Below are 230,686 nucleotides of genomic sequence, written 5' to 3'. Positions count from 1 at the left end.
ACTATTATTGCCATTGGCACGAGCTTACCGGAGCTTGCAGCTTCAATTGCCGGTGTATTAAAAAATGAAGATGATTTAGCTCTAGGCAATATTGTTGGTTCAAACATTTTTAATATATTGGCTGTGTTACCGCTCGCAGGTATTATTAATCCATCCATTATCGATCCGTCAGTAGCGAGTCGAGATATACTCATTATGATTGGTGCAACATTTGCTCTTATCATCATGTCATTGAACTTTAGAGGCACCCAACGCATCAATAGAGTGGAAGGTGGCTTATTGCTTATCGCATTTTTGGGCTACCAAGGGTATATTTTTAGTCAAGTAGGGTAAATAATGACGACGCTGAACTTTATCGAACAGGGTCTTCGTGTTCTCAATATTGAACGCCAAGCACTTAATGACATAGCGCAATATGTAGATGAAAATTTTCATCAAGCATGCCAATTAATGTTTGACTGCGAAGGTCGAATTATTGTTATTGGCATGGGTAAATCAGGCCATATAGGTAATAAAATTGCAGCAACACTTGCAAGTACAGGAAGCCCTGCCTTTTTTGTACACCCAGGCGAAGCTAGCCATGGCGATTTAGGAATGATCACCAAAAACGATGTTGTCATGCTTATTTCAAACTCAGGTGAGACGAGTGAAGTTTTAAATATTATCCCTGTTTTAAAACGCCTTGGCGCAAAAATAATCGCCATGACAGGCAATACTAAATCGACCATGGCAACACATGCAAATGTACATGTATGCATTAAAGTAGAAAAAGAAGCATGCTCTTTAGGGTTAGCACCAACGGCGAGCACTACAGCGACTCTTGCTATGGGCGATGCGATGGCAGTGGCTCTGTTAGAAGCTCGTGGTTTTACCGCCGATGATTTTGCGCTTTCTCACCCTGGGGGCAGTTTAGGCAAACGATTATTACTAACCTTAAAAGATGTTATGCACAGCGGCGCAAATACACCTATTATTAGCGTTTCACAAACCGTAAAAGATGCACTTATTGAAATGTCAGCCAAAGGCCTTGGTATGACAGCCATTGTTGATAAAAGTAATCAGCTCGTGGGATTATTTACCGACGGTGATTTACGCCGTATTTTAGAGCAAAGACTAGATATTCATACAACACAAATAGACCTTGTTATGACTAGGTCATGCACAACAGCGACACAAGATATTTTAGCTGCTGAAGCGCTTAATATAATGGAACACAAACGTATAAATGGCTTGATTGTTGTTAATGAGCAAAACCAGCCTATTGGCGCACTAAATATGCAAGACTTATTAAAAGCAGGAGTATTATAAATGCAATTTGAAGAACTCTATCAACCGCTGAGTGCTGATGCAAAAGCACGTGCTAAAAAAGTAAAACTACTTATATGCGATATTGATGGTGTATTTTCTGATGGCCGAATTTATCTTGGCAATCAAGGTGAAGAGCTCAAAGCATTTAATACAAAAGATGGTTTTGGCATTAAAGCGCTTATAAACAGTGGCTTTGAAGTGGCTGTTATTACTGGTCGCCATTCGCAGATAGTGCAACAACGTATGACCAGTTTAACAGTACAACATATTTATCAAGGTCAAGAAAACAAGCTTATTGCTTACGAAGAGCTAAAAAACAAGCTTCACCTAAGTGATGATCAAATTGCCTACATTGGTGATGATGGCCCCGATATGCCAGTAATGGAATTAGTCGGGTTTGCCGTTGCAGTTAACGATGCTCACCCACTAATCAAGCGTTTATCACATTACACGACACAGATGCTGGGTGGTTTTGGCGCAGTGAGAGAACTAACCGACTTACTTATGCTAGAGAACGACAAACCACTTACTAGCAAAGGTACTAGTTCATGAATACAGCGCGCATAATTTTAAGCGTTTTATTCATCAGCTGTATGGTTTGGCTTTGGTACCCTTATTTTGCACAAACAAATATGACAGCTCAGGTTGAAGCTGAAGTTATCGCTAAGCCTGATTATATTGCTATTGAGCTAAAACAAACGGCCTATGATGAAAATGGTAAAATTAATCATAAAGTTACAGCTGCTAAAATGGAATTATATCAACAGTTAGGCTTTACCTTTTTTGAAAAGCCCATTTTCACCTTATATAACGAAAAACAAACATGGCGAATAAATGCAGACGAAGCAACGTTATATGAAGGAAAACAATTAATTTTAGAAGGTAACGTGGTTGCCAAGAATCTTACTGATAATGCAATGATAGACAAGATTAATGCGGATAATATTCAAGTAGATATAAAACTACTCACGATGCGTTCAGAGCAACCCGTTATTGTTACGGGACCCAATTTAAAGATCACCGGTAAAGGCCTTGAAGCCGATTTAAAAACTGAAGTGATAAAACTTATTAACCATACGCGAACTATATATTATGACCAATAAAATTTCAAAAATACTTATTATTCCGACACTTATACTAGCTTTCAACCTTAGCGCTGCTGAACAAGCGATTCAACCTGCAGCGAATCAAATATCAATAAGTGCCGACAAACAAGAAGGCCAATTAAAAGAAAACGTCGGAATTTTTGAAAAAAATGTTGAGATTATTCACGGCAACCGCCGTATTACAGCCGACCGTTTAGAAGTACATAAACGTGATGAATTAGGCGATAATAAACAGCTACTAATTGCAACTGGTAGCCCTGCATATTTCGAAGAAAAACAAACTGATGGCACTATAATGAGCGCCAGCGCAAACGAAGTTCGTTATGATGTAGCTAAACGATTTTTAACCCTTATTGGCGATGCACAAGTATCGCAAGCGGGTCAAAAAATAAATGCCAAGAGTATTACTTACGATATGCAACAGCAATTAATTAGCGCTGAAAAAGACGAAAACTCAACCGATCGTGTGCATACTATTTTAGTACCTATTGAGACTAAAAAAGAAAAAAACGATAAAGGTCAGCCATGAGTACATTAAAAGCAGAACTATTAGCTAAAAGTTATAAAGGCCGTGAAGTTGTAAAAAATGTAGGTCTGGAAGTAAAGGCTGGCAGCATAGTCGGGTTACTTGGCCCTAATGGTGCAGGTAAAACCACAACGTTTTATATGATTGTAGGCCTTGTACCTAGTGATAAAGGCAAGATTTCTATCGACGATAACGATATTACTCTTTTACCTATGCATAGTCGTGCTAGATTAGGCATTGGTTACTTACCCCAAGAATCATCAATTTTTAGAAAGCTTACTGTTTATCAAAATTTAATGGCTATTTTAGAAACACGTAAAGAGCTAAATAAGCAAGCAAGAGAAGACACACTTAACAATTTATTAGATGAATTTAGTATTCAGCACATTCGTGATAGCCAAGGTATGGCATTATCAGGAGGCGAGCGTCGCCGAGTTGAAATAGCGCGAGCACTAGCCGCTGATCCTAAATTTATATTGCTTGATGAGCCTTTTGCTGGTGTTGACCCTATTTCAGTGTTAGATATAAAGAAAATAATAGAACATCTTAAAAATCGTGGTATTGGTGTGTTAATTACCGACCATAATGTAAGAGAAACTCTTGATGTTTGCGAAAAAGCCTACATAGTTTCTCATGGTGAGTTAATTGCTTCTGGTACACCAGAGCACGTATTAAACGATAAAACAGTACGTGATGTTTATTTAGGCGAACAATTTAGGCTGTAACATTTACGCCATGTCTTTAAGCATCTGCTAGTATTAATTATAACAACATAAAAGGATTGTTAGAGATACATGAGGCAATCATTACAGCTGCGCATGGGCCAGCAACTTACAATGACTCCACAGCTGCAACAAGCAATTCGCCTGCTGCAACTCAGTACATTGGATCTCCAGCAAGAAATACAAGAAGCACTCGACAGCAACCCCCTATTAGAGGTTGAAGAGCAAGATTACGCCGAAGATTCTGCTGGTAAAAACGAGCAAAAAGCAGATAACGACGATGTAACTGTTAGCGCAAATGCTGATGATGTTCCGAGCGAATATGAGCAAGACAGTGGTGAAGCACTTGCTAAAGATACGCTAAGTGATGAAATGGCTATGGATGTTAGTTGGGATGAATATATGAGCGCAGCCCCAGCGTCATCATCAGGACCAATGCCTGAAGATGAATCTATATACCAAGGCTCCTCAACTGAAACGCTCCATGAATACCTAATGTGGCAACTACAACTGACTCCCTTTAGTCCTACCGATGAAGCGATTGCGATTGCGATTGTTGAAGCCGTAGATGATTCGGGTATTTTAACGCTGAGCTGCGAAGAAATTTTAGAAAGTTTTAATCAAGAGAACGAAGAAGACAACGAAGTTGAACTTGACGAAATAGAAGCTGTTTTAAAACGAATTCAATTGTTTGACCCTGTTGGTATTGCAGCACGTAGTTTACAAGAATGCTTATGTATTCAGCTGAACCAATACGATAAAGAAACACCCTATATTAATGAAACAAAAATGATTTTAACCGAGCACATTGATCTATTAGCTGCTCGCGACTATCGTACATTAATGAAAAAAACAAAGCTCAAAGAAGAAGAGCTTAAAGAAATAATGACTTTAATACATACTCTTAGCCCAAAACCGGCGGATACTATAGTTAGAGAAGAATCTGAGTATGTAATTCCTGATGTATCGGTGAAAAAAATAAAAGGTCGCTGGGTTGTTGAACTAAACCCAGATAGCATGCCTAAAATCAGAGTCAACAGCCAATATGCAGCAATGTCACGCACCGTTAAATCAAGTGGTGATAGCCAGTTTATTCGCTCGCATCTACAAGAAGCTAAATGGTTTATTAAAAGTTTAGAAAGTAGAAACGATACACTATTAAAAGTAACTAATTGTATTGTTAAGCAACAACAAGGTTTTTTTGAGCATGGCCCCGAAGCCATGAAACCAATGGTTTTAAATGATGTAGCAGAAATGGTAGAAATGCACGAATCAACTATTTCACGCGTAACAACTCAAAAATATATGCATACACCTCGCGGTATTTTTGAGCTTAAATATTTTTTCTCAAGCCATGTAAGTACTGAAAATGGAGGCGAATGCTCATCAACAGCAATACGCGCTCTCATTAAAAAATTAATCGCAGCAGAAAACTCAGCAAAACCATTGAGTGATAGTAAAATTGCAGATATATTAGCTGAGCAAGGAATAAAAGTAGCGAGACGTACAATCGCAAAATATCGCGAATCTCTAGCTATTCCACCGTCAAATCAGCGAAAAAGTTTGATTTAAGACGCTAAACAAAGAGGGTAATGCTTATGCAACTAAACTTAACTGGTCGTCACGTAGAAGTAACTGATTCATTAAGAGATTATGTAAATACCAAATTTGCGAAGCTAGAAAGACACTCAGATCATATTAATAATGTTCATGTCATTCTTGATATAGAAAAATTAAACCAAAAAGCTGAGGCAACGATTCATGTAAGTGGAGCTGAGTTATTTGCCTCTACTGAACATCAAGATATGTACGCCGCCATTGACTCGCTGATTGACAAGCTCGATCGCCAAGTTATTAAACACAAAGAGAAGCTTGCTCGACACTAATATTATGAAATTAAGTTCACTTATATGCCAGGACTGCAGCAGAGCTGCGGTCCTTTTTAATAGTAAAAAAAGAATTTTAGAGTTCATCAGTCAACTTGCTCATGACAAGCTCCCATATCTTTCTCAACAAGATATTCTCAGCGCCTTAATGAATAGAGAAAAACTGGGAAGCACTGGTATAGGAAGAGGTATTGCAATCCCTCATGGGCGAATGAGCGGTGCAGAAGAGCCTTTAGCACTCGTATTAGTAAGCGAAACACCTATTAATTTTGATGCAATAGATAATCGCCCTGTTGATATATTTGTTGCTCTCATCGTACCTGATGGCGATAACCAGCAGCACTTAAAGACGCTCGCAACGATAGCTGATAAACTAAATAATAAAGATTTTTGTAAACAGTTACGCAGCGCAAAATCAGATACTGAACTGTATCAAGTTATTGTAGAACAATCGTAATTAACATAATGGGTGATAAATGGAATTAATTATCATAAGTGGCCGTTCCGGTTCTGGAAAATCGGTTGCTTTACGCGTAGTTGAAGATTTAGGTTATTATTGCGTAGATAATATTCCAATTAATCTGCTACCTTCTTTAGTGAGAAGTGTATCTGATAACTACGACAAAATTGCAGTTAGTATTGATGTCCGTAATTTACCAAAAGAGCAAGATGAATTTAACGATATCCTTGAATACTTACCTGGCTTTGCTAAACCGACTCTGTTTTATCTAGACAGTGAGGATCAAACATTAATTAAACGTTTTTCTGAGACTCGCCGTCTACACCCGTTATCAGTTGACTCATTACCTCTTGATTTAGCTATAAAAAAAGAAAAAGAACTACTCGATGTTCTCACGACTCGCGCTGACTATATGATCGACACGAGTGATTTAAGTGTTCATCAACTTGCTGAATCAATTCGTGAAAAAATTCTGGGTAAAAAAGATAAACAACTCATTGTTACTTTTGAGTCGTTTGGCTTTAAACACGGCATTCCTAAGGAAGCTGATTATGTCTTTGATGCACGCTTTTTACCGAACCCACATTGGGAGCCAGAATTAAAACCTTTAAATGGCTTAGACCAACCCGTAAAGGATTACTTAGCCAGCCACAGCATTGTCCAAAAGTTCACTTGGCAAATTCAAACTTTTGTACAAACATGGTTGCCACATTTAGAGCGAAATAACCGTAGCTACTTAACTATTGCTATAGGTTGTACTGGTGGGCAACATCGCTCAGTATATTTAGCACAAACGATTGGTGAAAGTTTTTCGATGACACATCCAAATGTAAAAATCCGCCATAGAGAACAAGAAAAATAACTCATTCAAAATAATCATCTGTTCAGCTTAGGTAGAGTAACTTATGCGTTTAGAAGACACTTTTTTAATAAAAAATAAATTAGGACTTCATGCAAGAGCCGCTACAGTATTAGCGCAACTTGCTATTAAATTTGATGCCTCAATCATGATATATCAAGATGATAAAGAAGCGCCTGGGGACAGTGTATTGGCTTTAATGCTACTGGAAAGCAGTCAAGGAAAAGAGGTAAAAGTAGTGTGTGAGGGCCCTGATGCCGAACAAGCTTTAAATGCCGTTGGTCAATTGATAGCACAACGCTTTAATGAAGAAGAATAGCACTTAGCTAAAAACCGAAACTAAGATAAACTAAATGTGGTTAATTACCCCATTAATAAACCTCCCTATCCATAGTTATATAGAAATCAATAAGGACGCCAATGCCTGAAGCTTTTGAACAAGACTATCCACTACAACAATTAAAACAAGTGACAAAGTCGCTTAACAGTGGTCAATTTGTTCAAGTTAGGCGGATGTTAGCAAAAACAGCTCCTTGTGATACCGCATTATTATTAGAGTCATCGCCGCATAAAATTCGCCGACTACTTTGGCAGTTGGTTGACCCTGATGTACAAGGTGATGTTCTTGAAGAGCTTTCCGAAGATGTTCGTTTAGGCATTATTGCCCAAATGGAACCTGAGCACATTGCAGCCGCAACTGAAGACATGGGCCACGATGACTTAGGTGAAGTACTCCGTAGTTTACCAGACACCGTTTATAAAGACGTTGTCAGCGCGATGGATATTCAAGACCGTGAACGTGCAACACAAGCACTTTCATATCAAGAGCGTTCAGCTGGCGCGCTAATGAACACCGATACGGTAACCATTCGTCCTGATGTAACGCTCGATGTTGTACTTAGATATATTAGGCTACGTGGGGAGCTACCAGAAGGTACAGATGACCTATATGTTGTTGATAAACACAACTGTTTTATAGGCGCTCTATCACTGAGTACGTTATTAACGAACCCACCTGAAAAAATTGTTCGCGATTTAATGGATGAAGATTGTGAATCAATCCCAATTTCAATGGATGAAAGTGAAGTCGCGCAACTATTTGAGCGCCATAATTGGATATCAGCACCTGTTGTGGATGATAACGATCAATTACTTGGTCGTGTCACTATCGATGATATTGTTGACGTAATTCGAGAAGATGCAGAGCATAGTTTACTAGGCTTAGCCGGTCTAGATGATGAAGAAGATACCTTTGCGCCAGTACTCAAAAGCTCTAAAAAGCGCTCAGTTTGGTTAGGTGTCAATTTACTAACCGCACTTGCAGCGGCCTTTGTTGCTAGCTTTTTTGAAGGAACACTAGATGTTTTACCTATTTTGGCGGTACTAAACGGTATTGTCCCTTCTATGGGTGGCGTTGCAGGAAGTCAATCGTTAACGCTTGTTATACGCGGTATTGCGGTAGGCCATATAAACCAAACAAACCAACGCTTTTTAATGATGAAAGAACTTGCCATTGGTGCATTAAACGGTATTTTGTGGTCATTATTAATTGCAGGTGTTATTGCCCTATGGCAATGGGACTTTATGCTTGGTGGTGTACTTGCCTTCGCTATGTTTATGAACTTAGTCGTGGCTGGTGTGGCTGGCGCAAGTATTCCAATAATACTTAAAAGAATGAATATAGACCCCGCACTTGCAGGGAGTGTGGTGCTAACCACTGTGACAGATATTGTTGGTATATTCGCCTTTTTAGGAACTGCTACCTGGTTGCTGGTATAAATTAGAATTTTTTGCAAATAACTAAAGTAAAAAATACTTAGGGTAAAGCAGCAATTATGACAACGAATATCAAGAATAAAAAAGTGACACCCAAAAAAACGCTAAAACAAAAAAGCGTATCCATATTAAAAAGTGTATTGGTATATGGCTCTATATTTTTCGTCATTTATACCGCCGTCAATTGGTGGCGGCAACCTGTCATGCCAGCAAATCCTCAATTACAATTAACAGATTATAAAGGGCAAAACATTGATCTAGCAGCAATGAGCCAAGATAAACCAACCCTTGTGTATTTTTGGGGAACTTGGTGCTCTATTTGTAGTATTACCTCCCCTGCCATAAACGAACTCGCAAACGAGAATAATTATCCTGTCGTGAGCATCGCAATAAAATCAGGTTCTGATCAAGAACTACATAACTATCTAAATGATCATGGCTACAGTTTTACGACCGTCAACGATCAACACAGTGAAATATTTACCGATTGGCAAGGGCAAGTCACGCCATCTTATATAATCTTAAAAGATAATAAAATGACGCAAGGGCTAACAGGTATTCAGCCGTTATGGTCACTTAAATTACGTTTGTGGTTATCATCAACGTTATAAGGAAGAACTGACTGCAAATATATAGGCACTAAATACGCGCAGCTCAAAGAGGGGGCTCTAAAAGCTCACTCTTTATCATCTACAATAATATTGATAATAAAGAGCAAGGTTAACTCAACTTACGTATTACGAAGGCTGAAAAGCGCGTATCGCAATTAAACTAATAACTGGCAGATTGAATTACTAACGTGTACTTTGACGATTACCACCTACTTTTGGTTTAGTGTTTGCCTTTTTAAATTGGCTAAAACCGGTATGTCGCGTTAATGCTGGTCGCCCGCCTTTTTTACCGCCTTTACCTATTTTTTCATCACGCCCTTCTTCTGGCACTAAACAGTTAGGCCCTTTACCAATTAAATTAGCTTTACCCATTTTACGTAGTGCTTCACGTATCATCGGCCAACCTGCTGCATCATGGTAGCGTAAAATAGCTTTATGCAATCTACGTTGGCGAGCGCCTTTAGGTACTGGAACAACTTCTGAGTTGTTTTTTATATTACGTAAAGAGTTCATCTCTGTATGGTAAATAGTCGTCGCATTAGCCATAGGTGATGGGTAAAAATTTTGTACCTGATCAAGCTTAAAGTCGTTTGATTTAAGCCATAAAGCCATATTTACCATGTCTTCATCTTTTGTACCTGGGTGAGCAGATATAAAGTAAGGAATTAAATACTGCTTTTTACCGGCTTCTTTAGAGTACTTATCAAATAGTTCTTTAAATTGATCGTACGCTCCCATACCTGGTTTCATCATTTTTGATAATGGACCATCCTCTGTATGCTCTGGCGCTATTTTTAAGTAGCCACCCACATGATGAGTTACTAACTCTTTAACGTAACGAGGGTCGCGTACAGCTAGGTCATAACGAACACCTGAAGCAATCAATACCTTTTTAATACCCTTAACTTCACGTGCTTTTTTATACAAATCTATTGTTGGCGTATGATCTGTATCCATGTGTTTACAAATATCAGGATATACACATGATAAGCGTCTACAGGTACTCTCTGCCTTTTTGCTCGTACAGCGCAGCTTATACATATTCGCCGTTGGACCACCTAAATCAGAAATAACACCAGTAAAGCCGGGAACTTTATCTCTAATTTGTTCAATTTCTTCAATAATAGATTCTTGCGAACGACTTTGAATAATGCGCCCTTCATGCTCTGTAATTGAGCAAAACGAACAACCACCAAAACAGCCACGCATAATATTAACTGATGTTTTAATCATATCGTAAGCAGGTATTTTAGCATCACCATAACTTGGGTGAGGAATACGCTGATACGGCAAACCAAATACAGCATCCATTTCATGTGTTTCTAACGGGTATGCTGGCGGGTTTACCCAAATAGAACGATCGCCGTGTCGCTGAAACAGCGCTCTTGCACAACCAGGATTTGTTTCTTGATGCAAAATGCGCGAGGCGTGGGCGTACAAAGGTTTGTTAACACTTACTTGCTCATAAGCAGGTAACTTAACGTAGGTTTTTTCCCACGGTTTAGGTCGCGCAGGCTGAACCATAATTGGTTTTGCAGCTTCAGCTTTTAAATCAATACCGGCTTGTTTAAATTCAGATTTACTACAGCCAACATCATCCGCGCCATATGGGTTTGGAATAGGGTCGATTTTACCAATTTTATCAATAGCGGTAGAATCACTGCCACGCCAACCAGGTAGGGGCTCTTTTCGAATAACAGCCGTGCCGCGAATATCCTGAATCGTATCCATCGTTTCGCCCGCCGCAATACGGTGTGCAACTTCAACTAACGGGCGCTCTGCGTTGCCATAAATTAAAATATCCGCTTTTGCATCAAACAAAATACTACGACGTACTTTTTCTTGCCAATAATCATAATGAGCAATACGACGAAGGCTAGCTTCAATACCACCAATAACAATTGGGATACCTTTGTATGCTTCACGGCATTTTTGCGAGTAAATCATTACGGCACGATCGGGGCGTTTACCGCCGACGTTATCAGGTGTGTAAGCATCATCATGACGCATACGCTTTTCGGCAGTATAGCGGTTGATCATTGAATCCATGTTCCCAGCTGTTACACCAAAAAATAAATTCGGTCTGCCTAGCTCCATAAATGCATCTTTAGAGTCCCATGCTGGCTGGGCAATAATGCCCACTCTAAAGCCTTGCGCTTCAAGTACACGGCCAATTACCGCCATACCAAAACTAGGATGATCAACGTACGCGTCGCCACTGATAATAATTATGTCGCAGCTATCCCAGCCAAGTGCATCCATTTCTTCACGTGTAGTAGGTAAAAATGGCGCGGTGCCATAACATTCAGCCCAATATTTAGGGTATGAAAATAAGGCGCGCTTAGCTTTGAGTGTGCTCATAAATTTAGCCGTAGAATAACAAAAGGCGCGAATTATACCTTATAGCATTGTTTATATATACAACATTACAATGTGTGATGTGGCTTTAGCTGTAAAATCATAATTTAACTTTAATTATTTTGCTTATTAATAAACTCAATTAATTCGTGCTCAGGCATCGGCTTGGCATACATAAACCCTTGCACCTCATCGCACCCTAAATCTTTCAAAAATTTAGCTTGTTCCTGCGTTTCAACTCCTTCTGCAATCGTTTTTAAACCCAACTTAGCACCAAGTGATATAACCAAAGCAGCTATTGCACCTGTGTCATCATTTGGTAAACCTTTAATAAACGCCCTATCTATTTTTAATCTATCAATTGGTAAACTCTGGATATAACTTAAAGATGAAAAGCCTGTACCAAAATCATCAATAGCCACCTCAACACCTAATTTTTTGAGTTCTTGGAGTGTATTAATGACAGTTTCTAACTCATCCATAACCACACTTTCAGTTACTTCCAACTCTATATTTTTTGGCTGCACACCATATTTTAATAATGTATTTTTAACGGTTTGTGCATACCCTTTTACTTTAAATTGTGGAACAGATACATTTACTGCAATGCAAATATCTGCGCCGGCACTTTCCAATCGTTTTTGTTGCTGGCATGCTTGCTCTAATACCCATTGTCCTATATCAACTATTAGCCCTGCATCTTCAGCTAAGGGAATAAATACAGCAGGTGAAATATAAGTGCCATTTTCTAAAGGCCAGCGCAAAAGCGCCTCACAGCCAATTAATGATAGATCATTAAACGCCAATTGAGGCTGATACCACACCTCTAGTTTATTTCTAGCAAAATCATGCCTTAGTTGCCTAATAATACCGAGTCGCCATGCAATGGCGTCCTCCATATCAACGCAGTAATAAACACCTTCTTTATGTTTATTCTTTTTAGCTTGATTAAGCGCAATATAAGCTACTTTGAGGGTTTCAATACCTGTACTTTGAAAATCTTGCTGTTGACATAAACCAATTTTAAACCCCACCGGTAATATATGCTCTGCAGCACAAAATGAAATACTAAGTTTTTCGTTAAAGTCTGTAATATTAAATTCATTTTTAAGGATAACAAAACCAAATACATCAGCCCCAATACGTGATAGTAATTTAGCTGTTGGGTAAATTTCCTTTAAACGCTCAACAATAGCAATTAATAACTTATTACCAACCTCTTGCCCTAAACCATTATTAACATCCGAAAAATTCATTACATCAAGTAAAACAAGAAGGTAGTCATTTTTTTGTGGTTTTTGATAGCGCTCTATTCGCTCAATAAAATTAGTTCGATTGGAAATACCTGTCAGTACGTCTCTGTAAGCCGCATCTCTCAACTTAACAAATAGCCTAACGTTATCTAAAGCAATGCTTACATTTGCAAAAAATATTTCTGCAAATTGCAATTGAGTACGCGTTATCACTTCGTCGCATTCAATATAAATGGCTGCTTTTCTGTGCTTACTTCTTAAAACAAATGTAGCGCTAGTATCTGTATATTGATGTTTTTTTTGACTAAAAGACGCTTCTACTTCATTGTATATCCGACTATCAACCTCAGCTAAATTTTCTCCAAAGTATGTTTCATAGCGCGTGCAACCACCCAAGACTTGAATGTAATTATTACCATCTAGTTTGCTGCAAATTAAGCCTTTATCCGGGCACTGTAAAATAACACTTAAGTGCTTTATAATTCTTCTGCACAGTACTTTTATGTCGGTCTGTCCTAAAATAGACTTCGAAGCCGATAAAATAGAGTCCATTGCTTTATGCTGGTACTCTAATTGGCCAATTTGTTCATATGAGCGAATTGCGGTAATTAAAGAGGTGACGAGCTTAGAACGTGTTAATTCCGTTTTTGTTTTATAATCATTGATGTCATATTCACGAGTTACTTTTTCTTCAGGTATACTACCGGCTTGCCCCGTACGTAAAATAATCCTAACATGTTGGTTATTAAGCTCCTCACGGACCCGCCTTACAACCTGTAAACCTGCATCATCAGTTTCCATTATCACATCTAAAAAAATGACTGAGATTGAGTTTTTTCGAGATAATATAGCAATAGCTTCAGCACCAGAATAAGCATCATGAAATCGAAATCCAGCTCCTTTGTATTCCAACCCAGAGAGAGCTAATTTAGTTACAGAATGAATAGCAGGATCGTCATCGACGATTAAAATATCCCAACAATCAGAAGGCTCTGAGATGACTTCATCATGGTCTTCTTTTAAAAATAAAAAACCGCTCGATTCTGATGACATTCATGCTCCTATTAATAACAAGCAAAAAAACAACCAACTTAAAAACAATAACTTAGTAAAAACAACAGCTCAACATTCTCGTTAACACCTTAGTTAGGATTAGATTGTTTGAACTTCTAAGTTTACAGCTTTAGATTTAGATTTTGGTTTACAACTCTACTCATACTATAGTCTACTAATGGAAAGTTGTTATATTTTAAGTAAATAATTCAGTTAAGGCCTAATTATTAAATTATTAAAAACACTGTTAAAATGTCTCTTAATTTTGTTACTCACTATTATTATTATTGGCTTAATGCTTCCTCAAAACTATAGCGTCAATAAGACTATCGAAGTGAATGCAAGTATTCGTACTATCAAATCATTAACAACCGATTTTGATGAATGGCATAAATGGTCTCCTTGGCAACAAGTCGATCCATCCATTAAATTTGCAGTTAGTGAACCAAGTGCTGGTATTGGAGCTCATCAATCATGGATCAGTAAATGGGGGCATGGTGAGATGACAATTACTGCATTAAATGATCGTAAGATGGTATTTAATACCTTATTAAATAATGAACATATCGTACAAGGCACATTGACGTTTACAACTAATAGTAACAACAGTGTAAATGTAGAGTGCCATATTGAAGGGCAAGCAACGACAATACTTGTTTCTGGTTACATGGCTATATTTAGCGAATATGTGCTCAATAATACAATTGCATTAGGGCTAAATAATTTAAAAACAGTTGCTCAACTAAGTGATATACAAAATGTAATGGAAAGTCATGACAGTCAAAACAGCACAAGCAAGAATTAATCTCGCAAACATCATAGAATCATTACTTGGTTACTCTATAACCAAGGTAGGAAGTAATGGTGCACTCTCAAACGATGAAAAAAACTATAACCCACAGGGGAAAATAAAACCGCTGTACCATATTAGTAGCGATAATTCAGTTTTAGCTCGCGCTCAAAAGCGACAAGATTTACTACTTATTAAGCAACAGCAAAATATTGAAACAATCTTAGCGATGGCAATGGCGTTTTGTCCCGATGTAGCAAGTAGCAAACAACCTGATGCGGATTGGGTAGAGCACTTTATTGGGCTCTGTGAAGACACCTCAAACGAATCAATGCAAACATTATGGGCAAAAATACTTACAGGCGAAACTCTCAATCCTGGAACATTTTCAATTAAGAGCCTGCAAACACTTAAGCACATGACTCAGCGCGAAGCCGATGCATTACAAAAATGTGTATCACTAAGTAGCTATAACGAAAAAGACGACAGTCACTTTATTTTACTCGGATTTTATAAAAAACCATCGATTTTTGATTTACTACGCAAAGGCAATAAAGTATCTCTAAATTTAGGAAAAACAGGTATCAGCTTTCCTGACATTTTAACTTTAATGGATCTTAACTTATTGTATCGAAAAGAAATTGAATCAGCCGTGTTAAAATCAGGGCAAGAACTTACGCTTTCATTTTTTTCTCAAAAAGTAACGTTAAAAGCAAAAAGCAATGATTTAGTACTGAGTTATTACAAATTCACTCAAACGGGTGATGAGCTATCTAAACTAATAAACGTTCCAGTAAATAAAGTGTATAAACAATTAATAAATAGTGCATTAGAAGTAGAATTTGATTTAGCGTGGCATGCTACTAAGTAGTAAACCACGCTATAAAATCACTCAACTAGTTATCAAGTGAGTAATTAAAAGTGAATCTGAATACCTGCAAATGGGCCAGATGCATCGATATCTGTAGTAATATTATCTACATCATCAAGTTCTAATACCATGGAGCGATATCCAGCTTTAACTGCAACATCAATCGCTAGGTTATCAATAAATTCCCACGCAATACCCACTTGGTAATCTTGTACTTTACTATCGTCTATAGCCAAAAAGCTACCTTCAAAAAACACACTTAAACCAGTAAATGGCAGGCCGGCTTCTGCACGACCATAAGCAAGTGGTACAAAACCTGAAAAATCAACGGTTTCAGTAAAGTTAGTGTTGCCACTTTGAGTAGTACCCGTTACAGCAACCTCACCATCAAACTGTTTCGCATTCAAACCTAAATCAATAGAGATTAAATCGTTATCAAAAATTTCGTAATACAGAATATAATCAATGTGTGTTAGATCGCTAATTGAATTAACTGTCGTACCAACCACATAGTCTGAACCATTAAAGCTAAATGTATCAGTTAAAACTGCAGAACCGTTTAGTTCAAGTTCGGTATACTTTAATTTAATATTAGGTACTAACGGTACTGGGTGCTCAAGGGCTGCGTAATAACTTATAAATGTTTCATCTTCAAAATTGAAATCTTGAGATGCATTATTTTTATAAGAAAACTGACCATCATTATCTGATTTCCAGCCATCAACCCCTACATATAAACCTAATAAAGTGTCAGCGTGTGCTGCAGGTGCTAAACATGCCATTGAAAGGGCTGCTGCTAAACAATACTTTTTCATTTTTTATCCTTGAGCTAGTAGTTCGCTAAGTTCGATTAAAGCCGCATTGGCTCTAGAAATATAATTTGCCATAACTAAGGAATGATTAGCCACATAGCCAAAACCATTCCCATTTAAAATTATTGGGCTCCACACCGTTTCTTGGGTTGCCTCAAGTTCACGTATTATTTGTTGCACACTAACACGGGCATTTTTCTTCTCAAGTACATCTGCAAAGTCATACTCTACCGCTTGTAAAAAGTGTAACAACGCCCAAGTTGCGCCACGAGATTCATAAAAAACATCATCAATTTTTAGCCAAGGTGTTCTGACTTGCTGTTGTAATGGTGCAAGAGTCGCTTGTTTATTTGACGAATTTCCAGCTAAATCAGTATTCACTTTTTCTTGGCCGACACTGGCACTTAAACGTTGGCTTAAGCTACCTAAGCGCTTTTCCGCTTCTTTTAACCAACTACGTAGATTATCAGCTCGCGCATAAAATTGGCTATCACGTTCGTGCTGATTCGCTATTTGTGTACGATAAACGACTAGATAATCAATTCCTTTTTGATACTCTCCCTCCGCGCTTGGCCATGCCCACGCTTCAGAGCTTATATTAAACTGTGGCTGTGCTTTTTTAAGTGCTTCATGCTCTGTTGATTGCGATTGCGAACGGCTAAAATCTTTTCGCATAGAAAGCGCTAAATCACGCGTCATTTCTAACGCACCATATTCCCACGCAGGCATGTCATCCATAATAATACTTGGCGGTATAACATCATTCGATAAATAACCACCCGGTTTATTTAGTATCGTACTCGCTACCTCAATAAGCGTTGCCGTTGTTGTATAACCTGTAACTATTTTTTCATTACGTAACTGCGCTTGCTCTTTTGCATTAGCGACAACATCAAAACGTGCCGGTTCAGTACTCCAATAAACAGCAATTGCGTAAAATATGATAAGCAGTAAAACAATTGTTCCTGCTATTTTTCCTTTATGTTGCGACATGTGTACTCCTAATGATGAGCGTGTTGAGTAGATGGTTTTGACTGCTTAGCTTGCGTTTCAAGCGACACCACTTGAGCATTAGTAAACAAGCGGTTACCGTCACTAAAATATAGCGTGAGTTTACGTTCTTGCCCTACTTTTAATGGCTCTAATGGTTCAAATGCCATTAAATGATAACCGCCTGGTTGGAAGCTAACACTTTCATGCGCTTTAATTACAACCGATTCAACTTGTTGCATTTTCATCATGCCGTCTACATGTGAATGCTCGTGTATTTCCACACGCCCTAAGCCATCAATTGTTGCCTTAGTTAAAGTGGCGTTTGTTCCACTGTGATTAATAAGCGTTAAATAGCCTACAGTTGCAGTACTGGCAGGTAAAAACTCCCTCACTTGCGCGTTAGTTACTTCGAGTACAGCCACATCAGAACCATGCTCGTGCCCTGAATGCGCCGCCAATGATGACGTAAATAAACCTAACATTAACGCTGAAGCCATCGAAAAAAACTGCTTTGTCATCATTTCATCCCTAGTGAAAACATTAAATTACAGGCTAAATTTAACATAGTTAACCCATAATAGTCAGTCAAATTAAGGATTAAGAGGCTACTTTTTTGTTATCAGCAACAAGCCAACACAACACTGCAACAAATAGTAACGGCCATGCAATCATTATTGATCCGAATAAAAACGCTAAAACAGTCCCAGCTAATGCCACAACACCCGCTCCAACTAATCCCATAGTAATTAAAGCCACTACCGCAACCACAGCAACAATTGCGGCCAAAGCACCTACAAGCTCAAGCCCTGCCCAGCTAATATCAGCAATCCATAATGGTAACTGCCAAGAATCAACATGCACAAACGCTATTAAATCAGTAAACAGTAATAAATAGATAAATACACATACTGCCAAAGCTTTCATAGTAATTCTCCTTATACCAACCGGCTTATATATGGGTCTATTTAACGATAAGAAAATTGCGCTATAACTAGGCAAAAGTTTTTATATCTAGTTGTTCTAAATAAAAAACCCAACAACGCTATAGAGTGATTTAATTCGTTAAATTGTTCAAATATTTATGCCTCTTAGTATTAATACTCTTTATTTTCAAGGCAGCAATGCGCTATAAAATAACCAAGTGCAATTGCAAACGGAAAACTCAAAAATAATAAAATAGTAACTAGGCGGGTTGCCCATACTGGAAAGTCCAATCTATATGCTAAACCACTACACACACCCGATATTTTTTTATTCAAAGTATCTTTATACCAACCTCGTTGACGATTAAAGCTGTTCATAGCAATCTCCTAAGCAGTGTGTTTTAAATTAGTATTTAAGTTCGCTTTTAAGCGAGCCAGTTCAACATCAATTTTTTCATTTTTAACTAACGACTCAATTTGGGCACTGGTAGAGCTTGCTGTATCAGTCAGCTCATAAGCCTCTACTTGAGCTTCAATGCCTTCAACACGCTGCTCTATTTGTTCAAAACGAGACAACGCATGAGCTACTTTATCGCTTTGTAGTTGCGTACTGATCCGCCCTCTAGCAATAGCAACATTATGGCGTTGCATTAACTGAGCTTGCTTTGTTTTAGCCAGTGCCATTTTTTGCTGCAAGCGCTCACAATCAGACTTAATTTTTGCAATAGACTCTTGCAATGTTTCTAGTTGAGTTTGCTTATTCTCAATGCTTTCGTTAACGCGTTGCTTCTCAAGTAAGGCTGATTTAGCAAGGTCATCACTGCCTTTCTCAACCGCACGTTCAGCTTTAATTTGCCAAGCTGCTAATTCTGTTTTTTTAGTATCAATTTGGCGATTAATTACTTTCTCTTCACACAATAAAGCGGCTGCTGTACTACGACACTCATTCAATGCATCTTGCATCTCGGTAAGCATTAGGTTTAAAAGTTTTTCAGGGTCTTCAGCTTTATCAAGCATGGCGACAATATTTGATTGAATTACATCATTTACGCGGTTAAATATTCCCATGGTATTCTCCTGTTGATTTTTAATTAATTTCAACAAGAAGATTCCAAGAGTTGTGCCAAGTTCATAAAAACAATGAAAAAAAGCCTAATATCAACAACATAATTAATAAACAATTAAATTTTTAGTGACTTTAAGCTGAATAGCATAGAGTGTAATTAGCCAATAAATTATGCTTTTGACTAATTTTTAGGATCAAAAAAGCCACTTGAAAGTGGCTTAAATTTAGAATTTTTAAAGCTTAGTTTTATTCGGGTACAAAGCTTAATGCTTTATCCATTACCGATAAATCAGCTTGCTTACCGTGACCACTTTCAGAGAGGTGGCGTCTAAAACCTCGCGCACCAGGCTGCCCCTGAAAAATACCGAGCATGTGACGTGCAATATGCCAAAAATTAGCACCCAAACGCATTTCTTCTTCAATATAGCTGTACATTGAGCGTACTACATCGTGGCGTGATTGCGTGTTTGCAGTATCACCATAAATTTTCTCATCAACGTCATTGAGCATAAATGGGTTACTGTAAGCTTCACGCCCAATCATTACACCATCAATATGTTGTAAATGTTCTAGGCTCTGCTCAATTGTTTTAACACCGCCATTTAGGCTTAAGTCTAGTTGCGGATAATCTTTTTTAAGTTGGTAAACACGTGGGTAATCAAGCGGTGGAACTTCACGATTTTCTTTTGGACTTAAACCATTGAGCCATGCTTTACGAGCATGAATAATAAAATCATCACACCCTACTTTATGCGACGCCTCAATAAGCGCACACAAAAACTCATAAGAGTCTTGCTCATCAATACCAATACGTGTTTTAACGGTAACAGGAATAGTAACTTCACTTTTCATAGCTGCAACACACTCAGCAACTAATTGAGGTTCAGCCATTAAACATGCGCCAAATCGGCCATTTTGAACTCTGTCTGACGGGCACCCTACATTTAAATTTATTTCGTCATAGCCACGCTCACCTGCTAGCTTTGCACATCGCGCAAGCGCTTTAGGATCAGAGCCACCAAGTTGCAGCGCAACTGGGCCTTCGTGTTTATTAAAATGTAAGTAATCGCCTCGACCAAATAAGATAGCCCCTGTGGTTATCATTTCGGTATAAAGCACAGTGTGTTTAGTCATTTTGCGATGAAAAGTACGACAATGACGATCAGTCCAATCAAGCATGGGGGCAACGGAAAATTTTCTATCTAACGTATTCGACTGCGGCGCAGGGTTTTTCATTAATTTACCTTATACATCAATAATTTATAGCTTGATAACAGGTTGGTTATCTTTCATTATTCTTCACGTTATTTAGATATTTTAACAAGTTCGGTCTCCCTATAGTCTCCCAAGGAACCGAGCAAAGAATGAATAAAGGCACCTGCACAATGAACGTTTATTATATAAAAAACCAACCAATTGATCATGAACAATCGGCTTGTCAGGCGAAGATAATTTTATAGGTAGTATTATGTCATCATACTGTATTGAAAACCGCAGACGGGCCGATGGAACGATAAAGTACCGTTGCAAGGTTGTATTAAAAGAAAAAGGCAAGGTTATACATCAAGAAAGTAAAACTTTTGATAAAAAAGCCAGTGCTAATGCATGGGGGAAGCGTCGCTCTAATGAAATAGATTTAAATGGCCTTTCCAGACCCATAGAGTACGTAAAAATTAACGACCTTATCGATCGTTATCTAACAGATCCTAAAATAGCCCCTAACGTAAAACGGACGAAGGGGGCTTGCCTAACCATGCTTAAAAGTTATGGCATTGCTAAGCTATATGCTCATGATCTTAAATCATCAGATATTATTGAGCATTGTCATCAGCGAATAAGTTCTGGTGCTAAGCCTGCAACAGTTGCCCATGACTACTTTTATTTAAAGTCAGTCTTTAAAGCTGCAAAGCCTTTCTGGGGTATGGAAATCACTGAACAGCCTTATGTTGATGCGAAACCCATGTTAGAGCAGATGAACTTAATTGGAAAAAGCCAAAGAAGGACACGTCGTTTAAAAAAAGGCGAATATGAAGCACTTGAACAAGGCTTAAAGATCAGAGAAGAGCACCGCTCTGCACATATTCCTTTTGTCGATATATTTCAATTCAGTATTTTAACTTGCATGCGTTTAGGCGAAGTAACCAACCTCAAATGGGACGATTTAGATAACGATACAAGGACTATTTTGTGTAGAGATAGAAAAGATCCTCGCAAAAAAGAAGGTAACCATATGCGAGTCCCCCTTTTAGGTGAAGCCTATAGCATAGCAATTAGACAACCCAAAAAAGGAGAATTAATTTTCCCTTACAACCCTAAATCTATTGGTTCAGGCTTTCGCAGCGTTCGAAAGAAGCTAGGCATCAAAGAGTTAACTTATCATGATTTAAGGCGAGAGGGTGCAAGCCGTCTATTTGAGAGAGACTACCGTATCGAAGAGGTAGCTCAAGTGACAGGGCACAAAGACTTAAAAGTATTATGGAATGTGTACACAGCATTAAATCCTGAAAATTTACACAGGGACATGTAGCATGTTCAACTTAATAGAATAATTTGAATTAGTGTGATCACCAAGGCACTATGTCGGTATAGTTACCGAGCGACTTTGTCGTAAATAGCATATCAGCTGTGTGATTCATAGAGATCGTTTCAATTTAGCGATCTCCAAATCACGTTTGTAATTAGAGAGCTGAATCCGCTCATTGTGAGCTAGATAGAACTTCTCTACCTCATCTGTAAACGGGGTTTGCTCACTTAATTCAAAATACCTTTCCATAGGAGTTTTCCCGTTGTGGGCACTATGTGGCCGCTCCCAATTGTAATAATGCTGCCACTCAGCAAGTAGCTCATTAATATCAGCACTCTGGACTTCCCAGCTTTCACTAGACAGTTTTTAACTCAGAATAATACGCTTCTTCAAACTTAGCAGGTGAAACACCGCCTGTATGTGAGTTGTACTTTTTTGGATTGTAAAACATTTCTATAAAATTGAATATCTCAGCTTTCGCATCTTCGCGTGTCGAGTATATCTTACGCTTAACTATTCGCTTTTTAATTGTCGCAAAAAAGCTTTCAGCAACCGCATTATCATGACAGTTCCCAGCGCGGCTCATCGAAGGCACAAGTTGATGTTCTTTCATAAATGCGAGATAATCTGCGCTACCGTATTGACTACCTTGATCACTATGCACCATTACTTCAGCCTTCGGTTGACGTTGATATACAGCCATCAACAATGCGTTTATAACAAGGTGCTTATCCATATTTTTATCCATTGACCAACCCACAATACGCCTAAAGAATAAATCCATTACTGTTGCCACATATAAAAAACCTTCATAAGTTCTTATGTAAGTTATGTCGCTCACCCATGATTGATTCGGCGCAGGTGGGTTAAATTGACGTGCTAATAAGTTATCTGCAATCCGCGATGTCCTACCGCCTTTAATATGGCGACGCTTATACCCAATTTGCGCTTTAAGCTTATGTTGTCGCATGATCTTAGCGACGCGATTTACGCTGCATTGCTCACCGGCTTCACGCAAGTCTGCATGTATCCAAGGGCTACCATACGTGCCGCCACTGGCTACATAAAATTCTTTAATGAGTTTCAACAAGCGATTATCTTCAAGCGCTCTATCGCTTAAAGGTTTTTTTAACCACGCATAAAAACCACTACGATGCAGTTTAAAAAGGCGGCACATCGTTGTGATAGAAAATTCATCTTGGTGATCACGAATGAAGCCGTACTTTACTCAGGGTTGCTGGCAAAGTACCTTGCGGCCTTTTTTAAAATGTCCCGTTCCTCCGTGACACGCTTTAACTCAGCCTCTAATTTAGCGATCTTCAATTTTTCATCGGATGATTGAGCGGATTTAGGTTTATCTGATAACTGGCTCCGCCAGTGATATAACGTTTTGGTACAAATAGCTAATCGCTCAGCGACTTCTGCAACTGAATATCCGCGCTCAGTAATTTGTTTAACAGCCGCTTCTTTAAACTCTTGGGTATACCGTTTACCTTTGCTCATAAAACACCTCTTATTAGAAGTTACAATGTAACTTATTGGGTGTCTAGCAAACTATGGGAAGTCCGCTTTTTTAGGAATGACAGAAATTCGTGGGAAAAGCCACTTCTATTACTCATATCGCAGTGCTTCAACTGGAACTAGTTTCGACGCTTTTATTGCAGGAGCTAAGCCAAATACCACACCTATAAATGTTGTAAAACCAAATGAAAGAAATAAAGCCCAGCTAGGTACAAATAAACTTGGATCCCCCGGTAGAAATAAAATTATTAATCCGGCTACCCCATACCCAAGAGCGATACCTATTATTCCCCCGATTAAAGATAATACTAATGCCTCTACTAAAAATTGGTATAGTATAATTTTTGACGAGGCACCTAAAGCTTTAGCAATGCCTATTTCTTTGGTTCTCTCAGTTACAGATACAAGCATAATATTCATTATACCAATACCACCCACAAGCAAACTAATAGCGACTACGCCCGATGCAACTAATGTGACAGATCTAAGAATACTATCAAATTGCTCTTTTGTTTTTTCTGCAGTGACAAATTCAAAGTAATCTTCCTCTCCCTCTTCAATTTTATAACGGCTACGTAATATTTGTCGCATTTGAGATTTGATTGTTTCTAGATCAACATCATTTTTAGGACGAAACATGATTTCGATATTCTCTGTAACCTGATTACCATTTAAAGACTTTATGGTGCTAAAAGGAGCAATAATGTAATTGTCTTGATCATAACCAAAAATGCTTCCTAAAGTTTCTGCTACACCAATAACCCTAAAAAAATCTCCACTAAGTTTAATAAACTCGCCCGTTGGGTTCTCGGGCATATTTAACTTCTTAATAACTGAACTACCTACAAATGCGACTCTGCGTCTCCTCAGGTCATCGCTCTCTGACAAAAAACGACCTTCGACAGGATATACATTAACTACATTTTGATAGCTACTATCAGTACCTAAGATATGAGTTTGAATTGACTCTCTACCATATTGAATACTAGCCCCCAAACTATATGCCCTCATTGTGACGGTCATATCTTGCACACCTTTTACTTTTCCTTTTAGCACTAGAAAGTCGTCATAAGTTAACTTATTTATAAATCCCAACATCTCTTGGTTAGCATTAGTAAATGCTTTAAGTGTGACCATATCGCTACCGAGGTCATTAAACTGCTTGCTAATATTAGAACTTAGAGCATTCATCACAGCTACAACTGAAATAACCGCAGTTACACCTATGATGATCCCAAGCGTTGTTAAAATACTGCGCATAGCATTTGAATAGATAGCCTGAAGAGCAGCGCGTAAGCCTTGATATGCTATATTGATAAAATCAGCCACAATGAGCCTCCTCGACACCATCAACCACACTAATCCGTTTTTGATTGTGTTTATCGAACTCAATCTGACCATCTACGAGACGGATCACGCGCTTACAATGATTGGCTATTTCATTCTCATGAGTCACGATCACAATAGTATGCCCTTTCTCATATAGCCTATCGAACAACGACATAATGTCCGCTGTAGTTTTACTATCTAAGTTTCCTGTCGGCTCATCCCCTAGTAATATCGCAGGTTCGGTTACCAAAGCTCTAGCTATTGCCACGCGTTGACGTTGGCCCCCAGAGAGTTGATTTGGCAAACTATTGATTTTATCAACCAAACCTACTTCTTTTAGTGCTTTAAGTGCTCTGCTAGTTCTTTCTGCACTACTCATCGTTCTGTAAACTAGAGGCTGAATAACATTATTTACTACAGAAGACTTTGGTAACAAGTTAAAGCTTTGAAAAATAAACCCAATCGAATGATTTCTCACTTTAGCTAACACATCCTCTTTTTGATTAGCAGTATTCTGATTATCTAAAATGTATTCCCCAGCACTGAGCGTATCCAAGCAGCCAAGTATATTCATCAATGTGGATTTCCCCGAGCCTGAGGGGCCAGTAATGGCTACATATTCATTCTTTTCTATAGATAAGTTCACATTATTCAAAGCACAAAACTCTTCTTCAGCCATCATGTATCGCTTGTATGCTTTGTTTAGCTGAATTATCGGCGAACTCATGACTTGCTCTCTTTAAGTAAAACTCGGGTTCCATCTGTAAACTTATCAAACAAACGACTAGGCCCTGTTACAACTTCATCTTCTAAGCTCAGCCCAGAAAGAATCGACTGATGAATATCTGTAGCCATGCCCACTTCGACTGTCCGCATTTCAACTTTTCCATTGTTTAATACCCATACATAATATTGATCTTTATCCTTGCGTACGGCTGAAATGGGCACACTAAGAGAAGGGTTCGACTCTTGTATAATAATTTCTGCCCGACAACTCATGCCAGGGTGTAACCCTGTTGGATCATCAAGAGCTATCTTTATCGCGTAATATAGTCCATTACCTACCTTCGAACTTCTTGCCGACGTTCCAATACTACTCACTTTCCCGAGAATAAACTTTTTAGGATTCGCAGCTGTGAAAATATGTGCAGCCTGACCAATATGTACATTATCAATATCTGCCTCATCGACCCTAAGCTCTGCTATCAGAGTATGCGGGTCTGCTAGAGTAAGTAAGGATGTTCCGGCAAAGTTCATGGCACTTGCTATTACAGTCTCACCTATCTTTACATCAACCGAGGAGAGCAACCCTGACATGCTAGCCTTGAAGGTCGTTTTACTTAACTTATCTTGAGCATACAACAACAATGCTTGTTTTTGGTTAAGACTTTCTACAGCAGCTTGTTCCTTGATTTTGGCGACCTTATATTCACTTTTAAGGCTTTCTACGCTCTCTAATCCAACACTATTTTGCGAGTAAAGTTTACGCTTTAATTCCAATCGCCTTCTTATGTCTTTAGTAACTTCTTTGGTATATTCAATCTCAATTGATTGAGCATTTACGGCAGACTGATAATTAGATACATCTGCCGCGTACGCTGTTTTATCTAGCTGTAAAAGTACATCACCTTTCCCAACAAAGTCCCCTTCATTGACAAATATTTCAGTCACTAAGCCAGTAACTTCTGAACTCACTTTTACCTTTGAATCAAAAATTAAATTACCGGAAGCTAACACTGTATCTGCAAGCACCTGACGTTTAACTTTTTCGCTGCTAACAGTGAATTTAGAATTACTTCCTGCTCCAGCGGTAAAGTTAATTAGAATAAAAAATCCTGCTAATATAACTAAGAAAACAATTATTTTTTTCATATTTTAACACACCAACTACATTACAACGAGAAACCAAGCCCCAAACACAAGAGCATAAGGTAAAGCAGAAATCAGCAACGCTTTCAATACTGACATGCTAAAGCAAACCTTTAAACCTAAAGTCATCAAAACAACAGACCATAAATAAAACAGATTAAAATTATCTGTAATAGCATAAAATTGCTCACCGGGTGAGTAATTTAAAAACAGCTGATTCAGAGAAGAATAGTTTTGAAGTACGATTGGTAAATCAACGTCATGTGACGAAGAATAAAGGTAAACAAACCCTATAGCATGAATTACCAGCGGCATATATGTCCAAATGGAAAAACTAAAACTATCTCCAAAAGTAAAATCCTTTTCGCTACTTGAAAGGCTTGCAACGAGCTTTATGTAGCTTGCCATAATAAAGCAAAGAAATATGATAAATATAGCCGAAGTTACACTACTAATAAGGCCAATGTGCTTTGCCGTTTGTCTTATTAAATCAATAACAGCATCTAATTCAGACGGCGCAATTTCTCCGGCGTGCAACAACTGTTGCTCCACTAACCAAGCATGCGACATACCAGAATAGAAAGAAACAACACTAAAAATTGTTATTATAATCAGTGTTAAAAAACCTAAAAAACTCCATTTCTTTATTTTATTAAGATGCTCAAAAACATTTCTTGGAGCAAGAAATACATCTAAAAGAGCAACTGGACTACTTGTATAACTCATAAAAATCTCTTAAATAAACCCATAAACGACATAAGTACTAAAATAACATAAAATTTAAATGGCTATTTTGTGAATACTTGGTGTTACTGTTTTCTCTTTTTCGACAAGATCACCGTTTTTGTCAACACAAACTACACTGATCGGTTTAAAACCATTAAAGTTCTGAGTTGCATAGCTATTCGAATATGCACCTGTAGAACCAAATAATAAATGATCACCCTCTTTGAGTGAGGATGGAAGTACTATCGTAGTATTTGGTGGTAGTAGCATATCATCACTATCACAACTTGGACCCGATAACACCGTTGAAACAATATCCTGCATAGTATGCAAATTAACATCATCTAACAAATGAATTGGTAACTGAATATCACTAGCTTCATACAATCCATTAAACTTCCCAACATCCATATACACCCAATTTTCGATTCCATTATCAAATTCCCTTTTTGCAGTTAATAATACTTTGCTCACCACAACACCTGTATTTGCAACGATAAATCGACCAGGTTCGATCATAAACTTAAATTGGCTTCCACAATTTTCTTCAAATTGGTCAATATGCTTTTTTATTGTTTTCAAATAGCTAACTAGGTCGAAGTCCACAACTTCATCATGATCCATATAACCATTTGCAGGAAGACCGCCTCCCAGGTTAATTGCGTTCAACTTAATACCATCTTTTTTAAGTTCCGAAATAACCACTTCGCAATTTTTAAGAGCAGCAGCCCATGCATCAGCATTCTGCTGCTGTGAACCTACGTGGAATGATAATCCGTAGGGAACAAGATCACAGCTACGCGCCAATTTCAACAATTGTGTGGCGCGTGCCACTGAAGTGCCAAACTTTTTAGAAAGCCCCCAAACAGCTCCGTTTCCATCGGTTGACAAACGCACCATAATTAGAGAACCAGGAGCCATTTCTGCGACTTTTAATACTTCTTGTTCAGAATCTACACTGAACGAACGTATACCTAACTCATAAGCCTGTGCTATCTCTTCTCGCTTTTTAATAGAGTTACCGAAATGTAATTGTGTAGATAACCCCCCGATTTCCATGCATTGTTGTATTTCACCTAAGCTTGCAGCTTCAAAACTAGAGCCTAAATACCTCAAATGTGAAAGCACTATCGAATCTGGGTTAGATTTTACTGAAAAATATATTTCAACATTGGATAAAATTTCCTTCAATAAAGAAAATTTTTTATCGATTAAGTCCAGCCCCATAACAAGACATGGAGTTGATATTTCATTGCTGTTAATCAGCTGATTAACTTTCATCTTTAACTGTGTAACATTATCCATTCGGCCACCAAGTAATTTTCCGTTTTATTTTTATAAATTAGGCTTTACAAATTGAATATTTATGAAATCAAGATGTAAAACCAAATGAGCATGTAATCTTTATCCTGCTTGCTGATTAACGGGCTCTTTGCTACTTAGCACTTCCTGTTCCTCTAATTGCTTCTTAGCATACTGTTTTGTAAATCTCATTACAGAAGGAGCAAAATATAAGGAAGTTGAAGCTATAACGATCGCACCAGCTATTAACCACGCGGTAGGCATACCAAACTTATCAGCAATAAAACCGGCTATGAGTGCCCCAAATAATGCCCCACCTTGAGCAACCAGAGACTTTACAGATAACATAGTTGAGCGACTTTCTTCTTCTATATTTTCATGGAACATTGCTAATACAGGAGCTATCGTGATCCCAGAAAACATAAATAGCAGAAAATATACACACACAAATCCAGTTAAGCTTCCTTGAATAGAAAACAGAACAAATAAGCCACCTATAATAAAGCTGCAGGCAACCAGCAACGGCATGTAGTTATGTTTGAACAACCTAGATAGTGGAATAGAAAGAACTTGACCTACTGCTAAACATATAAAGTTCGCGGCGAAAATTAAGCCAAAGATCCATGACGACCCCTTATCATTAACAATTTCATTTAGCATAGGCTGCCATAGTTGTTCCAAAGAAATAAATGCAGCACCACCCATAAAATCAAGTATAAAGAGAATCATCAATATAGGAGTTGAAGAAATTTGCTTTGCCGCTTGACCAAGAACATCACTTACACCTTCAAGAATAGATTTATCACTTTTTTTTACATTTGGTTCTTCAATAAACTTAATTGTCATAAAGATATGGAAAATAACAACTGGAATTAACAAAACAAAATTTACTTCGTAAAAATCAATCAAATTGCTTCCCTCACTCATAAATTTAAACCAAATAGGTAAGAAACCTGCTATTACCGCTCCAAAAGCAAGACCTAACATTTGATATGATGTTATATAAGCTTGGGCTTCTAATAGGTTTGGCGAGTCTGATACTTTTTCTGAGTTATAATTTTCAACAAATAGAGCGTCTAAGGTTCCAGAGAATAACGCAGATGATATTCCATTTATTGCCATGACTAATAAAAGACCCTCAAAACTATCTACGACAGTAAACCCAATAATAACGAGCAACAAAATAAGCTCACCCATTAAAAATGTCTTCTTCCTTCCATAAGTATCAGCTAGAGAACCAAATGGAATTTCGAATATAACAACAAAGAGTGTACTTGCTGCCAATAACAACCCCATTTCAAGCAAGCCTAGGCCTTTATCCATGAACATTAAGTACATAATAGGTGCAATAACCCCACCTATTGCTGCAACCCCAGCTTGTATCAAACCAAACTTCATTATTAAATTTTTCATAATTATTCCTTATTTATTCACTTCTGATAAGCGTTCAGCTAATTGTTTTAATTCATTTTGAAATGTTGTTTTTATTTTATAGAAATCTTCTTCCTTAATATCTGTATTAAAGTACTCGAAAAAGCCTGATAAATTCTCATTTGGATTAATAACCAAACTAATTTTGTACGGACATGGGTCATATTTATCTATACACTCAATTAGAGATTCTTGCTCAGAACTTTCACCCTGATTAGCTGCAGTTAAAAGTTCATTATTTTGATAAATAATCAGTGAACTAAACCCAGACTTTCTGTAGTCTTTGTGTACTTTTGAAATATCGATGTAGCTATGTTCTTGTCGCTTTAACATGTTTTTATGAAGTCTGCGAACAAAACCTTCAGTTACACCGTCTTCGATTAAGTCTACTTTTACTGGTAAAACAGCAATGGTATTGAAAACTAATGTATCCAAATTGCTGAGGTTGATACTCCGTCCCGAATCAATTATTGAAAAATACACTGTATTCCGATTAAGTAGCTGCGATAATGTTCTTGCCCATGCAGCCTCAATCAAAATATATGGTGTAATTGACAAGTTTCTTGCTGATTTATAAATCATTTGAGAGTGTTTAACCCCCAGTGAAAAAGCGGGCTGGCACACGCTGTTCCTATCTCTTTTTATATAGCCTTGGCCACTATAAAAAGGTGTAGAGTCCTCTAGTGATCTTAATTCATTAGACCAAAAGTCATGCGCTACCTCTTGGTCCAAGCTCAATTGCCATCTTACGTAATCTATACCAGAGTTCCCTTCTTTCTCATTCGGCTGTGGGAAGCCTAGTAACGTATTGTATGCATTGATAATAATATTGGAAAGATTCCAGCCATCTACAATTGCATGGTGGATAATGAAAGCGTGGTACTGTTCTCCGTTTGATGTACTAAAAACAAATATACGAAGAAGAGAAGATCTTGAAATATCTATTGAATCCGACATTCTTTTCTTAATTATCTCATTAACTTCATCAAGGTCATGTACATCTATCTCATGATATTCAAGGTTAGCTTCATTATTAACTAATTGATATACCCGATCATTTTCAATATGGAACTTGGAACGTAATGCAGGTATTGACTTCACTATATGTATCCACGCATCTAATAGTCCATTATTACTAGACTTTTCTGCTATTGCAGGCTGAACCTTGAACAATGTATTTACCCACCATGCCTCATCACCAGAATGGGTATAAGTGTGCAATAACCAATCTCTTTGCGTAGGTGTTACTGGAAATATTTGTTCACTATCTTTAATGTCTAAAGCTTCTATTAAATAACGATCCCTTAGGTCTAGTAAACCGTGTTTTGTTGACAAAAATTGCTTGCTGAGTTTGTTTGGTTTTACTTCAAATCCATTTTGCTCATTCAAATAGCGGTATAACTGCTCAATTGTCTTGTGCTCAAAAAGTATGCCTACAGAAAGTTCTACTCCTAGCATTTTCTTGCAAGCACTAACAATACGTATAGCTGTGATAGAATTGCCACCAATTTGGAAAAAGTTGTCGTATATCCCCACCTGCTCTAACTCTAAGACGGTTTGCCATACTTCACACAACCCTGCCTCGAGTTCGTTCCTTGGGCCAACGTACTGAGACTTGTCTACTAAAATCGGTTCGGGTAACGCCGCCTTATCCAATTTGCCATTTACTGTTAGCGGGATCCCTGCGATTTCCATAACACTGCTTGGCAACATGTAATCCGGTAATTGCTGACGTAATTGTGCTTGTAGCTGCGTTATCGACAAACTCTCGCCCGCCTGTGCAACTACATATGCAGCTAAATACTGGCTTTGCGCTTGGCTTTGTACAATAACTGCCGCTTGTTGAACCCCTGGTAACGCACTCACCACACTTTCAACTTCACCCAGCTCGATACGATGACCTCGTATCTTCACTTGATTGTCGTTACGGCTGATATAAACCAATTCTCCACTGGGAAGCCAGCGCACAATATCCCCCGTCTTATACAAACGGGTATACCCTTTCGCTTTATCCGCTTCACTGGCAAATGGGTTCGCTATAAAACACTGTGCTGTCAACTCTGGACGATTTAAGTACCCCCTCGCCAGACCTGCACCGCCGATATATAACTCCCCAGGACTGCCCATGGGAGCCAAAGCCCCTTGCTCATCCAATACATAGAATCGCTTGTTATCTAACGGGTGCCCTATCGGCGCATCGCCCGCTTGACCATCAAAGTGATAAGCACTGGCAAACACCACCGTCTCCGTCGGCCCGTAAACATGAATAAATTGGGTATCTTTATGCTCTTCTATCGCTTGTTGCACCACATTAATATCGGCCGACTCACCACCAAAGAGGACATTTCTGACCCTTGTATTTTCTAACGCACCTGATTTAATCATTTGATTAAACAACGCCGTTGTCGTGAAGAATGTATCGATATCATGATGACGCAATGCTTTATTAAAGCGTGTCATATCCAATAACGTCTCTTTACTCAACAAATAACAGCTCGCGCCTTGTAATAAGCTATAAAACGCGTCAAACACAAAACCATCAAATGAGTAAGGCGCTAAACTCGCAACGCGCCCGACGCGCCCATTCTCTACATAGGCATCGTTAAACACAAAAGCTGCGGCGGCTTCATGCTCGACCATCACCCCTTTTGGCTGCCCTGTCGTGCCCGAGGTGTAAATTACATACGCTAAATCATCTGCATCACTATGGGAGTCTAACGCTTCACTTGTATGCGTTGCTGACCAAGCGCTCGTTGCTGAGATTAATGTCACCGCTTCGCCATCTACCCACTGTGCTAACTGCGTTTCATACATTGACTCTGTGACAATTAACCCCATCTGCGTGTCTTCTAGAATGTATTCAATGCGCGACTGTGGGTATTCCGGTGACAACGGAACATACGCTCCGCCCGCCTTGAGTATCGCTAAAATACTCACCACCATATTCACGCCGCGCTCTAAGTACACCCCTATCAAAGTACCCGCGCTCAATGCTTGACCATGACAGGCTAAGTGGTCGGCTCTTATCTCTCTTGCTAAGCGATTAGACGCTTCCTCCAACGTCTGGTAACTGAGTTCCTCATCCTCACACACCAAAGCGATACTCGCTGGCGTTTTATGCGCCTGAGCACTGAATAACTCCGCCAGTGTCTGCCCCTGTGGATACGCTTTATCTGTGTCATTCAATGTGCACAATAAGGTGTCACGCTCTGCGTCACTTAACAGTGGCAGCTCGCCAACACACGTATACTTGCCACTTACCAAGCCGGTTAGGACGCGTGTATACAAGCCCAATAACCGCTCTATACTGTGCACCTCGAACAAGCTCAATGCATAATTCAACTGACCCGATATGCTCGCTTGCCCATCTGTCATTACAAGGTTCAAATCAAATTTAGCGGGGCTATATAATGTATCCTCTCCTAAATCATCGACCACCTCAAAGGGTAAAGAGCTCTCCGTTCCTAACGCATTACCAAACCCTTGTACACTGAACATGACCTGATAAATAGGGTGCCTTGCGCGGTCTCGCTCTACCTCCAACAGCTCCACCACATTCTCAAATGGCAACTCTTGATGCACCTTCGCACCACTAACCACACTATGAACCTCTGTTATGAAGTCTGTGATCGCTTGCTCATGCTTGATCTCTGCACGCAGGGCCAACGAGTTAACAAAAAAGCCCACCAAAGACTGTGTCTGTGCGTGATGCCTATTTTCTGAAGGCGTTCCCACAACAATATCCTGTTGGCCAGACAGCGCTGATAATGTTAAATAAAAGCCGCTTAATAACACGGTGTACAAGGTCGTTTCTTGTGTTTTGGCAAGCGCTCTGAGCTGCATTGACAACTCAGGATCTAAACTAAAGCTATGGTCTTGGCCTCTAAAGTCTTGTACCGCCGGCCTAGCTTTATCCGTATATAAATGTAACGGCTCCACTCCCGCTAGCTGCTGTTGCCAGTAGGATTGCAGTTGTGTCAGCACTTCACCTTGTAAGTGATCACGCTGCCATGCCGCATAGTCTGCGTACACAATGTCTTGCTCTGGCAATGCAACCACATCACCCTGACACAATGCTTGATAGCACTGTGCTAGCTCTTGTATGAAAATATCCAAAGACCAACCATCAAATGCAATGTGATGCCACATGATGAGTAAATATCGCTGCCCTGATACCTCATACCCGTGTAACTGCAAACTTAACTGCGACGTTAAATCAAAGGGCGTCGACATCTGTGTTTTTAATGTCGCGTGTAATACTTCATCGCTGGCTAATTGCTGCCATGTCAGTAGTAGCGACTCTGTTATCGGTGTTTGATAGGCGTTATCTTGCTCATCATGTCGATACACCGTTTTGAGTATCGGGTGCCTATCTAATAAAAGATTGAACGCCGTTTCTAAATTCTCTAGTTGCACCTCTGGTGCCAGCTTCACCACCATCGGAATATGGTATGCATCTGAGCCCGCTGAATATTGCTCAATGAACAGTAAACGCTCTTGTGCAAAAGATAATGGCACTTGCGTCAAGGTTGTTTTAGGAATGACGATTAACGGTTCATCACTGAGGTTCTGCGCCAATCCCGCGACAGTTTTATGTTCAAACAACTGGGTTAATGAGATATCGATCCCCAAGGTGCGACGACTGACCTGAGTCAACTTGATCGCCATGATGGAATTACCACCAATTTGGAAAAAGTTGTCGTATATCCCCACCTGCTCTAACTCTAAGACGGTTTGCCATACTTCACACAACCCTGCCTCGAGTTCGTTCCTTGGGCCAACGTACTGAGACTTGTCTACTAAAATCGGTTCGGGTAACGCCGCCTTATCCAATTTGCCATTTACTGTTAGCGGGATCCCTGCGATTTCCATAACACTGCTTGGCAACATGTAATCCGGTAATTGCTGACGTAATTGTGCTTGTAGCTGCGTTATCGACAAACTCTCGCCCGCCTGTGCAACTACATATGCAGCTAAATACTGGCTTTGCGCTTGGCTTTGTACAATAACTGCCGCTTGTTGAACCCCTGGTAACGCACTCACCACACTTTCAACTTCACCCAGCTCGATACGATGACCTCGTATCTTCACTTGATTGTCGTTACGGCTGATATAAACCAATTCTCCACTGGGAAGCCAGCGCACAATATCCCCCGTCTTATACAAACGGGTATACCCTTTCGCTTTATCCGCTTCACTGGCAAATGGGTTCGCTATAAAACACTGTGCTGTCAACTCTGGACGATTTAAGTACCCCCTCGCCAGACCTGCACCGCCGATATATAACTCCCCAGGACTGCCCATGGGAGCCAAAGCCCCTTGCTCATCCAATACATAGAATCGCTTGTTATCTAACGGGTGCCCTATCGGCGCATCGCCCGCTTGACCATCAAAGTGATAAGCACTGGCAAACACCACCGTCTCCGTCGGCCCGTAAACATGAATAAATTGGGTATCTTTATGCTCTTCTATCGCTTGTTGCACCACATTAATATCGGCCGACTCACCACCAAAGAGGACATTTCTGACCCTTGTATCTTCTAACGCACCTGATTTAATCATTTGATTAAACAACGCCGTTGTCGTGAAGAATGTATCGATATCATGATGACGCAATGCTTTATTAAAGCGTGTCATATCCAATAACGTCTCTTTACTCAACAAATAACAGCTCGCGCCTTGTAATAAGCTATAAAACGCGTCAAACACAAAACCATCAAATGAGTAAGGCGCTAAACTCGCAACGCGCCCGACGCGCCCATTCTCTACATAGGCATCGTTAAACACAAAAGCTGCGGCGGCTTCATGCTCGACCATCACCCCTTTTGGCTGCCCTGTCGTGCCCGAGGTGTAAATTACATACGCTAAATCATCTGCATCACTATGGGAGTCTAACGCTTCACTTGTATGCGTTGCTGACCAAGCGCTCGTTGCTGAGATTAATGTCACCGCTTCGCCATCTACCCACTGTGCTAACTGCGTTTCATACATTGACTCTGTGACAATTAACCCCATCTGCGTGTCTTCTAGAATGTATTCAATGCGCGACTGTGGGTATTCCGGTGACAACGGAACATACGCTCCGCCCGCCTTGAGTATCGCTAAAATACTCACCACCATATTCACGCCGCGCTCTAAGTACACCCCTATCAAAGTACCCGCGCTCAATGCTTGACCATGACAGGCTAAGTGGTCGGCTCTTATCTCTCTTGCTAAGCGATTAGACGCTTCCTCCAACGTCTGGTAACTGAGTTCCTCATCCTCACACACCAAAGCGATACTCGCTGGCGTTTTATGCGCCTGAGCACTGAATAACTCCGCCAGTGTCTGCCCCTGTGGATACGCTTTATCTGTGTCATTCAATGTGCACAATAAGGTGTCACGCTCTGCGTCACTTAACAGTGGCAGCTCGCCAACACACGTATACTTGCCACTTACCAAGCCGGTTAGGACGCGTGTATACAAGCCCAATAACCGCTCTATACTGTGCACCTCGAACAAGCTCAATGCATAATTCAACTGACCCGATATGCTCGCTTGCCCATCTGTCATTACAAGGTTCAAATCAAATTTAGCGGGGCTATATAATGTACCCTCTCCTAAATCATCGACCACCTCAAAGGGTAAAGAGCTCTCCGTTCCTAACGCATTACCAAACCCTTGTACACTGAACATGACCTGATAAATAGGGTGCCTTGCGCGGTCTCGCTCTACCTCCAACAGCTCCACCACATTCTCAAATGGCAACTCTTGATGCACCTTCGCACCACTAACCACACTATGAACCTCTGTTATGAAGTCTGTGATCGCTTGCTCATGCTTGATCTCTGCACGCAGGGCCAACGAGTTAACAAAAAAGCCCACCAAAGACTGTGTCTGTGCGTGATGCCTATTTTCTGAAGGCGTTCCCACAACAATATCCTGTTGGCCAGACAGCGCTGATAATGTTAAATAAAAGCCGCTTAATAACACGGTGTACAAGGTCGTTTCTTGTGTTTTGGCAAGCGCTCTGAGCTGCATTGACAACTCAGGATCTAAACTAAAGCTATGGTCTTGGCCTCTAAAGTCTTGTACCGCCGGCCTAGCTTTATCCGTATATAAATGTAACGGCTCCACTCCCGCTAGCTGCTGTTGCCAGTAGGATTGCAGTTGTGTCAGCACTTCACCTTGTAAGTGATCACGCTGCCATGCCGCATAGTCTCTATAATCGATATGTAATATCGGTAATTCGACCATTTCACCATTAATCAAAGCGTTATAAGCTTTTGATAATTCCTTAAAGAATACACTTACAGACCAACCATCAAATGCTATATGATGCCAAAGTAATAATAAGTATTGCCCTGCTTCAGATTGGTAGTGCTTAACTCGGAAACTAGGTTCCCTCTCCAAATCAAATGGCTGTTCCAAATCTTTAATAAGCTGTGGTTTCAGTACACTTTCACTAAGCGTTATTGAATCTATAATAATTTCTTGATCTAGAACATTCTGCTGTATGTTGTAATTCTTATCGTACTGGTAAACAACTTTGAGTACAGGATGGCGTTCAACAACTATGTTAATTGCCGTCATCAGATGAGTAAAATCTATTTCTGGTGAAAGTTTAAATAAGCTAGGTATATGATAAACACTTGATGCTTCATCATATTGACTTATGATCAACAAGCTTTGTTGCGAAAACGATACCGGATAGTTTTCACCTCCTTTCTCCTTTAGAATCCGATTTTCTCTAAAATCTTGCTTGCTATGAATACCATTTAACTCTAATAGATCTAACAGTCGCTCTTTGTTTTCTTTAATTTCAGGTAACAGACCATTTAAATCGCTACTTTCCTTTGTTCCAGATAATTTTAAGGCGCTAGATTCAACCCAGATGGAAGCATGTGCATTTCTTATTTTTTTTATTAAACATAACATGGATAATTCACTATATTTCAAAAACAATTTCATCGTCATCACAACTTATTTTCTGCTCCATAAGAGCTGCTAATTCTTTAATTATTGGTGTGCTATACAAATCGCTAATATTAAAATCAACATCTAGATCACGCTTTATTTTAGAAACTAAACGTGTCGCTTGAATTGAATTACCACCAATTTGGAAAAAGTTGTCGTATATCCCCACCTGCTCTAACTCTAAGACGGTTTGCCATACTTCACACAACCCTGCCTCGAGTTCGTTCCTTGGGCCAACGTACTGAGACTTGTCTACTAAAATCGGTTCGGGTAACGCCGCCTTATCCAATTTGCCATTTACTGTTAGCGGGATCCCTGCGATTTCCATAACACTGCTTGGCAACATGTAATCCGGTAATTGCTGACGTAATTGTGCTTGTAGCTGCGTTATCGACAAACTCTCGCCCGCCTGTGCAACTACATATGCAGCTAAATACTGGCTTTGCGCTTGGCTTTGTACAATAACTGCCGCTTGTTGAACCCCTGGTAACGCACTCACCACACTTTCAACTTCACCCAGCTCGATACGATGACCTCGTATCTTCACTTGATTGTCGTTACGGCTGATATAAACCAATTCTCCACTGGGAAGCCAGCGCACAATATCCCCCGTCTTATACAAACGGGTATACCCTTTCGCTTTATCCGCTTCACTGGCAAATGGGTTCGCTATAAAACACTGTGCTGTCAACTCTGGACGATTTAAGTACCCCCTCGCCAGACCTGCACCGCCGATATATAACTCCCCAGGACTGCCCATGGGAGCCAAAGCCCCTTGCTCATCCAATACATAGAATCGCTTGTTATCTAACGGGTGCCCTATCGGCGCATCGCCCGCTTGACCATCAAAGTGATAAGCACTGGCAAACACCACCGTCTCCGTCGGCCCGTAAACATGAATAAATTGGGTATCTTTATGCTCTTCTATCGCTTGTTGCACCACATTAATATCGGCCGACTCACCACCAAAGAGGACATTTCTGACCCTTGTATCTTCTAACGCACCTGATTTAATCATTTGATTAAACAACGCCGTTGTCGTGAAGAATGTATCGATATCATGATGACGCAATGCTTTATTAAAGCGTGTCATATCCAATAACGTCTCTTTACTCAACAAATAACAGCTCGCGCCTTGTAATAAGCTATAAAACGCGTCAAACACAAAACCATCAAATGAGTAAGGCGCTAAACTCGCAACGCGCCCGACGCGCCCATTCTCTACATAGGCATCGTTAAACACAAAAGCTGCGGCGGCTTCATGCTCGACCATCACCCCTTTTGGCTGCCCTGTCGTGCCCGAGGTGTAAATTACATACGCTAAATCATCTGCATCACTATGGGAGTCTAACGCTTCACTTGTATGCGTTGCTGACCAAGCGCTCGTTGCTGAGATTAATGTCACCGCTTCGCCATCTACCCACTGTGCTAACTGCGTTTCATACATTGACTCTGTGACAATTAACCCCATCTGCGTGTCTTCTAGAATGTATTCAATGCGCGACTGTGGGTATTCCGGTGACAACGGAACATACGCTCCGCCCGCCTTGAGTATCGCTAAAATACTCACCACCATATTCACGCCGCGCTCTAAGTACACCCCTATCAAAGTACCCGCGCTCAATGCTTGACCATGACAGGCTAAGTGGTCGGCTCTTATCTCTCTTGCTAAGCGATTAGACGCTTCCTCCAACGTCTGGTAACTGAGTTCCTCATCCTCACACACCAAAGCGATACTCGCTGGCGTTTTATGCGCCTGAGCACTGAATAACTCCGCCAGTGTCTGCCCCTGTGGATACGCTTTATCTGTGTCATTCAATGTGCACAATAAGGTGTCACGCTCTGCGTCACTTAACAGTGGCAGCTCGCCAACACACGTATACTTGCCACTTACCAAGCCGGTTAGGACGCGTGTATACAAGCCCAATAACCGCTCTATACTGTGCACCTCGAACAAGCTCAATGCATAATTCAACTGACCCGATATGCTCGCTTGCCCATCTGTCATTACAAGGTTCAAATCAAATTTAGCGGGGCTATATAATGTATCCTCTCCTAAATCATCGACCACCTCAAAGGGTAAAGAGCTCTCCGTTCCTAACGTATTACCAAACCCTTGTACACTGAACATGACCTGATAAATAGGGTGCCTTGCGCGGTCTCGCTCTACCTCCAACAGCTCCACCACATTCTCAAATGGCAACTCTTGATGCACCTTCGCACCACTAACCACACTATGAACCTCTGTTATGAAGTCTGTGATCGCTTGCTCATGCTTGATCTCTGCACGCAGGGCCAACGAGTTAACAAAAAAGCCCACCAAAGACTGTGTCTGTGCGTGATGCCTATTTTCTGAAGGCGTTCCCACAACAATATCCTGTTGGCCAGACAGCGCTGATAATGTTAAATAAAAGCCGCTTAATAACACGGTGTACAAGGTCGTTTCTTGTGTTTTGGCAAGCGCTCTGAGCTGCATTGACAACTCAGGATCTAAACTAAAGCTATGGTCTTGGCCTCTAAAGTCTTGTACCGCCGGCCTAGCTTTATCCGTATATAAATGTAACGGCTCCACTCCCGCTAGCTGCTGTTGCCAGTAGGATTGCAGTTGTGTCAGCACTTCACCTTGTAAGTGTTCACGCTGCCATGCCGCATAGTCTGCGTACACAATGTCTTGCTCTGGCAATGCAACCACATCACCCTGACACAATGCTTGATAGCACTGTGCTAGCTCTTGTATGAAAATATCCAAAGACCAACCATCAAATGCAATGTGATGCCACATGATGAGTAAATATCGCTGCCCTGATACCTCATACCCGTGTAACTGCAAACTTAACTGCGACGTTAAATCAAAGGGCGTCGACATCTGTGTTTTTAATGTCGCGTGTAATACTTCATCGCTGGCTAATTGCTGCCATGTCAGTAGTAGCGACTCTGTTATCGGTGTTTGATAGGCGTTATCTTGCTCATCATGTCGATACACCGTTTTGAGTATCGGGTGCCTATCTAATAAAAGATTGAACGCCGTTTCTAAATTCTCTAGTTGCACCTCTGGTGCCAGCTTCACCACCATCGGAATATGGTATGCATCTGAGCCCGCTGAATATTGCTCAATGAACAGTAAACGCTCTTGTGCAAAAGATAATGGCACTTGCGTCAAGGTTGTTTTAGGAATGACGATTAACGGTTCATCACTGAGGTTCTGCGCCAATCCCGCGACGGTTTTATGTTCAAACAACTGGGTTAATGAGATATCGATCCCCAAGGTGCGACGACTGACCTGAGTCAACTTGATCGCCATGATGGAATTACCACCAATTTGGAAAAAGTTGTCGTATATCCCCACCTGCTCTAACTCTAAGACGGTTTGCCATACTTCACACAACCCTGCCTCGAGTTCGTTCCTTGGGCCAACGTACTGAGACTTGTCTACTAAAATCGGTTCGGGTAACGCCGCCTTATCCAATTTGCCATTTACTGTTAGCGGGATCCCTGCGATTTCCATAACACTGCTTGGCAACATGTAATCCGGTAATTGCTGACGTAATTGTGCTTGTAGCTGCGTTATCGACAAACTCTCGCCCGCCTGTGCAACTACATATGCAGCTAAATACTGGCTTTGCGCTTGGCTTTGTACAATAACTGCCGCTTGTTGAACCCCTGGTAACGCACTCACCACACTTTCAACTTCACCCAGCTCGATACGATGACCTCGTATCTTCACTTGATTGTCGTTACGGCTGATATAAACCAATTCTCCACTGGGAAGCCAGCGCACAATATCCCCCGTCTTATACAAACGGGTATACCCTTTCGCTTTATCCGCTTCACTGGCAAACGGGTTCGCTATAAAACACTGTGCTGTCAACTCTGGACGATTTAAGTACCCCCTCGCCAGACCTGCACCGCCGATATATAACTCCCCAGGACTGCCCATGGGAGCCAAAGCCCCTTGCTCATCTAGCACATACACTTTACGTGTATTAATTGGCTTCCCTATTGGTACTGAGCTACCTTGCTTCCCCTCACACCGATGAATTGTTGTAAAAGTCGTACCCTCTGTAGGTCCATACCCATTGAGAATAAATTCAGGCCTATATTTTTGTAATGCCAAGCGCTCTATTAAGTGCGGTGTCAAGACCTCTCCGCCTATTAATAAGTAACGCAAACTGCCAAATAAATTGGGGGATTCAATGTATAACGTGTCAAACAAGGTCCGTGTTAACCAAAGCACTGTTATCGACTTGTCTCGTAGCAGTCGTTGAATACTATTCACCATTAACGAGGTTTTTGAAGGAACTATGACTAGCCTCGCACCATGCAGCAGTGCTCCCCATATTTCGAAGGTAGCCGCATCAAAATTAGGCGATGAAAAGTGAACCAAAACATCTTTATTTGATAAATCAACATAGTCAGTATCTTTGAGCAAAGATACCACTCCACGTTGAGGAGTCATCACCCCTTTTGGCTGCCCTGTCGTGCCCGAGGTGTAAATTACATACGCTAAATCATCTGCATCACTATGGGAGTCTAACGCTTCACTTGTATGCGTTGCTGACCAAGCGCTCGTTGCTGAGATTAATGTCACCGCTTCGCCATCTACCCACTGTGCTAACTGCGTTTCATACATTGACTCTGTGACAATTAACCCCATCTGCGTGTCTTCTAGAATGTATTCAATGCGCGACTGTGGGTATTCCGGTGACAACGGAACATACGCTCCGCCCGCCTTGAGTATCGCTAAAATACTCACCACCATATTCACGCCGCGCTCTAAGTACACCCCTATCAAAGTACCCGCGCTCAATGCTTGACCATGACAGGCTAAGTGGTCGGCTCTTATCTCTCTTGCTAAGCGATTAGACGCTTCCTCCAACGTCTGGTAACTGAGTTCCTCATCCTCACACACCAAAGCGATACTCGCTGGCGTTTTATGCGCCTGAGCACTGAATAACTCCGCCAGTGTCTGCCCCTGTGGATACGCTTTATCTGTGTCATTCAATGTGCACAATAAGGTGTCACGCTCTGCGTCACTTAACAGTGGCAGCTCGCCAACACACGTATACTTGCCACTTACCAAGCCGGTTAGGACGCGTGTATACAAGCCCAATAACCGCTCTATACTGTGCACCTCGAACAAGCTCAATGCATAATTCAACTGACCCGATATGCTCGCTTGCCCATCTGTCATTACAAGGTTCAAATCAAATTTAGCGGGGCTATATAATGTATCCTCTCCTAAATCATCGACCACCTCAAAGGGTAAAGAGCTCTCCGTTCCTAACGTATTACCAAACCCTTGTACACTGAACATGACCTGATAAATAGGGTGCCTTGCGCGGTCTCGCTCTACCTCCAACAGCTCCACCACATTCTCAAATGGCAACTCTTGATGCACCTTCGCACCACTAACCACACTATGAACCTCTGTTATGAAGTCTGTGATCGCTTGCTCATGCTTGATCTCTGCACGCAGGGCCAACGAGTTAACAAAAAAGCCCACCAAAGACTGTGTCTGTGCGTGATGCCTATTTTCTGAAGGCGTTCCCACAACAATATCCTGTTGGCCAGACAGCGCTGATAATGTTAAATAAAAGCCGCTTAATAACACGGTGTACAAGGTCGTTTCTTGTGTTTTGGCAAGCGCTCTGAGCTGCATTGACAACTCAGGATCTAAACTAAAGCTATGGTCTTGGCCTCTAAAGTCTTGTACCGCCGGCCTAGCTTTATCCGTATATAAATGTAACGGCTCCACTCCCGCTAGCTGCTGTTGCCAGTAGGATTGCAGTTGTGTCAGCACTTCACCTTGTAAGTGATCACGCTGCCATGCCGCATAGTCTGCGTACACAATGTCTTGCTCTGGCAATGCAACCACATCACCCTGACACAATGCTTGATAGCACTGTGCTAGCTCTTGTATGAAAATATCCAAAGACCAACCATCAAATGCAATGTGATGCCACATGATGAGTAAATATCGCTGCCCTGATACCTCATACCCGTGTAACTGCAAACTTAACTGCGACGTTAAATCAAAGGGCGTCGACATCTGTGTTTTTAATGTCGCGTGTAATACTTCATCGCTGGCTAATTGCTGCCATGTCAGTAGTAGCGACTCTGTTATCGGTGTTTGATAGGCGTTATCTTGCTCATCATGTCGATACACCGTTTTGAGTATCGGGTGCCTATCTAATAAAAGATTGAACGCCGTTTCTAAATTCTCTAGTTGCACCTCTGGTGCCAGCTTCACCACCATCGGAATATGGTATGCATCTGAGCCCGCTGAATATTGCTCAATGAACAGTAAACGCTCTTGTGCAAAAGATAATGGCACTTGCGTCAAGGTTGTTTTAGGAATGACGATTAACGGTTCATCACTGAGGTTCTGCGCCAATCCCGCGACAGTTTTATGTTCAAACAACTGGGTTAATGAGATATCGATCCCCAAGGTGCGACGACTGACCTGAGTCAACTTGATCGCCATGATGGAATTACCACCAATTTGGAAAAAGTTGTCGTATATCCCCACCTGCTCTAACTCTAAGACGGTTTGCCATACTTCACACAACCCTGCCTCGAGTTCGTTCCTTGGGCCAACGTACTGAGACTTGTCTACTAAAATCGGTTCGGGTAACGCCGCCTTATCCAATTTGCCATTTACTGTTAGCGGGATCCCTGCGATTTCCATAACACTGCTTGGCAACATGTAATCCGGTAATTGCTGACGTAATTGTGCTTGTAGCTGCGTTATCGACAAACTCTCGCCCGCCTGTGCAACTACATATGCAGCTAAATACTGGCTTTGCGCTTGGCTTTGTACAATAACTGCCGCTTGTTGAACCCCTGGTAACGCACTCACCACACTTTCAACTTCACCCAGCTCGATACGATGACCTCGTATCTTCACTTGATTGTCGTTACGGCTGATATAAACCAATTCTCCACTGGGAAGCCAGCGCACAATATCCCCCGTCTTATACAAACGGGTATACCCTTTCGCTTTATCCGCTTCACTGGCAAATGGGTTCGCTATAAAACACTGTGCTGTCAACTCTGGACGATTTAAGTACCCCCTCGCCAGACCTGCACCGCCGATATATAACTCCCCAGGACTGCCCATGGGAGCCAAAGCCCCTTGCTCATCCAATACATAGAATCGCTTGTTATCTAACGGGTGCCCTATCGGCGCATCGCCCGCTTGACCATCAAAGTGATAAGCACTGGCAAACACCACCGTCTCCGTCGGCCCGTAAACATGAATAAATTGGGTATCTTTATGCTCTTCTATCGCTTGTTGCACCACATTAATATCGGCCGACTCACCACCAAAGAGGACATTTCTGACCCTTGTATCTTCTAACGCACCTGATTTAATCATTTGATTAAACAACGCCGTTGTCGTGAAGAATGTATCGATATCATGATGACGCAATGCTTTATTAAAGCGTGTCATATCCAATAACGTCTCTTTACTCAACAAATAACAGCTCGCGCCTTGTAATAAGCTATAAAACGCGTCAAACACAAAACCATCAAATGAGTAAGGCGCTAAACTCGCAACGCGCCCGACGCGCCCATTCTCTACATAGGCATCGTTAAACACAAAAGCTGCGGCGGCTTCATGCTCGACCATCACCCCTTTTGGCTGCCCTGTCGTGCCCGAGGTGTAAATTACATACGCTAAATCATCTGCATCACTATGGGAGTCTAACGCTTCACTTGTATGCGTTGCTGACCAAGCGCTCGTTGCTGAGATTAATGTCACCGCTTCGCCATCTACCCACTGTGCTAACTGCGTTTCATACATTGACTCTGTGACAATTAACCCCATCTGCGTGTCTTCTAGAATGTATTCAATGCGCGACTGTGGGTATTCCGGTGACAACGGAACATACGCTCCGCCCGCCTTGAGTATCGCTAAAATACTCACCACCATATTCACGCCGCGCTCTAAGTACACCCCTATCAAAGTACCCGCGCTCAATGCTTGACCATGACAGGCTAAGTGGTCGGCTCTTATCTCTCTTGCTAAGCGATTAGACGCTTCCTCCAACGTCTGGTAACTGAGTTCCTCATCCTCACACACCAAAGCGATACTCGCTGGCGTTTTATGCGCCTGAGCACTGAATAACTCCGCCAGTGTCTGCCCCTGTGGATACGCTTTATCTGTGTCATTCAATGTGCACAATAAGGTGTCACGCTCTGCGTCACTTAACAGTGGCAGCTCGCCAACACGCGTATACTTGCCACTTACCAAGCCGGTTAGGACGCGTGTATACAAGCCCAATAACCGCTCTATACTGTGCACCTCGAACAAGCTCAATGCATAATTCAACTGACCCGATATGCTCGCTTGCCCATCTGTCATTACAAGGTTCAAATCAAATTTAGCGGGGCTATTAACTGTGTTAGGTAACGGTACTTTTGACCAAGGTAGAACCGTGTTATTTTCAGCACTATCGTTAGAGTTATCTAACGCAAACATGATTTGAAATATAGGGTGACACGAGGTGTCTCTCTCGACTTCCAATACATCCACTATTTTTTCAAATGGCAAATCTTGATTTGCTTTGCCTTGAGTTACTAAATTGTGGACTTGAGCAACTAATGCCTCAATCAGATCGTTTTGCTGTATACAAACTCTAAGTGGCAGAGTGTTTACAAAAAAGCCGATTAAAGGTTGAACTTGACTATGGTGACGATTATCAGACGGCGTACCAATAACAATATCTTTTTGCCCTGAGAGCGCTGAAATAGTTAAGTAAAATCCACTCAGTAGCACTGAGTAAAGCGTTGTTTCATTAGCTTTAGCGAACTCTCTAAGTAAACTCGATACCTTATCATCTAATGTGAACTTAAGATCACCGCCGCGGTAGTCAAAATGGCTAGGTCTGATATGATCAGTAATTAAGTTGAGTTGCTCATAACCAACTAATTGCTCTTTCCAATAGTTCAGCAATCGATTTAATGTATCGCCACTTACATTGTCCCTTTGCCAAATAGCATAATCGCTGTAGCTGATTGATAGATCTGGCAGTTGAACTGGGTTGCCTTTATATAAGGCTGAATATGCAAGAGCAACTTCATTGTTAAACAATCCAATTGACCAACCATCAAATGCAATATGGTGCCAAACAATCAAAATATACTGCTGTTCTTCTAACAAGAAGTGATGAACTCTGATAGCTAAATCATTTTTCAGGTCAAAAGGTTGTGCTGTTAGACGAGTTACAGAATGCTCTAATTCTTTTATATTACTTGACTGCTCTTTGTGGATAGTTACGCGTTGATCTAATTTGTATTGATACCCTTGGCCACTTTCGTCTTCACGATAAGTTGTTTTAAGTACATCGTGTCGCGATACGACCATATTGATTGCTTCTTCCAAAAGCACCATATCAATCGCGCAGTTTAATTTTGCCAAATGCGGAATATGATACGTATCTACGCCTTCGTTAAAGCGTTCAATAAACCACAACCTTTCCTGAGCGAAAGACAGTGGGGGAGATTGCAAGTTTGAACGCAGGATCACATTAGTAGAGGTCTCATCTAAAAAAGGTACGATCTTGGCAATCGTTTTCTTTTCAAAAAGCAAAGGTAATGGCATATCAATATTTAGTTGTCGCCTACATTCAAGCCCCAATTTAAGGGCTTTTATTGAGTTGCCACCTATTTGAAAGTAGTTGTCATGAATACCTACCTTCATTACTTCTAACGCCTTTTGCCAAACTAAGCACAGCTGCCTTTCAAGCTCACTTCTTGGGGCTACATCGATTTCGTCTGTATTAAAAGTTAGCCTTGGAAGCGCCTCTTTATCCAGTTTTCCATTAATCGTTAACGGAATTTCGGGGAGTTGCATTATGCCATTGGGTAACATGTGTTCAGGAAGAGTACTAGATAACTCAGCTTGAACAGCGTCAATATCTAATTGACTCTTTGCAACAACATACGCGCATAAGTAGTCACTCTCGTGCAGTACAACTACTGCTTGTTCGATACTAGAAATGAATACTAATGCTGACTCTATCTCACCGAGTTCGATTCGATACCCTCTTACTTTAACTTGGTCATCATTCCGGCCTAGGTATTGCAACTTTCCATCTGCTGACCAGCGTACAATATCCCCAGTTTTATATAACAGACTTTTCTTATGATTTGATGAGCCTGGTATTTTAAAAGGGTTATCAATGAATCGTTCAGCAGTAAGCTCTGGTAAATTCAAATACCCCTGTGCCAAACCAATACCACCAATAAACAACTCCCCAGGAACATTCACTGGTGACAAACCTAGATCTGGCTGAAGTACATATACTTCGACCCCTGCGAGTGGACGACCAATTATTCCTTGTTCTTGCTCATTAGTTACTTCATGGAAGGTTGCTTCGCCAGTTTCAGTTGGACCATAATAGTTAATTACATCGGTACGATCGAAGTCGATTAGTAATAGTTGTTCTTTAGTAAGATTTTCGCCACTAAAATAAATCCGTTCGAATGGCTTATCGTTATTACATAAAGACAAGTATGCATTAAATTGCGAAGGCACAAAGTGCGCTGCATTAACAGGCTCTGAGCTACATAAATAGTCAATTTCCTGAGGATCAAAACTAGATTTAGTAATGTGAATAGTTGCACCGACCATCAAATGACTAAATAGATCAGATACAGATACATCGAAAATGTAGTTAGTTTTAAATAAGTAACTATTACGCTTCGATTTACTCAAGCCTGCAATACAATAGTTTCTCTGCGTGCTTGCGCCGTGAGTAATCTTTACCCCTTTAGGTGTACCAGTAGTTCCTGACGTGTATATAATATAAGCTAAGTCGTCAACATCGCAGGGCTCATCAAAGTTATGATTTACACTTTTGTCTAAATAATCAATTTGATCAACTTCTAAAATATTGCAACATAAATCGCTATCAGCTAGGTTTTCCCTTAACTTTGATCCATACCAACTTTGGCTCAGCAATAGAGGAGCCTGTGTATCATGCAATATAAATTGCATTCGACTCACTCCATGCTCTGGAGCAATTGGTACGTATGCGGCACCAGCCTTTAACACAGCAAGTATACTTATGACCATTTCTAAACTACGATCTAGATACAAAGCCACAAATTGATTAGACTCTATCGGCGTTTCTTTAATTGCGTAGAACTCTGTTCTAATCCTATTGGCTAGCACATTTGCTTTACAATTCAGTTCTTCATAATTTAAAGTCTCACCATTGAAAACTAACGCTGTATCTTTTGGCGTTTTATCAACTTGCTCCTCAAACGCTTTGTGAAGCGTTCCTGCCATGAAAACAGGTTCAGCAGATTGATTCCAAACGTTTAAAAACTTATCTATATCTACCCTTGATAAATACCTCAGCTCACTAACACGCGTTTTTGCATTATGGACAAATCCTTGTAGGATACGCCGATACATTTGCACGATACATTCGATGCTTTGAACCTTAAAAAGAGTGACCGCATAATTTAAACCACCAAAGATAGTGCTGCCGTCATCATTTAAGAATAAATCAAGATCAAACTTCGCCGGGCTGTAGCTATGCAGCAGCTGATGTGTTTCAAATGCGACTGGGAATACTTCATTATTATTTTGAGTAAATTGTTGAAGTCGGAAGAATGCCTGAAATATTGGGTGTTTAGCTGGATCTCGCTTGACATCAAGTGTATCAACTATCTTTTCAAACGGCATTTTTTGATATATTTTGCCTTGGGTCACAATGTGATGAACTTTGCCAACAAACTTTTCTACACTATCATTGAAGTCAACGTGCGCCCGTAAGGGTAGTGAGTTCACGAAAAAACCAATCAGAGACTGAACTTGAGCTTGCTCTCTGTTTTCTGAGGGAGTACCAAGGATAATATCTTGTTGTCCACTATATCGAGCAAGCGTAATGTAAAAAGCACTGAGTAAAACGGTATATAACGTCGTCGATTGCTCTTTCGCCATTATCCTTAATTTACTAGACAATTCAGCGTCTAAAGTAAAGAAGTGGTCTTTTCCTTCATAGTTAAATTGTTTAGGTCTTGGATAATCTAATGGGAGTTCAAGTTCCTCAAAATCACTTAGCTGAGCTTGCCAATATGCTTGTGCTTTTTCTAGAAAATTGCCTTTGAGCTTTTCTTTTTGCCATACTGCATAATCTAGATAGCGTAGCTCTGGCTCACTCTGCTCTACAGGTAATGATTGCTGAACTGAAGAATAAGCCTTTGCCAAGGCCTCCATAAAGATATTTACCGACCAACCATCGAACGCAATATGATGCCAAACAAACAGTATGTAACGTTGCGTTTTAAGTAGGTAGTAATGTACCCGTATACTTAATTCTTTAGATAAATCAAATGGAGTTCTGTTAACCTCAGCAATCGCTTGATGCAACTGTTCTTCACTCGCCAGTTCATGAGTATTAATATTTACGCCAACATCTAGAATTTCTTGGTATGCCTCCCCAAATTCGTCCTCTAAATACACTGTTGTTAAGATAGGATGTTGCTTAACAACCACATCAAGTGCTTGCTGCAAATTCGACACATTAAAGGTATCATTTAACTCAATTAAGTGAGGAACATGGTATGCGTGACTACCGCTCTCAAACTTTTCTATAAATAACAAACTTTCTTGTGCAAAAGATAAAGGTGCTCTAGTGAGATTAGTTTTTGGAATGACGACCAGCGGCTCAGTACTTAAGTTCGCTGTTAGCCCAGCGATTGTTTTATGCTCAAATAACTTTGTTAGTGGGATATCCATATCTAATTCACGACGGCTTACCTGGGTAAGCTTTATAGCCATGATCGAGTTACCACCGATATGGAAGAAATTATCATATATCCCAACCAGCTCTAACCCTAAAACCGTTTGCCAGACTTCACATAAACTCTTCTCAAAATCGTTCCTAGGTGCAACATACTGAGATTTATCTATCAACTCTGGTTCAGGTAACGCAGCTTTATCTAATTTACCGTTCACTGTTAATGGAATTAAATCCACTTCCACCAAACTACCCGGCAGCATATAATCAGGCAGACATTGACGTAACCTTTCCTCCACATTTGCCAAAGTCACTGAGTAACTTTGTTCAGTAACAAAATACGCAACTAAAAATTGAGTGCCATGTTTCTGCACATCAAATACAACCGCTTGCTGTATTCCCTCTAGAGACATCAAAACACTGGCAATTTCATCTAACTCTATTCTCACGCCTCTAATTTTTACTTGGCTATCAATACGTCCAATATACTCAAGTTCTCCTGTTGACAACCAACGCACTAAATCCCCCGTTCTATATATTCGCTGACTGCTGCCTTCAACTTTTCCATCGTAATATGGGTTTTCTATAAACTTTGATGCCGTTAATGCCTCAAGATTTAAATACCCTCTCGCGACACCCATACCGCCAATATATAGTTCACCCACAACGCCACTTGGAACTAAAGCTTGCTGTTCATCTAATACATATAAGCTCGCATTACGAATTGGGCCACCGATACTGACTTTTTCTGTCACCATCAATTGCTTTATCGTTGCGCATATAGAAGATTCAGTCGGTCCGTAAGCATTATAAAAACAAACTTTATCTACCCACTTCTCTTTTAGAGCCTCATCACATGCTTCACCCGCCACAGTGACATGAGATACACACGGAACGTCATATGGCTCAAGTAACTTTAACATAGAAGGCGTCATCATTAAGTGACTCACTTTATGTGCATTTATTTGAGCGCAAAGGTCACTGGAATTATCTGATAAACATATACTCGCACCTCTACTGAGAGTCACAAATATCACCCAAGTGGCTGCATCAAAGTTCAATGATGTATTTTGGAAAAAAACACTGTTACTTTGAACGTCAATCGCCTTAGCATTATCAGTAATGGTATTGACAATACCTCGGTGCTCAATCAAAACCCCCTTAGGTTTACCTGTAGTACCTGAGGTGTATATAACATAAGCCAAGTGCTCACTGTTTACAGACAGAGCTAAATCCGATTTCGAGTATTCAACCCCACATTGTTCAATGAGCAGAACCTGCGGTTGAATCGCTAAGTTTTGTACCAACTTTTTAAGCTTTGTCTCATAAGGTGCTTGGGTTAATACCATTGGCGCTTTTGTATCTGAAAGCATAAATGATACCCGCTGTTCAGGTAGCTCTGAGGAGATTGGGACATAAGCACCTCCGGCTTTTAGAATTGCCAATAGCCCAACAACCATGTCGATACTTCGCTCTAAATATATCCCTATGATTGTTTCTGCTGGCATTGGCTGACCATACAGACTTTTGTAATTATCGCGCAGCCTATGCGCTAAAAAATTTGCCCTTTGGTTTAATTCAACATAGGTAATGGACTCTGAACCAAAAGAAACTGCAACATGTTTAGGCACCGCTGCGACTTGGGTTTCAAATAAAGAGTGAAGGCTAGTGTTAGCTGGGTTGGGACTATAAGTATTGTTATAATCAATCAACTGTTGCTGTCGCTCTTGATCAGATAACATTGGAATATCAGCTATTCGGTTATATTTTTCACTAACTATAGCCGTGAGTACTCGCTCATACAAGCCCAATAACCGCTCTATACTGCGCACCTCGAACAAGCTCAATGCATAATTCAACCGACCCGATATGCTCGCTTGCCCATCCGCTATTAAAAGGCTTAGGTCGAACTTGGCTGGACTGAATAACCCTTCAGATTCAAGCAGGTTCATCTTCTCAAATAGTAGAGACGCATCGCCTGTTATTGAGTCACCAAAACGTTGTACACTGAACATGACCTGATAAATAGGGTGCCTTGCGCGGTCTCGCTCTACCTCCAACAGCTCCACCACATTCTCAAATGGCAGCTCTTGATGCACCTTCGCACCACTAACCACACTATGAACCTCTGTTATGAAGTCTGTGATCGCTTGCTCATGCTTGATCTCTGCACGCAGGGCCAACGAGTTAACAAAAAAGCCCACCAAAGACTGTGTCTGTGCGTGATGCCTATTTTCTGAAGGCGTTCCCACAACAATATCCTGTTGGCCAGACAGCGCTGATAATGTTAAATAAAAGCCGCTTAATAACACGGTGTACAAGGTCGTTTCTTGTGTTTTGGCAAGCGCTCTGAGCTGCATTGACAACTCAGGATCTAAACTAAAGCTATGGTCTTGGCCTCTAAAGTCTTGTACCGCCGGCCTAGCTTTATCCGTATATAAATGTAACGGCTCCACTCCCGCTAGCTGCTGTTGCCAGTAGGATTGCAGTTGTGTCAGCACTTCACCTTGTAAGTGATCACGCTGCCATGCCGCATAGTCTGCGTACACAATGTCTTGCTCTGGCAATGCAACCACATCACCCTGACACAATGCTTGATAGCACTGTGCTAACTCTTGTATGAAAATATCCAAAGACCAACCATCAAATGCAATGTGATGCCACATGATGAGTAAATATCGCTGCCCTGATACCTCATACCCGTGTAACTGCAAACTTAACTGCGACGTTAAATCAAAGGGCGTCGACATCTGTGTTTTTAATGTCGCGTGTAATACTTCATCGCTGGCTAATTGCTGCCATGTCAGTAATAGCGACTCTGTTATCGGTGTTTGATAGGCGTTATCTTGCTCATCATGTCGATACACCGTTTTGAGTATCGGGTGCCTATCTAATAAAAGATTGAACGCCGTTTCTAAATTCTCTAGTTGCACCTCTGGTGCCAGCTTCACCACCATCGGAATATGGTATGCATCTGAGCCCGCTGAATATTGCTCAATGAACAGTAAACTTTCTTGTGCAAAAGATAATGGCACTTGCGTCAAGGTTGTTTTAGGAATGACGATTAACGGTTCATCACTGAGGTTCTGCGCCAATCCCGCGACGGTTTTATGTTCAAACAACTGGGTTAATGAGATATCGATCCCCAAGGTGCGACGACTGACCTGAGTCAACTTGATCGCCATGATGGAATTACCACCAATTTGGAAAAAGTTGTCGTATATCCCCACCTGCTCTAACTCTAAGACGGTTTGCCATACTTCACACAACCCTGCCTCGAGTTCGTTCCTTGGGCCAACGTACTGAGACTTGTCTACTAAAATCGGTTCGGGTAACGCCGCCTTATCCAATTTGCCATTTACTGTTAGCGGGATCCCTGCGATTTCCATAACACTGCTTGGCAACATGTAATCCGGTAATTGCTGACGTAATTGTGCTTGTAGCTGCGTTATCGACAAACTCTCGCCCGCCTGTGCAACTACATATGCAGCTAAATACTGGCTTTGCGCTTGGCTTTGTACAATAACTGCCGCTTGTTGAACCCCTGGTAACGCACTCACCACACTTTCAACTTCACCCAGCTCGATACGATGACCTCGTATCTTCACTTGATTGTCGTTACGGCTGATATAAACCAATTCTCCACTGGGAAGCCAGCGCACAATATCCCCCGTCTTATACAAACGGGTATACCCTTTCGCTTTATCCGCTTCACTGGCAAATGGGTTCGCTATAAAACACTGTGCTGTCAACTCTGGACGATTTAAGTACCCCCTCGCCAGACCTGCACCGCCGATATATAACTCCCCAGGACTGCCCATGGGAGCCAAAGCCCCTTGCTCATCCAATACATAGAATCGCTTGTTATCTAACGGGTGCCCTATCGGCGCATCGCCCGCTTGACCATCAAAGTGATAAGCACTGGCAAACACCACCGTCTCCGTCGGCCCGTAAACATGAATAAATTGGGTATCTTTATGCTCTTCTATCGCTTGTTGCACCACATTAATATCGGCCGACTCACCACCAAAGAGGACATTTCTGACCCTTGTATTTTCTAACGCACCTGATTTAATCATTTGATTAAACAACGCCGTTGTCGTGAAGAATGTATCGATATCATGATGACGCAATGCTTTATTAAAGCGTGTCATATCCAATAACGTCTCTTTACTCAACAAATAACAGCTCGCGCCTTGTAATAAGCTATAAAACGCGTCAAACACAAAACCATCAAATGAGTAAGGCGCTAAACTCGCAACGCGCCCGACGCGCCCATTCTCTACATAGGCATCGTTAAACACAAAAGCTGCGGCGGCTTCATGCTCGACCATCACCCCTTTTGGCTGCCCTGTCGTGCCCGAGGTGTAAATTACATACGCTAAATCATCTGCATCACTATGGGAGTCTAACGCTTCACTTGTATGCGTTGCTGACCAAGCGCTCGTTGCTGAGATTAATGTCACCGCTTCGCCATCTACCCACTGTGCTAACTGCGTTTCATACATTGACTCTGTGACAATTAACCCCATCTGCGTGTCTTCTAGAATGTATTCAATGCGCGACTGTGGGTATTCCGGTGACAACGGAACATACGCTCCGCCCGCCTTGAGTATCGCTAAAATACTCACCACCATATTCACGCCGCGCTCTAAGTACACCCCTATCAAAGTACCCGCGCTCAATGCTTGACCATGACAGGCTAAGTGGTCGGCTCTTATCTCTCTTGCTAAGCGATTAGACGCTTCCTCCAACGTCTGGTAACTGAGTTCCTCATCCTCACACACCAAAGCGATACTCGCTGGCGTTTTATGCGCCTGAGCACTGAATAACTCCGCCAGTGTCTGCCCCTGTGGATACGCTTTATCTGTGTCATTCCATTCACATAAAAGCTTTGTATGATGCTCAAAAAAAGAAGGGGGGGTTATTTTTTTATTATTATTTTTGCAACGCATAAAACGAAAGCCTCTTACTCTTGTATCAATATTTATCTTATTTATTTGAAGAAATAAAATTAACTAAGAAGTACTAATTTAAACAGTTTAATAATAGATATAGTGTCAAATTTTTATCATGTATTTCTTATTGCTTTGACAAAAATATAGCCGCCAGTTCTACTATCCTCTTTCAACGAAATCGATGCCATTTTTAATACTTTTAAACCTATGTTGGAAAAGTAGAGTTCTAGTTCATCTTCTGTTAGAGGAACGCTATCATGAGAATGATTACCTGAAAGCCAACCATTAGTTCTATTTAAAAAAGCAGCTTGGAAGATTCCATTTTTATTTAATAAGCTACATGAATTCTGAAGGGATTGAAGGAATATATCTTTCGAGCAACTAATACAATCTAATACAAAATGTGCATCAACAACCTCATAAGTTTTTTTAGTATTAGGCTGCAATATATTTAAATGACTAATATCTCTTATTTTATCTCTAATTAATTTAGTTCTAGCTTCAATATTACTTAAATCATTTGGGAGGGCTTCGCACTCTAAAGCTTTTTTTATGTAGGAGTTCCAGTTATGCCCTTTGCCTTTCATCCATAACTTTATTTCAGAAAGGCACGATTCATTAAAGTCTGTAAAGTCAATTGAATCAACATATTTAGACGCTGTAATAATAGAACTAATTACAGGTCCACCACCGATAACTAACATAGAGCCTTTTGGTTTTGAAGTGTCGTAGCAGTGTTGCCACCAATTTAAGTGAAACGCTTCCTCATAATCAAATGAAGGGTCTTGTGAATAGTAGGTTCTTAAATATTCCTCAGGGCTCATTGCGTAAGTTCCTTTTATGCAGAGTAAATTTAACTTTATATGTATCAATTTTAGGAAATTACACCAGAAACAAAAAAAAAACAATATTTACTTTTTTGAAGCATGAAGTTAAAAAAATTAACAGCCGGACTTCCCATAGTTTGCTAGACACCCAATAAGTTACATTGTAACTTCTAATAAGAGGTGTTTTATGAGCAAAGGTAAACGGTATACCCAAGAGTTTAAAGAAGCGGCTGTTAAACAAATTACTGAGCGCGGATATTCAGTTGCAGAAGTCGCCGAGCGATTAGCTATTTGTACCAAAACGTTATATCACTGGCGGAGCCAGTTATCAGATAAACCTAAATCCGCTCAATCATCCGATGAAAAAATTGAAGATCGCTAAATTAGAGGCTGAGTTAAAGCGTGTCACGGAGGAACGGGACATTTTAAAAAAGGCCGCAAGGTACTTTGCCAGCAACCCTGAGTAAAGTACGGCTTCATTCGTGATCACCAAGATGAATTTTCTATCACAACGATGTGCCGCCTTTTTAAACTGCATCGTAGTGGTTTTTATGCGTGGTTAAAAAAACCTTTAAGCGATAGAGCGCTTGAAGATAATCGCTTGTTGAAACTCATTAAAGAATTTTATGTAGCCAGTGGCGGCACGTATGGTAGCCCTTGGATACATGCAGACTTGCGTGAAGCCGGTGAGCAATGCAGCGTAAATCGCGTCGCTAAGATCATGCGACAACATAAGCTTAAAGCGCAAATTGGGTATAAGCGTCGCCATATTAAAGGCGGTAGGACATCGCGGATTGCAGATAACTTATTAGCACGTCAATTTAACCCACCTGCGCCGAATCAATCATGGGTGAGCGACATAACTTACATAAGAACTTATGAAGGTTTTTTATATGTGGCAACAGTAATGGATTTATTCTTTAGGCGTATTGTGGGTTGGTCAATGGATAAAAATATGGATAAGCACCTTGTTATAAACGCATTGTTGATGGCTGTATATCAACGTCAACCGAAGGCTGAAGTAATGGTGCATAGTGATCAAGGTAGTCAATACGGTAGCGCAGATTATCTCGCATTTATGAAAGAACATCAACTTGTGCCTTCGATGAGCCGCGCTGGGAACTGTCATGATAATGCGGTTGCTGAAAGCTTTTTTGCGACAATTAAAAAGCGAATAGTTAAGCGTAAGATATACTCGACACGCGAAGATGCGAAAGCTGAGATATTCAATTTTATAGAAATGTTTTACAATCCAAAAAAGTACAACTCACATACAGGCGGTGTTTCACCTGCTAAGTTTGAAGAAGCGTATTATTCTGAGTTAAAAACTGTCTAGTGAAGGCTGGGAAGTCCAATGCTAGAGGTCCTTTCCTATGCGTATTTTGTTATCACATACTACTAGAGTTTTTACAATCTGTTTATCGTAATAAAATAATATATTATAGTTTTTTTTAATGTTGTGCTTTTCTGCAAATTTTTCATTTAACGTCAAAATCAATTGATTTTTTAAAATATTCAATACCTTTATTTTTGCAATATCAAAGCCAAAAAATTCGTTTACAGAGCTATATACAGCTTTAAATAAGCTCTCCTTAGCTGAAAATGCGATAGCTAGGGCTATATTTACAGGTGTTTCTAGAGCTAATAGTAAATTAAATTCAGACTCATCTACAACTTGGTCTTTAACTATATCCAACATGTCATTAGGAATGTGGTCCTCAACATCCAGCCCAACACCAAAAATATTTTCAGTTTTTCCAACTATACAAAAAACTCGCTCGTTGGTATGTGAAATTGAACCTATAGTACCCATAGGCCATATCGGAGCCCTACTTTCCCCTATATTCACTTGGTTATTACCAATATACTTTAATTTTAATAGAGCATGTTGAGCTGCGATACGTCCGGCCAAAAATTCCGCTTGGCGCTTATATACTGACTTCTTGATTGTTACTGGTAAATTTACACCGTAATAATCAAATAGAGCTGGCGAATAAAAATTAGAATCAAACTCACCTTCGATTAGGAAGATATTGCTCCGCATGGAATAAATAGATTTAATTTTGAAAAATTCGTAACTTTCTTCGGAAGAAGATTCAAAGGTTGAAGTGGACAGTAAATAGTTCATCAGCAATAAACTTAATACTTTAAGATATACTCGAGTTATTAGAAAGTAGAAGCTTATTATCCGAAAAATCTATAATTGCACTATATTGTACAAAAAATGGGGAGCCTAGTAGTCCGTGAATACCTTTTTCATCACCTGCGATTTGAACATGAGCCAAATCAAGTGAAATAAAGTCAGGATTGGCAAAGAATACACCTTCTATCTCGATTTTTGAAATGTTAATACTTCCAACTGTGTGTTCCGAAGTACCAAGCCCAGCAGCACTTTCCTGACTCAAAGCTTCTTGAATTTCCAACTGAGTAAGATATGCTCTATCTAGAACAGATGAGCCTGCACCTGTATCCAATATTAAGCGTAAGTTATGGCCATTTATTTTACACTCAATAATCTGATGCCCAGTATTAGATATCTCAAATTCTATGATAACCTTTTCTCCGCTCCCGCGCATATGAATGCATTCCTTAATTCAATATAAATAATTATCCAAAAGATGATATAATATTTTTGTAGAGCTGTCATTGAGTATCGATAATCCTTCCATTTTAAATGGGGTGAGCTGTAAAACTTCCGTTGTTTAACTGATCTGAACCAATAGTATTGGATACCTCTTTAAGTGAGTAAATTTACTCATAGAGGTAAATCATGACAACAATGACCAAATGTAAATTTTATTCAGAAGGATTCAAAGAAGAAACGCTAAAGCTGGTAAGTAAAATTGTGTAGTGGTCAACTAATTTTGGCCACAGTTTTAGAACCTTGATATCTAACCTCAGATTCATTTGGTGCTAAACCGGCATTATAATGATGCGGCCTAACATTGTTGTAATATCCATTTATGTAATCACTTACGCTATATTTAGCGTCTATAAAGTTTCCATATCCAATCTTTGGCATCCATTCCGTCTTAAAGCTTCTAAAAAATCGCTCCATTGGCGCATTATCCCAACAATTTCCACGTCTACTCATACTTTGTGTGATTTTATAGCGCCATAAACGTTGGCGATATTTTAAACTTGTATAATGGCTACCTTGGTCTGAATGGAACATGAGTCCTGTCGGTTTCCCTCTGCTTTCATATGCGAGTTCAAGCGCTTTTAGCGTTAAATTAGTATCTGGTGACAACGACATTGCCCAGCCAACCACTTTGCGTGCAAATAAATCAATAACCACGGCTAAATAAGCCCAGCGATTGCCTGTCCAAATATACGTCACATCACCGCACCACACGGTATCCGGCTCAACAACATCAAACTGTCTATCAAGCAGGTTTGGGATTTCAAGGTGTTCATTACCACCACGTTTATATGAATGTTGAGGTACTTGGCAGCTTTCGAGCTTTAATTTAACCATTAGCTTAGCTGCACGATAACGGCTCAATTCAAAATCATTGTTCGTTGCTATCGCTGCGATTGTCCGTGCCCCTGCTGAACCACCACTCATCGCATGTATTGCTTTTACTTCAGCCTCTAACCTTACTTGCTCAGGTGTCGGCGTTGTATCCCGTATGGCCCAGTACTTATAGCTGCTGCGATGCACATTGAATACGCGACATAGCACATTAATTGGATAACGCTCTCGTTGATTTAACTTCTCGATTAACGAGAATTGTTCAGGGAGTCGGACATCAAGAGAGCGGTAGCCTTTTTTAATATATCCTTTTCTAATTCAATGCGTTGGATTTGCTTTTTAAGTTCGCGGATTTCAATTTGTTCGGGCGTCATTGGTGACGCTGATGGTGACTGACCATTGCGTTCTAGCTTTAATTGAGTAACCCATTTACTTACGGTTGATTTACCCACCCCCATCGCTTTTGCTGCGTCTTCTTGCGTATAACCTTGGTCTACTACAAGCTGAGCCGTTTCTAATTTAATTGCCGCTGAATATGTTGCGCGTTTTAATTTCGTCATTTTTTCACCCAAATTTGTATGCTTATTAGCATAACATTTCTTTCTTAATGGGTGGCCAAAATCACTGTACCACTACACTTTCGCTTTTGCTGCGCATGATTTTTTGAAGCCAGCTCTAGTGATTTAATTAAAAGCTTATGAGCGCTCATCTTAGTACCCTTTTAAAATTTAGTCGCACTGCTGTTGAGGCTATAAAAGTAGGCCTCAAAGTTGGAATGCAGTGACCCGTTTATAGCCATCTATATCAGCAGTGCTTTTTGTACTCATCATATTGACGCTGTAGTTCCAACCAAGTAGCAGTACTAACTTTAGTCGATTTGCTTAGCTGCTCAGCAAACACTGGGTCAACGGTCAAATTAGCTTCCATAAATAGTTCTAATACCTCAACCTCGATATATAATTGAGCGGCTAAGTCTTGCATACTCTTGTAGGTAAACTTACTAAGGCAGCGTCGCTTAAAAAACATGGAAGGATGCTCTCTAAAGCCTCCATCTTTTCGTTTTATCAGCTTTAATTCACTAATGGGAACTCTAGCCGATTTTTTGATAAAACTAAGTTTACTTATGTCGCTCATACAACCTCCATGGGGGAGCTATCTTACTCCCACAGTAAATTGGAAAACCTATTTTTATGCTCGATTGGGAGCTCATTGATGCTCATATACACTCTGAACCTTCCTTTAGTGGTTGATGATGCGTAAATAACTTCCTGTACAAATAACCATTTGGATTCAGTATCAAACGCTGCACTAGACCAACCTAAATGCACATCATATCGATTAGCGAGCCGATTCCACGCCTTTGTTTGAGAGCGAGCTTTCATTAAACCAATCCATGCCTCTACACGCTCGCCATTAGCATGAGCCTTTTTTAATAGTTGGGACAATCGGCGTTTATTCCTACGGCATTGTTTTCGCATTTTATTTACATCCTCTCAGCAGCTCATTTTAGCTCAGGAGCTGTTAGATCCAGTTTAAACCTACAACGCTCATAAGAGATTTAAGACTAATTCGCCCTTTACTGAAAAAGCCAGAACCTTGAGTCAATTCATATACAAACTTGTATTGATCATCTACACATTTACAGTGCATATATCCCCAATGTAGAGTCCTTAACCTCACCCCTTCATGATGATAGTTTACTCCTCTACTATTCATTAACCTTTTGAAATAATTTAACTTTAGCCTTAGATGATTAACGGCGTCCAATTCAATATCAGCAATAAATTTAGGTATTTACTCTTCTTCAAAAGTAGAAGGTCCATCTTCAAAATTATAAGTGTAGTAATCAGTGAGAGTTTGATAAAGATGATTGAACTCGTCTGGCTTTAACTCTGCACTTCCCCCTTTCAAAAGCTTATAAACCATATGGCTGTGAGGTTCTTGTGCATTGCCGAGGATATCCTTGGCATTAGACTCGAGCTGAGGGTAGAACTGACTTCTAAATTTATCTATGACTTTTGATTGGTACTGTGGTGAGAAAGTGTTGTACAACGTTTTACTAGTCATGCTTGCTCCTAGAGGTGGAGCGGCACGAACTTAGACGCTCCACCCAATGTTAATTGAGTGAAATCTTTATCTAAGTATCGATTTCGAATTGTGAGAGTTTAAATTACTACAGTAAAAACGATGAAGCAAGACACACGAAAAAAACTAATGGAAAAAACTACAGGTCTGCTTTTGTATTTAGGTCTCCCTATAGTACCCCAAGAACAACTTAACCTATTGATTATTAATGACAACACATCCAATCAAGCATCGGGGCTACAGAAAAGCGTCTATCCAAAGTACATTTATTCAAAGCAAACCTCAGGGTATTAAGTTATTAAGCACAGCTTAAAAGGCGCTGTATTTTACACAAAAGCCTAGCGGGCATCAATGCAAAGCAAACACCTAAAAACTAAAATAATGAGCTACACCATTTAAAAGACAATCGGTGTAGCCGAGCTTAAAATAAACCATATGGCTCTACTAATAAATTTACGCAAATATCATTAATTTGTGTACACGACAGTCATTAAACTAATACCACTGCCCCAAGACAATTACATAACCCATAAAATCATTAATTATCAAAGAAATATACATCTTTAAATTAGTAATGATGTTACCGAATTGCCACACTTCCATTGCTTCTATATAAAAACATAATTTAAACTTTAAATTTATTCAAATTAACTCTTAAATTAGCAATATATCGGGCGATACTTTCATTTGCTTCTGACGTATTTTTTGCTCCTGTAGATGTTTCTATTGCAATATCAGTAATATTAATTAAATTTTGATTTATTTCGCTTACAACAGCAGACTGCTCTTCCGCTGCGGTAGCAATCTGTAAGTTTAGGTCCGTAATCTCATTAACAGCAATGGCTGAGTTGGCAAATATTTCTGACGTTTCAGTACTTTTTTTTAAGGCATTCGTCAGCACTACTAATCCCTTTATTCATACTAACAACCGCATTTTTCGCCTCACTTTGTAAGCGAGTAACCAGCCCTTGTATATCAACAGTTGAGACCTGTGTTCGTTGAGCAAGCGCCCTGACTTCGTCCGCTACGACAGCAAAGCCTCTACCAGTATCACCAGCACGAGCGGCTTCTATTGCAGCATTTAAAGCAAGTAAGTTGGTTTGTTCGGCAATACTCTGTATTGTATCTAAAACACTACCGATATTATTTGTTTCAGTAACAAGGCACTCAATTACGGTACTTGCTTCATCTATTTCTTTAGCTAAACGCTGAATAACAACTTTTGCCTCAGAAGCTTCTGCCTTGCCCTTTAATACACGCTCTTTGACTGCTTCTGTTACATCTGAAGCATTCTGGGTATTACTCGCAACTTCTAAAGTTGTACAGTTCATTTCTTCTACTGCTGTTGAAACCATTTCGGTTTCAGCTCTTTGCTTTTCAACATTAACTACCGTTTCCTGCATAACAGTTACAGCAAACTTTGATGAGTCGTCTAATTGCGATAAATGTATATTAGCTTCATTTATTGTTTCTCTTAGCATTGATAAAAATTTGTTGAACGCTCTTGCTGTATCGCCAGTTTCATCGCCGGCGCTTTCATCAAGCTTTAACGTTAAATCGCCATCGCCATCAGCTATTTCAACTAATCTATTTTTTAGCATATTCACAGGCAAAGCGATTGCTCTGCTAATCATATATGACAAAACAACACCCACAATAACGGAGAAGATAAATATATAAAGAATAAGGTTAATACCTTGCTTTTCATCATTTTCAGCTTGCAAAGCTGAGTTTAAAGTAAACTGCTGGATTTGAGAGAGTAAAGCTATAAGTTTTTCCTCAAATTTATCTTCTGCGACTTCTATTAACTTTATTTTATCGTCCAAGCTGCCAACGGATTGCGTTTTAGTGGCCTCAATAATGTCATTAATATTCAGAGAAATACTTTGGTATTCTTTATTTAAAAGCTTCAGGTCACTCGCTAGCGAAGTAAAACTCGCTTTTGCCTCTTCACTGTGCAAATAATCAATAGAATCGGTGACAAATTTTTCTGACTTATTAAATTCACTTTGAATTTTTTGCGTTAATGACGTGAGTTTATTCTCGATTTCTTCATTGGCTTTACCTGGTTCTAAACTTGCGTGTAATAAAGCTCGCTGAAAAAATATCGTTTGTTCTAATTTGTGCTCAGACATTGCAGTAAGCATGTTGCTGAGCGGAATATCTCGCTCAGCTATATCAACCAGCTCTATACCAATTTTGTTCATTTGTGTTAAAGATATAATCCCAATTACCACCATTAATAATATTTGTGATATTCCTAGGCAGTATATTTTACTTGTAATAGATAACTTATTTAACATTTTAGACCCCTTCATATTTTAGGCTTAAACCTAACTTTACTGTTACAAAGTAAAAACTTAAAAAGGTCGAGTAATAGCTAAACCGACAACTACTGCTTCTTCATCATCAATAAAATCGACAGCTATCGTTGGTGCTATACCAAAATCACCGACATGAAAATCATAAGCAGAGCTAATGCGGTATAAATCTTCATTATGGGGGTGAGCTCCGCCTATACGCTCTTCACCATAACCAACACCTAAACGAACATTTTTAGTCGGGTGATAATAGAGCGAAGCCAAAGCAACCGCCGTTCCATCTCCATGATGTGCATCATTTGTACGCTCAAATACCACTCCAGCTCCCCATTTTTGAGTGATTTTATATTCATACTCAACACCAAACGTAAACTCACTTTCACTGTCAAAATGTGTAGTGCCAATAAAAACGCCTGGTATATGTTTCACCTCGTCACCCGCTTGAACAGCAGGAGTCAAAAATATAAAAAAACACGCTGTAAATTTTAGAACTTTATTTTTCATAATCTTCTCTTGTAAATAAGGAAACAAACAAACCCTCCAGCATCACATCAACGTTAGTATTCCTTACAACAAAGCCAAAAATGTAATAACTAATAAACAATTAAGAAAAACATTTATTCTACATGGAGGGTGGTATTGTTAATAAATATAGGCAGGATTATTTACTTAGTAAAATTTTTTATAAAATCAGTTAAAAAATAAAAACAATACTATTTTACTTACACCAATCGGCTTAGATTTGAGGTCTATTAACAATAATTAAATTGCACTGTAGCTAGGCCGTGTTGATCTTTGTGAATAGAAATTTGTTCAATCTAGGGGCGATTAAATCGCGGCGCGAGGTTTGTAATCAAGTGGTTTCGGTAACTGCTCCTGCGTAACTCTAATGGCTTGCATCCCTGTAAGAGTAAGTAAAAACCGAGTAAAGCTTCTATGCCTAGCTCGCGCCTACTTAACTTCATCAATGTAAGTAACATGAAGGTTAATCATCCCTAAAAAGCCCCATTAGGGCGGCGCATATTTGTACTGCATTATCGCCTATTTATGGGAAATAATCACACGACATAGGCTCTGTTTTGCCTGAAAAACAAACACACAGCTAAAATTAAATCTCAAAAGATAAACTGCTCCTAGGCTAAAACTTTTATGAGGATTGGTACTATAAAAAATACCTATTTTAATTTACACAACGCTACGAGTGAGCAATTTAAGACTGTAACGATATAGTAAGGGGTTGCGTTTAGTATTATATCGCTCTAAAAACACAGCCATACAGCATTAAAAAACAACAATACAATTTAAAATCAGAGACTTACACTTAAAACTCATATAATAGCAGCAAGAGTAATTTGCATATAAGCAGCAGGCCGATTACCCGCAAACCCAATATTTTCCAGTCATAAATATCATTACGTGTGATTAATTATTCCAAATTCAAGTTAGTAAATATAATGTTATGGTCTCCTAAAATCGCAACGATTTTAAGTAAATACTTGCAAACCAAAGTAATGAGCAATACCGCTTAAAATATTTGTTACCGCAACTGAACTCAAAATAAGCCCCATTATTCTACTTATTATACTTGCACCACTGTCACCAATTAATTTATGCACATGCGTAGCTAAGAGCAATAAAATTAGGACAATAGCCAACACCGCTAACATCGTTGATGATGTTATTAGCTGCTCAACCCATGTATGCTCTTCGTTACGAGTCATCAACACGGCCCCCAACATAGCACCAGGGCTTGCTATAGAAGGAATAGCCAGTGGGAAAATGGCGGTCTCAGTGCTATCTCGAACACTTTTTATTTCTGTTTCTGGTTTGCTTTCACCAAATATCATTGAAAGTGCAAAAATAAGTAATACTATGCCGCCAGCAATTTGAAATGCTGAAAGCGGAATTTCTATGGCATTAAGTAGTTGCTCACCCGCTACAACAAAAAATAAAAGCACGATGGCAGATACACCTACGGCTTTAAATATTACTTTGCGCTTAAATTTTTCATCTTCACCGCGAGTAACTGCAATAAATACAGGCACAGTGCCAATGGGGTCTATCACCGCAAAAAAGAAGATAAATATAGCTAATAATTCATGCATTACTGGGTTTCCTAGATAAAAAGCGTCTAATAAAAACGCTGCAACTACAACACAGTATGTTAGTATATCACGGTAGCGTAAGGATAAGAGAATGATGAATATAGAATCACTCGTAGGTAAAGCAAAACAAGTATGTGATAACCGTGGCGCACGTTTCACACCCATTCGTGAGAAAGTATTTCGCTTACTCGCTAGTGCCCAAGGTGGCGTGGGGGCCTATGACTTACTTGAACAATTAAAAGTAACTGAGTCAGGTGCTAAACCCGCCACTATATATCGCGCCTTAGATTTTTTGGCCGAACTAGGCTTTATTCATAAAATTGAAAGCACAAATGCATTTATGCTGTGTCATCATTTTGATCATATTCATCCCGTACAGTTATTAATTTGCGATACTTGTGGTTTTGTAAAAGAGTTACACTCTACCGTTATTTCGCATGAGCTTAATAACTTAGCGGCTGAGGGTGGATTTGTTGTTTCAGGACAAACTATCGAAGCACATGGAAAATGTGATTCTTGTAGGACATCCTAGCCCTCAAAGTTACCCATATTGGCTATACTTAATATAATTATAGTCATTTTCATAGTATCAATTTAAGAGTAAGCAATATGAATGTAGAGTTCATCAATCCTTTTTTATCTTCTTTGATAAATGTATTAAGTACCATGGCTCAAACTCAATTAAAGCCAGGTAAGCCACGTATCAAAACAGATGAAATAGCCTGTGGTGATGTGTCTGGCCTTATTGGCATGGTAGGCCCACAAACTAAAGGTTCATTTTCAATTACCTTTGATGAAGAGCTTGCATTAACTATTATGGAACGCATGCTAGGCGAGCGACCAGATTCAATTGATGAAGAAGTAACCGATATGGTTGGCGAAATTACTAATATGGTTACCGGTGGCGCTAAAAATTTATTAGGTGAAAAAGGCTTTGATTTTGATATGGCAACACCTATTGTCGTATCAGGGAAAGGGCATACAATTACCCATAAAAGCCAAGGTAAAAAAATCATCATGCCATTCACTAGCGATGCTGGTAATGCAAATATTGAAGTTAGTTTCGATAAGCTATGAGTTGGCAACAAAAGGTCATAGTATTAAAACCTCGCTCGCGGGGTTTTCATTTAATTGACGACGAAATATTGTCTCAACTCCCTGAACTTACTACTTACACAGTAGGCTTGTTACACCTATTCATCCAACATACCTCCGCTAGCCTTACTATAAACGAAAATGCCGATCCTACGGTACGTATGGATATGGAAAGCCATTTCAATAAATTCGTTCCTGAATGCCAGCCTTATTACCGCCATGATTATGAAGGCGATGACGACATGCCCGCACATATTAAAACCAGCACATTGGGCTGTGAGTTAACTATTCCTATTTCTAATGGGTATTTAGCACTAGGTACATGGCAAGGTATTTACTTAGGTGAACATCGCAACTCTGGTGGCGCTAGGCGTATTATAGCAACGATTCAGGGGGAGCGGCTTTAATAAAAGCTCTCGGTTTCAAATTATTGACTCCTCCTACCTCACTCATACCTCATAACTTCAAAGTACAATACCTTTATTGTAGGCGCAGAGCTCGCGCGAGAAGCGATAGCTTCTAACAACCAAAACTTCAATGCTGAGTATTACATATGCAATAAAATAAATAAGAGAGATTTTAAATTATAATTTTATTTGTGATTTTTAATACAGAAAATTTTGAGGATATAAAAAGATTGGAGCGGTACACGAGGCTCGAACTCGTGACCTCGACCTTGGCAAGGTCGCGCTCTACCAACTGAGCTAGTACCGCATTACATTTTCATTCAACACTACAATTTCTTTTGGTTAGAAATTGGAGCGGTACACGAGGCTCGAACTCGTGACCTCGACCTTGGCAAGGTCGCGCTCTACCAACTGAGCTAGTACCGCATTTTTCAGTTATTTTATTGGTGCGCAATAAATTGCGTTCCACATCCTAGCAACTGAGCTAGCTTTTATTTACTACAATTTCTTTTGGTTAGAAATTGGAGCGGTACACGAGGCTCGAACTCGTGACCTCGACCTTGGCAAGGTCGCGCTCTACCAACTGAGCTAGTACCGCATTTATTGATGGTAATTCAATCACTCAAACACACTAACCCCGCGTGGGTTATCGTCTTGAGCGGGGCAGGATTCTACAATAATACGGAGTGTTTGCAAGTGTTTTTTACAAATTAAAGAAATTTTCTCTATAGATTTTTAATTCCATAATCGAATCTTTAATATCGTCCAAAGCAAGGTGTGAGCCTTTTTTGTTCACTTTAGCAAGCACTTCAGGTTTCCAGCGACGTGCTAATTCTTTAATAGTACTTACGTCGAGATTTCGGTAATGGAAAAAGTCTTCAAGCTCACGCATGTATTTATTCATAAAGCGACGATCTTGCCCAATTGAATTACCACACATTGGTGATACACCCGCAGGCACCCACTGTTTTAAAAAATCTAACGTTTGCGCTACAGCATGCTCTTCATCGAAGGTACTTGCTTTGCAGCGCGCTGTTAACCCCGATTTACCATGCTGAGTCGTACACCACTCGTCCATACCATTTAGTAATTCATCATTTTGATGAATAGCTATAGTTGGCCCTTCGGCTAATATATTCAGGTCTGCGTCAGTGACAACCGTCGCAATTTCGAGTATTTTATCGGTCTCTGGTTCGAGTCCGGTCATTTCAAGATCGAGCCAAATTAAATTTGATTTATTAATAGTCATAATACCTAAGCGGTGCTTTCCTTTAGATCCAACGCATTTCGATATATCATATTAGCATCAACCGTCGAGCTAAAGCTTTTTTTAGGAAAAGCGACATTTAACTAAGGTTATAGGCCTCCAGTGGCAAAACAGAAAAAATTAAGTAAAGGCCAATCGCGTCAGATCAAGGCCAATCACCAAAAGCGCATTAATAGCGCAGACTCAAAACCAGCTAAAAAAGGCGCGCAAGAATGGCAAACCGATAATTTAGGTCAGGTCGAGAGCGCAATTGTGATCAGTCGTTTTGGCCAACACGCCGATGTCGAAACACAGAACGGCGATGTACTGCGTTGTAATATACGCCGTACCGTGTCAAATTTAGTGTGTGGTGATGAGGTATTGTTTCGCCGTGCCAAAGTAAGTGAAGGTGATTTAGCCGGAGTAATTGAAGCCACGCAAGAGCGTCGCTCACAACTTACCCGCCCTGACTTTTACGATGGTGTAAAAGTTATTGCAGCTAACATTGATCAAATACTCATGGTATCGGCGGTACTACCTGAGTTTACCCCAAGTATTATCGACCGCTATTTAATAGCCTGTGAAGATATGGGTATTGAGCCAATTTTAGTACTCAATAAAATAGATTTAATTGATGATGCTGGTCTTAGTGAAATACAAAAAGTTCTCGATATCTACCGTAAACTTGATTACCAAGTACTCCTTGTTAGTAATATATCGGGCAATGGTATTGATGAATTAAAAGAAGTACTTGTTGGTAAAAATAACATTTTTGTTGGTCAAAGTGGTGTGGGTAAATCAACCCTCGTTAACACTGTATTACCTAACGCTGAAATATTAACTAAAGAAGTATCTGAAAACAGCGGCCTAGGCCAGCATACAACAACTGTTTCACGCCTTCACCATTTACCAAGTGGCGGTAACCTAATCGATTCACCAGGAATTCGTGAATTTGGTTTATGGCATTTAGATGTTGAGCGTGTAACGTGGTGTTTTAAAGAGTTTAGAGAATTTATAGGCGGGTGCCGCTTTAGAGACTGTAAACATTTAAACGATCCTGGCTGTATAGTTAAAGAAGCTGTAGCCGATGGAAGAATTTCTCAATTGCGCTTTGACAGCTACCACCGAATTTTAGAAACAATGGCCGATGGCCGTGCAGGCGCCCGTGCGCCTCGCGTATAATTTAGGATAAATACTGTGAGTTTAGACAAATTTAAAATCGCAATGCAGTACGCAATGCCAAAACATTTTATTTCACGCGTAGTGGGAAAATTAGCCGCAGCTAAAGCAGGTGCTTTAACAACGACTTTAATTAAACTATTTATTAAGCAATATAAAGTAGATATGAGCGAAGCCCAATACCCAGATCCTGCTCATTATAAAAGCTTTAATGAATTTTTTACTCGCCCTCTAAAAGACGGCATGCGCCCAATGGTAGAAGATAGCAATATCATCACTCATCCAGTGGATGGCGCAATCAGCCAGCTAGGCGATATTGTTGACGGACAGCTAATACAAGCTAAAGGTCACGATTACAGCTTACAAGCGCTACTAGGCGGCTCACAAGATGATACAACACCATTTTTAGGCGGTAAGTTTGCCACTATTTATTTAGCACCTAAAGATTACCACCGTATTCATATGCCAATTGATGGCACACTAAGCAAAATGATTTACGTGCCAGGTGATTTATTTTCAGTAAACCCACTTACAGCGCAAAACGTGCCTAACTTGTTTGCACGTAATGAACGAGTAGTCGCAATTTTTGAAACTGAGATTGGTCCGCTTGCTATGGTACTTGTTGGCGCAACAATTGTAGCCAGCATAGAAACTATTTGGGCAGGTACTGTCACGCCACCAGCTGGTAGCGATGTATTTAGTTGGAAATACCCAACCACTGGCGATAACGCTATCACGCTTAAAAAGGGTGAAGAAATGGGTCGCTTTAAATTAGGCTCTACTGTGGTACTTGCATGGGGTGCTGATAAGGCTGAAATACTGGACGATCAACTACCAGAAGTGGTTACTCGCTTAGGTACTGCGTTTGCAAAAATTAACGACTAAAATCAATCGTTAATTCGGAATCAAAAAAACCGAGTTTAATTAACGCGGTTTTTTATTTCTGTAGACGTAGAGCTTGCTCACGTTAAAAGCGTCAGCTTTTGGTTTATATGTAATTGCAGGCTTATAGCGTTTATATTTTTATGGACTTCGCCCATCACGCCAGCAAGCCGTGCGTCTACAAGTCGTTTGATATGTTGTAGACGTAAAGCTTGCTCACGTTAAAAGCGTCAGCTTTTGGTTTATATGTAATTGCAGGCTTGTAGCGTTTATATTTTTATGGACTTCGCCCATCACGCCAGCAAGCTGTGCGTCTATAAGTTTGGTGCAGAAGTTTGATATGTTGTAGACGTAGAGCTTGCTCACGTGAAAAGCGCAGCTTTTGGTTTATATGTAATTGTAGGCTGCACCGTTTATATTTTTATGGACTTCGCCCATCACGCCAGCAAGCTGTGCGTCTACAGTTTGGTGAAGAAGTTTTGATGTGTTGTAGACGTAGAGCTTGCTCACGTGAAAAGCGCAGCTTTTGGTTTATATGTAATTGTAGGCTGTAGCGTTTATATTTTTATGGACTTCGCCCATCACGCCAGCAAGCTGTGAGTCTACAGTTTGGTGCAAAAATTTTGATGTGTTGTAGACGTAGAGCTTGCTCACGTGAAAAGCGCAGCTTTTAGTTTCTTAAAGCCACATGTAGTAACAGGCACAAGCCCCTTCAAAACCTATTTTCCACACTCTTTACACTCTGAATCTTTAATCACTTTAAAATGCTGTTGCTTTAAAGTAAGCGCATCGAAGGTTATAAACATACATCCCTCTGCATGCCCCAGCAATAAATTGAGCGTAAGTTGCGCCTGCATAGAGCCTATTACACCAAGTAGCGGGCTAATTACTCCTGCGTTACTGCAATTTATAACCGGTGTAGCTTCGCTTTGTGGAAAAACACAGCCATAACATGGGCTATCACTTTGCCTAAAATCAAAGCCCATTAACTGCCCTTTGGTTGCGAGTGCAGCACCAGAAATTAACGGTGTTTTATTAGCAATACAATAACGATTAACACTATAGCGAGTACTAAAGTTATCAGAGCAATCAAGTACTATGTCAGCACCTTTTAGCATGTTAGCTGCATTACTCTCATCTAGCTTTTGACAATGCGTTACTATGTTTATTTGATTATTAAGACTCGCTAATACTTTACCCGCTGCAGCGACCTTGCTTTGTCCTAAGTGATTTATTTTATAAAGCACTTGGCGCTGTAAGTTTGAAAGCTCAACCTCATCATCGTCAATTAAAATAAGCGTTCCAATACCTGCAGCGGCTAAGTATAAAAGTGCTGGGCTACCTAAACCACCAGCCCCAACGACTGCAACCGTTGAGGATTTAAGTGCTAATTGCCCTTCAAGCCCAACTTCTTCAAGCAATAAATGGCGGCTGTAACGCAGGGTTTCTTTATCGCTTAGCTCACTCACGTTTATTAGCCTTATTAGTATTACCCTTGTTAGTTTTAATTGGCACTGCTTATGGCTACTTGCAGAGCACTTATAGCCTCTACGTAATTATCAGCCTCGGTAATCGCACGCACTACGGCAACACTGCCTACGCCGGTTTTCGCTACCTGCTCAGCACGGCTTAAATCAATCCCACCTATTGCTACTGTTGGGTAACTTTGCATAAGTGGTACAAATTTAATCAGCTTTTCAAGGCCTTGTATTTGCCCTGTCATGTCTTTTGTTGTTGTTGGGTAAATAGCACCAAATGCCATGTAACTAGGGCGATAATTATGTGCACGCAGCATTTCATAAAAACCATGAGTAGAAAGCCCAAGCCTTAACCCAGCCTCTTTAATTGCCGTTAAATTAGCAATGTCTAAATCCTCTTGCCCTAAATGCACACCATACGCACCATGCTTAATAGCTAACTGCCAGTAGTCGTTTATAAATACCTGTGCGTTGTATTGCTTGCCCAGCTCAACAGCTTGCTTAATGAGCTCATCCAGCTCATCTTGCGTTTTATTTTTAACGCGTAACTGCGCTGTTTTAATGCCTTGTTGTAAACACTTTTCTAACCAATCGGTGCTATCAACAACCGCATATAAGCCCAGCGATTTACTTTCACAAGGTGCAAAATCAGCAGCCATATTAAAATCAAGCGGCACATCGAAATCTAATTCATCACCCAGCCAGCTACCTGGCTCAATTACTTGTGGGTAGTCAGCTAAATTAGTGGGGAACGATGTATGAGCAACCGGTCCAATCCCTTCGCCGTAACGTACCGACTGTTTTAGCCCTTGGTTTATATATGCCTTAGCTAAAATAAAGGCATCTTTTAATGGATAGTCTTTAGCTAAACATGCAGCAATTACCGAAGCCATGCTACATCCGGTGCCGTGGTTATGCGGGGTTTGTATTTTTTGATTGCCTAACCAGTATTCTTTACCATTTTGCGTATTACTATCAATACAATAATCAATGCAGTAGCCACTTGGGTAATCCCAATGTCCGCCTTTAATAACAACGGCTTTTGCACCCCAGCTTAATAGCTTATTAGCCGCTTCTTTTATTGCAGCCGGGCCAATTAAATACACACCGGTTAATAACTGTGTTTCGTGGGTGTTTGGGGTTATTAAATCCACCAGCGGCAGTAGGCATTCTTTTATTGCACTGACGGTGTCTTCTTCTGTTAGTAAGTCACCGCTTGAGGCAATCGCAACAGGGTCATATACAATAACGGGAGGCACAGGCCACTTAGCTTTATAGTGGCTTATATGTTCGCTGATCAGCTGAATTTGCTGCACATTGGCAAGCATGCCAATTTTTATCACTTTGGCTTTCATGTCTTTTTCAAGCGCTAGTAACTGCGATTCAATAATATCGGTAGATACTGCATTAATAGCTTCTACACCTAAACTATTTTGCGCAGTAAGCGCCGTAATTGCCGTGCAACCATGTACACCAAAACTTTGCATTGCTTTTATATCAGCTTGAATACCGGCACCGCCGCCCGAATCAGAACCGGCAATTGTCCATACTACGTTATTCATATTCTTTCCTTCACTGCTGATGCCAAAATGGCATACCCATTGTTGGGGTTGATGGGGCTGCAACGTCTTTTTCAGGCATTGCTTTTGCTTGATATGCAAAGCGCCCTGCTTCAACTGCGACTTTAAATGCGCGGCTCATAGTAATTGGGCAGCCCGCCCCTGCAATGGCTGAATTTAATAATACCGCATCATACCCCATTTCGAGTGCTTGGCAGGCATGCGATGGCAAACCTAAACCTGCATCTACTATTAATGTGGTATCGGGTAAACGCTCTCGGATAGTTTTTAAATTATAACTATTTAACAAGCCTTTACCGGTGCCTATTGGCGCACCCCACGGCATAAGCACCTCACACCCTAGCTCATTTAAGCGCTGACAAAGTACTAAGTCGTCGGTGCAATAAGGCAATACTTTAAAGCCATCATTAATTAATATTTTTGTGGCTTCAAGTAGCGCAAAAGGGTCAGGCTGTAAATTGTAATCATCGCCAATCAGCTCTAGCTTAATCCAGTCGGTGGCAAATACCTCTCGGCACATTTTTGCAAGTGTAATCGCCTCTTTTACACTGTGGCACCCTGCAGTATTAGGGAGTATTTTTAAGCCTGTATTTTTTATTAACTGCCAAAAGTCATCACCGGCTGCTGCACTTTGTTGGCGCCTAAGCGACACGGTTACAATTTCAGCGCCAGAGGCGACTATCGATTGGGTCATAATGTCGGGTGACGGATAAAGCGCAGAGCCTATCAATAAACGACTCTTTATTTGCTCTCCATAAATAGTTAAACAGTCTTTAGTTTGCATGAGCTTTATCCGCCTTGAATGGGTGACAGTAACTCAACACTGTCGCCTTCATTAAGTACATAGTTACTGTGCCGACTTTGTGGAATAAATTCGCCATTAACAGCCACAGCAAAAGGCGCAACTGCACCAAAACTTTGAAGTACCTCAACGAGCGCTTTGCTATTAACATTAAGTAGCTCGCCATTAATTGTAATGTTCATTTTATTCTCACTCTATTCGTGAAACTACTTGCGCCACTAATGCCGGAGCCAGCATATAACCATGACGATATAAGCCGTTAATGCTAATTACATTGCCAACTTGTGATACTTCTGGGCGGTTATCGCTAAATGCAGGGCGTAATCCGGCTTGAATATTAAGTAGTCGTGCTTCGGCAAATCCGCTGTGTACGGTATAAGCCGCTGAAAGTAACTCAAGAGTTGATCGCACTGTTGCGGCGCCGCTATCTTGCGATTCTATTTCGGTCGCACCAATTACATATTCATGATTAGGTTTAGGCGCTATATAAATTGGGTAACGCGGATGCATTAAACGCACAGGTCGCGTTAAATTTACTTCAGGTGCATATAGCCTTGCGACTTCACCGCGCACACCTCTAAGCGGTTTATCGCTTTTAGCACCAAGCCCACGACAATCTATAATATAGTCAAATGGTCGATTATTTATTTCACCGTTTTTAATGGTTACGCGCTGGTTAAACACACACTTAACTTTGCGCTTGTTGAGCATGGTAAAACTTGCTTTATAAAAGGCTTGGTTATCTATTTGCCCCTCGCAGGGTAAAAATAGACCTTGGTTAAACCGATTAGCAAGCTCTGGCTCTAACCGCGTTATTTGCTGAGCATTCAATGCCTGAGCGCTGTGCCCTGCTACAGGCTTTATTCTCTGGGTAAAGCTTTGTAAATCGCCTTTATCTTGCTGATGCGCAACGACCAATGTGCCTTGCTGCTGAAAAAAAACGTCACTTTCAAGTTCTGCAATAATGCCCGGCCAGCGTTTCATTGAATCAAGCCCCATTAAAGCTAAATCAGCCTCACACAATACCGACTCAGCAAGCGGGGCAAGCATTGCTGCTGCCACTTTACCGGCGCTATTTGGGGTTTGCTCGTCGTCTGCTTCAAACACCGTTACATGATGCAACTTACTTAGCTCAAGGGCAGCTAAGCGCCCTGCTAAACCAAAACCCACCACTGCAATGTTATAAAACATAAAACCTCCAAAAGCAGTTATTAGTAGGTGCGAACTCAATCGCACTTCTTCAATGTTTAAAGAAGCGAGGTATAAAACCTCACCTACATCTGTATCTAACTTCTTGCTATACCGCTTTGTGGTAAATTTCTGAGCCTGTTTGCTTAAACTGGGCAGATTTAGCTTTCATTTCGGCTTCTACATCAATCATTTTTATTTCAATAGCGTCGCCAGCGTCATTTGGATCAATACCGCGTGTTTCTAAATCTTTAGCGTAATCACGTACTTCTTGGCTAATTTTCATAGAGCAAAATTTAGGGCCACACATAGAGCAAAAGTGAGCCACTTTGCCTGACTCTTGCGGAAGGGTTTCGTCGTGATACTCGCGAGCACGGTCTGGATCTAAACCTATATTAAATTGGTCATGCCATCTAAACTCAAAACGCGCTTTTGATAAGGCGTTATCACGCTCTTGCGCGCCAGGGTGCCCTTTTGCTAAATCGGCGGCATGCGCTGCAATTTTGTAGGTAATTAAGCCTTCTTTAACATCTTCTTTATTTGGCAGACCTAAATGCTCTTTAGGTGTTACATAGCAAAGCATTGCACAGCCGTACCATGCTATTTGAGCAGCACCAATACCAGAAGTAATATGGTCATACCCTGGTGCAATATCGGTCGTTAGCGGGCCTAATGTATAAAATGGCGCTTCGTCACAATGTTTTAATTGCTCGTCCATATTGGCTTTGATCATGTGCATTGGCACATGTCCCGGACCTTCAATAAATACTTGTACGTCGTGCTTCCACGAAATTTTAGTCAGTTCACCTAATGTGCGTAGCTCACTAAACTGCGCTTCATCGTTGGCATCAGCAATAGAGCCTGGACGAAGGCCATCACCGAGTGAAAAACACACATCGTATTGTTTTAAAATTTCACAAATGTCTTCAAAGTGCGTGTATAAAAAGTTTTCTTTGTGATGCGCTAAACACCACTTAGCCATAATTGAGCCACCGCGTGACACAATACCGGTTACACGTTTAGCGGTCATTGGTACATAACGCAGTAATACACCCGCATGAATAGTAAAGTAATCAACACCCTGCTCGGCTTGCTCAATTAGCGTATCGCGAAAAATTTCCCACGTTAAATCCTCAGCCACACCGTTTACTTTTTCAAGCGCTTGATAAATCGGTACTGTGCCAATAGGTACAGGCGAATTACGCACAACCCATTCGCGGGTTTCGTGAATGTAACGACCCGTTGATAAGTCCATCACAGTGTCTGCCCCCCAGCGGGTAGACCACACCATTTTTTCTACTTCTTCTTCAATAGATGAGCTGACCGACGAGTTACCAATGTTGGCGTTAACTTTAACTAAAAAGTTACGACCGACAATCATAGGCTCTGTTTCTGGATGGTTTATATTATTTGGTAAAATAGCGCGACCACGGGCTATTTCGTCGCGTACAAACTCTGGGGTAATAAATTCAGGAATACTCGCACCAAACGACTCGCCTTTATGCTGGGCGGCTAGTAATTCTTTACGAATTTCTGCACGTCCCATATTTTCGCGAACGGCTACGTATTCCATTTCAGGAGTAATAATCCCTTGGCGTGCGTAGTGCATTTGCGTTACGTTTTTACCAGCGACACCACGGCGAATTTTTGGCAAGTGATCAAAGCGAATATGATCCAGCCCTTCATCTGCCATGCGCTGCTGCGAAAACTGCGACGTTACTGATTCTAAAATTTCAGTGTCACCACGGTTTTCAATCCATTGTTCACGAAATTTTGGTAAGCCTTTACGCACGTCTAGTTCAAAATTAGGATCGGTATACGGGCCCGACGTATCGTAAACGCGAAGCGGATCGTTTGACTCATAAACAGGGTTTTCATCTGTACCGCCAATAAACGTATCACTTAACGTAATTTCACGCATACCAACGCGCACGCCTGGCTGAGTACCTTCAACGTATACTTTATGAGAATTTGGGAAAGGTTGACCCGTTAAGTTATAAATATATTCAGACGCGGCAGCACGAGTTTCTCGGCGTGACGCTTTATTTGTAGTGTTTGACATGACTTGCCTCATTGCTTAAGGGTTGTCTTGTCAGATATTCCGAGGAATAGAGAAAGATCGTAAAGTAGCGTACATGCTACTTTGCAGCCTAAAATAATTAAAATCGCTTTATTGTGCGCATAAAAAAAGACGCACAAGCGTCCTATTTTAGGCAGCTTGTTCCCTACGCAGGTATTAGCCTGATCAGGTTCACGGATCCCGCTTTCGCGATCTCAGCCACAAACTAATTACTTAGCTTTGGCACTCCGACAAGTATTGATATATAAATTTTGTTCGTTGATTTGATATATTATTCATCAAATCTGCGCTGAGTGTACGTCAGTTAAAAACTGCCCGCAAGGGGCTGTTTTTCAAAAACTTAAAATTATTTAGGGATAAACACAAATGTTTGCTCGCCTTGCATGACTAATTGCTGGTCTTGCATTTTAAGCTCTGCGCCTTGATTTAAGGCTTGTAATAACTGCTGCTCAAACTCATCAAGTTCTTTTCCGCACGACTTGCGCGTCATACCTAATTTACTTACGGTAAGATTACTTTCTTCAAGCGAGCCCTCACCAAAAAATTTGTTACAGCCAGCAAAACCATTTACTTGCAGCGCTTCAATAAAGCTCATTGATGCGTTAAAAGAAGGTGGAATTGCTAAACCATCAACATGTGATAATTGCCATTGGGTGTATTTTAGCTGCTCACTGGTAACCGTCCCTGTCGATGCGCAACCAACACATAAACCGATTATAAGCATCGGTATTGCTGCTAATTTCATGCTACTACTAACTAATTGTCTAATTACTGTAATAATAACAATATTTATGCGATTTATCCGTTAAAAATGCATGTTTAAAATGTAAATTTTTGTTCTATGATAGTTCAAAAGTTACGCTACTACGCACTAAGTTGTAGTTTTGAATACATTATCTATTTGATCAGGCAAAAATGGGCGGCCTTTTTCATTAACCGACGTTCCTATTATTAGTGCATTGAGCATTACTTTTTCATCGTATTTACGAACAACCGTTTGCTTAAAAGCAAATTTAAGGCGACTTATGCGCTGCGGCTCTACAGCCACATAAAACTCATCACCCGGTAAGAGCGAATGCTTATAATCCATTTCGCTGCGCATCACGACTAGATTAATTTTATCTTTTGCTAACTGAGCAAAATCAATACCATTTGCGTATAAAAATTCGTGGCGAGCGTGCTCCAAATAATTAAAATACACACTGTTATTTACAATGCCTTGTAAGTCACATTCGTAATCACGCACTTTAAAGTCAACTTTAAAGGTCATATTAATAATCCTAATTATTTAACGTATAATTGCCGAGTTTATAGCACATGTGCTCAAATAATTGCTACCATACGAGTCCCTAAAATGGAGTTAAGTAACCTAATGAACTTACGTTTGTCTTTAATTACCGCAGCACTTTTACCGCTGCTTGGTGCACCACTTGCAGCTAACGCTGACGATAGCAACCTAGAAAGAATTGTTGTAACTGGCGATTTTCAACGCGAAAGCATTCAAACCTTAAGCGCAAGCGCAAGCTTATTCAGCGAAGAAGAAATTAATCTACGTGGTGCAAGTTACTTAGACGAAATATTAGGCAGTACCGCCAATGTAAACTTTACTTCTGGCGCGTCGCGCGGACGCTATATCCAAATCCGTGGCGTGGGGCTTCGCTCACAATTTGTAGACCCGATTAATCCATCAGTTGGTTTAGTTATTGATGGTATTAACTATTCTGGCCTTGGTGGCAGCTCATTATTATTTGATATAGACCAAGTAGAAATTTATCGCGGCCCACAAGGCACTCGCTTTGGCGCAGACGGTATGGCCGGCATGATCCAAATGGGTTCAGCTAAAGCCACAAGCGATCCAAGTTTAAAATTACAAGTAGGTGCTGGCACATACAACACACGCGAAGCAGGCATTGCAGCAAGCACAGGCTTAACAGATGACACTAGCGCACGCGTTAGCTACTTTCGCAGAAAGTCAGACGGTTACGTAGATAACCTGTACTTAAATGACGAAACACAAAATCAAGACGAGCAAGTAGCGCGTTTTAAATTAAACAGCCAGCTTACAAAGCATTTAAATACTGAGCTAAACCTTCACTATATTGATATAAACAACGGCTACGATGCGTTTACGCTTGATAACAGCCGCAATAGTGTTGCCGATGAACCAGGCCAAGATAATCAACAAAGCTACGCAATAGGTGTTAAGAATACTTATACGGGTTTTGACGCTTTTGATGTAAATCTAAACCTATCGGCTATTGATACCGAATTACTTTACAGCTTTGACGAAGACTGGGTATGTAACGATACAAGTGAGCCAAAGTTATGTGCTGCTGGCTTACATCCTGATGGATACAGCTCAACCGATCTTTACAGCCGCGATCGCGACGATCAGTCTGTAGATTTACAGTTTAATTCTAAAACAGGTAACTGGGTTGCGGGTATTTATTACCAAAACCGTGACGTTGATTTAGAGCGCCAATACACATGGTTAGCAAGCCCATTTTCTTCAACTTACGAAACGAGTAACGTTGCAGTATATGGTCAAGTAGCGACTCCAATTGGCCCTAAAACAACACTCATTACAGGTTTACGTGTAGAGCAATACCAAGGCGACTACACCGATAGCAATGGCTTTATAGAAGATACTGACGATGTGATGGTTGGCGGTAAAATTGCGCTAGAGTATCAAGTAATTGACCGCACTATGATCTACGCAAGCATTACGCGTGGCTACAAAGCCGGTGGTATTAACTCAGAAGCACTGGCTAAAGCAAAAGATGAAGGCTTAAACCTAAGCGCTGATTTTTTCCAGCAACACACCAGTTTCGACCCTGAATATTTATGGAGCGGCGAATTTGGTGTTAAAGGTTCATCACTTGATGACAAATTTACACTTCGCTTAGCAGCATTTTACATGCACCGCGACGATATTCAGTTAAAAGCATGGCAAGTAGAAGGTCAGCAATTTACCGGTTATGTTGATAACGCAAGTTCTGGTAGCAACTACGGACTTGAAGTTGAAGGTAGTTACCAACTAACTGATAATCTGTTTTTAACAGGTAGCGCTGGTTACTTAAACACTGAAATAGACGACTTTGTAACACAATCAGGCTTAAATCAAGACGGTCGTGAACAGGCACAGTCACCTAAATACCAATATGCGTTTACTGCTCGTTATAACTTTACTAATGAGCTTTACGGTATGGTTGGTATTGAAGGTAAGGACGATTATTACTTCTCAGATAGTCATAATTCACAGGCACCTAGCAGCAACTTAGTTAACTTAAGCTTTGGCTACGAAGCAGACATGTGGGCAGTTCGCGCATGGGCTCGTAACGTGTTTGACGAGACAGTCCCTACACGTGGTTTTGAGTTTGGTAACGATCCACAAGATGGTTACGCAACGCATACCTATACACAATTAGGTGAGCCTCGTGTAGCAGGTGTTACGTTTACGCTTAATCTGTAAAGCATAGCCGTTGGCTTTCAAATGAAAGCTTTCTGCAAGCAAATAAAAACACCGCGTTTAAATTAAACGCGGTGTTTTTATTTGTAGGTGAGGTTTTATACCTCGCTTTTTTATAAAGTTAAATTACATGAGCGCGAAATAAATTCGCACCTACAGGTTGGGCGTAGGTTGTTGGATTTGATGTTTATTGTAGGTGAGGTTTTATACCTCGCTTATTTATAAAGTTAAATTACATGAGCGCGAAATAAATTCGCACCTACAGGTTTGGCGTAAGTTTTGGGTTTGATGTTTATTGTAGGTGAGGTTTTATACCTCGCTTATTTATAAAGTTAAGTTGCACGTGCGCGAAATAAATTCGCACCTACAGGCTTGATGTTTATTGTAGGTGAGGTTTTACGCCTCGCTTTTTTATAAAGTTAAATTACATGAGCGCGAAATAAATTCGCACCTACAGGCTTGATGTTTATTTGTAGGTGAGGTTTTATACCTCGCTTTTTTATAAAGTTAAATTACATGAGCGCGAAATAAATTCGCACCTACAGGTTTGGTGTATGGGGTTGATGTTTATTGTAGGTGAGGTTTTATACCTCGCTTTTTATAAAGTTAAATTACATGAGCGCGAAATAAATTCGCACCTACAGGTCAAGCATCACACTCTTTGCATATCAAACATAAATAATAATAAAATGTGTTGTAGACGTAGAGCTTGCTCACGTGAGAAGCGAAGCTTCTTATTACTTTAAACTAACCAAATAAAAAGACCTTAAAGCTTCGCTTTAACGCGCCAGCAAGCTGTGCGCCTACAAGTCCAGCATTACGCTCTTTGCACATCAAACGCTATTACGTCTTTAATTTTTTCTTTATTTGTTGCGAGCATTACAAGCCTATCAATCCCCAAAGCCACCCCTGCGCACTGTGGTAATCCATGCTCCAGCGCTTTAATTAAACGCGTATCCATTGGTACTTGTTTTAAACCGTTTACAGCGCGGTATGCGTTATCTTCATTAAAACGTTTAGCTTGCTCACTAGCATTTGTGAGTTCGTTAAAGCCGTTAGCCAATTCCATATTTTTATAATAAAGCTCAAAGCGCCCTGCTACACGTGTATCGTGTTCACAAATTTGTGCCAGTGCCGCTTGAGAAGCTGGAAAGTGATAAACAAAACACGGTTTTTCTTGCCCTATCCTTGGCTCTACCTTCATACAAAATAATAATTGCAGTAAGGTATCTTTATGCGTTTCATTTTGGGCTATATCAGCAAACCCCTGCTCACACGCTAGTTGCTTTAATTGCTCTATGCTTGCTGTTAACGGATCGAGCCCAAGTGCTTGTTCAAACGCTTGCTGATAGGTAAGCCTTGTTGCAGGCTCGACATCTAAAACAAGCCGCATTAGCTCATCCATTTCATCCATAAGTGCAAATTCATCAAAGCCTGGGCGATACCATTCCAGCATTGTAAATTCAGGATTGTGATGACTACCGGCTTCTTCATTTCTAAATGCTTTACAAAGCTGAAAAATAGCGCCTGAGCCTGCCGCTAACAAGCGTTTCATAGCAAACTCTGGAGATGTTTGTAAAAATAGAGGAAGCCCACCTGCGTGCCCTGGACCTACAAATTTGGTATTAAAACTAGCTAAGTGCACATCAGTTACACTGGCAGCACTTAAGCTCGGCGTTTCTACTTCTAAAACATCACGCGCATAAAAAAACTCACGAATGCTACGTAATATCGCTGCACGTTGTTTTAGTGTTTCAATGCTTGCGCTTGGGGCCCAAAGATCTGCTGACATATTTTCTCCAAAAAAAATCCCAGCTTAAGCTGGGATTTATTAAGCTGAGTTAAGTGTTACTTAACACGGCTTACGTATTCACCGTTACGAGTGTCTACTTTAATTACTTCGCCAATTTGTACGAATAATGGAACTCGTACTACAGCGCCTGTGCTAAGCGTTGCTGGTTTACCACCAGTACCCGCTGTATCACCCTTAAGGCCAGGATCTGTTTCAGTGATCTCAAGCTCAACAAAGTTAGGTGGTGTAACAGCAATAGGGCTGCCGTTCCATAATGTAATTGTACATAAATCATTTTCAACTAACCATTTAACTGCATCGCCTAGTGCTTTTTCGTCAGCGGCAATTTGCTCAAATGTTTCGTTGTTCATGAAATGCCAAAATTCACCGTCTGTGTATAGATACGCTAAATCTGTATCCATTACATCAGCACCTTCAACTGATTCACCCGATTTAAAGGTTTTTTCAAGCACCTTACCAGAGATAAGTTTACGGATACGAACACGGTTGAACGCCTGGCCTTTACCAGGTTTTACCATTTCATTTTCTAAGATACTGCAAGGCTCGCCGTCCATCATAATTTTTAGGCCGCCCTTGAACTCGTTGGTGCTATAATTCGCCATCGTTTCCTCTATTTATATTTTTTCGAGTAATCTACATGCCAATGATACAAAGAAATGAAGCAAATTTGCATAAAAACTGGCAAAAAGAATTAGCAAATGTAGTTACCTGCCCAAAGAGCTTGCTTGAAATGGTCGGTTTATCGAGCCAAGTCCATGAAAACGACCTAAAAGCCCGTAGTTTATTTCCGGTACGCGTGCCTATCCCTTTTATAAAAAAAATACGCAAAGGCGATCCAAACGATCCTCTTTTGCTACAAGTAATGCCACGCCATCAAGAATTTTTGACTAAATCGGGTTTTAATAAAGATCCCCTACTTGAGCAAGACAACGACCAACCAGGCCTTTTACATAAGTATAAATCACGTGTCTTGGTGATGTTTAAAACCGGCTGTGCAGTAAATTGTCGTTACTGCTTTAGAAGGCATTTTCCATATCAAGAAAACCAACTTAATAAAAAAAGTCTGCTTGAAACACTAAGCTACATAAAATCCGATGCCAATATAAACGAAGTGATTTTAAGTGGTGGCGATCCGCTCATGGCCAAAGACGATGCAATAAGTTGGTTTTTAGATGAGCTTGAGCAATTACCTCAAATTAAACGAATGCGAATTCATAGCCGTTTACCTGTTGTTATTCCTGCACGTATTACCAATGAGTTATGTGAGCGATTAGCAAAATCGCCATTAAAAATCATTTTTATTAATCACATAAACCACGCCAACGAAATAGACGCTGATTTTAAAGCAGCTATGCAAAAGCTTAAACAAGCAAACGTAACGCTTTTAAACCAAGCTGTAATTTTAAAAGATGTGAACGATACGCTCGATGCGCAAATAAATTTAAGCGAAGCGTTATTTGACGCAGACGTATTACCGTATTATTTGTATTTGCTAGATAAAGTTGAAGGGGCCAGCCACTTTGATATTAACGAAGAAGACGCAATAAAAATAATGGCAGAGCTATTAAAAGCTCTGCCTGGATTTTTAGTGCCTAAGTTAGTTAGAGAAATAGGTGGTCAAAAAAGCAAAACACCTATCGATCTTAAGCTAATTTAAACGTATATATTTACGTTGTTACCCAATGATGCCGTTACCGACTTAGCCGGTGTTTGTGCACTTGACGATTGTGCAGCACCTTCAATAAGTGCAAGTGCTGCGGCACCATCTGCTAGTTGCTGCTTTTTAGATAAAGCAGCGCTATAAAGCTCACTGCCTTGGCCTGAGCCGGAAACAGCGGGTAAACTTGTGCCTGATATATTCATATAACAAACCTGACTTTTAAATGTAATCCAAGTATTATGTCGGCCATGCAGTACAAAGCTTTAGGAAAACCATGGATTCAATTATTGAACAACTCAATACTAATTTAAAAATTGTTTATCGTCAGGCGCTTGATGCCGACAAAAAACTCGATGAATTACAGCAGCAAGGCCATGGCAAATTTAAAGCCTTATTTGCACAAGATGCTGGATTTAGCTTTGAAGCTAAACGTTTTAAGCCTTATGTTCTTGACGTAGCCGCTGACGTTGAAAGCTTATCTAACGATGGTTTTGACGAAGAAAAACTTAAAACTACCGTTATTAAGTTACAGCAAATACTCACGCTGTTAGCTACTTTTAAGTAAAACTTAAAAATAGAAATGCCGCTATTTAGCGGCATTTTTATTTTAAGTTAATCTAAACTTGGTAATATTTGTTCACCAAACCACTGCGTTAATAAGCGTTTTTCGTAATAAAATGATTCTTCGCGGCCCATTTTAATTTTATCCATAAAGCCCATATCTTTAAGCTCTACATCACTGCCTTTATTAAGTACGCTACCATCTTTATCTGTTAACGAATAATTGAGCTTAATGCGCGGAAAATAGATTGGTTTTACTACACGTATTTCATCCATACCGCCGTATCGCACATCACCGGCTAAATCTAAATCAGTGAACTCTACGTTTAATTTATAACCTTTTGGTAGCTGCTCAGCAAGCTTAGCCATATGTTTTTCAAAGCTACTTGCAATGTGTTTATGATACGACCCTCTGGCTTGATTCGACGCTCGTACATCACGATAATCGTTAAAGTCATGCCATTTAACAATAGACTCCCCAGCATGAGCAAATACAGGGAGTGCTATACACATTGTCATTGCTATTTTCTTAACTGAATTCATATCGTTCTCCAAAAAGGTGTACCAATTACAATAGAGTGAATTGCAATAAGCCCAGTATTCTTACCTAAATTACCAACGGCATATTAACAGTCATTCATTAACTATAACTTAACCATACCTTTTAAATTTTTGACAGTATTTTGTCGCTTGCGGCTTCAATTAAATCAAGCACATTTTCAAAGCCATCATCACCGCCGTAATAAGGATCGGGAATCGCACTAACGCTCTGTTCACCAAACTCTAAAAACAACGCTAATTTGTACTGTAAATGCGCAGGGCACTGGGCTTTTAAATCAGCTAAATTTTGTGTATCGGCCGCTAAAATTAAATCAAATTCAGTAAAGTCACTTGTGCGTACTTTACGCGAATAAATACCTTTAAAACTATAACCGCGCTTCTCCCCTGCTGCCATTGAACGACTATCAGGCGTTTTACCTTCGTGGTAACCAATAGTCCCTGCCGAATCGACTTTAACGTTAACGCCAAGCTTTTTAGCGCTGTCTTTTAATACCGCCTCTGCGGTTGGCGAGCGGCAAATATTACCTAAACAAACAACTAATATTTTTTTCATTAGACACTCCTTTAAACATTAAAAACTAAAACTGTTTTAAAATGCTCGCATCATACTCATCAGCATTTAGCGTTACGTTATGTTGCGCTGCAACAGATTCAAGCTCAGCTTGTTTAATGGCTAAATCGTCCATGGTGATTAGATTATCGTCTAGCTGCCACAATAACCGAGAGCCCGCGTAGCTATAATGAATCGCTAATAACGCATCGGCATTGCCTTCACGGCCAGCGGCTTTTAACTTAGCCATTTTACGGGTTATTTTATTAAGTGCTTTTTTAAGTTCCCACACATAAACAACTTCAGTCATAAAGCTATGTGTACGGTATTTATGAAGTAACCACGCAAGCCCAACGCTTGTAATAGCAACACCTATTAAGTTCCAATGAAAGTGGCTACCACTTTCATCAGGAAATAAAGCAATCAGCGTTTGCGATATAGCCAAGCTGCCTACAGCCAAACCAATACCACATCCTGCAATAACACGGTTTAAATGTTTACGATAACGCGCTTTATTTATTTCAATGAGTTGCATAACAGCCTAAAAAGTTAATAAGTAAAAGAATGCGAATGGCTATTGTAACTAAACCCCAGATTTTTTATAAAATTATTTCACCCCTTTTTGATTTGCCACCCGTTATAGCTTTGAAAACACCCTAATGCATTAATTTGGAGCGGCTTATGCACACACTTGAAGTACCTAACAACTCAGTATTTATTAAAACATCGACCGCCGTTATTGGCGGCGCCGCAATGACCTTTGCAGCTTTTGCGTTTATGCAATATTTAATAAGTGGCGAGCAACGCGCACCGGTTAAACCAGGGGGCGATATTATAGTAGAGATTTTTCACCTCCCTGAGGATTCAAAAGTCAGGCATATACAAAAAATACAGCCGCCACCGCCAATGCCTAAAGTGCCGCCAAAAGCACCACCGCTTGATACATCAGCCGATCCTGTGTTGGCAATTAGCGACTTTACGCCAGTTACAATTGATGATTTTGGTGACGACATTAACAACACCATTAATCGCCCAACAGGGGATGCAACACCCATAGTGCGCATAAACCCTAAATACCCAACCACAGCCGCGCGCGATGGTATTGAAGGTTGGGTGCAACTAAGCTTTAGTATTTCGCCAACGGGGGAAGTAATCGACCCAGTAGTTATTAACGCCGAGCCAAAACGTACCTTTGACCGCGAAGCAATAAGAGCCATTAAACGCTGGAAATATCGCCCCAAAGTAATTGAAGGTGTGGCACAATTACAAACAGGTCAAACCGTACAACTCGATTTTAAATTACAACAATAAAAGCGATGAGCCTATGCTACTAAGTATTAAGTCATGGTTATTTGAAACGCCAAGCAAGGACTGCATGGCAAGTTACGCAAAAAGTGGCGACAATCGTTACTTAGAGCAGCTTATTGCCCTCTACAGTAACGACTTATACCACTACCTTGTTACGCAATCTAATACGCATTTAGCATACGACGTAAGCCAACAAACATGGCTAAAAGTAATCGAAAAACGCCACCTTTACCAAGCGCAAACCACACCTAAAGCGTGGTTGTTTAAACTTGCCCGCAACACACTCATTGACGAATACCGCAGGCAACAGCACTTTGTAGAGCTTGACGAAAATACGTATTTAGCAGCACAAAATGATAAAAGCGAAAACGACTTAACTAGTCGAGACTCGCATATAGGCAGCTCAAACATAAGTTACGAAGCGTTCGACGCCGCGCTAAAACAACTTAGCTTTGTACAGCGCGAAGCCATAACCTTGCAACAAGAAAGCTTTTCGCTCACCGACATAGAGCTTATAACGCAAAGCAACCTTGAGACCATTAAAACAAGGCTGCGCTATGCTAAGCAAAATCTTAAACGTTTATTAGGAGCAAACAATGAACAAGCCTGATGAGCCGTTCGATCAAAAGCTCACACAACACTACAAAGAGCGAAAAGCGCGCACTACACTTACAAGCACTCAGCAAAAAGCGCTACTTAAAAAGGCCACGCACACAAAGCCTAAAAAGTTCGGCTTTACGCTGCAGCTAACCAGCCTTGCCTGCGCACTGGGTGTATTTGCTTTTATTGTGTTTGATAATAAAGATGGCATTAACCACGCGCCTAAAACCGTGCTTAACACCATAGACATTCACGACTATTCATTTATAAAAACCCACGAAATAAATCAAGCAGGTAGCTACGCAAGCTCCATAAACGAGCAAAAACACGCGCTTGATAGTCAATTAGCTAACGATTTACGCCGCCACCAACAACGCCACATAGAATACGGCACTCTAGTGAAGGTAGATAACGACTGGTACATAGCCAGCTGTAATGATGAAGTACTCGTGCAAATTAAGCATTCACTGTTAAGTGATTTAAAGGGTAAACACGCGGTTGAAAGTAATATAAATACCGGTGATATGCTCGCTATGGCACATAACGGTAAAGGGCAGATTATAGCGCTTAAACATGCGGGTGCTGGAGTTAGGCAGTGTGGGGCTTAGGTGATAATTTAATTTTACGACCTAATAGAATTAGGTCGTAACTGTTTATTAGAAACTAAAAAGCAGGTGAGTCCCCATTAGGTTTTTCATTAACCGGTATCCCCTTAATTTCTGAAAATACTTTTTTAAATGCGTTAGTTCCCATTTCACTATGAATTTCATCACATTTTTTTTCAGCTTCAGTAAGCGTATTTTTAGGTATAAAATTAACCTTGTGTTTTTTCAAACACTCAAATACTTTGTCATCATACGGATTATCAATTAAGCCCTTTAGGTATAGTTGGTAAAGTAATAACCAATAGTTATCTTTTTCGTAGTTATCACCATCATCAATTATAGTTTGTGCGAACTCAACGATCATTTCATTGAAGTCATGCATTTCTAATAACAAAGTAATTGCAACACAATCACCACTCGCAATGACCTTTTCAGCCGTTTCTGTTTTTGGGATGACGTTATTAATTAACATCGTGTGAAGCGGCCAAGACATACCATCAGATCGGAACTTATCAGCATTTTCTCTTATTATTACATTTAATTGTTGCTCGAAAACCCCTGCACTTATCTCTGCTTTGCCTAATAATTTGTCAAATAACGGGAGTAAAACTGGGTAGTGCCACGATAGGTTCAGAAGAGCTTCCAATAAACTTACATTAGCACCTTCATCTAAGTAATTAATGATTAATGATATTGCATACTTTAATACACTTCCATCAGGCGTACTTTTATTTATCCCAATAGCTTTATTTAAAAACGTAAGCGCTTCATCAGCAGATAGCTGGGGCTCGCTTTCGCCTGCATTACCCAAGCGACTTGGTAGTGCACCTCTCAAATCTAACACCCATTCATCTTCAAAAGCCGCTGGTAACTCTATTATCGATGTTTTCTTTAAGTTCAGTGTCAGCTTATATAGAGCAAGAGAGTTAGATAAATCTTGGATGAAGTTTTGAGCGTCTTCGCTAGTCAAGCAGTAGCAAGTATAATCATCTATATATCGATGAAACTCATAATTTTTACTTATTAAGGCTTCGTCAATTTTACCTAAGATTAACTCGCTCACAATACTAGAGGCTGCAGAACCTATTGGTATTCCCTGAGTTTCATTACGCTTAGTTTTTCGTTGGTAGGTATCTAAACGGTTAAACCATTCTTTGCTTTTTTGTTGTGCTTTAGCCTCTTTAACTCCAACAGCAGCCCATGCAATCGCATGAGAATAAATACTATTAAAACAGTTAGCTATATCAGTGTGAACTCTAAATCGTTTTGCAAAAGAAGAAGTATGCGAGCGACTAATTTTTACGAATGGAGCTTCATAATTCATTACAACCAATCGCTTTTCACTGTGATGAAACTCAGGCTTAATTATACTATTTGCGTTCTCAGTAACGCATTTCAGCTCTCCCCAATTCTCATGTATACACTTGGCTAGTGATGAGTAAGCTCTGGGATGAACAAGTCCCAATACTCTAGGCACGTTATTATATCTTGTAGCCTTATATTCAACTAAGTCATAACCAGATCTGCCTTTAGTCTCTTCAAGCTTAGAAATAGCCTCTGCCACCTCTGGTGTAAATTGCCTTGTATCTAGACTCGGTGGTAACTCACCTATATTTGCTCGTTGATTTGGAAAATAGTTGTATCTAGTTAGAGCTTCATATAAAGCCCTTTTATCATCTGTATCACCAAAAATCTGGCTCATAAACATTCCTTTGCGTATTTTTTGTATAAGTATCTTATCTGAATTCACTGTTTATTAAAGTGAAAAAACATAAAGCCGTATCTTGTTTCTTGTAAAACTAAAATACAAATATCGCGCTTAATAGCACGACTCTAAAATCAGTAGTAGACGAGTACTCTAGTGCGTAAATACTGCATTTTACTTTTCTAGCTAACGCTCGACGCGCTAGCAAGCTATGCGCCTACAAAAAATATACATATACTCGGCTTTATAGGTGCAAACTACATTGGAGATTCGTTGGGTTTTGTACTGCTCAATCTACGTATGCTACAAGTATCAGGCCATCATCAAATAAGCTCGCGATAGCCGTGTTTTAACACCGGTAAGTAAGTCCTCCCGATGCAATAGAAAATACGTCGCCGCCCATAGATAAAATTACAAAAAGGGATCCATGGCAATACCTCTTGGCTGAAGCTTTATGCGTCACAAAATCTAAAATAAAGTTTTTAAATACTCAAAGTAAAAAACTAAACCTTAGAGCAGTGATTTGAATTGAAACTCAATACTTCTCAATTCAATACTCACTAATAATCTCGTATATAACGATAATCAAATTCAGTACTATCTAATACTGTACAATGATCATTAAAGTCGTCGCTGTTCATACTCTGTATGTCAATAATAACCGATTGCTCTTCTATATTTTTAGCAAAGCTCATTAGAAGCTGTTTGCCTCTCTTCGCATCAATTAGACAGCCAAATTCATAAATACTATAAAGCATAGCAAATTCATCACCTGCTTTTTCGGCTTGTAATAATAAAGCCTGGCCTTTTTCGTTATTAAGTATTTTTCCTAAAATAAATTGTGCGCGCGGGTTTTTCTTTTCATTAGCTAGGTAACGTAATATTACTAAAGCTTGGAAGCTATCTTGCGGGTAGGCTCCTTTATAATATCCTCGCTCATCGAAGTGTCTTCCTGACTGATACGCATAAGCATATGTTAATGCTTTTTTGGTGCTCATAGAGGCGAGGTTTTCATTATTTGTTTCAATATGCTTACCACGAAATTCAGCGGCACGCTGCTGATGTTGTTGTACCTCAATATCAATATGCTGCTGTTGCTGAAAAATAACGATACCTATTGCCGTGATAAAACCTGCAACAAGCGTTAAAACACTAACGACAGGAAGTACAATGAACCATCTATTTTTTAGCTTTTTTTGTTTTTGATAATCGGCAGATTCAAATAATTTATCAAATTCTTTATGGTCGTGCATTGATACATTAATGCGTGATATGTAGGCAGCTCCCCATGCGCCAAAAATATAAACCCCAACTAAAATAACCGCTAAAACGCCACCAACAAGAATAATCTGCAAATCCCACGCTACAAATACAATACAAGCATGAGCAATTAAACCTATTAGCGAAAATAAACGCTCGTATCCTCGACCATGAAACCGTACAGCTGCACCAACTAATGCACCACTAATGAGTAACATCACAGGACCTGCAGCTGGTTTTAACTCAAACAGAAATGCCCATAGAACTAAAATAGGAACACTCCAGAATGCAGCACCTAAAGCAGCTGAAAGTGCATTTTGTTTTGATATTTTTTGAAGTGCACTCTGTTTAGAATCTAGATCCATTTTCATTATTAGCCTTATTACTTTTTAAATTAATCATAATACAACTCGATATCAGTTTCAGCATTACTTGCTTACTGCATGAATTAAAAGAGTAAAGAATTGTTAAAAATAATTTTTAAGCTCACAATAACAAAAATACACTTTTTATTAGTTTGCTTGTGACTTAAAGTCCCTCAAATCAAAATGAATAGTCCTTTTTAAGAAGGCATAGGGCGGATTTTGTTTTATGCAAAACTAAAACACAGATGTCATGCTTAATACTATGACTCTGGAATCAGTAGTCGATGAGTAACCTAGTGCGCAAATACTAAATCTAACTTTTCAGGCTAACGCCCGACGCGCTAGCAAGCTATGCGCCTACAAAAGATATACATATACTTAGCTTTATAGGTGCAAACTGCATTGTAGAACAGTTGGGTTTCTTGTCACTCAACCCAACCTATGTAAGCTTTTTTTAAACAAAAAAACCTGCGGTTAATCAGGCTTTTAACTATGTAAAAATCGTATTTTTTAATACAAACATACTTGTTACTAAGTACGCTAAAAACGTAAGATCGTAATCAAATAGCGTTATCTGATAATTTTCGGCTTAATGTTACTCAAGTCTAAATGAATCGTCATTTCTACATTTTCAGGTTCTACCGCAACATCACTTAAACCCGTTCGAGTAAAATATTCTTCAAAGTTTTGCTGATATTTAGCCGAAAACTGCGTATACGCAGTAATAAACAAACTCAGCTTTTTAGCTATTATTGGGTAGGTTGCGGCAAGTTCCCGCAATTTTTCAGGTTCAGCAAAGGCAAATTCGGCGTAAGTATTAAAATCATTACCCATAGATGTTTTACCATAATCAGACAAAAAGCCTGCGCTATAATCTGGCGCTAACTCACCTTTTGTAAGTGCCTCAAAATTTGATACTGCAGCCTTCCAATCTCTATTTAATAAACTTTGCCATGTCATTACGCTAAATGGTGAGTTATTAAATATGAGTGAACTAAGTTCATGATGTACTCCACGATACGCATTTTCATAGTTAGCTTTTGTTTCATTCCATTGTGCAACATTAGATAAAGCTATCCATCTAGAACCATAAGTTCCGCCAGCCGCAGCTCCTTCAATAGTTATAGCGCCTACAATATAAATAGTATCAATTACTTCAGAAATAAATCCTTCTGGGTAAACTCCCAAGGCAGACTCAATCCCATCAAGAGTTTCAGCAACACTATCTAAAGAGGTTATAGTCACTTCAACATTCGCTAAAGTCCCCTCTTCTTCGGTAAAATCTTTCGGATAAGATTGCTTTGGATTATCTGTTTTTATATCGAGCTGGTATGTTTTTGCTAACCTATTAGCTTGTTCTGTTTCGCTTTCTTGGTAAGAGCATGCGTTCAAAAACAATAAAAAACTAAAAAGGACAAAGCTTTATTTTTCATTTAAATAATCCTTGTTTTGTGCTCTAAAAAAGCCTGCATATTTGCAGGCTTTCAAGGCATTTTATAAATAATTAAAACTCAGTATTTACAGCACACTTTTATAAGACGTTTTTATAACACAAGTATGCTTGTTACTAAGTACGCTATAAACGTCAATGCACCGCCAAATAAGGCGTACGGTAGCTGCGTTTTAACGTGGGTGAGTAAGTCACACCCTGATGCAATAGCTGATACAGCGCTGGTGTCGGATATAGGCGAGCAGTGATCGCCAAATATACCACCACCCAAAATAGCACCAACAACAAGCGACGGTGGTAAACCTAGCGCTTGAATAAGTGGCACACCAATTGGGATTAATATAGCAAACGTGCCCCACGATGTACCCGTAGTAAACGACATAACCGCGCCGGTTAAAAACAGCACCGGTACTATTAAGTAAATAGGTAGGTAGTCGCCAACAAGCGATGCTACAAATACGCCAGTACCCAATTCTTTTAAGCTTGCGCCAAGTGTAAGCGAAAGCAGTACAATGGCGACCAGTGGCATTAATTCGCCCATACCTTTAAAACCGGTATCAACTAATTGATGATGCGTAAATTTACGTGAGCCAATCATTAAAAAGTAAGCGACAACAATGGCTAAAACCGTTGCATATAATACTGATTTAGAACCGCTGCCCTCGGCTAGTACACCATTACCGGTGTAATACATAAAGCCAACCATGCTGGTAATAAGCGTAATAAGCGGGATTAACATGTAACGCGCTTTAGAGCCTTTTACTTCTTCTTTTAAGTCAGTTGTTTGAAGCTCTAGTTTTTGTTCGGCTTCTTTCATTGGGCCATGCACTTTATCAAACGCGATGGTGTAAAAAACAATGACAAGGGTAATTATGGCGTAAAAGTTATACCCTACGCTGCCCCATAACACTGATACAGCCGACTCACCTAGCTCATAGTTACCTAACAAACCAAGTACAAATGCGCCCCAGCCGTTAAGTAGTATTAAAATACACACTGGCGCACTGGTGCTGTCAATAATGTACGCTAGACGCGCTCGGCTCATTTTAAATTTGTCGAATAAGCCACGCGATAAAATACCCGAGGTAAGTACGCTCAGGTTAGATTCTATAAACACCGCAATGCCGGTAAACATGGTTAAAAATCCCACTTGGCGCTTACTTTTTGCAATACCTTTGTTCATTAGCATATTAACGGTTGCTGCAACGCCGCCAGATTCGCGAATGTAGGCAAGCAGTGCACCAATTAAAATACTAAATATTAATATGCGTGTATTACCTGGCGAGCTGGCAACCGAAATAATACGTTCAATGGTATTTAAAAAAGTGTCAAACAAGCTATTACCTTCACCCTGAAAGGCGAGTAAAAACTCAGAAGAAGCAACAGCAACAAGTAGCGCCATAATCACTTCTTTTCGCCAAAACACGATAGCAATCGCAATTAGCGGCGGTAAAATAGAATACCAATGCATAAAAAGTTAACCTTAATTATTAGCGAGTAAACCTCGCTTTGTACGCGTTTTAACGCTTATTTGTTAAGCCTAACAACATAAACCGGCTTAGTTTTATAGACCGCTTAGCTTAATGGATTGGCTTACTCAAGTCACCTGTAAATAAATCACTTAAGGTGGCACAGTTAGTACGTTTTAACCTATACGATAGCTTATTGATTTAGTAGCGCTTCATAAATAAGCGACACTACCGATCCGTACTGTGCGGTTTCAAATTGTTTGCCTGTAAATTCGTAACGTTTTTGCGAGCCTTTAATGGCACTATGGCGAGCATTGGTAAGTAAAACAATAGCTAAGTCGTAAGCGGGGTCAATTACGGTCACTGTCCCCGTCCAACCTGTGTGACCATAAGCTTGTGCGCTTGCATAAGGGCCAAAGTGCCAGCGCCTTGCTTGGTTGTTACCAGCTAGCCTAAAGCCAAGCCCGTAGGTTTCATCGCTTGATTGCGGCGTTAAAAATTGCGCTAAGGCGCTTGCACTAAATAATTGTTGGTCGCCGTAGCCACCATTATTTAGTAATAGCTGGCAAAGCACCGCTAAGTCGTGAACGTTACTAAATAATCCTGCATGCCCTGCTACGCCATCAAGTGAATAGTAAGCGCGCTCGTCGTGCACTTGGCCTTGTAAAACACTGGTGCGAATATTATCAAACTTAATGCGCCCGTCTCGCGTGTTACCGCTAAGCTCAGTGGCTGCAAATTGCTGCGGCTTAAAGCCTTTTTTAAGTGGATTAAATAACGTGTTAGTTAATTTTAGTGGCGCGTACACTTGCTGCTCTAGATATTCGTCAAGGGGCTGCCCTGTAATACGCTCAATGAGCACACCTAAAATCATGTAATCAATATCTGAATAAATAGGCTGCCCAGATGATTCACTACTAAAAGGGACGCTGGTAAGTAATAGCTGTTTGGTGGTTTTACTGTTTTGCGAATAAAACGCGTCGCCATTGCTGCCATCTTTACGATGAAAGTCAAATACTGGCGGGTATCCGGCGCTGTGTGTGAGTAAATCTTTTACTGTACGTTGTACTCGCCCTTCGCCTTTATATTCGCTTAGGTAGCTTTGCACGGGTTTATTAATATTCAACAACCCTTCGCTTACTAATTTCATAAGCGCAAAATTTGTGGCGAATATTTTGGTGTTTGAGGCAAGATCAAACAAGGTATTAGTCTGCATTGGCTCTGGGCGTAGTAACATTAAATCACTTTGCTGGTATTGCTTTGCATCGCCATAGGCGGTTAATTTTATTAGCTCACCATTTTTAACAACGGCCAACACAGCCCCAGGAAAACCTGCTTTAACATCGCGTTCAATTAATGTGTCTACTTCAGTAAAATCTATATGCTTTTTTGGTTCATCGCTTAAAGTAGGAAATGCAAAACGCAGTGTTAAGCTTGCGCCAGCAGGGAGAATATTTTCAACTTTAAAGGTATTAACACCGTTGTGAGTATTTTTTGCCAAACTGTAATTGTATAAGGTGTTGGCGCTTAGTTGGTTAACGTCGAGCTTTTTATTATTAATGTAAATATCGGCGCTTTGTGCGTTATGGTTTTGTATTAATAATTGCCCGCGTCCTTTGTAAGCTTTAAACGTTCCTCGGTTATTTACATAAAACCGGCTACTTGGATTTACCTCAGGAAACGTTACAACCACTTGTGCATTAGGCAGCTCTACAAGTTGGCTCTTTGTAAATGGTAGCACCGAGCTAATAGGCTCAGGTGGTGTACTACAACCCACAATAATAAAGCTCAATGCCGCTATAAAAGCTTGTTTGATATAACCATACCTTTGATTTTTTAAAGCGATAAACATGCTTAGCCCTTATTTATATAGCAAGTAAGGCGCTCTTTGCGCTTTAAATTGCGCAAGCCCCGCCTGCCAGCTTTGCTTTATTTGCGCTGCAGATTGCCCTGTTTCAATAGCTAAGCGCAATTTATTAGTACCCGCTAGCTTATCCATAAAGTCAGCGCGCTCAAAAAACGAGATGTTATTTTTACTAAGCTCCGTGTACGCATTTATTAAGTAAGTTAAATTTAGACCTGAAATATTTGCTTGTCTTAAATCGAGCCCCTGCACGGTTTGGTTTTTAAATTTAGGGTTTAAAGCAGCGCCTTTAATTGCGCGCGGTGTAAAATTAAAATCACCTAATGCAACTGGCGAATAGCCAATTACTTGAAATGCAAAGTCGGTACCTCTACCAATGCTGATAGGCGTTGCTTCAAAAAAGCAAAGCGACGGATAAAGCGCAATGGCTTGATCGTTAGGTAAATTAGGGCTGGGTTTTATAGGCAAGCTGTAAGTACTTTTGCGAGTGTAATGATCAACAGGGATCACGGTTAGTTTTAAAGCGGGCGCTTTATTGATCCAGCCCTCACCCTTGATCATTTTGGCAAGTTCGCCAACGGTCATGCCGTGTAAAACAGGAATTGGGTGCATGCCTACAAACGATTTAAATTCTGGCTCTAATATTGGCCCATCAACGTAGGCGATATTTGGATTGGGTCTGTCGAGTACTAGAAATTCTATCCCCTGCTCTGCAGCGGCTTCCATCATGTAGTGCATAGAGCTTATGTAGGTATAAAAACGCACTCCCACATCTTGAATATCAAAAATAATCACATCAACATCGACTAAAGCAGCTTGGCTTGGTTTTTTATTTTTACCATAAATAGAAATAAGCGGAATCCCAGTTTTGCTATCAACGGCATTTTTTACATGTGCGCCCGCATCGTGATCGCCGCGAAAGCCATGCTCAGGTGCAAAAATTTTAGTTATATTAATATTTTTAGTCAGCAGCGCATCTACCAAGTGAGTTTGCCCTACCATTGATGTTTGATTAACTACTAGCCCTACACGTTTATTTTTTAACTGCGGTAAATATTTAGCATATTGCTGCGCACCTACTACAAGTGAGTTGTTAACTTCGTTGGCTTGCACGCTTGCAATAAAAATGGCGCTAAAAATAAAAAATAACGTAATAAATAGGGTTTTAAACATACTGCAATATCCTTTTAAACAAGGTGTTTAAAATAACATAGGTAATATTAAAGAGCAGCTTTAGAAAGGGGGTAAGTGGACTTAGATATAGTGATTAGAAGCTGGCGCTTCTCACGCGAGCAAGCTCAGCGTCTACAACGGATAAATAAACTTGGAGTTTAGATTTAAAGATTAGAGTTGGTTTTGCTTGTAGGCGTGCAGCTTGCTGACGCGACGAGCGAAGCTCGTAAATGTATTGTGCTGTGAGTTTATTCAATTAGAAGCTGGCGCTTCTCACGCGAGCAAGCTCAGCGTCTACAACGGATGAATAAGCTCGGAGTTTAGATTTAAAGATTGGGTTGGTTTTACTTGTAGGCGTGCAGCTTGCTGACGCGACGAGCGAAGCTCGTAAATAAAGTCTCAGTTAAATCGGTAGTAAATGATTAGAAGCTGGCGCTTCTCACGCGAGCAAGCCCAGCGTCTACAACGGATAAATAAACTCGGAGTTTAGATTTAAAGATTGGGTTGGTTTTGCTTGTAGGCGTGCAGCTTGCTGACGCGACGAGCGAAGCTCGTAAATGTGCTGTGAATTTTATAGATTAGAAGCTGGCGCTTCTCACGCGAGCAAGCTCAGCGTCTACAACGAATGAATAAGCTTGGAGTTTAGATTTAAAGATTAGGGATGGTTTTGCTTGTAGGCGTGCAGCTTGCTGACGCGACGAGCGAAGCTCGTAAATAAAGTATCAGTTATATCGGTGGTAAGTAATTAGAAGCTGGCGCTTCTCACGCGAGCAAGCTCTGCGTCTACAACGAATGAATAAGCTCGGAGTTTAGATTTAAAGATTGGGTTGGTTTTACTTGTAGGCGTGCAGCTTGCTGACGCGACGAGCGAAGCTCGTAAATAAAGTATCAGTTATATCGGTGGTAAGTGATTAGAAGCTGTCGCTTCTCACGCGAGCAAGCTCTGCGTCTACAACGAATGAATAAGCTCGGAGTTTAGATTTAAAGATTAGGGATGGTTTTGCTTGTAGGCGTGCAGCTTGCTGACGCGACGAGCGAAGCTCGTAAATAAAGCATCAGTTATATCGGTGGTAAGTAATTAGAAGCTGGCGCTTCTCACGCGAGCAAGCTCTGCGTCTACAACGGATGAATAAGCTCGGAGTTTAGATTTAAAGATTGGGTTGGTTTTACTTGTAGGCGTGCAGCTTGCTGACGCGACGAGCAAAGCTCGTAAATAAAGCATCAGTTATATCGGTGGTAAGTAATTAGAAGCTGGCGCTTCTCACGCGAGCAAGCTCTGCGGCTACAGGAGTGGTAGCTTACACTTCACTTTATTTTAGGCACAAAAAAACCGACTTAATGTCGGCTTGTTATGAAAGTGGTGGGCGCAGGAGGATTCGAACCTCCGACCGCTCGGTTCGTAGCCGAGTACTCTATCCAGCTGAGCTATGCACCCACTTTCATAGATTGCTTATTTAAACTCTAAGCAGAGCGTATAAATTCAGGCATAAAAAAACCGATTTCCATCGGTTTATTTTTCTTACACTTAAAAGCGTATGAAAACATGAAAGTGGTGGGCGCAGGAGGATTCGAACCTCCGACCGCTCGGTTCGTAGCCGAGTACTCTATCCAGCTGAGCTATGCACCCACTTTCATTTTTACTATTACTTATTTTGACTCTAAGTGAGAGTTTAGCTTATTAATACTCTAAGCAGAGTCTATAAAGTGGTGGGCGCAGGAGGATTCGAACCTCCGACCGCTCGGTTCGTAGCCGAGTACTCTATCCAGCTGAGCTATGCACCCACTTTATAGTTTACTTATTTTAACTCTAAGTAGAGCTTTCGCTTATTTAGACTCTAAGCAGAGTTATTAAAGTATGGTGGGCGCAGGACGTATCTTCTAAGAATGAACCTCCGACCGCTTGGTTATAAAGCCAAACACTTTAATTGCTTATTTAGACTCTAAGCAGAGTTATTAAAGTATGGTGGGCGCAGGAGGATTCGAACCTCCGACCGCTCGGTTCGTAGCCGAGTACTCTATCCAGCTGAGCTATGCACCCATACTTTAAAACTTTACAAAACACACCATTAAAAGAAATGGTGGAGAGGGAGGGATTCGAACCCTCGATAGAGCTACAAACTCTATACTCCCTTAGCAGGGGAGCTCCTTCGGCCACTCGGACACCTCTCCGTCTTGTGGGGCGTATAATAAAGATTTCAGAAAATATGTCAAACACTTTTCTACCAAAAACGACTATATGGTTATAGATTGCACATATGCTTGGTTTTAAAGTGTAATTAGTTTGAAAATTAAGCGGCTTATGAGTCTTCAGAGTGAGGATTAATACCTTCAACTGGTACTAACTCATCTGTTAGGTTTGCAAGGTACTGCTCTTGATACCCCAATTGCTGAAACTCAGCAATACAGGCTCTATAGTAAGCTTGTCGTTCTTGCTCTGTCGTACAGAGTTCTGACGACTCTTCAACGCGTTTATTTTTCATTTTATTATTCTATAAGTCCGTTTGATTATTCTTAGTTAAAGCGTACAACCTAGGCCGCTTAAATTTTCGCCATAGTGTAGCTAAAAAAGTTACATAAATACAACGAAATGTTTAAAAAACAGTCATAATAAAAAGTTATAATACGAACCAAATTTGTTTAAAAGAATCAAAATAAACAATATCAAATACTTAAGTTTATAAAAACAGCGCCACCCTAATCAAAAACAATTAACAAATTACATCTTTTTATTTACGAAGTACCTTGTTAAAGGTATACCTTTATTGTCTAGGCTTTAAACACAAAAACGCCGCGATTAGGCGGCGTTTATTAACTTACTTTGTTTTACTCAAAGCTTAGTCAGCTTGTGGACGCATATGCGGGAACAAAATAACGTCTTTAATTGTAGATGAGTCAGTAAACAACATTACTAAACGGTCAATACCAATACCTTCACCAGCCGTTGGCGGTAAGCCGTACTCTAGTGCGCGTATGTAGTCTTCATCGTAATGCATTGCTTCATCATCGCCTGCGTCTTTCTCTTCAACTTGACGAGTAAAGCGCTCAGCTTGGTCTTGTGCATCATTAAGCTCAGAGAAACCATTTGCAAGTTCACGACCGCCAACAAAAAACTCAAAACGGTCTGTAACAAATGAGTTTTCGTCGTTACGACGTGCAAGTGGTGATACTTCCCACGGGTAGCCAGTAATAAACGTAGGTTGAATAAGCATGTGCTCTGCTGTTTCTTCAAATATTTCACATAAAAACTTACCTGGGCCCCAAACACAGTTTTCAGGAATTTTAACGTGCACTTGTTTAGCGTACGCTTTTAATTCGTCAAAGTGGTTTTCTGGGTCATTAAATACCGCAGCATCAAACTCAGGGTTATATTTTAAGATAGCGTCTGCCATGCTTAAACGTGTAAACGGTTGGCCAAAGTCATACTCAACTGAGTCAGTTACTTCGCCGTTTTCGTCTTTCGTTGTATTTATAACAATTGGGCTACCCAATACGTTAGTTGCAACTGTACGTAGCATGTCCTCGGTGATGTTCATCAGGTCGATGTAATCAGCGTATGCTTGGTAAAATTCAATCATTGTGAATTCTGGATTGTGACGTGTAGATAACCCTTCGTTACGGAAGTTGCGGTTAATTTCAAACACACGGTCAAAACCACCTACCACTAAGCGCTTTAAGTAAAGCTCTGGCGCTATACGTAAGTACATGTCGATATCAAGCGCGTTATGGTGAGTTACAAACGGACGCGCAGATGCACCACCAGGTATAACCTGTAGCATTGGTGTTTCTACTTCCATAAAGTCACGCTCTGCTAAAAAGCGACGAATGCCTTCAACTACTTGTGAACGAATGCGGAATGTTTCGCGCGTTGCTTCGTTAGTAATTAAATCAACGTAACGTTGGCGGTACTTTGTTTCTTGATCTGATAAGCCATGGAATTTTTCAGGTAACGGACGAAGTGACTTAGTTAGTAATTGATACTCAGTCATTTCTACGTATAAATCGCCTTTACCCGATTTATTTAACGCGCCTTTAACACCTATAATATCGCCAGTGTCTAGCTGACCATATTTTTCTTTAAGATCTTTTTGAACATCTTTAGATGCATACGCTTGTACGCGACCTTTCATGTCTTGAATTACAAAAAACGGTCCACGCTTTGCTAAAATACGTCCAGCAATAGACACAACTTCTTGTAGTTCAACTAATTCTTCTTTGCTCTTATCACCAAACTGGGCTTGCAAATCAGCCGTGTAATGCTCACGACGGAATTGGTTTGGATGACCGTTGGCTGGGCAATTTTCGCGTATCGCGTCTAACTTGCCGCGACGCTCAGCGATTAACTTGTTTTCGTCTTGGATTTTATCAGTCATTTTTTAGCTCTTTATTAGCTTGGTGGTTATAGGCCAGATTTAAGGCTGGCTTCAATAAATTTATCTAAGTTACCGTCAAGTACCGATTGGGTATTGCGGTTTTCAACGCCTGTACGTAAATCTTTAATGCGTGCGTCATCAAGTACGTATGAACGTATTTGGCTACCCCAACCTATATCAGATTTAGCATCTTCTTGCGTTTGTTTTTCAGCATTTTGCTGCTGTAGCTCAAGCTCAAATAATTTAGCTTTTAACTGCTTCATCGCTTGGGCTTTATTTTTATGCTGTGAACGCTCGTTTTGACACTGCACTACGGTGTTTGTTGGTACGTGAGTAATACGAACTGCCGATTCGGTGGTGTTAACATGCTGACCACCCGCGCCCGATGCACGGTAAACGTCTATACGTAGATCTGACGGATTAATATCAATTTCAATATTATCGTCAATCTCTGGGTATACAAACGCAGAAGCAAACGAAGTATGACGACGACCACTTGAGTCAAACGGGCTTTTACGCACTAAACGGTGAACGCCTGTTTCTGTACGTAACCAACCGTAAGCGTATTCGCCAACAAAGCGAACTGTTGCACCTTTAATACCAGCAACATCACCGTCGGTTGCTTCAACTAGCTCAACTTTAAAGCCTTTAGCCTCGCCCCAACGTAAGTACATACGAAGTAGAATGTTACACCAGTCTTGTGCTTCAGTGCCGCCAGAACCCGATTGTAAATCAAGGTACGCATCGTTTGAGTCATGAGGACCTGAAAACATACGACGAAACTCTAAACCTTCTAACTGCTCGTTTAGATCGGCAAGTTCGCTTTGTGCTTCATCAAAGGTATCTTGATCTTCAGCTTCTACTGCAAGTTCAAGTAAACCTTCAACGTCATCAGTACCGGCTACAAGGTTGTCGATTGTTTCAACAACGGCTTCTAATGCTGATTTTTCACGGCCAAGCGCTTGTGCGCGTTCAGGCTCATTCCATACGGCTGAATCTTCAAGTTCGGCGTTAACTTCTTCTAAGCGTTCTTGTTTAAGAGCGTAGTCAAAGGTACCCCCGAAGCAATTCAGTACGTTCGCGAATTTCCTTGATTTGGTTAATCACAGGATTCACTTCAAACATGGTCATTACTCCAAAATGGCTAGGTAATTGCGCCCCTTTACATGGGATTTTCGCAATAAATTATCGTCAAATGATAAAAACGCCCGATTTTAACAAAAAACCGCGCGCTTTATTAGCCTTTTATGCATGCTTTGTGCATATTTTTTAGTACACTTTTTCAAGTTCTCTGGCTATTAATTGCAGTGTAAATTTACCTCTAAACTCATTTATATCGAGTTGGTACGCTACTTTTACAAACTTCGCTTCTGTGTCTGGCCATTCTTTTACATCAATACCAAAGGCAATGGCGTCTACTAATCGCCCTGATTGATGCTTTAAAACGAGCTTTAAATGCTTTTCGCCGACTATGCGCTGCTGTATTACTTCAAAGGTGTGCTCAAACACTGGCTCAGGAAATTGCTGCCCCCACGGGCCCGATTGCTTTAATAGTTGAGCAAACTCCATAGTAAAGCAGTCGTTTGGCAGCTCACCGTCAGTAAATACAATGCAGCGCTTACTTTCTTCACTCAGTTGCGCGCTAACTGCGGCATCAAACGCTTTTTTAAAGTCGTTAAAGTGCTGCTCGTTAATACTTAAACCAGCGGCCATTGCGTGGCCACCAAATTTATTAATTAAGTGTGGGTCGGCTGTATTGAGTCCTTCGAGTAAATCGCGCATGTGTAGCCCTTCAATAGAGCGGCACGAGCCTTTAATTTCACCGTTTTCGCCACCAGCAAATATAACGGTTGGACGGTGGTATTTTTCTTTCAAGCGACCAGCCAAAATACCAATAACACCTTGATGCCAATCATCTTGAAACAAACAAATAGCATCAGGGATGCTATCGTCGCTAAATGCGAGCCTATCAAGCACAGCTTGTGCCTCCACTTGCATGCCTTGTTCTATTTCGCGCCTTGCAAAGTTTAAGCTATCGAGCTCGCTCGCTATACTGCGCGCTTGGTTTATGTCGGTGCTGAGCAAGCACGCTATACCCAAACTCATGTCGTCTAATCGCCCTGCTGCATTTAAACGCGGCGCAAGTGAAAAGCCAAAGTCGCTTGCGCTTAAGCGCGCTGCATTGCGGTTAGCCACTTCAATAAGCGCGGTGATGCCTGGGCGTGTTTTACCACTGCGAATACGTGCTAAACCTTGATGTACTAAGGTGCGGTTATTTGCATCAAGTGCGACCACGTCAGCAACCGTACCAAGCGCTACAATATCGAGCAAGTTAGCTAAATTAGGCGGCGGTTGCTGCTCAAAATAACCAAGGTCTCGCATTACGCTTCTCAGTGCTATCAGTAAGTAAAAAGCAACGCCAACGCCTGCTATAGATTTAGACGGGAAGTTACATTCGTGCCTATTTGGATTTACTATTGCATCGGCATTTGGCAGCTGCTCACCTTGTAAATGGTGATCTGTTACCAGCACTTTTATGCCAACCGCTTTTAAAATATCAATACCGGCAATACACGATATACCGTTATCTACGGTGATCACTAAATCAGGCTTAATTTGTACTATTTGCTCTGCAAGTGCGGGGCTCAAGCCATAACCTAAGCTAAACCGGTCCGGAATTAAGTAATCTAAATGCTTAAAACCAAACATCTCAAGGCCTTGCATTAAAGTGGCCGTACTCGTTGCGCCATCAGCATCAAAATCGCCGACTATTAATATTTGGCTTTGCGCTTTTAATGCTTCAATTAATAAATCGCTGGCTTTGTCGATGTCTTTGAACAATTTAAAGTCGTGAAGCGTAGCTACGCTGTTATTTAGCTCTTCGGCATTGAATACATTGCGGTTAGCATAAATTTGTTTAATTACAGGGTGTAAATTACTCGGTAAATGCGAGTCGTCAACGTTTTCACGCGCAATGATTAGTTTTTTCATGCAGAGTTTTAACTTATTGAGTCGTACTAAAAAGACAAAAAAAGGCCATTAAGGCCTTTTTATTAACTATAAAACGTATTACGACGCTTTGTTAGCATCTAATGCTGCTTTTAATGCTGCTGCAGGCTGGTAACCTGGGATCATCGTACCATCTTCTAAAACAATAGCCGGCGTGCCGCTAATACCAAAGCTTTGACCTAGCTGGTAATGCTCAGCAACGGGTGCATTACACCCTGCAATTACTTTAGTGTCTGCGCCCGATTTAGCCTCAGTCAGTGCTTCTTGCTGATCTTTAGCACACCACACATTCATTAAATCAGCATAACCAGAACCTTGTAGCCCACCACGTGGAAATGCAAGATACTTAACGGTAATACCTTCATCGAGTAAATCATCTAGCTCACGGTGCAACTTACGACAGTAGCCACAGCTAATATCAGTAAATACGGTAATGCTGTGCTTTTCGTTTGGTGCTTTATACACAATCATCGAATCTTCGTATTCTTTAATGCCTTCAACGCGCACGCCGTTTAATGCTTGCTCAGTTAGGTTATTACGATTATTCAAATCGATTAACGTACCTTGCATTAAAAATTGACCATCTGGACTTGCGTAAAGCACGCCTTTGTTGGTAATAAGCTCTTTTAACCCTGCAACTGGACTTGGGTTAATTTGCTTAACCGTTACGCCTAAAGTCGCAAATTTAGTCACTATAGGATCATTAGCATCAGGAGCTACAGCAACGCCATTTGCAAATGCACTAATACTTTTGCACAACATGGCACCTGCTAACATTAATTTTTTCATAATTTTCTCTATTCCAAAAGTACTTATAAATTGACCGGCTTAGTGCTATTTAATTTCAAATTAAGCACGCGGGTGATGCTGCGCATGCACCGATTTTAAACGTTCATTAGCAACATGGGTATAAATTTGTGTGGTTGATAAATCACTGTGGCCCAACATCATTTGTACCACACGTAAATCTGCCCCATGGTTTAATAAATGCGTAGCAAAAGCATGGCGCATTGTATGGGGCGATATTGGAGACTCAACTGCTGCCAAAATAGCATAGTGTTTAATTCTATGCCAAAAGGTTTGTCTCGTCATGCCAACACCGCGCTTAGACGGAAACACAAAATCGGTGGCGTGTTTTATCATTTGCGCACGCCCGACCTTTAAAAATTGCTCAAGCCAGTACATGGCTTCCTCGCCAAGTGGCACTAAGCGCTCTTTATTACCTTTACCTTTTACAAACACCACAGCTTGGCGCAAATTAATTTGCTCCATACGCAACCCAACAAGCTCACTTACACGCAAACCCGTTGCATAAAGTAGTTCAAGCATCGCCTTATCGCGCAGTCCCATCGCTTCTTCTGTATTGGGCGCATTTAACAATGCCTCAACTTCAGCTTCTGAGAGTGTTTTAGGTAACGACTGCCCTGCTTTTGGTTGAGCAATATTTAGCATGGGCGAATCACTAATTATTTTTTCGCGCACAAAGTACTGATAAAAACGCTTTAGCGCACTAATACTACGTGCCGTACTACGTGGTTTTAATCCTAAATCAACTCTGTGAGCTAAGTAACCCTCTATATCAAGCCCGGTTACCGTCATTAAGTTTTCGCCCTTTAAAAATAGGCAAAACTTATCTAAATCGCTGCGATAAGCACTTAATGTGTTTTCGCTTACGCCTTGCTCTAAGTACAGGCTATCTAAAAAGGTTTCTAGGTAGTCGCTATTACTGCTCATACTGCTGTCATTTTCAAAAGAATCGTCAGTTAGCGTTGTCACATTATGCTCTCATGCTTTGCTAAGGTATCAATTAAAAATACCTTACGGTAAACTTGAGCCTATCATATCAGGCAATTACACAGTGATAAATACGATGCAAATTGGTTTATTTTTTGGTTCTACTACGTGCTACACCGAAATGGCAGCAGAAAAGATTCGCGACATTATTGGTGCCGATATAGTTACCCTGCACAATATTAAAGACGAGCCACTAAAAAATGCGCAGCAGTACGACTTTATCATCTTTGGTATTTCAACATGGGATTTTGGTGAAATACAAGAAGACTGGGAGTCAAAATGGGACGACATAGCCGACGTAAACCTAACCGGTAAAACCATTGCTTTATTTGGCATGGGCGATCAGCAAGGTTACGGGCAGTGGTTTCAAGATGCGCTAGGGATGCTGCACGACGAAATAAATACGCAAACATTTACCCAACTTGGTTTTTGGTCCAACGACAGTAGTTACGAGTTTGAAGCTTCAAAAGCGCTAACTCCCGATGGTAAACAATTTGTAGGGCTCGCACTGGACGAAGACAGCCAATACGAGCTAAGTGATGAGCGTATTGCGACTTGGGTTGAACAAGTAATGACTGAATACGGCGAAACGCTTTAATTAAAATTGCGTAGCCATTATTGCTACGCTACAAAGTAATTACTCAACCCTTAGCCAATATTGGTTACGGAAAAAAAAGCCAATGTAACCACGTACTTCAAGTTTTTGACCTTCATCTTGCACTGTGAGCTGTAAGGTGTAGGTTTTACCATTTGTTGGGTCAAGTATTTCGCCATCTCCCCAAACGTCATCATCCTCAGCTTTTACATCAGTAATAATAGTCATTCCTAAAATAGGCTGATCTTTTAGCTCATCATCACATTTATTGCATATATCATTTTGTTTTGTAGGGTCTAGAATAGTTTCAACTTTACCGCTTAAAGTACCGTTGGTTTGGGTAATACGTACATACGACTTAGCTTGGTTTGTATCCTCGTCAATCGTTTTCCAAAGCCCAACTGGGGTCATGGCTGCCAGTGCACTTTGGCTTGCCAAAACAACCGCAGAGAATGTACTTAGTAGTATTATTTTATTTAATTTTTTCATTGTGTTGTCTTAATTCAATGTAACTAATGAGTGAATCATAACAGGTGATTTATAAACACACTATGAAAGAACAGTACCTAAAAAACCTAAACTAATAATCATTAGCTTAGGCTTAGGTTCAAATATAGGCTTTTTATTTATTTTTTAAAAACTACGAATGGCTACACTTGAGTTATTAAACTCAAATTTATTAATTTTTCCGCATTGCGCCATATGATTAGTGCTTGTATAAGGTGTATTGTTTTGAGCAATAGCAGTCTCCCATCCTTGGCCGTTTTTAATGAATGCTTTTAGTTCAAACCATCCATTAACCGCTTTACTGCAATCCATATCTACATCAAGCATCCAATAGTGTTCGCCCCATATATTTAAAGATGTCACACCAAAACCATCTGTGTTTACCGTTTTTTCAGCGCCCCAACCTGCTGGCCAAACATTCGCTGTCCAGTCGGTCGCAGAACCTTCTGCTTCGCTACTTTGCCCATTTTCTATGCCATACCAATCAAGGTAGTTATCATTTGCTTTCCAAGGGCTTGTTGTCACGTTTTTTAAATTATTATGACGAATAGGCATTGCACACTCAAAATTACTTGTTTGGCAATTTCGACCCAGATTTGCGTTTGCATAAGCGTGATCTACACCACCGCGCAAAAACATATCTTGTCCACTTTGCGTTTGTGCATTAATAAAAATAACCGTGCGTTGCCAGTCACTCCCTGTATTTGGCACAGAGCTTGTATTTAACTTGGCATTTTTATGAATTGCCATTGCATCCCAAGCACCAATATTGAGATTAATAGTACCGTCGGAATTAACCGTTATAACCTCGCCACTACAACTTTTAGCATCAGCCGACAACTCGCCTTTTAGCACATTACAGTATTGCCCAGGCGCCATGTCTGTTTGCACCGTTGCAATGAGTGTTGAGTCTTCTTTGTTAATAGCCATATGACCCGAGCTACCTCGACCAAATGATATTTGATTATTCGTGTTATCCCACCAATTTGTTACTGCCCAATTGTCGGCGGTGTTATTTCTAAAATCGACCCCGCCTGCAATATATGACCAGCGATGCTCACACTTCCAATTACTAGCAAAACACTCTAAGTTACCATTATTATGTACAGGTACGTTTGGCCCACCAGCATCTGTATCACCATGAAAATCATAACTCGACATTACTTTTGGATAACCGTACGGATAAGCCAACATAAATACATTGGCTAAGTCATATAAGCGGCCATCCTCAAAGGTAATTACATTACCAGCGCCGCCATGACCACGTTGATTATCGTGATTATCTACAAAAACCACCGCAGAAGAGCTAGGCATAAAGCCCCACCCTTCGCCAAAATTACTCAGCCATGCAAGCGAGCCGTTTCTAAAAGTATTACCAAGCTCAGTGCTATATTTAAATTCAGTTACTAAACCAGTGCTTAAATATTCAGAGGCGCCAACAGCCTCTCCACCTTGATCAATCACTTCTTGAAAAACCACTGGCGAGCCATTTACTTTGGCCATTAAACTTTGGATATCGCTTGCGGCAACATGTTTAGAAGCATCAAACCGAAAGCCTTTTACGCCAATAGCTTGTAAGTCGTTAATATATGCTGCAATGGTATTTTGCACATAGTTTGAAGCGGTATCTAAATCGGCAAGTCCAACGAGTTCACAATTTTGTACTCGGTAGCGATCGTTGCCATAATCAGAGCTATTAATGGTACAACTTTCATGAAAATCTTGTGGGCTATAAATAGGAAAGCTTTTATTACCAAAACTATTACCCGCTGTGCCTGTGCCACTTCCTGCTGCCATATGGTTAATAAGCGTATCGACGTAAATATCAACCCCAGCTGCACTACAGCGATTTACCATATCAATAAACTGTGCACGGTTACCGCCACGACTTTGCAGTTCATAACTTACAGGCTGATAGCGTGTCCACCATTGGCCTCCTGTAATGTGTTCATTAGGTGGCGATACCTGCACTGCAGCATAGCCTTTTGGTCCTAAATACTGTTCACATTCTTGCGCTACATCTTGCCAATTCCATTCAAACAAATGCACAAATGTGGTGGGCGTAGCTGTGGCAATACTCGGTAAGAGCAACCCTAGACTTAAACCTGCGGTGGTGATTATTTTATTGAGTTTCATAGTGTGTGGTCCAATTGTTGAGCGAGCAAAACAACTACTCGATGTTATTTACAAGTGGTTAACACTAGGCTTATAGTTGATAAAATAAAAACTGAATACGTATGCATAACGGGTAAACTATCCTTTATTACTAAATAACCTTCATTACAAAGTAACTTACATTTTTAAATAAAATGTTTTGCACAGAGCTATATAATCAGCAGTGTAGGTATTATCTAAGTTTCTAATACACAGGGTTGATGATTCTATATCGCTTTTTACGTAGCTAAATGCCATTAAACTGCGGCTAATATCTTTATTGGGCGTGGCTTTTACTTGGCAATGAGTATTTAAATAAAGCCCATTTTGAGTAGCAAGCTCAATAAATAATGCGCCTTCAACGCTTGGGAGTATTAAGTTAAAGCGAGAGCGACTATGGCTTAGACGTTTAAACGCATTTATTAACTCTTCAAAACTTAAGCCGTCGGTATGGCGCGCGGTATTACGCGCAGTATTCTCGCCTTTTAAACTGTGATTAAAATACGGCGGATTAGAAATAACCACGTCAAATTTAACTTCACTACTAAAGCTTTGAATAGTTTGGTGCTTAATACTTATTGTTGGCCACGGGCTATTAGCTATATTTTGTAATGCTTGGGTATGGGCGCTTTCGTCAATTTCTACCGCAGTTATATCAAGCTCATTACTGCGCTGCTTACACATTAATGCTAGTAAGCCGGTGCCTGTGCCTATATCAAGTAATGACTTTGCACCACTTAAATTAGCCCATGCGCCAAGCAAAATGCCATCGGTAGAAACTTTCATTGCACAGTGGTCGTGTTCAACTTTAAATTGTTTAAATACAAAACCAGACATTTTTTCACCTTTTCATTCACCAAGCGCAGCATAGCGCGTATAATCAGGGTAATTGTCCCTTATTTTAGACACTCTATGCAATTTTCTGAATTTGATCTTGATAACAAGCTACTCGATGCCATTAATAAAATGGGCTACGAGACGCCAACCAGCATTCAACAACAAGCTATTCCTGAAGCACTACAGGGGCGCGATATTTTAGCATCTGCGCCTACTGGTACAGGTAAAACAGCGGCATTTTTAATTCCGGCTATTCAGTACTTACTGGATTTCCCACGTCGTGACCCTGGTTTTGCGCGCGTCCTCGTTATGACCCCGACTCGTGAGTTGGCTTATCAAATTCATGAACAATGTGAACTGCTAGCTAAACGCACACACCTAAAAATTGGTGTAGTAACAGGCGGTATTAACTACGGCACGCATAAAGAAATTTTCGAAAAAAATAACGATATTTTAATCGCCACACCAGGTCGATTAATGGAATACCTAGAAACCGAAAACTTTCATGCTGAACATGTAGAAATGCTTATTATTGATGAAGCAGATCGCATGTTAGATATGGGTTTCAAAAAAGAAATGAGCCGTATTTGTGACGAAGCTAAAAATCGTCGCCAATGTTTTTTATTCTCAGCAACACTTGAAGGTGACAGCGTAGAAAGGTTTGCTGAAAAAACATTAAACGACCCAGCTCTATTAGAAGCCGAATCGTCACGTAAAGAAAAAGCAAAAATTCATCAGTGGGTACATTTAGCCGACGATTACCATCATAAGCTTGAATTGTTAGTTAACACGCTAAAAAATCCTGACGTGACTAAAGCAATTGTGTTTGTTAAAACTCGCGAACGCTTAGAAACATTGATTGGTGAACTTACAACTAATGATGTAAAAGCAGCGTGGTTACGCGGCGAAATGCCACAAGACAAACGTATGAAAGCCATGGAAAACTTCCACAGTGGTAAAACAAGCATATTAGTTGCTACCGACGTAGCTGCACGTGGTATTGACGTATCTGACATTAGTCACGTTATTAACTTTGATATGCCGCGCACTGCCGACGTATATGTACACCGTATTGGTCGTACTGGCCGTGCTGGTAAAAAAGGCATAGCAATATCACTAGTTGAAGCACACGATATTGGTATTTTATATAAAGTAGAGCGCTACGTTGAGCAAAAGTTAAAACGCCGTGTAATTAGAGGTGTTGAGCCACAGCATAAAGAAGCTAAGCCACCGGCTAAAAAGCGTAAAGATCCAGTAAAAATGAAAGCCAAGAAAAAGGCCAAGGTTAAAAAGAAGAAGTAACCTAAAACATTTTTATACTAAGCCGGCTTTTGCCGGCTTTTTAATGCAAGCCTTACAGGCTCTGGTGTTTGTACCATTATACCAATCCGCAATAATACTTAATCAATTTTAAGGATTAAATCTGACGCTAACTGCGTTAAAAAATTCTAATATAGAACAACTAAATAACGAAATTTTTGCCTTGTTATCGACACGATTTTCTTACCTCAAAATAAATCACTTAATTAAGCGAATTGGTATTACATATGTAACCCAAGCATGTAACTCATACCCATTTAAATGTAATTTTTGCCCACCTTAATTCCCACTTAATAAAATTACCTTATATTTCATAGTGTTAATATTGGCACCGAAATTGTAACTACAAAGATAACCTAGCCGATGGAATTTCCATTTTGTGGCTGCACTACTCACCGTAATGTAAGGATTAAGTTATGAACCGCTTCAAGTTAACTATCGCTTTAGTATCATTTTGTTGTTTATTTTTATTAGCTTGCGCTACAAAGGTAAGTGCAGCAACCAACATGGCAGTAGTAAGCAGTGTAGCCACTCAACCTAACCTACAACAAACTATCACCAACACCCTACGAACTAATCCTAACTTAGCGTTAAGTGATATTCGTGTGCAGGTAAAAAATGGTGAAGTAGATTTATACGGTGAAGCACAAACTGGTTTTCAGCGCGCATTAGCTCAAAAGTTTTTAGAAAATATGGATGGGGTTAAAATCATTCGTAATAAAATTAGCGTTATTTAATACGTACCACATAAACCTATTTATATAACTAATTCGTAAGCGCGGCTTGTTACTCCAACACAAGCTGCGCTTTTTTATTTTAATATTTTTAATTGTTTAGTCACATCACTTATTTTAAAACTACTTTTTTGCGAAGAATAACTATCAACAAATACTTCTTCGAAATTGCTCACTGTAGAATCTTCATTTAGCTCAAAAGGAAAACCCTTAAGCTCCTTTGTTTTTGTGTTGAACTTATAAATAAAATTATTGCCACTCAAACCAGCTGAAAAAATATATTGTTCGTTATTCAACCATCCACCGGTTTGATGAAACAAACCGATATTAAACTGGTTAGTTGTTTGATGAAGTCCAACCTTGAGTATATGACTTTCATTAAATGCAGACTTGGTTATTTCAATTGTTGGTAAAAACCAAAAACCTTGGGTGTCACCTGCAAAAACGGCTAAAAACTCACCATCGGGAGACCAACTAACAAAGTTACTTTCAGACTTTTCCCTAGCGCATAAAATACCATCCGATCTGCAAAATTCTCGTAACTGCTCTTTTGCAATGTATACCGTTTTATTTGGTAGGGTAAGTGCGTTTATAGGGGCATCGTTCTTATTAAGAAAAAGTATTTCAGCAGTATTGTCATCTACATTTAATTTATAGCTCAAACCATACTTAAAATTATGTTTTTCACTCGTACTCTGCTTATTACTTATTGATGTACACCCAAGCATGAAGCTTAATAAAGTAAGGGTTATGAACTGTAGTAATGCTACTTTACGCATTGATAAACTATTTAAATTAATAATGGTCATATTGTAATCACATTATCAGTTATGGCAAATAACACGGTTATCATAATAAACAAAAACCGATTAAATTTGGCTTACCCTGTTCAGGCTTAATAATTATTAAAAGCATGTACTAAAAAGCGCAATTTTACTCTGTAAAAATGCGCTGTTGGTAAGTAACTATTTCCCAATGCTTTTGGCTAATGTGTTTTAACTAAATTACTCACTTTGGCTAGAGTCAGCACCGTCGCTACTATTTTTAGTTGATGACTGCGGGCTTATTTTATCGCTTATCATGGCATCGAGTTTCTCACCGCCCTTAATGCCAAAGTCGAGCGTACGAATTGGGAAAGGAATACTAATATCAGCTTCGTCGAGTGCCTGCTTAACGGCAACAACCCCTTTGTGGCGTACCGTCATAAAGTCAGGCTCGCCTGGGTATTTAATCCAAAACCACACCAGTAAGTTAATGCTGCTGTCGCCAAAACCTTCAGCATATACAGCGGTTTCGTCTTTACGTATTACAAAGTCAAATTCGTTAATTTTATCGACTATAACGTCTTTTGCTTTTTCTATGTCGTCGCCATACGAAATACCTACGGGTACTTCTATACGTCTTATACCTAGCGTGGTGTAATTTTTTAGTACATTTCTAAATAAGACTTTGTTTGGTACAAGTATTAGTTGCCCGTAAAAGCTCTCTATTAGCGTGTTACGTAGGTTTATAGAATGCACCGAACCAAACACATCATCGGTTTCTATTACATCACCTGTTTTAAATGGCTTGCGTACACCCATTGCTATACCAGCAATTAGGTTTTCGGTCATGTCTTGAAACGCAAAACCAATGGCCAAACCCACAATACCCGCACCAGCAAGTAGCGAAGTGACGGTGCCTTTTAGGCCAACAAAATCGAGCGCTATAAATAAACCTATGCACAACACAATAACTTTGAATATTGACGCCATTAAATCGGCAATTTGCGTTGAGTCGAGAGAGCGGCGCAACACGTTTTTCATCAGCTTGCCAGCAAAGCGCGCCAATATTGAAAATACTATGGCAATTACAATTGCCACTATAAAATTAGGGATATGGCTTATTACAACATCAAACCACCCTCCGAGCTTTTCTTCTATTAGTTTTTCGGCTTCGCCAACTGACGGAATGCTGATCATTTTATTTGCACCTATTTAGTTAGTGTTCTCATTAATATTAGATGAGGTTGCAAATATAACGCCAACATCAAAAAAGCCATGCGGTGCATGGCTTTTTAACTATTTAATTAAGTTTACGCTCAGTTTAATTTTGTTCGTCGCGCATAAATACAGGCTCAAGCTCTTTAACTGTTGCCTCAGGGCTAAAGTAATAACCCGCCACAGTAAACTCTTTAAGTTGGCTTAATTGCGTTACTTTATTTTCGATAATGTAGCGCGCCATCATACCGCGTGCTTTTTTAGCGTAAAAGCTAATTACCTTGTATTGACCGTTTTTACAGTCTTTAAAGTGTGGGGTAATAATTTGTGCATTTAATGCTTTTTTATCTACCGCTTTAAAGTATTCGTTTGAAGCAAGGTTAACTAAGTATTGCGCGTCTTGTGCTTTTAATACTTCGTTTAGTTTGTTCGCTATTACGCTGCCCCAAAACTCGTATAAGTTTTTGCCACGCGAGTTTTCAAGCTTGGTGCCCATTTCAAGACGGTAAGCTTGCATTAAATCAAGTGGTTTTAATAAGCCGTATAAGCCAGAAAGTATACGTAAATGGTTTTGTGCGTAATCAAGCTCGCTAGCTTTAAGCGTGCTTGCATCTAAACCGCCGTATACATCGCCATTAAAGGCAAGTGCGGCTTGTTTAGCATTACTTTGTGTGAACGGCTGCGCCCACTCGCTAAAGCGTGCAGCGTTAAGCCCAGATAGCTTATCGCTAATTTTCATTAAACTGCCAATTTGCGCTGGTGTTAGTTCACGGCATACTTTCATGAGCTCTTCGCTGTGCTCTAGTAATTCAGGCTGAGTGAACTTGTCTGTTGCGGGTGGCGTTTCGTAATCAAGATTTTTTGCAGGTGAAATAACAGTGATCATAGTTAGCTATTGACTTGTAATTTATTTAGTGTCAATTTCAACATTAAATGAAACGAAAAGCACGTTTTGTTTAAATAAATCCTCTCTTAATAACCCATGCATTACCGTTTTTTTATTGATCAGGACATAAGACCTATCAAGCATTGTCACACTGTTGCAGTATGGATTGTATATATTAAGAGTGATTAGATTTTTCTTTTAACTTGCTTGGAATGAGGAAAGCAAATGACTTCAGCTCTACAAAGGCTAAAACAACATTCATCTATCGTAGCCGACACTGGTGATATTGAAGCTATTAAAAAGCATCAACCAGAAGATGCAACTACAAACCCGTCGCTTTTATTAAAAGCGAGCGAGATTGAAGCATATAAGCCTTACCTAGATAAAGCTTGGAGCTACGCAAAAGAAACCGAGCAAGAGCCTGCTAAACAACTTGAACTAGCATGCGATTACTTTGCCGTATTACTAGGTAAAGAAATTAGCGCTATTGTACCTGGTTATATTTCTACTGAAGTAGATGCACGCCTTTCGTTTAATACGCAAGCTACGATTGATAAAGCACATACCCTACTTAGCCTTTACGAAAAAGAAGGTGTAAGCAAAGACAAAATTTTAATTAAAGTAGCGTCTACGTGGGAAGGTATTAAAGCCGCTGAGCAGCTAGAAAAAGAAGGGACTAAATGTAACCTTACTTTATTATTTAGCGATGCCCAAGCCCGCGCGTGTGCCGATGCAAACGTATTTCTAATTTCGCCATTTGTTGGCCGTATTTTAGATTGGCACGTTGCTAACGGTATGGAAAAACCAACCGATCCGCTACAAGATCCAGGTGTTCAGTCTGTACGCAGCATTTTTGAATTTTACAAACGCCATGACTACAAAACAGTTGTGATGGGTGCAAGTTTCCGTAACACAGGCGAAATTATTGCACTTACAGGTTGTGACAAGCTAACTATTAGCCCTAATCTTTTAGAAGATTTAGGCAACCTTGAAGGCGCACAAGAATATTTGCTTGAAAGCGATGTTCCACAAGAGCCAAAACCAGAGCCATTAACAGAAGCACAGTTCCGTTGGTTACATAACCAAGATGCTATGGCTACTGAAAAACTAGCTGAAGGTATTCGCTCTTTTGCTGATGCACAAGAACAACTAGAGGCGCGCTTTAAAGCAATGTAATTTGCTATAATCGTGTTTTAAAAACGTCGCAATAGCGGCGTTTTTTTATGCCTAAAATACGCTACCCCTCTATATAATCTTCATATCGACTTCATATAATCCTCGTATAAACCTTCATCAATTAATCACACTTACGTAACATAACTGTCACTTTTTTGTTCTATTTTAGCTAGGCCTGTGGTATAGGTATTCTTGAGGTCATAAATCAATAGGAGAAATTCATGGATAGCCTAAACGATATATTAGAGATATTAGAAGGTCCTGATACAACTAGAAAAACCTCTCAAAAGAATAAAAAAAGGAAGTGGCGTGAAATAGAAGCAATAAAAGACAAACAGCGCCTACGCAAAGAACTACAAGAACTAGATTATTTTACAGACAGTATTGCAATTGATGAGCTCGATTTTTAATTCAATACGCCCCAACTAAACAAAAAGGCTTCCAGAATCTGGAAGCCTTTTTTAATGGTTTAAACAATTTGAGTTCTTTGGAATAAATTAGATTTGCCAGTTAATTGGCTTATCTTTTTGGGCTCGCAATAGCTCATTCGTTTTTGAGAAATGCTGACAGCCAAAAAAGCCTCTATGCGCCGAAAGCGGCGATGGGTGTGGCCCTTTTAAAACATGATGGCGTGCACTATCTATGCCTTTCCCTTTTTTTTGTGCATGTGCACCCCATAAAATAAATACCACACCTTCGCAGTGCTTATTAATATGCGCTATTACATTATCGGTAAATTGCTCCCATCCTAAATGCTTATGTGAATGCGCTTGCCCTTGTTCAACGGTCAATACTGTATTGAGTAAAAACACGCCCTGATCTGCCCAGCTTTGCAGGTAACCATGCTCAGGAATAATAAAATCGCTGATATCGGTAGCTAACTCTTTGTACATATTTTTAAGCGACGGCGGCAGCTTTTTTACATCAGGCAATACCGAAAAACACAAGCCATGCGCTTGCCCTTCTCCGTGGTATGGGTCTTGTCCTAAAATTACAACGCGTATGTCATTAAGTGCGGTGGCATCAAAAGCACTAAAAACTTGAGCTTCAGGCGGGTAAACAGCAATACCTTCATTGCGGCGATTAGCCACATACTCTAACGTTTGCTGCATGTAAGGTTGCTGTAATTCACTTTCTAAAAATGTAGCCCAATTGCTCATTGTGTACTCTTAATCTGTTTACGTGATACGTCTATTTTATCACACATATCCGCAAGTCCATCTAGCATGCGCACAGTAAAACGATGTAATAAATCGGCATTTACGCTAATAAATTGATCATTTTTAACAGCGGGTACTTCTGGCCACTTTTGCCAATTAACAACCGGCTGTGGCGTTTTTGATTTTTCATCAGGGATAATAATAACTTGCGGCTTAGTAACAATAACATTTTCGATACTAATTTGCGGGTAATCTGTGGTGCTTTGTGCAAATACATTACTTACATGGCATGTTTCAATCAGTTGGCTTATCCATGTATTTTTACTTACTGTCATCATGGGCTCAGCCCATAACTGATAAAATCCGGTTATATTTTTTTTATCTTGCTGGCTTTTAACTATACCGTTTAGTTTTTGCGTAAATGCATTTGCCGCTTGCTGGCTTTGCTCAATATTCCCTGTAAATTCACCAAAAGTAAGTAACTCGTCGGCTACACCAGCGATTGTGGTGGGATTACTCAAATATACTTTTATACCTAAACGCTCTATTTGGGCTAAATCTTCGCTTTGATTTCCGCTTTTCCACGCAATAACTAAGTCGGGTTTAAGCGCCAATACTTTTTCAAGCGAGATGCCGTAATAACCCCCTATGCGCTCAATACTTTGGGCTTCACCTGGGTAGTCGGCGTAATCAACCGTGCCCACAATATTATCGCCCGCCCCTATGGCAAATAGGTTTTCGACAATGTGCGGTGCAAGCGCAATTATGCGCAGCTTTTTAGAATCCTTGGTCTGCTCTGCAAGTGCACTGCCCGATACACTAAAAAGCAGTAGCCCAATAAAAAACACTTTAAGCATTAGTAATCAAACCCTTCTAGCGCTTTTATACCTGAGTCGAATGCATGTTTTACATTACGCACTTCACTTACTGTATCGGCAAGGTCGGTTAAAGTGCGGTGTGCTGCACGCCCTGTAATAATAACTGACTGCATTGGCGGGCGGTTATTAAGCGCTGTTACTACTTCATCTAAATCTACGTAGCCGTATGTCACCATATACGTAAGCTCATCGAGTAATACTAAATCAATACTGCTATCAGCAAGCATACGTTTTGACTCTTGCCATGTTGCCTGCGCGGCTGCGGTATCGGCTTCTTTATTTTGCGTATCCCAAGTAAAACCGGTGTTCATTACAACAAACTCAACGCCTGCACCTTGTAATAAATTACGCTCGCCACATTCCCACGTACCTTTAATATATTGGCAAACGGCTGCTTTTTTTCCATGCCCTACGCAGCGTGCTACAACGCCAAAGCCTGAGGTTGATTTACCTTTACCGTTACCGGTGATTACCTGAAAAATACCTTTTACATCTTGCGCTGCCGCAACACGTGCATCCACTTGTTCTTTTACTTTTTGTTGGCGCTGCTTGTGCTTATCGTTATTTTGTTCAGTCATTATTGTGCCCTTCATAAATCGAGATAATTTGCTGTATATTTAAATGCGTTTCGCACATGGTTGCTAATCGTTCTAACTGCTGCTCGCGATGAGTGGCAATACTAATTGGGTTAATTGAGGCGCTTGGTTTTACCCATTTTAAAATTTGCGATGTAGCATCGGCCTCATCAAATAAACCATGTAAATAAGTGCCTGCAATGGCGTTATCATCGCTAATAAAGCCATCAAACGTAAAACCATGTGGATGGCTTTCATCAAAGGTTAAAAATGGCTTATTAAGCGCTGCACCTTGGCTAATCCCTGCATGTATTTCGTAGCCACTACAGGGTGTTGATTGGTTATTTAAAAGCAGTGTAGCGGTTATTTTAGTTAATACTTTTTGTGCCGTTAGCGTGGTTTCAAAATCGCACAGAGCAAGCCCATTTACTTGCTTTAATGATGATTCAATACCCTCGGGATCGTTGAGCGTATTGCCCAGCATTTGCATGCCGCCACAAATACCAAGTACTTTACCACCATAGCGTAAGTGGCGTTTAATTTGAGTGTCCCAGCCTTCATTTTTCAAAAAACTTAAATCGCCCAGCACGTTTTTACTGCCTGGGAGAATGATCAGATCAACGTCTGGGATCGTTTGCGTATGGCGCACATAATTTATATTAATGTTTGGGTGCAAACGCAGTGCATCAAAATCGGTGTGGTTACTAATGTGTGGCACAAGCAGCACCGCAATATTAATTGTGGCGTTGGTTACGTTATTATCAATTGCGACGGCGTCCTCAGCATCAAGCGCGAGGTCATGCAAATAAGGTAATACGCCAAGTACGGGTTTGTTTGTGTATTCTTCAAGCCAATCAAGCCCGCCTTGTAGTAAACTCAAATCGCCCCTAAAGCGGTTTATAACAAAGCCCTTTACGCGCGCCTGTTCTGACTCGCTTAACAACGCAAGCGTACCTACCAAATGTGCAAACACACCGCCTTTATCTATATCGGCAATAATAATGACAGGGCAATCTACCTCTTCGGCGTAACCCATATTGGCAATATCGTTTTCACGCAGGTTTATTTCAGCAGGGCTACCCGCTCCTTCAACAAGGAGTAATTCAAAGCGTTTAGCTAAGCGGTTATGTGAGGTAATTACTGCATCCATCGCCACTTTTTTATAGTCGTGATATTTGCCCGCTTCCATATTGCTAATGGCTTTTCCGTGAATAATCACTTGTGCGCCCGTGTCGCTATTAGGTTTAAGTAATATAGGGTTAAAGTCTATTTCGGGCTCTACTTTAGCTGCTATTGCTTGCAAAGCTTGCGCACGACCAATTTCGCCACCATCTTTTGTTACTGCGCTATTAAGTGCCATATTTTGTGGTTTAAAAGGCGCAACCTTTACCCCTCGCTTAGCAAACGCTCTGCAAAGGGCTGCAACTAAAGTACTTTTACCAGCATCAGATGTAGTGCCTTGCACCATTAAGGTTTTCATTGAGTTACACCTTTCGCTTTCTAAAAAACAATAAGCTTAAAAAGAACACGCTACCAATAGCAGCGGTTATAACACCTACAGGTAACTCTTGGTTTTTTAGCAATGAGCGCGAAAGTACATCAACCCACACCATAAATGTACCGCCTACTAAGCTGGTTACTAGCAACCCCGCGATAGTGCCTTGGGAGATAAAAAAGCGCACAATATGCGGCACCATTAATCCTACAAACCCAATACCACCACACATAGCCACCAGCACAGCGGTAATTAATGAGCTTAAAACCAGCATAAGTATTCTAAAGCGCTGGACTCTAACACCTAATGTAATTGCGCTTTCATCGCCCAGTAACATCGCATTGAGCTGCCTTCTAAAGCTCAGCATTACAAACGTACATAATGTAATTACCAACAAAGGCAACCAAAGCGTTGCCCACTGCGCACGTGCAAAGCTGCCCAGTGTCCAAAATAGGATAGCGGCTACCGCCTGAGGGTCGCTCCAATAAAGCAACAAACTGGTAAATGCACTAAATAAAAACGACAGAGCAACGCCAGCTAATAACATTGACTCTACCTGTGTACTTTGCTGCCTGCCTGCAATCAATATTAATAAACTCATAGCGAGTAAGCTACCCAGCAGTGCCGCTGCCGATAGCATAAAGCCTGCGCTAATACCGGCAAATGCCATAAGTAACACCACGCCAAATGAGGCACCCGACGATATACCAAATAAGTAAGGATCGGCTAAAGGGTTGCGCGTTACCGTTTGTAAAATAAGTCCCGCAATTGCTAAACCTGAGCCTGCTAAAAAGGCGAGTAACGTACGTGGCATTCTTAGTTCAAAAATAATACGCGTATTAAAAGACGCATCATTTGAGAGTAAAAAACTATTAAGTACGTCTTGAAGCGAGGTTTCTGCGGCGCCAAAACTAAGTGCTGCAAATAAGCTAAATAAAGCAGCTGCAATACTTATACATAGTGCAAGTGAGTGACGAGTATTAACTGCACGCATATTATTCGTAACCATAAAAGTAAGTGATATGAGGGATGCTATTTCCCGACTTCGATATTTGCGGATGGTTATTTACTTGGGCGCATACACCAAAAACGTCGCCTAGCATGTTTTCGGTTAATACCTCACTTGGCGTGCCTGTATGTGTAATTTCACCATTTTTAATAACGAGCAGTTCATCACACATTGCAGAGGCTAGGTTTAAATCATGAAACGATGCAAATACAGTTACACCGAGCGATTTAGCCAGCTCCATAACTTGTATTTGGTATTTAACATCTAAATGGCTGGTTGGCTCGTCCATTATTAACAGCTGAGGTTGCTGGACTATCGCACGGGCTATCAAGGCACGTTGCTTTTCACCACCCGAAAGTGACTCAAAGCTTTGTTCGCTATGATCTGCCAACCCTACAGTGTTGATAGCTTGGGTGATTTTTTGTTTATCAATGTTAGTTACTGAGCTAAATAGCGATTTATGAGGCGTTAGCCCAAGCGCAATAACGTCAAATACACTTAAGTTAAATTGCGACGGAGTTTCTTGTAAAACAACCGCTACTTTTTTTGCGTACTCATCGCTTTTTAATTGCCAAATATCGGTGTTGTTAAATTCTACAACGCCATCACTGGGTTTACTAAAACGATATAAACAACGCAATAAGCTCGATTTACCAGCGCCATTGGGGCCAATCAAACCAACAAATTTACCTGTAGTTATTTTAAGGTCTATTTTTTTGAGAATCGTTTTATTGCCAATACCCCACGATACGTTTTTAACGTTTAGTAATGGTGTATTTAATGGCGTTTGAGTGTGCAATAGTCAGTCCTAGGCTAGGGTCTGTTGATCTTTCAAGGTTAAATTTGCAACAGTCTGTTTGGTATTTAGGCAAGGCAGAGCCTATGTAGTGTGGTTATTCCCCATAAATGGGCGATAACGTAGCATTAATGCCAAACAGGCGCTGCCCAAAGGGTTCTTCCTAGGGGCTATTTACTCTTTGTTGCTCGGTTTTTACTTAGCCCACTAGGTTACAAACCTCGCGCCGCGATTAAATAGCCCCTAGTTTGAACAAATTTTAATCCGCAAAGTTCGACAGACCCTAGGTTAAACTCACCAAAAATGCGATAAAAATACTAATGCACTACAAGAAAAATGAGTAAACCCGCTCGTTAAAAGAATTCATACCAATTGCATTAAATTAGTGATTTATTATAGCGACAAATAAACAGCTTAATAACAAGGCGGAAATTATGACATATAGTTGTTCTATATGAATAATTTTTAACGAAGTTAGTAAGTTATTTAATTCACTAAAAAGATCATGTTTTTAATAAAATTGGTACTATACCATTTGTATCTGACTTAAAGCTTTGCGCTAATTACAGTTGCGGGAACAGTCGAGGGCTCGCACCTCATTCCAAATTAAGCTCTATTATGGGCGGCTAAGTAAATAATTTAAAGCAAAAAAAACCGCACTCAAAAGAGTGCGGTTAAAAAGGGAGTGTTTTAACTAATTTAGCGAATAGTTAAAACTTGTATTCCATACCTAAGCCTAAGTAATCTTGGTCAACGTTGTTGTCCATGTCGAAGCCCGAGTAAAAACCAAATACTTTAATATTTTTATTTAACTTGTGATCAACACCTACTGAGATTGCTGACTTATCATCGCTGTCGTCAAAATCCATAGTTTGGTATTGCACTTTAAATGTATTGTTTCCCATTATGTAAGCTGCACTTAATAAGTACCCGTCAGCCTCTGCGCTGCCGTCTACTTTTTCTTGTGTTTGGTACATTGCGCCTACTTTAAAATCATTAATTTTACCTTGAACAGTTGCACGAACTACATCGTAGCCATTTACTTCACTATCAACACCAATTGATGCATATACTTTACTCTTTTTAAGTGAAGAATCGCCATAAGTAAGTCCTAGTGAATAGCCATTTTTTGCATCTTCATCATCTTCTGCAATAAAAGTAGCAAGTACTCTAAAATCTTCGTAAGTATTTGATGAATAAGTAACAGAATCACCTAAACGATTTTCGCCTTTAAATATACTTTTAATATCGCCTTCAAGGTCGCTAAATAAATCAACTTTACCTTGAGATAACTTAAGTGCAGTATCGTGTCGACCAACAACAACTTGGCCAAATGCACCTTTTAACCCTATATATTGGTTACGCGCAGAAATATTGTCATCATTATCACCCTTTGAGTCCGCATCAGACACGTCAACTTGAAACTCAAATTTATAAACAGCCTCTAAGCCCTCTGTTATCTTTTCAGAACCTTTAAGACCAAAGCGAGAATTATTACTTTTAATTTCAGTGAACGACCCTTCACCGTCATCAGATGATTGAATAGTTACATTCGCTTTGCCGTACACGTCTACATCAGCAAGAGCATTAAAAGATAAGCCACTTAATAGCGCTAAACATAAGCTCGATTTTACAAATTTCATGTTATTTCCTTGGATAATCACAAAAGACTAATTTTAAAACAGCAGCAGTTTGTCACTGTAAAATTACAGAAATATTACAATCGAAATATTTATGTAATTTTAAATTAATAAAAGTGCATTAAATATGAAATCAAAATAACATCGATACTCAGCAACTCATTTGTACCTATAAACTAGGCTCCAACGTCAAGCTAGGTGTCATTTGTGATAACAAATTTACCAACGTTTCTATTAATTCTTTCTGTTCATTATCTCTATGATAGGCAATAAATACATCTCGTGACGTATTTTTTACATCTTTAACATGAAATAAATCACCTTTATTTAAATGATGCTCTACAAGTACTTGAGGAATAAACGCACTCCCGCCGCACTGTAATATTAAATCAAGTGCTATACGACCAGTACTTGTTCTGAAGTAAGGCGGCGTTTTACCTGTAAACTGACGCGCATGCCAAAGTGAAAAAGTTGTTCCCCAATCAACATATACATATTGGTTATCAAAAAAGTTTTCGTTAGTTGCAGTATCATAGCCACTCACTGGAATAATAGGCAGTTCACAAATTCGCTCTACTACTAATTCATCTACTTTAGGCGGATCAAATAAAATGGCTAAATCGAGAGTTCGCTCTAATAGCAACCGAGTGCTTTCTTGTTGTGCTTTAACTTCTGCGACTAATGACACGCCCGGCATCGCCGATACAATATTTGTTATACCAAACTGTAAAAAAGCATCCCAAATATTAGGCGTTCCTGCTAAGCTAATTTGCTTATGCATATTATCGGCAAGCGCAACATCTACTTTGGCGCGTTGCATACCCGTAATAATCATTTGAGCATGTGGCAACAAACGCTCACCCGGCGCTGTAAGTTGAATATTATTACGCTGGCGTATAAATAAATTAACCCCAAGTCCCTGCTCTAACTGACGAATCCTAAAGCTCACCGCAGATTGGGTGATATAAAGGTTTTCGGCCGCTTTACCAAAGTGACGTGTACGCACAACTTCAACAAATGTTTTTAATAAATCTATATCCAATTTTTTATCCTCACGATAAAAATAACTTGTTTAATAAATTGCCAAACTTGCATCATACTCCAGCTAATTACTAAGGCATGAGGATAAAGCTATGAGCAATGATATTTCACTACTTCGTCAAGCATTTGTTAGCCAACGTCAGTTTTATGATGATCACAACTTCCCACGCGGTTTTAGCCGTAGTGGAAACTTCACCTTATTAGAAGCCAGCATATTAGACCAACATGGCGTTGTTTTAAAAGGCTTACACAACAAAACTATTGAGCCACAAAACGAACACCAAGAACAATTTTTAGCCGTAGCAATGGGGACTTTAGAGCCAACAAATCCGATTGAGCGTGCTTGGGTTAAATACCTTAAACTTACAACATGTAAGAGTAAGTTTCATACCCTATTTGGCCGCTCAAAAATATCAGGGCCAGCTCCTATAAGCCAAGAGTATTATTCTGAAGCAGATAACCTATAAGCTCTTCACTTATTTGCTTTTTTGCGTTTTAGCAGTTACAACTTGTATAAGCAAATACTTTTGCAAAAATATAAACAAGGTTGTGACGTGACGCGAAGAATACTAATAGTTGAAGATACGCCAACAATAGCGCGGGTGCAAAAACACATCGCGCTTAAAGCGGGTTATGAAGTAGATATAGCTGAATCTCTAACTCAAACAAAAGAACTTATCAGTAAAAATAGCTACTTTTGTGCTGTAGTTGACTTTATTTTACCTGATGCGCCTAATGGCGAAGCAGTTCCTTGTACTATCGACGCTGAAATTCCAACGATTGTAATGACGGGTAATATTGATAAAAAAACACGCGATACAGTAGAAAAATACCCTATAATTGACTACATCATCAAAGAAAATAAACAAGCGTATCAGTATCTCGAAAAACAGCTATTACGACTACCTCGAAACGAAAATGTAAAAGTACTCGTTGTTGACGACTCTTTATCCACACGACAGTATATATGTAGCTTGTTAACCCGTCATAAATATCAAACTTTACAAGCTGAAGATGGTAAACAAGCACTTGTTATGCTTGAAGCATCACCTGATATCTCCGTTATTATCACTGATAATGAAATGCCTAATATGAACGGCGATGAACTATGCACAGAAATCAGGCGTTTATATGATAACGATGAAAAAGCAATAATTGGCATTTCAGGTGCTGATTCTTCAGATTTATCTACCTTATTCTTAAAAAATGGGGCAAATGATTACCTACATAAGCCTTTCAATAGTGAGGAGTTTTATTGTCGATTAAGCCAAAACGTCGATATGTTAACGCTTTTAGCAACCATAAAAAACCAAGCTAATACAGACTACCTCACAAAAATCCCCAATCGTCGTTACTTTTTTGAAGAGGCTAGAAAATCCCTTAAAAAAATTGAACTTGATAACGGCAATGGCGCATTAGCTATGCTTGATATTGATCATTTTAAAGCAATTAATGATACCTATGGCCACGATGCAGGCGACGAAGTATTAAAAGGTTTATCTATTTGTTTTAGCAAATACTTTAAAAAGTATTTAGTAGCACGCTTGGGGGGCGAAGAGTTTGCTGTTTATTTTGCCGATACCGATAAACAAGAAGCACTCAAAAAACTTGAAGGATTTAGGTGTTTTATAGAAGGTAATAGCCAACAATTTAGTAAAGCCAACATTAGATTCACAATCTCTATTGGTTTTTCGTCAGGGCCTGTTTATCAAATTGATGAACTATTAAAACAGGCCGACTTAAAACTTTATGATGCAAAAGAAACTGGCCGTAACAAAATTATTAGCTAAAATAGTTAACTAGCCACTTGTGCTGTCGCCACTGCCGCTTTTTTTCGTTTGCGTGATTGATGGTAAGAATCCCAACTAAATATAGCGAGCGCACTCCAAATACATGCAAATGTAACTAATCTTTCTGCATCAAATACCTCACCGTAAAACACCACTGCGAGCATAAACATTAAGCTTGGCCCAATGTACTGAAAAAAGCCCAATGTAGTGTATTGCAAACGCTTAGCTGCGCCAGTAAAACACAATAACGGTAATGTAGTTATAATGCCCGCGCTAATTAGTAACGCATTAGTATGCCAATCGTTAGCGGGAAGGCTTGATGTGTCAGAAGGCGCCATTAACCACCAATAAACAAGCGCTACAGGTAATAATATAAGTGCCTCAAGCAATATCCCTGGCAGAGCTTCAACGGGGAGTTTTTTACGTAATAAGCCATAAAGTGCAAATGATATTGCCAATGAAAAAGCAACTACCGGAAACGAGCCAAAGCTAACGAGTTGCAATAATACTCCCGAAAACGCGAGTGCAACGGCAACGCCCTGAAACTTACGTAAACGCTCGCCTAAAAAAAGCATACCCAGCAATACATTTAACAATGGGTTTATGTAATACCCCAAGCTTGCATCCAGCATATGGTTATTATTTATCGCCCATATGAAAAGTCCCCAATTAAACCCCAGTAACGCTGAAGTAATAACAAGCATTAACACTAGTTTGGGCTGAACAATAATACGCTTTATTTTGTGCCAATATTTAAGAATACTTACCACAAGTACTAAAAAAACGACAGACCAAACAACGCGATGCATTAATATTTCAAAAGCTGACACATGCTGGATAAATTTAAAGTATATAGGTGCTAACCCCCACATCACAAATGCTAGGCAAGCAAAAACAGCGCCTTTACGCTGCTCTGTATCAATCGACATAATAAAAACACTTAGTGATACTAAAAGGTCGCTAGTTTACTCTCCATGGATTGTTTATCCAACTAAATACGTACCAGTACCAAACGCAATTTGAATTGCTTTTTCATTATGTAACTCCATTCGACATACACACACTTTGTTGCCTGAACGAATAAGCGTTGCACTCGCGGTGAACACTTCGCCTTTGCCTGGGCGTAAATAATCGGTGCGTAAATCGATGGTTCCAAGCGTAGCTAGCCTCGCTTGCACACTACCAATATCTAAGTCTGTTAATTTATCAATCACACTTGCTGCAGCAAGCATTCCTCCCACATTATCAAGCACGGCTGAAATAACGCCTCCGTGTAATATTTTTTGCGCTGGATTACCAATAAATACATCCTGCCAAGGAAAGGTAATTTTTGCTTGTTCAGGACTCAGTGATTCTACCGATATTTGTAAAAACTGATTAAACGGCATGCCATTTACAAACAACGCCCCAACTTGTTCAATTAACATTTCTTTATTCATTATTATTCTCTATGCCAAAACTGGTAAGATGAGTAAAACATACATAGTGCAAAACTACGAGACTCCACTTAAATAATTCATCAAGTAACTCAGCTAAAGACATCTCGTTAAAAAACCACTAAAATACCCGCCAATGAATACATTAACACCACCTTCTAGTACGCTTGTGCGTAAACCAGAAACTGTCCTCAAACAAGTGTTTGGCTACAGCGAATTTCGCGACGGTCAAAAAGCAGTTATTGATGCAGCTATAAATGGGCATGACTCGCTTGTATTGCTACCCACAGGTGGTGGGAAATCTGTGTGTTATCAAATACCCGCTTTAGTGCTTGAAGGCGTAACCATTGTTATATCTCCGCTTATATCACTAATGCAAGATCAGGTAACGCAACTCCAAGCACTTGGCGTTAAAGCCGCTTACGTTAATAACAGCTTAGCGCGAGAAGAACAGCAATTGGTATATCAACAACTTCACCAAGGTTTAATTAAACTATTATATGTTGCGCCTGAAAAAGTATTGCAGCGTGACTTTTTAGAACGTTTATCGCATTTAAATGTGAGCTTATTTGCCATTGACGAAGCGCACTGTGTGTCGCATTGGGGTCACGATTTTAGACCTCATTACTTTCGCTTAAACGAATTAAAGCAACGTTTTGCACATGTTCCTATGATGGCGCTTACCGCCACGGCTGATAAAGCGACCCGGTTTGATATCGTTGAGCAACTAAAACTACAGCAGCCTTATATTCATACTGGTAGCTTCGATCGTCCCAATATTCGTTACACCATAGAAGAAAAATTTAAACCTATGGTGCAACTGCTTCGCTACTTAAAAGAGCAAAAAAACCAAAGCGGTATTATTTATTGCACCAGTCGTAAGCGCGTAGACGACATTGCTGAAAAACTTGCAGACGCAGGGCTAAACGCTGCCGCTTACCATGCAGGTATGAGCAACGAACAACGACAATTTGTGCAAACTGGGTTTGCCCGCGACGACATTCAAATTGTAGTAGCAACTGTTGCTTTTGGGATGGGGATTAATAAACCTAACGTACGCTTTGTATTACATTACGATATTCCAAAAAGTATAGAGTCGTACTATCAAGAAACAGGACGAGCTGGGCGAGATGGCCTTGCCGCAGAAGCCATCATGTATTTTGATCCGGCTGATATTGGCCGTGTAAGGCGCTTTTTTGAAGACATTGATGACGAACAACGTCGCCGTGTAGAAGAACAACGCTTTAACGCCATGGCTAGCTTTGCTGAAGCACAAACGTGTCGCCGCCAAATATTGCTAAACTACTTTAGTGAATACCAGCGCGAACCTTGTGGCAACTGTGATATCTGCCTAAACCCACCTAAAAGCTTTGATGGTACGTTAGTCGCACAGCAAGCGCTTTCGTGTGTGTATAGAGCTGAGCAACGTTTTGGCCTAGGTTATATTGTAGAATTACTTCGCGGTGCAAACACGAGCCGCATACGCGATAACAACCATCATGAGTTAAGTACTTACGGTATCGGTAAAGATAAAAGCAGTGAATTTTGGCTTAGTATTTTACGTCAACTTATTCATCAGGGTTTACTAAGCCAAGATATAACACAAGGTGCGTCACTTAGATTAACAGAAGCCGCGCGTGCAATTTTAAAAAGTGAATATGCTTTGCAATTGGCTGAACCTCGCCTGCAAGCCAAGCACGTGTACCAAGATAAATTAGCGCAATTTAATTATGATAAAAAGCTCTTTGCCCGCTTAAGAGCACTGCGTAAAGAACTTGCTGATGCCGACGATGTACCACCGTATGTAGTATTTAATGATAAAACCTTGGCTGAAATGGCGCAGCTTATGCCAACAAATGACAGTGAGTTTTTAAAAGTGTCGGGAGTTGGTTTCACTAAATTAAATAAATATGGCGGCGCCTTTTTAACTGCAATTCGTAATTACTTAGCTACAAATTAAGAGCATTATGACAAAAATAGAATACGACCATACTCATAAATGTATTGTAATTACGCCCATCGAGCCTCCGCATGACGAAGACTTTGAGCTGTGGAGTACATTATTTTTACATTCAGACGATATAACGCTCAACGAGTATTCTGCTGGTGCTGACCGTCATCAAGTTCGCTTTAGCTACCAGCAGCAAACCTTTAATTTAAACTATGAGCACTACAGCCAAAGTATTTGGATAAATGGAGAAGGCACTGAAGCCGATCATCTACTTGCTGCACTCACCTTTTATTTAAGTTAGCGGCTTTAGTTCAAAGTCGTTATATTTAATTTTCAAACTCAATACTTTTAACTTACATTTTAGTAACTATGATGTAAGCTGATATTACGGTAGTAATTTGCTACGTAGCAGTAAAGGGTTTGAATGGTAACTAAGAAATGGATCACACAGTACTGTATTAGCTTAAGTATTTTAGCCTTATTCATGCAAAGTGCATTAGCACAAACTCATGATAATACTCGTTGCCAAGTTGAAAAGTTAGACCACTCTAATAATAAAAACTTACGCCGCCAACTCAACGACGATATCTCCATTGTAAGCGCTAAACCCAATGCTAAAATTGCCACTATTTCACTTAAGCAACTCAATGTATTTAATACCGAACTCGAAGAAGAAAATAATGCATTATTTCGCTTTGCCAACCGCGCACATATTCAAACCGAACCGGATGTAATTAATAACCTCCTACTGTTTGCCACCGGCGATAAATATGATGCTAAAAAATTAGCTGAATCAGAACGCCTCCTACGCAAAGAAAGTTACTTATATGACGCCCAAATTAGTGCAACTGAGAACTGCGATGGTGACATTGATGTAAAGGTAGTGACTCGTGATTTATGGACGCTTCTACCTGAAATAAACTTTAGCCGCAGCGGTGGTGAAAATAAATCAAGCATTGGCTTTAGAGAATCAAACCTCTTTGGTTGGGGTAAACGCCTATCGTTTTCACGCACGACTGATAGCGACCGCAGTGGTTACTTATTTGTTTACGACGATCCTAATATTTTATCTACTCGCTACCGCGGCCGTCTAGAGTACGCCGATAACAGCGATGGCAAGCGCCATTTACTTGAGTTAACCTATCCATTTTACGCAATTGACACCCCTCTTAGTTACGGTATTTTAAGCTATTCAGAACAGCGCGAAGAGTCATTATATAAACGCGGCGAAGAGTTTAGCGAATTTGATCAAACTAGCGATTTAAACAGTGCATTTATAGGGCACTCTAAAGCGCTTAATAATAACTGGACCCAGCGCTTAACCTTAGGTTATACCGACGAGCAGCATACCTTTGAAGCTATAGACACCACCTTTGCACCACTTGCCGATGACAGAAGTTTAAGTTACCCATTTATAAGCGGCCACTGGTTTGAAGATAACTTTATAAAAGTACGCAATTTCGACAGTATGTACCGCACTGAAGATTTAAACCTAGGCTGGAATGTTAAAGCCCTTGTTGGTTACTCTGATGAATCTTTGAGTGATGATGATAGTCGTGCTATTTATTCATTAAATTTTAAAAAAGCACATTTTTCTGGCGATAATACTCTATGGCGTTTTAACACTGACATTGAAGGATATTGGAATAAAGAACACAAACAATTAGAAAACTTTAGGGCCACTAGTCAAATTCAATACTACTTAAACACCAGTGTTGATCAATCGTGGTATGTAAAAGGGCGTTTGCAATATGCTAAAAACTTAACTGCCGACCAACAACTTACTTTGGGTGGTGAAACTGGTTTACGAGGCTACCCTATGGATTATCAACACGGCGATCGCAGTTTTTTAGTTAGTTTAGAAAAACGCTATTATTGGGAGTACGATTTGCTTCAGCTATTTAAAGTAGGTGCCGCTGGGTTTATTGACGTTGGCCGTGCGTGGTTTAACGACAAAGATAATGGCGAGAACGATCACGTACTTAAAAATGTTGGTATAGGTTTGCGCTTAGCCCCAAGCAGAGCTAACGCAGGTACTATGATCCACATTGACATCGCCGCACCGCTTGATAGTTACGACGATGTAGACTCAGTACAATGGTTAGTTAATGTGAAAAAATCTTTTTAAATAACTATTTCGCATCATCTTAAAACGTTAAACTAATTACTTAATTATTACTTACTCCCCATATGAGAATGTATTTTGGAACCGTTAGAGATTTTAGATTTTTTTGGTACACAATATAAACTGATTGTGACCCTAATCGCCTTACTACTTTATCCGTTGCTATTAAAGCTGACTAAAAAGCTTCTCGAAAAAACCATTAAGGGTAAAGTAGATTTACATCACAAATCGCGCGCAGAACTACTGCTTAAAATAATACTTGCCTGTGTAATGATATGCTTAGTACTGGTATTTTGGGGCATTGAATTACGTGGCTTACTTGTACTTGGCTCCTCATTATTTGCCATGCTAGGTGTTGCACTTTTTGCCGCATGGTCGTTATTAAGTAACTTAACTGCATTCTTATTAATGTTTATTCAAAACGACTGCCGCGTTGGTTATTGGGTACGAATTATTGATGGCGCGAATCATGTTGAAGGTCGCATTGTCGAAATGGGTTTGATGAATGTAGTACTTGAACACATTGATGGCCATCGTGTTATTTATCCTAACAATTTATTTGTGACGCGCCCTGTCATGGTTTTAAATAAAGAACCAAAACCAACAAAAACGCCTGTTATAAAGCGTATTATTGGCCCTAAAAAAACATAGTTAAAAAATAATAGTCACAAAAAAGCCGCAGAAGGTAATTACCTTCTGCGGCTTTTTAATGCTTAACTAAACAGAACTTAGGTTAACGATTAATTATTTAGTTCCGCAGTTTTAAGTTCGTCATCTAAATCATTTATTTCGTCTATAAAGCTCTCTAGCTGCTGCTCAACTAAACCATTGTCACTCGCAAAGTAAGCTAGATGAAAGACTGCATCGCCCTCATTTACTAATGGCATCGTTTGTTGGCCAATAACAATCCCACCTTTAGGTGCTAAAAGCTCAAGTTCAGAGTCACCCAACGGACTACTAATATAAGCAAGTATTTGGCCCTTAATTACACGTTCGCCCAATGATACTTGAGCACGAACAATGCCATCAACTTCTGCGCGTATCCAACTTGTAGAACCTGCAATAATCGGATCTGGTAATTTTTTCGGGCGTTTGCCACGAATCATTTTTAAATGACGCATAACATAATCAACGCCCTGCACACCGGCTGCAATTGCAATAGGATCAAATCGTAGTGCTTCACCTGCTTCATAGGTTATAACAGGTATGCCTAAGTTAGCCGCTTCGCTGCGAAGAGAGCCATTACGCAGTGATGCATCTATAACCGCTGGCGTGCCAAATGCTTTAGCCATTTCAGCTGTTGCTTCATCTGCTAAATTAGCACGAATTTGTGGCAAATTAGTCCGGTGAATAGCCCCCGTATGTAAATCAATGATATGCGTACAATGTACTGCTACTTGATTAAAAAACATATAAGCCATACGTCCTGCTAACGAGCCACGTTCAGAGCCTGGAAAACTGCGGTTCATATCACGTCGATCTGGTAAGTAACGCGATTTATGAATAAAGCCAAACACATTCACAATAGGCACAGCGATTAACGTGCCACGTAACTGACTAGGATCTATTTTAGCAAGTAACTGGCGTACAACTTCTACGCCATTTAATTCATCACCATGAATAGCAGCACAGACCATTAGCACAGGTCCTTCCATTACACCATTCACCACTTCTATAGGAATATTAAGTGGTGAATGGGTGTAAAGCTTTGCGGCTTCTAAGGCAAGCGTTTTACGCTCGCCTACGCCAATCTGTTCACCTAATAAGGTAAAAGGACGGTTAATTTTAACCTTTGCCACGTGTTGCTGTTCCTTTACTTGAAGCATTCTTTTCGATGAAGTCAATCACCATACCTGCAATATCTTTACCTGTTGCGATCTCAATACCCTCAAGACCAGGTGATGAGTTTACTTCCATCACAAGTGGCCCACGAGATGAGCGAAGTAAATCGACACCAGCCACATTTAAGCCCATTGATTTAGCGGCTGCAACTGCTGTTTTACGCTCCTCAGGAGTAATACGTACTAATGTCGCGCTACCACCACGGTGAAGATTAGAACGGAACTCACCTTCTTGTGCTTGGCGCTTCATTGCTGCAATTACTTTATCGCCCAATACGAAACAACGAATATCTGCACCACCTGCCTCTTTAATATATTCCTGAACCATAATATTAGCTTTTAAGCCCATAAATGCTTCAATAACACTTTCAGCCGCTTTACGCGTCTCAGCAAGTACCACACCAATGCCTTGTGTACCTTCAAGTAATTTAATAACTACCGGTGCACCGCCTACCATTTCCAGTAAGTCTTTTACATCATCTGGTTTACTAGCAAAACCTGTTACTGGCATACCAACGCCTTTGCGCGAAAGTAACTGAAGCGAGCGCAATTTGTCGCGCGAACGAGAAATAGCCACGGATTCGTTTACAGGGTAGACACCCATCATTTCAAACTGACGAAGTACCGAGCAACCATAAAATGTAACCGATGCACCAATACGCGGGACGATTGCGTCAAATTCTTTTAAATTTTCACCGCGATAGTGAATTTCTGGTTGCTCTGAATTTATATTCATATAGCAGCGTAGTGCGTCGATTACTTTAACTTCATGGCCACGCGCTTCTGCCGCTTCGATTAAACGACGTGTTGAATATAATTTTTTGTTACGAGATAAAATACCGATTTTCATAGTTAAAACCTTAACTAAATTGTATGCATTAATTATTTATGGCTGATTTTCAGACATAAAATTCAATACTTTTATAATAAATGAGATAAAGCCGTGTCAACAATGACACGATTTTCCATGGCTGTACGCCCTAATAACATTCTAAACTTCATTGTTGCTCGACTGGTTAAAGTCATCTCTATAGGCCAGCTATGCTTACCCGCATGCAATGTTGTTTCTATAAAATAACGTAATTCTTTTTGTCCACTTGAGCTTGTTACGTTTTTTATTTTTTTAACCTTTGCATTACAAGTGATTTTCGTTTGTTCATCATCTTGCAATGGCTGGGCTGTAAACTTAACCCATTTTTCTCCATCAACTTCGTACTCTTCAATGTTAATAGCATGAATACATGATGTACGAGCGCCTGTATCAATTTTAGCTTTTATTCGCTCAATACCCAGTTCAGGTAAGCTCAACCACTCACGCCAACCAATAGTGATCTTTGTCGTCATAAATGTGCCCTTAATAAAAAAGTGACTTATACGCTACAGGTAAAAAAACACCAACAAAATAAATTTATCCCGTCGACAAGTGAATTTGATTGATAAATATCGACCGCAAACTTCACTATATTTTTCTACTGCACAGTTAACTATCTTGGTTTGCTAGCAATTTAATTCACACCAAATTTATGCTTTATTAATTTAAAAACTAACTTATTAAAAATAAAGATAAGTCTATTTTGATTAAGTAGATACACTATAGTTAACAGTATTAAAAATACACTATTATGAGAAACTAATATGATTAATGGTTTACTCCACGCCCTAGTTCTTGACGAACGAGGTGGTGCACGCCCCATTTCAAACACTGATGAGCTACATAATTGGAAACCTGGACAGGGTAAGCTCTGGGTACACATGGATTACAGTCAAACAGAAGTCGTTACATGGCTTAAAAATTGTGAGTTTTTAACCGATTACGAGCTAGAGTCGTTAACCGCAGATGAGACTCGCCCACGTATTACATCTGCCACAAATGGTCACATGCTATTTTTACGCGGGGTGAATTTAAACCCGGCGCAAAGCCCTGAAGATATGGTATCAATTCGCTTTTTCATTAATGAAGATATTGTAATTACGACACGTAAACGTCGATTATTATCAATTCAAGATATTTTAACATCGTTTAGTAGTAATACCGGCCCATGCAACATATCAGAATTAGTATGCGCAATAGCACAAAAATTGACATCACGAATGCAAAGCGTCATTGATTCGCTTGATGAAACATTAGATGATTTTGAAGAAGAAATAGACGAACCAAGTAAACCTTTTGATAACCAAGGGTTATCGCAACTGCGTCGCCAAACAATCGCCTTAAAGCGCTACTTAAGGCCGCAAAAAGAAGCATTAAGCAGTATGGTGAACAACCACTATCCATGGTTATTTGATGACGATAAAGCAAAGTTAAATGAAACGACAAATTTGCTTATTCGCTATCTAGAAGAGCTAGATAGTTCCATAGAGCGGGCACAAATTATTCAACAAACAATCACAAACCAAGTGTCTGAACAATTGAATCAGCGCATGTATGTCATGTCGGTTGTCGCTGCTTTATTCTTACCTCTGGGATTTTTAACTGGCTTATTAGGTGTGAACGTAGGGGGCATACCTGGCACAGAGAGTCCATATGCATTTACGTTATTTGTGGTTTTTTTAATCGTATTAACGGGCAGTATTGGCATTTACTTTAAAAACAAAAAATGGTTATAAATTAAATTCATATACTATCAACAAGTATAAAAGCCACTCTACTTTGAATCAAAGTGGCTTTATAAATAATACTTAATTATTTAGTTACTCGAGTATAGCTAACATTTGTCATTGTGATTTTAGATTTAGTAATACCTAAATCTTTAAAGCACTCTTTAAAGGAGTTTGAATTACCCGATTCACCACAATTATCTAATGTATATGGGTCTTGCGATTGTAGGTAGTTACCAAACTTGAAGTAAGATTCGGAATCATCTTCGACCGGAATACCAAAAGTACTGCCAAGTGCGGTTACATCAACATCACCGTAATTATTCACAACTTTTAAATTAAATGAACCACCACTGGTTATAGTACCTAGTGCAAACTTTTCTTCATTACCACTGGTGTTACGCAAACGTACATACACGTCAAAAACACCATTATTTGCAGTACTATCATCAAAACCTGACTCTGACGAATCAGACACATACACTTTCATAATAGTGCCTGTATCACTTGCATGGTGTTGGGCGACAATAGTTTTTCCACCATCGGACATTTCAACTTTAACATTAGCTTCAAATACTTCGTAAGTGTCAGTCATCGCAACACGTAAATTAGATTTAACTTTATACTCATGACGCCAACCATTTCCATTAGGCGTAATATGTTGCGCTTCTAATGGCACAAATACTAATGTGCTATCGTTAACCAATGGATTAGGATTATCCCCCTCTAAATCAAAAATACTACCACTTGTAATACTGCTTGGAATATTACTTCCGCCACCGGTATCACCGCCGCCAGTATCACCCCCACCAGAGCCGCCACTGCTTAGCGTAAAATCATCAAAACGTACATCATTCGAACTATTATTATGTTTAGCAAAAACTTGTAATGAATCCGTATTCGCAGAAGTAAAGGTTTTAGATACTTTAGTCCACGAAGAAACATCAAACTTCTCGCTTTTAAACAAACCATTCAGATCATTGACTCCAATTTCACCTTTGCCTAGTACGTACGCACTTAATGTGTATTGAGTGTTTCTTTCTATATCAACAACTTGATGTACACGACCAGGGCTACCTTGAATTTTTAAGGATTTGGATCCTTTGTAAGCACTTCCCGAAATAGCTGCTGGTTCGACTTCATTCCAATTACTCCAGCCGTCTTCAAAACCAGCATTATTAATCGTTGCTGCTTGCAAAAAACTTGAGCTTGTAGTCATTATTGCAAAAATAAATAGGGATTTTTGATTAATCATTATCTTCATTTCTCCGAACCTGCACATGAAAATAATCTAACAGCCTAGTTTAGTGGCATTTCCACCGAACCTAGATCACCGCCTGTAAACAGGTTTCAACTTGTGTTTGTGTAACTGGTAATTTAATTTTAGATAAAAACCAATAATTGGACTTACAAAAATAAATTACCAATTGATATTGCCAGTGTGGCGAGACACAAGTTATATCTCTTGAAATAAATTTGCAATAATTAATTCAATAGGTAATAAGTATTAATACCATTTCTATTTTTGATTAAATACATACTAAAGATGATTTAAAACAATAACTAACATTAATTAAAATATAAAAATGATAGAATTTAAATTTTTTAAAATAATGAATAAGTATCAAAAACACAAAAAATTGGTATACCAATAAAATACAATTTAAAAATTTGCATAAACAAAAATACTGGTCTAGTCTTTTTTATAAATACCACGCCAACATTGGTTGACCAATTAAACTTACTTAAAGTAAATATAAGATAAAAAGTCACTTAACAATGGCAACATAGAGAATGCTCTAAACATGAAACTTCGTACCCGTTGCATTAATAAATTAAGCAATGGGTAAATGGTTTAATAACAAGGTAAAAAATACAGGTTCAAATGGGGAGTTAACGCAGCAAGTGAATTATTCATGTGGCTCGAACGGTCAATGCTTTAAAAAATAGATACTAATACACTTAAGCAAGCCTTAACCTGTACATGAAGTTTATTAAGAAAATAAAAAATTCAGTTATCACTTTCATACATTTCATCTATTTTAGTGAGGTATTAAAACTTATTTATCTTTCGAGGTTAAATTTACAGCAATGTATTTTTTTAGGCAGAGCCTATAGTGTGTGGTTATTTCCCCTAAATAGGCGATAACACAACATAAATACCACACATTATCAGCCCTTTGAGTTCGCCCTAGGCCGATTGATTCTTTGTTTTTTGTCTATATGACTATAGTTAAGGTGAATGTTCTGGACACAGAAGCTTTGCTCGGCTTCTACTCATTTTGTGTAGATGTAAGACAGTAGGGTAATGCTGGATCTTTTACTAAGTCACCTTGAACTCTGGATAATAAATCTATCTCAAGCAGTTATTTTCAGCGCTAACTGCATTGAACTAATACCAATTCACTTAATTAAGTGACCTGTTTTGAGGTAAAAACCGTGTCGATAACAAAACAAAAAGTTAGTTATTTAGTTGTTATAACTAATTGTTCTTACATGACTCTACCTTCTGCAAGCATGTAGTCGTATATCAGATATTTTTAACACAATTAGCGTCAGATTTAATCCCTCAAATTGATTAAGCACTATTGCGGATTGGTATCACACACCTCGATAATACTCACTTTCAAAAGACATTAAAAAAGGCAAGCATCTATAATGCTCGCCTTTTATTTATGGTTGTGCAGCTAACTACTCTTGAAAGTAAGTGCCCCAACCATCATATTCTACTTCACATTCGACGGCTAATTGCGCTAATTTATCAACGTCTTCCATTATCACGTCTACATCAAGTTCGGCTTCAACAACGATGTCAAAACTCCAAATTTTACTGCCATCTTCAAGCTCAAGCTCTGCAGGCTCTTCAACATCGTAACCCAATTTGAACGCAGCAAGGGCTGCTTGTTCCAATTTAGGGAAATCTTCACACACAAAGTGGTGCTCTACTTCATAAAGTATTTCAGGATCAGACCCGTCTTCGAGTAATGAAGATACAATGTCTTCACTTATTTCACGCCAGTTTTCCATTATTTATCTCTCACTTGAGCATCTAATTCAGTTATTTTAGCAGCCATAATATTGTGTACATTCTGGGCGTGCTCGCGCGCGCTAATACTTTCATCAAGTGATATAGGCGCTAACATTTCAATGTAGATTGTACCATTATCCCAACGATTTAGCTTAATGGTTTTATGTGTTGTATTCATACACACCGGGACTATTGGTACTTCAGCACTCATAGCAGTATGAAAAGCCCCTGTTTTAAAAGGTAATAATCCACGTCCATAACTGCGTGTGCCTTCGGCAAATACCCAAACAGACAACCCATCTTTCTTTATTTTTTCAGCAGCTTTCGAGATTGTACCTGCTGCTTTTGAACGATTTGCCCGATCAATTAAAATATTACCCGAAAGCCAATAAAGCTGACCAAAAAATGGAATCCACTTTAAGCTCTTTTTGCCTAAACTTACGCAGTTTTTGGGCACCATTGCTGGCACTGTAAATAAATCGTAGCTATTTTGATGATTAGCAACATAAACGGCAGGACCAATATCAACAGCATCTTTATGACGTGTTAAAACTAACTTAACACCAATCATTTTAGCCATTGAGCCAAACCAGCCAGCTATAATGTGTACGTTATTGGGATGAAATGGCCTTACTAATGACAATAGTAAGCCAAAAAAACAACTCAATAGTATAAATAGCAGCATAATAAAAATACGTATAACAGCGAGCAAATCGGCTTCTCCAAAAATCAGTTACAACTATTATAGCGTTATTTTGTGACACAAACGAGACAATAGCGCACAAGTGTACGCTGAAAAACTTTAAGTGCTTTATTTTAAAACAAAAACGGCCTGCAAATGCAGACCGTTTCTAATTATACAAAAAGTAATTGATTACTCTTCGTTAATGGCTTCTATTGGCTCATCATCTTGAGGAGTTAGCTCAACAACGGCTTCGTCAACACGCTGTAAGCCACGTGGTAACTTATTACCACGACGACCTCGCTCACCATGATAATGCTCTAAATCACTTGGTTTAAGTGTTAGTTTACGCTTACCAGCATGAAGCGTAACACTGCTTCCTAATGGCACAACAGCTAGCACTTTTACAAACTCTTCACGGGCTTGTACTTTAGCACCTGGTATAGAAATGATTTTATTACCTTTACCCTTACCTAATTTTGGTAAGTCTCGCAGTGGGAATAAAAGCATTCGACCTTCGTTAGAAATAGCCATACAGTAATCGCTAGCAACATCGTTCACCCTAATAGGAGAAAGTAATATGCCACCTTTAGGAACACTTACCAGCGCTTTACCATTTTTATTTTTACTCACTAAATCTTTAAAGTCGGTAATAAAGCCGTAACCTGCATCTGACGCCATAAGTAAGACTTGCTCGTCTTCACTCATTACCACGTGCTCAAAATTAGCACCTGGTGTTAAGTTAAAACGACCTGTCATTGGTTCGCCTTGGCTACGCGCCGAAGGCAGACTGTGCGCATCGGTTGCAAATGCCCGCCCTGCTGAATCTAAAAATACAGCCGGTTGATTGCTCTTACCCCGAGCCGAGGCTCTAAAGCCATCACCTGAACGATAATTTAAGCCTTGTACATCTAAATCATGGCCTTTACCAACGCGTGCCCAGCCTTTATCTGATAGCACGACAGTAACTGACTCTGATGGAATTAAATCTTTTTCGTTAAGTGCTTTCGCTTCTGAGCGCTCAATCACTGGCGAGCGACGATCGTCACCGTACATTTCAGCGGCTTCTTGAATTTCTTTTTTAAGCAGTGTCGACATACGGCGTTCTGAGCCAAGTATTTGCGCTAATTTATCACGCTCTTTGGCTAGTTCATCTTGCTCACCGCGAATTTTAAACTCTTCAAGTTTTGCTAAATGACGAAGTTTTAATTCTAAAATAGCTTCTGCTTGCGTATCAGTTAAATCAAAGCGCTCCATTAGTACAGGCTTTGGTTTATCTTCGCTGCGGATGATTTCAATCACTTCATCGATATTTAAAAAGGCTGCTAATAAACCTTCTAAAATATGCAAACGTGCTAATACTTTATCTAAACGATACTGCAAACGACGACGCACTGTTTCGCGTCTAAATGTTAGCCACTCACTTAAAATACAGCGCAAGTCTTTAACTTGCGGGCGACCATCTAGGCCTAGCATGTTTAAGTTTACGCGGTAATTTTTTTCAAGATCGGTGGTTGCAAATAAGTGCGCCATTAATGGCTCAGCTTTAATGCGGTTTGAGCGCGGAATAATTACAATACGCGTTGGATTTTCGTGATCTGACTCGTCACGTAAATCAGCAATCATAGGTAATTTTTTAGCGTTCATTTGCGCTGCAATTTGCTCAAGTACTTTACCACCTGAACATTGATGCGGCAGCGCTGTAATAACAATATCGCCATGCTCTTCGGTGTAAACCGCACGCATTTTGATAGACCCACGACCGGTTTTATATATTTTATGAATATCGGCTTTTGGGGTAATTATTTCAGCATCTGTTGGGTAATCTGGTGCATGTACAAGCTCAAGTAATTCTTCAAGCTCTGTTTTTGGTTTATCAAGTAATAAACAACATGCGCTAGCCACTTCACGTACGTTATGTGGCGGAATATCTGTTGCCATACCTACGGCGATACCCGTTATACCATTGAGTAAAATATGCGGTAAACGAGAAGGCAATACTACAGGTTCATCCATGGTGCCATCAAAGTTTGGTGTCCAATCAACAGTGCCTTGGCCAAGCTCTTTGAGCAGTACTTCTGAAAACTTAGATAAACGCGCTTCGGTATAACGCATTGCTGCAAACGATTTAGGGTCATCTGCCGCACCCCAGTTTCCTTGTCCATCTACCAAAGGGTAGCGATAAGAAAACGGCTGCGCCATTAATACCATCGCTTCGTAACAGGCACTGTCGCCGTGTGGATGGTACTTACCGAGTACGTCACCCACTGTACGGGCTGATTTTTTGTACTTAGCGTTAGCCGACAAGCCCAATTCGCTCATCGCATAAATAATACGACGCTGCACTGGTTTTAAGCCATCACCTACATGCGGTAGGGCACGATCCATGATTACGTACATGGAATAATTTAAATAGGCGTCTTCGGTAAAACGCCCCATTGTTTGTTGCTCAATTCCTTGCATTAGCAAGGTATCTGTATCACTCATTAAAGCTTACCTAGTTTTTCTTATAGCTTACACGGTAGATTACATTGGCGTAATCATCGCTTACTAACAGACTGCCGTCACCTAATTCTGCAAATGCAACAGGGCGTCCAAATGTTGTTTCGTCTTTCATAAAGCCAGTAATAAATGGCGTATATTTAGTTACGCGACCTACTTCGATTGTTGCAAGGCCTACTTTATAGCCTGACTTTTTAGAACGGTTCCATGAGCCATGTTCAGCAACAAATAATTGTTGCTTATAACTTGCTGGAAATTGCTTAGCGTTATAAAAATGAATACCTAGTGGCGCTACGTGCGCTGGAAGTGCAAGTGCTGGCGATGTGTAATCGGCAATGTTTTTACCTTCCCCAAACTCAGGGTCAATAATTGCGCCGGCATGAACATACGGAAAACCAAAATGCTCACCTTCTTGCGTTGCACGGTTTAACTCATCAGGCGGAATATCATCGCCCATCATGTCGCGACCGTTATCACTAAACCATAAAGCTTGAGTAGCAGGATGAAAATCAAAACCCACTGTGTTTCTAACGCCCTTGGCTATTGTTTTTATTTGTTTTGTTTCTACATTAAGCGCAAAAATACGGCCAAAACGCTCATCTTCAGCACAAATATTACACGGTACACCCACCGGAATGATTAATTCTCCCGTTGGTGCAAAACGTAAAAATTTCCAACCATGATGACGCTCACTCGGTAATGCGCCATAAACCACATCAAACTTTGGCTCTTTTAATTGGGTATCAATATTTTTAAAGCGAATAATACGATGCACTTCGCCTACATATAAATCGCCATCTTTAATCGCTATGCCAGAGGGCATGTTTAAGCCTTTAGCAACAACAATTTTTTTATCTGCTACGCCATCGCTATTATGATCAATAAGCGCGTATACATTGCCCGCTTTACGAGAGCCAACATACACAATACCTTTTTTTGAAACAGCTATTTGACGCGCATTTTCTACATCATTTGCAAATAAACTTATTTCAAACCCCGGTGCTACGGTGAGCTTATCGAGTATATTTTTAGCCATTGCAGGAGCAGTAGTTAGCCCAAGTAATAGCAAACTTCCTAGTAGTTTATTCATTCATATCTCCCAGTATTAAACACAGGCGATCAAACTTGCGCCTTGTTACCATGATCTTCTAACCATTGACGACGATCCGGCGATCGTTTTTTAGCAAGCAGCATATCCATCATTTCCATGGTTTCTATTTCTTTATCAAGCGTAAGCTGTACTAAACGTCGTGTATTTGGATCCATGGTTGTTTCGCGCAATTGCAGTGGGTTCATTTCACCCAGACCTTTGAATCGTTGCACGTTTACTTTTCCGCGTTTCTTCTCTGCTTCTATACGCGCTAAAATAGCGGTTTTTTCGCCTTCATCTAGTGCGTAATAAACTTCTTTACCAATATCTATTCTAAATAATGGCGGCATTGCAACATACACATGCCCTGTTTTTACTAACTCTGGAAAATGGCGAACAAACAATGCACACAATAGTGTTGCAATGTGTAGTCCATCCGAGTCTGCATCGGCCAATATACAAATTTTATTGTAGCGCAGTCCCGACATATCGGTTGATTCTGGATCAATTCCCAGTGCCACTGAAATATCGTGTACTTCTTGTGATGCTAATATTTGGCCTGATTCGACTTCCCACGTATTCAAAATTTTACCACGTAGCGGCATAATTGCCTGAAACTCACGGTCTCGCGCTTGTTTAGCAGAACCACCAGCAGAATCACCTTCCACTAAAAACAATTCGGTACGATCGTTATCGGCAGCACTACAATCGGTTAGTTTACCTGGTAATGCAGGGCCTACAGTAACTCGTTTACGTACTACTTTTTTAGCTGCACGCAAACGGCTTTGTGCGTTTGAAATACATAGTTCAGCTAATAATTCTGCGGTATCGGTATGTTCATTTAGCCATAAACTAAACGAATCTTTTACAACACCCGATACAAATGCGGCACATGAACGTGATGAAAGTTTTTCTTTGGTTTGCCCTGCAAATTGTGGATCTTGCATTTTAACTGACAATACATAACTACAACGTTCCCAAATGTCATCAGGCGTTAGCTTTACACCACGCGGGAGTAAGTTTCTAAACTCACAAAATTCACGCATTGCTTCAAGTAAACCTTGGCGCAGACCATTTACATGTGTACCACCTTGCGCGGTAGGAATAAGGTTTACGTAACTTTCAGCTATTGATTCTCCACCCTCAGGTAGCCATACAACAGCCCAATCAGCGCCTTCAATAGAGCTTTTAAACTCACCTACAAACGGGTCTTGTGGTAATGTTTCAAAACCTTTAACGGCTTCAATTAGGTAATCTTTTAAACCCGTTTCGTAAAACCATTCTTGAGTTTCTTTCGTTTGCTTATTAACAAACTTAATACGCAGACCTGGGCATAAAACCGCTTTGGCTTTTAATAAATGATTAAGCTTGGTAATTGAATAGTTTGGTGAATCAAAGTAGCTAACATCAGCCCAAAAACGCACTGTAGTACCCGTATTGCGTTTACCGACGGTGCCTATTACACTCAAGTCTTCTACTTTATCGCCATTTTCAAATGCCATTCTGTATTGCTGGGCGTCACGCCTTACGGTTACTTCTACGCGCGTAGATAGCGCATTCACTACAGAAATACCCACACCATGTAAACCACCCGAAAATTGGTAGTTTTTATTAGAAAACTTACCACCTGCGTGTAATTTAGTGAAAATTAACTCAACCCCAGGAATACCTTCCTCAGGGTGGATATCAATAGGCATACCACGACCGTCATCGCTCACTTCAAGTGAGTTATCTTCGTGGAGTATTACGTCGATACGTGTGGCATGACCAGCCATAGCTTCATCGACACTGTTATCGATAACCTCTTGGCCTAAATGATTTGGGCGTACGGTATCGGTGTACATCCCTGGGCGTCTTTTTACCGGATCTAATCCATTAAGTACTTCAATGGCTTCGGCGTTATAATTTTGATCACTCATAGTTTTTATCTTTATATGCGCTAAGGCTATGCTTAGCTAGTTTTACGTGATTTTAAGAAAATCTACAATACTGGTAAAGGTGTTATCAAAACCTGTATAGCTATGATCACCACCAAACTCTACCCGTTGTTTGCATTGTGAATAATAGTTTACTGCATGTTGAAAATTAAGCACTTCATCGCCGGTTTGCTGTAATAAATACAGCAACTCAGGGTATTTTAGCTTATCTACAGACAGTATTTTTAAGGCATTTATATGACTGCTATTTAAATCATAATGATAATCTTGGTAAGGATTATAGTTTGGCCCAAGTAACGCTTGTAATAAATTGTATGGTGCTACCGCTGGATTAATAACCACTGCAGGAATTTGATAACGCTGCGATAAATATGTGGCAAAAAAACCACCTAACGAGCTCCCTAATAATACTGTATTAGGTGTTAGTAATTGCTCAAGCTTAATGATAGCTTGTATAGGCTCATGGTTTAGGCACGGTACACAATAATCAACGTCATAGTGTGCCATAAGCTCGCTAAAGCGCACAGCTTTATATGACTTATGTGAGCTATTAAAACCATGAATATAAATTACCCGTTTAGCCATACTACTTCCGTTTTCATGCCTATTTTATCTTTTTCTGTATCTATATAAAGCATTCTATAAGCTGGGCCGCAGTTTTGCTGTTGCCACTGCGCACTGTATTTTTTAAACTGCGTAGAACTCGCCGGTGTTGCAAACACGCTTAACTCTCTATAACTTTGCTCATATTCATTATGAACGTGACCATGGAAAACCCCAATAATATTACCACTATTTACCAGTACATTTAATAATTGAGGCCCATTTTCGAGCATGTGCTTATCAAGGTAGCCATTTATTGGTAACGGATTATGATGACAAAATATGATCTTTTTACTGTTTGATTGAACCAAACACTCCGTTGTTTCATCTAAATGCGCGCCAGTCACCCACCCCGCAGGTGTAGGACCTTTCGAATTAATAAGTAGTAACTCAATGCCGCTTGCCGCTATGTGTTTGCCACTATTTATTTGCCCACCACTTATACGGTTAAGCATTGTTATCTCATCGTGATTACCTGGCAACCAGAATACGGGACATGTTAATGCACTTTTATGTATCAGTTCACTAAACAATAGATAAGACTCAAAGCTGTGATCTTGTGTTAAATCACCACCAAATATCACACAATCAAGTGGTTTTTGAGCCATGTGTGCTAGTGCTTGTTCAAAATGCGATGCAGTGTTTACTCCAAAGTACTCACCGTCTTTATCGGCAAATAAATGGCAATCGGTTACATGCGCTATGCGCAGCACCGATTTATTAAATGTATGTTTATCATCAAACCAAGCCATTATTTACATCCCAATTAAGGGTCGCTTGTCCGTGTTCAACACAGGCAACAAGCCAATCATATAAAAAAGCGTTAAGTTGGTATTTTTCATCTTTTTGATGCATTTTAGGGTTAGGATACCCATAAGATGGCTTTATCCTTTGATGATAATCGTGATGAATAATCTCAGCTACTTTAGCGTCATGATACAATCTAACCGTTAAGTAAAGCGGTGCTATGCCTTTAACCATTCCTGTTAACTGCTTAATTGAAATATCCATAGTGTATTTTGCACTACCATCAATTTTTGTAGCAAACTCACTGTTGCCAAGTTTTACTTCACGAATGCTTCCTATATTGCGCTCGCTAGGCAGTAATTTTAATAGTCGCACATAATTATGCTCGCAAAGCGTTAAATACTTTGGGAGGCTTTGAATATATCGTTTTGTTGCTAATCGTGCTGTCAAAGTACCACCATAATATTAGTAAGAATTTATGCCCATTTACTTGCCATCTTTTCGCGATTAAGTGCAAGCCATTGCATACAGATAACCGTTGCTGCATTATCCATTTCACCGTTATTGAGGCGAATTAAGGCATCATCAACCGTTAATATATGGGTTTTTATGTCTTCACCTTCCGTTTCCAGCCCATAAACACCCGACTCTATTTGGCTTAAATCAGCGCGTGCTAAATACAAATGTAGGCGTTCAGTTGTGCCACCGGGGCTTGATAAGTATGAAAGCATAAACTCCAACTCATCTAACTCAAGCCCAGCCTCTTCAAATGCTTCTTTTTTAACGACAGCTTCATAATCATCACTACCATCGGTCATGCCAGCAATACATTCTAGCAGCCATGGCGAGTCCTTGCTTTTAATAGCGCCAATACGTATTTGCTCAATTAAAAGGAGAGTGTCTGATACTGGATCGTACGGCAATACAGCAATAGCATCACCGCGCTCTAATATTTCGCGACGAATAGTTTTTGATTTTCCACCTGCAAATAATGCGTGTTCGAACTGATATAAGTTCACCTGAAAAAAACCTTTATAGAGATTTATTACAGGTTTTATTTTCACATCTTTATGTGTAAATTTAACCAAACTTTTATTTACCATGCATCGACTTCCTGTATATCTAAACGATTAAAATGCGTTAATATATTCTGTTACATTTGAACATGCGGTTTTACAAATTTTTTTTTTTTTATTAAGTAAAACAGGTTAACATGCTTTTAGTATAAAAATTGTCTAAGGACTGAACCCATATGAAAAAGAACATTCTTGCGGCACTGATTAGTTTATCATGTGCACTAGGCTCAACAGCAGCTAATGCTGAAGATTTACTAAACGTTTTTGAAATAGCAACAGCTAATGATCCTACCGTTTTAAAGGCAAAAGCCCAAGCAGATGCACAATCTTACGAAAGTGATCGTGCTATGAGTGTATTATTGCCTCAAATTAATTTAACTATGGGGTATGACAAAAGTGATGCTACGTCTTACCAAAGTGTTGGTGATTTAGCTAGCCAAGTACAAGTTGAAAGTGACACTGACCAATTCACACGTGGTGTTAGCTTAAGCCAAACATTATTCGACTTAGGCGCTTGGAATTCTTTAGGTATTGCTGACAAACAAGCTCTGCAAGCAAGCGGTCAGTACGATGCAGCTAAGCAAAACTTAATTGTACGCGTTGCTGAAGGTTATTTTAACGTATTAAGTGCGGTTGACAACCTTGAGTTTATAGAAGCCGAAAAACGTGCTATTGAACGCCAACTTGAACAAACAAAACAACGCTATGCGGTAGGCTTAACAGCTATTACAGACGTACACGAAGCACAAGCACAGTTTGATAATTCAGTAGCTCAAGAGATTATTGCAAGCAATGCAGTAGAAACAGCCCGTGAGCAACTTCGTGAAATCACGGGTAAGTACCATGCAAAATTAGATTTTTTAAATACCGATACTTTCTCTACAACTAAGCCAGCTAAACTTTCTTCCGATTTTATTAAAGTCGCTGAAAACAAAAATATTAGTTTACAAGTATCCAAAGTAACCGTTGATATTGCAAAAGATCAAATTGAATTAGCAAAAGCAGGTCATTATCCAAAACTAACTCTAAGTGCAAGTTATGGTGACTCTCTTACAGACACTCAAAGAAATGGCGTTAATTTTGATGACCAACCGCGTTCAGACTCAAGTTCTGTAGGGCTTAACTTTAGCGTACCTTTATATTCAGGTGGCGCAACGGTTGCTGCAACTAATCAAGCCCGTGCATTTTACGTAGCTGCAAGTCAAGATTATGAAACAAATTACCGTGCTATAACACGCACTGTTATTACATCTTACAACCAAGTTGTTTCGGACATTGCAACTTACAAAGCACTAGAGCAAGCGGTTGTTTCGGCCCAAAGTGCGCTTAAAGCAACTGAAGCAGGTTTTGAAGTAGGCACACGAACTATTGTTGACGTACTGGTTAGTACACAAAACTTATACAATGCAAAGCGTAACCTTGCTGATGTGCGTTATAGGTATGTACTCTCTACCCTTCGCTTAAAACAAGCAGCAGGAACATTAACAAGTGAAGATTTAGTGGCAATAAACCAAGGGTTAAAAGCCGCTTAAATTACACTTTTTGTAATGTAAAACTAGAAAAGCCAGCGACATTGCTGGCTTTTTGTATTTTATAGCGCTTAGCGTTAAACTAGCATTTTTATTTATAGAGAGTTTTTTGTGGTCACCTCATCTCCTTTTAAAGCATCTTTTTTAGGTCCTCGATACTGGCTAACGTGGATTGGCGTTTTATTCTTATATTTACTCTCTTGGTTGCCACAAAAACTACAATTAGCCATGGGTAAACAGCTGGGGCGTTTAGTTTATAAATTCATGAAACGCCGTCGCCATATTGCACAAGTAAACATTAAACTATGCTTTCCTGATATGAGCGAAGCAGATCAAAAAGACCTAGTACTCAAAAATATGGAAAATACAGGAATTGCGATGGTCGAGACCGGTATGGCTTGGTGGTGGCCGCAATGGCGTGCTCAAAAAGCATTAGGGTCTTTTAAAGGGCTTGAACACTTTGAGCGGGTGCAAGCTTCTGGCAAAGGCGTATTATTACTTATTCCTCATGTTTTACATCTTGAAATGGCTAGTCGCATAATGGGATTAGCGTGCCAAGGAGTTGGGTTTTATCGTCCTCATAACAACCCATTGATGGAATACTTTACAACCAATGGACGCCTCCGCTCTAACGAATATTTAATTGGTCGTAAGGACGTAAAAGGTCTATTAAAAGCATTAAAAAATAAAAAAGTTTGTTATTACTTGCCTGATCAAGATTACGGTCGTAACCGTTGTGAGTTTGTTCCTTTTTACGCAGTACCCGATACAGCGACCACAACAGGCACACTGATGTTTGCTGGTAGTAAGAACTGCGAGACAATGAGCTTAATCACGCGTCGTGACGACAATGGTAAGTATCACTTAGAAATATTACCTGAGCTTGAAGATTTCCCAAGTGGTGACGATAAAGCGGATGTAATACGTGTAAATCAACGTATGGAGCGTTCAATTAACGCGGCGCCTGAGCAATATATGTGGCTCCATCGCCGTTTTAAAACGAGACCAGACAAAAATACCCCTTCTTTTTATAAGAAGTAGCAGTGGAATAACACTAAATACAAAAAGTGAGTAGAGATTATGTGGTTTTGGGTTAAACATTTATCATTTGCTGCAGTATTAATTATACTGGCTATCTATTTTTTATTCAGTGATGGGCCAACATTTGATATTAGAGATTCTAAAAATGCGGCAGCTGAAGGGCTATCTCGCTTTTATTCATCCATCCGTAATCAAGTTCAAAGCAATAAAGAGCGAGATCAATTTGTACTCCAACTCAAAAAGCCAGATCAGACTCTTGATCGCGTGTTAGCGGAGCGAGGCCGAACGGTTGATCCTATGCCAACTAGCTGGACGGGCGGAATTGAGCCCAGACGTTTTGAAAGTGGAACAACGTTAAAAAAAGCACTTTCTCAATATGCTGATAATGAGGGTCTTGCGCTTTATTGGTATTTAAGTAAAGACTACGTAGTAAAAGATCATTTTAGGGTCGACAGTAATTTCACCTCTGCATTATATCAAGTAGGCAGAGCTATTAATGATGACTTTGAATATGAGGTCTACACTTATTTTTGCCACAAGCAACGTGCCGCAATAATTACTGAAAAACCGTCTGAATTTGTACGTGCTAACTGCTTAAAATTAAACATTTAACCACTTAAAATAAAAACCCAAGCTTTAGCTTGGGTTTTTAAATTTAACTTAACGCAAAAATGCTATTCCAAATATGTGTTACATGAGTAATATCATTCTGGAATGCTTCTCGTGATACTAATTTACCTTGCTGATCTAAGCTCAGTACATGGTAGCAAGAACGATAATCAATATACGCTTTGACCAACTGTTGCTTTTGCTCTTCAGTAATACAACCAATTTTAGCAGCCTCAGTTAAAATTCTTACGTTGTCAGAATAAACTATTAGCTTTTCAAATTTATAGGCATATTTGAGCACTATATATTGCGTAATAAATTCAATATCAGCCATACCACCAATATCTTGCTTTAAGTCAAATTGATCAGTATTTCCTTTTGCTAGATGATCACGCATTTTTTCACGCATTTTTATAACATCATCTTTTAGTGTTGTAGCATCGCGTTGTTGACTCAGTATATTTTTTCTAATTTCTAGAAAGCGTTCAACTAGCTCATCTTGACCTAAAATTAAGCGAGCACGAACAAGTGCTTGATGTTCCCACGTCCATGCTTGAGTTTGCTGATAATGATTAAAGCTTTCAAGGTTGATCGCTAGCAACCCTGATGCACCTTCAGGTCGTAAGCGTGTATCAAGCTCATATAAAATCCCCGATGCGGTACGTGTATTAAATAAATGCATTAGGCGTTGTGCGAGTTTTAGATAAAACTGCCTTGAATCAATTGGCTTATCGCCATCAGTTTGACTAGAACCGTCGTGGTTATGTACAAAAACTAAATCAAGATCTGAATCGTAACCCACTTCAAATCCCCCTGTTTTACCGTAAGCAATTACGGCAAACCCTTTATTTTCATCGTCAGTGCCAGGCGGCATGCCAAAACGCTTAACCGTATTATGCCATGCAATATTAACAGCTTGATCAACAATCGCTTCGGCCAGTGCTGTTAAGTGATCGCTTACTTTCATAACATCAATTACTCCAGTAGCATCAGCTGCTGCGATACGTAATTGATGTGTTTGTTTGAACTGCCTTAGAGATTCCATTTGTAGTTCTAAATCATCATGTTCAATGCGTAAGAAATATTGCCTTATTTCATATTTATAAGCAGTTAAAGGGGTCGGCTTATACAAAACTGCAGGATCAATAAGCTCGTCAAGTAAGATAGGATAGCGAGATATATGTTCTCCTATCCATTTGCTATGGCAACACAATAGTACCAGCTGCTTTAATGTTCCTGGGTTTTCGTATAATAATTCCAAGTACGCAGTACGCGAAATAATTTTATTTAGTATTTGGCAAACCATAGAAAATGCTGCACCACTGGCGTTAAAATTATTTAACTGTTTTAGTAAAGCTGGCATTAATTTATCGAGAATATCGCGCCCCCGATTACCTATTTTTGCCTTTGATATACGTTGTTTAAAATCTTTTAATGGTAATTGCCAATCATCTTTTGGCTCATTTAAAAAACTAATATCACCATGATCCCATGCACTCACAAATGCCCCTTCACTTGTATCTAAAGGCTCAGTTTCTTCACCAATCACCTGTGTAAATTCGTTATGTATTTGCTGCATGACGTGATCTATTTCAACCAATGTTGCGCCAAAATCATCCTGTTCTAATAAAGTATTTAGGCGTTGCTGGTTTAACTCATCATCCGGCAATGTTTGTGTTTGCTGGTCGTCGAATATTTGCAAGTACTGTTCAACTTTACGTAAATAAAGGTAATTATTCTCAAGACCTTGCGCTTCAAGCTCATTAATAACTTGGTTAACCGTTAACTCCTTTAACGCTTTAAGTAATGATTGCGTTTGTAAGTTAGCTTCTCGTCCACCTCTTACCATTTGCAACGCTTGAACAATAAACTCAACCTCTCGAATACCACCACCACCTAGTTTGATATTATTAGTTAAACCTTTTCGCCGCACTTCTTGGGCAATCATTAACTTCATTTTTCGTAGTGATTCAATCACTGAGAAATCAATATAGCGACGATATACAAATGGCTTTAAAAGCTGATTAAATTCATCCCAATACTGATTAGGCGTGCCAATTAAACGCCCTTTTAACATGGCATAACGTTCCCAGTCTCGTCCTTGCTCTTGGTAATAGTCTTCAATTGCGTTAAAGCTCATAACAAGTGGGCCACTTTCACCAAACGGGCGAAGTCGCATGTCAACCCTAAATACTTGCCCGTCACCGGTCGTTTGATTTAGCGCTGCAATTAGCTTTTGTGCCACCTTTGTATAAAATATTTGCGCCTCTAAGTTTCGACGTCCACCTTGTGTTTTAACACTGCGGGGATAAGCAAAAATAAGATCTATGTCTGATGAGTAATTAAGTTCTTGCCCACCTAGCTTACCCATACCAAGTACCATTAATGGCATTGCTCGGTTACCCTCATCTAAAGGTTCGCCATTAATTTTAGCAACGTGCGTATGCGCCCATTGATTCGCACTTTCTATCAACATATCAGCAAGCTGACTAATGTATTTTATGCTATCAGCAATTGGGTGATTACAGCATAGATCTAAAAATGCGACCTTAAGCCAGTACTTCTCTCGAAACTGACGAAGTATCTTATGGCATTCATTTTCATCTATCTCAGCTAAATTTCTATTTTCAAAAGGAGAGTTAATAATTCGGCTTTGTATTTCGTCTTTGCATGTTAGCCACTCTTTTAAGTCTGGCTGGGATCTTAAACTACGCCACGCAAAGTCACTTAATCCGAGTAACTTTACAATAACGGGCTCTTTATTTTGCTCTGGGTACAACTGCTCAAAGCGCATTAAGCCAAGTTTTTGTAATTGAATAGGAAGTTGCTTTACGTTACTCATCAATACTCTCTTTTATATCATCAGTAACCGTACTAGAATGATTAAAACCTAGAAAGGTTAACTCTACTTAGGAATACCATGTCTTATTTGTCATTATCTAACACTAGTTTTGTTGCGATTGCTATTAGTTTTGCGGTTATTTGCATAACTATATTTTGCCTACGAGTCGTAACTCAAATTAAAGCAAAACAAGCGCTTAAAGATGAACTTGCGCAGCACGATAACTTTGCAATGGGGATTAGTTTTGCCTCTGAAATATCAGTTGTTATTGCAACTATGGCTTTTTTGTTTGATGAAATTAGCGTAAGTACTGCGCAATCCAACCCTTTAAAAGTGATTGTACTAATTATTCTACTGTTTATTTTTATCAAAGCGGGACACTTAATTCATCGAAAATGGATTCTCCATCGTTTTAATGAAGAAGCCGCTATATTAAAACAAAACGTATGTGCTGCATTAGTCGATTCAGGTATGTTAATCGCTAACTGCATTATGACTTTAGGGCTTTATACATGGACCCATACACAAGGTCTAAGTAACTTGCTAATTGCTTTTGTTAGTTTTTTTGTCCTGCAAGGTATGTTCGCTTTTGATAGTAAAATCCGCGAGTACCGCTTTGCAAAAGCGAATCAAGGAGCTTCATTACAGAGCAACTTTAATTTAGAGAACACCTCGATAGGGATACGCTATGCTGGTAAGTCGATTGGTTTAGCACTCGCTGTGTATGCTGGTTTATCCAGTGCTGAATTTCAAAATGGTAAAATGGTAGAAAATTTATTCACTCTCGTCATGCACTGCGGTGTAATGTGGATATTACTGTATGCGCTTACTTTTGTAATAAAAGTTATATCCTTACCTAATATTGATACAGCGCTTGAGGTTGATCATCAAGATAACATAGGGATTGCTTGTATTGAATTTGCTGTTTTTTGTGCTATTGGCTACTTGCTAATTAGCATGTTTTCTATTTAGCCACCCTTTGACTGAAAAGGTTGGCCAGCGTACTAGATTGCTATGATATTAAAATTTATTTAGCGCTTGGAAAAATAAGGTGAATTTACACATCAATAGTGGGCTTACTGCACGTGAATTCAACATCGTTAATGTTGAATTCAGCTGTGTAAGATAAATTGACTATTTTTGGCTCAAGTTATTTTTCAGTGAGTTCTTTAAATTAAACAGCTATAAACGATCTACTTTTAATTAAGTTTGTATACACTGACCTAAATACGATGGGGACTTATGCCATTCCAAGTGACTAACTATTTATTAATAGACATAGATAAAGAGTTTAGCCGTTCATTTGCTGAGCACTATTTTAATAGTGAACGACGAAATACATCGAGCCCCTTAGTCATAGCGGGTTCTAATATGCGCCAATTAGTAAAAATGATGTTTGATGAGCTTATAAAAGACTATTGCTATTGCGATTTTGAAAACGAAATAAGTGTTTCTGAACTTGCCAGCTACTTGCATGAGCATCACAGTATCGAAGGTATTTTACTAAATAAAGTCGACTACTTACTGGCCGATGATGCACAGCGATTTATTTATAACTCTTTGCATAAAAATCGCATTTTAGTTAGCCAAGATGAAAATGGTTTTAACTTTTGCCCACTAACAGACCAAAGTCACTCAAATCATCTATCTTGCCACACCGATATAGCGGAAACTCCTTTGAACCTAGTTGAGTTAACAGAACAACTTAATAGAAAATAAATAATTGCACCAAGCTCACAGCTTACTTACCATAGCGGTATATAACTTTTATGCGCTAACCTATAAGTGACATTACATGCGAGTTCCTCATATTTATCAAAAATCTAACATTATCTTAAATACCCCCGTTTCGTTAGATGAAGACGCTGCAGGCCACGTTGGCCGTGTACTTCGTATGAAAGTAGGCGAAAATGTGTCTATTTTTAATGGCGAAGGCGGCGAATACCTTAGTGAAATAATTGAAGTAACTAAAAAAACAGTTGTAGTAATGCCATATGAATTTAATGCTCATGATGTTGAATCCCCCTTAAAAATTCATTTAGGTCAGTGTGTTTCACGTGGCGATAAAATGGATTTTACGATTCAAAAATCAGTTGAACTAGGGATTACCGAAATTACGCCTATTTTTAGTCAGCGCTGTGGCGTAAAACTAATAGGTGACCGCCTTGAGAAAAAACACCAACAATGGCAAAAAATCGCAATTGCAGCAGCTGAGCAGTCAGGACGTAACTTTATACCAATCATTAATCCACCGATTGATTTAAAACAGTGGCTTGCACAACAAACCAATGCAATTAAGCTCACACTCCACCCTCGTGCTGAGCACAGCATTAAAACCATTACAGTACCTAAAGATGGCGTGCGCTTTTTAGTCGGTCCTGAAGGTGGTTTTACCGATGATGAAATGGCACTAACTAAGCAACTAGATTTTGTAGATATTCGTTTAGGCCCGCGTGTTTTACGAACGGAAACGGCCGCTTTAACGGTCTTAAGTGCATTACAGCTTCAATTTGGCGATTTAGCTAATTGAAATAACTAAAAGCACCCTCATATAAACAGTAACATTTATAGTAAGGCACAGCGCATGGCAATTAAGTTAGGTATTATTTCAGATCCTATTAGTGGATTTAACATCAAAAAAGACACCGGTTTTGCAATGATGATGCAAGCGCAAGAACGCGGCTACGAAATTTATTATATGGAGATGGATGATTTATCTCTTCGTAAAGGTAAATCTTACGCTACGGCGTCTAAAGCGCAAGTATTCAACAATGCAGAAAAATGGTACGAGCTTGAAGAAAAAGCCACTATAGCCCTTGCCGACCTTGATGTAATTTTAATGCGTAAAGACCCTCCTTTTGATACTGAATACATTTACGCGACGTATATTTTAGAGCGTGCAGAACAAGAAGGTACGTTAATAATTAACAAGCCACAAAGCCTTCGCGATGCTAATGAAAAGCTATTTACAGCATGGTTTAGCGAACATACGCCAGATACCCTGGTTACACGTAGTCAAAAACAAATTCGTGAGTTTTTAGCCGAGCATAAAGACATTATTTTAAAACCACTTGATGGCATGGGTGGCGCATCTATTTTCCGCATTAGAGAAGACGACGCTAATATTGGTGTAATTTGTGAAACGTTAACCGAACACGGCAGTCGCTTTGCTATGGTGCAAAATTATATTCCTGAGATCAAACAAGGCGACAAGCGCGTATTGGTTATTGATGGCGAAGTCATTCCGTATTGTTTAGCGCGTATACCGCAAAATGGTGAAACACGCGGTAACTTAGCTGTAGGCGGTCGAGGCGAAGCGCGTCCTCTTAGCGAATCAGATTTAAAAATAGCGCAAGCTGTTGCACCAACGCTTAAAGAAAAAGGCTTAATATTTGTAGGCTTAGATATTATTGGCGATAAATTAACTGAAATTAACGTCACTGCACCAACGTGCGTGCGCGAAATTGAAGCTGCTTATGATATTTCAATTACGGGTATTTTATTTGACGCAATTGAGAAAAAACTAGGTAAATAAGCACATACCTAATCGTTACTTATAGCTTTTTTCGCATTAAAAATTAATGCAGTCACTGCTGCATTAATTTTTAATGATATACATAAGCTTATTTAGTTTTAAAAACATAGGTATATGCCATACTCAAAGTCCACTAACTTAAAAGGGTGAAATCTATGCAGTCATTAGAAAATCATTTTTTAATCGCGATGCCGTCGATGCAAGACCCTTTTTTTAAACGTGCCGTTACCTATATTTGTGAGCACAATGAAGATGGGGCTATGGGCTTGGTGATCAACCAACCTATTAATGTTACCGTTGGCGAACTACTGGACAAAATAGAAATAGATAATGATAAAACCCAGCAAGCTGCACAAGTTGCTGTATATGCAGGTGGCCCGGTTAAAACCGATCGAGGCTTTGTACTGCATTCTCCAAAACTGGGTTACACCTCAAGTCAAAAGCTCAGTAGTGACATTATGATCACTACATCTAAAGATGTACTCGCAAGTTTAACAACCGCACAAGCACCCGAGCAGTTTATCATTACCTTAGGTTATTCAGGTTGGGAGCAAGGTCAACTAGAGCAAGAACTGCTTGATAATAGTTGGTTAATTATAGAAGCTGATCCGAAGATCATTTTTAATACGCCCGTTGAAAAACGATGGGAAAAAGCGGTTTCAATGCTGGGCTTTGATATAAGCCAACTAAGCCCTGAAGCCGGTCACGCATAGTAATTTTAATTATTTAAAACTTAAACAAGACAAACATGACAAAAAAATCGCTTAAGCCGCAAGGCGAACGCACTGTAATGGGCTTTGACTTTGGCACCAAAAGTATTGGTATTGCTATTGGGCAAGAGTTAACCGGCAGTGCGTCTAGCCTTAAGGCTGTAAAAGCACAAGATGGCATTCCTAACTGGGACCATATCGCCGTACAAGTAGCCGAGTGGCAGCCTGACTTAATGGTTGTTGGTTTACCGCTAAATATGGATGGGACTTCACAAGAAGTAACCTTTAAAGCTAAAAAGTTTGCTAACAGGCTGCATAACCATTACGGCATTCCTGTGCAAACGCAAGACGAGCGCTTAACAACAGCCGATGCTAAAGCTCGTTTATTCGAGCAAGGCGGCTATAAAAACTTGGGTAAAGGTAATGTAGATAATATGTCTGCGGTTATTATTTTAGAAAGTTTTTTTGAATCTAGGGCGTGTTGATCTTTGGTGGGTGAATTTGCAGCAGTATGTTTGGTTTTTAGGCAAGGAAGAGCCTATGTAGTGTGGTTATTCCCCATAAATAGGCGATAACGCAGAATAAATACCAAACATGCACTGCCCTTTGGGTTCTTTCTAGGGACGATTAACTCTTTGTTGCTCGGTTTTTACTTAGCCCACTAGGTTACAAACCTCACGCCGCGATTTAATCGCCCCTAGATTGAACAAATTTCAATCCACAAAGATCAACACGCCCTAGTTACGGTGAATAATAAGGCCGTATAAAATATAAAAGCGCCAACTTGGCGCTTTTATATTTTTCATTTAGCATTTAGTAATTACTGTCTTTTCCATCTAAACCATCTATCGTTACACCTTGTAAAAAACCAGCTCCTTGTTGTTCATTATTACGTAGTTTAATCATCAAACGTAAATCATTCGGCGAGTCAGCATGGTGCAGCGCATCAGCATAGTTAATTGATTGTTGTTTATAAAGTTCAAATAATGCTTGATCAAAAGTTTGCATGCCCATTTCTTTCGATTTTGCCATCGCCTCTTTAATACCACCAATATCACCATTTTTAATGAGCTCTGCAATCATCGGCGAGTTAAGTAGTATTTCGATTGCTGCAACACGACCTTCACCATCAGAAGTAGGTAATAACTGTTGAGCAATAATAGCGCGCAAATTTAGCGCTAAATCGTATTTAAGCTTATCGTGCTTTTCTTTAGGTACTAAATGCATTATTCGATCAATAGCTTGGTTAGCATTATTAGCGTGTAGTGTAGCAACACATAAATGACCTGTTTCAGCAAAGCTAAGTGCATATTCCATGGTTTCTTGTGAGCGTATTTCACCAATCAAAATTACATCGGGTGCTTGGCGCAATGAGCTTTTGAGTGCTGATTCAAAACTTTCTGTATCAAGCCCTACTTCGCGCTGAGTAATAATACTTTTACGATGTTCGTGAACAAACTCAATAGGATCTTCAATTGTTAAAATGTGACCACGTTGATGACGATTTCTATAACCAATAAGCGCCGCTAAAGACGTTGATTTACCCGTCCCTGTACCACCCACAAATAACACAAGCCCACGCTTAGACATAATTACATCCGTTAGCGTAGAAGGCAGACCTAACTCTTCTACATCAGGTATTTGCGTAACTATTCGACGAATAACCATACCGGCTCTATCACGCTGCCAAAAGGCAGAAATACGAAAACGCCCTTCGTCAGTTGCAATCGCAAAGTTGCATTCTTTAGTTGCGTGATACTCCGCTTTTTGCTTTTCGCTCATAGCAGACTCAACAAGATCGAGCGCTTCTTCATCAGTTAACTTTTCATCACCTAAGTGGATAAGTTCGCCATTAATTTTAGCGCTTACAGGCAACCTACTTGATACAAATAAATCAGAGCCTTTTTTCTCAATCATTAACAGTAAAAAATGATTTAAAGATAACGTCATAATAGTTCCTTAACCGCCAAATTGTGTTTTGTCTTGTGCTTTTTCTTTAGCTGCAACGTTACTAACAATACCGTGATTAACTAAGTTTGTTAAACACTGATCCATTGTTTGCATACCAACGGATGCGCCAGTTTGGATAGATGAATACATTTGCGCTACTTTATCTTCACGAATTAAGTTACGAATAGCAGGCACTGCAATCATAATTTCATGTGCAGCGACTCGCCCACCACCCACTTTTTTAAGTAATGTTTGTGAAATTACTGCGCGTAATGATTCAGACAACATTGAACGGATCATTGCTTTTTCTTCACCAGGAAATACATCGATAATACGGTCAATCGTTTTTGGTGCTGAAGTGGTATGTAGCGTACCAAATACCAAGTGCCCGGTTTCGGCTGCGGTCATTGCAAGACGAATTGTTTCTAAATCACGTAGCTCACCGACTAATATCACATCAGGGTCTTCACGCAGAGCACTACGTAGCGCGTTTGAGAAACTATGTGTATCGCGATGCACTTCTCGCTGGTTAATTAGACTTAATTTATTATCGTGAACAAACTCGATTGGATCTTCAATTGTTAAAATATGATGATGTTTATTTTGATTTATATAATCGACCATCGCGGCAAGTGTTGTTGATTTACCCGAACCCGTAGGCCCTGTAACCAGAACTAGTCCTCGTGGAGTATCAGATATTTTTTTAAAAATTTCTGGCGCACCTAAATCATCAAGCGTTAACACTTCACTTGGTATGGTACGAAACACTGCTGCTGGTCCGCGATTAGAATTAAACGCATTCACACGAAAGCGTGCTAAATTAGGTACTTCAAACGAAAAATCCACTTCGAGGTTTTGTTCGTAGTCCTTGCGTTGATTATCGTTCATAATATCGTAAACCAGACTGTTTACGTCTTTATCTTCTAATGCAGGTATATTAATGCGACGAACATCACCGTCTACGCGTATCATAGGTGAAACACCCGACGATAGGTGTAAATCGGATGCTTTATATTGCACACTAAACGCTAATAATTCGGTAATATCCATTTATGACTCCACAACTAACTGATAAATATATGGTTACAATAGCAGAACGACTCACATCCGCCTACGCTAGAATTGCAATGGCTGCAAAAAATGCACAGCGAAATAACAACGAAATAACCTTGCTGGCAGTGTCTAAAACGAAACCAAGCGAAGATATAATTGCAGCTTACAAACACGGCCAGCGCGAATTTGGTGAATCTTATGTTCAAGAGGCTATAGATAAAATAGCTCAACTACAGTCATATAGCGACATCATTTGGCATTTCATTGGCCCTATTCAATCCAATAAAAGTGCCTTAGTGGCTGCCAATTTTGACTGGGTGCAAAGCGTTGATCGCATGAAAATAGCGAAACGATTAAACTCCCAGCGCCCAGGCGATAAAGCGCCTCTAAATGTACTTATTCAAGTAAATATAAGTAATGAGGAAGCAAAGTCAGGTTGCCACCGCGATGAAATAGATGAACTTGCCGATTATATAAACCAATGTGAGCACCTAACACTTCGAGGTTTAATGGCAATTCCTGCTAAAAGCGACAAACTGGATACACAAATTCAATCTTTTGAGCAATTGCAAACTTGCTTTGATAAACTAAAGACCCAATATCCTCAAGTAGATACTTTGTCGATGGGTATGAGTAACGATGTTGAAGCTGCCATTAGTGCAGGTTCAACCATGGTGAGGATCGGCACAGACATTTTTGGAACACGAACTTAAAAGGTGATAACAGATTTATGTCAGATAAAAAAATCGCATTTATAGGCACAGGTAATATGAGTTACGCCATTATTGGTGGCATGGTAAAAAACGGTTTTAACGCAAGTAATATTATTGCAACTAACCGCAACCAAGAAAAGCTTGCAAAGGTAGCATTTGATTTCAAGGTGCAAACCACCAGTGACAATAACGAAGCCCTGCGCGATGCTGATGTAATTGTTTTGTCTGTTAAACCACAAATGATGGGCGATTTATGTAAATCGTTTCAAGAGTCAGGCATAGACTTTAGCAATAAACTGTTTATTTCTGTTGCTGCGGGCTTAACCGTAAAACGTTTGCGCGAAATGCTAGGTAAAGACGTTAAAATGGTACGTTGCATGCCAAATACACCGTCTTTATTAGGTCGCGGAGTATCAGGTTTATATGGTGCGGGCGAAACACAAAGCGAACACGAATTTGTACAACAAGTTTTTGAATGCACTGGCGTTGTGGTATGGGTTGAAGAAGAGTCACAAATAAACGATATTATTGCTGTGACCGGCTCATCACCTGCTTACTTTTTCTTGTTTATGGAAGCCATTGAAGAAAAAGCCAAAGCACTGGGCTTTAACGACGAAGACGCTCGTCGTTTAGTGCAACAAACAGCCCTTGGCGCCGCCGAAATGGCACTTAGCCAGCCTGATATTAGTATTTCGCAACTACGTTCGAACGTAACATCTAAAGGCGGTACTACTCACGCAGCTGTTGAGCACTTAAAAGATGAAGGCTTAACTAAAACCGTTGGCGATGCAATGGATGCGTGTATTGCGCGTGCAGAGCAAATGGAAAAAGAACTTTAAAACTACTTTTTTATTGAAGGTTACACTATGAATGCCATGCAATTTTTAATCAGTACCTTGTTTGATTTGTTTTTAATGGTGGTATTACTGCGCTTTTGGCTGCAGTGGGCAAAAGCCGACTTTTACAACCCAATGAGCCAGTTTGTGGTTAAAGCCACTTCGTTTGCAGTAAAACCACTGCGTAAAATCATTCCTGGATTTGGTGGGCTTGATTTAGCTTCTCTGTTGCTGGCATTTATAGTCGCTGTAGCCAAAATCAGTACTTTAATGCTTGTTATATATAATGCGTGGGCAATACAGCCTGTACTTATTCAAGCACTTATAACGGTACTAAAAGAAGGCCTTAATTTAGTATTTTGGGTACTTATTATTCGCGCTATTTTAAGTTGGGTTAGCCAAGGTTATAACCCTATAGAAGCGGTTTTCCATCAGCTTACTGAACCAATGCTAAAACCAATTCGTAAAATATTGCCATCAATGGGTGGCTTAGATTTATCAGTTTTAGTACTTATTATTGGTATTCAGTTTTTGCAAATGCTGCTTATGGATTTTTTAGTCTAATATGGATTTTTTAATTAGAGGCCCAAAGGCCTCTTTTTTATATGTTTTGAGGAATACATAATGAACCGTTTAATTAAGTTTTGTTTTATTGCTTGTTTAGCATTTGCATTTAACGCGCAAAGCGAAGAAATGCAAGGCGCACAATACAAAGAGCTTGGCCCATGGCAAGTGCATTACATTGCTTTTCCTTCTACTTTTATTCAGCCAAAAATAGCAAAAGCGTATGGCCTTGAGCGAAGCGGATACAAAGGCATTGTGAATATTTCTGTTTTAAAAAATGATGCCGAAAATACAGCCCAAACAGCAAAGCTTACTGGCACAGCTAGAAACCTACTTGGCAACAAACAAACGCTTACTTTTAAAGAAGTAAAAGAAGGTGATTCAATTTATTACCTTGCCCAAGTTGATTACACCAACGAAGAGATTTTACGCTTTGAGATTGAAATACAGCAAAGTAATCAATTTCAAAAATTACAGTTTCAGCAAAAATTTTACGTAGATTAATAACATGACCAAAACTTTAGTACTTGCTACAGGTAACCCTGGCAAAGTAAAAGAGCTAGCTAATATGCTAAGCTCTCTGAATATTAATGTAGTTCCACAGAGCGACTTTAACGTAGGTGAAGTTGCCGAAACCGGTACTACCTTTGTTGAAAATGCCATTATTAAAGCGCGCCATGCCGCTAAAATTACCGGCATGCCAGCTATTGCCGATGACTCAGGTTTAGAAGTTGATGGCTTAAATGGTGCGCCCGGTGTGTATTCTGCTCGCTTTGCAGGCACAGGTGCCAGCGATCAAGATAACATTGATAAGTTACTCGTTGATTTAAGTAATAATCCTATCCGAAGTGCACGTTTTTGGTGTGTACTGGTGTTAATGCGCCACGCAGACGACCCGACTCCGCTTATTTGTAGTGCTAGTTGGGAGGGCAAAATTACGCTCACTCAAAATGGCAATGGTGGTTTTGGTTACGATCCAGTATTTTTTGTAGCAGAACAAAATTGCACCAGTGCTGAGCTAACTAAAGAGCAAAAAAATGCAGTGAGTCATCGCGGACAAGCGCTGCAAAAATTATTACTAGAACTACAGCAAAAAGGCGGCCTGTGAACCTTCCACCACTGAGCTTATATGTGCATGTGCCTTGGTGCGTGCAAAAATGCCCGTACTGCGATTTTAATAGCCACGGACAAAAAGGTGAAATACCTGAAGCTGAATATGTTCAACATTTAATTGATGACTTAAAAGCGGATTTGCACCTAGTAAAAGGGCGTAAAATTCACAGTATTTTTATTGGTGGCGGCACTCCGAGCTTATTAACTGGTGCAGCTTATACCCGATTATTAAATGAAGTCGACAACCTAATTGGGCTTGAAGAACACTGCGAAATTACCCTTGAAGCCAACCCTGGTACAGTAGAAACAGGTCGCTTTAAAGATTACGTAAAAGCAGGCATTAACCGTATTTCTATTGGTGTACAAAGCATGCAAAACGACAAGTTAAAAGCACTTGGTCGGATTCATGGCAGCGACGAGGCTAATTATGCTGCGCAGCAGGCTAAAGAAGCCGGTTTAAATAGCTTTAACCTTGATTTAATGCACGGCTTACCAGGGCAAACACTTGACGATGCACTGAGTGATTTAAAGCAAATTATAGCGCTCGATCCACCACATATATCTTGGTATCAACTAACTATTGAACCCAATACGCAGTTTGCTTCAAAACCCCCTACCTTGCCACAAGACGAAACACTGTGGGATATTCAAGAACAAGGAATAGAATTACTCAAACAAGCCGGTTACGTACAATACGAAATATCGGGTTATGCAAAACCGGGCTATCAATGCCAACATAACTTGAATTATTGGCGTTTTGGCGATTATCTTGGTATTGGCTGCGGCGCACATGGTAAGGTTACTGATGAAAATACAGGGCTTATAACGCGCACCGAAAAGGTTAAGCACCCGCGCGGTTATATGGATTTAATTAAACCGTATATGTACAAAAGCTGGCATGTAGAGCAAGACGATTTAGCATTTGAATTTTTTATGAATCGCTTTCGCCTTGTTGAGCCTTGCCCAATTAATGATTTTAATAAACTAACAACACTGCCACTGCAAAGTCAACAAAGCGCACTAAACCAAGCACTTAATAAAGGTTTATTGACTCAAACAGACAGTCATTGGCAGGTAACCTTAAAAGGTCATCGCTTTTTAAATGACCTACTAGAATTGTTCGTGTAGCGCTAAGGCACTACACGACAATATAAAACGAATAAATATAAAACACCCTAATGGGTTTCTAACAACAAAAGGGAAAACAATGCGTAAACTTACTTTTATTGCAGCGGCTGTAAGCGTTGCACTGCTTGCTGGTTGCCAGCAAACAACACAACAATCAACTCCAGCCTCTGTTGCACAAGCAGTTCAATCACAACAAAGTGAAATCGACAAAGCGAATGCATTTTTTGAAGATACATTTAATCGCGATGTAATGAGCAGTCCTGTATATCAAACATATATGGGTATTAAGCAAGATTACGATAAGTGGGACGATGGCAGCGAAGAAAGAAAGCTTAAAGATTTAGCACAAACAAAAGCTGACCTAGTTGCATTAAAAGCAATTAATCGTGATTTATTAGATGATGCAACAAAAGTAAGTTACGACTTAAAAAAACAAGATCTTGAAAGTTCAATTGCCGACTTTAAATGGCGTTACCATAATTACCCTGTGAACCAAATGTTTGGTACGCATTCTATGATCCCTGCGTTTTTAATTAATCAGCACTCAATTAGTAATGCAAAAGAAGCTAAAGACTACATTTCACGTTTAAATGGTGTTACTGAGGTTATTGATCAGCTTATTACTGATTTAAATGTACGTGCAGAAAAAGGCATTATCGCTCCTAAATTTGTGTTCCCGCATGTTATTGATTCAAGTAAAAACATTATTCACGGTGCCCCATTCGAAAAAGGCGATGATTCTACATTGCTTGCTGATTTTAAACGTAAAGTAGCAGTGCTTGAAATTAGCCAAAACGAAAAAGACTCGTTAATCAGCGATGCATCAGATGCATTAAAATCGGCTGTTAAACCATCTTACTCTAAGCTAATTAACTACCTAGCACAGTTAGAAAAACGTGCAGATAACCGTGATGGCGCATGGAAATTACCTGATGGCGAAGCGTTTTATAACAACGCACTTAAGCGCACTACAACTACAGATTTAACGGCTAAAGAAATTCATGCAATTGGCCTGTCTGAAGTAACACGTATTCATGATGAAATGCGTGAAATTAAAGATAAAGTTGGCTTTAAAGGCGACTTAAAAGCCTTTATGCAGTTTATGAAAACTGACAAACAATTTTACTACCCTAATGATGCACAAGGTAAACAACGCTACCTTGATGAAGCAACAGGGCTTATCGATACAATGAAAACACGTTTAGATGAGCTATTCATTGTTAAACCAAAAGCTGATTTAAAAGTAAAAGCAGTTGAAGCATTCCGTGAAAAAGCAGCGGGCAAAGCATTTTACCAACAGCCAGCTCCTGATGGCTCACGCCCAGGTATTTACTACGCGAATCTTTACGATATGGAAGCTATGCCAACGTATCAAATGGAAGCGCTGGCATACCACGAAGGTATTCCGGGTCACCACATGCAAATAGCTATTTCGCAAGAACTAGAAGGCGTGCCTAAGTTTCGTAAATTTGGTGGCTACACTGCGTATATTGAAGGTTGGGGTTTATACTCAGAATTCATTCCTAAAGAAATGGGCATGTACTCAGACCCTTACTCAGATTTTGGTCGCCTTTCAATGGAGCTGTGGCGCGCATGTCGTCTAGTGGTTGATACGGGTATTCACGCAATGAAGTGGACTCGCCAAGAAGGTATTGATTACTACGTAAATAACACGCCTAATGCAACATCTGACGGTGTTAAAATGGTTGAGCGTCACATTGTAATGCCTTCACAAGCAACGGCTTATAAAGTAGGTATGCTTAAGATTTTAGAACTTCGTGAAGACGCTAAAAAGCAACTGGGTGATAAGTTTGATATTCGCCAGTTCCACGACGTTGTCCTTAAAAATGGTCCTGTACCACTTAATGTACTAGAAAACTTTGTTAATGAATGGGTAGCAAGCAAAAAAGCTTAAAACCAATTTAAACAATTGCTTTAAAGATGAAAGGTCGCATTTGCGACCTTTTTTGTTTTATAGTAGCAAAAAAGACTTTGGAAATAATAATGGATTTAAGCATACAACTACTTAACGCACGTATTTCAAAGCATCAGCTAGATGAGCTTGATAACGACTTTAAACAGTTAAGCCCAGCCCAACAGACATTGCAGCTAAATCATTTATATGAAAGCACTCAGCGTATGAGCATTAAATACGACTTTATGCAAAATGTGGCAACGCGTATTTTAACTACCAATGCACCTCCAGCCGCGTTTATAAACCAATTGACAACAACAGATACGTTAACCTTTTTTACCCCAGCACTTAAAGTTAATAAAGGCTTTTTAGCGCAAGACGTGCGGGGCAATAACGCGCTGCATAATGTATTTAAACACGCCGACGATCAAAAATTACCTTTTAATTATGTGCGCTCTTTAATGCTGTTTGAATCTAACGATGATTTAGTAAAAGCGCTTGCCCAGCCAAACGATCGCGGCCTAACACCCGTAGCTTGTTACATTGCGTATGCGAATAAGCCAAGCACGCCGGTTAAACATGAGTTTTCAGCGTTATTAGCACTCATGGAAATAGAGCAAAAACAAAACCCAATGGCTAAACAGCAACTGGCAAATACATTAAAAGGTGCAGGCCTTAACGAAACTAGCATTTTACTTAGTGCTGCTTACTTGCAGCGTTCAACCGCACAGGTGGCGCATTTAATTAGAGCAATTTAGTCATCTAAATAATATTCAACACTAGTAACAACGCGTATTTTTTTGATTTGTGGAGTGTTTGAATCGCGATTACTGATACTAAATTGCCCTTGGCGAGCTGTTTTTATTTTGCCTAATTTTGAATTAGAGTCTTTAGCAAATTTATTAGCGACTTCACGCGCTTTTTCAGTTGCTTCTTGCACCATCGCAGGTTTTACATCATTGAGGCCTGTAAAAATGTATTCAACTTTTGTTTCGTAACTATCCTGCACTATTGCGATATTTTGTTTAGCAAGCTGGCTTACTTTACTCAGCGCGTTTTGTACTTTATCTGGTGCATTTGAATAAACAATAATATTTGAGCGTATTATGTATCTAAACTTTTGATTTTCATTACTGTATTCACGTGATTGTTTATCAATAACTGACTGGCTACCTATAGTTATTTCATCGTCGTCAAAACCATGGAGTTTTAAAAAAGCAGTTACCGCATCATTTTTTTTCTCAACTCGGCTGACTAATTCCTCAAGATCATTGTCGGCATCACTAAATTGCAGAGGCCAAATTACCGTATCGGCTATTACTTCTCGCTCGGCCAATCCCTTAACCTGCACAGTACGTTCCATCCCTTTCACACCCAGAGCGGTACTTTTTAAAATAAACCCTAAGCTAATTAGGCCTATACTTAAACAGATAGCCGCTATAACAATGTAAAAACCGGGGGTTTTATTCACAATAATCTCCTTGATTGATATCAATAATAAGCATCGATACGCTCGAAATAACACAGTAAACAGGGTACATTGAGACTATAAATAACGCAAAATTTAATCAGCCTAGGAAAAACCATGAGCCTTAAGCGTATAACCCAATTTTTTAACCCAAGCTCAGTGGCCGTTATTGGCGCCTCTAACGTATCAACTCGGGCTGGTTTTGTGGTTATGCGCAACTTACTTCAAGGCGGTTTTAAAGGGCCGATAATGCCCGTTACTCCAAGCCATAGCGCAGTACATGGCGTACTTGCTTACCCCTCTATTGCTGACTTACCAAAAGTACCCGACCTTGCTGTTATTTGTACTAACAAAAATACCTTAATTGATATTATTGAGCAGCTTGGAGAGCTTGGCTGTAAAACGGCTATTGTTATTGCCGATGGACTATCTGGGGAACAAAAAAGCGCGCTTAAAGCATGCGCTCAAGCCAAACAAGTTACTTTGCTTGGACCCAATTGCTTAGGCTTGCTGATCCCTCATATTGGTTTAAATGCGAGCTTTTCACATACCGTGGCAAGCCCAGGTAAAATTGCATTTGTATCGCAATCAGCAGCAGTATGCTCAACCATTTTAGATTGGGCTAAAAACAAAGAAATTGGCTTTTCATATTTTGTATCAGTAGGCGATTGCCTTGATATAAACTTTAATGAACTACTCGACTTTTTAGGTCGTGATGCTAAAACCAAAGCTATTTTACTCTACATAGATAACATTGAAGATATTCGTGGCTTTATATCAGCAGCAAGGGCCGCCGCCTTTAGTAAGCCTGTAATTGCGATTAAAACAGGTAAAACAACTGCGGGCGCACTTGCAGCCGAAATTCACACCGGCGCAAAGCAAAGCTCTGATGCTGTTTACGATGCGTTATTTCAACGAGCGGGTATGCTGCGTGTAAATGATTTACGAGAGCTATTTGCAGCGACACAAACACTCGCCATGCATCCAAAATTATTAAAAGTAGAACAACTGACAATTTTAACTAATGGTGGTGGCCCAGGTGTTATGGCCGTTGATGAACTTATTCAAAGTTCCGGTAAATTAGCAGAACTAAGCATTGAAACCCGAAATGCGCTAAATAAAGTCATTCCGCAATCAGAAACCACCTCAAACCCTGTGGATATTTTTGGCGACTCTGCACCTGCGCGTTATAAGCAAGCATTAGAAATTTTACTGCACGCAAAAGAAGTTAAAAACTTACTGATTATCCATACTCCCTCAGCGCTTGCGCCCAGCGAAGACTACGCCAACATTATTGTAGAAACCTTACAAACATTACCCAAAATGGCGCGCCCTTACGTTATAACTAACTTTATGGGTGAAGACGCATCTTACGCCGCCAGAAAAGTGTGCTCAAACAACGCAATACCCACTTATAGAACACCAGAGGGTTCTGTAGGCGCGTTTATGCACTTGGTAACGTATCGCCGTAACCAAAAGCATTTAACGCAAACACCTGAGTCGAACACTGATGACGCTAAAATAAATAAAGTGGCCGCTAAAGCGCTTATTAATGAGTTTTTAGATGACGGACAAAGCTACTTACCTACTCATCAGGCAAGCCAAATATTAAACCACTATGGTATTAAATGCATTCAAACTGAGGTCGCTTACACCCCAACAGAAGCCAAAGAGCAAGCCATTGAGCTTGGTTTTCCAGTCGCGTTAAAACTTATTAGTCCAAGTATTGCCTCGAAGTCTGAAGTCGGTGGTGTGGTGCTTAACTTAAACGACGCCAACGAGGTTGAACAAACTGCTTTTGCGATGCTTATCCGTATTAAAAACACGTATCCGGATGCTGTTATTGAGGGGTTTTCATTACAAAAAATGGCGCCGCGAGCAGGGGCAAATGAGCTGCGAATTGCGATTAAAACAGAGCCTAATTTTGGCCCAGTTATATTATTAGGTGAAGCAGGAACCGGCCTTGAATATGCACAAGCCGCCGTTGCACTGCCTCCACTAAATATGAACTTGGCAAAGTATTTAATTGCTGCAGCGCACGACAAAGGCGTATTAAAGGAGCGCATACTCCCCGAAAAAGTTGATAAGTATCGTTTGTGTGCACTGCTAACGCGTATTTCTCAGTTAGTTATTGATCAACCTGACATTAGCTCAATGGAACTAAATCCTATTCTTGCCAGTAATGGGCAGTTTTTAGTGCTCGATGCCACTATGACACTTAATCGCTATCAAGCTCAGAGCAATCGTAAGCGGTTATCTATTCGTCCCTACCCTATTGAGCTTGTTGAAGTGGTAACACTTAAGAATAACACCCAAGCTACGCTCAGACCGATAAAACCAGAAGATGAACAAGCTCATAAAGTATTTGACGAGTCACTTAATAAAGAAGACAGATATAAACGCTTTTTTGGCGAGCTTCCACAGTTTAACCACGATCAACTCGCTAAAATGACCCAAATTGATTACGACCGTGAAATGGCGTTTATTGTTTGCCAACGCTTTGAAGGTAAAACCCGCACTTTGGGTGTATCTCGCGTCATTATGGATCCCGATAACCTACATGCTGAATTTGCTATTGTAGTACGCTCAGACTGCCAAGGCTTAGGGCTTGGTCGTATACTAATGAGCGCTGCAATTAATCACTGCAAACGCCAAAGTGTGGAGTCGATTGAAGGCATAACCTTACCTGAGAATACAGGGATGATTGAGCTTGCCCGTAAGCTAGGTTTTAAAATTAGCCGCGACTTTGAAGAGGGCAGTATTAACATGGTACTCAAACTTACATAATGAATAATTCGCAGACTTTAAGACAAAAATTGGCTTGCCTGTTTGAAGGCACAGGCCAGTACCGCCGAGCAGGGCATATTCTTGATATTGCACTCATTAGCTTAATAATGATCAACGTTGTAGCCATTGTTATTGAATCAATCCCAAGTGTGGTAGAGCAGTATTACAACGAATTCTTAGTTTTAGAAATTGTCTCAGTCGCTATTTTTGCTATTGAGTACTTAGCCAGACTTTGGGCTTGCGTAGATAAAACACAATATGCTGCAATAAAAGGATCTAATACCAAACGTCGGCTTAGTTATTTTTTCTCCCCTTTGGCAATTGTTGATTTAATCGCGATTTTGCCGAGCTTAATGATGTTTTTATTTCCTCTCGATTTACGTTTTTTACGTGTGCTTCGACTATTAAGAGTGTTTAAACTCACACGCTACTCACGCGCCATGCAGCTACTTTTAAAAGCCTTTAACGATGAAGGTAGTTCACTAATGGCTGCTTTTTTTATTATGGCAGTGGTGCTTATTTTGGCTTCATGCGGAATTTACTTAATTGAGCACGACATACAACCCGATAAATTTGGCTCGATTCCCGCTGCTATGTGGTGGGCAATGGCAACATTAACAACCGTTGGTTATGGCGATGTAGTACCTATAACGCCATTAGGTAAGTTTTTCGGCGGGGTTATCACACTACTGAGCATGGGAATGGTTGCTATACCTACCGGTTTACTCGCGTCTAGTTTTTCAGAACAAATACGTAAACGCCGCCAGTTTTTTGAAGATGCCGTACATGAACAAATTCAAAATGGTACTCTTAATGATACTCAACAAGAACACCTAGAAGAGCTACGCTATAAGTTAGGCTTGAGTAAACTAGAAGCTAATAAGGCTATTAAAACACAGTTAAATGAGCACAATGGCCATTTATTTTGCAGGCACTGCGGTAAAAGGCCTTAAATAAGTACAATATTATCAATTGAACATATCACTCCAATCGCGATTAATAAGTGGTAGTACTTCGTTATTTGGTACAGGTTTACTAAATAAGTAGCCTTGGAAATGCCTACATCCTCTTTCTTTTAAAAAGGCGAGCTGATGTGAGCTTTCAACCCCCTCTGCTACACATTCTTTACCTAAACTGTGTGCAAGGGCAAGTATTGATTGAATAATGGCTTCGTCGTCAGAATCTATGCCTATGTCTTGTACAAAGCTCTTATCAATTTTTAGTACGTCGATAGGAAAACGTTTTAGATAAGTCAATGAAGCATAACCAGTACCGAAATCATCCATATAAAGCTTGCAGCCCAAACTTTTAAGCATCTCCATGCTGTGCAATGCTTGTTTTGAATCACGCATAAGTATCGACTCGGTAATTTCAAATACAATCGCGTCTGACGGTATATTGGCATTACTTAGCGCTTTTCTGATCTCTGGCACTAACTCTATAAACTCAAAATCAAGTGCCGATAAATTTATTGATAAATAAAGCTTCGGCGATACCTTACGCCACTCTTTCAAATCCTCTAAAGCACGTGCCAATGTTTGCAGCATTATCTTTGTTATTAAACCAATGCCTTCAGCCGCTAAAGAAAATTCTTGAGTTTGGATAAGATTATTTTCAGGCCAGCGTAATAACACTTCAAACCCTTCTGTAATATAAGTTTTTGCGTTAACAATGGGTTGGTAATAATTACAAAATTCATGTTCTTGATAAGCTTTAGTAAGTTGTGACTCCAGGTGAAGTGTTTTTTGTACATGCTGATTCATTTCTTGTTTATAGAATTGATAGCTACTTTCAAGTGAATCTTTAGCATGGTAAAGCGCAATGTTAGCCGCTTTTAATAATGTAGCGCTTTCTTTTGCATCATCAGGAGATATAGCAACACCAATACTTAAATTAATATTAACGACCTGTCCGCTAACACTAATATTTTGGTTTACGCAATCCATTAGTTTTACGCATATAAGTAAAACCTCTTCTATTTTATGAACATCCTCTACGAGCGCAACAAATTCATCACCACTAAAACGTGCGACACTATCTGATGGGCGTAATGCACATTTTAATCTCTCTGCGACTTTTTTAATTAATTCATCACCCGCTTCGTGCCCTAAGGAATCATTAAAGTACTTAAAGCGCTTAATATTTATGTATAACAGTGCAACTTTACAGCTGTGCTTTTTTGCTTGTTCTAACGCATGCCCAACACGATCGTTAAACAACGTACGGTTTGGTAATCCCGTTAATACATCGTAATTAGCGAGCAAATGAAGTTCATTTTCAGCTGATTTTTGAGCACTTATATCCGTTAATATAACAACATAACTATTTAATCGTTGCTCGTTATCGGCCACCGCACTTATTTTCACTAATACATAATGAGACTCACCATTTGCGAGCACTACAGTATCTTCGCAAGTGAAATGCTCGCCAACTAATAGTTTTTGTATAATCCGTAAATAGCCAAAACGATTGCTGCGTGAAATTCCTAAATTTAGAGAGCGACTAGAAAGCGACTCAGCAGAGAAGTTAAAGGCTGTTTGAAGTGATTTATTTGAGGCACGGATATTAAAGTTTTTATCGAGTATAAGCACCCAATCACGGGTTTGCTCAAATGCTGCGGTAAACAGCAATGCATGCTCTTCAAATACCATCTCACGGGTCATATTAGTGTAGGTCCCCGCCACTTTTTGCGGGTTTTTTTCGTCCCACTCTACAACTTTGCCAAAATCTTTATACCACCGCCAATAGCCTTTTGCGTGGCGCAGGCGGTAGGTACAGTTAAAGTAACCTTTATCAGTAGATAAAAATTCTAACCATTCTAAGCGAAATAATTGTTTATCTTGCGGGTGAATTTTAGCTAAATAATCATCCAAACTCACTGTTTCATTATCGTAGCCAAGTTCATTTTTTAACCGAGGCTGATAAATGGAGGGGTTACTTGACTGCCAATCCCATACCCCAGATTCACTGCCTTCCAACGCTATTTTTAAGCGGGCTTCACTTTCTTTGCTCTCTTTATTTGCTGCTAATAGAATCCGTTGAATTTTATTGCGTCGCATCACCCACATTGTTACAAATGCAACGAGTAACATTGCATATAGCACCATAAAATAAGGCGCTCGCCAAAGCGGGTATTTTACTCTTATTTTTAAAGTTGCAGGTGCTGTGTATTTGCCTGTAAGTGGATCTTTCGCCCACACTTTTAATTGGTAGTTACCCGGATTAAGTTTAGGGAATAAAACGCGATTATTATTGCGAGTATACGTTTTCTGGCCATTGCCTAATTGATACTCATAAATAATACGCTCTTGATTACTAAATGCCATAGCAGAAAAAGCAACTTCAAGTCCTATGTCATCATGGTTCAGAATAACTTCATTTAGTGGCTGCTTTAAATCAAACGATAAATCACGCGACATCAAATTGACTCGTGTAATATTGACATGATCAATTAGCACCTGAGTATTTTTATTTTCCATTGGCTGGAAATAGGTGAGACCTTTTAAGCCACCATATGCAATACGGCCATCTTTTAGGCGTGCCATTGCGTTGCTATTAAATTCAGCCGAAAGCAGCCCTTCAGATACAGTAAATTGTTGAAAATGTAATGTTTTTGGGTTTAACCGCCAGATACCTTTGTGGCTACTCATCCAAATCATGCCGTCATCATCTAGCACCATGTCATAGAGTAAAGTGCCCAATTTATTTTTTTCCAAATCAATTGTATGTACTAGCTGATAAGTTAAAGCATCAAGTCCTATTAGGCCAAAATTAGACAATGATATCCATAAAATATTGTTGTTATCTATAACATACGACAACACACTAATAGCAACATTTTCATGCTGTTTGGGTACTTTATAAATCATTTTCAATGCAAAATTTTCAGGGTTTACTTGATATAAAATTCCCGCATTAAAAAACAATGGTGAATCGGGTTTACTAGAAAGTGGTGGTAAAAAACCATGGGCTAGGAAAGGTTGAAATTGTGCAAATTCACCACCTAAACGAGTCACTATTTGCGTATCAATGTTATAAATAAACACGCCATGATCTGAGTGCACATAATATAAATCGCCATTTGGCATAAGTGTAACACCATGCACCCAGCCTTTTATTTTATCTTGGTTAGCAGGATTTTTTGTTATTGGTTTACTAACATCATGTGTAATTGGGTCAAAAACAAACAGCCCTCGGTTACTGTAAAGCCACAATTTATTTTTATAAGGCATTATTTCATAAACAGTAAATTCGGTTGTTAGTAAATCTACTTTATAGTCTTTTAAATAGACCTTTCCTGTATTGGCTTTTAAATCGACCTCGGTTATGCCATTGTGCGTGGCTAACCATAATTTATCATTGTATTCGGTAATGCCCCACACCGAATGATGCGACAATCCATCACCACCTAATAAACTGCCATCAACATTGCTAAAATTATAATTATCGTTTGATAAATAAAATGCGCCGTCTGTTTTGGTCGCCACCCATGTGCCGCCTGATTTATCTTTTACCATATCAATAATACTAGTATCAGCAAGCGTATATTTACTTTGCGTTATACGCGTATTTTTAATCAATTCACCACTGGTTAAGTCAAACTTAAACAATCCTTTATCTGTAGCTAAATCTACTTTTCCATGGGCGTTAACAATTTGCCAAATATTTAAATCTGCCAACAAAGCCTTATTTTTAAATGGTAGGTCGGGGCGCTCAAACATCTCCGATAAATTAGTGATATCTACTTGATACAACCCCTTTACAGCACCAACGAGAAGTTGATTACTTTCGTCTAAAGCGAACGCCTTCACATTATTTTGGTAAATATGTTCAGGCTCGCCCTTTAAATGCTGTAGTGGACGTATTTGTTCCGTTGCGATATCAAATACATAAGCACCGTGGCTAGTGCCAATAAAAATATAGCCATTGTAGTGAAAAAGCTCCCTAACTAAAGTGTTCTTATATTCATGTGAAAGCTCAAAAATAGAAGTTACTATGCCACTTTCAATGTCTAACTTTGCAAAGTCTCTACCTCGTCCAATCCACAGTGTTTTTTCATCAATCGCTAGCATGCTAAAAGCAGACTCGTTAATAATTTGTTCTTCGCTAGTGGGTTTTTCTAGAAATTGTTTGTATGAGTTAGTTGCAGGGTCGTACCTAAACAAGCCCGCAAGCAATGATGCAATCCAAATATGGCCTTGAGGGTCTTGGTAAATACGGTCAATAATAGCTTCTTCTAATTCGCCATTAGGGCCATTAATAGGAATAACCTGATAACCATCATAGCGATTCAATCCCGCTTCTGTCGAAAGCCATAAGTAACCGCTATTATCAATAAGCATAGTGTTAACGTAGCTCTGTGACAAACCTTCGTTTGGAGATAAACGCTTCACTTGTGCGCCTACTTGAGAGCTTAAAATAGCAGTAAAAGCTATTAAACTACATATGATCCAGTTAACACATCTGCTCATGCTTATTCCATATTATTTGATGCTATGGGTATTTTAAGGCGACTACATTGCGGTGTTTGTAAGTATCGAAAAGTACTTGTAAAGCAAGAGTATATGTTAACACTTGGTTAAAACCAATAGTACGGTATAAATCAACTAGTGTTTTGTAGGCAAAGGTATAAACAACTTTATTTTGCTTCTCTAGGAGTGTTGTTATTAATAGCTTTGCTAAACCTTTAGATCTATGCTGAGGAGCGACAAAAACGGTCGACAAAAATAAAAATTCGGCTTTATGTTGTAAGCGGCACGCAGCAACAATATCTGTTTTATTATAAATAACCCAAAGTTGATCTTGCTTATTAGCACGCCCCCTTACGCTGTATTGCTTATAAAATTTATTAACAAGTGGACTTTTAACTTGTTCTAATATTTCAACCTTATACATACCTAACTTAGCATCATTGACAAATACTGTTCAAATTGCTGTTTTAAAAACATTTGCTCAGCAACCGGACGGCTATGAATAGTGTTATACACTTGTTCACGCGTTTTTTTATTGCGTTTAATTTGATACGCCCAAAATGACGCTTCATAATCGAGCTGAATTTGGTATTTTTCTTCACGTGGTAACAGACATAAGTTAAAGCTCATAGTATTTCCTAATTCATTCCAATAAATTACCAGCTTAAATAGCAATAATGCTATAAACCAACCAATAAGGTGGCCATATTGCATTATACGCCGCGTATTTTATTTACTTCTGTAGTAATTTAAAATAGCAGCCACAACATTTTAGCATCTTATTATTGTTGATTAATTTATTTTTATCCCGTCGTATTTTAATACCAATCTGCTTATGTATGGGGTCTATTTAACGTTAAGAAAATTACGCTAGAACTAGGCAAAAGTTTTTGTATCTAGTTGTTCTAAATAAAAAATTTTTAACGACGTTATAGTGCAATTTAATTCGTTAAATTGATCAAAGATTTATGCAGGTTGGTATAACAACCGTTTTGTGTGTTCCAAGAACACAATTGGCACATAGAAAAGCAAGCTTTAGATGGAATTAGTTATGAGGTATCGATTATAGATTAATAGTCGTAACAGTAGCTTTGTGGCCGTAAATAGTACTTTAGTGACTGGCTAATTAATCGAAGCTTTGGATAATAAATCTATCCCAAGCAGCTATTTTCAGCGCTAAATTGTTCAAATTCTATGCAGCACTGGCATTATATGTGCCAAAAGGCAGATAAGAATTAAAAATCAAATCCTTGCTGTTCGGTTTTACTATTTAACGCTGAATTTTTTTGATCTTTTTGCAGGTAACGTTTGTAGCGTTGTTGACATAAACTAAGCACTTTCTTTTTTTGGGCATTACTTAGTGAGTTCCAAGTAAAACGCTCATCGCGACTGCGGTAGCATCCCTTGCAATACCCTCTATTATTCACTAGACAAATACTTTTGCAAGGGCTTGGAATATCAAATATTTCAATTTGTTGCATTGTATTAATACCACTTAAGAAGGTCAGACTTTTAGTATAGCGTTTTTTTTAAGCAAAAAAAAAGTGACAAATAAACAGTCACTTTTCAAAGGTTATTAAACTCACATGTGACCTTTCAGCATAAAAGTTCTATTTAGACGCAATTGAATCACGGCGCGAGGTCTGCAACCTCGTGGGCAAAGTAAATACAGAGCAACAAAGAGTAAGTCGCCCAAGAGCGAGCTCAAAGGGCAGCGTATGTTTAATCTAAAAAGGTAAGCAGACCCCGCTTAGTGCTCACAACTTTTAATATTAATCTCACTCTTACGATGAAAAGGCTTAGCGTACATTGCAAGTACAAGCGGTTTAAGCTCTTCAGGTACATTAGCCATTCGCTGTTCGAAGGTGGCTGTATCTGGTGAGTCAATTACTGCTTTTTTACAGCCACCAGCAATATAATTTCCGGGGTGTAAATAAAATGAATCCACTATTTGCTTATCAATCGTTTTTGCCAACGCTTCTGCGCTATCACAATTGGATTCAATAGGCCGTCCAAACGCTAAATGAACATGTCCCTTGGCGGTACTAAAGCCTTCGACAATACTGGCAATATCTTCACCAGCAGACTTAATATATTCACCGTGGAGTTGCTTATGATATAACTCTTTAGCTTTAGAGATAGCACACGGCTCGTATTGATAAGATATAGAAACAGGGACTATTTTTAACTCTTTTATATAATCACCAAACTCTTTCTTTTGCTTGCGCCCATTAAGTTGCAGCATTTTTAGAAGCGCAGGATCCGTTTGATCAAATCCATCTTTCGCACGCCCCTCTTTTTGTGCAATCCAAATTGAATTACCACTCATCAACGAATCATAAATATAGGATGAAAGTTGAGTAAGTGCTTTTAGCATTTCTTTAGGTGCTTTAGCTGAGCGCTTAACTATAAAGCTTTTATTTAAGCGCATAAGTTCAGTGATATAAGGTATTTGTAATAAATTATCGCCAATGGCAATACGCACTGTTTTCATTTTGTGTTGAAACAAACCCCAATTGACTAATGCTGGATCCAGTACTATGTCGCGATGGTTAGAGATAAATAAATAAGCTTGTTTAGGGTCTAATTCATCGAGACCTGAAAAAGTAACTTTTGACGTGGTGCGTTTTACTAGCTTATCAAGGTATTGTGCAACCTCGTTCTGTACGTCTTCAACAGTTTTTACCTGCCCCCATTTTTTACGCAGCTGGCTTCTTACCAGTGGACGTGCAATAAAAGGCACTGCCGATAAAAAACGCGGTAAGTTGTATTTTGCTATTACATCAATAAACGCATTATCGTTGATTAAACGCGTAAGCGAAGCCGCAACTTCATCGTCATTATATGGGCGTATATCTGCGTATTTGTCTTCTAATTCACTCATTACTACATCTATAATGTTAAAAAACGGCACGCCAAAGCGCACCGTTTATGTCTATGTTCGATTATAACTCAGCCAATCTAAAATGCGAAATAACCAATAAACGGCTTTTATTACTTAAGTGGATCATGCTCTTTACTTTACATAAAGTTCGACCATGAAACCTAGTATTAGTGCAACAAATTTAGCTAACCAATCCAGTAAAATACCATATTCTTAGACTGTTAGTGGGCTGACCACTACTACATAGCCCTCTAATCATTTGGTAGTAATACCATTAACAAAGCCTTTCTTTCGTAGTACCTTAAGCCCATATTTTAGATTTTTGATGGATCGTAAGCCTCTTTTTTACGATTTTAACTCTTTCAGATCCACTTATTTTAGGGCTCATAATGAACATTACTATTCTTGATAACGCTACATTAGCTAAAACATCTCTTACTTGTATTGAACAACTTGGTAAATTAACGACTTATGAACTTACTAGCCCAGAGCAAGTTATTGAACATTGCCAAGATGCTGATGTATTAATCACTAATAAAGCAGTTTTAAATCGCGACACGATTAGTCAACTGACTCAGCTTAAACTAATCTGCGTTAGCGCAACTGGTACTAATAATGTTGATTTAGAAGCCGCTAAAGAATTTGGTATTGCCGTAACTAATGTAGCTGGCTATTCAACACCTTCTGTTGTTCAACATACGTTTTCTTTAATTACTAATTTACTGGGTAACACACACCGCTATCAGGCGGATTGCCAGCAAGGCGCGTGGCAAAAAAGTGACATGTTTTGCATACTCGATTACAGCTTTAACGACCTACAAGGTAAAACATTTGCCATTATAGGCGGTGGTACGTTAGGCAAGGGTGTTGCGAAAGTGGCTGAGGCATTTGGCGCTAATGTTATTGTAGCAGAGCGTAAAGGGGTTAAATGTCGAGATGGTCGTACGCCTTTTGAAGACGCCATTAAAACAGCAGATATAATCAGCGTACACTGCCCGCTAACAGATGAAACACGTGATTTAATTTCGCTTAATGAGCTTAAAATGATGAAGCCAAGTAGCATTATTATTAATACCGCACGTGGTGGCATTATTAACGAAGCCGACCTAGCTAAAGCACTTGAGCAAAACCTAATTGCAGGCGCAGGTGTTGATGTACTAACTAAAGAGCCTGCCGAGCTTTCAAATCCACTTGCTAATTACAAAGGCAATAATTTATTACTCACTCCACACATTGCATGGGCAAGTACTGAATCTATCGTACGCTTAATTAATGAAGTAAGTTTAAATATTACTGCATTTAATAATGGTGAATCACGTAACCGCTTGGTGTAGTGATTTTATTGTAGTAATCAAAAAAACTAAAAAATGGCTGTTTTTACTAACACATTTAATATTTTGCTAGATAAAAACAGCCAAGACAACTTAAGACAATGATTAATAACAACTTATAATTATGGTATACCCTTTGCTTTAATACAGCTAATAACAAATTAAAAACTTTATTAAGGTAAATAAAAATGAAAAAATCACTTTTAGCTGCAGCTTTAATCGCTCCATTTTTAACAGGCTGTGTTATTGCAGTGTCAGATGGCGAAACAGAAACACATTGGGCTGGTAAAAATTCATCTAGTTGGGAAACTAAGAATAAAAATAATCGTGAAGCCATTTCAGAGCTTGCAATGGATAGTAGCTATCAATCCGTGTTAACTAAATTAAAAACACCTGACTTCACTGAATTATTAAAAAAAGGTGATGATGTTTATCAAATACTGTTTTACGTAACGCATAGCCTTCATTCTGACGGAAAAACAACGAAAGATGAATGTACTCCACTGATATTTAAAAATGACAAATTAGTCGGTATGGGCGAAAGTGCTTTGGGAATGATAAATAATTAAAAAAACCGTCACTACATTGTTATTGCCGCCTTTATTGATGGAACTTAGGTTAGGTTATTTGTAGGAGTGTGATACCAATCTGCTTATATATGGGGTCTATTTAACGTTAAGAAAATTACGCTAGAACTAGGCAAAAGTTTTTGTATTTAGGGCGTGTTGTTCTAAATAAAAAATTTTAACGACGTTATAGTGCAATTTAATTCGTTAAATTGATCAAAGATTTATGCAAGTTGGTATGGCATATACAAACCAAATTTTTCCTATTGTAAGTCCACTCAGCACGCTGGTGTTAGTTGTTATAAGATAAGAAGTAAAAGTAGTTTATTATACGCAATACAGGTCACTTAGGAGAACAAAGCTCAATTAGCGTGCAATAATTTGATTACGCCCAGCATCTTTCGCTGCATACAAACCTAAGTCAGCCTCTTCTAAAAGTGTTTGCTCAGCATACACTTTACCACTTTCAGTCGTTGCTACTCCGATACTAATAGTTATATGTTCAGCATTAAGTGACGCTTTATGTTCTATCTTCAGTGCGTTTACAGCATTTCGTAATGTGTTAGCAAATTGAATAGCCTCGTGTTTATTAACACCAGGTAACACGGCAGCAAATTCTTCTCCGCCATAACGAGCTACAAAATCACCACCGCGTTTACACTGAGCAACAAGTACTTGCGCCACTTTTTTTAAGCACTCATCACCGGCACGATGCCCATAACAATCGTTATAACGTTTAAAGTGATCTATATCCATCAGTAATACCGACAGGGGTGTGCTACCTCGTTTACTTCTGCGCCATTCACGAGATAAATTTTCATCAAGATAACGTCTATTAGGTATTTCTGTTAGGCCATCAATTGAAGCTAACATCTCAAGCAAGTCATTTTTTTGTTTAATGAGTAACTGATTACGTACTCTCACCCTGACAATTGAAGCACTAAATGGCTTAATTATATAATCCATAGCCCCCAGCTCTAAACCTTTAGATTCATCTTCATGGCTTTGATTAGCTGATATGAAAATAATGGGGATAGACTGTGTGATTGGGTTTTCTTTTAATTGCACAAGTACTTCGTAGCCATCAATACCCGGCATTACAACGTCGAGAATGATCAAATCAACCTGTGTAGTTTTCACAAAAGTCAGTGCTTTTTCACCGCTTTCAACTAAAAACACATCATGCTCACCTTTGAGTGTTTTTTCGAGCACTAAACGGTTAAGAGGATCGTCGTCAACAATTAATACCTTAGCTTTTTTCGACATCCATTGCTCCCAAGCCTTTTATAAAAACAATTACCTGCTCTAGCTGCATAATAAGCTCTTTTATCGAAATTTCAACAGACTCATTGGTTGTCTTAAACTGATGTTCACATTGTTGGGCACAAAGTGATAACCGCTTGAAGCCTAAATTGCCTGCCACACCTTTTATACTATGCACTAAGCGTACCAAATCATTTCTATTGGTACTTCCTTCTATTTGGGTGAGCTGGGTTTGGCACAAATTAGCAAACTTATCAATCATGGTTTTGAGTAATGCTTCATCAAAACTGAACTGCGTTAATGCAAATGATTCTTCAAAAAAGCTAGGTTTGGAGAGCCCTAAGCCTGCAATTGCATCAATGAGTACGTCAGCCACTACAGGCTTTGTTAAGTGTTTATTCATACCGCATTTTAATGAGCGCTCAACATCAGCTGGTTCGCAATGAGCGGTTAATGCAAAAATAGGCAATTGCTTAGTGTCAAACTGTTGGCGAATTAAAGCCGTTGCTTGACAGCCGTCAATATGCGGCATTTGTACATCCATTAAAATTAAATCAGGCTTTAAAACGCGTAATAGTTCTATTCCCTCAACGGCACTCATAGCTGTAACAACATTAGCTTTAGCTTGATGCAACACACTGCTAATAATGTCTAAGTTTAATTGGTTGTCATCAATTGCTAACACTAATAATCCCGCTATACCCCTTTTATACACCTGTTCATTCGTTACTACTATTTCACTGTTTATATTAGGCTGCGAGGCAACATCCAAATTAAGCAAGCGTTGAGCAAGTGCTGATGCTTTAACATGTTGAACTGATAGCAGCTGACTTGTTGACAAATTTAATGTGTGTTGATGGTTGATGATAACCACTGAAATTGCTTTTGAAGATAATGAATCGTTGATTGCTTGCACACTTAGTAATTTAGGTAAGTCATCAGCATCTATAATTAAGTTTTCAGTTTCGGTTAACTTTATGGGATATTCTAACGCTTCCTTTAGATCAATACTTATTAACTCCGGTAAAGCGCCCACAACACGTTGTAGCTCATAGCTTTGCTCAGATATAACGGCTAATGCATTTGCTGGTAATACGCTACTTTTTGTTGTATCCACCTGTAACAAAATACTAAAATAAAACTCACAACCATGACCTTTCTCACTATTTAATGCAATTTCACCACCCATTAGTGACACCGCATGCTTAACAATAGCGAGTCCTAATCCAACGCCTTGGTGGATTCTTGTTGATGATTCATCGCCTTGCGTGAAAGCGTCAAATAAACGCCTTTGATCAGCTTTATCAATCCCGCAGCCAGTATCTATCACACGAAAACAGATAAGCTGTTGTTCAATACTTACGCTTTGTACTAAATCCATTTTTAGTACAATAGAGCCTGAGCTTGTAAACTTAACCGCATTCGTTAGTAGATTACCTAAAATTTGCTGTAAGCGGATACTATCGCATATAAAAACAGGAGCAATTAAAGGGTCTACATCAATAATAAACTCAACATTTTTATTTTCACACAGCGGCGCCGTTAAGCTATCGCAAATATCAATTAGCTCTACAATATTAAATGGCGCTAACTTAAGTTCAGCTTGCGCACTTTCTACGCGTGCAAAATCCAGCATTCGGTTAAGCATCAATAATAAACTTTGCGCAGCGTGTTTAGCCTGGCCTGTTTGTTGTAGTTGCTTTTGGGTAAGCCCCTGATCTATTAACATATCAAGTAGGCCCAATACCGCGTTAAGTGGAGTGCGTATTTCATGGCTTAAATTAGCAATAAAACGGCTTTTAGCAAGGGTTGCTCGTTCAGCATCATGCTTAGCTTTAGTTAGTGCGCTTACATCCTGTAAATGAATAACATAATAAGAAGGATCACGTTTTTCATCCCACACAAGTGATACACTCAATTGTAACCAATTGGCTAATTTCCCTTGCGCTAAGGTTAAATGGTATACCTTTTTCTTGTCGTCGAGTAACTTTGCTAAAGTGATTTTTATTTCTTGCCATTGGCTGTCGTCAAAGAGCATTTTAAGCTGCTCTCCTACTAAAACAGGATGTTCTATAAATAATTTTCTGGTCGCTTTATTAACTTGTACAATCGTGTGCTCAAGCGACAGCAGCACAACGCTATTAGCAGCAAATTCAATCGCACTTCTAAATTTAGATTCTGAAGCTTTTAAAGCGTACAACGTTTGTTGCTGCTCAGTTATATCTCGTCCTATTCCCATTGTACCCAACAAATGTTGATGCTCATTATAAAAAGGAGCTATGGTTAATTGATAGGACTTATTCTCTGTGTCTATTCGTTGTTGTACATCGTGACGATTTTGTAAAACTTGCTTTTCTAAAACGCTAATTTGTTCATCATCATTGCTAATTTCCTCCATGCGTTTACCCACTAACGCTGTTTGCTCTTTACCTATATACGCTTCAAATGCCTTATTACACCCTAAAAACAAACCATCAATATTTTTAAAATAAATTAAATCGGGCACACTGTTAAGCATCGTGTTGAGTAATGCTAGGTGGCGTTCTTTTGCTTCATAGCTACGCTTTAGCTTTTCGGATTGCAGCTGCACTTGCTCATCAAGATCTTTATTAGCATTTTGCAGTGATTCCACCAGCTGCTTATTTTTAGCAAATACGCGTTTTACTTTCGAAAACCAAGGCTGCCAATTAAGAGGAATTTGATAATCTAATTGTTTATTTTGTTGTGTATCATTTTGCTCTAAATAGTGCATTAAATGCGTCATCGGTTTTATAAAAATACGCTGGCTTAACCAAAAAAACACACCAAACATAATGCTTAAAAATAGTGTTAAAAATATAAATTCTAATAATACTTCGTAACGAATAGAGTTTACTAAATTTGATTTAGGTTCGTGAAATGCAGCATGAATAGGCAAATTGCCCATTGGTTGCATAAAATAATTAGTATTACTGGTTAATATCGTCAGTTTATTATCCGGACCTGCGATGTTTGGCCAATAGGTTTTTAGATCGATGGCTTCGTCAATTAGATTTTTTGAGCTGGCAATAATGTGATGGAACTGATTCATAAATACATATTCACCGTGATTAGGTGATACTTTTTTTAGCCAAGTAGACATTGCCTGCACATCGTAAATTAAAATAATGTAATCGCTTGAACCAAGTTCTCGCTGACGGCCTATAGCAAAATAAGCTTTACCATCTATATTAATTATTGGGCTTGATGAAAGATTATTTGGAGAAAACTCGGGTTTAAATTGCCCGTCTAAAATTTCGGTTAATAAAAAGCTTTTACTTTTATTACGCCTTGCCACATATGCAATACCACGCTCATCCACATAAGCGACTGCTGAAAGTGACTGCATCAGCGAAAGCGTCGTATTAAAAGAAGGGCCTAACGCGACTAATTGCTGCCACTGTAAAAGCTCACGAGTAGAAAGTGAAAAATCTCCTTTACCAACAATTTCAGTGCCTTGGTTTATAAAATGACGATAGTAGTAACCATCATACTGGCTAATACCTTCAAGAAGAGTGCTATTTAATTGATTATAAGGAGGCAGTTCGTACAATGTAAACATAGTAGTAAGTAAGTCACTTGCCGCTTGCATGCCATGACTTACTTGTGCAGATACATTGATAAAATCGGCTTCGCGCTTTTCAACAATGCGTTCAAGCTTAATATTATATAAATGTAAGCATAATAAAAGAGCTACAACTAATGGAACCAAAAGCGCAACAAATAAAGAACGATAATAATGTTTAAGAGGTAAAAAATTCAACGTACTGCCTGCGTTATGGCTCGAAAATCAATCGATAGACTATCGAGCCAATTTGTTAAGCGCAAGTTATAAATTTTCTTCTGCAAATGACGCTAAGCGACTACGTACAACCCCGTTAAGGTTTATCGTTGCACTGCCCTCAAAGTTTTTAAAACGCTCTACTATGTACGTTAAGCCCGAAGTCACCGGTGTTAGGTAGTTACTGTCTATTTGCGCCAAGTTACCCGTACAAATTAATTTAGTACCTTCGCCGCAGCGAGTAATAATCGTTTTAAGTTGAGATGCCGTTAAATTTTGGCTCTCATCTAAAATTACCACCGCATTTTGAATGCTACGCCCACGCATAAAGTTAACCGATTTAAACTGCACATTGGCTTTTTCCATAATGTAGTTTCGGCTTGATATCGGATTTTCGTCGCCTTTGTGCAATACCTCCAGCGTATCGGTAATGGCTGCAAGCCATGGCGCCATTTTCTCCTCTTCTGTGCCGGGTAAAAAACCAATGGACTCTGCTATTTCAGGGGTATTACGGGTGACTATTACTTTATCGTAAATACCTTTTTCGATGACCATTTCAAGGGCGCTGGCAAGCGCTAACAAGGTTTTACCACACCCCGCAGGGCCGGTTAAAATAACAAGTTCAATACTTGTATCGAGTAGTGCATCAAGCGCCATACCTTGATAAATGTTTTTAGGTTTAACGCCCCATGCTTGTTGATGCATTAAACGCTCAACGCCAATATCTTTTAGCGTTATGTGCTCGTCATCGTAGCATTTAACACGCGCCGCAAACTGATCCCCTCCATCAAGTAAATATTCATTACAAAATACATCAGGTATTAAGTTTTTAGGCACATGATGAAACGTATCACGTCCGTGTTGCTGCGTATTACACTCCCCTACATGCTCCCAAAAATCCCCTTCAATTTTTTTATAACCACTAGTAAGCAGGCTTATATCGTCAATAAGTTGGTCGGTGCGGTAATCCTCAACATATTTAAGCCCGGCGCCTTTGGCTTTTAGGCGCATGTTTATGTCTTTTGTAACCAATATAACCTTTGAATCACTGTGCTGCTTTTGTAAGTACACGGCGCAATTAATAATACGATGGTCGTTTTCGTTACCTGGTAAACCAGAAATGGAGTCGGCAAATAAATGGTCGTTTACAATAATGAGGGTACCTGCAGAGCTCGCTTTTGCCTTTTTGTTACTTGGCAGCGCCACGCCTTGTAGCATTTGTTCGGGCGTTGCATTTTTAAGAACTTCATCTAATCCACGAATAGCGACGCGCGCATCACGACTTACGTCGTGTTTTCTGTCTTTTATGTGGTCAAGCTCTTCAAGCACCGTCATTGGGATAACAACGTCATGCTCTTGAAAAGACAAATAAGCGAGTGGTTCGTGAAGTAGTACGTTGGTATCTAGCACATACATTTTACTTTCAAGGTTCGAAGCTTTTTCCATAGCACTTTCCTTACGTTTTATGATTTTTATGCTATACCAAAATAACTAAGTAAAACGGGCAAAACTTAAACCTGCAATACTTAATTGCTAAGGCATAATGTAAGTTTAGTCTATTTGTCATAAAAGTCCGTTTTATTACAAACCATAATTAGTTTTAATTTATAAAAAAAGCAGCCATAAACAAGTTGTTTTAATAGTAATAATTAACACTTACAAAATTAATTAAAAGTGAGCCAAATAGCGCCTTGCAGTGGTGTTAGCTTACAGGTAACATAGCCGCCTTTTTCATCATAGACGAGACATACATGAATTTTTCCTTAGGTCAGCGTTGGATCAGTGATACAGAGTCAGATTTAGGATTAGGCACCGTTGTTGCCATTGAAGGCCGTCAGGTCAGCATATTATTTCCTGCCAGTGGTGAAAACCGTGTTTATTCTAGTGCAGAAGCACCTGTTACCCGTGTGGCATTTAATCCTGGCGATGTGATCAAAAGCGTTGAAGAATGGGAATTAGAAGTAGAGTCTATTGAAGTACAAGGCGAGTTACTTTGTTATCACGGCACCCGTGTTGATAATGGCGAAACAGCCAAGTTAAAAGAGACCTTTTTAGATCATTTTATTAAGTTTAATAAACCACAAGATCGTTTATTTGCAGGCCAAGTCGATCGTTTTGATCGCTACACACTTCGCTACCAAACGTGGTTACATAAATTTGAACGTGAACAATCGCCTATTAAAGGCTTAATTGGTCAGCGTGCTAACCTTATTCCGCACCAGCTTTATATTGCCCAAGAAGTGGGTAAACGTTTTGCCCCACGCGTACTTTTATCAGATGAAGTAGGCCTTGGTAAAACAATTGAAGCGGGCATGATACTACATCAACAAATTATTAGTGGCCGTGCGAGTCGCGTACTGATTGTGGTGCCTGAAAACTTACAGCACCAATGGTTAGTAGAAATGCTACGCCGCTTTAACTTACGTTTTTCTATTTTTGATGAAGAGCGCTGCGACGAAGCGTTTGCAGATTCTCCAAACGTATTTGATACAGAGCAACTAGTACTTACCAGCCTTGAGTTTTTAACCAAGAAAAAACGCTGGTTTGAACAAGCAACGCTTGCTGATTGGGACCTTTTAGTAATAGATGAAGCCCATCATCTAAGTATCAATAACGGCAAGCCAAGCTCAGAGTACCAACGTATGGCAGAGCTTAGCCAAGATATTCCGGGCCTTATTTTGCTTACAGCAACGCCTGATCAACTTGGTCACAGCAGTCACTTTGCGCGTTTACAATTACTCGACCCGGATCGTTTTTACGACTACGACGTGTTTAAAGAAGAAGAAGCAAATTATAAAGACGTAGCGCAAGCTGCAAATCAATTACTGCAAGAGCAAGCTCTGGACGACGCAGCCAAAGCCACGCTAATTGAGCTATTAAAAGAAACCGACATTACTGATATTCTTGCAAAAGCACAGCAAGGTGATTTACCAGCGCGTAAAGAAATACTTAATATGCTGCTCGATCGCCATGGCACAGGTCGTATATTATTCAGAAATAGCCGCAGCGGCATTGACGGCTACCCAAGCCGTAAATTACACGCCTACCCTATGGCACTGCCAAAGCAGTATAAAACGGCTATGTCGGTTCTTGGTAACATGGGCGGCATTCAAAACCCTGAACTAAGTGCACACCGTGCCCTGTTTCCTGAAAAAATATTTCAAGAGTTTGAAGGCGAAAGCGCAAGCTGGGGTTTATTCGACCCACGTGTAGATTGGTTAATCGACACCCTTAAAACACTTAAGCGCGAAAAAGTACTGCTTATATGTGCTAAAGCTGAAACAGCTATCAGCCTTGAGCAAATACTGCGTGAACGCGAAGCAATTAAAGCGTCGGTATTCCACGAAGGTATGTCGATTATTGAGCGTGACCGCGCTGCTGCATTTTTTGCAGACGAGTACGATAATGCACAAATATTACTGTGTTCAGAAATTGGCTCAGAAGGTCGTAACTTCCAGTTCTCGCATCACTTAGTGTTGTTTGATTTACCACTGAATCCAGATTTACTCGAGCAACGTATTGGTCGATTAGACCGTATAGGCCAAACGCAAGATGTGAACATTCATGTGCCATATTTTGAAAACACCGCTCAAGAAGTACTGCTACGTTGGTATAACGAAGGCCTAGATGCATTCGAATCTACATCAACAACGGGGCAAATGCTTTATAAAGAGTTCCGTGACGACCTACTTGAATATATTTCTGCGCATAACTGCGATGAAGACGAACTCGATCCATTACTTGAGCAAGTAGCACAGCAAAATGCAGTACTGCGTAAAAAAATGGAAAGTGGACGAGATCGTTTACTAGAGCTACATTCATCGGGTCAAGGTGCTGCAGATTCGCTTGTGACTGATATCGAAAAACTCGATAACCAGTTTGAGTTGCCAAGCTACATGATCAACGTGTTTGATACATTTGGTGTAAGCCAAGAAGATAAAGGCGAAAACACCATTATCTTAAAGCCAACGGAACATATGTTAAGTGCCTCATTCCCATCGCTTAAAGACGATGGCATGACGGTTACGTTTGATCGCGACACGGCACTTTCGCAAGAAGACGTACACTTTATCAGCTGGGATCACCCTATGGTGCAAGGCACTATGGATATGATTTGTGACGATGACTTTGGTAGCGCATCAGTTGCACTGCTTAAAAACAAAAAATTACCGCCTGGCACCTTTTTTGTTGAGCTTATTTTTGTTGCAGAAGCAATGGCACCAAAAGTATTACAAGTTGGTCGCTTTTTACCACCTACACCAATTCGTATATTGCTCGATAAAGCAGGTAATAACTTAGGTGAGAATGTGGCATTTGAAGGCTTTAATCAGCAGCTATCAGCCGTTGGCCGCCAAACAGCAAGTAAGCTTGCCGGTGCACTACAAAGCGCTGTTCACCCTATGATCACAACCGCTAAAGATATGGCACAAGAAAAACTTGAAGTTATTCGCGCAGCGTCGCTTGTTAAAATGCAAACATCACTCAGTGAAGAGCAAGAGCGACTTGTTGCACTTAAGCAAATTAACCCAAATATTCGCCAAGAAGAAATAACGTTTTACGATAAGCAACGCAACGACCTAACTACGTATATTGAAAAAACGCAGTTACAACTTGATGCCATTCGACTAATAGTGGTTTCGCACTAAGGTTTCAATTTAAAGATGTCGCTCGTTAGTAAAGATTACTAATGAAAAAACATAAAAAAAGTGCGGTATTTATACCGCACTTTTTTATTTTATATTTAGCACTCATCTACATAATCACCATCTTGTATCTAAGTAACTAATTCACTAAAATAGCGCCCTTAAAAATCATTAAGGTCGGCCGTGTTAGTTAATTACAATCCCCCAATGAATCCGTATTTAACAATACTGTATCAAGATGACGACTTGCTCATCGTTAATAAACCCAGTGAGTTATTAACCGTCCCGGGTAAAGATCCTAAACACGCCGACAGCTTAATTAACCGTGTTAATCGTGTTTTTCCGACAGCTAAAATAGTTCATCGTTTAGATATGGCAACATCAGGCATACTTTGCCTTGCTATGAATAAAGTAGCGCACAGGCATTTAAGTATGCAGTTTCAAGAACGCGAAACAGCTAAGCGTTATATTGCACGTGTATTTGGGCAGCTTGAGGTCGATACGGGAACCGTGGATCTGCCGCTTATTTGTGATTGGCCTAATCGCCCAAAACAAATGGTTGATCACGAAAATGGTAAGCCATCGCTTACGCACTTTAAAATACTTGAGCGCGAAGCCGATGCTACCCGTGTAGAGCTAACGCCAATAACTGGGCGCTCACATCAGTTACGTGTACATATGCTAAGTTTAGGACATCCTATTTTAGGTGATAGGCTCTATGCCCATAAAGACGCACTTGCCGCAGCTCCTCGCTTACAATTACACGCACAAATGCTGAAGTTGAAGCACCCTACAACTGAGCAAGTACTTACATTTGAAGCCGAACCTGAGTTTTAATCATTGCATTAATGATTATTAAGCCATAGTGCTAAACTTTTACCGTAGTACGCCGATACCTAATTAGTATTCATTATTTGAGCTTCTTATGGTATCTGCGCAGTTTTTAAAAAGTATACTTAACGTATTACTAATGTGTACGCTATTTTTAAGCATACAGGTAACAGCTGCAGAGCATATTGCCCCTCCTACATTATCAAGTATTGAAAACAACGATATTGAACGCTTGCTTCCAGATGACGAAATAAAATCAATACTTGCAGGTGAAACCGAGTTTTTGAGTTTATACAGCGAATATATGAGCGCCGACTTTAGAGGTGTTGTATTACTTATACCCGACTGGCAATCAGTGCCAACAAACAATGCTGGCATGAGTTTTTTACGAAAAGAACTTAATAACTTAGGCTATACCACTTACGCAATGACGGTACCCGACATAGACTGGCAAGCCAGCAAAAAACCAGACTCATCAACAGAAATACCTGCAGAAACAACGACACCTGATGCAGCTACAAGCACAGAGCCTGCGACTGCAGATATGAAGAAAAATGCAGAACCTCATTATGTTAATGCTCTAGAAAAAGTGACTAATGAAGTACTCGACAATTATAAAATAAATCTGATTGCTCGCTTTAATGCGCTATACCAAACTGCAATGCAAGAGCCAGGTAACGTAGTGGTTATTGCACAAGGTACCAGTGCTGGCGTATTACTTGAGCACTATGCCGACTTTCCAGAACAGAGAGTAGATGCATTTATAAGTTTAAGCAGTTACTTACCTAATACTAAACGTAATAAAGATTTGAGCCAAACAACGTCACTTGTTACGCCAGCTTTACTCGATATTTACTATACTAATGACAGCAATGATATTTTAATGAGCCTTAAAAATCGCCAACGCTGGGTTAACCGAAATGCTAAATTTGATTATCGCCAACGCCAGCTATTTGGCCTGCGCGATCAACCGGATCAACACGCACGTCTAACAAAAGAAATAGACGGCTTTTTACGCCGCCTTTTTTAAATATTCATAAGCTGCTTGAATATCTTGGCTCTTTTTAACTGCAAGCTCCATCATGTGTTTTGGTAAACCTTGCGATACCAATTTATCTGGGTGATGTTGGGACATAAGTTTACGGTACGCTACTTTTATCTCACGCTCAGTCACACCATCATTAAGCCCTAATAACGCCAATGCCTGTGTACGATTCATATTATTATTGGGTGGGACATGATGACCCGAGCCTTCACGGTAGCTGCTACTTTGCCCTTGGCTTTGTTGCTGTTGATTAAAGCGCTGTTGTTGCTTTCTAAAGTTAAATTCTGCTTGATAGCGTTTTAATACAAATGCAAAATGCGTTTTCGAAATCCCTAACTGCTTACTTACCTCTGCTAACAATTGCTTTTCTTGTTCGGCTAACACCCCATCAGAGAATGCCATTTGAATTTGTATTTCTAAAAACAATTGCATCAAGTCGTTTCGCTTAGCAAAGCGTTCTTTAAAGTCGTGCACGGTTTCTTTAAGTGAGAAGTCGCCCTCTTTACCCGACTGAAAAGCCTGCTGTGCTTCGCGGCGCTCTTCGCCTTTCAAACCCATTTCATCCATAAACAAGTTGGCGGCTTTTATATGCATTTCGCTAACTCTGCCATTCGATTTAGCAATATGCCCCATTACGGCAAAACAGCTCGAAAAGAACAAAGCTTGGCGCTCGTTTACATCTGCATCGTTAAACAAGCTTGAAAAGCCACCCGCTTTATCAAAGTTACTTTTTAAGCTTTTATCAAATAAATGGCCAAGGTATAAACCTAAAATGGCACCAAAAATTTTGCCAAACATAAAGCCAAAACAAAAACCGAGTATTTTTCCCCACATTTATAATGCTGCCTTTTTAAAAAATTTAGTTAATGCGCCGCAAGGCGTTTGTTTAAGTCATTTAAACGTTCGGGTGTACCTATATCATCCCACTGACCAATATAAAGCTCAGTAGAGATTAAATGCTTACTTAGCTTTTCACGTAAAATAGGCCCTAAAGGACGCCTCCCTTGCGTTAACCCTTTGAAAAAATCAGCCTGATACCGACTGATCCCTGAGAATGTATACTTTTGACTCTCTGGCGATAAATGACTTAATGCAAAATCACCATCTGGATTATGTGGTGGGTTTTGTATTAGCACAATATGCGCCTCACCCGCTTGCAAATGCAGCTGCATTAGCGCACTTACATCATAATCGGTATATACATCGCCATTAACTACAATGAAAGACTCTCCAAGCAGAGGTAGCGCCTGAATAATACCGCCAGCAGTTTCAAGACCACCTTCAACTTCTTGACTGTAAAGTATGTTTACCCCAAATTGACTGCCATCGTTAAAGTAATCTTTTATTTTATCACCTTGCCAAGCGAGGTTTATTACAATATCGGTAATTCCGGCAGCTTTGAGGTTATTTATATGATGCTCAATAAGTGGTTTTTCTGCTACTTTTAACATTGGCTTTGGCATATGCTGTGTTAGCGGCATCATCCTCTGTCCGCGTCCTGCGGCTAAAATCAACGCTTTCATGTGCGCTCCTTTGCTAACTTTTCAGTCACTTTTGGCACTATGGTATGTTTAGTCCAATCACTCAATGCTTTAAGCTCGGGATAATTAGCAGCCACTTCAATAATATAATCAAGTGTGGGTAAAATATTATCTAAATAACCTGTTTTCCCGTCGCGTAAATATAATCGACAAAATATACCAGCTGCTTTTAAGTGGCGCTGAATACCGGTTAAATCAAACCAATATTTAAACTCATCAAATGAGGTATTAACCATTAAATTTTGAGCAGTGAACTCGCTATAAGCAAAATTAAGCAAGCTTGTTAGCTCTTTTGCCGGAAGTTTAAAATAGCAATCTCGAAGCAGCGATACTAAATCGTAACAAAGCGGACCACGTACCGCATCTTGATAATCTATAATCGCCCACAGGCCATTACTATTCATAATATTTCGACTGTGATAATCACGGTGCACGGTTACTGTAGGCTGCACAAGCATAGCCTGAGTGAGTAACTCACAGCTTGTTTGCCACATAGCTTGATACGCTGCAGTTGGGGATTCATCTATAAAGTCGTTTACTAACCACTGACTAAATATATCGAGCTCAAGTTTTATAAAGTCTTTATTGTAAGCTTGCATAACAGCTGAGGGTGGTGTTTTTGCCCATTGAGCACTTAAACTTATTAAAGCTTTGTAATACTCAATACGATTTTCATCATCTAGCATATCAGCCAAATGCTTACTGCCTAAATCACTTAGTATAAAAAAGCCTTGCTGCTCGTCGCTAGCAATTATTTTTGGAAGTAAAAAGCCTTGCTCGGTAAATACCTTATTAAGTGATATATAAGGCGCGTTATTTACTTTTTGGGGTTCTGAATCCATCACAATAAAATGCTCATTACTGCACGTTAAACGGTAATAGCGACGGAAACTAGCATCTCCTGTTATCGCACTTAACAAAGTAGGCTGCGTATTAAAGTGTGTGTTTATAAATTGTTGTAAATTATCAAAGCGTGTCATTTTATAAGATATCTATTTTTAACTAAGTTAATTAGGTCAATTACTGTATTTGCCATTATTTTCCTTTATTATGTGTAAATTATATTTAATCACAAAGCATTAAGGTCAATAAATGAGCAAAACCTGGGGCATATTGATGCTAAGCGTAGTTAGCGCACCATCGCTTGCCGAAACTGAACTGACGCACAACCTTTGTGGCATTTCAATGCAAACCAGAGCTTGGCAACCACTTCCGGGCCTTGAGCTTGGTACTGTTGATATTAAAGCTGATGATGTAGAGCTCCTCGGCACTCAAAGTGCTGAATTTACCGGTAATGTTGATATTAACACCGTTAATATGAGTTTGTCCGCACAAACTGCGTTGATAGATAAACAGCGTGGTTTATTAAATGCAACCGGACCAATTACTTACCGTGACACAATTAGCCAAATAAGCAGCAAAGGGCTAAACGCCGATTTAAGCAACTCAGAAATTAGCCTACTTGGTGCAGATTACAGTTTAACCGATCAACAAGGTAAAGGTGGTGCAGAAAAGCTGACCGTGAATGATTCTGGCTTAGTGCTCATGAATGCAAGCTTTACTGCTTGTCCTGGTCAAAGCCCTGTATGGGAAATAGAAGCAGACGAAATTAATTTATCCCGCGAGGAAGGCTGGGGTGAAACTCACAATGCGATACTAAGAATTCTTGATACACCTGTTTTATATTTGCCTTATTTTACATTTGCACTCGATGAACGTCGTAAATCAGGATTACTAAAGCCTAATATTTCCAGCTCAGATCGCTATGGTATTGAAACAATTACACCTTATTACTGGAACATAGCGCCAAATTTTGATGCCACTATTACCCCGCGCTATATGTCTCGTAAAGGCTTGCAACTGCAAACAGAGTTTCGGTACTTAACTGAGCAACATGAAGGTTTGGTCGGTGTAGAGTACTTAAATAAAGACGATTCAGAGCCAACTCTTGATTCACGTTATATGTTTCATTGGCAACAAAGAAGTTATTTAGGTGAGAGCTGGCGAGCTAATGTAGATATTACCAACGTAAGTGATGACAATTACATTACTGATCTTGATTCTAACTATGCAAATAAAACCGATACCCAACTTTACCGAACTGGCGCACTAACACACTTAGGTGAGACATGGCGTACAGATATTAAAGTGCAAAACTTTGAAGTACTCGGTGATCACTTAGAATCATATACCGCTATACCTCAAATCAACTTTACTCAAACAGCCCCATGGCGTATTGATAATTTTGATTTTACAGTTTCTGGCGAAATCAGTCATTTTACTAACGACTCAGCCATTATAGATCAAGCAACGCGAGTGCATTTAGAGCCTAAAGCTAGCTTTGATTACAAACAACATGCATGGTCGTTTTTATCTGAAGTAAGTTTATTGCAAACAAATTATAAACAACATGGTGATTTAGATGGCACGCAATACAGCGAAAGCGTATCACGTACAATCCCTAAAGTTCGTTTATATTCTCAACTAAATTTTGAACGTAATACATCATCTTTTATTGAAGATGGTATTCAAACTTTGGAGCCTCAAGTTCAGTATTTATATACCCCCAATAAAGACCAATCTGATATTGGGTTATTCGATACAACTAAGCTACAAGACGATTACTATGGCTTATTTAGAGACACTCGATTTTCGGGTGTTGACCGTATTGCCGCTGCAAACCAATTTACATTGGGTGCAACAACGCGTTTGTTTGATAAAAAACAAGAAGAAGTGTTTAACTTTAGCGCTGGACAAATATTTTATTTAAGTGACTCAGCTAAACCAACAGAGCAAGGTTTAAACTCAGACACTAATTATAATGCACTATTTGCAGCCCAAACCATGTTACATTGGCATCGACGTTGGTATCTTGCTGGAGGTATTCAATACGATACAGATGGTAAACAAATGGTTCAGTCAAATGTAACACTTGATTACAAAGGTGATAATAATCAGCTAGTACAATTGAACCATCGCTATGCAAATGATGTCTCAGGAAATACAATCGAGCAAGCGGGTGTATTTACAAGTATTCCCATTAGTGACGAATGGCAATTTATTGCAAGCTATCATCGAGATCTTGAAAATAACAGAAGTATCGAAATATTGAGCGGATTACAGTATGAATCATGCTGTTGGGCATTCCAAATTACTGGTCATCGCCAAATCGAAACTGACTTAAATCAGTCAATAGGACAAGAACAAGCAACTTTTGACTCAAGTATTGGTTTTAATTTTGTATTAAAAGGACTGGGTAGTAAAAGCCGCTATGATGCACAAAAACTATTACAACAAGGTATTTTTGGCTATCGTAGACCGTATTTTCTTAGTAACTAGTATCACAACAGTACTATTAGCAAGAGTAGTAAAGAGAACATGACTTTAAAAAAATTATTAGTATCAACAGTTTTAAGTATCAGCCTTTGCCAAAGTGCATTAGCAGCCCCTGTAGAAATCGACAAGGTGATTGGCGTTGTAAACCAAGGCGTTATTTTAAATAGTGAAGTAGACACCATTGTAAATCGTGTTAAAAAACAAGCCGAAGAGCAAGGGCAGCAACTTCCTAAAGATGAAACCTTACGTGTACAAGCAATAGAACGCTTAGTTAGCCAAACATTGATGATGCAAATGGCTGAACGTATGGGATTACAAATATCTGATAGCCAGCTAGACCAAACGCTAGCAAATATGGCAAAAGAGCAAGGCGGTACAATTGCTGATCTACGTAAAACCATTGAAGGTTCTGGCGAGAGTTTTCAAGCATACCGTGAAGAAATTCGTAAAGAAATAACCACTCAACAAGTTACACGCGCCAATGTAGATCGCCGAATTTATATTAGCGATCAAGAAGTTGATAATTTGCTAAAAATTATGGAAAGTCAGGGACAAAACTCTGAAGAGTATAATATCGGGCACATTCTTATCGATATTCCTAATGATGCGACTGCTGATGAAATATCTGCAGCAAAAACACGAGCAGATAAAGTAATAGAACTATTAAATGATGATCAAGAATTTAAACGTATTGCCATTTCGTCATCAAGCGGTTCAAAAGCACTTGAAGGCGGACAACTAGGCTGGATGGGTATTAATGAAATGCCATCATTATTTGCAGAAGCGGTTAAAGGCAAAAAAAGTGGTGCTATTATTGGCCCTCTTCGCTCTGGCGCTGGATTTCATATAATTAAAGTACAAGAAATTCGTGGACTACAAGTTGTAGAAACAACTGAAGTGCGCTCACGTCATATACTAATCAAACCCTCTATTATCTTAAGCGAAGAAAAAGCACGAAATATGCTTGCTGGTTTTGCAAAAGACTTACGTGCTGGTACCGCTGATTTTGGTGAACTAGCTAAAGAATATTCTGAAGATCCAGGTTCAGCTCTCAAAGGTGGCGAATACGATTGGACTGATCCAACAACTTACGTTCCAGCTTTTAGAGATACTTTACTTTCTCTTAAACAAGATGAAATTAGTGAGCCATTCAGAACTCGATTTGGTTGGCATATTGTTCAGTTACTTGGTAAACGTGTAGCTGATAAAACAGAGCTTGCTAAACGCAATCGTGCTCATGGCATGTTATTCAATCGTAAATTTAAAGAAGAAAGTTTTAACTGGCAACAAGAAATGCGCGAGCAAGCTCACGTTGAAATTTTCCCTACAGACCAATAAATATGACCTTAAGAATTGCGATTACCCCGGGCGAGCCAGCAGGCATCGGCCCAGATTTACTTCTTACGCTTGCTCAGCAAGCGTGGGATGCTCAGCTTGTCGTACTAGCTGATGGTAAACTGCTTAAAGAACGTGCTAAACATCTTGGTTTGCCCATTAATTTAATTAAGTTTGATGAAAATGCCCCCGCAAAAGTAGCACCTGCAGGTAGTGTTTATATACATCAAGTTGATTTAGGTGTTGATGTAGAACTTGGGGTATTAAACGACGGTAATGGCCAATACGTTTTAGACACTTTGCGTATCGCAAGTGAAAAAAACATGGATGGTACATTCGATGCTGTTGTAACTGGTCCTGTCCATAAAGGTATTATTAACAAAGCTGGTATCTCTTTTAGCGGCCATACTGAATACTTTGCACAGCAATCAGATACTGCTGACGTTGTGATGATGCTGGCAACTAAGGGCTTACGTGTCGCACTTGTGACAACCCATATCCCACTTGCTTATGTATCGCGTGCTATTACCGAAGAACGTCTTACTAAAGTAGCGGGTATTTTAAATCACGACTTACAAACTAAATTTGGTATCGAAAAGCCACGTATTTTGGTATGCGGTTTAAACCCGCATGCAGGAGAAGATGGCCACTTAGGACGTGAAGAGATTGAAACAATCACACCTACTCTTGATGTACTTAGAAGCCAAGGTATGAATTTAATAGGTCCATTACCTGCGGACACGTTATTCCAAAATAAATATCTATCTGAAGCTGATGCTGTGCTTGCTATGTATCACGATCAGGGATTACCTGTGCTAAAATACAAGGGATTTGGTAATTCTGTGAATATTACATTAGGTTTACCATTTATCCGCACTTCAGTTGATCATGGTACGGCGCTAGATTTAGCCGGTACAGGTACAGCTGACGTTGGCAGTTTTGAATTAGCGATCCGCGAAGCAATTAAGCTCGCCCAAGAAAAAGCACAAAATCAATGACCGATAAAGTACATTTAGGACACCGCGCCCGTAAACGTTTTGGGCAAAACTTTTTATTTGATGAAATGATCATCGATAAAATAGTCTCTGCAATCGATCCTAAACCAGAAGACAACTTAGTAGAAATTGGCCCTGGACTTGGCGCTATTACAGAGCCTGTCGCTGATCTTAGTGGCCACCTAACGGTTGTTGAACTAGATAAAGATTTAGCACAACGTTTAATTGAGCACCCATTTTTAGGCCCTAAATTAACCGTTAACCAAGGCGATGCAATGACGTTTGACTTTGCAAGCCTAGTAAGAGACGACAAAAAATTAAAAGTGTTTGGCAACTTACCTTATAATATTTCTACGCCTTTACTGTTTCATCTTTTTGAATTTGCAGACAATATTGAACACATGCATTTTATGCTACAAAAAGAAGTCGTAAAGCGTATGGTTGCAGGCCCTGGTAGTAAAACCTTTGGCCGTTTAAGTGTAATGACTCAATACTACTGTAATGCAATGCCAGTGATAGAAGTGCCACCTGAGTGCTTTAAGCCAGCACCTAAGGTTGATTCTGCAGTTATTCGTTTAATCCCTAAAAAGCCAGAACAACGCACCGCTAAAAGCGTTAAAATTCTAAACACTGTGTGCTTGGAAGCCTTCAATCAGCGCCGTAAAACACTGCGCAACAGCTTGGGCAACTTACTAACAGCAGAAGAGCTTACAAGCATTGGGATAGACATAACGTTGCGCGCTGAGCGCTTATCTTTACAACAATTTATTGATATAGCTAATTGGATTTATGACAACAAGCAGTAATATTGGATCGCCTGTTAAGGTATCTGTAGAAACATTTTACGTAGAAGGTCAGTCTCAACCAGAGATCGAAAAATACGTATTTGCCTATTCGGTAACCATTCGAAATCATAGCCTGTGTAGCGCTAAGTTACTTAGCCGCTATTGGTTGATTACAGATGCAAATGGCAAAGAAACTGAAGTAGAAGGTGAAGGTGTTGTTGGCGAAATGCCAACCATAGGCCCTGGTGAAAGCTACAAATATACCAGTGGAGCTATACTTGATACACCAGTAGGCACTATGCAAGGGCATTATACTTTACGCAATGAATTCGGTTCTGAGTTTCAGGCACCTATTAACGTGTTTCGTTTAGCTTGCCCTAATATTTTGCATTAAATGATAACTAAATTGTATGGCTGATTATGTAATAGGTGATTTACAAGGATGCTTTAGCGAATTTAGCACCTTGCTACAGCGGGTAGATTTTAACCCAAGTAAAGATCACCTCTACTTAGTAGGAGATATAGTCGCTCGCGGACCAGACTCTTTAGCCTGCTTAGATTACATTTACCAAAACCAAGACAGCATAACGATTACACTTGGCAATCATGATTTGCATATGATTGCCTGCTATTACTTAAATAAACCAACTAACCCAAAAGACAAACTTAGCCCAATATTCAATAGCCATAAACTCACCTATTACATTGAATATCTTCAAACTCAGCCTCTTGCCTTATACTTAAAAAAATATAATAGCTTTATATCTCATGCTGGTCTTAACCCTGATTGGTCAATTGAAAATGCGTTAAAATATGCACAGTTTGCGCAAAGCTGTTACCAATCAAATAATGCAAAAACCTTCTTTGAGCAAATGTATAAGCCACACCCTGTGAAATGGCATAATGATCTAGACGACTTTGAAAAATTTAGATACATAGTTAATTATTTTACTCGAATGCGCTTTTTAACAAGTAATAATCAACTAGAACTTAGTGCAAAAGGCGCAACAATCAATAATAATGAGTTAACACCTTGGTTTATGCATCCAAATATATTAAACATTAAACAGGATATTATTTTTGGGCACTGGGCTGCCCTTGAAGGTAATACAAACCATAAATGTGTACACGCTTTAGATACAGGGTGTGTGTGGGGTAACAGCATGACGCTAATGAAACTACCTAGCAAACAAAAAATTGTAGAAAAATCCCACCTTTTGTCTAAATAACCTGAAATAATCTAATACATCTGTTAGATTTATAGACTAATAATTAAAATTAATTAAAGTAATTGATTTTAATTACTTAACTTATCAGTACAAACGCCGATAAGTTCTAACTGAAGTACTTTTGAGTGGAAACCTATATGAATCTAACAGTAAGCCAACGTATTTGGGGTGGTTTTATATTTATCACGCTATTACTTTTAATAATTGGTGGCAATTCTTTAATAAAAATAGCAAATATTGACCGCTCAACTCAAAAAGTGAACCAACTATCACTTCCAGCTCTGAATAAAAGCTCTGAGTTACAAGCTGAATTCATTTTAATGAGTAAAGCCGCTCAAGCGAGTTTTTACACTTCATCTGCAAATGAACTGGCGCCAATAAAAAAACAAGTACTCGAACAAAAACAGCTATTTAATAGCCTTCATAGCGAACTACAAGCAGTCGTAAAAGATGATCCAGCTTTAAACCAAAGCAGTAGAAATGTAGAACAAACCTACCTAAGTTTTTTAAGTACTGTAGAGAGCTTGCTTGTAGATAAGAGTAAACAATTAGCACTTAATAAAACATTAAAGTCTCAATTAGAAATTATCGAACTTAACGCTGAAGATGCAAATTCTGTCGTACTCGACATTTTGGACATAGACGGTTTTGAGCAAAATCATGCACGCGCATTTCAAGCGGCTAATAATTTAGAGAATAACTTTATGTCGGTTGTAAGTAATAGTACCGACATGCTGACAGTTAAAACACTCAATACACTTGATATTGTTAAAAACGAACAAAGCTACTATTTTGATGAAGTAACACGCACTCTAGCGTTAATAAAGCCTGCTATAGAGCAAACTCACAGTGATTTATTCAATAACTTAAAAGAGTATGTAGATACCCTCGAAAATAATATTAAAGGTAATAGTGGTTTAGCTGCAAATAAAAAACGCCTAATTGACTCAATCACACTGACCGAAAGAGAGCTTGCCGAATCAGAGCAAGCAACGAAAATGGCACTTAATCAAATTGATGAATTAGTTGCACAAGCAAGCAATGTTGCCTTTGAGTTACAAAAAGGTGTGCGCAGCGATGTAGATTCAGCTAATTTATGGACATGGGTAGGGATGGTTATCGCAACACTTCTAGCGATAGCAATTGCCATTATTACAGTTAGTCGTATAACCAAACCGCTTGCTGAAGTTAATCGTATTTTAGATATTGTTGCCAGTGGCGACATGACACAACGCTTAGATGACACTGCTAAAGATGAGTTTGGCGAACTATCTAAAAGTTGTAATACTTTAATTGATAGCTTGCGCAGCTTAATTAAAGGCATTATTTCTCGCTCGACTCAACTGGCCGCCGCTTCAGAAGAAACGTCTGCAATTACTGCAGAATCAAGTCAAGCAATTCGCAATCAACAAGCACAAGTTGAACAAGCAGCAACTGCAACCACTGAAATGAGCAGCACATCGCAAACAGTTAGCAACAGTGCTCAACAAGCGCTTAGTGAAATTAAAAATGCTGACAAAGAAGCCGAACGCGTTAAAGGTATTTCTAACAACAATAAAGCGACGATTGAGCAGCTTGCTCGTGAAGTAGACGACGCCTCTCAAGTTATCAATAAACTACATCAAGATAGCGCATCAATTGGTAGCATATTAGATGTAATACGCGGTATTGCAGACCAAACAAACTTATTAGCACTTAATGCTGCAATTGAAGCTGCACGTGCTGGTGAGTATGGCCGAGGCTTTGCGGTTGTAGCCGATGAAGTTCGCTCTTTAGCAAGTAAAACACAAGAGTCGACTCAAGAAATTCAATCAATGATTGAATCGCTACAAACAGGCGCAGAAGCTGCGGTAACAGCAATGAGCAAAGGTAAACAACGTGCTGTATCGTGTGTTGAGCAAACAGACTTAGCTAGTAGCGCGCTTGATTCTATTACATTTGCGGTATCTCAAGCTCACGATGTCAGTGAAGAAATATCAACTGCTGCATTAGAGCAACAACAAGTAGCACAAGAGATTAGTGAACGCTTAGAATCAATCGTAGCCATTGCAGAACAAACCGCTGAAGGCGCAAGCCAAACAAACATCTCAAGTTCAGAAGTAGCAAAACTTGCTGAAGAACTTCGTTTATCAGTCGATGAGTTTAAGGTTTAAATAACGCAATTAGCGCAAACTAAAAACCCCGTTGATACCAAGTATCAACGGGGTTTTTGTTTATTTAAATAAAGTACTTAACCTGAGCTCTGGTTAAGAGGTTTACTAACGTATTGAATCATGGTGATATTTAAATTTATTTTCTCTAGCCAGATAGATTTATTATCCAGAGTTCAGGTTACTTATGCCAATGCGCTTCATTAAGAAGGCTGGTGTTATTACTTTTGGCAATGGCTGCAAAAAACGGTGCTGCGCTGCCCTAGCCGTATTTCTTGCAGTTCGCTTTCACATGTCATACATGGCTTGCCTTTACGCCCATATACTAATAATTCTTGTGCAAAATACCCTGGTTTACCATCGCTTTGTGCAAAATCTTTAAGCGTAGTACCACCTTGCATAATAGCCGCAGCAAGCGTGTCTTTTATAATAGGAATAAGTGCTTGATAGCGCTTTTGTGAAACTTTTCCCGCTTCTCGCTTTGGATGTATACCCGCTTTAAATAACGATTCATTCGCATAGATGTTACCAACACCTACTACCACTGCGTTATCCATAATAAACTGCTTTACGGGTACTTTTTTATTGCGCGATTGTTCGTACACGCGTTTAGCAAAAAAATCATCGGTAAGCGGCTCAGGACCAAGCTTAGAGAGTAGCTTATGCACTTCACCGGGCTCTTGCCATAAGCAACAACCAAAACGACGAGGATCGTTTAAGCGCAGTGCTTTACCGTTGCCAAAAATAAACTCTACATGGTCATGCTTTTTAAGCGGCTCACTTTTATCTACAACACGTAAATTACCTGACATACCCAAATGTAAAATAGTACTGCCAAGCTCACAGTGTAAAAGTAAGTATTTAGCTCGTCGTTCAATACTTGTAACAATTAGCCCTTCAAGTTGATACACGTCATCTGGCACTGGCCAGCGCATACTGGCATTGTAAATATTTACCTTTGTGACAACTTGGTTTTGTACGTGGGGAGTGATGCCCATTCGGCTCACTTCTACCTCTGGTAATTCAGGCATTAATTAGACTCACTTTGTGAAAAATCAAAACTAGGAAATAACTGCTGTGCAGTTTTTAAATCGAGTGCGAGTATTCGTTGGCTACTCTTTTCGAGTAAGTAATATTGCCCATCGCCTCTATAAAGCAAATAAATCCAAGGTAAACTCTCACCAGCTAATTCAAAAGTAGCAACATATAAAGGCGCATTAGGATTAAAAACAACAGATTCGTTAACACCCATTAACTGCGCGCTTTGCCATTGGTTAATTAAATCACTAAGTTGTTGCTCAGAAGCTTGCCAGATAAATGGCGCATCTTTTTGTAACATTGTTGTACGCCAACTAGTTCCAATACGCTCAATTTTTTGATCAACAAATGTAAGCGTCAATACAAAGCTTTGAATTGGTAATACAGGCTGTACCGAAGGCTCATCAGCTGAATTAAAAAGTTGCTTATGCCAGCCATTTAAAAAGAAGATCATAATCAACATTGAAAAAATAATAACGTTGTTCCAACCTTTGCGACCAAGTTGCATGTGCACACTTCCTATTTAATTCAAGATTTTAAAGTGTAACTAAAACTTAATTGCACTGTCTATATGTTAAACCGTGCAGACTTTGTTAGAATATCGGCAAATTTAAAGGAGTTCCGTCAATGTCTATGTATGTAGTGGGCCATAAAATCCCAGATTCAGATTCTATTTGTGGTGCAATTGCACTGGCTTATTTAAAAAACCAAATCGATGAGCCAGCAATTCCAACACGTCTTGGTGAAATTTCACCAGAAACTCAATTTATCCTTGATAAATTTGGCTTCGAAGCACCAGAGCTAAAATTAAGCTACGCTGGCGAAGACGTTTACATTGTGGATCACACAGAAAAAACACAAGCACCCGATGATATCGACCAAGCTCGCGTTGTTGGTGTGGTAGATCACCATAAACTAGGTGACTTAACATCATCGACTCCGCTTGAATGTTGGATTCGCCCTGTTGGCTGTTCGAACACCATTATTAAAATGATGTACGATTTTTACAGTGTAGAAATCCCTAAAGACATCGCTGGTATTATGCTGTGCGCAATTTTAAGCGACACAGTCATATTTAAATCACCAACATGTACTACTGCCGATATTAAATGTGTTGAAGCGCTAGCTGAAATTGCAGGCGTAGAAGACTTTAAAGAACTTGGTATGGATATGTTCCGCGTTAAATCTGCGGTAGAAAACACACCAGCACGTGATTTAGTAATGCGTGACTTTAAAGACTTCAACATGAACGGTAACCTAGTAGGCATTGGCCAACTAGAAGTAATCGACCTTGCTGTTTTTGACGATATTAAAGCAGACCTTGCAGCCGATATTGCTAAGTTAAAAGTAGAGGGCAACCGCCACTCTGTATTTTTACTGCTTACCGACATAATGAAAGAAGGCTCAGAAATGCTAATTGTATCTGACGATGCAAACTTAGTTGAGCAGGCTTACGGTGTAAAACCAGAGAATGATAAAGTATGGTTAGATGGTGTACTGAGCCGTAAAAAGCAAGTAGTTCCACCACTGCAAGATGCGTTTTCAAAAGCCTAATAACTTTAACAAATAGCACTAAAAAAGCCGATATTGCATAAAACAATATCGGCTTTTTTGTTTTTAAAATGTGTATTTCTTATACCAATTAGCTTAATTAAATAAGCTATTTTGAGGTTGGAAAAACGTGTTGATAGCTAGGCAAAAAATTCGATATTTAGTTGTTCTCGGCAATTGCTCCTGCATTGCTCTACCTTTTGCATCCATGCAGTCGTAAATGAGAATTTTTTAACGCAGGTAGCGACACGTGTAGCCCCGCAAAATGATTAAGTATTATTGCGGATTGGTATTAAGCTACAAACACAATTCTCTAAATGGCAATGTGGCTGCGCCAATTGATACCGGAAAATTATCAATATTAGATACCACCAGCTTTGGCATAGGGCGTTTAGCGCCACGTCTAAATTGTGCATAAACCTCAGTTCGTGCAATAACTTTTTCAGCCAACTCTTTTGGAATATGGCCACCAATAATAATCGCCTCAGCATCTAATAAAGCAGAGCAACAGGTTGCCACTAAATCAAATGAGTCTTGAACTTTAAACAACCACTCTTCAACGCCTGGCCAATCAGGATCAAAGTTGTCATGCAGGTCGTAAATAGAAGTAACCGCTACGCCATTTTTTTTCAAAATACGTTTTAGTAATTCAAGATTAGGGTGGGCATATAATTTAGGCGGTAGCATGTCGCCAAGCTCACCTGCGTTTCCGTATGTACCGCGCAGTACGTCGCCATTATTTACAATACCACCACCAAATGCAGCCGACACAAACATATAAACAAAGTTTTTATACTCGCGCCCAATACCTGCAACACCTTCACCTGCGGCTGCGCCTGTAGCATCGTTAACAACCCAAGTTGGGAGTTGAAAATGCTGCGACACAATATCGATAATATCAACCTGCGACCACTCTTCTAGCATATGGTGGGTATTCATTTTCCCATCCATTGAGCTAAAAAAGCCAGAGATACCCACACCCATTCCCAGTACTTTTTCACTTGGAATGTCACGCTCAGCGCTTATATCTTCTACCAGCTTTTGTGCACATTTAAGCACATTATTAATGCTCATATCCGACATTAGCTGCATATGGGTGTAAACCACCTTTCCCGTAAAATCCATTACAGCAAGCGAAATAGCATCAAGCAAAATAGCTAAGCCAAAGGTAAATCCGTAATCGGGATTAAGGGCAATGCCAAACCCAGGTTTGCCTTTTTTATTAGGAATTAGCGTATCAGTTTGTACAATTACACCGTGTTGGGTTAACGACTTAAGTAAACGCGACACAGTTTGCTGTGGAATACGAGTTGCGCTCACAATATGACTTTGAGTTACGCACTTTTCCCAAAACACCACTTTTATAATATCGCGCTCAATATCTTGAAATAGCTTTTCGCCTTTTCCAAGCTCAAAACCAGAGCGTAATAAGTTACTGTTGTTTAACGAAAACATAGGTATTAACCCTAACAAAATTGGAGCACAAGATTACGTGAAACCATTATAAAGAACAAGTGGGCAAACTGCGCCTACTCAATCACTATCACTCTAAAATCATTCACATTTGTGTTAGTTGGCCCAGTAATAATTAAATCATCAATGGCTTTAAAAAACTGATGACTATTATGCCCTTCTAACTGTGCGCGTAAGTTTTCGCCTGCATCTTGTGCGCGAGCAATCGTACTGTTATTTATATACGCACCCGCTACATCTTTACTACCATCAACACCATCGGTATCACAAGCAAGTGCGTAAATACCCGCTTCGCCATTAAGTACCTCAGCCAACGCCATTAAGTATTCTTGATTGGGCCCGCCATCGCCATAAACATCAGCAACAGTTACTGTAAGCTCGCCACCAGAGAACAACATAACGCGCTTGCCTTGGGCTTTTTGCTCAAGAGCGATAGCCGCATGTTCCTTTGCAACTTCTTTAGCCTCGCCTTGAATATCATACCCTAGTACCTGGGTTTCCCAGCCTTGGTGCTGTGCAACACTTATAGCGCTATCAATAGCATGCTGCGCATTTGCAACAATAAAGTACTCACCCACGGTATCAGCAACTCGTTCTTGCTCTGGTTTTAATAAATGCGCTTCAACCTCTGCCATTACTGGCCAATTGTACTTTTGTAAAATAGCCAGTGCATCGGCTTTAGTACTGCCATCGCTAATAGTAGGGCCTGATGCTATATCACTTGGTTTGTCCCCTACTACATCTGAAATAATGAGCGTAACGTAATCTGACTTAGCGGCCTGCGCTAACTTACCGCCTTTAACAAGTGACAACTGCTTACGCACTACATTTATTTCATCAACGCTTGCACCACTTCTAAGTAAAAACTGATTAAGCTTTTGCTTTTGTGAAAAAGGCACATCATCAACAGGTAGGCACATCAACGACGAACCGCCCCCCGAAATAATAAACAAAATAGGAATATCAGCCGGGTTATTTTTTACAAGTTCCAATAACTCTTTGCCAGCAGCTAAGCTGTTATCGTCTGGTGTTGGGTGGTTTGCACTAAGCACTTTAATTCGCCCAGTATCACCGCTACTTTCGTAGCCATAACGCGTTACCACTGCGCCAAAACATTTATCACCATAAAAGCGATTAACTTCGGCGGCCATTTCAGCGGCGGCTTTACCCGCCCCTACTACACACAAACCTTTGCTTGCATCTATATTTTCTAAATACTTACTCATGCAAGCACTCGGTTTGCAGGCATTTACCGCAGTGGTAAATAAATCAATTAAAAACGACTTTTTAGAATCCATTAGTCACAGCTCACGAAAAAATTGAAGGAATAGCTAAACAAATTAATATCATCACAATAAACATGCTAAGTAGCATAACGATATCTTTGCCAGTTAAAATTGAGTTTGATACGGTCTCGGCATTTTGTACTTTTGTGACTTCGTTTACCTCTCTTGAAATTAAACGACTCGTAACATAAATAATCACCGCAGCGCTTACAAAACCGATAAAATTCCACCAAAACCAGAAAATATCAGGCGCAAATACCGACACCAACAAGTTAATTAATACACCACTAATTAAGCCAATATTGGCATGCAATGCAGCACTGCGTTTACTTAATACAGCAACTAAAAATACCGCCAGTATTGGGCCATAAAATAGCGAGCCGACTTTGTTAATAGCTTCAATAATGGTCGGCGCTATATCACCGGCAAAAAGTGATAGTACTAAGGTAATTGCACCCCATGCTAAACCTAAGTACTTAGCTAACTTTAAGTAAGATGGTTGGTCTAGCTCTTTATTAGAAATACGGCTGTAATCTTCAATACTTACCGCCGAAAGTGAATTAATTGCAGAGCTAAGTGACGACATCGCTGCCGACAAAATAGCGACAACTAACAAACCAATTAAGCCGTGCGGGAGGTAATCTAAAATAAATATAGGCATCATCCAATCAGGGTTATCTGCTGGAATTTTTGCTAAAAATTCAGGGTTACTCATTGCCAATGTGCCAACAATTAAACCCGACACACAATATAAAATAGTAATAGGAAAACGCACTACACCATTTGCTAAAATCATGTAGCGTAGGTTTTTAGGATCTTTTGCACTGAGCGCACGCTGTGCTTGCGTTTGGTCACATCCGTAGTAAGAGGCGTAAAGTACCACACCACCAAAAATCATCGGTAAAAAGCCAAAGCCATCACCACTAAAACCAAATGAATCAAACTTAATCGCTTCTAATCGGCTCGAATCAACATTGGCAATGAAGGTATCAACCCCACCTAAGTGATACAGTCCAAACCCTATACAAGCAATAGTACCCAATACAATGATGACCATTTGAATCGCATCACCGTACACTACAGCTTTCATCCCACCTTGCAGTGAATACAAAACGGTTATAACTCCCGTTAGTACAATTGCTTGCCATGCTTCTATTCCCATGGTGCCTTGTAAAATAAGCGATACCGCGTAAATCATAATGCCAGTGGCAAACGCACGGCTAAATTGAAACACCACACTAATAAGCACACGGGTTGAGCGGCCAAAGCGCATTTCTAGATAATCGTAAATACTGACAATGCCGCTTTTATAAAGCTTGGGTAAAATAGTCGCTAAAATTAAAATCATCGCCAGCGGAACACCCAACTCATACGAGAGCCATTGCATACCACCACCTTCACGCAAACCAACAAATGCAGGAGCCGAAATAAAGCTAATAGCCGAAAGTTGAGTGGCCATTACCGACAAAGCCAAAGGTTTCCAACCTAAGCTTTTACCCCCTAAAAAGTAATCACTTTTATTGGTTTGTTCGCGTAGCATAAATCCCATTACCAATAAGGCACCAAGATAAAGAGCAACTATTGAAAAATCTAATATATTCATAATTTATTCGCGTATTCACAATATGAAAACACTGCGCCTTTTCAAAATTAAAATACCAAACGGCTACCTGCCCTTACCTTTTTGAATAAACGAGCCTAGTCAAAAAGATAAACCTGTAGCTAACTTAGCTGAAAAATGCATCACAATGCAAAAAGCCTATTAACCCCAAAGTGAGTTAATAGGCATAAAGCATTTATTTAAAAGTCGTATTTAACTCTTAAAGTAACGCGTCGTGGGAGAATTGGGCGACCTACAAAGTATGGGTTATCTGCCGTTTGGCTGTTACCTAGACGAGGCGAACCTTCAGTAACACCGTCAGAATCAAACAGGTTAAATACCCCAACGCTTAAGCGTACTGTTTGCTCTGGTGCAACTTGCCAGTTATAGCCTGCATCAAATCTAAATAAGTGGAATGAATCAAGTTCTACCGAGTTTGAGTCATTTGCAAAGTTTTTACCGGTAAAGTTATGGTAAATCGATGCATCCCAGTTATCTGCGGTGTAGCTAATAGATGAGTTAAATAGTATTTTTGGTTTACGACGTAATTCGTTACCAATAATAGAAGGGTCTGAGTCAAATTCAGTAAATTCGTGATCGGTATAGGTCATGTTGGCATCAACAGCCCACTCATCGGTAATATCGTAACGACCGGTAAGCTCAACACCCGTTGCTTTAGTTGATTGCATAACTGGCAGCTCTAATACGCCCCCATTACCATCATTTACAAAGTCTACGCTGCGTCTGTCTTTTAAGTCAGTTCTAAATAACGCAATGCTGCCGCTAAAGTCGTTATCAAAAAACTTAACACCTAGCTCGCCTTGCTCAACAATTTCGGCTTCGTAGCTGGCAGGCTCGCCTAAATCATTAAACTGAATACCTCTAATTTCTGGGAAGAAAAACCCGCGAGATGCATTGGCATATACATTTAAATTATCAGTTAAGCGATATAACGCCGCTCCTGATACAGCAAATTCAGACGTGTCGACTTCGCCGTAAGTCATTACACCACTGCCCGTAGTGTTAACTTGTAAGTTAGGTGCAAGCGTTGGATCATCTGAAATCTGAACTACTTGGCTGCCTTCACGACTAATTTTGCCTTCAATTTCTTCGTAGCGAACACCAAAGTCAAAAATCCAATCGTCACTTTCCATTTGATCCGCTACGTATAATGCCCGGCGGGTAGCGCTAATGGTTTGGTTAGTATAAGAAATACCAGGGCCACTAATACCATTTTGAGTGTACTGAACCTCATCACCATTAACATCGGTATACGTTAAGTCGATTAAGCGAGGGTTGTTATTAAACTCACCTAAGTAAGTTGTAATAACGTTATCGTCGTCGGCTTCACTGTGCGAGAAAAATGTACCGACTGTAATATCGTGGCTAAAATCACCTACAAAAATGCTTTTGATGATATTAAATTCTGCAGAAAAATCTTCAGCTGGGCGGTCACGGTCTAAAATGCGGTTAGCAAATAGTAAGTCATCACTTGCAAGTGCGACACCTGAATTAACATAAGAAAACTCAGCACCGCTTGCATCACCTAGCCCTCGGTTAGCTAAAAAGTCGTCTTGGCTTTCAGGTACATTAATAATACCGTCGCCGTCTAAAAATAGATTAAATTCGTGTTGATATTTAGCGTATTTACTGCGCATATTAATGGCAAAGTCGTTAGCGAGTTCTTTTTCAAACACCACTGAAATAGAGCCACCTTTAGTAACTACACCATCGCTGATTGGCGATTCATAACGACCATTTGCTGTATCGTAGGTTAAGTTAGATACTTGCGCCGTTTGCAGTGATTCGACTTCACGACCATCATTACCACTTAAGCGCTCGCGGCTGTCGCCATCAAGTGGAATAGGTAAGTAAAACTGAGCTTGGTCGTCAATGTACTGTCCATAAACAGTAAATGAGCCAGAGCCATCATCAAATTCTTTACGAATATTACCACGCAACTGTGTACCTTTAGTCTCAAGGCCTGTATCTAATGGGCCCTCGTCGTAACGGTAAAAGCCAGAAAGCGCATAATATAAGCCGTCTTCGTTAAGTGGACCGCTCGTTGCAAAATCTAAGCGAGTACGCCCTTGGTCAGAAAGCTCCATTTGTACGGTACTTTGCGGATCATCACTGCCCGTTTTAGAAATATAGTTAATAATACCGGCCACAGAACCTTGGCCAAATAAATTAGATACACCACCACGCACAAACTCTACGCGCTCAATACCCAAATCATTACGGTAATACACATCAAACGCCGATGAGTTTAAACCAAAAACACTCAAACTAGGTGAACCGTCATACGACAGTGGCGTAAACTGAAACTGACCCGATGAAGGTAAGCCTCTTACTTGTAGGTTAGTAGCGACTTCACCGCCACCGCCTTCTACTTTAATACCCGGAATATAGCGAAGCACATCCGCTTGGCTACTTGAAGACAGCTTTACCAGCTCGTCTTCGCTAATAGATGTTACTGATTGTGGAGTGTCTGAAATAACACGCCCTTTACTGGTACCAGAGACGATAATACGCTCAACGTTGTTAGCTTTTTTTGCTGTATCTGGTGCAGCTTCTTCTGCCGCATAAGCGCCCTGTGCAAGGCATAAAGATACAATAGAGGCGATCGTTGTTTTATTCACGGGTATTCTCCAATTGTGCTGGTTGTCTGTGTGTATTTACTTAGAGTGAGGCTAAGCAAAGCCGAAATAATCAAGTAAACATGTTAGTTTTTTGTTACTTCGAACAGGATTTAAGCACAGAAAAAAAACATTTACAACCCATAATGAGTGCTTTAATATTGTCCAAATCGGAAATAACACACAAAGAGCACCCAATATGACTACTGTAAACAGCGGTAAAATTGACTCAGCAACGGCTTCATCGCTTGCAGACCTTGCTACTAAAACACTTATAGCGAACGACTTAGGTGGCTATACAGTACCAACACATGGCCTATACCCGTTTCAGTGGAACTGGGATTCAGCCATTACAGCGCTAGGTTGGATGAAATCAGACGAAAGCCGCGCATGGCAAGAAATTGATGTGTTATTTTCAGGCCAATGGGATAATGGCATGGTGCCGCACATCTTGTTTCATAAAGATTCAGATACTTATTTTCCTGGCCCTGACGTATGGGGTTCGGATAAAAAAATTAAAAGTACGTCTATTTCACAGCCGCCAGTAGTCGCCACCATAATGAAAGAAATGCTTGCCAGCGCTAAAGATAAAGCACTTGCAGAACAAAAAGTTAAAGCGTTATTTTCACAAGTAGTTGATTATCATTTATGGTGGTACAACGACCGAGATCCTGAAAAAATAGGTTTAGTAGTGACCTACCACCCGTGGGAATCGGGCATGGATAACAGCCCATCATGGGATGACGCTCTTCATGCTGTGCCATGTGTGGATTGGGAATATACGCGCCGTGATACAAGCCATGTAGATTCATCTCAGCGTCCACATAAAAGTGAATACGACCGCTTTTTATACCTTGTAGACTTTTTTAAACGTAACAACTTTGACAGCAAAGTAATTTACGAAACGTGCCCGTACAAAATGAATGACCTAGGTATTATTGCTATTTTACACCGTGCAACCAAAGATTTACTCAAAATGGGTGAACAACTTGGCTTAAACGATGCTCGCACTGATTACTTAGCACAGCGTTTACAAATAACAGAGCAAGCCATAAACACTTTATGGTGTGAACAAAGCCAGTACTTTTATTGCAGAGATGTATTAACTAACAGCTTGGCTAAAGTTAAAACATCAGCCGCGCTATTAACTGTATATGCAGGTTTAACAAGCGATGAGCAAACTAAAATAATTAATACAGCCACCGAAGATTTTATTGAGTCGAGCCAATTTAGTGTGGCATCTACTCACCCTAAAGAAGAAAAATACGAGCCACAACGCTACTGGCGTGGCCCAATTTGGTTACACATCAACTGGATGATAGCCATAGGCCTTAAAGAAGCAGGCTTTGCAACAACGGCTGAAAAAATTCAAGATGATACGCGCAACCTCGTTGTTAAGTCAGGCTACTACGAATATTTTAACCCAGAAACAGGTGCAGGCTGTGGTGGTAAAGATTTTTCATGGACAGCGGCAATAGCATTACATTGGCTACTTGACTAATAACTAAGGCAACATCATGAAACACACAATATGCTTTGGTGAAGTACTGGTTGATTTACTTTCAAATAAATTGAGCCAAAACAACAACGAACACGAAGCGTTTACAAAGTTTGCAGGCGGCGCGCCTGCAAACGTAAGCGTTGCTATTGCAAAGCTAGGCGGTAATGCCTACTTTGCAGGAATGCTAAGCACTGATAGCTTTGGCGACTTTTTACATAATGCATTAAAAGAGCAAGGTGTAAAAACCGACTTTATGCGTTTTACCAACAAAGCAAAAACAGCCCTCGCGTTTGTATCACTCGATAACGATGGCGATCGCACGTTTGAGTTTTACCGTGATAACACCGCCGATTTGCACTTTAATAACGATGACTTTAGTCGCGAATGGTTTGAGCAATGCGATATTTTTCATATTTGCTCAAACACATTAACCAACAAAAACATCAGAAACACCACCGCTTACGGTGTTAAATTTGCAAAACAAAATAACTCAATTGTAAGCTTTGATATTAACTTGCGCCTCAATTTATGGCCAAGCGATGCCAACCCTCGCGAGCATATTTTACCGTTATTAAAAGACTGCTCAATTATTAAAGCCTCAAAAGAAGAGCTTGAATACTTAGCGGGTGAACAATCGAGCGATGAGTTTATTGCCCAAACACTTAATAACGGTTGTGAGCTATTTGTAGTTACTGATGCAAGTAACCCAATGTATTGGTTTACTAAACACGGCAAACAAATGCTTATCCCTAAAAAAGTAACTATGGTTGATGCTACCGCTGCAGGGGATGCGTTTGTAGGTGGTTTACTATACCAACTCGGTTTACATGCATTAACACCAACGAGCTTTAGTTCCCTTTGTGAAAATACTGCAAAGCTAACAACTATTTTTGAATTTGCTTCGTTATGTGGTGCCCATGCCGCATCTTACAAAGGGGCATTTAACTCCCTACCTAACCAAAAGTCTCTACACGATTTTAGGAGCAAACTATGAAAAGCACACCTGATAACTTTAAAAGCCGTGAATTTTTAACGCAGCACATTAGCGACACGTTAGCGTTTTATGAGCCAAATATTGACGATGAACACGGTGGTTTTTACCAAAACTTTTCTGATAACGGTGAGGTATTTGATAAACACACGCGCCACTTAGTAAGCTCTACTCGTTTTGTATTTAACTATGCACGCGCGTATCAAACCTTTAATGACGAAAAGTACCTTAATCGTGTTAAATCGGGGATTGAGTTTATTCGTAAGCATCACCTTGTTGAGCAAACAGGTGGCTACAACTGGTTATTAAAAGTTGAAAACGGTCAAGCAATCGTGCTTGATAACACCAATCATTGTTATGGTTTTGCATTTGTTATTTTAGCGTACAGCTGGGCATACCGCGTAGGCGTTACGCAAGCACGTAAATATCTCAACGATACATTTCAAACAATGGAAACACATTTTTGGGATGCAAAAGCCGGTTTATATAAGGATCAGCATAACAGCGACTTCACAAAATGTGATTCATACCGCGGCCAAAATGCCAACATGCATACTTGTGAAGCACTTATTGCCGCTTATGAAGCCACAAAAGACGAAATATTTTTAAACCGTGCGCTCACACTTGCCGACAACATGGTTAACCGCCAAGCTAGTTTAATGGGCGGATTAATCTGGGAGCATTACGACATAAATTGGCAGGTCGATTTAAAGTACAACAAAGACGATCCTAAAAATTTATTTCGTCCGTGGGGCTTTCAACCTGGCCATCAAACAGAGTGGTCAAAACTACTTATGTTTTTAAATAAGCATAAGCCACAAAAATGGCTTATTGAACGCGCTCAAGCCTTATTTGATAACTCAATAAATGTAGCGTGGGATAAAAAGTACGGCGGTATTTGCTACGGCTTTGCTCCTGATAAAACTATTTGCGATGACGATAAATACTTTTGGGTTCAAGCCGAAACTCTGTGTTGTGCAGCGTATCTTTATCAAGCAACAGGGGATGAAAAATATCAGCAATGGTATGACAAAATTTGGCAGTATTCGTGGCAGCATTTAGTCGATCATAAATACGGTGCTTGGTTTAGAATTTTAACCGCTGACAATAAAAAAATAGACACGATGAAAAGCCCAATAGGTAAAACTGATTACCATACAATGGGTGCCTGCTTTGATGTGCTCGAACTATTAAAGTAACTATGTAGTCATAACTTTTACAGTGTTGTGTAGACCTTTTAACCGCCAGTTTGGCGGTTTTTTTCTTAATGGGTGGCCAAAATCACTGTACCACTACAATGACATAACCATTAAAGTAGGAACTATACACTCTGTAAAAGGAGAGACTCACATGGCAACACTATTGTTAGAGAATGAAAGCTACTCAAAATTTGAATCGAGTTACTTTTTTAATGACAAAACTGGAAACTTGTTTTGTGGTGAAAGCTACCAAAGACCTAAAACCGGTTTTAGCAGAATGGAAGATAGATTCAAAACAACATATGTCGCTATGAGTCGTCCTACCCATTTACTTTGTGTAGCAATGAAAAGAGAGCGAGTAAATTGTGTGACTTGTACTGGGGCAAAGAAAGATAATTGTAAGTGGAAAGTAATATCACAAACTGATCGAACACTTTTAAATGACAAAGCTTAACTAAATTTGACAGGCAACAATAAGCTCAAAGCTGCCGTTGATATTTTTACGCTAACTTATGGTTGGCAACTAAAAGCGTTATGAACTTTTTGCCAAAGCAGTAATTATATCAGACTGTATAACTAAGTTGATTTGAAGGCTAATCTTAGTTGGTTTTGAGGTTTGATGGTTTGCATCAATAGACATAGAGAGACTAAAGCCACACCTATCCAACCAATGACTTTAAATTTTTCGCCAATAATGAAAACAGCTAAAATAGTTGCAACTAATGGCTCAATTAGGGTTATTAATGTTGCTTTACTTGCATCTATATAATTCAAGCCACAACCAAATAATAAGTATCCTAAAAACATTGGAATTATTGCCATATACAAAGATACCAAAGCATTAGTTGAGCTTGAAAATAAGTTATCACCCGTAAACCATAATGAAGGGAGTAACAATAGTGCGGCACAACCAAATAGCCCTGACATGGACGATTTTGAATGAACGCCACTTTCAATTAAACGCCTTGCTGCCCATGAATAACCTGCATAAGTTAATCCAGCAATACAACCCAAAAGAATCCCCAAACCCTGTTGATTAATACTGTAAGCAGTATTATTACTTTGGTCTCTACCTAACGTTAAAAGAGCAATACCTATCGCTCCAATGACAAAACTCAATATCCATTGCAATGATATGTTCTTTTTACTAATTAGACGTTCAAGGATTGCTGCAAAAAAAGGAGCTGTAGCTATAGAGACTACAGTACCGATGGCAACACCAGATAAACTCATTGAGGTATAAAATGCTAATGGATAAATAGCGACAGAAGCGGCACCTAATATTAATACCTTAGGTTGTTCTAGCATCACCTTATAATCTATAAGTAGCTTTTTTCGAGCTGTGATTACAAGTAAGACTCCACCTATTCCCATAGAAAATGCACCAATAGCTAGAGAGCTTACATCAGGGGAATAGCTTGCTGCGGTGCCAGTTGTTCCCCACAAAAAACTAGCAATAATAATGGCAATAACACCTTTAAAATTTTCGTGATGATTTTCCATAATGAAACCTGTTTATGATAACTTCAATACAGAAATAGTATGCTAATTATGAAAGGCGTTTTTAACAATTAAGACGCAATCGTTAACAATTCAGACTAAGTTTACTTTTTGAACTTAGTTGGTGATAGACCAAAGTATTGCGAAAACTTTCGGCTAAAGGCTGATGGCTCTTTATAACCTACTTTTTCACCGATAATTGGTAACGGATAATCGGTGTGCGTTAGTAAAGCTTGAGCTTTTTCCATCCGAAGTTTTGTTACGTACTTCATCACAGTCATACCTGTTTGTTGTTTAAATAGTTTCTTAAACTGTGTATCACTCAGGAAAGCAGACTCAGCCAAGCGTTTGATTTGAAGCTGCGATGCAATATTTTGTTCTATGAAGGATATTGCTGTACCAATGCGATTATCTACTTTTGGCAATAAAGGTTGCTCTGCAAGCAGTAAACTAAACATTTCAAACATTGCCTGCTCTAATTGAGTATTAACTTTGTTTTCTAGTTGGTTTTCGATAAAAGTTAAGTAACTTCTAAGAGATGAATTAATCGCAAAAACAATATATTGTGAAGATGAAATGTTTAGGGGTAGGTGTTCCATATCCACGACTACAAATCTAGCTTCAGTATCAGCAGTGAACAAGTGCTCTTCGTTGGCTTTAACTACAACACATTCACTAGGTGCAACTTTACCATTGAAATTACCAACACATATATTTATAACACCACGTAAGGGTAAAACCAATTGATTAAAGTGATGTGAGTGACGAGTTGGTTTTGTACTATAAGAGCGAATGGATAATAGATTTTTCATAATAATAGAAAATGTATGGCCTTACTTCATCCTGATTCTGATTATACATATTAGAGCAATGGATAATAAAGAGAAGTGTTAGTTTTTACTGGTACTTTATTTAAAAGTATCTATGACCGCTTTGGTGGCTTTTGAGACTGTCAGGCTTGGTAAAAACCTATTTACCAAAAGTGTCTATTCAGGTTTGAGCTAATGAATATCAAGCTTAGTTTGCTCAACTTTGTCTTCATTTATAATCGAATAAAGCAGTCTTTAATCTACAAATAGATGGTAACGAACCATCTATTTGTATCTATTTAGTTCTTAATAGTCTCTATTTAGATCTGAAAGTATCTGTTTTCATTCTGAACTACTAACCTAAGCGTACTGCCCACAAGCAAATCCACAGCTCCAAGCATACTGGAAATTGTAGCCCCCTAACCAACCCGTTACGTCAGTTACTTCGCCTATAAAGTATAGGCCTTTGGCTTTTTTGGCTTCAAAGGTTTTTGAGCTCAACTCGTCGGTATCTACACCGCCCAATGTTACTTCTGCTGTTCTATAGCCTTCTGTGCCATTGGGTTTAATTTGCCAAGCGTGAATGTAATTTACCAGCTCATCTATTTGGGCATGCGTAAGCTGATTAATATTACAATCTGGTATCGCTTTGCTTTCGTGCAGTATTTCTATAAAGCGTTTAGGTAAAATAGTTGCAAGGCTATTTTTTAACGACTTTTGGGCTTGCGTTTCTCGCCAATCAGCAAGTTGCTGCCTTAAATCAATTTCAGGTAATAGGTTTATAGCTACAGCCTGCCCTGCTCGCCAAAATGAGCTTATTTGCAATATTGCTGGGCCCGATAACCCTCGGTGAGTAAAGAGGATATTTTCTTTAAATACGGTGCCGTCTTCGCTTGAAACTTCACATGGAATGCTAATTCCCGAGAGCCCTTCAAAACGCTCTTTATCATGCTGATGCAAAGTAAACGGTACAAGTGCAGCCATAGTTGGTAACACGCTTAAGCCAAACTGCTCTGCAATTTTATAGCCTATTGGTGTAGCCCCTAGTTTTGGCATAGTTAAGCCACCTGATGCTATAACTAACGACTCACAGCTTAAGGTTTCTTGCTCTGTGGTAACGCTATAGCCGGTTTCGGTTTTTGATACGCTGATCACTTCATTGCGTAGCTTTATATTTACCCCTGCCCACTCACATTCGGTCAGTAAAATATCAACAATGTCTTGTGCATTGTTATCGCAAAATAGCTGGCCTAGTGTTTTATGGTGATACGCTAATCCGTGCCTGTCCACCAGCTCAATAAAGTCATGCTGTGTATAGCGACTTAAACATGATTTAACAAAATGAGCATTTGCGCATAAGTAGTTATCAGGGGTTGCGTTTTCATTTGTAAAATTACAACGCCCACCACCACTTATTAAAATTTTACGACCTGGTTTTTTGCCCATATCAAGTACTGTAACGCTTCGGCCACGGTATCCAGCTTGCGCTGCACACATTAATCCTGCAGCTCCCGCACCTATTACTATTACATCTACTTGGGTCATTTATTTATCTCGTTAAAATTTTTTTCGATTATAGCAAAGTTTAACAACAAACAGCGCGCAATCATTATCAATAATAACGCAACAAAATAAACCAGAAAAACAACCAATAATATTAACAAATCATAAAAAGCACGAAACACCTTAAAAACAACGACAAAAGTATTAAAAAATCATTAAAGTTCTTAGTTATAACCAAACAAAATACATAAAACGAAATTAATACTTTAACTTTATTAACAAATACTTTACCTTTGTTCCTACATCGTGAGCATTAATCACGAAATTACTAATAAAATCTAGGAAAAATTATGACAACAAGAAAAACTTTTCAAAAGTGCGCTATAGCTTTAACTGTAAGTACGCTTTTTTCAGCAACATCAAGTATGGCAAATCCAGCTCAAGCAATTGCTCCTTCAATGGCTGAAACCACAGCAAAACTACAAATCCAAAGCGGTTTTGAAACCCAATTCATTATTAAATATAAAAATAACAATAATGAAATAGCCACTTTTTCAACAGCGAGCGCTAGCTCATCAAATATGAAACAACGCGCTCAACGTTTTGTTAAAAACTTTTCGTCTAAAAAAGGGAAGGTAAAAGGTAAATATGTACGTGCAATGGCACTTAATAATCACCATGTTATGCGTGCAGACAAGAAACTAAATGCAGCCGAAGCGCAAGAGTTTATGCAAGACGTTATTGCTTCTGGCAATGTTGAATACATTGAAGTCGATCAAATGTTGCAACCTTTTTCGACACCTAATGATCCTCGCTTTGATGATCAATGGCATTACTACGAGCAAGCGGGTGGTCTAAACTTGCCAGCAGCATGGGATACAGCAACAGGTAGCGGCGTAGTGGTCGCGGTGCTTGATACAGGCTACCGTCCTCATGCTGATTTAAATGCAAATATTCTCCCTGGTTACGATATGATTTCTAACTTGTCGGTAGCAAATGATGGCGGTGGTCGTGATAGCGATGCTCGCGATCCTGGCGATGCAGTTGCAGCAAATGAATGTGGTTCTAACGGTGCACAAAACTCTAGCTGGCATGGTACGCATGTTGCCGGCACAGTTGCTGCTGTCACTAATAATGGTGAAGGTGTTGCTGGCGTTGCTTATAATGCAAAAGTAGTTCCTGTTCGTGTGCTTGGTAAGTGTGGTGGTTTAACATCTGACATTGCTGACGGCATTATTTGGGCATCAGGTGGAAGTGTTTCAGGTGTTCCTGCAAACTCAAACCCTGCAGATGTAATTAACATGAGTTTAGGTGGCAGCGGTTCATGTAGTTCTACAACGCAAAATGCGATTAACACAGCACGTAGCAATGGCACCGTTGTGGTTATTGCAGCTGGTAACGATAACGACAACTCAGCAAACTACAATCCAGGTAACTGTAGCGGTGTAGTAAACGTAGCATCGGTTGGGCGCAACGGCGGTCGCGCTTATTACTCAAACTACGGTAGCAATATTGATGTTGCAGCACCTGGCGGCGCACAAAGTTTTGCAAACGACTCTGAAGGCGTTCTATCAACTTATAATACAGGCTCGTCAACACCTTCAAGCGATAGCTACGGTTTTTCACAAGGTACATCTATGGCAGCTCCTCATGTTGCTGGTGTTGCAGCACTTATTAAGCAAGCCAAACCAAATGCTACGCCTGATGAAATAGAAAATATTCTAAAATCGACAACGCGTTCATTCCCAGCTTCATGTAATAACTGTGGTACTGGTATTGTAGATGCAGCAGCCGCTGTTGCTGCAGCAAGTGGCGGTACGACAACAACACCACCTGCAGCCGGTGGTGGCTCCGTAAGTGATGTAAGTGCTAATGCTGGTCAATGGAAACATTACACCCTAGATGTACCTGCCGGTATGTCTACATTTACCGTAACAACATCAGGTGGGACTGGCGATGCTGACTTATTTGTTAAATTTGGTAGCCAACCAACAGCATCAAGTTACGACTGCCGTCCATATAAAAATGGTAACGCTGAAACATGTACATTCTCAAGCCCACAAGCAGGAACATGGCATTTAAGCGTTAACGCTTACAGCACATTCTCTGGCTTAACTCTTACCGGACAATATCAGCCATAATTTATTGAAACAACTCCCTGAGAGCAAAGGTCAAGCTGAAAAGCTTGGCCTTTTTTTATTTAAAAACAATTTATAGCAACTCGGATTACGCCAATCTGCTTATATGGGTTTATTTAACGATAAGATAATTGCGCAATAACAAGGTGAAGTATGACTATAGTTGTTATCACTAATTACTCAGTGCCTTACTTTACCCCCTACATCCATACAGTCGACTATGAATCATTTTTAATACGGTGAGTAATACCAATCCGCAATAATACTTAATCAATTTGGGGGATTAAATCTGACGCTAACTGTGTTAAAAATTTCTGATATAGGACAACTAAATAACGAAATTTTTGCCTTGTTATCAACACGGTTTTCTCACCTCAAAGTAGATCACTTAATTAGGGTATGTTGTTCTTTCAAGGTTAAATTTGCAGCATTCTGTTTGGTATTTAGGCAAGGTAGAGCCTATGCAGTGTGGCTATTCCCCATAAATGGGCGATAACGTAGCATTAATGCCAAACAGGCGCTGCCCAAAGGGTTCTTCCTAGGGGCTATTTATTCTTTGTTGCCTGCATGGATGTAGGTAAGGGGCGTGAGCAGGACGCGGAAGCTTTGCTCGGTTTTTACTTATTCTTACATGGATGTAAGCCAGTAGAGTAACGCAGGAGCAGTTACCGAGCCCACTAGGTTACAAATCTCGCGCCATGATTAAATAGCCCCTAGTTTGAACAAATTTTAATCCGCAAAGATCAACAGACCCAAGAAAATTGGTATAATTAAGAAATTAAAGCTATGTAGTTAACCTGAACTCTGGATAATAAATCTATCTCAAGCAGAGTTCAGGTTAGTTAATTATTCAAACCAATATTAAATTACTTAACCACAAAAACAAAAAACCCAGCCTAGGCTGGGTTTTTACATTCTAAAAGAAGAACTAAAATTACTTAATTTTAGCTTCTTTAAAAAGAACATGTTTACGAATCTTTGGATCAAACTTTTTGATTTCCATCTTCTCAGGCATGTTACGTTTGTTTTTGTCAGTAGTGTAGAAAAAACCAGTACCGGCAGTTGAAACTAAACGGATTTTATCGCGCATGATTCAGATCCTTAAACTTTAACGCCGCGAGCACGGATTTCTGTAAGAACCGTGTCGATGCCTTTTTTATCGATAATACGCATACCTTTAGTAGTAGTGCGTAATGTTACAAAACGTTTTTCACTTTCAACCCAAAAACGGTGTGTTTGTAGGTTAGGTAGGAAACGACGTCTAGTCGCGTTTCTCGCGTGTGAACGGTGATTACCAACCGCTGGACGCTTACCTGTAACTTGACATACTTTAGACATGTCTATATATCTCCAATAACTTCGCTCGAGCTTAATTTAATCTAAGGCCGTGTATTTCTGCCCTAGAGATAAATCGAAGGGCGCTCTTTATACAGCTTTTACAGGCAAAGATCAAATACTGATCTATCCAACCAGCTCATATGTAAATTTGATAGCGGCCAATTATAAAGATCGAATGCCCTTAGGGAAAGTAAAAACTGCATTTAAATTAAACTAATTTGCCAAAACGTATTAAACAGCTCATTTTTAGCACATTTATCTATCTAAGGAGCTAAATTAGGCCTCGCTCAGCAAACGAAACACAAGTTTCACCGCCAACAATGATGTGATCGAGCACACTTATGTCGACCAATTGCAACGCTTGTTGTAATTTATTAGTGATGAGTTTATCTGCTTGGCTTGGCTCTGCAATGCCACTTGGGTGATTATGGGCAAAAATAACAGCAGCCGCATTATTCTTTAGCGCAGCCTTTACCACTTCACGCGGATAAACACTGGCAGAATTAATTGTGCCATAAAAAAGTATTTCGTCTTTAACTAAACGATTTTGACTATCGAGATATAACACCATAAACACTTCTTGCTGCAAACCACGCATTTGAATTGTCAGGTAATCGTAGACTGAATTTGGCGAATTAAATACGGCGTCTCGTTGGCAACGTTCCTGCATGTAACGTTGACTTAACTCAAGTACAGCTTGTAGCTGCACATACTTAGCAGTTCCTAACCCCTTTTGAGAGCAAAACTCTTCAATACTGGCGTTAAATAAATTATGCAGTGTTTTATTTTCATTCAATAAATGTTGAGCCAGCTCAATAACATTCATACCCGGTAACCCAGTACGTAAAAATATAGCTAGAAGCTCTGCATCACTTAATGCTTTGGCCCCTTTTTCAATGAGCTTTTCACGAGGGCGAAGCGAATTAGGTAGTGCAGTGAGTTGCATTATTCATCCTTGAGGAGCAAAAGTGTTCTATAAATGTAATGCAAAATTCAAATTTTGCCCGTTATTTTAGTATTAAAACTTAGCTCAATAAGCAAAGATTTGTTATTTTAGACACAATATTAAATAAGACTGATAAACAACCATGATCACTTTAACGAACAAAAAAATTGTACTTGGCATTAGCGGTGGTATTGCGGCTTATAAATGCGCTGAGCTAGTAAGGCGATTAAAAGATTCTGGTTGTGAAGTAAAAGTAGTCATGACTGAATCCGCTAAGCACTTTATTACACCATTGACTATGCAAGCTGTAAGCGGCGAAATTGTCTCAGATTCATTATTAGACCCTTCAGCCGAAGCTGCAATGGGCCATATTGAATTTGCAAAATGGGCTGATCTAATTTTAGTTGCTCCTGCAACGTGTAATATTATCGCCAAAATGGCCGCTGGTATTGCTGATGATTTACTAACTACGCTGCTACTGGCGACACCTGCAAAAGTAGCTGTTGCGCCAGCAATGAATCAACAAATGTATGCCCACGCAGCCACACAGGCTAACTTGGCAACGCTAAAGGCACGTAACGTACTTATTTGGGGGCCAGGCAAAGGCGAGCAAGCTTGTGGCGATGTTGGCGCAGGACGCATGCTAGAGCCACATGAACTTGTCCAGCTATGTATTACAAAAGAGCACCCACAACTGCTTGTTGGCAAAACAATTACAATAACAGCAGGTCCAACGCGAGAGCCACTCGATCCGGTGCGTTTTATATCAAATCACAGCTCAGGGAAGATGGGCTACGCACTTGCAGAAGCGGCTTTATTACTTGGCGCAAAGGTTAACTTAATTTCAGGCCCTGTAACTATAAAAGCCCCTACTGGCGCAAATCTTATTAATATAGAAAGCGCTGAGCAGTTATTAACTGAATCACTTGCTTACGCGCCACAATCAGATGCTTTTATTGGCTGTGCTGCTGTTGCAGATTACCGAGCTGCAAATATTGCGACTCAAAAAATGAAAAAGCAAGGCGACGAACTCACACTGACTTTAACTAAAAACCCTGACGTAATTGCTGCTGTTGCTAATCTTAAGCAAAACCGCCCTTATACAGTAGGGTTTGCCGCTGAAACACAAAACGTAGAAAACTACGCTAAAGGTAAACTAAAAAACAAAAACCTAGATATGATTTGCGCTAATGACGTGTCAAAAAGTGGCTTAGGGTTTAATTCCGATCATAATGCTTTAACACTGTACTGGCATAATGAACAACTAGAATTACCACCAACAAGTAAAACAGAAATAGCCCGCAATGTGATCGAACAGCTGGCCAAACATCTATAAAAAGGCTGGAAACAAACTGAATAAAACATTAACATACGCCATTCATTTGAACAAAAAATGACTAGGGTTCTTAACTGCGCCACTAAGAATAACTAATAAAAAGGAATGTTCATGCCTGCGACAAAAAGAAGTAATCGCAAAGAGCAAATACTGCAAGCACTCGCACAAATGCTAGAAACCAGCCCTGGGCAACGAATCACTACAGCTAAGCTAGCTGCTGAGGTAGGTGTATCTGAAGCTGCGCTATATCGCCACTTTCCGAGCAAAGCACGTATGTTTGAGGGCTTAATTGAGTTTATTGAAGATACTCTTTTATCGCGCATTAACCTTATTTTAGAAAACGAAAAAGAAAGCCAAGCACGTATATATAATATTTTATTGCTGCTACTCACATTTGCTGAAAAAAACCCAGGCATTACACGTATTCTAACTGGCGATGCTCTGCAAGGTGAACAAGAGCGATTACGTGAGCGTGTACAAAGTTTTTTTGAAAAACTAGAAACTCAGTTTAAACAAGTACTTCGTGAGAGAAAGCTTCGTGAGGGTAAAAACTTTCAAAGTGATGAGCTT

General features: G+C 39.7%; 190 protein-coding genes, 8 tRNA genes, 2 pseudogenes and 2 riboswitches (2 of these 202 running past the window's edge). Of the genes and pseudogenes, 79 read left to right on the top strand and 121 right to left on the bottom strand.

The features are described 5' to 3' along the window. From D172_RS03440 to D172_RS03380, 13 genes are all read left to right on the top strand, one after another. Positions 1 to 333, top strand: the final stretch of a protein-coding gene (locus D172_RS03440; RefSeq protein ID WP_007378306.1) for a calcium/sodium antiporter. Its footprint begins 636 nt before the window's first position; the window shows 333 of its 969 coding nt (coding positions 637-969); its start codon lies off the left edge, out of view; its stop codon occupies positions 331 to 333. 3 nt (positions 334 to 336) lie between these two features. Continuing rightward, complete coding sequence (locus D172_RS03435) at positions 337 to 1,308, top strand: KpsF/GutQ family sugar-phosphate isomerase (RefSeq protein ID WP_007378305.1); 972 nt, start codon at positions 337 to 339, stop codon at positions 1,306 to 1,308. Continuing rightward, complete coding sequence (gene kdsC, locus D172_RS03430; protein ID WP_007378304.1) at positions 1,309 to 1,860, top strand: 3-deoxy-manno-octulosonate-8-phosphatase KdsC; 552 nt, start codon at positions 1,309 to 1,311, stop codon at positions 1,858 to 1,860. Further along, positions 1,857 to 2,411, top strand: coding sequence for an LPS export ABC transporter periplasmic protein LptC (gene lptC, locus D172_RS03425; RefSeq protein ID WP_007378303.1), 555 nt, complete (start codon positions 1,857 to 1,859; stop codon positions 2,409 to 2,411). Before kdsC ends, lptC begins: the two co-directional genes overlap by 4 nt. Beyond that, positions 2,401 to 2,943: a lipopolysaccharide transport periplasmic protein LptA gene (gene lptA / locus D172_RS03420; protein ID WP_007378302.1), complete on the top strand. Its 543-nt coding sequence runs from the start codon at positions 2,401 to 2,403 to the stop codon at positions 2,941 to 2,943. Before lptC ends, lptA begins: the two co-directional genes overlap by 11 nt. After that, positions 2,940 to 3,665, top strand: a complete 726-nt coding sequence (lptB, locus tag D172_RS03415; RefSeq protein WP_007378301.1) for an LPS export ABC transporter ATP-binding protein — start codon at positions 2,940 to 2,942, stop codon at positions 3,663 to 3,665. The genes lptA and lptB overlap by 4 nt, the downstream gene beginning before the upstream one ends. A gap of 69 nt (positions 3,666 to 3,734) precedes the next feature. Continuing rightward, positions 3,735 to 5,234: an RNA polymerase factor sigma-54 gene (locus tag D172_RS03410; protein ID WP_007378300.1), complete on the top strand. Its 1,500-nt coding sequence runs from the start codon at positions 3,735 to 3,737 to the stop codon at positions 5,232 to 5,234. A gap of 26 nt (positions 5,235 to 5,260) precedes the next feature. Further along, positions 5,261 to 5,548 carry a ribosome hibernation promoting factor gene (gene hpf, locus D172_RS03405; protein WP_007378299.1) on the top strand — a complete coding sequence of 96 codons (288 nt, stop codon included), beginning with the start codon at positions 5,261 to 5,263 and terminating at the stop codon, positions 5,546 to 5,548. A 4-nt stretch (positions 5,549 to 5,552) separates the two neighbouring features. Further along, on the top strand, positions 5,553 to 6,005 hold the full coding sequence (ptsN, locus tag D172_RS03400) for a PTS IIA-like nitrogen regulatory protein PtsN (RefSeq protein ID WP_033015583.1): 453 nt from the start codon (positions 5,553 to 5,555) through the stop codon (positions 6,003 to 6,005). Between the two features lie 19 nt (positions 6,006 to 6,024). Further along, on the top strand, positions 6,025 to 6,870 hold the full coding sequence (gene rapZ / locus D172_RS03395) for an RNase adapter RapZ (RefSeq protein WP_007378297.1): 846 nt from the start codon (positions 6,025 to 6,027) through the stop codon (positions 6,868 to 6,870). A 43-nt stretch (positions 6,871 to 6,913) separates the two neighbouring features. Continuing rightward, the gene (locus D172_RS03390; protein ID WP_007378296.1) at positions 6,914 to 7,186 is read left to right on the top strand and encodes an HPr family phosphocarrier protein; all 273 of its coding nucleotides are present in this window, start codon (positions 6,914 to 6,916) and stop codon (positions 7,184 to 7,186) included. A 101-nt stretch (positions 7,187 to 7,287) separates the two neighbouring features. After that, positions 7,288 to 8,646: a magnesium transporter gene (gene mgtE, locus D172_RS03385; RefSeq protein ID WP_007378295.1), complete on the top strand. Its 1,359-nt coding sequence runs from the start codon at positions 7,288 to 7,290 to the stop codon at positions 8,644 to 8,646. A gap of 56 nt (positions 8,647 to 8,702) precedes the next feature. Continuing rightward, the gene (locus D172_RS03380) at positions 8,703 to 9,254 is read left to right on the top strand and encodes a protein disulfide oxidoreductase (protein WP_007378294.1); all 552 of its coding nucleotides are present in this window, start codon (positions 8,703 to 8,705) and stop codon (positions 9,252 to 9,254) included. A 183-nt stretch (positions 9,255 to 9,437) separates the two neighbouring features. On the opposite strand, the gene D172_RS03375 is transcribed toward D172_RS03380, so the two are convergent. Both D172_RS03375 and D172_RS03370 read right to left on the bottom strand, forming a co-directional pair. Next, complete coding sequence (locus D172_RS03375; protein ID WP_007378293.1) at positions 9,438 to 11,615, bottom strand: YgiQ family radical SAM protein; 2,178 nt, start codon at positions 11,613 to 11,615, stop codon at positions 9,438 to 9,440. 110 nt (positions 11,616 to 11,725) lie between these two features. After that, a complete protein-coding gene (locus D172_RS03370; protein ID WP_033023812.1) occupies positions 11,726 to 13,918 on the bottom strand; it encodes an EAL domain-containing protein in 2,193 nt (730 codons plus the stop codon). Positions 13,919 to 14,183: 265 nt separating this feature from the next. Between D172_RS03370 and D172_RS03365 the strand changes: the two genes are divergently transcribed. Together D172_RS03365 and D172_RS03360 are read left to right on the top strand one after the other, a co-directional pair. Beyond that, a complete protein-coding gene (locus D172_RS03365; RefSeq protein ID WP_081824556.1) occupies positions 14,184 to 14,723 on the top strand; it encodes an SRPBCC family protein in 540 nt (179 codons plus the stop codon). Continuing rightward, complete coding sequence (locus D172_RS03360) at positions 14,692 to 15,579, top strand: TIGR03899 family protein (RefSeq protein WP_007378289.1); 888 nt, start codon at positions 14,692 to 14,694, stop codon at positions 15,577 to 15,579. Before D172_RS03365 ends, D172_RS03360 begins: the two co-directional genes overlap by 32 nt. A gap of 44 nt (positions 15,580 to 15,623) precedes the next feature. Here D172_RS03360 and D172_RS03355 read toward each other — a convergent pair whose 3' ends face one another. The 7 genes from D172_RS03355 to dusA all read right to left on the bottom strand — a co-directional run bounded on the left by D172_RS03355 (position 15,624) and on the right by dusA (position 20,609). Beyond that, positions 15,624 to 16,394 (bottom strand): TIGR04219 family outer membrane beta-barrel protein, encoded by a 771-nt coding sequence (locus tag D172_RS03355; RefSeq protein WP_007378288.1) that lies wholly within the window; start codon positions 16,392 to 16,394, stop codon positions 15,624 to 15,626. A gap of 3 nt (positions 16,395 to 16,397) precedes the next feature. Next, complete coding sequence (locus D172_RS03350; RefSeq protein ID WP_007378287.1) at positions 16,398 to 17,384, bottom strand: DUF2333 family protein; 987 nt, start codon at positions 17,382 to 17,384, stop codon at positions 16,398 to 16,400. 8 nt (positions 17,385 to 17,392) lie between these two features. Next, positions 17,393 to 17,902 (bottom strand): copper chaperone PCu(A)C, encoded by a 510-nt coding sequence (locus tag D172_RS03345; protein WP_007378286.1) that lies wholly within the window; start codon positions 17,900 to 17,902, stop codon positions 17,393 to 17,395. Between the two features lie 79 nt (positions 17,903 to 17,981). Further along, entirely contained in the window at positions 17,982 to 18,308 is a 327-nt protein-coding gene (locus D172_RS03340) for a hypothetical protein (RefSeq protein WP_007378285.1), read from the bottom strand. A 170-nt stretch (positions 18,309 to 18,478) separates the two neighbouring features. Continuing rightward, positions 18,479 to 18,685: a PspC domain-containing protein gene (locus D172_RS03335; RefSeq protein WP_007378284.1), complete on the bottom strand. Its 207-nt coding sequence runs from the start codon at positions 18,683 to 18,685 to the stop codon at positions 18,479 to 18,481. Between the two features lie 9 nt (positions 18,686 to 18,694). Continuing rightward, the gene (locus tag D172_RS03330; protein ID WP_007378283.1) at positions 18,695 to 19,375 is read right to left on the bottom strand and encodes a PspA/IM30 family protein; all 681 of its coding nucleotides are present in this window, start codon (positions 19,373 to 19,375) and stop codon (positions 18,695 to 18,697) included. Positions 19,376 to 19,619: 244 nt separating this feature from the next. Beyond that, on the bottom strand, positions 19,620 to 20,609 hold the full coding sequence (gene dusA / locus D172_RS03325) for a tRNA dihydrouridine(20/20a) synthase DusA (RefSeq protein ID WP_007378282.1): 990 nt from the start codon (positions 20,607 to 20,609) through the stop codon (positions 19,620 to 19,622). 232 nt (positions 20,610 to 20,841) lie between these two features. Between dusA and D172_RS03320 the strand changes: the two genes are divergently transcribed. Beyond that, complete coding sequence (locus D172_RS03320; RefSeq protein ID WP_007378281.1) at positions 20,842 to 21,900, top strand: tyrosine-type recombinase/integrase; 1,059 nt, start codon at positions 20,842 to 20,844, stop codon at positions 21,898 to 21,900. A 105-nt stretch (positions 21,901 to 22,005) separates the two neighbouring features. Here the strand turns inward: D172_RS03320 and D172_RS21160 are convergent. The 11 genes and pseudogenes from D172_RS21160 to D172_RS03265 all read right to left on the bottom strand — a co-directional run. Next, positions 22,006 to 22,242: pseudogene (locus D172_RS21160) on the bottom strand (integrase core domain-containing protein); the annotation flags it as partial. Positions 22,243 to 22,252: 10 nt separating this feature from the next. Beyond that, positions 22,253 to 23,400, bottom strand: a protein-coding gene (locus tag D172_RS03315; protein WP_420713798.1) for an IS3 family transposase whose coding sequence is annotated in 2 segments (ribosomal slippage) — positions 22,253 to 23,124 and positions 23,124 to 23,400 — 1,149 coding nt in all. Because the reading frame shifts where the segments join, the coding sequence is not laid out codon by codon here. 108 nt (positions 23,401 to 23,508) lie between these two features. Continuing rightward, positions 23,509 to 24,747 (bottom strand): ABC transporter permease, encoded by a 1,239-nt coding sequence (locus tag D172_RS03305; protein WP_007378980.1) that lies wholly within the window; start codon positions 24,745 to 24,747, stop codon positions 23,509 to 23,511. Next, positions 24,740 to 25,474 carry an ABC transporter ATP-binding protein gene (locus D172_RS03300; protein WP_007378981.1) on the bottom strand — a complete coding sequence of 245 codons (735 nt, stop codon included), beginning with the start codon at positions 25,472 to 25,474 and terminating at the stop codon, positions 24,740 to 24,742. The genes D172_RS03305 and D172_RS03300 overlap by 8 nt, the downstream gene beginning before the upstream one ends. Then, entirely contained in the window at positions 25,471 to 26,619 is a 1,149-nt protein-coding gene (locus D172_RS03295) for an efflux RND transporter periplasmic adaptor subunit (RefSeq protein ID WP_007378982.1), read from the bottom strand. Before D172_RS03295 ends, D172_RS03300 begins: the two co-directional genes overlap by 4 nt. 15 nt (positions 26,620 to 26,634) lie before the next feature. Continuing rightward, positions 26,635 to 27,342, bottom strand: coding sequence for a YIP1 family protein (locus tag D172_RS03290; protein ID WP_007378983.1), 708 nt, complete (start codon positions 27,340 to 27,342; stop codon positions 26,635 to 26,637). Positions 27,343 to 27,396: 54 nt separating this feature from the next. Continuing rightward, a complete protein-coding gene (locus tag D172_RS03285; protein WP_007378984.1) occupies positions 27,397 to 28,647 on the bottom strand; it encodes a type III PLP-dependent enzyme in 1,251 nt (416 codons plus the stop codon). A gap of 99 nt (positions 28,648 to 28,746) precedes the next feature. Further along, positions 28,747 to 30,057: an MFS transporter gene (locus D172_RS03280; protein WP_007378985.1), complete on the bottom strand. Its 1,311-nt coding sequence runs from the start codon at positions 30,055 to 30,057 to the stop codon at positions 28,747 to 28,749. A 9-nt stretch (positions 30,058 to 30,066) separates the two neighbouring features. Continuing rightward, entirely contained in the window at positions 30,067 to 37,992 is a 7,926-nt protein-coding gene (locus D172_RS03275) for a non-ribosomal peptide synthetase (RefSeq protein ID WP_168157898.1), read from the bottom strand. Positions 37,993 to 38,002: 10 nt separating this feature from the next. Further along, positions 38,003 to 55,744 carry a non-ribosomal peptide synthetase gene (locus tag D172_RS03270; RefSeq protein ID WP_058230529.1) on the bottom strand — a complete coding sequence of 5,914 codons (17,742 nt, stop codon included), beginning with the start codon at positions 55,742 to 55,744 and terminating at the stop codon, positions 38,003 to 38,005. A 116-nt stretch (positions 55,745 to 55,860) separates the two neighbouring features. Further along, entirely contained in the window at positions 55,861 to 56,571 is a 711-nt protein-coding gene (locus tag D172_RS03265; RefSeq protein ID WP_033023952.1) for a hypothetical protein, read from the bottom strand. Between the two features lie 190 nt (positions 56,572 to 56,761). On the opposite strand from D172_RS03265, the pseudogene D172_RS03255 reads away from it, so the two are divergent. Then, a pseudogene (locus D172_RS03255) lies at positions 56,762 to 57,910 on the top strand (IS3 family transposase). 21 nt (positions 57,911 to 57,931) lie between these two features. Here D172_RS03255 and D172_RS03250 read toward each other — a convergent pair. The 10 genes from D172_RS03250 to D172_RS03205 all read right to left on the bottom strand — a co-directional run bounded on the left by D172_RS03250 (position 57,932) and on the right by D172_RS03205 (position 66,560). Further along, positions 57,932 to 58,702: a 4'-phosphopantetheinyl transferase family protein gene (locus tag D172_RS03250; protein WP_007379115.1), complete on the bottom strand. Its 771-nt coding sequence runs from the start codon at positions 58,700 to 58,702 to the stop codon at positions 57,932 to 57,934. A 19-nt stretch (positions 58,703 to 58,721) separates the two neighbouring features. After that, positions 58,722 to 59,150: a retropepsin-like aspartic protease gene (locus tag D172_RS03245; protein ID WP_033023949.1), complete on the bottom strand. Its 429-nt coding sequence runs from the start codon at positions 59,148 to 59,150 to the stop codon at positions 58,722 to 58,724. Positions 59,151 to 59,428: 278 nt separating this feature from the next. Then, a protein-coding gene (locus tag D172_RS03240; RefSeq protein ID WP_150115549.1) for an IS3 family transposase occupies positions 59,429 to 60,609 on the bottom strand; the annotation gives its coding sequence in 2 pieces (ribosomal slippage) (positions 59,429 to 60,351 and positions 60,351 to 60,609; 1,182 coding nt in all). A 244-nt stretch (positions 60,610 to 60,853) separates the two neighbouring features. Next, positions 60,854 to 61,183 (bottom strand): hypothetical protein, encoded by a 330-nt coding sequence (locus D172_RS03230; protein WP_033023850.1) that lies wholly within the window; start codon positions 61,181 to 61,183, stop codon positions 60,854 to 60,856. 23 nt (positions 61,184 to 61,206) lie between these two features. Continuing rightward, entirely contained in the window at positions 61,207 to 61,494 is a 288-nt protein-coding gene (locus tag D172_RS03225; RefSeq protein ID WP_007378738.1) for a hypothetical protein, read from the bottom strand. Positions 61,495 to 61,843: 349 nt separating this feature from the next. After that, positions 61,844 to 62,116, bottom strand: a complete 273-nt coding sequence (locus D172_RS03220; RefSeq protein ID WP_033023852.1) for a hypothetical protein — start codon at positions 62,114 to 62,116, stop codon at positions 61,844 to 61,846. Between the two features lie 643 nt (positions 62,117 to 62,759). Beyond that, positions 62,760 to 63,035 (bottom strand): hypothetical protein, encoded by a 276-nt coding sequence (locus tag D172_RS21640; RefSeq protein ID WP_237113689.1) that lies wholly within the window; start codon positions 63,033 to 63,035, stop codon positions 62,760 to 62,762. Continuing rightward, positions 63,004 to 64,437, bottom strand: a complete 1,434-nt coding sequence (locus tag D172_RS03215; protein WP_237113688.1) for a methyl-accepting chemotaxis protein — start codon at positions 64,435 to 64,437, stop codon at positions 63,004 to 63,006. The genes D172_RS21640 and D172_RS03215 overlap by 32 nt, the downstream gene beginning before the upstream one ends. Before the next feature lie 57 nt (positions 64,438 to 64,494). After that, positions 64,495 to 64,959, bottom strand: coding sequence for a hypothetical protein (locus D172_RS03210; RefSeq protein ID WP_007378741.1), 465 nt, complete (start codon positions 64,957 to 64,959; stop codon positions 64,495 to 64,497). Positions 64,960 to 65,939: 980 nt separating this feature from the next. Continuing rightward, a complete protein-coding gene (locus D172_RS03205; protein ID WP_007378742.1) occupies positions 65,940 to 66,560 on the bottom strand; it encodes a MarC family protein in 621 nt (206 codons plus the stop codon). Positions 66,561 to 66,654: 94 nt separating this feature from the next. On the opposite strand from D172_RS03205, the gene D172_RS03200 reads away from it, so the two are divergent. The 3 genes from D172_RS03200 (at position 66,655) to D172_RS03190 (ending at position 68,062) form a co-directional block, all read left to right on the top strand. Beyond that, entirely contained in the window at positions 66,655 to 67,092 is a 438-nt protein-coding gene (locus tag D172_RS03200) for a transcriptional repressor (RefSeq protein ID WP_033015589.1), read from the top strand. 77 nt (positions 67,093 to 67,169) lie between these two features. Continuing rightward, positions 67,170 to 67,637: a chemotaxis protein CheX gene (locus D172_RS03195; RefSeq protein ID WP_007378744.1), complete on the top strand. Its 468-nt coding sequence runs from the start codon at positions 67,170 to 67,172 to the stop codon at positions 67,635 to 67,637. After that, entirely contained in the window at positions 67,634 to 68,062 is a 429-nt protein-coding gene (locus tag D172_RS03190; RefSeq protein ID WP_008135799.1) for a secondary thiamine-phosphate synthase enzyme YjbQ, read from the top strand. Before D172_RS03195 ends, D172_RS03190 begins: the two co-directional genes overlap by 4 nt. 231 nt (positions 68,063 to 68,293) lie before the next feature. On the opposite strand, the gene D172_RS03185 is transcribed toward D172_RS03190, so the two are convergent. The 4 genes from D172_RS03185 to orn all read right to left on the bottom strand — a co-directional run bounded on the left by D172_RS03185 (position 68,294) and on the right by orn (position 69,311). After that, positions 68,294 to 68,369 (bottom strand) — tRNA-Gly (locus tag D172_RS03185). Positions 68,370 to 68,412: 43 nt separating this feature from the next. Continuing rightward, positions 68,413 to 68,488, bottom strand: a tRNA-Gly gene (locus D172_RS03180). 96 nt (positions 68,489 to 68,584) lie between these two features. After that, positions 68,585 to 68,660, bottom strand: a tRNA-Gly gene (locus D172_RS03175). 105 nt (positions 68,661 to 68,765) lie between these two features. Then, positions 68,766 to 69,311, bottom strand: a complete 546-nt coding sequence (orn, locus tag D172_RS03170) for an oligoribonuclease (RefSeq protein ID WP_007378746.1) — start codon at positions 69,309 to 69,311, stop codon at positions 68,766 to 68,768. 120 nt (positions 69,312 to 69,431) lie between these two features. On the opposite strand from orn, the gene rsgA reads away from it, so the two are divergent. Both rsgA and asd read left to right on the top strand, forming a co-directional pair. Next, entirely contained in the window at positions 69,432 to 70,490 is a 1,059-nt protein-coding gene (rsgA, locus tag D172_RS03165) for a small ribosomal subunit biogenesis GTPase RsgA (protein ID WP_007378747.1), read from the top strand. Positions 70,491 to 70,505: 15 nt separating this feature from the next. Then, positions 70,506 to 71,372, top strand: coding sequence for an archaetidylserine decarboxylase (asd, locus tag D172_RS03160; RefSeq protein ID WP_007378748.1), 867 nt, complete (start codon positions 70,506 to 70,508; stop codon positions 71,370 to 71,372). A gap of 716 nt (positions 71,373 to 72,088) precedes the next feature. Here asd and D172_RS03155 read toward each other — a convergent pair. From D172_RS03155 to D172_RS03120, 8 genes are all read right to left on the bottom strand, one after another. Beyond that, a complete protein-coding gene (locus tag D172_RS03155) occupies positions 72,089 to 72,838 on the bottom strand; it encodes a HesA/MoeB/ThiF family protein (RefSeq protein ID WP_007378751.1) in 750 nt (249 codons plus the stop codon). A 35-nt stretch (positions 72,839 to 72,873) separates the two neighbouring features. After that, positions 72,874 to 74,409, bottom strand: coding sequence for a thiamine phosphate synthase (gene thiE, locus D172_RS03150; protein WP_007378752.1), 1,536 nt, complete (start codon positions 74,407 to 74,409; stop codon positions 72,874 to 72,876). A gap of 10 nt (positions 74,410 to 74,419) precedes the next feature. Continuing rightward, on the bottom strand, positions 74,420 to 75,211 hold the full coding sequence (locus D172_RS03145) for a thiazole synthase (RefSeq protein WP_007378753.1): 792 nt from the start codon (positions 75,209 to 75,211) through the stop codon (positions 74,420 to 74,422). 5 nt (positions 75,212 to 75,216) lie between these two features. After that, a complete protein-coding gene (thiS, locus tag D172_RS03140; RefSeq protein ID WP_002960781.1) occupies positions 75,217 to 75,411 on the bottom strand; it encodes a sulfur carrier protein ThiS in 195 nt (64 codons plus the stop codon). Between the two features lie 7 nt (positions 75,412 to 75,418). Then, entirely contained in the window at positions 75,419 to 76,420 is a 1,002-nt protein-coding gene (locus D172_RS03135; protein ID WP_007378754.1) for an FAD-dependent oxidoreductase, read from the bottom strand. Between the two features lie 106 nt (positions 76,421 to 76,526). Next, positions 76,527 to 78,479 carry a phosphomethylpyrimidine synthase ThiC gene (thiC, locus tag D172_RS03130; protein WP_007378755.1) on the bottom strand — a complete coding sequence of 651 codons (1,953 nt, stop codon included), beginning with the start codon at positions 78,477 to 78,479 and terminating at the stop codon, positions 76,527 to 76,529. Positions 78,480 to 78,622: 143 nt separating this feature from the next. Next, a riboswitch (TPP riboswitch) is annotated at positions 78,623 to 78,737 on the bottom strand. A gap of 106 nt (positions 78,738 to 78,843) precedes the next feature. Beyond that, on the bottom strand, positions 78,844 to 79,242 hold the full coding sequence (locus D172_RS03125) for an META domain-containing protein (RefSeq protein ID WP_033023856.1): 399 nt from the start codon (positions 79,240 to 79,242) through the stop codon (positions 78,844 to 78,846). Between the two features lie 126 nt (positions 79,243 to 79,368). Beyond that, complete coding sequence (locus D172_RS03120) at positions 79,369 to 79,767, bottom strand: acyl-CoA thioesterase (RefSeq protein ID WP_007378757.1); 399 nt, start codon at positions 79,765 to 79,767, stop codon at positions 79,369 to 79,371. 102 nt (positions 79,768 to 79,869) lie between these two features. On the opposite strand from D172_RS03120, the gene D172_RS03115 reads away from it, so the two are divergent. Continuing rightward, a complete protein-coding gene (locus tag D172_RS03115; RefSeq protein WP_007378758.1) occupies positions 79,870 to 81,969 on the top strand; it encodes a TonB-dependent receptor in 2,100 nt (699 codons plus the stop codon). 814 nt (positions 81,970 to 82,783) lie between these two features. Here D172_RS03115 and epmA read toward each other — a convergent pair. After that, complete coding sequence (gene epmA, locus D172_RS03110; RefSeq protein WP_007378813.1) at positions 82,784 to 83,758, bottom strand: elongation factor P--(R)-beta-lysine ligase; 975 nt, start codon at positions 83,756 to 83,758, stop codon at positions 82,784 to 82,786. A gap of 56 nt (positions 83,759 to 83,814) precedes the next feature. Next, on the bottom strand, positions 83,815 to 84,381 hold the full coding sequence (gene efp / locus D172_RS03105; RefSeq protein WP_024596699.1) for an elongation factor P: 567 nt from the start codon (positions 84,379 to 84,381) through the stop codon (positions 83,815 to 83,817). A 41-nt stretch (positions 84,382 to 84,422) separates the two neighbouring features. Between efp and epmB the strand changes: the two genes are divergently transcribed. After that, the gene (epmB, locus tag D172_RS03100; protein WP_033023868.1) at positions 84,423 to 85,436 is read left to right on the top strand and encodes an EF-P beta-lysylation protein EpmB; all 1,014 of its coding nucleotides are present in this window, start codon (positions 84,423 to 84,425) and stop codon (positions 85,434 to 85,436) included. On the opposite strand, the gene D172_RS03095 is transcribed toward epmB, so the two are convergent. Continuing rightward, a complete protein-coding gene (locus D172_RS03095; RefSeq protein WP_002960797.1) occupies positions 85,433 to 85,642 on the bottom strand; it encodes a hypothetical protein in 210 nt (69 codons plus the stop codon). The genes epmB and D172_RS03095 overlap by 4 nt on opposite strands. Positions 85,643 to 85,713: 71 nt before the next feature. Between D172_RS03095 and D172_RS03090 the strand changes: the two genes are divergently transcribed. Next, complete coding sequence (locus D172_RS03090; protein WP_002960798.1) at positions 85,714 to 86,004, top strand: hypothetical protein; 291 nt, start codon at positions 85,714 to 85,716, stop codon at positions 86,002 to 86,004. Between the two features lie 47 nt (positions 86,005 to 86,051). Here D172_RS03090 and D172_RS03085 read toward each other — a convergent pair whose 3' ends face one another. The 3 genes from D172_RS03085 to D172_RS03075 form a co-directional block, all read right to left on the bottom strand. After that, entirely contained in the window at positions 86,052 to 86,543 is a 492-nt protein-coding gene (locus tag D172_RS03085; RefSeq protein ID WP_007378815.1) for a DUF3016 domain-containing protein, read from the bottom strand. 121 nt (positions 86,544 to 86,664) lie between these two features. Continuing rightward, positions 86,665 to 87,114 carry a low molecular weight protein-tyrosine-phosphatase gene (locus tag D172_RS03080; protein WP_007378816.1) on the bottom strand — a complete coding sequence of 150 codons (450 nt, stop codon included), beginning with the start codon at positions 87,112 to 87,114 and terminating at the stop codon, positions 86,665 to 86,667. A gap of 25 nt (positions 87,115 to 87,139) precedes the next feature. Then, positions 87,140 to 87,646: a DUF3087 domain-containing protein gene (locus D172_RS03075; protein ID WP_007378817.1), complete on the bottom strand. Its 507-nt coding sequence runs from the start codon at positions 87,644 to 87,646 to the stop codon at positions 87,140 to 87,142. A 146-nt stretch (positions 87,647 to 87,792) separates the two neighbouring features. Here D172_RS03075 and D172_RS03070 point away from each other — a divergent pair, with 146 nt between their 5' ends. From D172_RS03070 to D172_RS03060, 3 genes are read left to right on the top strand one after another with little or no spacing between them, the layout of a single operon-like run. Beyond that, positions 87,793 to 88,422, top strand: a complete 630-nt coding sequence (locus D172_RS03070) for an energy transducer TonB (RefSeq protein WP_007378818.1) — start codon at positions 87,793 to 87,795, stop codon at positions 88,420 to 88,422. 13 nt (positions 88,423 to 88,435) lie between these two features. Next, a complete protein-coding gene (locus D172_RS03065; RefSeq protein ID WP_033023867.1) occupies positions 88,436 to 89,029 on the top strand; it encodes a sigma-70 family RNA polymerase sigma factor in 594 nt (197 codons plus the stop codon). Then, positions 89,016 to 89,627, top strand: coding sequence for a hypothetical protein (locus D172_RS03060; RefSeq protein ID WP_007378820.1), 612 nt, complete (start codon positions 89,016 to 89,018; stop codon positions 89,625 to 89,627). Before D172_RS03065 ends, D172_RS03060 begins: the two co-directional genes overlap by 14 nt. A 55-nt stretch (positions 89,628 to 89,682) precedes the next feature. On the opposite strand, the gene drt4 is transcribed toward D172_RS03060, so the two are convergent. The 17 genes from drt4 to xerD all read right to left on the bottom strand — a co-directional run bounded on the left by drt4 (position 89,683) and on the right by xerD (position 108,065). Next, complete coding sequence (gene drt4, locus D172_RS03055; RefSeq protein ID WP_007378821.1) at positions 89,683 to 91,326, bottom strand: antiviral reverse transcriptase Drt4; 1,644 nt, start codon at positions 91,324 to 91,326, stop codon at positions 89,683 to 89,685. A 563-nt stretch (positions 91,327 to 91,889) separates the two neighbouring features. Further along, positions 91,890 to 92,960 (bottom strand): hypothetical protein, encoded by a 1,071-nt coding sequence (locus D172_RS03050; protein WP_007378822.1) that lies wholly within the window; start codon positions 92,958 to 92,960, stop codon positions 91,890 to 91,892. Positions 92,961 to 93,524: 564 nt separating this feature from the next. Further along, the gene (locus D172_RS03045; protein WP_150115548.1) at positions 93,525 to 94,352 is read right to left on the bottom strand and encodes a hypothetical protein; all 828 of its coding nucleotides are present in this window, start codon (positions 94,350 to 94,352) and stop codon (positions 93,525 to 93,527) included. Between the two features lie 146 nt (positions 94,353 to 94,498). Next, a complete protein-coding gene (locus D172_RS03040) occupies positions 94,499 to 95,875 on the bottom strand; it encodes a Na+/H+ antiporter NhaC family protein (protein ID WP_007378824.1) in 1,377 nt (458 codons plus the stop codon). 191 nt (positions 95,876 to 96,066) lie between these two features. Then, positions 96,067 to 97,725 (bottom strand): penicillin binding protein PBP4B, encoded by a 1,659-nt coding sequence (pbp4b, locus tag D172_RS03035; RefSeq protein WP_007378825.1) that lies wholly within the window; start codon positions 97,723 to 97,725, stop codon positions 96,067 to 96,069. A gap of 9 nt (positions 97,726 to 97,734) precedes the next feature. After that, a complete protein-coding gene (locus D172_RS03030; RefSeq protein WP_007378826.1) occupies positions 97,735 to 98,910 on the bottom strand; it encodes an exo-beta-N-acetylmuramidase NamZ family protein in 1,176 nt (391 codons plus the stop codon). Positions 98,911 to 100,268: 1,358 nt separating this feature from the next. Beyond that, positions 100,269 to 100,345, bottom strand: a tRNA-Arg gene (locus D172_RS03025). A 115-nt stretch (positions 100,346 to 100,460) separates the two neighbouring features. Next, a tRNA-Arg gene (locus tag D172_RS03020) sits at positions 100,461 to 100,537 on the bottom strand. Between the two features lie 78 nt (positions 100,538 to 100,615). After that, positions 100,616 to 100,692, bottom strand: a tRNA-Arg gene (locus D172_RS03015). Between the two features lie 179 nt (positions 100,693 to 100,871). Beyond that, positions 100,872 to 100,948, bottom strand: a tRNA-Arg gene (locus tag D172_RS03010). Between the two features lie 38 nt (positions 100,949 to 100,986). After that, positions 100,987 to 101,079 (bottom strand) — tRNA-Ser (locus tag D172_RS03005). Positions 101,080 to 101,207: 128 nt separating this feature from the next. Next, entirely contained in the window at positions 101,208 to 101,390 is a 183-nt protein-coding gene (locus tag D172_RS03000) for a hypothetical protein (protein ID WP_007376465.1), read from the bottom strand. A gap of 354 nt (positions 101,391 to 101,744) precedes the next feature. After that, positions 101,745 to 103,280 (bottom strand): lysine--tRNA ligase, encoded by a 1,536-nt coding sequence (gene lysS / locus D172_RS02995; protein ID WP_007376466.1) that lies wholly within the window; start codon positions 103,278 to 103,280, stop codon positions 101,745 to 101,747. Positions 103,281 to 103,306: 26 nt separating this feature from the next. After that, positions 103,307 to 104,405 (bottom strand): peptide chain release factor 2 gene (gene prfB / locus D172_RS02990; RefSeq protein WP_149593949.1). Its coding sequence is split into 2 segments (ribosomal slippage): positions 103,307 to 104,329 and positions 104,331 to 104,405, totalling 1,098 coding nucleotides; the frame shifts between segments, so codons are not numbered across the junction. A gap of 144 nt (positions 104,406 to 104,549) precedes the next feature. Continuing rightward, on the bottom strand, positions 104,550 to 106,271 hold the full coding sequence (gene recJ / locus D172_RS02985; protein WP_007376468.1) for a single-stranded-DNA-specific exonuclease RecJ: 1,722 nt from the start codon (positions 106,269 to 106,271) through the stop codon (positions 104,550 to 104,552). A gap of 78 nt (positions 106,272 to 106,349) precedes the next feature. Beyond that, a complete protein-coding gene (gene dsbC, locus D172_RS02980; protein ID WP_007376469.1) occupies positions 106,350 to 107,078 on the bottom strand; it encodes a bifunctional protein-disulfide isomerase/oxidoreductase DsbC in 729 nt (242 codons plus the stop codon). A 60-nt stretch (positions 107,079 to 107,138) separates the two neighbouring features. Beyond that, positions 107,139 to 108,065 carry a site-specific tyrosine recombinase XerD gene (gene xerD, locus D172_RS02975; protein WP_007376470.1) on the bottom strand — a complete coding sequence of 309 codons (927 nt, stop codon included), beginning with the start codon at positions 108,063 to 108,065 and terminating at the stop codon, positions 107,139 to 107,141. Positions 108,066 to 108,159: 94 nt separating this feature from the next. On the opposite strand from xerD, the gene fldB reads away from it, so the two are divergent. After that, entirely contained in the window at positions 108,160 to 108,681 is a 522-nt protein-coding gene (gene fldB / locus D172_RS02970; RefSeq protein WP_007376471.1) for a flavodoxin FldB, read from the top strand. Between the two features lie 39 nt (positions 108,682 to 108,720). On the opposite strand, the gene D172_RS02965 is transcribed toward fldB, so the two are convergent. From D172_RS02965 to D172_RS02955, 3 genes are all read right to left on the bottom strand, one after another. Beyond that, complete coding sequence (locus D172_RS02965; RefSeq protein ID WP_007376472.1) at positions 108,721 to 109,167, bottom strand: DUF2147 domain-containing protein; 447 nt, start codon at positions 109,165 to 109,167, stop codon at positions 108,721 to 108,723. Between the two features lie 144 nt (positions 109,168 to 109,311). After that, positions 109,312 to 111,321: an alpha-amylase gene (locus D172_RS02960; RefSeq protein WP_033023380.1), complete on the bottom strand. Its 2,010-nt coding sequence runs from the start codon at positions 111,319 to 111,321 to the stop codon at positions 109,312 to 109,314. 156 nt (positions 111,322 to 111,477) lie between these two features. Next, entirely contained in the window at positions 111,478 to 112,176 is a 699-nt protein-coding gene (locus D172_RS02955) for a tRNA1(Val) (adenine(37)-N6)-methyltransferase (protein ID WP_007376475.1), read from the bottom strand. 75 nt (positions 112,177 to 112,251) lie between these two features. On the opposite strand from D172_RS02955, the gene srmB reads away from it, so the two are divergent. Both srmB and D172_RS02945 read left to right on the top strand, forming a co-directional pair. Next, positions 112,252 to 113,478 carry an ATP-dependent RNA helicase SrmB gene (gene srmB / locus D172_RS02950; protein WP_007376476.1) on the top strand — a complete coding sequence of 409 codons (1,227 nt, stop codon included), beginning with the start codon at positions 112,252 to 112,254 and terminating at the stop codon, positions 113,476 to 113,478. 434 nt (positions 113,479 to 113,912) lie between these two features. Continuing rightward, on the top strand, positions 113,913 to 114,233 hold the full coding sequence (locus D172_RS02945; protein ID WP_033015799.1) for a BON domain-containing protein: 321 nt from the start codon (positions 113,913 to 113,915) through the stop codon (positions 114,231 to 114,233). 74 nt (positions 114,234 to 114,307) lie between these two features. Here the strand turns inward: D172_RS02945 and D172_RS02940 are convergent, their stop codons facing one another. The 3 genes from D172_RS02940 to yaaA all read right to left on the bottom strand — a co-directional run bounded on the left by D172_RS02940 (position 114,308) and on the right by yaaA (position 117,095). Beyond that, positions 114,308 to 115,039, bottom strand: coding sequence for a hypothetical protein (locus D172_RS02940; RefSeq protein WP_007376478.1), 732 nt, complete (start codon positions 115,037 to 115,039; stop codon positions 114,308 to 114,310). 195 nt (positions 115,040 to 115,234) lie between these two features. Then, positions 115,235 to 116,191, bottom strand: a complete 957-nt coding sequence (locus D172_RS02935; RefSeq protein WP_007376479.1) for a mechanosensitive ion channel family protein — start codon at positions 116,189 to 116,191, stop codon at positions 115,235 to 115,237. A gap of 124 nt (positions 116,192 to 116,315) precedes the next feature. Then, positions 116,316 to 117,095 (bottom strand): peroxide stress protein YaaA, encoded by a 780-nt coding sequence (gene yaaA, locus D172_RS02930; protein ID WP_007376480.1) that lies wholly within the window; start codon positions 117,093 to 117,095, stop codon positions 116,316 to 116,318. 225 nt (positions 117,096 to 117,320) lie between these two features. On the opposite strand from yaaA, the gene tal reads away from it, so the two are divergent. Further along, a complete protein-coding gene (gene tal, locus D172_RS02925) occupies positions 117,321 to 118,271 on the top strand; it encodes a transaldolase (RefSeq protein ID WP_007376481.1) in 951 nt (316 codons plus the stop codon). Between the two features lie 221 nt (positions 118,272 to 118,492). Then, the gene (locus tag D172_RS02920) at positions 118,493 to 118,681 is read left to right on the top strand and encodes a DUF3545 family protein (RefSeq protein ID WP_002961395.1); all 189 of its coding nucleotides are present in this window, start codon (positions 118,493 to 118,495) and stop codon (positions 118,679 to 118,681) included. Positions 118,682 to 118,768: 87 nt separating this feature from the next. On the opposite strand, the gene ung is transcribed toward D172_RS02920, so the two are convergent. From ung to D172_RS02880, 8 genes are all read right to left on the bottom strand, one after another. Next, on the bottom strand, positions 118,769 to 119,431 hold the full coding sequence (ung, locus tag D172_RS02915) for a uracil-DNA glycosylase (RefSeq protein WP_007376482.1): 663 nt from the start codon (positions 119,429 to 119,431) through the stop codon (positions 118,769 to 118,771). Beyond that, positions 119,428 to 120,288: a cobalamin-binding protein gene (locus D172_RS02910; RefSeq protein WP_007376483.1), complete on the bottom strand. Its 861-nt coding sequence runs from the start codon at positions 120,286 to 120,288 to the stop codon at positions 119,428 to 119,430. Before D172_RS02910 ends, ung begins: the two co-directional genes overlap by 4 nt. Further along, entirely contained in the window at positions 120,288 to 120,887 is a 600-nt protein-coding gene (gene cobO, locus D172_RS02905; protein WP_007376484.1) for a cob(I)yrinic acid a,c-diamide adenosyltransferase, read from the bottom strand. The genes D172_RS02910 and cobO overlap by 1 nt, the downstream gene beginning before the upstream one ends. After that, the gene (locus D172_RS02900) at positions 120,880 to 122,364 is read right to left on the bottom strand and encodes a cobyric acid synthase (protein WP_007376485.1); all 1,485 of its coding nucleotides are present in this window, start codon (positions 122,362 to 122,364) and stop codon (positions 120,880 to 120,882) included. Before D172_RS02900 ends, cobO begins: the two co-directional genes overlap by 8 nt. Before the next feature lie 4 nt (positions 122,365 to 122,368). Next, complete coding sequence (locus tag D172_RS02895) at positions 122,369 to 123,373, bottom strand: FecCD family ABC transporter permease (RefSeq protein WP_007376486.1); 1,005 nt, start codon at positions 123,371 to 123,373, stop codon at positions 122,369 to 122,371. Position 123,374: 1 nt separating this feature from the next. Next, entirely contained in the window at positions 123,375 to 124,187 is an 813-nt protein-coding gene (locus tag D172_RS02890) for an ABC transporter ATP-binding protein (RefSeq protein ID WP_007376487.1), read from the bottom strand. 511 nt (positions 124,188 to 124,698) lie between these two features. Next, a riboswitch (cobalamin riboswitch) is annotated at positions 124,699 to 124,833 on the bottom strand. A 61-nt stretch (positions 124,834 to 124,894) separates the two neighbouring features. Then, positions 124,895 to 125,827 carry a porin gene (locus D172_RS02885; protein ID WP_007376488.1) on the bottom strand — a complete coding sequence of 311 codons (933 nt, stop codon included), beginning with the start codon at positions 125,825 to 125,827 and terminating at the stop codon, positions 124,895 to 124,897. Positions 125,828 to 125,993: 166 nt separating this feature from the next. Continuing rightward, positions 125,994 to 126,866, bottom strand: coding sequence for a LysR family transcriptional regulator (locus D172_RS02880; protein ID WP_007376489.1), 873 nt, complete (start codon positions 126,864 to 126,866; stop codon positions 125,994 to 125,996). Positions 126,867 to 126,957: 91 nt separating this feature from the next. Here D172_RS02880 and D172_RS02875 point away from each other — a divergent pair, with 91 nt between their 5' ends. Together D172_RS02875 and D172_RS02870 are read left to right on the top strand one after the other, a co-directional pair. Next, positions 126,958 to 127,332: a DUF413 domain-containing protein gene (locus D172_RS02875; protein ID WP_007376490.1), complete on the top strand. Its 375-nt coding sequence runs from the start codon at positions 126,958 to 126,960 to the stop codon at positions 127,330 to 127,332. Positions 127,333 to 127,419: 87 nt separating this feature from the next. Further along, the gene (locus D172_RS02870; RefSeq protein WP_007376491.1) at positions 127,420 to 128,655 is read left to right on the top strand and encodes a response regulator; all 1,236 of its coding nucleotides are present in this window, start codon (positions 127,420 to 127,422) and stop codon (positions 128,653 to 128,655) included. Between the two features lie 5 nt (positions 128,656 to 128,660). Here the strand turns inward: D172_RS02870 and rarD are convergent, their stop codons facing one another. Further along, entirely contained in the window at positions 128,661 to 129,584 is a 924-nt protein-coding gene (rarD, locus tag D172_RS02865; protein ID WP_007376492.1) for an EamA family transporter RarD, read from the bottom strand. Positions 129,585 to 129,638: 54 nt separating this feature from the next. Continuing rightward, on the bottom strand, positions 129,639 to 130,094 hold the full coding sequence (locus D172_RS02860) for a thioesterase family protein (RefSeq protein WP_007376493.1): 456 nt from the start codon (positions 130,092 to 130,094) through the stop codon (positions 129,639 to 129,641). Positions 130,095 to 130,227: 133 nt separating this feature from the next. On the opposite strand from D172_RS02860, the gene recQ reads away from it, so the two are divergent. From recQ to D172_RS02840, 4 genes are all read left to right on the top strand, one after another. Then, positions 130,228 to 132,051, top strand: a complete 1,824-nt coding sequence (gene recQ / locus D172_RS02855; protein ID WP_007376494.1) for a DNA helicase RecQ — start codon at positions 130,228 to 130,230, stop codon at positions 132,049 to 132,051. 7 nt (positions 132,052 to 132,058) lie between these two features. Then, positions 132,059 to 132,343: a DUF3630 family protein gene (locus D172_RS02850; protein ID WP_007376495.1), complete on the top strand. Its 285-nt coding sequence runs from the start codon at positions 132,059 to 132,061 to the stop codon at positions 132,341 to 132,343. 123 nt (positions 132,344 to 132,466) lie between these two features. Beyond that, entirely contained in the window at positions 132,467 to 134,170 is a 1,704-nt protein-coding gene (locus D172_RS02845) for a ShlB/FhaC/HecB family hemolysin secretion/activation protein (RefSeq protein WP_007376496.1), read from the top strand. A gap of 75 nt (positions 134,171 to 134,245) precedes the next feature. Further along, complete coding sequence (locus tag D172_RS02840) at positions 134,246 to 134,818, top strand: mechanosensitive ion channel domain-containing protein (RefSeq protein WP_007376497.1); 573 nt, start codon at positions 134,246 to 134,248, stop codon at positions 134,816 to 134,818. A gap of 89 nt (positions 134,819 to 134,907) precedes the next feature. On the opposite strand, the gene D172_RS02835 is transcribed toward D172_RS02840, so the two are convergent. From D172_RS02835 to D172_RS02825, 3 genes are all read right to left on the bottom strand, one after another. Then, positions 134,908 to 135,966, bottom strand: a complete 1,059-nt coding sequence (locus D172_RS02835; protein WP_007376498.1) for a succinylglutamate desuccinylase/aspartoacylase family protein — start codon at positions 135,964 to 135,966, stop codon at positions 134,908 to 134,910. Further along, a complete protein-coding gene (gene rimK, locus D172_RS02830) occupies positions 135,953 to 136,858 on the bottom strand; it encodes a 30S ribosomal protein S6--L-glutamate ligase (protein WP_007376499.1) in 906 nt (301 codons plus the stop codon). The genes D172_RS02835 and rimK overlap by 14 nt, the downstream gene beginning before the upstream one ends. 71 nt (positions 136,859 to 136,929) lie before the next feature. Then, entirely contained in the window at positions 136,930 to 137,352 is a 423-nt protein-coding gene (locus D172_RS02825; protein ID WP_007376500.1) for an ATP-dependent zinc protease, read from the bottom strand. Positions 137,353 to 137,643: 291 nt separating this feature from the next. Here D172_RS02825 and D172_RS02820 point away from each other — a divergent pair, with 291 nt between their 5' ends. Beyond that, positions 137,644 to 138,615, top strand: a complete 972-nt coding sequence (locus D172_RS02820; RefSeq protein ID WP_007376501.1) for a zinc transporter ZntB — start codon at positions 137,644 to 137,646, stop codon at positions 138,613 to 138,615. A gap of 76 nt (positions 138,616 to 138,691) precedes the next feature. Here the strand turns inward: D172_RS02820 and D172_RS02815 are convergent, their stop codons facing one another. The 10 genes from D172_RS02815 to D172_RS02770 all read right to left on the bottom strand — a co-directional run bounded on the left by D172_RS02815 (position 138,692) and on the right by D172_RS02770 (position 150,298). Beyond that, positions 138,692 to 139,861 carry a polysaccharide lyase family 7 protein gene (locus D172_RS02815; protein ID WP_007376502.1) on the bottom strand — a complete coding sequence of 390 codons (1,170 nt, stop codon included), beginning with the start codon at positions 139,859 to 139,861 and terminating at the stop codon, positions 138,692 to 138,694. 1,436 nt (positions 139,862 to 141,297) lie between these two features. After that, on the bottom strand, positions 141,298 to 141,633 hold the full coding sequence (gene rraB / locus D172_RS02810) for a ribonuclease E inhibitor RraB (protein WP_007376503.1): 336 nt from the start codon (positions 141,631 to 141,633) through the stop codon (positions 141,298 to 141,300). Next, a complete protein-coding gene (locus D172_RS02805) occupies positions 141,633 to 142,346 on the bottom strand; it encodes a 1-acylglycerol-3-phosphate O-acyltransferase (protein WP_007376504.1) in 714 nt (237 codons plus the stop codon). The genes rraB and D172_RS02805 overlap by 1 nt, the downstream gene beginning before the upstream one ends. Positions 142,347 to 142,508: 162 nt before the next feature. Then, complete coding sequence (gene parC / locus D172_RS02800) at positions 142,509 to 144,803, bottom strand: DNA topoisomerase IV subunit A (protein WP_007376505.1); 2,295 nt, start codon at positions 144,801 to 144,803, stop codon at positions 142,509 to 142,511. A gap of 10 nt (positions 144,804 to 144,813) precedes the next feature. Next, complete coding sequence (locus D172_RS02795; protein WP_007376506.1) at positions 144,814 to 145,908, bottom strand: PQQ-dependent sugar dehydrogenase; 1,095 nt, start codon at positions 145,906 to 145,908, stop codon at positions 144,814 to 144,816. A 29-nt stretch (positions 145,909 to 145,937) separates the two neighbouring features. Next, positions 145,938 to 147,827, bottom strand: coding sequence for a DNA topoisomerase IV subunit B (gene parE, locus D172_RS02790; RefSeq protein WP_007376507.1), 1,890 nt, complete (start codon positions 147,825 to 147,827; stop codon positions 145,938 to 145,940). A gap of 42 nt (positions 147,828 to 147,869) precedes the next feature. Further along, positions 147,870 to 148,430, bottom strand: coding sequence for a YqiA/YcfP family alpha/beta fold hydrolase (locus D172_RS02785; protein ID WP_007376508.1), 561 nt, complete (start codon positions 148,428 to 148,430; stop codon positions 147,870 to 147,872). Continuing rightward, complete coding sequence (locus tag D172_RS02780) at positions 148,415 to 149,200, bottom strand: metallophosphoesterase (RefSeq protein WP_007376509.1); 786 nt, start codon at positions 149,198 to 149,200, stop codon at positions 148,415 to 148,417. The genes D172_RS02785 and D172_RS02780 overlap by 16 nt, the downstream gene beginning before the upstream one ends. Next, on the bottom strand, positions 149,187 to 149,645 hold the full coding sequence (locus D172_RS02775) for a DUF1249 domain-containing protein (RefSeq protein WP_007376510.1): 459 nt from the start codon (positions 149,643 to 149,645) through the stop codon (positions 149,187 to 149,189). The genes D172_RS02780 and D172_RS02775 overlap by 14 nt, the downstream gene beginning before the upstream one ends. A 26-nt stretch (positions 149,646 to 149,671) precedes the next feature. Next, positions 149,672 to 150,298, bottom strand: a complete 627-nt coding sequence (locus tag D172_RS02770; RefSeq protein ID WP_007376511.1) for an NUDIX domain-containing protein — start codon at positions 150,296 to 150,298, stop codon at positions 149,672 to 149,674. A 149-nt stretch (positions 150,299 to 150,447) separates the two neighbouring features. Here D172_RS02770 and tolC point away from each other — a divergent pair, with 149 nt between their 5' ends. The 3 genes from tolC (at position 150,448) to D172_RS02755 (ending at position 153,453) form a co-directional block, all read left to right on the top strand. Further along, entirely contained in the window at positions 150,448 to 151,803 is a 1,356-nt protein-coding gene (gene tolC / locus D172_RS02765) for an outer membrane channel protein TolC (protein WP_007376512.1), read from the top strand. Between the two features lie 108 nt (positions 151,804 to 151,911). After that, positions 151,912 to 152,841 (top strand): LpxL/LpxP family Kdo(2)-lipid IV(A) lauroyl/palmitoleoyl acyltransferase, encoded by a 930-nt coding sequence (gene lpxL, locus D172_RS02760; protein WP_007376513.1) that lies wholly within the window; start codon positions 151,912 to 151,914, stop codon positions 152,839 to 152,841. Positions 152,842 to 152,880: 39 nt separating this feature from the next. After that, entirely contained in the window at positions 152,881 to 153,453 is a 573-nt protein-coding gene (locus D172_RS02755) for a toxin co-regulated pilus biosynthesis Q family protein (RefSeq protein WP_007376514.1), read from the top strand. 43 nt (positions 153,454 to 153,496) lie between these two features. On the opposite strand, the gene glnE is transcribed toward D172_RS02755, so the two are convergent. After that, positions 153,497 to 156,292 (bottom strand): bifunctional [glutamate--ammonia ligase]-adenylyl-L-tyrosine phosphorylase/[glutamate--ammonia-ligase] adenylyltransferase, encoded by a 2,796-nt coding sequence (gene glnE / locus D172_RS02750; protein ID WP_007376515.1) that lies wholly within the window; start codon positions 156,290 to 156,292, stop codon positions 153,497 to 153,499. A gap of 78 nt (positions 156,293 to 156,370) precedes the next feature. Here glnE and D172_RS02745 point away from each other — a divergent pair, with 78 nt between their 5' ends. The 6 genes from D172_RS02745 to ruvX all read left to right on the top strand — a co-directional run bounded on the left by D172_RS02745 (position 156,371) and on the right by ruvX (position 161,022). Continuing rightward, positions 156,371 to 157,264 (top strand): hypothetical protein, encoded by an 894-nt coding sequence (locus D172_RS02745; RefSeq protein WP_007376516.1) that lies wholly within the window; start codon positions 156,371 to 156,373, stop codon positions 157,262 to 157,264. A gap of 270 nt (positions 157,265 to 157,534) precedes the next feature. Next, positions 157,535 to 158,011: a hypothetical protein gene (locus D172_RS02740; RefSeq protein WP_007376517.1), complete on the top strand. Its 477-nt coding sequence runs from the start codon at positions 157,535 to 157,537 to the stop codon at positions 158,009 to 158,011. Positions 158,012 to 158,087: 76 nt separating this feature from the next. After that, entirely contained in the window at positions 158,088 to 158,822 is a 735-nt protein-coding gene (gene rsmE, locus D172_RS02735; protein ID WP_007376518.1) for a 16S rRNA (uracil(1498)-N(3))-methyltransferase, read from the top strand. 54 nt (positions 158,823 to 158,876) lie between these two features. After that, on the top strand, positions 158,877 to 159,827 hold the full coding sequence (gshB, locus tag D172_RS02730) for a glutathione synthase (protein ID WP_007376519.1): 951 nt from the start codon (positions 158,877 to 158,879) through the stop codon (positions 159,825 to 159,827). Positions 159,828 to 159,982: 155 nt separating this feature from the next. After that, on the top strand, positions 159,983 to 160,540 hold the full coding sequence (locus D172_RS02725; protein WP_007376520.1) for a YqgE/AlgH family protein: 558 nt from the start codon (positions 159,983 to 159,985) through the stop codon (positions 160,538 to 160,540). Positions 160,541 to 160,575: 35 nt separating this feature from the next. After that, a complete protein-coding gene (gene ruvX, locus D172_RS02720) occupies positions 160,576 to 161,022 on the top strand; it encodes a Holliday junction resolvase RuvX (RefSeq protein WP_007376521.1) in 447 nt (148 codons plus the stop codon). A gap of 328 nt (positions 161,023 to 161,350) precedes the next feature. Here ruvX and D172_RS02715 read toward each other — a convergent pair whose 3' ends face one another. Together D172_RS02715 and D172_RS02710 are read right to left on the bottom strand one after the other, a co-directional pair. Then, a complete protein-coding gene (locus tag D172_RS02715) occupies positions 161,351 to 162,487 on the bottom strand; it encodes a PilT/PilU family type 4a pilus ATPase (RefSeq protein WP_007376522.1) in 1,137 nt (378 codons plus the stop codon). Between the two features lie 9 nt (positions 162,488 to 162,496). Further along, complete coding sequence (locus tag D172_RS02710) at positions 162,497 to 163,537, bottom strand: type IV pilus twitching motility protein PilT (RefSeq protein WP_007376523.1); 1,041 nt, start codon at positions 163,535 to 163,537, stop codon at positions 162,497 to 162,499. Between the two features lie 2 nt (positions 163,538 to 163,539). Here D172_RS02710 and D172_RS02705 point away from each other — a divergent pair, with 2 nt between their 5' ends. The 8 genes from D172_RS02705 to D172_RS02670 all read left to right on the top strand — a co-directional run bounded on the left by D172_RS02705 (position 163,540) and on the right by D172_RS02670 (position 170,567). Then, entirely contained in the window at positions 163,540 to 164,253 is a 714-nt protein-coding gene (locus D172_RS02705) for a YggS family pyridoxal phosphate-dependent enzyme (protein WP_033023384.1), read from the top strand. A gap of 17 nt (positions 164,254 to 164,270) precedes the next feature. Continuing rightward, a complete protein-coding gene (gene proC, locus D172_RS02700) occupies positions 164,271 to 165,092 on the top strand; it encodes a pyrroline-5-carboxylate reductase (RefSeq protein ID WP_007376525.1) in 822 nt (273 codons plus the stop codon). Positions 165,093 to 165,119: 27 nt separating this feature from the next. Continuing rightward, complete coding sequence (locus D172_RS02695; RefSeq protein ID WP_002962568.1) at positions 165,120 to 165,653, top strand: YggT family protein; 534 nt, start codon at positions 165,120 to 165,122, stop codon at positions 165,651 to 165,653. Positions 165,654 to 165,713: 60 nt separating this feature from the next. Then, a complete protein-coding gene (locus tag D172_RS02690) occupies positions 165,714 to 166,157 on the top strand; it encodes a DUF4426 domain-containing protein (RefSeq protein WP_007376526.1) in 444 nt (147 codons plus the stop codon). Positions 166,158 to 166,161: 4 nt separating this feature from the next. Further along, a complete protein-coding gene (locus D172_RS02685) occupies positions 166,162 to 166,761 on the top strand; it encodes an XTP/dITP diphosphatase (protein WP_007376527.1) in 600 nt (199 codons plus the stop codon). Beyond that, complete coding sequence (gene hemW / locus D172_RS02680; RefSeq protein WP_007376528.1) at positions 166,758 to 167,894, top strand: radical SAM family heme chaperone HemW; 1,137 nt, start codon at positions 166,758 to 166,760, stop codon at positions 167,892 to 167,894. Before D172_RS02685 ends, hemW begins: the two co-directional genes overlap by 4 nt. Before the next feature lie 79 nt (positions 167,895 to 167,973). Then, positions 167,974 to 169,809 (top strand): DUF885 domain-containing protein, encoded by a 1,836-nt coding sequence (locus D172_RS02675; protein ID WP_007376529.1) that lies wholly within the window; start codon positions 167,974 to 167,976, stop codon positions 169,807 to 169,809. Positions 169,810 to 169,898: 89 nt separating this feature from the next. Then, on the top strand, positions 169,899 to 170,567 hold the full coding sequence (locus D172_RS02670; protein WP_007376530.1) for a hypothetical protein: 669 nt from the start codon (positions 169,899 to 169,901) through the stop codon (positions 170,565 to 170,567). Here the strand turns inward: D172_RS02670 and D172_RS02665 are convergent. Continuing rightward, positions 170,564 to 171,280 (bottom strand): SIMPL domain-containing protein, encoded by a 717-nt coding sequence (locus D172_RS02665; RefSeq protein WP_007376531.1) that lies wholly within the window; start codon positions 171,278 to 171,280, stop codon positions 170,564 to 170,566. The two genes, D172_RS02670 and D172_RS02665, sit on opposite strands and share 4 nt — an antisense overlap. Before the next feature lie 114 nt (positions 171,281 to 171,394). On the opposite strand from D172_RS02665, the gene D172_RS02660 reads away from it, so the two are divergent. Continuing rightward, positions 171,395 to 174,064, top strand: coding sequence for a bifunctional acetate--CoA ligase family protein/GNAT family N-acetyltransferase (locus tag D172_RS02660; RefSeq protein ID WP_007376532.1), 2,670 nt, complete (start codon positions 171,395 to 171,397; stop codon positions 174,062 to 174,064). Then, positions 174,064 to 175,017 (top strand): ion transporter, encoded by a 954-nt coding sequence (locus tag D172_RS02655; RefSeq protein ID WP_033015870.1) that lies wholly within the window; start codon positions 174,064 to 174,066, stop codon positions 175,015 to 175,017. Before D172_RS02660 ends, D172_RS02655 begins: the two co-directional genes overlap by 1 nt. A gap of 15 nt (positions 175,018 to 175,032) precedes the next feature. On the opposite strand, the gene D172_RS02650 is transcribed toward D172_RS02655, so the two are convergent. The 5 genes from D172_RS02650 to D172_RS02630 all read right to left on the bottom strand — a co-directional run bounded on the left by D172_RS02650 (position 175,033) and on the right by D172_RS02630 (position 182,419). After that, positions 175,033 to 179,535, bottom strand: coding sequence for an EAL domain-containing protein (locus D172_RS02650; protein ID WP_007376534.1), 4,503 nt, complete (start codon positions 179,533 to 179,535; stop codon positions 175,033 to 175,035). A gap of 22 nt (positions 179,536 to 179,557) precedes the next feature. Continuing rightward, positions 179,558 to 179,959, bottom strand: coding sequence for a GNAT family N-acetyltransferase (locus D172_RS02645; protein WP_007376535.1), 402 nt, complete (start codon positions 179,957 to 179,959; stop codon positions 179,558 to 179,560). A 2-nt stretch (positions 179,960 to 179,961) separates the two neighbouring features. Continuing rightward, positions 179,962 to 180,165: a DUF3283 family protein gene (locus tag D172_RS02640; RefSeq protein ID WP_033023391.1), complete on the bottom strand. Its 204-nt coding sequence runs from the start codon at positions 180,163 to 180,165 to the stop codon at positions 179,962 to 179,964. Positions 180,166 to 180,770: 605 nt separating this feature from the next. Further along, entirely contained in the window at positions 180,771 to 181,016 is a 246-nt protein-coding gene (locus D172_RS02635; protein ID WP_007376537.1) for a DUF1289 domain-containing protein, read from the bottom strand. A 269-nt stretch (positions 181,017 to 181,285) separates the two neighbouring features. Continuing rightward, positions 181,286 to 182,419: a 1-acyl-sn-glycerol-3-phosphate acyltransferase gene (locus D172_RS02630; RefSeq protein ID WP_033023394.1), complete on the bottom strand. Its 1,134-nt coding sequence runs from the start codon at positions 182,417 to 182,419 to the stop codon at positions 181,286 to 181,288. Between the two features lie 389 nt (positions 182,420 to 182,808). Between D172_RS02630 and D172_RS02625 the strand changes: the two genes are divergently transcribed. Further along, a complete protein-coding gene (locus D172_RS02625; protein ID WP_007376539.1) occupies positions 182,809 to 183,753 on the top strand; it encodes a D-2-hydroxyacid dehydrogenase in 945 nt (314 codons plus the stop codon). A gap of 185 nt (positions 183,754 to 183,938) precedes the next feature. Further along, a complete protein-coding gene (locus tag D172_RS02620; protein WP_007376540.1) occupies positions 183,939 to 184,319 on the top strand; it encodes a DUF3192 domain-containing protein in 381 nt (126 codons plus the stop codon). A gap of 363 nt (positions 184,320 to 184,682) precedes the next feature. Here D172_RS02620 and D172_RS02615 read toward each other — a convergent pair whose 3' ends face one another. The 3 genes from D172_RS02615 to D172_RS02605 all read right to left on the bottom strand — a co-directional run bounded on the left by D172_RS02615 (position 184,683) and on the right by D172_RS02605 (position 190,824). Beyond that, positions 184,683 to 185,582 carry a diguanylate cyclase gene (locus D172_RS02615; protein WP_007376541.1) on the bottom strand — a complete coding sequence of 300 codons (900 nt, stop codon included), beginning with the start codon at positions 185,580 to 185,582 and terminating at the stop codon, positions 184,683 to 184,685. Then, positions 185,566 to 189,360 (bottom strand): PAS domain-containing hybrid sensor histidine kinase/response regulator, encoded by a 3,795-nt coding sequence (locus D172_RS02610; protein ID WP_007376542.1) that lies wholly within the window; start codon positions 189,358 to 189,360, stop codon positions 185,566 to 185,568. The genes D172_RS02615 and D172_RS02610 overlap by 17 nt, the downstream gene beginning before the upstream one ends. A 66-nt stretch (positions 189,361 to 189,426) precedes the next feature. Continuing rightward, on the bottom strand, positions 189,427 to 190,824 hold the full coding sequence (locus tag D172_RS02605; RefSeq protein ID WP_007376543.1) for a PhoH family protein: 1,398 nt from the start codon (positions 190,822 to 190,824) through the stop codon (positions 189,427 to 189,429). Positions 190,825 to 191,129: 305 nt separating this feature from the next. On the opposite strand from D172_RS02605, the gene rapA reads away from it, so the two are divergent. From rapA to D172_RS02590, 3 genes are all read left to right on the top strand, one after another. After that, entirely contained in the window at positions 191,130 to 194,024 is a 2,895-nt protein-coding gene (rapA, locus tag D172_RS02600) for an RNA polymerase-associated protein RapA (protein WP_007376544.1), read from the top strand. A gap of 180 nt (positions 194,025 to 194,204) precedes the next feature. After that, complete coding sequence (rluA, locus tag D172_RS02595) at positions 194,205 to 194,858, top strand: bifunctional tRNA pseudouridine(32) synthase/23S rRNA pseudouridine(746) synthase RluA (protein ID WP_007376545.1); 654 nt, start codon at positions 194,205 to 194,207, stop codon at positions 194,856 to 194,858. Positions 194,859 to 194,991: 133 nt separating this feature from the next. Further along, complete coding sequence (locus D172_RS02590; protein ID WP_007376546.1) at positions 194,992 to 195,882, top strand: DUF3530 family protein; 891 nt, start codon at positions 194,992 to 194,994, stop codon at positions 195,880 to 195,882. Here D172_RS02590 and djlA read toward each other — a convergent pair. From djlA to D172_RS02575, 3 genes are read right to left on the bottom strand one after another with little or no spacing between them, the layout of a single operon-like run. Beyond that, a complete protein-coding gene (gene djlA, locus D172_RS02585; RefSeq protein WP_007376547.1) occupies positions 195,865 to 196,731 on the bottom strand; it encodes a co-chaperone DjlA in 867 nt (288 codons plus the stop codon). The two genes, D172_RS02590 and djlA, sit on opposite strands and share 18 nt — an antisense overlap. A 29-nt stretch (positions 196,732 to 196,760) precedes the next feature. After that, positions 196,761 to 197,420 (bottom strand): N-acetylmuramate alpha-1-phosphate uridylyltransferase MurU, encoded by a 660-nt coding sequence (gene murU, locus D172_RS02580; protein WP_007376548.1) that lies wholly within the window; start codon positions 197,418 to 197,420, stop codon positions 196,761 to 196,763. Beyond that, positions 197,417 to 198,418 carry an aminoglycoside phosphotransferase family protein gene (locus D172_RS02575; RefSeq protein WP_007376549.1) on the bottom strand — a complete coding sequence of 334 codons (1,002 nt, stop codon included), beginning with the start codon at positions 198,416 to 198,418 and terminating at the stop codon, positions 197,417 to 197,419. Before D172_RS02575 ends, murU begins: the two co-directional genes overlap by 4 nt. 112 nt (positions 198,419 to 198,530) lie before the next feature. On the opposite strand from D172_RS02575, the gene lptD reads away from it, so the two are divergent. The 7 genes from lptD (at position 198,531) to D172_RS02540 (ending at position 207,271) form a co-directional block, all read left to right on the top strand. Then, on the top strand, positions 198,531 to 200,777 hold the full coding sequence (gene lptD, locus D172_RS02570; protein WP_007376550.1) for an LPS assembly protein LptD: 2,247 nt from the start codon (positions 198,531 to 198,533) through the stop codon (positions 200,775 to 200,777). 39 nt (positions 200,778 to 200,816) lie between these two features. Next, positions 200,817 to 202,112 carry a peptidylprolyl isomerase SurA gene (gene surA / locus D172_RS02565; RefSeq protein ID WP_007376551.1) on the top strand — a complete coding sequence of 432 codons (1,296 nt, stop codon included), beginning with the start codon at positions 200,817 to 200,819 and terminating at the stop codon, positions 202,110 to 202,112. Positions 202,113 to 202,114: 2 nt separating this feature from the next. Beyond that, the gene (gene pdxA, locus D172_RS02560; RefSeq protein ID WP_007376552.1) at positions 202,115 to 203,107 is read left to right on the top strand and encodes a 4-hydroxythreonine-4-phosphate dehydrogenase PdxA; all 993 of its coding nucleotides are present in this window, start codon (positions 202,115 to 202,117) and stop codon (positions 203,105 to 203,107) included. Continuing rightward, positions 203,104 to 203,910 carry a 16S rRNA (adenine(1518)-N(6)/adenine(1519)-N(6))-dimethyltransferase RsmA gene (rsmA, locus tag D172_RS02555; RefSeq protein WP_007376553.1) on the top strand — a complete coding sequence of 269 codons (807 nt, stop codon included), beginning with the start codon at positions 203,104 to 203,106 and terminating at the stop codon, positions 203,908 to 203,910. Before pdxA ends, rsmA begins: the two co-directional genes overlap by 4 nt. Further along, the gene (gene apaG, locus D172_RS02550) at positions 203,894 to 204,283 is read left to right on the top strand and encodes a Co2+/Mg2+ efflux protein ApaG (RefSeq protein WP_007376554.1); all 390 of its coding nucleotides are present in this window, start codon (positions 203,894 to 203,896) and stop codon (positions 204,281 to 204,283) included. The genes rsmA and apaG overlap by 17 nt, the downstream gene beginning before the upstream one ends. Positions 204,284 to 204,299: 16 nt before the next feature. Further along, positions 204,300 to 205,118, top strand: coding sequence for a symmetrical bis(5'-nucleosyl)-tetraphosphatase (locus D172_RS02545; RefSeq protein WP_007376555.1), 819 nt, complete (start codon positions 204,300 to 204,302; stop codon positions 205,116 to 205,118). A 137-nt stretch (positions 205,119 to 205,255) separates the two neighbouring features. Next, entirely contained in the window at positions 205,256 to 207,271 is a 2,016-nt protein-coding gene (locus D172_RS02540) for a methyl-accepting chemotaxis protein (protein WP_007376556.1), read from the top strand. Between the two features lie 218 nt (positions 207,272 to 207,489). Here D172_RS02540 and mutM read toward each other — a convergent pair whose 3' ends face one another. Together mutM and D172_RS02530 are read right to left on the bottom strand one after the other, a co-directional pair. Continuing rightward, positions 207,490 to 208,299, bottom strand: coding sequence for a bifunctional DNA-formamidopyrimidine glycosylase/DNA-(apurinic or apyrimidinic site) lyase (mutM, locus tag D172_RS02535; protein ID WP_007376557.1), 810 nt, complete (start codon positions 208,297 to 208,299; stop codon positions 207,490 to 207,492). Beyond that, complete coding sequence (locus tag D172_RS02530; RefSeq protein WP_007376558.1) at positions 208,299 to 208,814, bottom strand: hypothetical protein; 516 nt, start codon at positions 208,812 to 208,814, stop codon at positions 208,299 to 208,301. The genes mutM and D172_RS02530 overlap by 1 nt, the downstream gene beginning before the upstream one ends. A 119-nt stretch (positions 208,815 to 208,933) precedes the next feature. Here D172_RS02530 and D172_RS02525 point away from each other — a divergent pair, with 119 nt between their 5' ends. Then, positions 208,934 to 209,860, top strand: a complete 927-nt coding sequence (locus tag D172_RS02525) for a manganese-dependent inorganic pyrophosphatase (protein ID WP_007376559.1) — start codon at positions 208,934 to 208,936, stop codon at positions 209,858 to 209,860. A gap of 294 nt (positions 209,861 to 210,154) precedes the next feature. Here the strand turns inward: D172_RS02525 and D172_RS02520 are convergent, their stop codons facing one another. The 4 genes from D172_RS02520 to D172_RS02505 all read right to left on the bottom strand — a co-directional run bounded on the left by D172_RS02520 (position 210,155) and on the right by D172_RS02505 (position 216,858). Next, positions 210,155 to 211,312 carry an ROK family transcriptional regulator gene (locus tag D172_RS02520; RefSeq protein ID WP_002957728.1) on the bottom strand — a complete coding sequence of 386 codons (1,158 nt, stop codon included), beginning with the start codon at positions 211,310 to 211,312 and terminating at the stop codon, positions 210,155 to 210,157. A 74-nt stretch (positions 211,313 to 211,386) separates the two neighbouring features. Then, positions 211,387 to 212,628: a glycerate kinase type-2 family protein gene (locus D172_RS02515; protein WP_007378626.1), complete on the bottom strand. Its 1,242-nt coding sequence runs from the start codon at positions 212,626 to 212,628 to the stop codon at positions 211,387 to 211,389. A 10-nt stretch (positions 212,629 to 212,638) separates the two neighbouring features. Continuing rightward, positions 212,639 to 214,219, bottom strand: coding sequence for a sodium:solute symporter (locus tag D172_RS02510; protein ID WP_058230525.1), 1,581 nt, complete (start codon positions 214,217 to 214,219; stop codon positions 212,639 to 212,641). Between the two features lie 197 nt (positions 214,220 to 214,416). After that, a complete protein-coding gene (locus D172_RS02505; RefSeq protein ID WP_007378623.1) occupies positions 214,417 to 216,858 on the bottom strand; it encodes a TonB-dependent receptor in 2,442 nt (813 codons plus the stop codon). A 196-nt stretch (positions 216,859 to 217,054) separates the two neighbouring features. On the opposite strand from D172_RS02505, the gene D172_RS02500 reads away from it, so the two are divergent. The 4 genes from D172_RS02500 (at position 217,055) to D172_RS02485 (ending at position 221,000) form a co-directional block, all read left to right on the top strand. Continuing rightward, positions 217,055 to 218,356, top strand: a complete 1,302-nt coding sequence (locus tag D172_RS02500) for an MGH1-like glycoside hydrolase domain-containing protein (RefSeq protein ID WP_007378622.1) — start codon at positions 217,055 to 217,057, stop codon at positions 218,354 to 218,356. A 16-nt stretch (positions 218,357 to 218,372) separates the two neighbouring features. After that, positions 218,373 to 219,350, top strand: coding sequence for a carbohydrate kinase family protein (locus tag D172_RS02495; RefSeq protein ID WP_007378621.1), 978 nt, complete (start codon positions 218,373 to 218,375; stop codon positions 219,348 to 219,350). Continuing rightward, the gene (locus D172_RS02490; RefSeq protein ID WP_007378620.1) at positions 219,347 to 220,546 is read left to right on the top strand and encodes an AGE family epimerase/isomerase; all 1,200 of its coding nucleotides are present in this window, start codon (positions 219,347 to 219,349) and stop codon (positions 220,544 to 220,546) included. The genes D172_RS02495 and D172_RS02490 overlap by 4 nt, the downstream gene beginning before the upstream one ends. A 151-nt stretch (positions 220,547 to 220,697) precedes the next feature. Further along, positions 220,698 to 221,000, top strand: a complete 303-nt coding sequence (locus tag D172_RS02485) for a hypothetical protein (protein WP_033023840.1) — start codon at positions 220,698 to 220,700, stop codon at positions 220,998 to 221,000. Between the two features lie 122 nt (positions 221,001 to 221,122). Here the strand turns inward: D172_RS02485 and D172_RS02480 are convergent, their stop codons facing one another. The 3 genes from D172_RS02480 to D172_RS02470 all read right to left on the bottom strand — a co-directional run bounded on the left by D172_RS02480 (position 221,123) and on the right by D172_RS02470 (position 224,400). Then, entirely contained in the window at positions 221,123 to 222,049 is a 927-nt protein-coding gene (locus tag D172_RS02480) for a DMT family transporter (RefSeq protein WP_007378619.1), read from the bottom strand. A gap of 101 nt (positions 222,050 to 222,150) precedes the next feature. Next, on the bottom strand, positions 222,151 to 222,858 hold the full coding sequence (locus D172_RS02475; protein ID WP_007378618.1) for a helix-turn-helix domain-containing protein: 708 nt from the start codon (positions 222,856 to 222,858) through the stop codon (positions 222,151 to 222,153). 357 nt (positions 222,859 to 223,215) lie between these two features. Then, the gene (locus tag D172_RS02470; RefSeq protein ID WP_007378617.1) at positions 223,216 to 224,400 is read right to left on the bottom strand and encodes an NAD(P)/FAD-dependent oxidoreductase; all 1,185 of its coding nucleotides are present in this window, start codon (positions 224,398 to 224,400) and stop codon (positions 223,216 to 223,218) included. A gap of 308 nt (positions 224,401 to 224,708) precedes the next feature. Between D172_RS02470 and D172_RS02465 the strand changes: the two genes are divergently transcribed. Further along, positions 224,709 to 226,499 carry a S8 family peptidase gene (locus D172_RS02465; protein ID WP_007378616.1) on the top strand — a complete coding sequence of 597 codons (1,791 nt, stop codon included), beginning with the start codon at positions 224,709 to 224,711 and terminating at the stop codon, positions 226,497 to 226,499. A 931-nt stretch (positions 226,500 to 227,430) separates the two neighbouring features. Here the strand turns inward: D172_RS02465 and rpmG are convergent. The 3 genes from rpmG to radC all read right to left on the bottom strand — a co-directional run bounded on the left by rpmG (position 227,431) and on the right by radC (position 228,780). Beyond that, positions 227,431 to 227,586, bottom strand: a complete 156-nt coding sequence (rpmG, locus tag D172_RS02460) for a 50S ribosomal protein L33 (RefSeq protein ID WP_004335545.1) — start codon at positions 227,584 to 227,586, stop codon at positions 227,431 to 227,433. 11 nt (positions 227,587 to 227,597) lie between these two features. Continuing rightward, positions 227,598 to 227,834, bottom strand: a complete 237-nt coding sequence (gene rpmB, locus D172_RS02455; RefSeq protein WP_004335549.1) for a 50S ribosomal protein L28 — start codon at positions 227,832 to 227,834, stop codon at positions 227,598 to 227,600. A 271-nt stretch (positions 227,835 to 228,105) separates the two neighbouring features. After that, positions 228,106 to 228,780, bottom strand: coding sequence for a RadC family protein (gene radC / locus D172_RS02450; protein ID WP_007378615.1), 675 nt, complete (start codon positions 228,778 to 228,780; stop codon positions 228,106 to 228,108). Positions 228,781 to 228,922: 142 nt separating this feature from the next. Between radC and coaBC the strand changes: the two genes are divergently transcribed. Together coaBC and slmA are read left to right on the top strand one after the other, a co-directional pair. Continuing rightward, positions 228,923 to 230,116, top strand: coding sequence for a bifunctional phosphopantothenoylcysteine decarboxylase/phosphopantothenate--cysteine ligase CoaBC (gene coaBC / locus D172_RS02445; protein ID WP_007378614.1), 1,194 nt, complete (start codon positions 228,923 to 228,925; stop codon positions 230,114 to 230,116). 111 nt (positions 230,117 to 230,227) lie between these two features. Then, positions 230,228 to 230,686 carry the 5' portion of a nucleoid occlusion factor SlmA gene (gene slmA / locus D172_RS02440; protein WP_007378613.1) on the top strand. It continues 129 nt past the right edge of the window, so 459 of the gene's 588 nt are visible here — the first part of the coding sequence; it begins with the start codon at positions 230,228 to 230,230; the stop codon falls past the right edge of the window.

Source organism: Pseudoalteromonas sp. Bsw20308 (genome assembly GCF_000310105.2).
GTDB classification, from domain to species: domain Bacteria; phylum Pseudomonadota; class Gammaproteobacteria; order Enterobacterales; family Alteromonadaceae; genus Pseudoalteromonas; species Pseudoalteromonas fuliginea.
This window is presented reverse-complemented; position numbering and strand designations above follow the sequence as displayed.

What these genes read in the sequence shown, in the direction of transcription:
- D172_RS03435 (WP_007378305.1), top strand. Translation starts at nt 337, where the DNA reads ATGACGACGCTGAACTTTATCGAACAGGGTCTTCGTGTTCTCAATATT.
- kdsC (WP_007378304.1), top strand. Translation starts at nt 1,309, where the DNA reads ATGCAATTTGAAGAACTCTATCAACCGCTGAGTGCTGATGCAAAAGCA.
- lptC (WP_007378303.1), top strand. Translation starts at nt 1,857, where the DNA reads ATGAATACAGCGCGCATAATTTTAAGCGTTTTATTCATCAGCTGTATG.
- lptA (WP_007378302.1), top strand. Translation starts at nt 2,401, where the DNA reads ATGACCAATAAAATTTCAAAAATACTTATTATTCCGACACTTATACTA.
- lptB (WP_007378301.1), top strand. Translation starts at nt 2,940, where the DNA reads ATGAGTACATTAAAAGCAGAACTATTAGCTAAAAGTTATAAAGGCCGT.
- D172_RS03410 (WP_007378300.1), top strand. Translation starts at nt 3,735, where the DNA reads ATGAGGCAATCATTACAGCTGCGCATGGGCCAGCAACTTACAATGACT.
- hpf (WP_007378299.1), top strand. Translation starts at nt 5,261, where the DNA reads ATGCAACTAAACTTAACTGGTCGTCACGTAGAAGTAACTGATTCATTA.
- ptsN (WP_033015583.1), top strand. Translation starts at nt 5,553, where the DNA reads ATGAAATTAAGTTCACTTATATGCCAGGACTGCAGCAGAGCTGCGGTC.
- rapZ (WP_007378297.1), top strand. Translation starts at nt 6,025, where the DNA reads ATGGAATTAATTATCATAAGTGGCCGTTCCGGTTCTGGAAAATCGGTT.
- D172_RS03390 (WP_007378296.1), top strand. Translation starts at nt 6,914, where the DNA reads ATGCGTTTAGAAGACACTTTTTTAATAAAAAATAAATTAGGACTTCAT.
- mgtE (WP_007378295.1), top strand. Translation starts at nt 7,288, where the DNA reads ATGCCTGAAGCTTTTGAACAAGACTATCCACTACAACAATTAAAACAA.
- D172_RS03380 (WP_007378294.1), top strand. Translation starts at nt 8,703, where the DNA reads ATGACAACGAATATCAAGAATAAAAAAGTGACACCCAAAAAAACGCTA.
- D172_RS03375 (WP_007378293.1), bottom strand. Translation starts at nt 11,615, where the DNA reads ATGAGCACACTCAAAGCTAAGCGCGCCTTATTTTCATACCCTAAATAT.
- D172_RS03370 (WP_033023812.1), bottom strand. Translation starts at nt 13,918, where the DNA reads ATGTCATCAGAATCGAGCGGTTTTTTATTTTTAAAAGAAGACCATGAT.
- D172_RS03360 (WP_007378289.1), top strand. Translation starts at nt 14,692, where the DNA reads ATGACAGTCAAAACAGCACAAGCAAGAATTAATCTCGCAAACATCATA.
- D172_RS03355 (WP_007378288.1), bottom strand. Translation starts at nt 16,394, where the DNA reads ATGAAAAAGTATTGTTTAGCAGCAGCCCTTTCAATGGCATGTTTAGCA.
- D172_RS03350 (WP_007378287.1), bottom strand. Translation starts at nt 17,384, where the DNA reads ATGTCGCAACATAAAGGAAAAATAGCAGGAACAATTGTTTTACTGCTT.
- D172_RS03345 (WP_007378286.1), bottom strand. Translation starts at nt 17,902, where the DNA reads ATGACAAAGCAGTTTTTTTCGATGGCTTCAGCGTTAATGTTAGGTTTA.
- D172_RS03340 (WP_007378285.1), bottom strand. Translation starts at nt 18,308, where the DNA reads ATGAAAGCTTTGGCAGTATGTGTATTTATCTATTTATTACTGTTTACT.
- D172_RS03335 (WP_007378284.1), bottom strand. Translation starts at nt 18,685, where the DNA reads ATGAACAGCTTTAATCGTCAACGAGGTTGGTATAAAGATACTTTGAAT.
- D172_RS03330 (WP_007378283.1), bottom strand. Translation starts at nt 19,375, where the DNA reads ATGGGAATATTTAACCGCGTAAATGATGTAATTCAATCAAATATTGTC.
- dusA (WP_007378282.1), bottom strand. Translation starts at nt 20,609, where the DNA reads ATGAAAAACCCTGCGCCGCAGTCGAATACGTTAGATAGAAAATTTTCC.
- D172_RS03320 (WP_007378281.1), top strand. Translation starts at nt 20,842, where the DNA reads ATGTCATCATACTGTATTGAAAACCGCAGACGGGCCGATGGAACGATA.
- D172_RS03300 (WP_007378981.1), bottom strand. Translation starts at nt 25,474, where the DNA reads ATGAGTTCGCCGATAATTCAGCTAAACAAAGCATACAAGCGATACATG.
- D172_RS03295 (WP_007378982.1), bottom strand. Translation starts at nt 26,619, where the DNA reads ATGAAAAAAATAATTGTTTTCTTAGTTATATTAGCAGGATTTTTTATT.
- D172_RS03290 (WP_007378983.1), bottom strand. Translation starts at nt 27,342, where the DNA reads ATGAGTTATACAAGTAGTCCAGTTGCTCTTTTAGATGTATTTCTTGCT.
- D172_RS03285 (WP_007378984.1), bottom strand. Translation starts at nt 28,647, where the DNA reads ATGGATAATGTTACACAGTTAAAGATGAAAGTTAATCAGCTGATTAAC.
- D172_RS03280 (WP_007378985.1), bottom strand. Translation starts at nt 30,057, where the DNA reads ATGAAAAATTTAATAATGAAGTTTGGTTTGATACAAGCTGGGGTTGCA.
- D172_RS03275 (WP_168157898.1), bottom strand. Translation starts at nt 37,992, where the DNA reads ATGTTATGTTTAATAAAAAAAATAAGAAATGCACATGCTTCCATCTGG.
- D172_RS03270 (WP_058230529.1), bottom strand. Translation starts at nt 55,744, where the DNA reads ATGCGTTGCAAAAATAATAATAAAAAAATAACCCCCCCTTCTTTTTTT.
- D172_RS03265 (WP_033023952.1), bottom strand. Translation starts at nt 56,571, where the DNA reads ATGAGCCCTGAGGAATATTTAAGAACCTACTATTCACAAGACCCTTCA.
- D172_RS03250 (WP_007379115.1), bottom strand. Translation starts at nt 58,702, where the DNA reads ATGAACTATTTACTGTCCACTTCAACCTTTGAATCTTCTTCCGAAGAA.
- D172_RS03245 (WP_033023949.1), bottom strand. Translation starts at nt 59,150, where the DNA reads ATGCGCGGGAGCGGAGAAAAGGTTATCATAGAATTTGAGATATCTAAT.
- D172_RS03230 (WP_033023850.1), bottom strand. Translation starts at nt 61,183, where the DNA reads ATGAGCGACATAAGTAAACTTAGTTTTATCAAAAAATCGGCTAGAGTT.
- D172_RS03220 (WP_033023852.1), bottom strand. Translation starts at nt 62,116, where the DNA reads ATGACTAGTAAAACGTTGTACAACACTTTCTCACCACAGTACCAATCA.
- D172_RS03215 (WP_237113688.1), bottom strand. Translation starts at nt 64,437, where the DNA reads ATGTTAAATAAGTTATCTATTACAAGTAAAATATACTGCCTAGGAATA.
- D172_RS03210 (WP_007378741.1), bottom strand. Translation starts at nt 64,959, where the DNA reads ATGAAAAATAAAGTTCTAAAATTTACAGCGTGTTTTTTTATATTTTTG.
- D172_RS03205 (WP_007378742.1), bottom strand. Translation starts at nt 66,560, where the DNA reads ATGCATGAATTATTAGCTATATTTATCTTCTTTTTTGCGGTGATAGAC.
- D172_RS03200 (WP_033015589.1), top strand. Translation starts at nt 66,655, where the DNA reads ATGAATATAGAATCACTCGTAGGTAAAGCAAAACAAGTATGTGATAAC.
- D172_RS03195 (WP_007378744.1), top strand. Translation starts at nt 67,170, where the DNA reads ATGAATGTAGAGTTCATCAATCCTTTTTTATCTTCTTTGATAAATGTA.
- D172_RS03190 (WP_008135799.1), top strand. Translation starts at nt 67,634, where the DNA reads ATGAGTTGGCAACAAAAGGTCATAGTATTAAAACCTCGCTCGCGGGGT.
- orn (WP_007378746.1), bottom strand. Translation starts at nt 69,311, where the DNA reads ATGACTATTAATAAATCAAATTTAATTTGGCTCGATCTTGAAATGACC.
- thiE (WP_007378752.1), bottom strand. Translation starts at nt 74,409, where the DNA reads ATGAATAACGTAGTATGGACAATTGCCGGTTCTGATTCGGGCGGCGGT.
- D172_RS03145 (WP_007378753.1), bottom strand. Translation starts at nt 75,211, where the DNA reads ATGCAAACTAAAGACTGTTTAACTATTTATGGAGAGCAAATAAAGAGT.
- thiS (WP_002960781.1), bottom strand. Translation starts at nt 75,411, where the DNA reads ATGAACATTACAATTAATGGCGAGCTACTTAATGTTAATAGCAAAGCG.
- D172_RS03135 (WP_007378754.1), bottom strand. Translation starts at nt 76,420, where the DNA reads ATGTTTTATAACATTGCAGTGGTGGGTTTTGGTTTAGCAGGGCGCTTA.
- thiC (WP_007378755.1), bottom strand. Translation starts at nt 78,479, where the DNA reads ATGTCAAACACTACAAATAAAGCGTCACGCCGAGAAACTCGTGCTGCC.
- D172_RS03125 (WP_033023856.1), bottom strand. Translation starts at nt 79,242, where the DNA reads ATGAAATTAGCAGCAATACCGATGCTTATAATCGGTTTATGTGTTGGT.
- D172_RS03120 (WP_007378757.1), bottom strand. Translation starts at nt 79,767, where the DNA reads ATGACCTTTAAAGTTGACTTTAAAGTGCGTGATTACGAATGTGACTTA.
- D172_RS03115 (WP_007378758.1), top strand. Translation starts at nt 79,870, where the DNA reads ATGAACTTACGTTTGTCTTTAATTACCGCAGCACTTTTACCGCTGCTT.
- epmA (WP_007378813.1), bottom strand. Translation starts at nt 83,758, where the DNA reads ATGTCAGCAGATCTTTGGGCCCCAAGCGCAAGCATTGAAACACTAAAA.
- efp (WP_024596699.1), bottom strand. Translation starts at nt 84,381, where the DNA reads ATGGCGAATTATAGCACCAACGAGTTCAAGGGCGGCCTAAAAATTATG.
- epmB (WP_033023868.1), top strand. Translation starts at nt 84,423, where the DNA reads ATGATACAAAGAAATGAAGCAAATTTGCATAAAAACTGGCAAAAAGAA.
- D172_RS03095 (WP_002960797.1), bottom strand. Translation starts at nt 85,642, where the DNA reads ATGAATATATCAGGCACAAGTTTACCCGCTGTTTCCGGCTCAGGCCAA.
- D172_RS03090 (WP_002960798.1), top strand. Translation starts at nt 85,714, where the DNA reads ATGGATTCAATTATTGAACAACTCAATACTAATTTAAAAATTGTTTAT.
- D172_RS03085 (WP_007378815.1), bottom strand. Translation starts at nt 86,543, where the DNA reads ATGAATTCAGTTAAGAAAATAGCAATGACAATGTGTATAGCACTCCCT.
- D172_RS03080 (WP_007378816.1), bottom strand. Translation starts at nt 87,114, where the DNA reads ATGAAAAAAATATTAGTTGTTTGTTTAGGTAATATTTGCCGCTCGCCA.
- D172_RS03075 (WP_007378817.1), bottom strand. Translation starts at nt 87,646, where the DNA reads ATGCAACTCATTGAAATAAATAAAGCGCGTTATCGTAAACATTTAAAC.
- D172_RS03070 (WP_007378818.1), top strand. Translation starts at nt 87,793, where the DNA reads ATGCACACACTTGAAGTACCTAACAACTCAGTATTTATTAAAACATCG.
- D172_RS03065 (WP_033023867.1), top strand. Translation starts at nt 88,436, where the DNA reads ATGCTACTAAGTATTAAGTCATGGTTATTTGAAACGCCAAGCAAGGAC.
- D172_RS03060 (WP_007378820.1), top strand. Translation starts at nt 89,016, where the DNA reads ATGAACAAGCCTGATGAGCCGTTCGATCAAAAGCTCACACAACACTAC.
- drt4 (WP_007378821.1), bottom strand. Translation starts at nt 91,326, where the DNA reads ATGAGCCAGATTTTTGGTGATACAGATGATAAAAGGGCTTTATATGAA.
- D172_RS03050 (WP_007378822.1), bottom strand. Translation starts at nt 92,960, where the DNA reads ATGAAAATGGATCTAGATTCTAAACAGAGTGCACTTCAAAAAATATCA.
- D172_RS03040 (WP_007378824.1), bottom strand. Translation starts at nt 95,875, where the DNA reads ATGCATTGGTATTCTATTTTACCGCCGCTAATTGCGATTGCTATCGTG.
- pbp4b (WP_007378825.1), bottom strand. Translation starts at nt 97,725, where the DNA reads ATGTTTATCGCTTTAAAAAATCAAAGGTATGGTTATATCAAACAAGCT.
- D172_RS03030 (WP_007378826.1), bottom strand. Translation starts at nt 98,910, where the DNA reads ATGTTTAAAACCCTATTTATTACGTTATTTTTTATTTTTAGCGCCATT.
- D172_RS03000 (WP_007376465.1), bottom strand. Translation starts at nt 101,390, where the DNA reads ATGAAAAATAAACGCGTTGAAGAGTCGTCAGAACTCTGTACGACAGAG.
- lysS (WP_007376466.1), bottom strand. Translation starts at nt 103,280, where the DNA reads ATGACTGATAAAATCCAAGACGAAAACAAGTTAATCGCTGAGCGTCGC.
- recJ (WP_007376468.1), bottom strand. Translation starts at nt 106,271, where the DNA reads ATGAAAAAACTAATCATTGCGCGTGAAAACGTTGACGACTCGCATTTA.
- dsbC (WP_007376469.1), bottom strand. Translation starts at nt 107,078, where the DNA reads ATGAAAAAATTAATGTTAGCAGGTGCCATGTTGTGCAAAAGTATTAGT.
- fldB (WP_007376471.1), top strand. Translation starts at nt 108,160, where the DNA reads ATGCAAATTGGTTTATTTTTTGGTTCTACTACGTGCTACACCGAAATG.
- D172_RS02965 (WP_007376472.1), bottom strand. Translation starts at nt 109,167, where the DNA reads ATGAAAAAATTAAATAAAATAATACTACTAAGTACATTCTCTGCGGTT.
- D172_RS02960 (WP_033023380.1), bottom strand. Translation starts at nt 111,321, where the DNA reads ATGAAACTCAATAAAATAATCACCACCGCAGGTTTAAGTCTAGGGTTG.
- D172_RS02955 (WP_007376475.1), bottom strand. Translation starts at nt 112,176, where the DNA reads ATGTCTGGTTTTGTATTTAAACAATTTAAAGTTGAACACGACCACTGT.
- srmB (WP_007376476.1), top strand. Translation starts at nt 112,252, where the DNA reads ATGCAATTTTCTGAATTTGATCTTGATAACAAGCTACTCGATGCCATT.
- D172_RS02945 (WP_033015799.1), top strand. Translation starts at nt 113,913, where the DNA reads ATGAACCGCTTCAAGTTAACTATCGCTTTAGTATCATTTTGTTGTTTA.
- D172_RS02940 (WP_007376478.1), bottom strand. Translation starts at nt 115,039, where the DNA reads ATGACCATTATTAATTTAAATAGTTTATCAATGCGTAAAGTAGCATTA.
- D172_RS02935 (WP_007376479.1), bottom strand. Translation starts at nt 116,191, where the DNA reads ATGATCAGCATTCCGTCAGTTGGCGAAGCCGAAAAACTAATAGAAGAA.
- yaaA (WP_007376480.1), bottom strand. Translation starts at nt 117,095, where the DNA reads ATGATCACTGTTATTTCACCTGCAAAAAATCTTGATTACGAAACGCCA.
- tal (WP_007376481.1), top strand. Translation starts at nt 117,321, where the DNA reads ATGACTTCAGCTCTACAAAGGCTAAAACAACATTCATCTATCGTAGCC.
- D172_RS02920 (WP_002961395.1), top strand. Translation starts at nt 118,493, where the DNA reads ATGGATAGCCTAAACGATATATTAGAGATATTAGAAGGTCCTGATACA.
- ung (WP_007376482.1), bottom strand. Translation starts at nt 119,431, where the DNA reads ATGAGCAATTGGGCTACATTTTTAGAAAGTGAATTACAGCAACCTTAC.
- D172_RS02910 (WP_007376483.1), bottom strand. Translation starts at nt 120,288, where the DNA reads ATGCTTAAAGTGTTTTTTATTGGGCTACTGCTTTTTAGTGTATCGGGC.
- cobO (WP_007376484.1), bottom strand. Translation starts at nt 120,887, where the DNA reads ATGACTGAACAAAATAACGATAAGCACAAGCAGCGCCAACAAAAAGTA.
- D172_RS02900 (WP_007376485.1), bottom strand. Translation starts at nt 122,364, where the DNA reads ATGAAAACCTTAATGGTGCAAGGCACTACATCTGATGCTGGTAAAAGT.
- D172_RS02895 (WP_007376486.1), bottom strand. Translation starts at nt 123,373, where the DNA reads ATGCGTGCAGTTAATACTCGTCACTCACTTGCACTATGTATAAGTATT.
- D172_RS02885 (WP_007376488.1), bottom strand. Translation starts at nt 125,827, where the DNA reads ATGAAATTTGTAAAATCGAGCTTATGTTTAGCGCTATTAAGTGGCTTA.
- D172_RS02875 (WP_007376490.1), top strand. Translation starts at nt 126,958, where the DNA reads ATGAGCAATGATATTTCACTACTTCGTCAAGCATTTGTTAGCCAACGT.
- rarD (WP_007376492.1), bottom strand. Translation starts at nt 129,584, where the DNA reads ATGTCGATTGATACAGAGCAGCGTAAAGGCGCTGTTTTTGCTTGCCTA.
- D172_RS02860 (WP_007376493.1), bottom strand. Translation starts at nt 130,094, where the DNA reads ATGAATAAAGAAATGTTAATTGAACAAGTTGGGGCGTTGTTTGTAAAT.
- recQ (WP_007376494.1), top strand. Translation starts at nt 130,228, where the DNA reads ATGAATACATTAACACCACCTTCTAGTACGCTTGTGCGTAAACCAGAA.
- D172_RS02850 (WP_007376495.1), top strand. Translation starts at nt 132,059, where the DNA reads ATGACAAAAATAGAATACGACCATACTCATAAATGTATTGTAATTACG.
- D172_RS02845 (WP_007376496.1), top strand. Translation starts at nt 132,467, where the DNA reads ATGGTAACTAAGAAATGGATCACACAGTACTGTATTAGCTTAAGTATT.
- rimK (WP_007376499.1), bottom strand. Translation starts at nt 136,858, where the DNA reads ATGAAAATCGGTATTTTATCTCGTAACAAAAAATTATATTCAACACGT.
- D172_RS02825 (WP_007376500.1), bottom strand. Translation starts at nt 137,352, where the DNA reads ATGACGACAAAGATCACTATTGGTTGGCGTGAGTGGTTGAGCTTACCT.
- D172_RS02820 (WP_007376501.1), top strand. Translation starts at nt 137,644, where the DNA reads ATGATTAATGGTTTACTCCACGCCCTAGTTCTTGACGAACGAGGTGGT.
- D172_RS02815 (WP_007376502.1), bottom strand. Translation starts at nt 139,861, where the DNA reads ATGATTAATCAAAAATCCCTATTTATTTTTGCAATAATGACTACAAGC.
- rraB (WP_007376503.1), bottom strand. Translation starts at nt 141,633, where the DNA reads ATGGAAAACTGGCGTGAAATAAGTGAAGACATTGTATCTTCATTACTC.
- parC (WP_007376505.1), bottom strand. Translation starts at nt 144,803, where the DNA reads ATGAGTGATACAGATACCTTGCTAATGCAAGGAATTGAGCAACAAACA.
- D172_RS02795 (WP_007376506.1), bottom strand. Translation starts at nt 145,908, where the DNA reads ATGAATAAACTACTAGGAAGTTTGCTATTACTTGGGCTAACTACTGCT.
- parE (WP_007376507.1), bottom strand. Translation starts at nt 147,827, where the DNA reads ATGAGTGATCAAAATTATAACGCCGAAGCCATTGAAGTACTTAATGGA.
- D172_RS02785 (WP_007376508.1), bottom strand. Translation starts at nt 148,430, where the DNA reads ATGGCTAAACGGGTAATTTATATTCATGGTTTTAATAGCTCACATAAG.
- D172_RS02780 (WP_007376509.1), bottom strand. Translation starts at nt 149,200, where the DNA reads ATGGCTTGGTTTGATGATAAACATACATTTAATAAATCGGTGCTGCGC.
- D172_RS02770 (WP_007376511.1), bottom strand. Translation starts at nt 150,298, where the DNA reads ATGGTAAATAAAAGTTTGGTTAAATTTACACATAAAGATGTGAAAATA.
- tolC (WP_007376512.1), top strand. Translation starts at nt 150,448, where the DNA reads ATGAAAAAGAACATTCTTGCGGCACTGATTAGTTTATCATGTGCACTA.
- D172_RS02755 (WP_007376514.1), top strand. Translation starts at nt 152,881, where the DNA reads ATGTGGTTTTGGGTTAAACATTTATCATTTGCTGCAGTATTAATTATA.
- glnE (WP_007376515.1), bottom strand. Translation starts at nt 156,292, where the DNA reads ATGAGTAACGTAAAGCAACTTCCTATTCAATTACAAAAACTTGGCTTA.
- D172_RS02745 (WP_007376516.1), top strand. Translation starts at nt 156,371, where the DNA reads ATGTCTTATTTGTCATTATCTAACACTAGTTTTGTTGCGATTGCTATT.
- D172_RS02740 (WP_007376517.1), top strand. Translation starts at nt 157,535, where the DNA reads ATGCCATTCCAAGTGACTAACTATTTATTAATAGACATAGATAAAGAG.
- rsmE (WP_007376518.1), top strand. Translation starts at nt 158,088, where the DNA reads ATGCGAGTTCCTCATATTTATCAAAAATCTAACATTATCTTAAATACC.
- gshB (WP_007376519.1), top strand. Translation starts at nt 158,877, where the DNA reads ATGGCAATTAAGTTAGGTATTATTTCAGATCCTATTAGTGGATTTAAC.
- D172_RS02725 (WP_007376520.1), top strand. Translation starts at nt 159,983, where the DNA reads ATGCAGTCATTAGAAAATCATTTTTTAATCGCGATGCCGTCGATGCAA.
- ruvX (WP_007376521.1), top strand. Translation starts at nt 160,576, where the DNA reads ATGACAAAAAAATCGCTTAAGCCGCAAGGCGAACGCACTGTAATGGGC.
- D172_RS02715 (WP_007376522.1), bottom strand. Translation starts at nt 162,487, where the DNA reads ATGACGTTATCTTTAAATCATTTTTTACTGTTAATGATTGAGAAAAAA.
- D172_RS02710 (WP_007376523.1), bottom strand. Translation starts at nt 163,537, where the DNA reads ATGGATATTACCGAATTATTAGCGTTTAGTGTGCAATATAAAGCATCC.
- D172_RS02705 (WP_033023384.1), top strand. Translation starts at nt 163,540, where the DNA reads ATGACTCCACAACTAACTGATAAATATATGGTTACAATAGCAGAACGA.
- proC (WP_007376525.1), top strand. Translation starts at nt 164,271, where the DNA reads ATGTCAGATAAAAAAATCGCATTTATAGGCACAGGTAATATGAGTTAC.
- D172_RS02695 (WP_002962568.1), top strand. Translation starts at nt 165,120, where the DNA reads ATGAATGCCATGCAATTTTTAATCAGTACCTTGTTTGATTTGTTTTTA.
- D172_RS02690 (WP_007376526.1), top strand. Translation starts at nt 165,714, where the DNA reads ATGAACCGTTTAATTAAGTTTTGTTTTATTGCTTGTTTAGCATTTGCA.
- D172_RS02685 (WP_007376527.1), top strand. Translation starts at nt 166,162, where the DNA reads ATGACCAAAACTTTAGTACTTGCTACAGGTAACCCTGGCAAAGTAAAA.
- D172_RS02675 (WP_007376529.1), top strand. Translation starts at nt 167,974, where the DNA reads ATGCGTAAACTTACTTTTATTGCAGCGGCTGTAAGCGTTGCACTGCTT.
- D172_RS02670 (WP_007376530.1), top strand. Translation starts at nt 169,899, where the DNA reads ATGGATTTAAGCATACAACTACTTAACGCACGTATTTCAAAGCATCAG.
- D172_RS02660 (WP_007376532.1), top strand. Translation starts at nt 171,395, where the DNA reads ATGAGCCTTAAGCGTATAACCCAATTTTTTAACCCAAGCTCAGTGGCC.
- D172_RS02655 (WP_033015870.1), top strand. Translation starts at nt 174,064, where the DNA reads ATGAATAATTCGCAGACTTTAAGACAAAAATTGGCTTGCCTGTTTGAA.
- D172_RS02650 (WP_007376534.1), bottom strand. Translation starts at nt 179,535, where the DNA reads ATGAGCAGATGTGTTAACTGGATCATATGTAGTTTAATAGCTTTTACT.
- D172_RS02645 (WP_007376535.1), bottom strand. Translation starts at nt 179,959, where the DNA reads ATGTATAAGGTTGAAATATTAGAACAAGTTAAAAGTCCACTTGTTAAT.
- D172_RS02640 (WP_033023391.1), bottom strand. Translation starts at nt 180,165, where the DNA reads ATGAGCTTTAACTTATGTCTGTTACCACGTGAAGAAAAATACCAAATT.
- D172_RS02635 (WP_007376537.1), bottom strand. Translation starts at nt 181,016, where the DNA reads ATGCAACAAATTGAAATATTTGATATTCCAAGCCCTTGCAAAAGTATT.
- D172_RS02630 (WP_033023394.1), bottom strand. Translation starts at nt 182,419, where the DNA reads ATGAGTGAATTAGAAGACAAATACGCAGATATACGCCCATATAATGAC.
- D172_RS02625 (WP_007376539.1), top strand. Translation starts at nt 182,809, where the DNA reads ATGAACATTACTATTCTTGATAACGCTACATTAGCTAAAACATCTCTT.
- D172_RS02620 (WP_007376540.1), top strand. Translation starts at nt 183,939, where the DNA reads ATGAAAAAATCACTTTTAGCTGCAGCTTTAATCGCTCCATTTTTAACA.
- D172_RS02615 (WP_007376541.1), bottom strand. Translation starts at nt 185,582, where the DNA reads ATGTCGAAAAAAGCTAAGGTATTAATTGTTGACGACGATCCTCTTAAC.
- D172_RS02605 (WP_007376543.1), bottom strand. Translation starts at nt 190,824, where the DNA reads ATGGAAAAAGCTTCGAACCTTGAAAGTAAAATGTATGTGCTAGATACC.
- rapA (WP_007376544.1), top strand. Translation starts at nt 191,130, where the DNA reads ATGAATTTTTCCTTAGGTCAGCGTTGGATCAGTGATACAGAGTCAGAT.
- D172_RS02590 (WP_007376546.1), top strand. Translation starts at nt 194,992, where the DNA reads ATGTGTACGCTATTTTTAAGCATACAGGTAACAGCTGCAGAGCATATT.
- djlA (WP_007376547.1), bottom strand. Translation starts at nt 196,731, where the DNA reads ATGTGGGGAAAAATACTCGGTTTTTGTTTTGGCTTTATGTTTGGCAAA.
- murU (WP_007376548.1), bottom strand. Translation starts at nt 197,420, where the DNA reads ATGAAAGCGTTGATTTTAGCCGCAGGACGCGGACAGAGGATGATGCCG.
- D172_RS02575 (WP_007376549.1), bottom strand. Translation starts at nt 198,418, where the DNA reads ATGACACGCTTTGATAATTTACAACAATTTATAAACACACACTTTAAT.
- lptD (WP_007376550.1), top strand. Translation starts at nt 198,531, where the DNA reads ATGAGCAAAACCTGGGGCATATTGATGCTAAGCGTAGTTAGCGCACCA.
- surA (WP_007376551.1), top strand. Translation starts at nt 200,817, where the DNA reads ATGACTTTAAAAAAATTATTAGTATCAACAGTTTTAAGTATCAGCCTT.
- pdxA (WP_007376552.1), top strand. Translation starts at nt 202,115, where the DNA reads ATGACCTTAAGAATTGCGATTACCCCGGGCGAGCCAGCAGGCATCGGC.
- rsmA (WP_007376553.1), top strand. Translation starts at nt 203,104, where the DNA reads ATGACCGATAAAGTACATTTAGGACACCGCGCCCGTAAACGTTTTGGG.
- apaG (WP_007376554.1), top strand. Translation starts at nt 203,894, where the DNA reads ATGACAACAAGCAGTAATATTGGATCGCCTGTTAAGGTATCTGTAGAA.
- D172_RS02545 (WP_007376555.1), top strand. Translation starts at nt 204,300, where the DNA reads ATGGCTGATTATGTAATAGGTGATTTACAAGGATGCTTTAGCGAATTT.
- D172_RS02540 (WP_007376556.1), top strand. Translation starts at nt 205,256, where the DNA reads ATGAATCTAACAGTAAGCCAACGTATTTGGGGTGGTTTTATATTTATC.
- mutM (WP_007376557.1), bottom strand. Translation starts at nt 208,299, where the DNA reads ATGCCTGAATTACCAGAGGTAGAAGTGAGCCGAATGGGCATCACTCCC.
- D172_RS02530 (WP_007376558.1), bottom strand. Translation starts at nt 208,814, where the DNA reads ATGCAACTTGGTCGCAAAGGTTGGAACAACGTTATTATTTTTTCAATG.
- D172_RS02525 (WP_007376559.1), top strand. Translation starts at nt 208,934, where the DNA reads ATGTCTATGTATGTAGTGGGCCATAAAATCCCAGATTCAGATTCTATT.
- D172_RS02520 (WP_002957728.1), bottom strand. Translation starts at nt 211,312, where the DNA reads ATGTTTTCGTTAAACAACAGTAACTTATTACGCTCTGGTTTTGAGCTT.
- D172_RS02515 (WP_007378626.1), bottom strand. Translation starts at nt 212,628, where the DNA reads ATGGATTCTAAAAAGTCGTTTTTAATTGATTTATTTACCACTGCGGTA.
- D172_RS02510 (WP_058230525.1), bottom strand. Translation starts at nt 214,219, where the DNA reads ATGAATATATTAGATTTTTCAATAGTTGCTCTTTATCTTGGTGCCTTA.
- D172_RS02500 (WP_007378622.1), top strand. Translation starts at nt 217,055, where the DNA reads ATGACTACTGTAAACAGCGGTAAAATTGACTCAGCAACGGCTTCATCG.
- D172_RS02495 (WP_007378621.1), top strand. Translation starts at nt 218,373, where the DNA reads ATGAAACACACAATATGCTTTGGTGAAGTACTGGTTGATTTACTTTCA.
- D172_RS02490 (WP_007378620.1), top strand. Translation starts at nt 219,347, where the DNA reads ATGAAAAGCACACCTGATAACTTTAAAAGCCGTGAATTTTTAACGCAG.
- D172_RS02485 (WP_033023840.1), top strand. Translation starts at nt 220,698, where the DNA reads ATGGCAACACTATTGTTAGAGAATGAAAGCTACTCAAAATTTGAATCG.
- D172_RS02480 (WP_007378619.1), bottom strand. Translation starts at nt 222,049, where the DNA reads ATGGAAAATCATCACGAAAATTTTAAAGGTGTTATTGCCATTATTATT.
- D172_RS02475 (WP_007378618.1), bottom strand. Translation starts at nt 222,858, where the DNA reads ATGAAAAATCTATTATCCATTCGCTCTTATAGTACAAAACCAACTCGT.
- D172_RS02470 (WP_007378617.1), bottom strand. Translation starts at nt 224,400, where the DNA reads ATGACCCAAGTAGATGTAATAGTAATAGGTGCGGGAGCTGCAGGATTA.
- D172_RS02465 (WP_007378616.1), top strand. Translation starts at nt 224,709, where the DNA reads ATGACAACAAGAAAAACTTTTCAAAAGTGCGCTATAGCTTTAACTGTA.
- rpmG (WP_004335545.1), bottom strand. Translation starts at nt 227,586, where the DNA reads ATGCGCGATAAAATCCGTTTAGTTTCAACTGCCGGTACTGGTTTTTTC.
- rpmB (WP_004335549.1), bottom strand. Translation starts at nt 227,834, where the DNA reads ATGTCTAAAGTATGTCAAGTTACAGGTAAGCGTCCAGCGGTTGGTAAT.
- radC (WP_007378615.1), bottom strand. Translation starts at nt 228,780, where the DNA reads ATGCAACTCACTGCACTACCTAATTCGCTTCGCCCTCGTGAAAAGCTC.
- coaBC (WP_007378614.1), top strand. Translation starts at nt 228,923, where the DNA reads ATGATCACTTTAACGAACAAAAAAATTGTACTTGGCATTAGCGGTGGT.